225 protein-coding genes, 1 tRNA gene and 2 pseudogenes are annotated in these 220,422 nt (G+C 62.6%); 99 read left to right on the forward strand and 129 right to left on the reverse strand.

Going from position 1 to position 220,422, the window contains the following annotated elements; translation table 11 throughout:
* Window positions 1–122 precede the first annotated feature (122 nt).
* Genes ACIP02_RS13405 through ACIP02_RS13415 form a run of 3 tightly spaced genes read left to right on the forward strand, consistent with a single transcriptional unit; the run spans window position 123 to window position 2,763 of the window.
* Window positions 123–1,307 carry an acetyl-CoA C-acyltransferase family protein gene (locus tag ACIP02_RS13405; RefSeq protein WP_201205582.1) on the forward strand — a complete coding sequence of 395 codons (1,185 nt, stop codon included), beginning with the start codon at window positions 123–125 and terminating at the stop codon, window positions 1,305–1,307.
* A gap of 13 nt (window positions 1,308–1,320) precedes the next feature.
* Complete coding sequence (locus ACIP02_RS13410; RefSeq protein WP_400617229.1) at window positions 1,321–2,169, forward strand: 3-hydroxybutyryl-CoA dehydrogenase; 849 nt, start codon at window positions 1,321–1,323, stop codon at window positions 2,167–2,169.
* A gap of 12 nt (window positions 2,170–2,181) precedes the next feature.
* Window positions 2,182–2,763, forward strand: a complete 582-nt coding sequence (locus tag ACIP02_RS13415) for a TetR/AcrR family transcriptional regulator (RefSeq protein ID WP_400617231.1) — start codon at window positions 2,182–2,184, stop codon at window positions 2,761–2,763.
* Window positions 2,764–2,940: 177 nt separating this feature from the next.
* Here ACIP02_RS13415 and ACIP02_RS13420 read toward each other — a convergent pair whose 3' ends face one another.
* Genes ACIP02_RS13420 through ACIP02_RS13440 form a run of 5 tightly spaced genes read right to left on the reverse strand, consistent with a single transcriptional unit; the run spans window position 2,941 to window position 9,440 of the window.
* Window positions 2,941–3,318, reverse strand: a complete 378-nt coding sequence (locus ACIP02_RS13420; protein ID WP_110743225.1) for a response regulator — start codon at window positions 3,316–3,318, stop codon at window positions 2,941–2,943.
* A gap of 44 nt (window positions 3,319–3,362) precedes the next feature.
* On the reverse strand, window positions 3,363–4,589 hold the full coding sequence (locus ACIP02_RS13425; RefSeq protein ID WP_400617234.1) for an ATP-binding protein: 1,227 nt from the start codon (window positions 4,587–4,589) through the stop codon (window positions 3,363–3,365).
* Entirely contained in the window at window positions 4,583–5,158 is a 576-nt protein-coding gene (locus ACIP02_RS13430) for a chemotaxis protein CheB (RefSeq protein ID WP_400617236.1), read from the reverse strand. Before ACIP02_RS13430 ends, ACIP02_RS13425 begins: the two co-directional genes overlap by 7 nt.
* Window positions 5,155–5,976 carry a CheR family methyltransferase gene (locus ACIP02_RS13435; RefSeq protein WP_400617238.1) on the reverse strand — a complete coding sequence of 274 codons (822 nt, stop codon included), beginning with the start codon at window positions 5,974–5,976 and terminating at the stop codon, window positions 5,155–5,157. The genes ACIP02_RS13430 and ACIP02_RS13435 overlap by 4 nt, the downstream gene beginning before the upstream one ends.
* The gene (locus ACIP02_RS13440) at window positions 5,973–9,440 is read right to left on the reverse strand and encodes a response regulator (RefSeq protein WP_400617240.1); all 3,468 of its coding nucleotides are present in this window, start codon (window positions 9,438–9,440) and stop codon (window positions 5,973–5,975) included. Before ACIP02_RS13440 ends, ACIP02_RS13435 begins: the two co-directional genes overlap by 4 nt.
* Window positions 9,441–9,688: 248 nt before the next feature.
* Here ACIP02_RS13440 and ACIP02_RS13445 point away from each other — a divergent pair, with 248 nt between their 5' ends.
* Window positions 9,689–10,039, forward strand: a complete 351-nt coding sequence (locus tag ACIP02_RS13445; RefSeq protein WP_400617242.1) for a response regulator — start codon at window positions 9,689–9,691, stop codon at window positions 10,037–10,039.
* Window positions 10,040–10,158: 119 nt separating this feature from the next.
* On the opposite strand, the gene cobF is transcribed toward ACIP02_RS13445, so the two are convergent.
* Both cobF and ACIP02_RS13455 read right to left on the reverse strand, forming a co-directional pair.
* A complete protein-coding gene (cobF, locus tag ACIP02_RS13450) occupies window positions 10,159–10,908 on the reverse strand; it encodes a precorrin-6A synthase (deacetylating) (protein ID WP_400617244.1) in 750 nt (249 codons plus the stop codon).
* A gap of 79 nt (window positions 10,909–10,987) precedes the next feature.
* Complete coding sequence (locus tag ACIP02_RS13455) at window positions 10,988–12,277, reverse strand: OprD family porin (RefSeq protein ID WP_400617246.1); 1,290 nt, start codon at window positions 12,275–12,277, stop codon at window positions 10,988–10,990.
* Window positions 12,278–12,641: 364 nt separating this feature from the next.
* On the opposite strand from ACIP02_RS13455, the gene ACIP02_RS13460 reads away from it, so the two are divergent.
* The 3 genes from ACIP02_RS13460 to ACIP02_RS13470 all read left to right on the forward strand — a co-directional run bounded on the left by ACIP02_RS13460 (window position 12,642) and on the right by ACIP02_RS13470 (window position 14,094).
* Window positions 12,642–13,001, forward strand: coding sequence for a histone-like nucleoid-structuring protein, MvaT/MvaU family (locus ACIP02_RS13460; protein ID WP_201205603.1), 360 nt, complete (start codon window positions 12,642–12,644; stop codon window positions 12,999–13,001).
* A gap of 225 nt (window positions 13,002–13,226) precedes the next feature.
* On the forward strand, window positions 13,227–13,754 hold the full coding sequence (gene gloA, locus ACIP02_RS13465) for a lactoylglutathione lyase (RefSeq protein WP_400617248.1): 528 nt from the start codon (window positions 13,227–13,229) through the stop codon (window positions 13,752–13,754).
* A 97-nt stretch (window positions 13,755–13,851) separates the two neighbouring features.
* A complete protein-coding gene (locus ACIP02_RS13470) occupies window positions 13,852–14,094 on the forward strand; it encodes a hypothetical protein (RefSeq protein WP_400617250.1) in 243 nt (80 codons plus the stop codon).
* A 119-nt stretch (window positions 14,095–14,213) separates the two neighbouring features.
* Here ACIP02_RS13470 and ACIP02_RS13475 read toward each other — a convergent pair whose 3' ends face one another.
* Entirely contained in the window at window positions 14,214–15,035 is an 822-nt protein-coding gene (locus tag ACIP02_RS13475; protein ID WP_400617252.1) for a shikimate 5-dehydrogenase, read from the reverse strand.
* Between the two features lie 161 nt (window positions 15,036–15,196).
* On the opposite strand from ACIP02_RS13475, the gene ACIP02_RS13480 reads away from it, so the two are divergent.
* The gene (locus tag ACIP02_RS13480; protein ID WP_400617254.1) at window positions 15,197–15,544 is read left to right on the forward strand and encodes a hypothetical protein; all 348 of its coding nucleotides are present in this window, start codon (window positions 15,197–15,199) and stop codon (window positions 15,542–15,544) included.
* Window positions 15,545–15,638: 94 nt separating this feature from the next.
* Window positions 15,639–15,821, forward strand: coding sequence for a hypothetical protein (locus ACIP02_RS13485; RefSeq protein ID WP_400617256.1), 183 nt, complete (start codon window positions 15,639–15,641; stop codon window positions 15,819–15,821).
* A 32-nt stretch (window positions 15,822–15,853) separates the two neighbouring features.
* Here the strand turns inward: ACIP02_RS13485 and ACIP02_RS13490 are convergent, their stop codons facing one another.
* Window positions 15,854–16,174, reverse strand: a complete 321-nt coding sequence (locus ACIP02_RS13490; RefSeq protein WP_400617258.1) for a chemotaxis protein — start codon at window positions 16,172–16,174, stop codon at window positions 15,854–15,856.
* A gap of 162 nt (window positions 16,175–16,336) precedes the next feature.
* Here ACIP02_RS13490 and ACIP02_RS13495 point away from each other — a divergent pair, with 162 nt between their 5' ends.
* Window positions 16,337–17,161, forward strand: a complete 825-nt coding sequence (locus tag ACIP02_RS13495; RefSeq protein ID WP_400617536.1) for a helix-turn-helix transcriptional regulator — start codon at window positions 16,337–16,339, stop codon at window positions 17,159–17,161.
* Window positions 17,162–17,199: 38 nt separating this feature from the next.
* On the opposite strand, the gene ACIP02_RS13500 is transcribed toward ACIP02_RS13495, so the two are convergent.
* Window positions 17,200–17,523 (reverse strand): DUF1654 domain-containing protein, encoded by a 324-nt coding sequence (locus ACIP02_RS13500; RefSeq protein ID WP_400617260.1) that lies wholly within the window; start codon window positions 17,521–17,523, stop codon window positions 17,200–17,202.
* Between the two features lie 239 nt (window positions 17,524–17,762).
* On the opposite strand from ACIP02_RS13500, the gene ACIP02_RS13505 reads away from it, so the two are divergent.
* A complete protein-coding gene (locus ACIP02_RS13505; RefSeq protein ID WP_400617262.1) occupies window positions 17,763–18,437 on the forward strand; it encodes a polysaccharide lyase family 7 protein in 675 nt (224 codons plus the stop codon).
* 121 nt (window positions 18,438–18,558) lie between these two features.
* On the opposite strand, the gene ACIP02_RS13510 is transcribed toward ACIP02_RS13505, so the two are convergent.
* A complete protein-coding gene (locus ACIP02_RS13510) occupies window positions 18,559–18,822 on the reverse strand; it encodes a hypothetical protein (protein WP_400617264.1) in 264 nt (87 codons plus the stop codon).
* Between the two features lie 401 nt (window positions 18,823–19,223).
* On the opposite strand from ACIP02_RS13510, the gene ACIP02_RS13515 reads away from it, so the two are divergent.
* The 3 genes and pseudogenes from ACIP02_RS13515 (at window position 19,224) to pbpG (ending at window position 21,118) form a co-directional block, all read left to right on the forward strand.
* On the forward strand, window positions 19,224–19,673 hold the full coding sequence (locus ACIP02_RS13515; protein ID WP_400617266.1) for a GNAT family N-acetyltransferase: 450 nt from the start codon (window positions 19,224–19,226) through the stop codon (window positions 19,671–19,673).
* Between the two features lie 21 nt (window positions 19,674–19,694).
* Window positions 19,695–19,865 (forward strand): annotated as a pseudogene (locus tag ACIP02_RS13520) (nucleoid-associated protein YejK); the annotation flags it as partial.
* 326 nt (window positions 19,866–20,191) lie between these two features.
* Complete coding sequence (gene pbpG, locus ACIP02_RS13525) at window positions 20,192–21,118, forward strand: D-alanyl-D-alanine endopeptidase (protein WP_201202378.1); 927 nt, start codon at window positions 20,192–20,194, stop codon at window positions 21,116–21,118.
* A gap of 159 nt (window positions 21,119–21,277) precedes the next feature.
* Here the strand turns inward: pbpG and ACIP02_RS13530 are convergent, their stop codons facing one another.
* Window positions 21,278–21,721: a hypothetical protein gene (locus ACIP02_RS13530; RefSeq protein WP_400617268.1), complete on the reverse strand. Its 444-nt coding sequence runs from the start codon at window positions 21,719–21,721 to the stop codon at window positions 21,278–21,280.
* Between the two features lie 173 nt (window positions 21,722–21,894).
* On the opposite strand from ACIP02_RS13530, the gene ACIP02_RS13535 reads away from it, so the two are divergent.
* From ACIP02_RS13535 to ACIP02_RS13575, 9 genes are all read left to right on the forward strand, one after another.
* On the forward strand, window positions 21,895–23,229 hold the full coding sequence (locus ACIP02_RS13535) for a lysine N(6)-hydroxylase/L-ornithine N(5)-oxygenase family protein (protein ID WP_400617270.1): 1,335 nt from the start codon (window positions 21,895–21,897) through the stop codon (window positions 23,227–23,229).
* A gap of 177 nt (window positions 23,230–23,406) precedes the next feature.
* Window positions 23,407–24,600 (forward strand): PepSY-associated TM helix domain-containing protein, encoded by a 1,194-nt coding sequence (locus ACIP02_RS13540; RefSeq protein ID WP_400617272.1) that lies wholly within the window; start codon window positions 23,407–23,409, stop codon window positions 24,598–24,600.
* Complete coding sequence (locus tag ACIP02_RS13545) at window positions 24,597–25,136, forward strand: thiamine pyrophosphate-binding protein (RefSeq protein WP_400617274.1); 540 nt, start codon at window positions 24,597–24,599, stop codon at window positions 25,134–25,136. Before ACIP02_RS13540 ends, ACIP02_RS13545 begins: the two co-directional genes overlap by 4 nt.
* Window positions 25,133–25,453: a hypothetical protein gene (locus ACIP02_RS13550; protein ID WP_400617276.1), complete on the forward strand. Its 321-nt coding sequence runs from the start codon at window positions 25,133–25,135 to the stop codon at window positions 25,451–25,453. Before ACIP02_RS13545 ends, ACIP02_RS13550 begins: the two co-directional genes overlap by 4 nt.
* Complete coding sequence (locus ACIP02_RS13555) at window positions 25,450–26,019, forward strand: DUF6162 family protein (protein ID WP_400617278.1); 570 nt, start codon at window positions 25,450–25,452, stop codon at window positions 26,017–26,019. Before ACIP02_RS13550 ends, ACIP02_RS13555 begins: the two co-directional genes overlap by 4 nt.
* A gap of 16 nt (window positions 26,020–26,035) precedes the next feature.
* A complete protein-coding gene (locus ACIP02_RS13560) occupies window positions 26,036–26,938 on the forward strand; it encodes a metal ABC transporter substrate-binding protein (RefSeq protein ID WP_400617280.1) in 903 nt (300 codons plus the stop codon).
* A complete protein-coding gene (locus ACIP02_RS13565) occupies window positions 26,935–27,684 on the forward strand; it encodes a metal ABC transporter ATP-binding protein (protein WP_400617282.1) in 750 nt (249 codons plus the stop codon). The genes ACIP02_RS13560 and ACIP02_RS13565 overlap by 4 nt, the downstream gene beginning before the upstream one ends.
* A complete protein-coding gene (locus tag ACIP02_RS13570; protein ID WP_400617284.1) occupies window positions 27,681–28,580 on the forward strand; it encodes a metal ABC transporter permease in 900 nt (299 codons plus the stop codon). The genes ACIP02_RS13565 and ACIP02_RS13570 overlap by 4 nt, the downstream gene beginning before the upstream one ends.
* Complete coding sequence (locus tag ACIP02_RS13575) at window positions 28,577–29,440, forward strand: metal ABC transporter substrate-binding protein (protein WP_400617286.1); 864 nt, start codon at window positions 28,577–28,579, stop codon at window positions 29,438–29,440. The genes ACIP02_RS13570 and ACIP02_RS13575 overlap by 4 nt, the downstream gene beginning before the upstream one ends.
* Before the next feature lie 178 nt (window positions 29,441–29,618).
* Here the strand turns inward: ACIP02_RS13575 and ACIP02_RS13580 are convergent, their stop codons facing one another.
* The 5 genes from ACIP02_RS13580 to ACIP02_RS13600 form a co-directional block, all read right to left on the reverse strand.
* Window positions 29,619–30,671 (reverse strand): DUF1615 domain-containing protein, encoded by a 1,053-nt coding sequence (locus tag ACIP02_RS13580; RefSeq protein WP_400617288.1) that lies wholly within the window; start codon window positions 30,669–30,671, stop codon window positions 29,619–29,621.
* 26 nt (window positions 30,672–30,697) lie between these two features.
* Entirely contained in the window at window positions 30,698–31,249 is a 552-nt protein-coding gene (locus tag ACIP02_RS13585; protein WP_400617290.1) for a hydrolase, read from the reverse strand.
* A gap of 57 nt (window positions 31,250–31,306) precedes the next feature.
* Window positions 31,307–32,026 carry a thioesterase II family protein gene (locus ACIP02_RS13590; protein ID WP_400617292.1) on the reverse strand — a complete coding sequence of 240 codons (720 nt, stop codon included), beginning with the start codon at window positions 32,024–32,026 and terminating at the stop codon, window positions 31,307–31,309.
* Window positions 32,023–32,244, reverse strand: coding sequence for an MbtH family protein (locus tag ACIP02_RS13595; protein ID WP_400617294.1), 222 nt, complete (start codon window positions 32,242–32,244; stop codon window positions 32,023–32,025). The genes ACIP02_RS13590 and ACIP02_RS13595 overlap by 4 nt, the downstream gene beginning before the upstream one ends.
* Window positions 32,245–32,503: 259 nt before the next feature.
* A complete protein-coding gene (locus tag ACIP02_RS13600) occupies window positions 32,504–32,905 on the reverse strand; it encodes a hypothetical protein (protein ID WP_400617296.1) in 402 nt (133 codons plus the stop codon).
* A gap of 238 nt (window positions 32,906–33,143) precedes the next feature.
* On the opposite strand from ACIP02_RS13600, the gene purU reads away from it, so the two are divergent.
* The 7 genes from purU (at window position 33,144) to ACIP02_RS13635 (ending at window position 40,707) form a co-directional block, all read left to right on the forward strand.
* Window positions 33,144–34,010 (forward strand): formyltetrahydrofolate deformylase, encoded by an 867-nt coding sequence (gene purU, locus ACIP02_RS13605; protein WP_400617298.1) that lies wholly within the window; start codon window positions 33,144–33,146, stop codon window positions 34,008–34,010.
* Complete coding sequence (folD, locus tag ACIP02_RS13610) at window positions 34,007–34,918, forward strand: bifunctional methylenetetrahydrofolate dehydrogenase/methenyltetrahydrofolate cyclohydrolase FolD (protein WP_400617300.1); 912 nt, start codon at window positions 34,007–34,009, stop codon at window positions 34,916–34,918. The genes purU and folD overlap by 4 nt, the downstream gene beginning before the upstream one ends.
* Window positions 34,900–36,141 carry an FAD-dependent oxidoreductase gene (locus ACIP02_RS13615; RefSeq protein ID WP_400617302.1) on the forward strand — a complete coding sequence of 414 codons (1,242 nt, stop codon included), beginning with the start codon at window positions 34,900–34,902 and terminating at the stop codon, window positions 36,139–36,141. Before folD ends, ACIP02_RS13615 begins: the two co-directional genes overlap by 19 nt.
* Window positions 36,142–36,152: 11 nt before the next feature.
* Window positions 36,153–36,458, forward strand: a complete 306-nt coding sequence (locus ACIP02_RS13620; RefSeq protein ID WP_400617304.1) for a sarcosine oxidase subunit delta — start codon at window positions 36,153–36,155, stop codon at window positions 36,456–36,458.
* Entirely contained in the window at window positions 36,455–39,358 is a 2,904-nt protein-coding gene (locus ACIP02_RS13625) for a 2Fe-2S iron-sulfur cluster-binding protein (RefSeq protein ID WP_400617306.1), read from the forward strand. The genes ACIP02_RS13620 and ACIP02_RS13625 overlap by 4 nt, the downstream gene beginning before the upstream one ends.
* A 3-nt stretch (window positions 39,359–39,361) precedes the next feature.
* A complete protein-coding gene (locus ACIP02_RS13630; protein ID WP_400617308.1) occupies window positions 39,362–39,964 on the forward strand; it encodes a sarcosine oxidase in 603 nt (200 codons plus the stop codon).
* 74 nt (window positions 39,965–40,038) lie between these two features.
* Complete coding sequence (locus ACIP02_RS13635) at window positions 40,039–40,707, forward strand: class I SAM-dependent methyltransferase (RefSeq protein ID WP_400617310.1); 669 nt, start codon at window positions 40,039–40,041, stop codon at window positions 40,705–40,707.
* Window positions 40,708–40,848: 141 nt separating this feature from the next.
* Here the strand turns inward: ACIP02_RS13635 and quiC are convergent, their stop codons facing one another.
* Window positions 40,849–42,756, reverse strand: a complete 1,908-nt coding sequence (gene quiC / locus ACIP02_RS13640) for a 3-dehydroshikimate dehydratase QuiC (protein WP_400617312.1) — start codon at window positions 42,754–42,756, stop codon at window positions 40,849–40,851.
* A 288-nt stretch (window positions 42,757–43,044) separates the two neighbouring features.
* Between quiC and ACIP02_RS13645 the strand changes: the two genes are divergently transcribed.
* Window positions 43,045–44,418 carry an MFS transporter gene (locus tag ACIP02_RS13645; protein WP_400617314.1) on the forward strand — a complete coding sequence of 458 codons (1,374 nt, stop codon included), beginning with the start codon at window positions 43,045–43,047 and terminating at the stop codon, window positions 44,416–44,418.
* Window positions 44,419–44,559: 141 nt separating this feature from the next.
* On the opposite strand, the gene ACIP02_RS13650 is transcribed toward ACIP02_RS13645, so the two are convergent.
* From ACIP02_RS13650 to ACIP02_RS13670, 5 genes are all read right to left on the reverse strand, one after another.
* Entirely contained in the window at window positions 44,560–45,972 is a 1,413-nt protein-coding gene (locus ACIP02_RS13650; RefSeq protein ID WP_400617316.1) for a DOPA decarboxylase, read from the reverse strand.
* A gap of 185 nt (window positions 45,973–46,157) precedes the next feature.
* Window positions 46,158–47,102 carry a LysR family transcriptional regulator gene (locus ACIP02_RS13655; protein ID WP_400617318.1) on the reverse strand — a complete coding sequence of 315 codons (945 nt, stop codon included), beginning with the start codon at window positions 47,100–47,102 and terminating at the stop codon, window positions 46,158–46,160.
* A gap of 153 nt (window positions 47,103–47,255) precedes the next feature.
* Window positions 47,256–47,966, reverse strand: a complete 711-nt coding sequence (locus ACIP02_RS13660; protein WP_400617320.1) for a YebC/PmpR family DNA-binding transcriptional regulator — start codon at window positions 47,964–47,966, stop codon at window positions 47,256–47,258.
* 164 nt (window positions 47,967–48,130) lie between these two features.
* Entirely contained in the window at window positions 48,131–49,522 is a 1,392-nt protein-coding gene (locus ACIP02_RS13665) for an FAD-dependent oxidoreductase (protein WP_400617322.1), read from the reverse strand.
* A 14-nt stretch (window positions 49,523–49,536) separates the two neighbouring features.
* Window positions 49,537–50,853, reverse strand: coding sequence for an MFS transporter (locus ACIP02_RS13670; protein ID WP_400617324.1), 1,317 nt, complete (start codon window positions 50,851–50,853; stop codon window positions 49,537–49,539).
* Between the two features lie 243 nt (window positions 50,854–51,096).
* Between ACIP02_RS13670 and ACIP02_RS13675 the strand changes: the two genes are divergently transcribed.
* Window positions 51,097–51,966: a LysR substrate-binding domain-containing protein gene (locus ACIP02_RS13675; protein ID WP_400617326.1), complete on the forward strand. Its 870-nt coding sequence runs from the start codon at window positions 51,097–51,099 to the stop codon at window positions 51,964–51,966.
* A 139-nt stretch (window positions 51,967–52,105) separates the two neighbouring features.
* Window positions 52,106–52,477: a DUF2784 domain-containing protein gene (locus ACIP02_RS13680; RefSeq protein ID WP_400617328.1), complete on the forward strand. Its 372-nt coding sequence runs from the start codon at window positions 52,106–52,108 to the stop codon at window positions 52,475–52,477.
* On the opposite strand, the gene tam is transcribed toward ACIP02_RS13680, so the two are convergent.
* The 7 genes from tam to ACIP02_RS13715 all read right to left on the reverse strand — a co-directional run bounded on the left by tam (window position 52,467) and on the right by ACIP02_RS13715 (window position 59,965).
* The gene (gene tam, locus ACIP02_RS13685) at window positions 52,467–53,243 is read right to left on the reverse strand and encodes a trans-aconitate 2-methyltransferase (RefSeq protein ID WP_400617330.1); all 777 of its coding nucleotides are present in this window, start codon (window positions 53,241–53,243) and stop codon (window positions 52,467–52,469) included. The two genes, ACIP02_RS13680 and tam, sit on opposite strands and share 11 nt — an antisense overlap.
* Window positions 53,244–53,435: 192 nt before the next feature.
* Window positions 53,436–53,753 carry a TonB-dependent receptor domain-containing protein gene (locus ACIP02_RS13690; protein WP_400617332.1) on the reverse strand — a complete coding sequence of 106 codons (318 nt, stop codon included), beginning with the start codon at window positions 53,751–53,753 and terminating at the stop codon, window positions 53,436–53,438.
* A gap of 30 nt (window positions 53,754–53,783) precedes the next feature.
* Window positions 53,784–53,906, reverse strand: coding sequence for a hypothetical protein (locus ACIP02_RS13695; RefSeq protein WP_400617334.1), 123 nt, complete (start codon window positions 53,904–53,906; stop codon window positions 53,784–53,786).
* Between the two features lie 207 nt (window positions 53,907–54,113).
* On the reverse strand, window positions 54,114–54,308 hold the full coding sequence (locus ACIP02_RS13700) for a hypothetical protein (RefSeq protein ID WP_400617336.1): 195 nt from the start codon (window positions 54,306–54,308) through the stop codon (window positions 54,114–54,116).
* A 33-nt stretch (window positions 54,309–54,341) separates the two neighbouring features.
* Window positions 54,342–57,488 carry an efflux RND transporter permease subunit gene (locus ACIP02_RS13705; RefSeq protein WP_400617338.1) on the reverse strand — a complete coding sequence of 1,049 codons (3,147 nt, stop codon included), beginning with the start codon at window positions 57,486–57,488 and terminating at the stop codon, window positions 54,342–54,344.
* Between the two features lie 16 nt (window positions 57,489–57,504).
* Entirely contained in the window at window positions 57,505–58,719 is a 1,215-nt protein-coding gene (locus ACIP02_RS13710; RefSeq protein WP_400617339.1) for an efflux RND transporter periplasmic adaptor subunit, read from the reverse strand.
* Complete coding sequence (locus ACIP02_RS13715) at window positions 58,712–59,965, reverse strand: TolC family protein (RefSeq protein WP_400617340.1); 1,254 nt, start codon at window positions 59,963–59,965, stop codon at window positions 58,712–58,714. The genes ACIP02_RS13710 and ACIP02_RS13715 overlap by 8 nt, the downstream gene beginning before the upstream one ends.
* Window positions 59,966–60,191: 226 nt before the next feature.
* Between ACIP02_RS13715 and aroQ the strand changes: the two genes are divergently transcribed.
* Window positions 60,192–60,641, forward strand: a complete 450-nt coding sequence (gene aroQ, locus ACIP02_RS13720) for a type II 3-dehydroquinate dehydratase (RefSeq protein ID WP_400617341.1) — start codon at window positions 60,192–60,194, stop codon at window positions 60,639–60,641.
* Window positions 60,638–61,486 (forward strand): shikimate dehydrogenase, encoded by an 849-nt coding sequence (locus tag ACIP02_RS13725; RefSeq protein WP_400617342.1) that lies wholly within the window; start codon window positions 60,638–60,640, stop codon window positions 61,484–61,486. Before aroQ ends, ACIP02_RS13725 begins: the two co-directional genes overlap by 4 nt.
* A gap of 100 nt (window positions 61,487–61,586) precedes the next feature.
* Here the strand turns inward: ACIP02_RS13725 and ACIP02_RS13730 are convergent, their stop codons facing one another.
* Both ACIP02_RS13730 and ACIP02_RS13735 read right to left on the reverse strand, forming a co-directional pair.
* Entirely contained in the window at window positions 61,587–62,102 is a 516-nt protein-coding gene (locus tag ACIP02_RS13730; protein ID WP_400617537.1) for a thioredoxin family protein, read from the reverse strand.
* A gap of 10 nt (window positions 62,103–62,112) precedes the next feature.
* On the reverse strand, window positions 62,113–62,388 hold the full coding sequence (locus ACIP02_RS13735; RefSeq protein WP_400617343.1) for a DUF2790 domain-containing protein: 276 nt from the start codon (window positions 62,386–62,388) through the stop codon (window positions 62,113–62,115).
* A 220-nt stretch (window positions 62,389–62,608) separates the two neighbouring features.
* On the opposite strand from ACIP02_RS13735, the gene ACIP02_RS13740 reads away from it, so the two are divergent.
* The 4 genes from ACIP02_RS13740 (at window position 62,609) to ACIP02_RS13755 (ending at window position 66,012) form a co-directional block, all read left to right on the forward strand.
* Window positions 62,609–63,349 carry a response regulator gene (locus tag ACIP02_RS13740; protein ID WP_201207473.1) on the forward strand — a complete coding sequence of 247 codons (741 nt, stop codon included), beginning with the start codon at window positions 62,609–62,611 and terminating at the stop codon, window positions 63,347–63,349.
* Window positions 63,346–64,632, forward strand: coding sequence for a sensor histidine kinase (locus ACIP02_RS13745; protein ID WP_400617345.1), 1,287 nt, complete (start codon window positions 63,346–63,348; stop codon window positions 64,630–64,632). Before ACIP02_RS13740 ends, ACIP02_RS13745 begins: the two co-directional genes overlap by 4 nt.
* 258 nt (window positions 64,633–64,890) lie before the next feature.
* A complete protein-coding gene (locus ACIP02_RS13750) occupies window positions 64,891–65,508 on the forward strand; it encodes a ferric reductase-like transmembrane domain-containing protein (protein WP_400617347.1) in 618 nt (205 codons plus the stop codon).
* A gap of 15 nt (window positions 65,509–65,523) precedes the next feature.
* Window positions 65,524–66,012 (forward strand): DoxX family membrane protein, encoded by a 489-nt coding sequence (locus tag ACIP02_RS13755; protein ID WP_400617349.1) that lies wholly within the window; start codon window positions 65,524–65,526, stop codon window positions 66,010–66,012.
* A 137-nt stretch (window positions 66,013–66,149) separates the two neighbouring features.
* Here the strand turns inward: ACIP02_RS13755 and ACIP02_RS13760 are convergent, their stop codons facing one another.
* From ACIP02_RS13760 to ACIP02_RS13790, 7 genes are all read right to left on the reverse strand, one after another.
* Entirely contained in the window at window positions 66,150–66,845 is a 696-nt protein-coding gene (locus ACIP02_RS13760; RefSeq protein WP_400617351.1) for a DUF2063 domain-containing protein, read from the reverse strand.
* Complete coding sequence (locus ACIP02_RS13765) at window positions 66,838–67,671, reverse strand: DUF692 domain-containing protein (protein WP_400617353.1); 834 nt, start codon at window positions 67,669–67,671, stop codon at window positions 66,838–66,840. Before ACIP02_RS13765 ends, ACIP02_RS13760 begins: the two co-directional genes overlap by 8 nt.
* A gap of 76 nt (window positions 67,672–67,747) precedes the next feature.
* The gene (locus ACIP02_RS13770; protein ID WP_400617355.1) at window positions 67,748–68,239 is read right to left on the reverse strand and encodes an EF-hand domain-containing protein; all 492 of its coding nucleotides are present in this window, start codon (window positions 68,237–68,239) and stop codon (window positions 67,748–67,750) included.
* Between the two features lie 172 nt (window positions 68,240–68,411).
* Window positions 68,412–68,963, reverse strand: a complete 552-nt coding sequence (locus ACIP02_RS13775; protein WP_400617356.1) for a DUF4174 domain-containing protein — start codon at window positions 68,961–68,963, stop codon at window positions 68,412–68,414.
* Between the two features lie 196 nt (window positions 68,964–69,159).
* Complete coding sequence (locus tag ACIP02_RS13780) at window positions 69,160–73,659, reverse strand: NEL-type E3 ubiquitin ligase domain-containing protein (protein ID WP_400617357.1); 4,500 nt, start codon at window positions 73,657–73,659, stop codon at window positions 69,160–69,162.
* A 79-nt stretch (window positions 73,660–73,738) separates the two neighbouring features.
* The gene (locus ACIP02_RS13785; RefSeq protein WP_400617359.1) at window positions 73,739–76,099 is read right to left on the reverse strand and encodes a DNA polymerase II; all 2,361 of its coding nucleotides are present in this window, start codon (window positions 76,097–76,099) and stop codon (window positions 73,739–73,741) included.
* 409 nt (window positions 76,100–76,508) lie between these two features.
* The gene (locus ACIP02_RS13790; RefSeq protein WP_400617360.1) at window positions 76,509–77,705 is read right to left on the reverse strand and encodes an MFS transporter; all 1,197 of its coding nucleotides are present in this window, start codon (window positions 77,703–77,705) and stop codon (window positions 76,509–76,511) included.
* A gap of 118 nt (window positions 77,706–77,823) precedes the next feature.
* Between ACIP02_RS13790 and ACIP02_RS13795 the strand changes: the two genes are divergently transcribed.
* Entirely contained in the window at window positions 77,824–78,720 is an 897-nt protein-coding gene (locus tag ACIP02_RS13795) for a LysR family transcriptional regulator (RefSeq protein WP_400617361.1), read from the forward strand.
* On the opposite strand, the gene ACIP02_RS13800 is transcribed toward ACIP02_RS13795, so the two are convergent.
* Window positions 78,701–79,621, reverse strand: a complete 921-nt coding sequence (locus ACIP02_RS13800) for a LysR substrate-binding domain-containing protein (RefSeq protein WP_400617363.1) — start codon at window positions 79,619–79,621, stop codon at window positions 78,701–78,703. The two genes, ACIP02_RS13795 and ACIP02_RS13800, sit on opposite strands and share 20 nt — an antisense overlap.
* Before the next feature lie 160 nt (window positions 79,622–79,781).
* On the opposite strand from ACIP02_RS13800, the gene ACIP02_RS13805 reads away from it, so the two are divergent.
* The 7 genes from ACIP02_RS13805 (at window position 79,782) to ACIP02_RS13835 (ending at window position 85,298) form a co-directional block, all read left to right on the forward strand.
* Window positions 79,782–80,570, forward strand: a complete 789-nt coding sequence (locus ACIP02_RS13805; protein ID WP_400617365.1) for a YqcI/YcgG family protein — start codon at window positions 79,782–79,784, stop codon at window positions 80,568–80,570.
* 2 nt (window positions 80,571–80,572) lie between these two features.
* Window positions 80,573–81,199: a LysE family translocator gene (locus ACIP02_RS13810; protein ID WP_400617367.1), complete on the forward strand. Its 627-nt coding sequence runs from the start codon at window positions 80,573–80,575 to the stop codon at window positions 81,197–81,199.
* A 39-nt stretch (window positions 81,200–81,238) separates the two neighbouring features.
* On the forward strand, window positions 81,239–82,321 hold the full coding sequence (locus ACIP02_RS13815; RefSeq protein ID WP_400617369.1) for a hypothetical protein: 1,083 nt from the start codon (window positions 81,239–81,241) through the stop codon (window positions 82,319–82,321).
* A 137-nt stretch (window positions 82,322–82,458) separates the two neighbouring features.
* The gene (locus tag ACIP02_RS13820) at window positions 82,459–83,154 is read left to right on the forward strand and encodes a sel1 repeat family protein (RefSeq protein WP_400617371.1); all 696 of its coding nucleotides are present in this window, start codon (window positions 82,459–82,461) and stop codon (window positions 83,152–83,154) included.
* Between the two features lie 241 nt (window positions 83,155–83,395).
* A complete protein-coding gene (locus ACIP02_RS13825; protein WP_400617373.1) occupies window positions 83,396–84,088 on the forward strand; it encodes an AzlC family ABC transporter permease in 693 nt (230 codons plus the stop codon).
* Window positions 84,085–84,399, forward strand: a complete 315-nt coding sequence (locus ACIP02_RS13830) for an AzlD domain-containing protein (protein WP_112252371.1) — start codon at window positions 84,085–84,087, stop codon at window positions 84,397–84,399. The genes ACIP02_RS13825 and ACIP02_RS13830 overlap by 4 nt, the downstream gene beginning before the upstream one ends.
* Window positions 84,396–85,298 carry an AraC family ligand binding domain-containing protein gene (locus tag ACIP02_RS13835; protein ID WP_400617375.1) on the forward strand — a complete coding sequence of 301 codons (903 nt, stop codon included), beginning with the start codon at window positions 84,396–84,398 and terminating at the stop codon, window positions 85,296–85,298. The genes ACIP02_RS13830 and ACIP02_RS13835 overlap by 4 nt, the downstream gene beginning before the upstream one ends.
* On the opposite strand, the gene dinB is transcribed toward ACIP02_RS13835, so the two are convergent.
* The 5 genes from dinB to speD are packed head-to-tail and all read right to left on the reverse strand — an operon-like array spanning window position 85,246 to window position 91,385.
* Window positions 85,246–86,355 (reverse strand): DNA polymerase IV, encoded by a 1,110-nt coding sequence (gene dinB / locus ACIP02_RS13840; RefSeq protein ID WP_400617377.1) that lies wholly within the window; start codon window positions 86,353–86,355, stop codon window positions 85,246–85,248. The genes ACIP02_RS13835 and dinB overlap by 53 nt on opposite strands.
* Entirely contained in the window at window positions 86,348–88,396 is a 2,049-nt protein-coding gene (locus tag ACIP02_RS13845; protein ID WP_400617379.1) for an ornithine decarboxylase, read from the reverse strand. Before ACIP02_RS13845 ends, dinB begins: the two co-directional genes overlap by 8 nt.
* Window positions 88,374–89,591: an MFS transporter gene (locus tag ACIP02_RS13850; protein ID WP_400617381.1), complete on the reverse strand. Its 1,218-nt coding sequence runs from the start codon at window positions 89,589–89,591 to the stop codon at window positions 88,374–88,376. The genes ACIP02_RS13845 and ACIP02_RS13850 overlap by 23 nt, the downstream gene beginning before the upstream one ends.
* Window positions 89,592–89,605: 14 nt before the next feature.
* Window positions 89,606–91,012 (reverse strand): coproporphyrinogen-III oxidase family protein, encoded by a 1,407-nt coding sequence (locus ACIP02_RS13855; protein ID WP_400617382.1) that lies wholly within the window; start codon window positions 91,010–91,012, stop codon window positions 89,606–89,608.
* Window positions 90,996–91,385, reverse strand: a complete 390-nt coding sequence (gene speD / locus ACIP02_RS13860; protein WP_400617383.1) for an adenosylmethionine decarboxylase — start codon at window positions 91,383–91,385, stop codon at window positions 90,996–90,998. Before speD ends, ACIP02_RS13855 begins: the two co-directional genes overlap by 17 nt.
* Window positions 91,386–91,920: 535 nt before the next feature.
* Between speD and ACIP02_RS13865 the strand changes: the two genes are divergently transcribed.
* Window positions 91,921–92,148 carry a hypothetical protein gene (locus ACIP02_RS13865; protein ID WP_023381060.1) on the forward strand — a complete coding sequence of 76 codons (228 nt, stop codon included), beginning with the start codon at window positions 91,921–91,923 and terminating at the stop codon, window positions 92,146–92,148.
* 122 nt (window positions 92,149–92,270) lie between these two features.
* Here the strand turns inward: ACIP02_RS13865 and ACIP02_RS13870 are convergent, their stop codons facing one another.
* The 5 genes from ACIP02_RS13870 to ACIP02_RS13890 form a co-directional block, all read right to left on the reverse strand.
* Complete coding sequence (locus ACIP02_RS13870) at window positions 92,271–92,750, reverse strand: copper chaperone PCu(A)C (protein WP_400617384.1); 480 nt, start codon at window positions 92,748–92,750, stop codon at window positions 92,271–92,273.
* Window positions 92,751–93,359 carry an SCO family protein gene (locus ACIP02_RS13875; RefSeq protein ID WP_400617385.1) on the reverse strand — a complete coding sequence of 203 codons (609 nt, stop codon included), beginning with the start codon at window positions 93,357–93,359 and terminating at the stop codon, window positions 92,751–92,753.
* 345 nt (window positions 93,360–93,704) lie between these two features.
* Window positions 93,705–94,289 carry a Fe-S biogenesis protein NfuA gene (gene nfuA / locus ACIP02_RS13880; RefSeq protein ID WP_054901497.1) on the reverse strand — a complete coding sequence of 195 codons (585 nt, stop codon included), beginning with the start codon at window positions 94,287–94,289 and terminating at the stop codon, window positions 93,705–93,707.
* 58 nt (window positions 94,290–94,347) lie between these two features.
* Window positions 94,348–95,382, reverse strand: coding sequence for an acyltransferase family protein (locus tag ACIP02_RS13885; protein WP_400617386.1), 1,035 nt, complete (start codon window positions 95,380–95,382; stop codon window positions 94,348–94,350).
* A 235-nt stretch (window positions 95,383–95,617) separates the two neighbouring features.
* A complete protein-coding gene (locus tag ACIP02_RS13890) occupies window positions 95,618–97,954 on the reverse strand; it encodes a fatty acid cis/trans isomerase (RefSeq protein WP_400617538.1) in 2,337 nt (778 codons plus the stop codon).
* Between the two features lie 179 nt (window positions 97,955–98,133).
* On the opposite strand from ACIP02_RS13890, the gene metH reads away from it, so the two are divergent.
* Both metH and ACIP02_RS13900 read left to right on the forward strand, forming a co-directional pair.
* A complete protein-coding gene (metH, locus tag ACIP02_RS13895) occupies window positions 98,134–101,841 on the forward strand; it encodes a methionine synthase (RefSeq protein WP_400617387.1) in 3,708 nt (1,235 codons plus the stop codon).
* Between the two features lie 153 nt (window positions 101,842–101,994).
* Entirely contained in the window at window positions 101,995–102,210 is a 216-nt protein-coding gene (locus tag ACIP02_RS13900; RefSeq protein WP_400617388.1) for a DUF2970 domain-containing protein, read from the forward strand.
* A gap of 319 nt (window positions 102,211–102,529) precedes the next feature.
* On the opposite strand, the gene ACIP02_RS13905 is transcribed toward ACIP02_RS13900, so the two are convergent.
* Window positions 102,530–103,606: an ABC transporter substrate-binding protein gene (locus ACIP02_RS13905; protein ID WP_400617389.1), complete on the reverse strand. Its 1,077-nt coding sequence runs from the start codon at window positions 103,604–103,606 to the stop codon at window positions 102,530–102,532.
* Window positions 103,607–103,819: 213 nt separating this feature from the next.
* Here ACIP02_RS13905 and ACIP02_RS13910 point away from each other — a divergent pair, with 213 nt between their 5' ends.
* Both ACIP02_RS13910 and ACIP02_RS13915 read left to right on the forward strand, forming a co-directional pair.
* A complete protein-coding gene (locus ACIP02_RS13910; RefSeq protein WP_400617390.1) occupies window positions 103,820–105,472 on the forward strand; it encodes a nitrite/sulfite reductase in 1,653 nt (550 codons plus the stop codon).
* Window positions 105,456–105,950, forward strand: coding sequence for a DUF934 domain-containing protein (locus ACIP02_RS13915; RefSeq protein WP_400617391.1), 495 nt, complete (start codon window positions 105,456–105,458; stop codon window positions 105,948–105,950). Before ACIP02_RS13910 ends, ACIP02_RS13915 begins: the two co-directional genes overlap by 17 nt.
* A 66-nt stretch (window positions 105,951–106,016) precedes the next feature.
* On the opposite strand, the gene ACIP02_RS13920 is transcribed toward ACIP02_RS13915, so the two are convergent.
* Complete coding sequence (locus ACIP02_RS13920; RefSeq protein ID WP_400617392.1) at window positions 106,017–111,176, reverse strand: NEL-type E3 ubiquitin ligase domain-containing protein; 5,160 nt, start codon at window positions 111,174–111,176, stop codon at window positions 106,017–106,019.
* A 211-nt stretch (window positions 111,177–111,387) separates the two neighbouring features.
* Between ACIP02_RS13920 and dkgB the strand changes: the two genes are divergently transcribed.
* The 5 genes from dkgB (at window position 111,388) to ACIP02_RS13945 (ending at window position 116,459) form a co-directional block, all read left to right on the forward strand.
* Entirely contained in the window at window positions 111,388–112,191 is an 804-nt protein-coding gene (gene dkgB, locus ACIP02_RS13925; RefSeq protein ID WP_400617393.1) for a 2,5-didehydrogluconate reductase DkgB, read from the forward strand.
* A 74-nt stretch (window positions 112,192–112,265) separates the two neighbouring features.
* Window positions 112,266–113,447 carry an MFS transporter gene (locus ACIP02_RS13930; RefSeq protein ID WP_400617394.1) on the forward strand — a complete coding sequence of 394 codons (1,182 nt, stop codon included), beginning with the start codon at window positions 112,266–112,268 and terminating at the stop codon, window positions 113,445–113,447.
* A 328-nt stretch (window positions 113,448–113,775) separates the two neighbouring features.
* On the forward strand, window positions 113,776–114,240 hold the full coding sequence (locus tag ACIP02_RS13935; RefSeq protein WP_400617395.1) for a DUF1348 family protein: 465 nt from the start codon (window positions 113,776–113,778) through the stop codon (window positions 114,238–114,240).
* Between the two features lie 176 nt (window positions 114,241–114,416).
* The gene (locus ACIP02_RS13940) at window positions 114,417–115,649 is read left to right on the forward strand and encodes an MFS transporter (protein WP_400617396.1); all 1,233 of its coding nucleotides are present in this window, start codon (window positions 114,417–114,419) and stop codon (window positions 115,647–115,649) included.
* Window positions 115,650–115,685: 36 nt separating this feature from the next.
* Window positions 115,686–116,459 (forward strand): AraC family transcriptional regulator, encoded by a 774-nt coding sequence (locus tag ACIP02_RS13945; protein ID WP_400617397.1) that lies wholly within the window; start codon window positions 115,686–115,688, stop codon window positions 116,457–116,459.
* A 76-nt stretch (window positions 116,460–116,535) separates the two neighbouring features.
* Here the strand turns inward: ACIP02_RS13945 and ACIP02_RS13950 are convergent, their stop codons facing one another.
* Window positions 116,536–117,498, reverse strand: coding sequence for an ABC transporter substrate-binding protein (locus tag ACIP02_RS13950; protein ID WP_400617398.1), 963 nt, complete (start codon window positions 117,496–117,498; stop codon window positions 116,536–116,538).
* 114 nt (window positions 117,499–117,612) lie between these two features.
* Window positions 117,613–121,935, reverse strand: coding sequence for an NEL-type E3 ubiquitin ligase domain-containing protein (locus ACIP02_RS13955; protein ID WP_400617399.1), 4,323 nt, complete (start codon window positions 121,933–121,935; stop codon window positions 117,613–117,615).
* Window positions 121,936–122,295: 360 nt separating this feature from the next.
* On the opposite strand from ACIP02_RS13955, the gene ACIP02_RS13960 reads away from it, so the two are divergent.
* Entirely contained in the window at window positions 122,296–124,209 is a 1,914-nt protein-coding gene (locus ACIP02_RS13960) for a tyrosine-protein phosphatase (protein WP_400617400.1), read from the forward strand.
* A 188-nt stretch (window positions 124,210–124,397) separates the two neighbouring features.
* Here ACIP02_RS13960 and ACIP02_RS13965 read toward each other — a convergent pair whose 3' ends face one another.
* Window positions 124,398–125,354: an AraC family transcriptional regulator gene (locus ACIP02_RS13965; RefSeq protein ID WP_400617401.1), complete on the reverse strand. Its 957-nt coding sequence runs from the start codon at window positions 125,352–125,354 to the stop codon at window positions 124,398–124,400.
* Window positions 125,355–125,528: 174 nt separating this feature from the next.
* Between ACIP02_RS13965 and ACIP02_RS13970 the strand changes: the two genes are divergently transcribed.
* Window positions 125,529–126,677, forward strand: a complete 1,149-nt coding sequence (locus tag ACIP02_RS13970; RefSeq protein WP_400617402.1) for a M14-type cytosolic carboxypeptidase — start codon at window positions 125,529–125,531, stop codon at window positions 126,675–126,677.
* Window positions 126,678–126,839: 162 nt separating this feature from the next.
* Here the strand turns inward: ACIP02_RS13970 and ACIP02_RS13975 are convergent, their stop codons facing one another.
* From ACIP02_RS13975 to ACIP02_RS14005, 7 genes are all read right to left on the reverse strand, one after another.
* The gene (locus tag ACIP02_RS13975; RefSeq protein WP_400617403.1) at window positions 126,840–127,808 is read right to left on the reverse strand and encodes a spore coat protein U domain-containing protein; all 969 of its coding nucleotides are present in this window, start codon (window positions 127,806–127,808) and stop codon (window positions 126,840–126,842) included.
* The gene (locus tag ACIP02_RS13980) at window positions 127,805–130,102 is read right to left on the reverse strand and encodes a fimbria/pilus outer membrane usher protein (RefSeq protein WP_400617539.1); all 2,298 of its coding nucleotides are present in this window, start codon (window positions 130,100–130,102) and stop codon (window positions 127,805–127,807) included. The genes ACIP02_RS13975 and ACIP02_RS13980 overlap by 4 nt, the downstream gene beginning before the upstream one ends.
* A 108-nt stretch (window positions 130,103–130,210) precedes the next feature.
* Window positions 130,211–130,987, reverse strand: coding sequence for a molecular chaperone (locus ACIP02_RS13985; protein WP_400617404.1), 777 nt, complete (start codon window positions 130,985–130,987; stop codon window positions 130,211–130,213).
* A 40-nt stretch (window positions 130,988–131,027) separates the two neighbouring features.
* Entirely contained in the window at window positions 131,028–131,531 is a 504-nt protein-coding gene (locus tag ACIP02_RS13990) for a spore coat U domain-containing protein (protein ID WP_400617405.1), read from the reverse strand.
* 3 nt (window positions 131,532–131,534) lie between these two features.
* A complete protein-coding gene (locus ACIP02_RS13995; RefSeq protein WP_400617406.1) occupies window positions 131,535–132,068 on the reverse strand; it encodes a spore coat U domain-containing protein in 534 nt (177 codons plus the stop codon).
* 18 nt (window positions 132,069–132,086) lie between these two features.
* Entirely contained in the window at window positions 132,087–132,623 is a 537-nt protein-coding gene (locus tag ACIP02_RS14000) for a spore coat U domain-containing protein (RefSeq protein WP_400617407.1), read from the reverse strand.
* Window positions 132,624–132,656: 33 nt separating this feature from the next.
* On the reverse strand, window positions 132,657–133,184 hold the full coding sequence (locus ACIP02_RS14005) for a spore coat U domain-containing protein (protein ID WP_400617408.1): 528 nt from the start codon (window positions 133,182–133,184) through the stop codon (window positions 132,657–132,659).
* Window positions 133,185–133,453: 269 nt separating this feature from the next.
* Here ACIP02_RS14005 and ACIP02_RS14010 point away from each other — a divergent pair, with 269 nt between their 5' ends.
* Genes ACIP02_RS14010 through ACIP02_RS14020 form a run of 3 tightly spaced genes read left to right on the forward strand, consistent with a single transcriptional unit; the run spans window position 133,454 to window position 138,569 of the window.
* The gene (locus tag ACIP02_RS14010; protein WP_400617409.1) at window positions 133,454–135,691 is read left to right on the forward strand and encodes an ATP-binding protein; all 2,238 of its coding nucleotides are present in this window, start codon (window positions 133,454–133,456) and stop codon (window positions 135,689–135,691) included.
* A 15-nt stretch (window positions 135,692–135,706) separates the two neighbouring features.
* Window positions 135,707–136,168, forward strand: coding sequence for a response regulator (locus ACIP02_RS14015; protein ID WP_400617410.1), 462 nt, complete (start codon window positions 135,707–135,709; stop codon window positions 136,166–136,168).
* Between the two features lie 13 nt (window positions 136,169–136,181).
* Window positions 136,182–138,569: a response regulator gene (locus ACIP02_RS14020; RefSeq protein ID WP_400617411.1), complete on the forward strand. Its 2,388-nt coding sequence runs from the start codon at window positions 136,182–136,184 to the stop codon at window positions 138,567–138,569.
* Between the two features lie 228 nt (window positions 138,570–138,797).
* Here the strand turns inward: ACIP02_RS14020 and ACIP02_RS14025 are convergent.
* Window positions 138,798–138,872: transfer RNA gene (locus ACIP02_RS14025), tRNA-Gln, on the reverse strand.
* A gap of 267 nt (window positions 138,873–139,139) precedes the next feature.
* Between ACIP02_RS14025 and ACIP02_RS14030 the strand changes: the two genes are divergently transcribed.
* Window positions 139,140–139,382, forward strand: a complete 243-nt coding sequence (locus ACIP02_RS14030; RefSeq protein WP_020193386.1) for a hypothetical protein — start codon at window positions 139,140–139,142, stop codon at window positions 139,380–139,382.
* Between the two features lie 130 nt (window positions 139,383–139,512).
* On the forward strand, window positions 139,513–140,583 hold the full coding sequence (zapE, locus tag ACIP02_RS14035) for a cell division protein ZapE (RefSeq protein ID WP_400617412.1): 1,071 nt from the start codon (window positions 139,513–139,515) through the stop codon (window positions 140,581–140,583).
* A gap of 109 nt (window positions 140,584–140,692) precedes the next feature.
* Here zapE and ACIP02_RS14040 read toward each other — a convergent pair whose 3' ends face one another.
* On the reverse strand, window positions 140,693–142,582 hold the full coding sequence (locus tag ACIP02_RS14040; RefSeq protein WP_400617413.1) for a propionyl-CoA synthetase: 1,890 nt from the start codon (window positions 142,580–142,582) through the stop codon (window positions 140,693–140,695).
* A 180-nt stretch (window positions 142,583–142,762) separates the two neighbouring features.
* Between ACIP02_RS14040 and ACIP02_RS14045 the strand changes: the two genes are divergently transcribed.
* Window positions 142,763–143,629 (forward strand): LysR family transcriptional regulator, encoded by an 867-nt coding sequence (locus tag ACIP02_RS14045; RefSeq protein WP_400617414.1) that lies wholly within the window; start codon window positions 142,763–142,765, stop codon window positions 143,627–143,629.
* Here ACIP02_RS14045 and ACIP02_RS14050 read toward each other — a convergent pair.
* The 5 genes from ACIP02_RS14050 to ACIP02_RS14070 all read right to left on the reverse strand — a co-directional run bounded on the left by ACIP02_RS14050 (window position 143,603) and on the right by ACIP02_RS14070 (window position 147,881).
* Window positions 143,603–144,757: an HPP family protein gene (locus tag ACIP02_RS14050; protein ID WP_400617415.1), complete on the reverse strand. Its 1,155-nt coding sequence runs from the start codon at window positions 144,755–144,757 to the stop codon at window positions 143,603–143,605. The two genes, ACIP02_RS14045 and ACIP02_RS14050, sit on opposite strands and share 27 nt — an antisense overlap.
* A gap of 501 nt (window positions 144,758–145,258) precedes the next feature.
* Window positions 145,259–146,593 carry a sensor histidine kinase gene (locus ACIP02_RS14055; protein ID WP_400617416.1) on the reverse strand — a complete coding sequence of 445 codons (1,335 nt, stop codon included), beginning with the start codon at window positions 146,591–146,593 and terminating at the stop codon, window positions 145,259–145,261.
* Entirely contained in the window at window positions 146,590–147,258 is a 669-nt protein-coding gene (locus ACIP02_RS14060) for a response regulator transcription factor (protein ID WP_400617417.1), read from the reverse strand. Before ACIP02_RS14060 ends, ACIP02_RS14055 begins: the two co-directional genes overlap by 4 nt.
* Window positions 147,259–147,573, reverse strand: coding sequence for a PepSY domain-containing protein (locus ACIP02_RS14065; RefSeq protein ID WP_016485921.1), 315 nt, complete (start codon window positions 147,571–147,573; stop codon window positions 147,259–147,261).
* Window positions 147,573–147,881, reverse strand: coding sequence for a PepSY domain-containing protein (locus ACIP02_RS14070; RefSeq protein WP_400617418.1), 309 nt, complete (start codon window positions 147,879–147,881; stop codon window positions 147,573–147,575). Before ACIP02_RS14070 ends, ACIP02_RS14065 begins: the two co-directional genes overlap by 1 nt.
* Window positions 147,882–148,526: 645 nt before the next feature.
* Here ACIP02_RS14070 and ACIP02_RS14075 point away from each other — a divergent pair.
* A complete protein-coding gene (locus ACIP02_RS14075; RefSeq protein ID WP_400617419.1) occupies window positions 148,527–149,705 on the forward strand; it encodes a tyrosine-type recombinase/integrase in 1,179 nt (392 codons plus the stop codon).
* A 26-nt stretch (window positions 149,706–149,731) separates the two neighbouring features.
* On the opposite strand, the pseudogene ACIP02_RS14080 reads toward ACIP02_RS14075, so the two are convergent.
* Window positions 149,732–149,920, reverse strand: a pseudogene (locus ACIP02_RS14080) (hypothetical protein); the annotation flags it as partial.
* Entirely contained in the window at window positions 149,910–150,218 is a 309-nt protein-coding gene (locus tag ACIP02_RS14085; protein WP_100413141.1) for a hypothetical protein, read from the reverse strand. The pseudogene ACIP02_RS14080 and the gene ACIP02_RS14085, both read right to left, overlap by 11 nt.
* A 108-nt stretch (window positions 150,219–150,326) precedes the next feature.
* On the opposite strand from ACIP02_RS14085, the gene ACIP02_RS14090 reads away from it, so the two are divergent.
* Complete coding sequence (locus tag ACIP02_RS14090; protein ID WP_400617420.1) at window positions 150,327–151,022, forward strand: SOS response-associated peptidase; 696 nt, start codon at window positions 150,327–150,329, stop codon at window positions 151,020–151,022.
* Here ACIP02_RS14090 and ACIP02_RS14095 read toward each other — a convergent pair.
* The 9 genes from ACIP02_RS14095 to ACIP02_RS14135 form a co-directional block, all read right to left on the reverse strand.
* Window positions 150,985–151,194: a hypothetical protein gene (locus tag ACIP02_RS14095; RefSeq protein ID WP_400617540.1), complete on the reverse strand. Its 210-nt coding sequence runs from the start codon at window positions 151,192–151,194 to the stop codon at window positions 150,985–150,987. The two genes, ACIP02_RS14090 and ACIP02_RS14095, sit on opposite strands and share 38 nt — an antisense overlap.
* 13 nt (window positions 151,195–151,207) lie before the next feature.
* Complete coding sequence (locus ACIP02_RS14100; protein ID WP_400617421.1) at window positions 151,208–151,717, reverse strand: DUF2514 family protein; 510 nt, start codon at window positions 151,715–151,717, stop codon at window positions 151,208–151,210.
* Window positions 151,714–152,160, reverse strand: coding sequence for a structural protein P5 (locus ACIP02_RS14105; RefSeq protein WP_400617422.1), 447 nt, complete (start codon window positions 152,158–152,160; stop codon window positions 151,714–151,716). The genes ACIP02_RS14100 and ACIP02_RS14105 overlap by 4 nt, the downstream gene beginning before the upstream one ends.
* Window positions 152,161–152,258: 98 nt before the next feature.
* Window positions 152,259–153,005: a hypothetical protein gene (locus ACIP02_RS14110; protein ID WP_400617423.1), complete on the reverse strand. Its 747-nt coding sequence runs from the start codon at window positions 153,003–153,005 to the stop codon at window positions 152,259–152,261.
* 15 nt (window positions 153,006–153,020) lie between these two features.
* Entirely contained in the window at window positions 153,021–154,775 is a 1,755-nt protein-coding gene (locus ACIP02_RS14115) for an SGNH/GDSL hydrolase family protein (RefSeq protein WP_400617424.1), read from the reverse strand.
* Between the two features lie 56 nt (window positions 154,776–154,831).
* Window positions 154,832–157,888 carry a host specificity factor TipJ family phage tail protein gene (locus ACIP02_RS14120; RefSeq protein WP_400617425.1) on the reverse strand — a complete coding sequence of 1,019 codons (3,057 nt, stop codon included), beginning with the start codon at window positions 157,886–157,888 and terminating at the stop codon, window positions 154,832–154,834.
* Window positions 157,885–158,262 carry a hypothetical protein gene (locus ACIP02_RS14125; protein ID WP_102667637.1) on the reverse strand — a complete coding sequence of 126 codons (378 nt, stop codon included), beginning with the start codon at window positions 158,260–158,262 and terminating at the stop codon, window positions 157,885–157,887. The genes ACIP02_RS14120 and ACIP02_RS14125 overlap by 4 nt, the downstream gene beginning before the upstream one ends.
* A gap of 2 nt (window positions 158,263–158,264) precedes the next feature.
* Window positions 158,265–158,744: a DUF1833 family protein gene (locus ACIP02_RS14130; protein WP_400617426.1), complete on the reverse strand. Its 480-nt coding sequence runs from the start codon at window positions 158,742–158,744 to the stop codon at window positions 158,265–158,267.
* Complete coding sequence (locus ACIP02_RS14135) at window positions 158,741–159,211, reverse strand: transposase (RefSeq protein WP_400617427.1); 471 nt, start codon at window positions 159,209–159,211, stop codon at window positions 158,741–158,743. The genes ACIP02_RS14130 and ACIP02_RS14135 overlap by 4 nt, the downstream gene beginning before the upstream one ends.
* Before the next feature lie 108 nt (window positions 159,212–159,319).
* Here ACIP02_RS14135 and ACIP02_RS14140 point away from each other — a divergent pair, with 108 nt between their 5' ends.
* A complete protein-coding gene (locus tag ACIP02_RS14140) occupies window positions 159,320–159,574 on the forward strand; it encodes a hypothetical protein (RefSeq protein ID WP_400617428.1) in 255 nt (84 codons plus the stop codon).
* Window positions 159,575–159,792: 218 nt separating this feature from the next.
* On the opposite strand, the gene ACIP02_RS14145 is transcribed toward ACIP02_RS14140, so the two are convergent.
* The 4 genes from ACIP02_RS14145 to ACIP02_RS14160 all read right to left on the reverse strand — a co-directional run bounded on the left by ACIP02_RS14145 (window position 159,793) and on the right by ACIP02_RS14160 (window position 164,348).
* On the reverse strand, window positions 159,793–163,395 hold the full coding sequence (locus ACIP02_RS14145) for a phage tail length tape measure family protein (RefSeq protein ID WP_400617429.1): 3,603 nt from the start codon (window positions 163,393–163,395) through the stop codon (window positions 159,793–159,795).
* 57 nt (window positions 163,396–163,452) lie between these two features.
* A complete protein-coding gene (locus ACIP02_RS14150) occupies window positions 163,453–163,734 on the reverse strand; it encodes a superinfection immunity protein (protein WP_400617430.1) in 282 nt (93 codons plus the stop codon).
* A 90-nt stretch (window positions 163,735–163,824) separates the two neighbouring features.
* Window positions 163,825–164,133 (reverse strand): hypothetical protein, encoded by a 309-nt coding sequence (locus ACIP02_RS14155; protein WP_400617431.1) that lies wholly within the window; start codon window positions 164,131–164,133, stop codon window positions 163,825–163,827.
* Between the two features lie 56 nt (window positions 164,134–164,189).
* A complete protein-coding gene (locus tag ACIP02_RS14160; protein WP_400617432.1) occupies window positions 164,190–164,348 on the reverse strand; it encodes a hypothetical protein in 159 nt (52 codons plus the stop codon).
* Between the two features lie 169 nt (window positions 164,349–164,517).
* On the opposite strand from ACIP02_RS14160, the gene ACIP02_RS14165 reads away from it, so the two are divergent.
* Entirely contained in the window at window positions 164,518–164,769 is a 252-nt protein-coding gene (locus tag ACIP02_RS14165) for a hypothetical protein (protein WP_400617433.1), read from the forward strand.
* A 6-nt stretch (window positions 164,770–164,775) separates the two neighbouring features.
* On the opposite strand, the gene ACIP02_RS14170 is transcribed toward ACIP02_RS14165, so the two are convergent.
* The 33 genes from ACIP02_RS14170 to ACIP02_RS14330 form a co-directional block, all read right to left on the reverse strand.
* Window positions 164,776–165,051, reverse strand: coding sequence for a hypothetical protein (locus ACIP02_RS14170; RefSeq protein WP_400617434.1), 276 nt, complete (start codon window positions 165,049–165,051; stop codon window positions 164,776–164,778).
* A gap of 16 nt (window positions 165,052–165,067) precedes the next feature.
* A complete protein-coding gene (locus ACIP02_RS14175) occupies window positions 165,068–165,280 on the reverse strand; it encodes a hypothetical protein (RefSeq protein ID WP_400617435.1) in 213 nt (70 codons plus the stop codon).
* A 47-nt stretch (window positions 165,281–165,327) separates the two neighbouring features.
* Window positions 165,328–165,801 carry a hypothetical protein gene (locus ACIP02_RS14180; RefSeq protein WP_400617436.1) on the reverse strand — a complete coding sequence of 158 codons (474 nt, stop codon included), beginning with the start codon at window positions 165,799–165,801 and terminating at the stop codon, window positions 165,328–165,330.
* A 77-nt stretch (window positions 165,802–165,878) separates the two neighbouring features.
* The gene (locus ACIP02_RS14185; RefSeq protein WP_400617437.1) at window positions 165,879–167,042 is read right to left on the reverse strand and encodes a phage tail tube protein; all 1,164 of its coding nucleotides are present in this window, start codon (window positions 167,040–167,042) and stop codon (window positions 165,879–165,881) included.
* Window positions 167,043–167,106: 64 nt separating this feature from the next.
* Window positions 167,107–167,520, reverse strand: coding sequence for a hypothetical protein (locus ACIP02_RS14190; RefSeq protein ID WP_400617438.1), 414 nt, complete (start codon window positions 167,518–167,520; stop codon window positions 167,107–167,109).
* A complete protein-coding gene (locus ACIP02_RS14195; protein ID WP_400617439.1) occupies window positions 167,517–167,936 on the reverse strand; it encodes an HK97 gp10 family phage protein in 420 nt (139 codons plus the stop codon). The genes ACIP02_RS14190 and ACIP02_RS14195 overlap by 4 nt, the downstream gene beginning before the upstream one ends.
* The gene (locus ACIP02_RS14200; RefSeq protein WP_400617440.1) at window positions 167,936–168,319 is read right to left on the reverse strand and encodes a hypothetical protein; all 384 of its coding nucleotides are present in this window, start codon (window positions 168,317–168,319) and stop codon (window positions 167,936–167,938) included. Before ACIP02_RS14200 ends, ACIP02_RS14195 begins: the two co-directional genes overlap by 1 nt.
* Window position 168,320: 1 nt before the next feature.
* Window positions 168,321–169,322 (reverse strand): phage minor head protein, encoded by a 1,002-nt coding sequence (locus tag ACIP02_RS14205; protein WP_400617441.1) that lies wholly within the window; start codon window positions 169,320–169,322, stop codon window positions 168,321–168,323.
* On the reverse strand, window positions 169,319–169,843 hold the full coding sequence (locus ACIP02_RS14210; RefSeq protein WP_259139432.1) for a DnaT-like ssDNA-binding protein: 525 nt from the start codon (window positions 169,841–169,843) through the stop codon (window positions 169,319–169,321). Before ACIP02_RS14210 ends, ACIP02_RS14205 begins: the two co-directional genes overlap by 4 nt.
* Window positions 169,844–169,885: 42 nt before the next feature.
* Window positions 169,886–170,266 carry a hypothetical protein gene (locus ACIP02_RS14215; protein ID WP_400617442.1) on the reverse strand — a complete coding sequence of 127 codons (381 nt, stop codon included), beginning with the start codon at window positions 170,264–170,266 and terminating at the stop codon, window positions 169,886–169,888.
* Between the two features lie 12 nt (window positions 170,267–170,278).
* Entirely contained in the window at window positions 170,279–171,238 is a 960-nt protein-coding gene (locus ACIP02_RS14220; RefSeq protein ID WP_400617443.1) for a DUF2184 domain-containing protein, read from the reverse strand.
* 18 nt (window positions 171,239–171,256) lie between these two features.
* On the reverse strand, window positions 171,257–171,742 hold the full coding sequence (locus tag ACIP02_RS14225; RefSeq protein WP_254506239.1) for a hypothetical protein: 486 nt from the start codon (window positions 171,740–171,742) through the stop codon (window positions 171,257–171,259).
* A 12-nt stretch (window positions 171,743–171,754) separates the two neighbouring features.
* A complete protein-coding gene (locus ACIP02_RS14230) occupies window positions 171,755–172,888 on the reverse strand; it encodes a DUF2213 domain-containing protein (protein ID WP_400617444.1) in 1,134 nt (377 codons plus the stop codon).
* An 8-nt stretch (window positions 172,889–172,896) separates the two neighbouring features.
* Complete coding sequence (locus tag ACIP02_RS14235; RefSeq protein WP_400617445.1) at window positions 172,897–174,693, reverse strand: anti-CBASS protein Acb1 family protein; 1,797 nt, start codon at window positions 174,691–174,693, stop codon at window positions 172,897–172,899.
* Window positions 174,690–175,970 carry a terminase large subunit gene (locus ACIP02_RS14240; protein WP_259139420.1) on the reverse strand — a complete coding sequence of 427 codons (1,281 nt, stop codon included), beginning with the start codon at window positions 175,968–175,970 and terminating at the stop codon, window positions 174,690–174,692. The genes ACIP02_RS14235 and ACIP02_RS14240 overlap by 4 nt, the downstream gene beginning before the upstream one ends.
* The gene (locus ACIP02_RS14245) at window positions 175,945–176,466 is read right to left on the reverse strand and encodes a DUF2280 domain-containing protein (RefSeq protein ID WP_259139418.1); all 522 of its coding nucleotides are present in this window, start codon (window positions 176,464–176,466) and stop codon (window positions 175,945–175,947) included. Before ACIP02_RS14245 ends, ACIP02_RS14240 begins: the two co-directional genes overlap by 26 nt.
* A gap of 31 nt (window positions 176,467–176,497) precedes the next feature.
* Window positions 176,498–177,106: a putative metallopeptidase gene (locus ACIP02_RS14250; protein ID WP_400617446.1), complete on the reverse strand. Its 609-nt coding sequence runs from the start codon at window positions 177,104–177,106 to the stop codon at window positions 176,498–176,500.
* A 210-nt stretch (window positions 177,107–177,316) separates the two neighbouring features.
* Window positions 177,317–177,649 carry a phage holin, lambda family gene (locus ACIP02_RS14255; protein ID WP_114942248.1) on the reverse strand — a complete coding sequence of 111 codons (333 nt, stop codon included), beginning with the start codon at window positions 177,647–177,649 and terminating at the stop codon, window positions 177,317–177,319.
* Window positions 177,650–178,136: 487 nt separating this feature from the next.
* On the reverse strand, window positions 178,137–178,727 hold the full coding sequence (locus ACIP02_RS14260) for a hypothetical protein (protein WP_061202712.1): 591 nt from the start codon (window positions 178,725–178,727) through the stop codon (window positions 178,137–178,139).
* Window positions 178,718–178,867 carry a hypothetical protein gene (locus ACIP02_RS14265; RefSeq protein WP_400617447.1) on the reverse strand — a complete coding sequence of 50 codons (150 nt, stop codon included), beginning with the start codon at window positions 178,865–178,867 and terminating at the stop codon, window positions 178,718–178,720. The genes ACIP02_RS14260 and ACIP02_RS14265 overlap by 10 nt, the downstream gene beginning before the upstream one ends.
* Window positions 178,864–179,223, reverse strand: a complete 360-nt coding sequence (locus ACIP02_RS14270) for an endodeoxyribonuclease RusA (protein ID WP_400617448.1) — start codon at window positions 179,221–179,223, stop codon at window positions 178,864–178,866. Before ACIP02_RS14270 ends, ACIP02_RS14265 begins: the two co-directional genes overlap by 4 nt.
* A complete protein-coding gene (locus ACIP02_RS14275) occupies window positions 179,220–179,522 on the reverse strand; it encodes a nuclease domain-containing protein (protein WP_024717839.1) in 303 nt (100 codons plus the stop codon). Before ACIP02_RS14275 ends, ACIP02_RS14270 begins: the two co-directional genes overlap by 4 nt.
* A complete protein-coding gene (locus ACIP02_RS14280; RefSeq protein ID WP_024717838.1) occupies window positions 179,523–179,939 on the reverse strand; it encodes a recombination protein NinB in 417 nt (138 codons plus the stop codon).
* On the reverse strand, window positions 179,932–180,099 hold the full coding sequence (locus tag ACIP02_RS14285) for a hypothetical protein (protein ID WP_161775559.1): 168 nt from the start codon (window positions 180,097–180,099) through the stop codon (window positions 179,932–179,934). Before ACIP02_RS14285 ends, ACIP02_RS14280 begins: the two co-directional genes overlap by 8 nt.
* Window positions 180,096–180,476, reverse strand: coding sequence for a hypothetical protein (locus ACIP02_RS14290; protein ID WP_400617449.1), 381 nt, complete (start codon window positions 180,474–180,476; stop codon window positions 180,096–180,098). The genes ACIP02_RS14285 and ACIP02_RS14290 overlap by 4 nt, the downstream gene beginning before the upstream one ends.
* Window positions 180,473–180,817 (reverse strand): hypothetical protein, encoded by a 345-nt coding sequence (locus ACIP02_RS14295; protein WP_400617450.1) that lies wholly within the window; start codon window positions 180,815–180,817, stop codon window positions 180,473–180,475. Before ACIP02_RS14295 ends, ACIP02_RS14290 begins: the two co-directional genes overlap by 4 nt.
* A complete protein-coding gene (locus ACIP02_RS14300) occupies window positions 180,817–181,056 on the reverse strand; it encodes a hypothetical protein (protein WP_400617451.1) in 240 nt (79 codons plus the stop codon). Before ACIP02_RS14300 ends, ACIP02_RS14295 begins: the two co-directional genes overlap by 1 nt.
* Window positions 181,056–181,418, reverse strand: coding sequence for a hypothetical protein (locus ACIP02_RS14305; protein ID WP_400617452.1), 363 nt, complete (start codon window positions 181,416–181,418; stop codon window positions 181,056–181,058). Before ACIP02_RS14305 ends, ACIP02_RS14300 begins: the two co-directional genes overlap by 1 nt.
* A gap of 2 nt (window positions 181,419–181,420) precedes the next feature.
* Entirely contained in the window at window positions 181,421–182,146 is a 726-nt protein-coding gene (locus ACIP02_RS14310) for a replication protein P (protein ID WP_400617453.1), read from the reverse strand.
* Window positions 182,143–182,904 carry a DnaT-like ssDNA-binding domain-containing protein gene (locus ACIP02_RS14315; protein WP_400617454.1) on the reverse strand — a complete coding sequence of 254 codons (762 nt, stop codon included), beginning with the start codon at window positions 182,902–182,904 and terminating at the stop codon, window positions 182,143–182,145. Before ACIP02_RS14315 ends, ACIP02_RS14310 begins: the two co-directional genes overlap by 4 nt.
* A complete protein-coding gene (locus ACIP02_RS14320; RefSeq protein ID WP_400617455.1) occupies window positions 182,904–183,707 on the reverse strand; it encodes a Rha family transcriptional regulator in 804 nt (267 codons plus the stop codon). The genes ACIP02_RS14315 and ACIP02_RS14320 overlap by 1 nt, the downstream gene beginning before the upstream one ends.
* Before the next feature lie 333 nt (window positions 183,708–184,040).
* Window positions 184,041–184,232, reverse strand: a complete 192-nt coding sequence (locus tag ACIP02_RS14325; RefSeq protein ID WP_400617456.1) for a hypothetical protein — start codon at window positions 184,230–184,232, stop codon at window positions 184,041–184,043.
* Between the two features lie 27 nt (window positions 184,233–184,259).
* A complete protein-coding gene (locus ACIP02_RS14330; RefSeq protein WP_070572872.1) occupies window positions 184,260–184,484 on the reverse strand; it encodes a hypothetical protein in 225 nt (74 codons plus the stop codon).
* A 99-nt stretch (window positions 184,485–184,583) separates the two neighbouring features.
* Between ACIP02_RS14330 and ACIP02_RS14335 the strand changes: the two genes are divergently transcribed.
* From ACIP02_RS14335 to ACIP02_RS14380, 10 genes are all read left to right on the forward strand, one after another.
* Entirely contained in the window at window positions 184,584–185,267 is a 684-nt protein-coding gene (locus tag ACIP02_RS14335; protein ID WP_400617457.1) for a LexA family protein, read from the forward strand.
* A gap of 54 nt (window positions 185,268–185,321) precedes the next feature.
* Window positions 185,322–185,828 (forward strand): hypothetical protein, encoded by a 507-nt coding sequence (locus ACIP02_RS14340; protein WP_400617458.1) that lies wholly within the window; start codon window positions 185,322–185,324, stop codon window positions 185,826–185,828.
* A 703-nt stretch (window positions 185,829–186,531) separates the two neighbouring features.
* Window positions 186,532–187,074: a hypothetical protein gene (locus tag ACIP02_RS14345; RefSeq protein ID WP_400617459.1), complete on the forward strand. Its 543-nt coding sequence runs from the start codon at window positions 186,532–186,534 to the stop codon at window positions 187,072–187,074.
* 479 nt (window positions 187,075–187,553) lie between these two features.
* The gene (locus ACIP02_RS14350) at window positions 187,554–187,877 is read left to right on the forward strand and encodes a hypothetical protein (RefSeq protein WP_400617460.1); all 324 of its coding nucleotides are present in this window, start codon (window positions 187,554–187,556) and stop codon (window positions 187,875–187,877) included.
* On the forward strand, window positions 187,874–188,110 hold the full coding sequence (locus ACIP02_RS14355; protein ID WP_400617461.1) for a hypothetical protein: 237 nt from the start codon (window positions 187,874–187,876) through the stop codon (window positions 188,108–188,110). The genes ACIP02_RS14350 and ACIP02_RS14355 overlap by 4 nt, the downstream gene beginning before the upstream one ends.
* Complete coding sequence (locus ACIP02_RS14360; protein WP_400617462.1) at window positions 188,107–188,277, forward strand: hypothetical protein; 171 nt, start codon at window positions 188,107–188,109, stop codon at window positions 188,275–188,277. Before ACIP02_RS14355 ends, ACIP02_RS14360 begins: the two co-directional genes overlap by 4 nt.
* 270 nt (window positions 188,278–188,547) lie before the next feature.
* Window positions 188,548–189,474, forward strand: coding sequence for a recombinase RecT (locus ACIP02_RS14365; RefSeq protein WP_400617463.1), 927 nt, complete (start codon window positions 188,548–188,550; stop codon window positions 189,472–189,474).
* Window positions 189,471–190,238, forward strand: coding sequence for a lambda exonuclease family protein (locus ACIP02_RS14370; protein WP_400617464.1), 768 nt, complete (start codon window positions 189,471–189,473; stop codon window positions 190,236–190,238). Before ACIP02_RS14365 ends, ACIP02_RS14370 begins: the two co-directional genes overlap by 4 nt.
* A complete protein-coding gene (locus ACIP02_RS14375; protein ID WP_400617465.1) occupies window positions 190,235–190,741 on the forward strand; it encodes a hypothetical protein in 507 nt (168 codons plus the stop codon). Before ACIP02_RS14370 ends, ACIP02_RS14375 begins: the two co-directional genes overlap by 4 nt.
* Window positions 190,742–190,991: 250 nt before the next feature.
* Window positions 190,992–191,507 carry a hypothetical protein gene (locus ACIP02_RS14380; RefSeq protein ID WP_400617466.1) on the forward strand — a complete coding sequence of 172 codons (516 nt, stop codon included), beginning with the start codon at window positions 190,992–190,994 and terminating at the stop codon, window positions 191,505–191,507.
* Here ACIP02_RS14380 and ACIP02_RS14385 read toward each other — a convergent pair whose 3' ends face one another.
* Window positions 191,508–191,822, reverse strand: a complete 315-nt coding sequence (locus tag ACIP02_RS14385; protein WP_400617467.1) for a hypothetical protein — start codon at window positions 191,820–191,822, stop codon at window positions 191,508–191,510.
* A gap of 117 nt (window positions 191,823–191,939) precedes the next feature.
* Between ACIP02_RS14385 and ACIP02_RS14390 the strand changes: the two genes are divergently transcribed.
* The 14 genes from ACIP02_RS14390 (at window position 191,940) to queD (ending at window position 198,637) form a co-directional block, all read left to right on the forward strand.
* The gene (locus ACIP02_RS14390; RefSeq protein ID WP_400617468.1) at window positions 191,940–192,536 is read left to right on the forward strand and encodes a hypothetical protein; all 597 of its coding nucleotides are present in this window, start codon (window positions 191,940–191,942) and stop codon (window positions 192,534–192,536) included.
* A gap of 67 nt (window positions 192,537–192,603) precedes the next feature.
* Window positions 192,604–193,314, forward strand: a complete 711-nt coding sequence (locus ACIP02_RS14395) for an HNH endonuclease signature motif containing protein (RefSeq protein WP_324725265.1) — start codon at window positions 192,604–192,606, stop codon at window positions 193,312–193,314.
* Complete coding sequence (locus ACIP02_RS14400) at window positions 193,295–193,528, forward strand: hypothetical protein (protein ID WP_041925462.1); 234 nt, start codon at window positions 193,295–193,297, stop codon at window positions 193,526–193,528. Before ACIP02_RS14395 ends, ACIP02_RS14400 begins: the two co-directional genes overlap by 20 nt.
* Window positions 193,529–193,540: 12 nt before the next feature.
* The gene (locus tag ACIP02_RS14405) at window positions 193,541–194,671 is read left to right on the forward strand and encodes a hypothetical protein (protein WP_400617469.1); all 1,131 of its coding nucleotides are present in this window, start codon (window positions 193,541–193,543) and stop codon (window positions 194,669–194,671) included.
* A 104-nt stretch (window positions 194,672–194,775) separates the two neighbouring features.
* Window positions 194,776–195,129: a hypothetical protein gene (locus tag ACIP02_RS14410; protein ID WP_400617470.1), complete on the forward strand. Its 354-nt coding sequence runs from the start codon at window positions 194,776–194,778 to the stop codon at window positions 195,127–195,129.
* A complete protein-coding gene (locus tag ACIP02_RS14415) occupies window positions 195,129–195,482 on the forward strand; it encodes a hypothetical protein (RefSeq protein ID WP_400617541.1) in 354 nt (117 codons plus the stop codon). Before ACIP02_RS14410 ends, ACIP02_RS14415 begins: the two co-directional genes overlap by 1 nt.
* On the forward strand, window positions 195,479–196,045 hold the full coding sequence (locus tag ACIP02_RS14420) for a hypothetical protein (RefSeq protein ID WP_400617471.1): 567 nt from the start codon (window positions 195,479–195,481) through the stop codon (window positions 196,043–196,045). Before ACIP02_RS14415 ends, ACIP02_RS14420 begins: the two co-directional genes overlap by 4 nt.
* Entirely contained in the window at window positions 196,042–196,470 is a 429-nt protein-coding gene (locus ACIP02_RS14425) for a DUF2591 domain-containing protein (protein WP_400617472.1), read from the forward strand. The genes ACIP02_RS14420 and ACIP02_RS14425 overlap by 4 nt, the downstream gene beginning before the upstream one ends.
* Window positions 196,460–196,678 (forward strand): hypothetical protein, encoded by a 219-nt coding sequence (locus tag ACIP02_RS14430; RefSeq protein ID WP_392524786.1) that lies wholly within the window; start codon window positions 196,460–196,462, stop codon window positions 196,676–196,678. The genes ACIP02_RS14425 and ACIP02_RS14430 overlap by 11 nt, the downstream gene beginning before the upstream one ends.
* A gap of 43 nt (window positions 196,679–196,721) precedes the next feature.
* Window positions 196,722–197,003, forward strand: a complete 282-nt coding sequence (locus tag ACIP02_RS14435; RefSeq protein WP_054572452.1) for a hypothetical protein — start codon at window positions 196,722–196,724, stop codon at window positions 197,001–197,003.
* Between the two features lie 51 nt (window positions 197,004–197,054).
* Window positions 197,055–197,789, forward strand: coding sequence for a metallophosphoesterase (locus tag ACIP02_RS14440; RefSeq protein WP_400617473.1), 735 nt, complete (start codon window positions 197,055–197,057; stop codon window positions 197,787–197,789).
* A gap of 14 nt (window positions 197,790–197,803) precedes the next feature.
* The gene (locus tag ACIP02_RS14445; RefSeq protein WP_400617474.1) at window positions 197,804–197,980 is read left to right on the forward strand and encodes a hypothetical protein; all 177 of its coding nucleotides are present in this window, start codon (window positions 197,804–197,806) and stop codon (window positions 197,978–197,980) included.
* 24 nt (window positions 197,981–198,004) lie between these two features.
* On the forward strand, window positions 198,005–198,217 hold the full coding sequence (locus tag ACIP02_RS14450; protein WP_054572450.1) for an AlpA family transcriptional regulator: 213 nt from the start codon (window positions 198,005–198,007) through the stop codon (window positions 198,215–198,217).
* Window positions 198,218–198,280: 63 nt separating this feature from the next.
* The gene (gene queD, locus ACIP02_RS14455) at window positions 198,281–198,637 is read left to right on the forward strand and encodes a 6-carboxytetrahydropterin synthase QueD (protein WP_016392794.1); all 357 of its coding nucleotides are present in this window, start codon (window positions 198,281–198,283) and stop codon (window positions 198,635–198,637) included.
* A gap of 24 nt (window positions 198,638–198,661) precedes the next feature.
* Here the strand turns inward: queD and ACIP02_RS14460 are convergent, their stop codons facing one another.
* Both ACIP02_RS14460 and ACIP02_RS14465 read right to left on the reverse strand, forming a co-directional pair.
* Window positions 198,662–199,264, reverse strand: coding sequence for a hypothetical protein (locus tag ACIP02_RS14460; protein ID WP_400617475.1), 603 nt, complete (start codon window positions 199,262–199,264; stop codon window positions 198,662–198,664).
* Window positions 199,265–199,335: 71 nt separating this feature from the next.
* The gene (locus ACIP02_RS14465; RefSeq protein ID WP_400617476.1) at window positions 199,336–199,803 is read right to left on the reverse strand and encodes a DUF1289 domain-containing protein; all 468 of its coding nucleotides are present in this window, start codon (window positions 199,801–199,803) and stop codon (window positions 199,336–199,338) included.
* A 406-nt stretch (window positions 199,804–200,209) separates the two neighbouring features.
* Between ACIP02_RS14465 and acnB the strand changes: the two genes are divergently transcribed.
* Window positions 200,210–202,819, forward strand: a complete 2,610-nt coding sequence (gene acnB, locus ACIP02_RS14470) for a bifunctional aconitate hydratase 2/2-methylisocitrate dehydratase (protein WP_400617542.1) — start codon at window positions 200,210–200,212, stop codon at window positions 202,817–202,819.
* A gap of 175 nt (window positions 202,820–202,994) precedes the next feature.
* Here acnB and prpD read toward each other — a convergent pair whose 3' ends face one another.
* The 6 genes from prpD to ACIP02_RS14500 all read right to left on the reverse strand — a co-directional run bounded on the left by prpD (window position 202,995) and on the right by ACIP02_RS14500 (window position 211,667).
* Window positions 202,995–204,479: a 2-methylcitrate dehydratase gene (gene prpD, locus ACIP02_RS14475; RefSeq protein WP_400617477.1), complete on the reverse strand. Its 1,485-nt coding sequence runs from the start codon at window positions 204,477–204,479 to the stop codon at window positions 202,995–202,997.
* A gap of 154 nt (window positions 204,480–204,633) precedes the next feature.
* On the reverse strand, window positions 204,634–205,824 hold the full coding sequence (prpF, locus tag ACIP02_RS14480) for a 2-methylaconitate cis-trans isomerase PrpF (RefSeq protein WP_400617478.1): 1,191 nt from the start codon (window positions 205,822–205,824) through the stop codon (window positions 204,634–204,636).
* Window positions 205,825–206,029: 205 nt separating this feature from the next.
* Window positions 206,030–208,618: a Fe/S-dependent 2-methylisocitrate dehydratase AcnD gene (gene acnD / locus ACIP02_RS14485; protein WP_400617479.1), complete on the reverse strand. Its 2,589-nt coding sequence runs from the start codon at window positions 208,616–208,618 to the stop codon at window positions 206,030–206,032.
* Between the two features lie 165 nt (window positions 208,619–208,783).
* Window positions 208,784–209,911 (reverse strand): 2-methylcitrate synthase, encoded by a 1,128-nt coding sequence (gene prpC, locus ACIP02_RS14490; RefSeq protein WP_400617480.1) that lies wholly within the window; start codon window positions 209,909–209,911, stop codon window positions 208,784–208,786.
* A gap of 152 nt (window positions 209,912–210,063) precedes the next feature.
* The gene (prpB, locus tag ACIP02_RS14495; protein ID WP_201207226.1) at window positions 210,064–210,954 is read right to left on the reverse strand and encodes a methylisocitrate lyase; all 891 of its coding nucleotides are present in this window, start codon (window positions 210,952–210,954) and stop codon (window positions 210,064–210,066) included.
* Complete coding sequence (locus ACIP02_RS14500) at window positions 210,951–211,667, reverse strand: GntR family transcriptional regulator (RefSeq protein ID WP_400617481.1); 717 nt, start codon at window positions 211,665–211,667, stop codon at window positions 210,951–210,953. The genes prpB and ACIP02_RS14500 overlap by 4 nt, the downstream gene beginning before the upstream one ends.
* Before the next feature lie 306 nt (window positions 211,668–211,973).
* Here ACIP02_RS14500 and ACIP02_RS14505 point away from each other — a divergent pair, with 306 nt between their 5' ends.
* The 5 genes from ACIP02_RS14505 (at window position 211,974) to ACIP02_RS14525 (ending at window position 217,426) form a co-directional block, all read left to right on the forward strand.
* The gene (locus ACIP02_RS14505; RefSeq protein ID WP_400617482.1) at window positions 211,974–212,510 is read left to right on the forward strand and encodes an ATP-dependent zinc protease; all 537 of its coding nucleotides are present in this window, start codon (window positions 211,974–211,976) and stop codon (window positions 212,508–212,510) included.
* Window positions 212,511–212,515: 5 nt separating this feature from the next.
* Window positions 212,516–214,051, forward strand: a complete 1,536-nt coding sequence (locus ACIP02_RS14510; protein ID WP_400617483.1) for an inactive transglutaminase family protein — start codon at window positions 212,516–212,518, stop codon at window positions 214,049–214,051.
* Complete coding sequence (locus ACIP02_RS14515; RefSeq protein ID WP_400617484.1) at window positions 214,051–215,031, forward strand: alpha-L-glutamate ligase-like protein; 981 nt, start codon at window positions 214,051–214,053, stop codon at window positions 215,029–215,031. Before ACIP02_RS14510 ends, ACIP02_RS14515 begins: the two co-directional genes overlap by 1 nt.
* Before the next feature lie 209 nt (window positions 215,032–215,240).
* Complete coding sequence (pabB, locus tag ACIP02_RS14520) at window positions 215,241–216,584, forward strand: aminodeoxychorismate synthase component I (protein ID WP_400617485.1); 1,344 nt, start codon at window positions 215,241–215,243, stop codon at window positions 216,582–216,584.
* Between the two features lie 107 nt (window positions 216,585–216,691).
* Window positions 216,692–217,426: a phosphoadenylyl-sulfate reductase gene (locus tag ACIP02_RS14525; RefSeq protein ID WP_400617486.1), complete on the forward strand. Its 735-nt coding sequence runs from the start codon at window positions 216,692–216,694 to the stop codon at window positions 217,424–217,426.
* A 122-nt stretch (window positions 217,427–217,548) separates the two neighbouring features.
* Here ACIP02_RS14525 and cysB read toward each other — a convergent pair whose 3' ends face one another.
* The 3 genes from cysB to ACIP02_RS14540 all read right to left on the reverse strand — a co-directional run bounded on the left by cysB (window position 217,549) and on the right by ACIP02_RS14540 (window position 220,208).
* Entirely contained in the window at window positions 217,549–218,523 is a 975-nt protein-coding gene (cysB, locus tag ACIP02_RS14530; protein WP_400617487.1) for an HTH-type transcriptional regulator CysB, read from the reverse strand.
* Window positions 218,524–218,650: 127 nt separating this feature from the next.
* Window positions 218,651–219,148: a universal stress protein gene (locus tag ACIP02_RS14535; RefSeq protein ID WP_110745005.1), complete on the reverse strand. Its 498-nt coding sequence runs from the start codon at window positions 219,146–219,148 to the stop codon at window positions 218,651–218,653.
* Between the two features lie 112 nt (window positions 219,149–219,260).
* Window positions 219,261–220,208 carry a putative 2-dehydropantoate 2-reductase gene (locus tag ACIP02_RS14540; protein WP_400617488.1) on the reverse strand — a complete coding sequence of 316 codons (948 nt, stop codon included), beginning with the start codon at window positions 220,206–220,208 and terminating at the stop codon, window positions 219,261–219,263.
* Between the last annotated feature and the right edge of the window lie 214 nt (window positions 220,209–220,422).

The raw sequence follows: 220,422 nt of genomic DNA on the forward strand, positions 1-220,422 counted from the left end.
GAACAGTTCCGGCATAGGCTGCAACAGAGCCTTTGCCTAGACTCGGACCCACTCCGGGACCTTGCCGGCCATTCTCGCAGAGCCTGGCCCGGTCCCGCCATGCCTTCGCAATCGGAGCCTCTATGAGCAGCGCAGAAATCTACGTCGTCAGTGCCGTCCGTTCAGCCATTGGTGGCTTTGGCGGTTCCCTCAAGGACCTGCCGCTGGCCGACCTGGCCAGCGCCATTACCCGCGCCGCCATCGAGCGCTCGGGCTTGGCCGCCGAGCAAGTCGGCCATCTGGTGATGGGCACCGTGATTCCTACCGAACCCCGTGACGCCTACCTGGCTCGGGTAGCGGCCATGAACGCCGGCATCCCCAAGGAAACCCCGGCTTTTAACGTTAACCGCCTGTGCGGCTCGGGCCTGCAGGCCATCGTCTCGGCGGCCCAGGGCCTGCTGCTGGGCGATACCGACGTGGCCATTGCCGCTGGCGCCGAATCCATGAGCCGTGGCCCTTACCTGCTGCCGCAAGCGCGCTGGGGCGCACGCATGGGTGACCTGCAAGGTATCGACTACACCGTTGGCGTGCTGCATGACCCGTTCGAGCACTTCCACATGGGCATCACCGCCGAAAACGTCGCGGCCAAACATGGCATCACCCGTGAAATGCAGGACGAACTGGCCCTGACCAGCCAGCGCCGCGCCGCCCGCGCCATTGCCGAAGGCCGCTTCGCCAGCCAGATCGTGCCGGTGGAGCTGAAAACCCGCAAAGGCAGCGTGCAGTTCAGCGTCGATGAACATGTGCGTGGCGACGTGACCGCCGAGCAACTGGCCGGCATGAAGCCGGTGTTCAAGAAAGACGGAACCGTCACCGCCGGCAACGCCAGCGGTATCAACGACGGCGCCGCCGGCCTGGTACTGGCAAGCGGTGACGCCGTACGCCGCCTGGGCCTGAAGCCGCTGGCCCGCCTGGTCGGCTACGCGCATGCCGGGGTGGAACCCGAGCTGATGGGCCTGGGGCCGATCCCTGCCACCCGCAAGGTGCTGGAAAAGACCGGCCTGAAGGTCCAGGACCTGGACGTGATCGAGTCCAACGAAGCCTTCGCCGCCCAGGCCTGCGCCGTGGCTAGCGAGCTGGGCTTCGACCCGGAAAAGGTCAACCCCAACGGTTCGGGCATTTCCCTCGGCCACCCGGTAGGTGCCACCGGCGCGATCATCGCCACCAAGGCCATCCACGAGCTGCAGCGCATCCAGGGCCGCTATGCCCTGGCCACCATGTGCATCGGCGGCGGCCAAGGCATCGCCATCGTCTTCGAGCGCGTTTGAGGGAGCCTGATGCATGAGCATTGAACAGATCGCCGTGATCGGCGCCGGCACCATGGGCAACGGCATTGCCCAAGTGTGCGCAGTGGCTGGCTACCGGGTGCTGCTGGTGGATGTTTCCGACGCGGCGCTGGAGCGCGGCGTGGCCACCTTGAGCAAAAACCTGGAGCGCCAGGTCAGCAAAGGCACGCTTGACGCCGAAAAGGCTGCAGCCGCGAAAACGCGTATCCGCACCAGCACCGACTACAGCCAGCTCGGCACTGCGCAGATGGTGATCGAGGCCGCCACCGAGAACCTGCAGCTGAAGCAGCGCATCCTGCAGCAGGTGGCAGCCAACGTCGCTGCCGACTGCCTGATCGCCACCAACACCTCGTCGCTGTCGGTCACCCAGCTGGCCGCCAGCATTGAGCACCCGGAGCGCTTTATTGGCGTGCACTTCTTCAACCCGGTGCCGATGATGGCGCTGGTCGAGATCATTCGTGGGCTGCAGACCAGCGACAGCACCTACGCCCAGGCGCTGCTGGTCACGGAAAAGGTCGGCAAGACCCCAATCAGCGCCGGCAACCGCCCCGGCTTTGTAGTCAACCGCATCCTGGTGCCGATGATCAACGAAGCGATCTTCGTGCGCCAGGAAGGCCTGGCCAGTGCCGAGGACATCGACACCGGCATGCGCCTGGGCTGCAACCAGCCGATCGGCCCGTTGGCACTGGCCGACCTGATCGGCCTGGACACCTTGCTGGCAATCATGGAGGCCTTCCATGAGGGCTTCAACGACAGCAAGTACCGCCCTGCCCCGCTGCTCAAGGAAATGGTCGCGGCCGGTTGGCTGGGGCGCAAGAGCGGCCGCGGCTTCTTCACTTACTGAGGAACAGGCACCATGCCCCCGATCAATGCCGCGATGCGCTGTGCCAACTTTGAAGAGCGACGTGACCGGGCCATGGCGCTGTTTGCCGAAAAGGGCTTTGGCCAGGTCAGCATGCGCGAGCTGGCGGCCCATGTCGGGCTGACAGCCGGCTCGCTGTACCATCACTTTCCCAGCAAGCAAGACCTGCTGTTCGACCTGATCGAGGAGCTGTACGAGGAATTGCAGGCCACCCTCGACCAGGGCCGCAGAGCCATGGCACGGGGGACTTCGGCGTTGAGCTGCCTGATTGCCGCGCACTGGCAGCTGCATGCCGAGCGGCCGTTGCAGTTTCGTCTGGCAGAGCGGGATTTCTGTTGCCTGAGCGACGATCAGCAACGGCGCCTGGCCCAGTTGCGTGCGCGTTACGAGGCGGGGCTGCTGCGGCTGATTGCGCCGCAGGCAAAGTTGCAAGGGCAAGCCCTGGTGGCCACGGCGCATGTGGTGGCCACCTTGCTTAACCAGTTGCCGGGGATGTTGCAGGCGCTGCCCGAGGCTCAGGGGGTGGGGTTGATGGAGAGCCTGTTGGTGGGTGGGTTGGAGCGGACCTTGGGTTGATTTGCGCCGCCTTCAAGACATGCACAGATCCTGTAGGAGCGGCCTTGTGTCGCGAAAGGGCCGCGAAGCGGCCCCAGCAAGTTGTGCATTTGCGCTGGTAGCCTGGGGCCGCTTCGCGGCCCTTTCGCGACACAAGGCCGCTCCTACAGGGACCGCACTCCGCCTGAAGAATGGCTTTCAGCGCAGGAGCGACTGGATCTGCTCGTGCAGGGTATCCAGGTCGAACGGCTTGGCCAGGATCGGTGCCTTGCGGGTGATCGGGCTGCCGGATTCGAGGATCTCTGCCGGGTAGCCACTGATGAAGATCACCTTCAGGTCCGGCCGCAGCTTCACCGCCGGCTCGGCAATCTCCACCCCGGAGATCCCGCCCGGCAAGCGGAAGTCGGTCACCATCAGGTCCAGGTGCGGCTTGCTCGCCAGGATGGCGAACGCCTGTTCACCATCTTCGGCCACCAGCACGTGGTAGCCCTCACCAGCGAGGTAGTCACGCAAAATCATGCGGATCGCCGGTTCATCCTCAACCACCAGCACCACGTCTTGTGCATCTTCACTCATGTTAACGCCTTGAAATACATACAGTTGGCCATCAGACCCCAGGCTCACGCAGAGGTTGCCCGCGCCTGGTCGTTTTGTTGTTCGAACGTAGCCAGTGGCAATTGCAAGGTGAAGGTAGCACCTTTGCCCTCTTCACTGTCCACCAGAATACGCCCGCCATGGGCATGCACGATCTGCTCCGAAATATACAGCCCCAAGCCCAGACCACCGCTGGCATGCTGGCTGGCCACCCGTTCGAACTGCTGGAAAATCCGCTGCTGGTTGGCCATGCCAATGCCGATGCCGTGGTCCTGTACCTGCACACAGGCCAGGTCGCCCTGCTCGTACACACGCACCTGCACCGGTTTGCGCTCACCGTAGCGCAAGGCATTGGACAACAGGTTGGCCAGTACTTGCTCAATACGGAATTCGTCCCACTCACCTTGCAACGGCTCGCAGCACTGCAACTCGATATGCGTTTCCAGCGCCAGGGCCTGGGCGGTAAAGTTTTCCACCAAGCCACGCACCAGTTGGCTCAGATCGAAGGCCTTAGGCCGTAGCGACAGTTTGCCGGTACGGATGCGCGAGACATCGAGCATGTCTTCGATCAGGCGAATCAGGCTATTGATCTGCCGCTCGTCGCGCTCGACCATGGCCTGTAGTTTGTCGCCAGTGAACGCTGCCAGGTTGCCACGTGCCAGGTGCAACTTGCGCAGCTGGGTTTCCAGGATCAGCCCGTTGAGCGGGGTACGCACCTCGTGGGAGACGATCGACATGAAGTCATCGCGCATGCGCACCGCGTGCTCCAGTTCACCGCGAGCCGTCTGCAACTGGGCCAGCAGCACCTCCTGCTCCTGGCGGCTGCGCTCCAGCGCCTGCAACTGGCGGTCGAGCACCTTGCGCTGGCGGTACAAATCGACGAACACCGACACCTTGCTCTTCACCGCCAGGGTATCGAGCGGCTTGTGCAGGAAGTCCACCGCCCCGCTTTCGTAACCCTTGAAGGCGTAGTTCATCTCGCGCCCGGCGGCGGTGACGAAGACGATTGGGATGTTGCGGGTCTTTTCCGTGCCGCGCATCAGTTCGGCCAGTTCAAAGCCGTTCATGCCCGGCATCTGTACATCGAGAATGGCCAAGGCAAACTCGTGTTCGAGCAACAGCGACAATGCGGCCTCGGCAGACTGGGCCTGGTGCACCTCGCGGTCTTCGCCCTGGATCAGGGCGTCGAGGGCCAGCAGGTTTTCCGGCAGGTCGTCGACGATCAGCAGTTTGGCGATGGTGTGGCTTAGCATGCGCTAGGCTCCAGGGCAGCGAGCAACCGCTCGACGCCACTCAGGGTAAGAATATGGTCAGGCTGATGCAGGGCCAGGGCGGCCTCGGGCATCAGCGCAACCTGTGCGTCGCGGGGGTCCTGGACGATGGTCCGGCCGCCGCTGTTCTTGATGTAGGCAAGCCCTTGGGCGCCGTCTTCGTTGGCACCGGTGAGCAACACGCCAAGCAGGCCGGCGCCATAGGCATCGGCCGCGGAGATGAACAGGTAGTCGATGGCCGGCCGGGAAAAATGCACCGGCGGTTCCTGACTCAGCGACAGGGTGAAGTCACGCTCCACCGACAGGTGGTAACCCGGCCCGGCCACGTATATCTGCCCGGGTTGTATCGGCTGTTTGTCCCGCGCCTCGCTCACTGGACGGTGCAGGCGCCGCTGCAGCACCTCGGCCAGCTGGCTGTGGCGGTCATCCGGCAGGTGCAGTACACACAGCACCGGGATGGCGAAGCTTTCCGGCAACCCGCCCAGCACGGTAAACAGCGCCGTCACGCCACCAGCCGAGGCACCGATCACCACCGCGTGCACGCCGTTCATGATTTGCGATAGATCCGTTCAGGCTTGACCAGCGGCTCGAAATGCTCGCTGTAAGCGGAAAAATCCACCGACTCCTTGCTGCCCAGCACCAGGAAGCCGCGATGGCACAGCGACTCATGGAACAAGCCAAAGGCACGGTCTTGCAGTTCCTTGTTGAAGTAGATCAGCACATTGCGGCACGACACCAGCTGGGTTTCGGAAAACACGCTGTCGGTAGCCAGGCTGTGGTCGGCAAAGGTCACGTTGTCGCGCAGGGTGCTGTCCATGATCGCGTTGCCGTAGGCTGCCGTGTAGTACTCGGCAAAGTCTCGGCGCCCGCCGGCGATACGGTAGTTTTCGGCGTACTCGCGCATGCTCTGCATCGAGTAGATACCCTGCTTGGCCTTGTCCAGCGAGTGCGGGTTGATGTCGGTGGCATAGATGATGGTGCGCTCCAGCAGGCCTTCCTCGCGCAGCAGGATGGCCATCGAGTACACTTCTTCGCCCGTGCTGCAGCCGGCAATCCACACCTTGATGGACGGCCAGGTGCGCAGCAGCGGCACCACTTCGTTGCGCAGCGCCAGGAAGTGCCCCGGGTCGCGGAACATCTCGCTGACGGGGATGGTCAGGTACTGCAGCAATTGCATGAACATGCCCGGGTCGTGCAGCACGCGCTCCTGCAGCGCCGATACCGTCAGGCAGTCGAACTGGCGCAGCGCATGCAGGATCCGGCGCTTGATCGAAGCGCCGGAATAGTTGCGGAAATCGTAGCTGTACTTGAGGTAGATGGCCTCGATCAGCAAGCGGATTTCGATGTCGGTGTTACGTTCGCTAGTCAAATTCGCTCCAGTTGCGGCAGCCAGACACGGATCAGCGAGAACAAGCGGTCCAGGTCGATCGGTTTGGCCAGGTAATCATTGGCACCGGCCTGCAGGCAACGCTGCTGGTCATCCTTCATCGCCTTGGCGGTCACGGCAATGATCGGCAGCTTGCGCCAGCGCGCTTGCTGGCGAATCAGCCGGGTAGCTTCGAAGCCGTCCATTTCCGGCATCATCACGTCCATCAGCACCAGGTCGATGTCGTCATGCTGCTCCAGGCGCTCGATGGCCTCGCGGCCGTTACGGCCGATCTCGACGATCGCACCCTTGTGCTCCAGCGCGCTGGTCAAGGCGAAGATATTGCGCACGTCATCGTCCACCAGCAGCACCTTGCGCCCTTCGAACACCTTGTCGCGGCTGCGCGCGGTCTTGAGCATGCGCTGGCGTTCGTTGGACAACTGCGATTCGACCTTGTGCAGGAACAGCGTCACTTCGTCGAGCAGGCGCTCGGGCGAGCGGGCGCCCTTGATGATGATCGAGCGCGAGTACTTGAGCAGGTCGGCTTCTTCTTCGCGGGTGAGGTTGCGCCCGGTATACACGATCACCGGCGGGAAGGCGCGGATATCTTCGGCAGTCATGCGCTTGAGCAGCTCGTTGCCGAGCATGTCCGGCAGCTTGAGGTCGATGATCATGCAGTCGTAGATGTTTTCACGCAGCAGCGCCAGCGCATCCTGGGCCATGCCCACGGCGGTGATCTCGACGTCGTCATCGCCGATCAGGCGGGCGATGCTCTCGCGCTGCAGGTCGTCGTCTTCCACCAGCAGAATGTGCTTGAGCTTCTGCGTCAGCTTGGCCTCCAGGCGGGCGAACACTTCCTTCAGCTCTTCGCGGCTGGTAGGTTTGACCGCGTAGCCGACGGCGCCCATGTGCATGGCGGCCTCGACGCGGTCCTCGACAGAAATGATATGCACCGGAATGTGCCGGGTATTGGCCTGCTCCTTGAGGCGCTGCAGCACGGTGAGGCCGGAATGATCCGGCAGGCGCATGTCCAGCAGGATCGCATCGGGGATGTACTGGGCGGCCAGTTCGAAGCCTTCGTCGGCCCCATGCGCCACCAGGCAGCTGTAGCCCAGCTCATGGGCCAGGTCGAAGAGAATGCGGGCGAAGTTCGGTTCGTCTTCGATCACCAGAATGCAGCGGTTGCCGAAGGGTGCCCGTTCGCGGTCGTCGGCAAAGGCCTGCACAGGGCGCTTCGGCGCGGCCACCGCCGACACTTGCGGCACCGGTGGCAGTGCATCGACGGCCGGGCGCAGGCTAAGGGGCTCGACGTCCTGCGTCAGGTTCTCGTAGCGCTCCGGCAATACCAGGCTGAACACGCTGCCCTGCCCCGGGCTGCTGTCGACGCCGATGTGCCCGCCCAGCAAATGGGCGAGGTCGCGGGAGATCGACAGACCCAGGCCGGTACCGCCATAGCGACGATTGCTGGTGCCATCGACCTGGTGGAAGGCCCCGAATATAGCCTGCTGCTGGTCGGCGGCAATACCAATGCCGGAATCACGCACGGCAAATACGATGCCGCTGCCCGGCTGGTAGCCGATGTTCAGGCTGACCTGACCACGTTCGGTGAACTTGATAGCGTTGGACAGCAGGTTCTTGAGAATCTGCTCCAGGCGCTGGCGGTCGGTGAACAGGGTAGCCGGCACCTGCGCTTCGGCAGTCACCTCGAAGGCCAGGCCCTTGTGCCCGGCCAACGGTTCGAACATGCCGCGCAGGCCTTCGACCAGGCGTGCCAATTGAGTCGTCTCGGGCCGCACTTCAAGCTTGCCGGCCTCGACCTTGGCGATGTCGAGGATATCGTTGATCAGGTTGAGCAGATCGTTGCCGGCCGAGTAGATCGACTCGGCAAACTTCACCTGTTCGCCGCTGAGGTTGCCTTCGGCGTTCTCCGCCAGCAGCTTCGCCAGTATCAGCGAGCTGTTCAGCGGCGTGCGCAACTCGTGGGACATGTTGGCCAGGAATTCGGACTTGTACTTGCTCGAACGCTGCAGTTCATCCGCGCGTGCCTGCAGCTCTTCCTGGGCCTGGACCAGTTCGTCGTTCTTGCGGTCCAGCGCCTCGGTGCGCTCGGACAGCTGCTCGTTGGTCTGCTCCAGCTCAGCCTGCTGGGTCTCCAGGTGGGCCTGGGACTCCTTGAGCACGCGGGACTGCTCTTCCAGCTCTTCGTTGGCGGTTTTCAGTTCTTCCTGCTGCACCTGCAGCTCTTCGTTCAGCTGCTGGGTTTCGGCCAGTACTTCCTGCAAGCGCTGGCGGTAACGGGCGCTTTCAATGGCGATACCGACGTTATCCTCCACCCGCTGCAGCAGTTCGCCGTCGCGGTCTTGCAACGCACGCAGGAAGCCCAGCTCCAGCACGCCGTTGATCTGCCCGCCATCGCTGGCCGGCATCACCAGGGCACTGCGCGGCAGCCCCTTGCCCAGACCGGAGCTAAGGTGAAAGTAGCTCTCTGGCAGTTCATCCAGGCGCAGTATTCGGTCTTCGCGTACCGCTTGGCCCAACAGGCCTTCGTGATCGCCCAGTACCTGCTCGCGGGCCATTTGCTCGGCATCCAGGCCATAGCTGGCCACGCGTACCAGCCGGCCATGCTCGTCACGTACGTACAGCGCCCCGACCACACTGCCCAGGTAGCTGGCGAAGAAGCGCAGTATGTTGTCGCCGAGCATGGGCAGGGTCAACTGGCCCAGCACCTGTTCGGCCAACTGGGTTTGCCCGTTGCGCAGCCAGGCCTGGTGCTCCAGTCGCTCGGCCGAACGCTGTTGGGCCTGGAGGTTTTCGTCGTAGCTGCCAGACAACGCCAACAGGTCGCGCCGCCCGAGGTAGGCCAACAAGGCGCTCAGGCCGACGATGAACAACACGAAGGCCGAAATCGCCGTAACGGTGACGGTGCTGACCTTCTCGTTGCGGGCCATGCGCAGTTGCTGTTCGGTGCCGATGAGGTTGTCGAATTCTTTGCGAATCTCATCTGTCAGGCGCTTGCCTCGGCCATTGCCGATCAGCTCCCGATAGGCGCCATCATTGCGGCGCAGATCAATCATGTTGCTGCCAAATTCGTTCCACGCTTGTTGCAGCGCAACCAGCCTGTCGATGCGGTCGACTTGCTGCGGGTTGTCCTCAACCATGCCACGCAGGCTTTGCAGGCTACTGAGAATACGCGGTTTGGCCACCTCGTAGGGGTCGAGGAAACGCTCGTCACCGGTCAGCAGGAAGCCGCGCATGCCGGTCTCCATGTCGATCGACAACTTCACCGTTTCGTTGGCAGTGCCGATCACCCGGTCGGTGTGCTCGACCCATTGCATGGCCGAGAGCAGGTAGTTGATCACCGCGACAAAGGCCACGGCGCCCAACAGGCCGACCCCCAGGGGAAGGCCGATATTGCGGCTCAACAGCTTGCGAAAGCTTCGCTGGTCCATCGAGGCTGCTTGAATCATGAGAAAACGCCCGAGCAAAAAAAGTGCATTGAATAGGGTGGCGGATCAGTCGTTGTTGTTATCTGCCACTGCGCCGTCCTGAAAAGCGAGTCTAACCAGCTTTACCGGCCCTGGCAGGGCATTTAGCCAGTATTTGAAGGTTGTGTTCGAGAATCGTTCCATCTATTTGCCCGTATCGGTATCCTCGGGAACTTATGCTGGCGCCTTGTGCACAGACTTAGAACATTCATTAGCACAGGATCGCAACCATGCACCTTCTGGTAGTCGAAGACGACGACATCGTACGCATGCTGATGGTCGAAGTGCTCGACGAGCTGGGCTATACGGTCATCGAGGCAGAAGATGCCAGCGCAGCGTTGGGCATACTCGAAAACCCGGACCAGCCCTTGGCCTTGATGATGACCGACGTGGGGCTGCCGGACATGCGCGGCGAAGCGCTGGCGGGCAAAGCGCGCGAACTGCGGCCGCTGTTGCCGGTGCTGTTTGCCAGTGGTTATGCCGACAGCTTCAATGTGCCCGAGGGCATGCACCTGATCGGCAAGCCGTTCAGTATCGACCAACTGCGGGACAAGGTGATGGCGATTCTGGGTAACCCTTGAGACTGCGGCGCCTGCTTCGCGGGTAAACCCGCTCCCACAGGGTTCCCACAATATTCAAGGTGGTGATTTACCTGTGGGAGCGGGTTCACCCGCGAAGAGGCCGGTACAGACAACCCACCTCACAGCTCCCTGCGCAACAGGTAGGTATCCATGATCCACCCCTTACGCGCCCGCACCCGCTCACGCACCTCCAGGATCTGCGCTTTCACCGCCGCCAAAGGCCCGGCAATCAGCACCTCGTCTTCAGTCCCCAGATAAGCGCCCCAGTAAATCATCAGCCCCGGGTCATCCAGCTGGGCAAACGTGCACTGCCCATCAAGCATCACCACGACATTGTCGATAACTCCCTGCTCGACCAGGCGCCGCCCAGGCAGCACGGTCAGTGGTTCGCCAATACGGTTCAACGCCACCTGGTGCCGCGCCGCCAACGCCTGCACGCTGCTGATACCCGGAATCACCTGCAGGCGCAGCGCTACGCCGCGTTCGCGGACCAGGTCAAGAATACGCAAGGTGCTGTCATACAGCGTGGGTTCGCCCCACAGCAGAAAAGCGCCGGTTTCCCCGCCGCCCATTTCCTGCTCGATCAGTTGGGCATACAGTGCCGCCCGCTGGCGGTGCCAGTCCTGCACTGCGCCCAGGTAGTCGTCTGCCTGGTGATCGCGCAGCGGGTCGGCCACCTGCACCAGCCGATAGCCGCCCTCGGGGCGGTAGCGTTGCAGGATGGCTTTGCGCAGGCGCACCAGCTCGTCCTTGTCGCCGCCCTTGTCGAGCACGAAGAACACACTGGCACTGCGCAACGCGTCGACGGCCTCATAAGTGACCTGACGCGGATCACCCGGGCCGATGCCGATCAACAACAGGTTTTTCATTGCCCTGCCCTTTGCCTGCCCTTTGTCAAAAACAAGCCGCCATTGTCAGGCGGCTGCCAGTCATTGGCAAAGCGACCGGTCAGAAGATCGAGAAGTTGTAGCTGACAATCACCCGGGTCTCGTCCATGTCACGCGCCCACTGTTCATAGTTGCTTCGATACGTGGAATTACGCAGGCGCACGCTGACGTCCTTGAACGTGCCACTTTGCACCTGGTACTTGAACTCGGTGTCGCGCTCCCATTCCTTGCCTTCGGCGTTGCTGCCCGGCACCTTGATGTTGTCACCGTTGATGTAACGGGTGAAGAAGGTCAGGCCGGGAACACCCAGGGCCTTGAAGTCATAGTCATAGCGCACTTGCCAGGAGCGTTCCTGGGCGGCGGCGAAGTCGTTGACCTGGGCGTAGTTGACCAGGTACGGGTTGCTGCCATCCAGGTACGGCATGGCACTGTCGCCATACATGCGCTGCCAGCCGGCACTGATCTTGTGGCCACCCAGGCTGTAGCCGAGCATGCCGCTGAACGCGCGGTGGTCGATGGCGCCAGCGCGGGCATTGCCGATGTCGTCGCTCTTGATCAGGCGCAGGTCGGCTGACAGGCTACCCACCGCCATTGGCTGGCTGGCCACCAGGCCGAGGAAGTGCTGGCGGTAGATGTTCTCCAGCTTGGCTACCTGGTATTGGGCACTGAAGCGCTCGTTGAAGCGGTAATCGACACCGGCCAGGTCGAAGTGGTCGGCTTCGGTGTCGCAGGCATAGCGCTTGTTCTTGCAGTGCACGCGAATGTCCTGGCGGTCGGTGGAGTCCCGTGCGGTGTATTTATCCAGGCGTGCCAGGGTGAACTTCAGGTCGTGCAGTTCTTCGGAGGTGAGCATCGCGCCATGGAACATGGTCGGCAGCAGGCGACCATCGTTGTACTTGAGCAGCGGTACATCCGGCATCATCGAACCGTACTTGAGCACGGTGCTGGAAACCTTGACCTTGGCTGCCAGGCCCATCTTGGCGTACTGGTCGGCCGAGTGCCGCGGGTCGCGGCCGGAAGATGGTAGCAAACCACTGTTACTGTCGGCCGGGCTGGAATCCAGTTTGAAACCGAACATGCCCAGTGCGTCCACACCAAAACCGACCGGGCCCTGGGTATAACCCGACTGTACATTGAGAATGAAGCCTTGCGCCCACTCTTCGCGCTTGGACGCACCCTGGCCGGAACTGCTGTGGCCGTCACGGAAATCCCGGTTGAAATAGACATTGCGTGCTTCGAGCTTGGCGCTGCTGTCTTCAAGAAAACCGGCGGCCTGGGCATTGACGCCGGCACACATCAAGAACAGGCCGGCAACACGACGCCCGGGGGCGAGGGGAAAAGGGGCAAACATGGGAGGAAACATCCACAATCAAGGCGAGTTAACAACCCGCGGCACGCGCTGGGCCACGGTACTGCGTCAAGGCCGAACAAATAGCCGGCCATCATCTGAAATTGTCGCGCACAGGCTCTGGCGCGGGCCATTGGACCATGGTCTAAGCGGCGCGTGGGGCCGCGTTGGAAAAGTGGCGAAACACCGCACACAAAACTAGGAAAGTTCCCGGCTTATTTACAAAAAGTTAGCAGTTTACCCAGTAGCCATGAATGACTACACTCGATATCAGCGAACAGCGGAACCCACCCGCGTGGCCGGCGTTTTTTACTCTTCTTCAATGTTCGTCACGCCCTGCCACGACCGACGTACAGGAGTGATTATAGTGTCCAGACTTGCAGAGTTTCGTGCTGCCGAAAAAGCGCTCCAGGAACAGATGGCGCAACTGGAAGCGTTGAAAAAGGATGCCGGCCTCAAACGCGAAATCGAATTCGAGCAGAAACTAGTCGGCCTGATGAAAAGCTATGACAAGAGCCTGCGCGATATCATCGCCATTCTCGACCCCAAGGCTGTGGCTCGCGTTTCCAGCGCGGCCCCCAAGCAGCAGCGCCGCCCGCGCGTCGTCAAGGTTTACACCCATCCGGACACGGGCGAACGGATCGAGACCAAAGGCGGCAACCACCGCGGGCTCAAGGCCTGGAAAGAAAAATATGGCGCCGCCACGGTGGAAAGCTGGGTTCGCTGATGAAACATCAACGCCTGCTTCACACTTTTTTCACAAGGGCTGGCTCAGTATCGAGGCAGCTAAAGGACTAGCGACCCCATCACGCGCCCGCACATGCGGGCCTCTAATTCCAGCGCCCTGCCTTGTGCAGGGCGCTTTCATTTGCGCAATCGACGCACTGCCGTATCATGGCCAGCCTGTCTGTTTTGCCGGTGCCCTGCACCCGGCCCCGTCTCAGGAGTTACCATGAGCCTGCATGATCTGCAAACCCTGCCTGGCGTTACCGCGCAACCCGATGCCGCCACCGCCCAGTTCGTCTTCAACCACACCATGCTGCGGGTCAAGGACATCGAGAAGTCGCTGGACTTCTATACCCGCGTGCTGGGCTTCAGCCTGGTAGACAAGCGTGACTTTCCCGAAGCCGCTTTCAGCCTGTACTTCCTGGCCCTGGTCGAGCCGGCGCAAATCCCTGCCGATGACACGGCTCGTCACCAGTGGATGAAGTCGATCCCCGGCGTACTGGAACTGACCCACAACCACGGCACTGAAAACGATGCCGAATTTGCCTACCACAACGGCAACACCGACCCGCGCGGCTTCGGCCACATCTGCATTTCGGTGCCAGACGTGCGTGCTGCCTGTGCACGCTTCGAAGCACTGGAAGTACCCTTCCAGAAACGCCTGCAGGACGGGCGCATGAACCACCTGGCGTTCGTCAAGGACCCGGACGGCTACTGGGTCGAAGTGATTCAGCCCACCGAGCTTAACGGCTAGGCATTCGTCGCGAGGCGTTCGTCGGGCCGGGAACTCCAGGCCCCTTGCTGTGGTATATGAAGGTAACTGCTTCACATGCCACAGCGAGGTAAGGACGATGCAATCTCTTCACTGTGAATACCGCGAGCACACTATCACCGCCAGCGTGATGCCCCACCCCGACTCCCCGCTGCCCTACGCCGCAGGCTGCCTGATCACCGCCCCGGACGGGCACACCAGCAGGCGCATGGCGATGCCGATGAAGTTCTTCTCCGATCTTGATAATGCGCAGCATGTGTCGCTGGCCCATGGGCGGGCGCTGGTTGACCAGCAGCTGGATGATGGGCGCAAGGTGTTCTGATACTGTGATGTGCCTGCACTGGCCTTTTCGCGGGTGAACCCGCTCCTACAACGACCGCGACTGATTGCACAATCGTTGTAGGAGCGGGTTTACCCGCGAAAAGGCCGGTACAGGAATGATCAGATATCCCGGGCGAACGCCACCGCCGCATCCACCTGCGCCTGCGTCGGCCTTACCCCGGTATACAGCACGAACTGCTCCAGCGCCTGCAGCGCAATCACCTCAAGCCCGGTAATCACCGGCTTGCCCAACGCCTGCGCGCGGCGTATCAATGGCGTCTGCGCCGGCATCGCCACAACATCGAACACCCGCTCCGCCGCCGTAATGGCGTTCTCGGAAAACGCCAGTTCATTGGCCTCCGGCCCACCCCCCATGCCGATAGGCGTCACGTTCACCAGCATCGGCGGGCAAACATCGCCCAGTTCCGCCACCCAGCGATACCCGCAAACATCCGCCAGCTGCCGGCCAGCCTGTTCGTTACGCGCAACGATGATGCCTTCAGCAAACCCGGCATCGCGCAGGGCACTGGCCACCGCCTTGGCCATGCCACCACTGCCACGCAGGGCAAAGGCGGTAGCCGGGTCAACCTGGTGCTGCGCCAGCAACTGGCGCACCGCCAGGTAATCCGTGTTGTAGGCTCTCAACCGGCCCTCGTCGTTGACCAGGGTATTGACCGACTCGATGGCGGCCGCCGAGGGGTCGACTTCATCGACCAGGGCCATGCACGCTTCCTTGTACGGCATCGACACCCCGCAGCCGCGAATACCCAGGGCACGTATGCCCGCCACCGCCGCCGGCAGGTCATCGGTGCGCATGGCCTTGTAGTAGAAGTCCAGGCCCAACTGCTGATACAGGTGGTTGTGAAAGCGTACGCCGAACGTGCCGGGGCGGCCTGCCAAGGAGATGCACAGCACGGTATCCCTGCTGGGAGTTGTCGACATAACCTGCTCCTTTGTCATAACTGAAACGTTTGTGCAGCGTAACAGAGGCAACCACTGGTCGTCCCTTACACAACCTTTACCGTTCCCCTGTGCTCAGTTGACAGAGCCCGGAGTCATAGTAGTAACACCCCACTCCAGGGGGTTTACCTACGAGGTTGCCCATGAACCGTCTCATACCCGGAATCGCCCTGCTGGTCGGTGCCTTGGCCATCAGCGGGCCCGCTGCCGCTCACGGTTATGGCGGCCATGGCGGTGGTTGGTATGGCCCTGGGCCGCTGCTGGGGGCGGCCGTGGTTGGCGCTGTGGTCGGGGCAACGGTTTATGGCGGGCATGACCGTACCGTGTATGTCGAACGCCAGCCGGTCTATTACCCGCCGCAGCCGGTATACGTGCAACCGCCCCCGCAGCCGGTTTACTACCAGCCGTACTATGCACCGGCCCCGCCACCCCCGGGTTACCGCGCCTACTATGCGCCACCGCCGGTGTACTACGGCCCGCCACGCTGGTAAGGGTTGATAGAACTAATGACCACTATCGACAACGTTGATTTCAAACCGCTGCGGCCGCTGCGTATCGTAGCGCCATGTTTTACAGGAGGTCCACATGGCCACTATCCAGATCATGTCCGTTGTCGGCAGCGCCGTCCCCGTTTCATTGCGTGAACAAGGCCTGCTGGCGTGCTGGTACCTGGTGCGCAACGGCGAAGCCGTGAGCGGGCCGATGCCAAGCCTTGCCTCGGCCCAGGCCCTGGTTGAACAGTTACAGCCAGATACCCTGGTTGCCTGACCCGAATTTGTTGTGCGTTGCTCCCTACGCCCTTATGGCCCGCCACACTGGCGGGCTTTTTTTTGGGCGGTCAGCGCAATGACCTTGCCTTGCAGTCGGCCTACCCTGAGCACCAGTTCGTTGCGCTCCCTGGCCAGTTGGTCAGCCTTGGTTTCTGCCTCTTTACGGGCAGTGCGCTCGATATCAAGCAGTTCAGTCAGGCGCCGGACTACCGCAATGTCTGCACTGTCCATTGCACGGTCTGCTGCATCCCTGGACAGCCATTTGCGCAGCCACAGAAATGCACCCAGCAACACGGTGCCCGTTCCACCCAGCCAAGTGACGGTGCCCGGGCCGAGGTCAGTCGGATCCATGTAAACCTCATTCCTCAAGGTGATGGGGTAATCCGCAGAAAATCGTCTCGGCGGCTTTTCTTCTTCACAGAATTAATTTAGCCTTAAGCTAATATAATCTCAAGGATAAATTTAGCCATGCGCACATTTAGCAGCAAGCTAAACACTGGCATGCTTCGCCCTATGGACATCTATGAAATCCGCAAGCACAACCTGGTCAAGCTGATTGGCGGCCAGCGTAAGGGATCCTGCGCTGAGCGCTGGGGGATGGCGCCTGCACACTTGAGCCAGATCCTTTCAGACAAGACCGCGAAAAACCTGGGCGATGACGTAGCCAGGCGCATCGAGGGCATCGAAGGCTTGCCACGCGGCTGGTTCGACGCGCTTGCAGCAGGCGAACACGTGCAAGCTGTGGTCGAGCCCACCGATAGCAAGCAGTCTGCGGCGGAACTGGTCAGGCAGATGTTGGCCAGAAGTGGCAAAGGTATCCCTGAAGAAACCCGGCAAAGGTTGCTGGCTGCTGCCGAGGAGCCGGCCGACGCTGTGCTGGTCAAGGCGGACCTCGCCCGCCCCAGCCTGGTCGGAGACGAAGTCTGGATCGCCCACTACGATGTGCGGGCAGCCATGGGCGGCGGCCAGATCCCTCACGACTACCCGGAAATGTTCAAGGATGTTCGCGTCAGCCCGAGCCATCTGCGCGAACTGGGCGTGGAGTTCAGTGAGCACCACCACCTCAAAATGGTAACCGGCTGGGGCCAGTCGATGGAGCCGACCATCAAGCATCGCGACCCGCTGATCGTCGACGTCAGCATCCGTGAGTTCGTCGGCGACGGCATCTACTTCTTCTCCTGGGGCGACCACATCTACATCAAGCGCCTGCAGATCGCAGATGAAGACCATTTCGAGATGATTTCCGACAACTCGCGGCACAAGGACCGCATGATTCGCCGGGAAGAAACCTACATCCAGGCCAGGGTGCTGCTGGTATGGAACGCCCACTTGGTGTGAAGCGTATGCCGCCCATGCCGACGAGCTTTTACTGATGCTCAGAAGGGTGCCGCTTCCTCGACCTGCCCTGCGCTGCCCTGCTCGACGATAAAATCGTCGCGCTGCTCCACGCTGCTGCGCTCCCAGCGCACCATCACGCTCTCATCGTCGTTGAAGGTCAGGTCCAGCTCGGGCGTTTCCGACAGCAAGCCCATCACCTCTTCCCATTCCGCATCACCGTCGCTGTCCAGGCGATGCACCCTGACCCAGCGCTGCGTCTGTGCCACCGGGTGGTTGATCATCGACGACACGCGCAGGCTAAGCCGCTCTATTCCGGTCATTTCCTGGCGATGCTGAGCTGCCGGCTTCATCTGTATAGACATATTCTTACCCTGATAGCTGTATATTCGTACAGCACTTGCTGAAAGCTTATCTCACCGGCAAATCCAGCGTAAAGCCCCACCACGGAAAAATTTCGCCAGCAGGTAATGCGTTGCAGAAAAAAAATTTAGCTAATCGCTATTGACTGAGATTTAGCTTGGGGCTAATTTTTATCAGGCAGCCACCTGCACGGCTGCCAAAGCAACCCGCCAATAAGGCTCACTTTTTGTCAGGAGTTTCCATGGCCGTAGATATCAGCAACCTCACCCTCGCCACCCCGGTGGCCGTATCTTCAACCAACCCCGTGGCGCTCGAGCTCAACGGCGCCGAAGCGATTGCCCGCTTTCCGAGCGTGGTCAAAATACTCAGTGACGGTTCGATCCAGCTCTCTGCCCCCACCAAAGGCGCGTCGAGCAAAAGCACTCATCGAACCCGCTGCGAGTGGACCGAAACCCAGGACTGGACGCTGGCCAGTGCCCAGGACCACTGGAACCGCCAAACCATGGCACTGACCAAGGTCAACGCAGCACAGAAGGTGGTCATTGCCCAGATGCACGTACGCGGCGACGACAGCCCGCCGGTGAAAGTGTTCTGGAAGAAAGGCGACATCACCCTGGGCTTTCGAGCAACCTACAACCAGGCTGACCCGGTCAACTCGACGGTGCTGAAGGGCGTACCGCTGGGGGCGATTTTCAATGTCAGCATTCACGTCACTGGCCAGGGCCTGGTTACGGTGACAGCCACCTGCAATGGGCAGGCCGGCGCGTCGGGCGAACTGCAACTCGACAGCAGCTGGGCCTCGCGGCGGTTCGAGTTCCATGGTGGGGTCTACAACCAGGTCGACTATAGCGATGCAACGCCCGCCGATGACGGCTCGATCTGCATTATCAGCGAACTCTCGCTGGTCCATGGCTGAGCGTTGAGTACCGGCACGGCGCCCCGATGCCCTGCGGCGAAATGCAGACTGCATCGGGATGCCGGCTGGCCGGGTGCGCATGGCCGGCAGGCGTGACACGCCATTGATCAGTCCCGATGAGTCATATTGTCCCGCGGATCATCTGCAAGCGGTCCCGCCCGGCCTCGGTGATGGCATTTTCCCCTTCATCACTGAGGCGATAACGACCCGACACCATCATGGTGATCGAGAACCTGACCAGCCCGCTTCTGGACAGGGCCTCGCCCACCTCGAAGCTCATGGCCTGTTCCAGGTCGAAAAGCTTGATCTCTCCGATTTTGAAGCGGGTAAACGCCACCAAGGCTGTATCCAGTTCTTGCTGGCTGATCTCACGTGCGTGTTGCATCAGACCTCCCAGGTCATGAGCGCCCCGGTCCATGGGCTTGAAGGCAACGAACCGGGCGGTTTGTCGAAGGCGGACCGTACTATGACGCGGTCGAGGTCGCTACTGGGTTTCCATCCACGCTGGATGGGTGGGCAGCCAAGCCCTTGTGGGTATCAGCGTGACTTCCTTCGCCCTTTGCTTGCGTAATGCTTAGGCAACCTCCGCGTCATGCGTATCGACCATGGAGTCGGCCTGGTCTACCCACCGTCACTGCCCTGCGAGCGTCAGCAATGGGTCAATAGCAGCCGGTCGCGATTGACCGTTTCCGACCCATTGCAAACGGGCGGATACAGAACCGTTACCAAGTAACCGAGACAGAAATCTGGTATAGAAATAACCCTACCTAGTCACGGACGACAGCCATGTATATCCGCAAGATGACCCTGGATGATTTACCCGGCGCCAATACTCTCTGCATGGACGCATTCATGCTGGCAGTCGCGCCCTCGCTGTCGGTGCAGGGCGTAGAAACCTTTGCCAAGGTTGCGGCACAGCAGGCCTTTGCCGAGCGCATGACGGGCGACAACCTGATGCTGGTTTGTGTCGTAGAGGAAACCTTGGCGGGGCTGATCGAACTCAAGGAAGGGCGCCATGTGGCGATGCTGTTCGTTGCACCGGGCTGGCAGCGTCGCGGTGTTGGCAGACGTCTGATGGCGGCGGCGTTGGAGCAAGCCAACGGCGAGGTCGCGACGGTCAGGGCGTCGCTGTCTTCTGTAAAGGCTTATGAGCGCTACGGGTTTGCACTGTCGGGGGAGGTAGGTGAGTTTGCCGGGCTGGTTTATCAGCCGATGGAAAAGCAGTTGGTCGGTTGAGGGCCAGCTTTCCTTATCTTCGAGCGCACGATCAACCCGTTCCGTCGCTTTACCGGACGTGCTGAGGGGCTATGCTTCGAGGCGCATCTGCTGGGCAACACGTTCGAATTCGACCAGGACGCCGGCACGCTGATGATCAAGGGCGTGCCGACTCAGTTGGTGGACCAGCTGAAGCGGTCAACGGCAGCCTGACTATACGCAATTACCCCACTATGCCGGATCCGGCGCTAGAGGGCGGCGAGGGTCACCATCTGCCTGCTAGGCAGCTGGGGCACTCCGTGCAGGTGTGCTGACAACCTACGCCAAGTGGCTGAATTCAGCCAATGATTGGTCTGAGCTAGCCAAACTTGAAGCGAAGGTAATGGGTACGGAATGGGTACAGCATTAAATTTCGTTCACCTTGCGCCCTTTAGTCATAAGGCATTCGACAGGGTATGGGCCATACTCCACAATGCAGCGGTTTTAGGGGGAAAACCCTTGCACAGCCAACGACATACCAACCTTTAGTGAGCCTCAACGTGAAAACATCCCTGTCCATCCTCAGCCTGCTGCTGTTGCTCACAGGTACCGCGACCCTTCCGTCGACCGCTGCTGCACAACCCCCGGCCCAGGTGCAACGAGACCCTTCCAAACTGCACCTGGCTTCAGGCAGCGCCCTGCTGATCGACCTGAATACCAACCAGGAACTGTATTCGAACCATGCCGACCGCGTGGTGCCGATCGCCTCGGTGACCAAGCTGATGACGGCGATGGTGGTGCTGGATGCCAAGCTGCCCATGGATGAGATGCTCACCATGACCATTGCCAACAACCCGGAAATGAAAGGCGTGTATTCGCGCGTGCGCCTGGGCAGCCAGCTGGACCGCCGCGAAACCCTGCTGATTACCCTGATGTCGTCGGAAAACCGTGCGGCCAACAGCCTGGCCAACGCCTACCCGGGTGGCTACCCGGCGTTCATCAAGGCGATGAACGCCAAGGCCCGCAGCCTGGGCATGGCGCACACCCGCTACGTCGAGCCGACCGGCCTGTCGACGCAGAACGTGTCTACCGCCCGCGACCTGTCCAAGCTGCTGATGGCTTCGCGCAAGTACCCGATGCTGAGCGAGCTGTCGACCACCCGCGAGAAGACCGTGGCCTTCCGCAAGCCCAACTACACGCTGGGCTTCCGTAACACCGACCATTTGGTGAACAAGAGCAACTGGGACATCAAGCTGACCAAGACCGGCTTCACCAACGAAGCCGGCCACTGCCTGGTGCTGTTGACCCGCATGGACAACCGCCCGGTAGCGATGGTTATCCTCGATGCCTTCGGCAAGTACACCCACTTTGCCGATGCCAGCCGCATGCGCCAGTGGCTGGAAACCGGCGCAGCCAAGCCAGCGCCGGCCGTGGCCATGCAGTACAAGGCTGACCGCCAGGGCAAAGGGCGGGTGGTGGCGGAGTAACCATCGCCACCTGAAGTGGGGAAGCTGTCGCGATTTCATGTGGGAGCGGCTTTAGCCGCGAACACCGGCGAAGCCGGTGCCATCCACCGCGTCAGCTTCTTCGCGGGTAAACCCGCTCCTACACAGGATCGCGTCAGAAAGTGGTGTTGTACCCGTCTTTCAGGCCGTGGCGCTGACCATTCCGCCCGCGCTACTGCCGCCCTCTTGCTGCAACAGCTCCAGTAACTGCGCCGTGGCCGTCATGATCTGCCCGGTGATGGTGGCGATGCTGGCTTGCTTGGCGCTCACAGCATTGGCCTTGGCTGTTTCTTCCATCTTGCTGCTCATCAATTGAGCCAGCTGCTTCTGCTCTTCGGCCAACTGCTTCTGCAGCTGCTTGATCAGCTCGCGCAGTGCCGTTACCCCTGCCGATTCGCCGCTCTCTTCGCTGTCTTGCGTAGATTGGGCCTGCCCTGCACCGCCAACCTTCAAGGTATCGCCGCTGATACTGAGTGGCCCGTCGTTCTCTACCTGCGTTGTCTGTTCGCCCTGGGCTGCTGCATTAGCGCTCAGCGCCTGCGCCGAAACGCCGTTGATGTGTAAATTTGCCGCTATGGATGTCATGCCGATTCCCTGCCAGAAGTTGGGTCCTTGCCGTAACCCCCTTATCGGCAGCCCCACGCAGATCTTTAGCCCGCTTAAATTCCCCTTTGGCTGGCTCGTTCCAGTTCATGTACTTGCGCAGGAGCCGGAGCCCCGGCGGGCGTCCATATTCGACCATTCAGGGAATCGCTGCCATGAGCCAGCCCACACAGCAGGAAACCATCAAAGATCTGATCGGCGTGGGCTTCGGCCCCTCCAACCTGGCCTTGGCCATTGCCCTGGAAGAACTCGCCGAAAGCCTGGGCCATGCCCTGGATGCGCTGTTCATCGACAAGCAACAGGACTACCACTGGCACGGCGAAACCCTGGCGACCCAGAGCGAGCTGCAGATCTCGTTCCTGAAAGACCTGGTGTCGCTGCGCAACCCCACCAGCCCTTACAGCTTCGTCAATTACCTGCACCAGAAGCAGCGTCTGGCCGACTTCATCAACCTCGGCACCTTCTACCCGTGCCGCCTGGAATACAACGACTACCTGCGCTGGGCCGCCGAACACTTCGCCACCCAAGCGGTATATGGCCAGGAAGTGCTGCGCATCGAGCCAGAAGTGCAAAGCGGCCGGGTCGAGCACCTGCGCCTGATCGCGCGCGATGCCCAAGGCCGCGAATACAGCCGCCGCACCCGCTCGGTGGTGGTCGGCAGTGGCGGCACGCCGAAAATTCCGGAAAAGTTCGGTGCTTTCAAGGACGACCCAAGGGTGTTCCACCACTCGCAGTACCTGAGCAGCCTGAACAAGCTGCCGTGCACTGAAGGCAAACCGATGCGCATTGCCGTGATCGGCTCGGGGCAAAGCGCCGCCGAGGCGTTTATCGACCTGAACGACAGCTACCCGTCGGTCAAGGTCGACATGGTCCTGCGCGGCTCGGCCCTGAAGCCCGCCGACGACAGCCCGTTCGTCAACGAGATCTTCTCGCCAGACTACACCGACCTGGTCTACAACGAACCGGCCGACCAGCGCAGCAAACTGCTGGGCGAGTACCACAACACCAACTATTCGGTGGTCGACCTCAACTTGATCGAGCGCATCTACGGCATCCTGTATCGGCAGAAGGTCGCCCACCAGCACCGCCATAATGTACTGTGCCGCCGCCAGGTGGAAGCGGTAGTCGCCACCCGCGAGGGCGTGGAGCTGACCCTGCGTGACCTCGCCACCGGCCAGCAGCAAACCCACCGTTACGATGCCGTGATCCTTGCCACCGGTTACGAGCGCCGCTCGCACCGGGACCTGCTGGCACCGCTGGCCGGTTACCTGGACGACTTCAGTGTCGATCGCAACTACCGTGTGCTGGCCAGCCCCGACCTGCAGGCGTCGGTGTACCTGCAAGGCTTCTGCGAGAACAGCCACGGCCTGAGCGACACCCTGCTCTCGGTGCTGCCGGCACGCGCCGCGGAAATTGGCCGGGCGTTGTACCAGGACCTGGCACAATTGCATGGCAAGGCACAGCCTGCATTAGCCCTTACTCGCGCCTGAACCCCTCTGCCATCAGCCTTCAAGGCCAGCCTGACGCTTCGTGCGCAGGCCGGCCTTTGCCGTTTGAAACATTTGCTTTCATTTAAAACGGCAGGTTTTCAATTCTCATTCGTCCTTATCAGTACAGCCCTCTTTGGTTGGGCATACGCTCGACCACCTATTGCAGAAGACCGTCTGATGGCCAAATCACCGAAAAAATCCAAATCCAGGCTGTGGTTCCTGGTCCACAGCTGGCTCGCGTTGCCGATCTGGTTCTTTGTGTTGATTGTCTGTTTCACCGGCATGCTCGCCGTGGTCAGCCAGGAAATCGTCTGGCTGGCCGACCCGGCCGTGCGCGCCAACAAGCCAGACGCCGATGTCGAGCGCATGAGCTTCCAGAAAGTGCTGGAAGCCTTGAACAAGGCCGAGCCGGACATGGTCGTCGAGCGACTCAGCCAACCTGACGGTTCGCACTTCGCGGTCAAGGCCAATGTCACCCTGCCAGACGGCACCAGCCCGACCCTGTATGTTAACCCCTACACCGGCGCCATCCAGGGCAAGACCCCGGATTTCAACTTCGAGGCCTTCACCCGCGCCCTGCACGGCTGGTGGCTGGTGCCGTTCACCAACGGCTTCAGCTGGGGCTGGTACCTGGTTTCGCTGCTGGGCCTGCCGATGCTGGCCTCGCTGGTCACCGGCCTGGTGGTGTACAAGAAGTTCTGGAAGGGCTTTTTCAAGCCGGTGCGTACCGGCCATGGTTCGCGGATTTTCTGGGGTGACCTGCACCGCCTGGCCGGGGTGTGGTCGATCTGGTTCATTGCGGTCATTTCCATCACCGGCACCTGGTTCCTGATCCAGGCGATCCTGTTCGACAACCACATCACCATTTCCAGCCGGCCCATCGTGCCGGTGATCGCCCGCGAGGAAGTACCGCAAACGCCAGACGGCACCCCGGCGCCGCGCATCGACCTGGATGAAGCGGCACGCCTTGCCGGCCTGGCGATCCCGGGGCTGGAGGTCAGCTTCATCTCGCTGCCTGCGACCGCCTACAGCCACGTCACCTTGTCCGGTCCGGGCTGGTACCCGCTGATGTTCCAGAGCGCCTCGGTAAACCCGTACACCCGTCATGTCGACAGCCAGTTCGAGATCAGCGACCGCTCGGCGCTGGAGTTCGTCACTGAGTCCATGCGCCCGCTGCACACCGGCGATTTCGGCGGCTTGCCGATCAAGCTGGTGTGGTTCTTCTTCGGCCTGATTCTCACCCTGATGGTGTTCAGTGGCCTGCTGATATGGACCAAACGCACCGCCCAGGCCACCGCCGCCGCGCTCAAGCGCAGCGAGCGCGCACCGCGTGCGGCACGCCGTGAAACCACCGTGGAGATGCACCCATGAGCCAGGCCCAAGCCCTGCCCGCCAGCCCGCTGAAACAGTTCTGGCTGAAGTGGCGTTTTCACCTGAACATCCTGCTGATCCTGATCCCGCTGGGCTTCATGCCCAAGTACTTTGCCGACGCCAAGCTGTTCCGTGGCGACGCCGGCCTGGGTGCCAATGTAATCAGCGACATCCAGGTCGGCCCCTACAGCCTCAACCTGGCCGAGCTGCGCGACGAGGCGCCACGCGCCGACGGCCCGGCCGGTTACTTCAAGTCGTTCAATGCGGCGCTGTGCAAAGCCTGCGTCAAGGACGTCAAGGCTGCCTACCTGCGCATTGGAAAGCCGCGCAGCCTGCGCGCCGCCGGCACCATCTTCTTCGGCGCGCCGTACAACATGGGCACCTCGCTGCCGATCCCGCCGCGGACCAAACCCGACGCCCAGATCTGGATCACCCTGGAAGGCTGGGACGGCAGCATGCACCAGGCATCCGTCCCGTTGGCCAAGGCATCGCCAGCCACCGTGGCCTGGCTCGAAAAACAAGGAGGCAAGAAATGAAACACCTGATCCGCACCTTCGCCCTGCCCCTGCTGGCGCTGGCCGCCGGCCCCGCCCTGGCGCACAACCCGATGTGCGAATGCGAAGAAACGGCCAACGGCCAGGTCACCTGCACGGGCGGGTTTTCCGACGGCAGCGGCGCCCCTGGGGTAACCCTGGATGTGATCGGCTATGACGAGCAGGTGCTGGTCGGCGGCAAGCTCGGCGACGACTCGACCCTGACCTTCAAGCGCCCGGACGGTGAATTCTACGTGCTGTTCGACGCCGGCCCCGGGCACGTGGTGGAAGTCGACTACGCCGATATCGCCCAGCCATGAGCCGCGCCCAAGTGATTCGCCCGGCCGGTGCCGGGCACGAAACCCTGTATGTGCTGCTGGCCAGCCTGCTAATCGTGGTGCTCGCCGCCAGCGTCGTGCTGCTGCGGGGAGAACGCGAGGACGAACAGGCCATCGCCAGCCACCAGATCGACGCCCGCCGTGACCTTACCGCCGCCGAACAAGGCCTGTACACGGACCTGCGGGTGGCCTTCGACGAGATCCAGGTGCTGCGCGAGGAAAACGCCGCCGTGCCCAGCGTACAGGCCCTGGCCGAAGAAGGCCTGCCGCCGTTCGTGGTCGATGCCGGCAGCCAGAGCCGTGGCCGCCACCAATGGTCATGGCTGGAGACCGGCGCCTACCTGGGCCGCAGCCAGGCCCCTGAAGTGGCCGGCAGCCTGTTGCTGATCCTGCCCGCTGACAGCAGCGGCCAGGCCGACGTCTGGTTGCGCCGCGACAGCGCTGCCGTGATCCCGGACGACCTCGGCCAGGCTGCGCTGATCGCCGCCGGCTGGCAGCAGGTGGTCAGCCACTACGACGCCGGGGTTACCCGCGAACACCGTCACTGAACCCAAGGACCTTCCCATGTTCCGCTCCGCCCTCGCCCTGCTCCTGGCCCTTGCCCTGCCTGCATTGGCCCTGGCCGATAACGGCAAACCGCTGCGCATCGGTATTACCCTGCACCCTTACTACAGCTATGTCAGCAACATTGTCGGCGACAAGGCCGAAGTGGTGCCGCTGATTCCGGCGGGCTTCAACCCGCATGCTTACGAACCACGGGCCGAGGACATCAAGCGCATCGGCACGCTGGATGTGGTGGTGCTCAATGGCGTTGGCCATGACGACTTCGCCGACCGCATGATCGCCGCCAGCGAAAAGCCCGACGTCGCCACCATCGAGGCCAACCAGAACGTCCCGCTGCTGGCAGCCACCGGCATTGCCGCACGCGGCGCCGGCAAGGTGGTCAACCCGCACACCTTTCTGTCGATCAGCACCACCATTGCCCAGGTCAACAACATTGCCCGCGAACTGGGCAGGCTCGACCCGGACAACGCCAAGCTGTACACGCAAAACGCCCGTGCCTACGCCAAACGCCTGCGCGCCTTGCGTGCCGAGGCACTGGCCAAGGTTACCGAAGCGCCCAGCGCCACTTTCCGCGTCGCCACCATCCATGCTGCCTACGACTACCTGGTGCGCGACTTCGGCCTGGAGGTGACCGCGGTTGTCGAGCCGGCCCATGGCATCGAGCCGAGCCCGGCGCAGCTGAAAAAGACCATCGACCAGCTCAAGGCCCTGGATGTACGGGTGATTTTCTCCGAGATGGACTTCCCGTCGGCGTATGTCGAAACTATCCAGCGTGAGTCTGGCGTGCGCCTGTACCCGCTGACGCACATTTCCTACGGTGAATACACCAAAGACAAGTACGAAGTGGAGATGAAGCGCAACCTCGACACCGTGGTTCGCGCCATTCAGGAGAACCGCGCATGACCGCCGCCGCCAACCTGGTTGCAGCCTGTGGGCCGCGCATCGAGTTCGCCGGCATCGACCTGACCCTGGGCCGTACACGCATTCTTGAACAGGTCAGCTTCAACGTCGCAGCCGGCAGCCTGCATGCCATCGTCGGCCCCAACGGCGGCGGCAAGAGCTCGCTGATCAAGACCCTGCTCGGGCAGATGCCACACCAGGGCCAGTTGACCTTGCACTGGCCAGCCGGGCGCGAGGTGATCGGCTACGTGCCGCAGGCACTTGAGTTCGACCGCGGCCTGCCCATGACCGTGGACGACTTCATGGCCGCCATGTGCCAGCGCCGCCCGGCGTTCCTCGGCCTGTCCCGGCGCGTGCAGCCGGCCATCGATGCCGCCCTGGCACGGGTTGGCATGCTCGACAAGCGCAAGCGGCGCATGGGGGCATTGTCTGGCGGCGAACGCCAACGTGTGCTGCTGGCCCAGGGCCTGATCCCCGAACCGCAGTTGCTGGTGCTGGACGAGCCGATGTCGGCGCTCGATGAAGCCGGCATTCAAGTGTTCGAACAACTGCTGCAGGGCTGGCGCCAGGCCGGCACCACCGTACTGTGGATCGAGCATGACCTCGAGGCAGTGCTGCGCTTGGCCGACCGGGTGACCGGCCTGAGCCGCCAGGTGCTGTTCGACGCCCCACCCGCCCAGGCCCTGACCCCCGAGCGCCTGCTCGGCCTGTTCTCTGTTCACCCGCGTAGCGAGAGCCTTGCCTCATGAGTTTTGAAGCATTTCGCCAACTGGTCCAGGACTGGGCCACTGCCGGCTACTTGCCCGAGGCAATGGCCTACGGCTTTGTGGTCAATGCCCTGCTGGCCGGCCTGATGATCGGCCCGGTACTGGGCGGCCTGGGCACCCTGGTGGTGGTCAAGCGCTTTGCCTTCTTTTCCGAAGCGGTCGGCCATGCTGCGCTCACCGGCGTGGCCATCGGCATTCTGCTCGGCGAGCCCTACACCGGCCCTTATGGCAGCCTGTTCGGCTACTGCCTGCTGTTTGGCATCCTGCTCAATTTCCTGCGTAACCGCACCGGGCTGTCGCCGGACACGTTAATCGGCGTGTTCCTCTCAGTGTCGCTGGCACTCGGTGCCAGCCTGCTGCTGATGCTGGCGGGCAAGATCAACGTGCACATTCTCGAGAACGTGCTGTTCGGCTCGGTGCTGACCGTCAGCGGCCAGGACCTGGTGGTGCTGGGCATTGTCGCGGTGCTGGTACTGGCGCTGGCCGTACCGTTGTACAACCGCATCATGCTGGCCAGCTTCAACCCGCAACTGGCGGCGGTGCGCGGCGTGGCAGTGAAGACCCTGGATTACCTGTTCGTGGTGCTGGTGACCCTGGTGACCGTCGCGGCGGTGAAGGTGATCGGGGCGATCCTGGTCGGTGCGCTGCTGGTGATCCCGGCTGCTGCCGCGCGCCTGGTCAGCCAGTCGCTGAAGGGCTTTTTCTTCCTGTCGGTACTGATCGCCACCATCAGTACCCTGTTCGGCATCCTGTTGCCGATCGTGTTCGACCTGCCGGTGCCGTCGGGTGCCGCGATCATCCTGGTCGCCGGCATCTGCTTCGCCCTGGCCGCGCTCGCCCGCGCCCTCGTTCCCCGCCTGCAAGGAAACCCGGCATGAACCTGAAACGCCTGACCCTGGCACTGGCCCTGGCCGGCCTGCCGTCGCTGTCTTTCGCCACGCAGGTACTGACCACGCTGCCCGTCACCCACAGCCTGGCCAGTGCCCTGCTCGACGGCACGGCGGTGCAGTTGAAACGGGCGGCGCCGGCCAACCTGCCGGCCAGCCGCCAACCTTCGTATTTCAGCGGGCGTGGGGGTGCCAGCCTGGACAAGGCTGCGCAGCAGGCTGACGCGGTGATCGGCGTACGCTCGATCTGGCGTGACGACCCGCTGTACCCGATGGCTCGTCGCAGCAATATCCGCATTATCGAGATCGATGCCGCACGGCCAGTCGATGGCGCGCTGCCGGGCATTGCGGTGAGCGGCGACGATGCCTATGGCGCCTACCCGTGGCTCAACCCGACCAACCTCGGGCGCATGGCCGACGTGGTGGCCAATGACCTGGAGCGTTTGGCGCCGGACGCCAAGGCCAAGATCCAGGGCAACTTGGCCGGGCTCAAGCGCCAACTGCTGGAGCTATCGGCCAACAGCCAGACACGCCTGGCCAAGGTCGACAACCTGACGGTAGTGAGCCTGTCGGAGCGGCTGGGGTACCTGGCTAGCGGGATGAACCTGGACGTGGTCGAGCAACCGCTGCCGGCCGAGTGGGATGCGGCGGCGCTTAAGGCTTTGGGCGAGAACCTGAAGGCGCAGGATGTGGCGTTGGTGCTGGACCATCGTCAACCTGATCCGGCTGTGGCCGAGGTGATCAAGGCGGCTGGGGTCAAACTGGTGGTGGTGGAGAGTGACCCTGAGGATGCGTTTGCCGGGTTGAAGGCCAGTGTCGACCAGGTGGTTGGGGCATTGGGCGAAAGCTGATGGTGCCTGTGCCCGCTCCCACAGGTGCGCCGCGGTCCCTGTAGGAGCGGCCTTGTGTCGCGATGGGCTGCGCAGCAGCCCCCAAATGGTGCAGTACCTCGAAATCCCCGGGGCTGCTGCGCAGCCCATCGCGACACAAGGCCGCTCCTACAAGGTACTCATAAACGGTGACTGAAAGTTACCGCTTCAGGCACCGCTGATAACGTTCATCCACCCGCCCGGCAAACCACGCCGTGGTCAGCTTGCGGGTAATCTTCGGGCTTTTCAGCTCGATCCCCGGCAGTACCGCCCGTGGCACCGGCTTGCCGGCGGCAGCATCGGCCAGGGCGAACACCCCGCTGTAAAGCTTGCTGTCCTCAAACGCCAGGCTGTCGGCCTCCTCCAGTTGGCTGCGTATCTGCGGGTTCCGCAAACCCAGCTTCACCCCCAGCTTGCGCGCCGCCATTTCGGTGGTGCCCGGCATGATCGCCCCAGGCGCCACCAGGTCGCCGTCCAGCGCCAGCTTCACCCCGGTCACTGTGCTCAACGCCGCCTGGAACGCCGCGTTGCGGCTGGCGTACCAACCGGCGTTGAAATCGGCAAAGCGGTACAGCTTGCGATCGTAGCTGACCGGATAGCCCAACAGGTGGGCGATACCGAAGTACATGCCGCCGCGCCGGGTGAACACTTCCCGGCGAATGCTGCCATCGTGGCTGTACGGGTAGTCCTGTGCATGCTTTTCGGCAAAGTCGATGCTGACCTGCATCGGCCCACCGGTGTGCACGGGGTTGAGCCCGCCGAGCAGGGTCTTGCCCATGGGCACCCCGGCAATGACTTCGTCGTACAGTTCGCTCAGTTGCTTCTCGCTGCGCACCGCCTGCAAGCGCTGCTGGTAGCTCTGGCCGTTGCCCGAAGGTGCCTTCAGCGCACCGTCGACCAGCAGCTTGGGGATATGCAAGCGTGCGGCGCGGCGGTCGATTTCTTCACGGGCGATGCGCCCCAGGTTGGGCACCTGCGGGTCGGCAGTGAAGGTCGACTCCTGCTCGGTCACCGCCAGCACGGCGCACAGGTTGCTTTTGCTGGGGGCAATGCGCTGGGCTTCGAAGGCTACCTGGATATCCTTGGCCCAACCCTCGCGATCCTTGGCCTGGGCAGGTAGCAGCCGCAGCAACTGGGCACGGACCTTGGCCGGGTCCGCCTCAGGCGCTTCCTCGCGGCGCCCGGCGCAGCCTTGCAGCAGCGCCAGGGCCATCAAGCCAGCAACCAGTAACCGGCCGTTCAGGGTTGCTCACCGACCAGATAGGTTTTGCTGATATGGCGGAACAACGGGTGGCTGGCACTGCCCATCAATTCGAACAGCACCATTTCACGCGTCACCACCTGGGCACCGGCGGCGCGCATGCGCGCCAGGCCTGCGGCCTTGCTGGCCGCGGTACGGCTGTCGCAGGCATCCTCGACCACGAACACTTGCTTGCCCAGCGCCAGCAGGCCAAGCACGGTCTGCAGCACACAAACGTGGGTTTCCATGCCGCAGACAATCACCTGCTCGCGCGCCATCAGGCTGGCCGGCAGGCACTCGCCGGCCACGCAGGAAAAATGGCTTTTCTCCACCACCTCGGCGGCCGGTGCGGCGGCCAGCAGCTCCGCCAGGGTATGGCCCAGGCCCTTAGGGTACTGCTCGGAAATCACCGTCGGCAGCTCCAGCTCGGCGGTGGCGGCCAGCAACCAGCGGGCCCGCGCCCGAGTGCCTTCGGGGTCGCTCATGGCGCCGATGAGTTTTTCCTGGATGTCGACGACCAGCAGCGTGGCCTTGTGTGAATCGATCAGCATGGTCTGCCCCTTGCCTGGGAAAAGGCCTAGCCTCCCCCAGGCGAGCGGCGACGTCAATCAGGCGGACAAGCGCAAGGGTTGCAGCGAGGCAGCCAGCGCGTCGAGCACACGGTCTTCATGTTCATGGATGAAGAAGTGCCCACCGGGGAACATCTGCAGCGAGAACTCGCCGTCGGTTTCTTTGCCCCAGGCTTGCAGTTGCTCGTCATTGGCCCGGTCATCGGTGCCGCCCAGCACATGCAGCGGGCAATTAAGCGCCGGCCGCGCGCGGTAGGCGTAGGTACCGCACAGCAGGAAATCGGCGCGCAGGGTCGGCAAGGTCAGGCTCATCAACTCGGCACTGGCCAGCACTTCCTCGGGCGTGCCTTGCAGCTCGCGCAACTCGCTGATCAGCTCGGCGTCGCTTTTGGGCTCGCGCCAGTGCTTGCCATCGTAATCCTCGCGCCGGGTCGGTGCCGCCGTACCGCAGGCGAACAACGCCAGTGGCGCCGGGCAGCCCAGCGCTTGCAGCTCGTGCGCCAGTTCGAAGGCCAGTAACGCGCCCAGGCTATGACCAAGCAACGCATACGGCGCACTGGCCGCCAGGCGCTGCTCGCTGGCCAGTTGCCGCGCCAGTGCCTGCATGTCGGTGTGCAGTGGCTCGGCCATGCGCGCACCGCGCCCGGGCAGCTCGACCGGGCGTACCTGCAACCACGCTGGCAGCTTGCGCCGCCAGCGGCTGTAGACCATGGCGCTGGCGCCGGAGTACGGCAGGCACAGCAGGTTCAGTGCGGTCACTGGGCGGCGGCTTCGGCCATCTTCTGGCGCAGGCTCAGCGGGCGCATGTCGGTCCACACTTCATCAATATAGGCCAGGCAGTCCTTCTTCAGGCCGCTTTTGCCCACGGCACGCCAGCCGTTGGGGATGGCTTTGTAGTCGGGCCAGATCGAGTATTGCTCTTCGTGGTTGACCACTACCTGGAACCGGATATCGTCGCGGTCGAAAACGGAAGTCATTGCCTGTCTCCTTGAATGATAAGTGCCGCTGCGGGGTTGGCGCAGGGGGGCTTTCAAGTAGACGTAGTGAGCGCTGGAAAAATTAGCAGCACTGACGCGATCCCCGGTAGGAGCGGCCTTGTGTCGCGATCGGGCGCGCAGCGGCCGCAATCCAGGCAACCATGCTCTATCAGGAAAATCGGGGTTGCAGGTTTTGCGGCCGCTGCGCGCCCGATCGCGACACAAGGCCGCTCCTACAAGGATCGCGATACAGCCGCCATCAGGCATCGCGCAACAGGTCATGGGTATCAAGCAACCGGAAGGCCACCTGCGGATTACGCTCCAGCCCCCGCCGGATCGCCGCCGGGATCGCTTGCCGGGTCTTGCGGCACAGCCCGGGCTGGTCGTCCAGTTCGATGACGATGCCACGCATGGTCCGTACTTCGTTGAGGCCGGGGGCGATATGCACACGGATGCCGAGGTTGTCGTACAGGCGTTGCTGCAGGCGCTGCAGGTCTTCCAGGTCCTTGAGGTTTTCCAGGCGATCGAGCAGGCGTTTTTCTTCCTGGCGGGTCAGCAGGAGAATGCGCTGGGCTGTCTGCGGGTGGTCAGCCAGTTGTTCGCGACCACAAATGCAGGCGCCAGGGGGGCAAGGTTGGCGTAAAGGGGCTGGTGTGCTCATAGGGCAAGCATAGCCGGTGCTGGCCTGTTCGCGGGCATGCCCGCTCCCACAGAGATTCCGTAAACTTTCCTGCCAGGATAAAAAATTTCATAAAACCCTAGACCGCCACCCCTCACTTCGCCTATAAATCGCCTAAAGGAAATTTATATTCCTACTAAGAAACACCCTTTCGCCTTTCGCGAAGCCTCTTTTGCCCTTGTGCCCGACCTGCCCCACTCCATCACGAGGCCTATCCGACATGCACCCCGCTCCCGATCACTTCATCCTGCGCGTCAGTTGCCCGGCCGTGTCCGGCATTGTCGCGGCGGTGACCACTTACCTGGCCGAGCACGGTTGCTACATCAGCGAGATGGCGCAGTTCGACGACGAGGACAATGGGCGCTTCTTCATGCGCGCGGTGTTCCGCTATAACACCGGCACCCCTGGCGACACACCGCAACTGGAAGCCGGCTTCAGCGATGTTGCCCAGCGCTTCGACATGCAATGGAGCCTGCACAGCAGCGCCCGGCCGATGCGCGTGCTGCTGATGGTGAGCAAGTTCGACCACTGCCTGTCCGACTTGCTGTACCGCCATGCCAAGGGTGAGCTGGACATGCAGATCACCGCCGTGGTCTCCAACCACCTGGACCTGCGCCCGATGGCCGAACGCCAGGGCATCCGCTTCGTCTACCTGCCGGTGACCAAGGACACCAAGGCCGAACAGGAAGCGGCGCTGTTGCGCATCGTCGAGGACACCGGCACCGAGCTGGTGGTGCTGGCGCGCTACATGCAGATCCTGTCCGACGACCTGTGCCGCCAACTGTCGGGCCGGGCGATCAACATCCATCACTCGTTCCTGCCTGGCTTCAAGGGCGCCAAGCCTTACCACCAGGCTTACCAGCGCGGGGTAAAACTGATCGGCGCCACGGCCCACTACGTCACCCGCGACCTCGACGAAGGGCCGATCATCGAGCAAGAAGTGCAACGCGTGGACCATGCCTACGCCCCGGACGACCTGGTGGCCATTGGTCGCGATACCGAAACCATCGCCCTGTCCCGCGCAGTCAAGTACCACCTTGAGCACCGGGTGTTCCTCAACCACGACCGCACGGTGATCTTCAAATGAACGCCATTCCCAGCGTCAAGCTGATCGACGGCAAGGCCACCGCGGCACGCGTGCTGGCCGAGGTGCGCGAGCACGTGCAGCAGCTGCGCGAAGGTGGCGTGCAACCGGGCCTGGCGGTGGTGCTGGTCGGTGCAGATGCGGCCAGCCAGGTGTACGTACGCAACAAAGTGCTGCGCGCCGAAGAAGTGGGTATCCGCTCGCTGGAACATCGCCTGCCCGCCGACACAAGCCAAGCCGAACTGCTGACCCTGATCGGGTGCCTTAACCGCGATGCCGCGGTTAACGGCATCCTGGTGCAACTGCCTTTGCCCGGTCACATCGACGAACACCGCGTGCTGCAGGCCATCGGCCCGCTCAAGGACGTGGACGGTTTCCACAGCGAGAACGTCGGCGGCCTGGCCCAGGGCCGCGATGTGCTTACCCCATGCACGCCCAGCGGCTGCATGCGCCTGCTGCGCGATGCCTGTGGCGAGCTGCGCGGTAAACACGCCGTGGTGGTCGGCCGCTCGAACATTGTCGGCAAGCCCATGGCGGCTCTGCTGCTGCAGGCCGACTGCACGGTAACTGTGGTGCACTCGCGCAGCCAGGACTTGCCGGCGCTGTGCCGCCAGGCCGACATCCTGGTGGCTGCGGTGGGCAAGCCTCGGCTGATCGGTGCTGACTGGCTCAAGCCCGGCGCGGTGGTAATCGACGTCGGCATCAACCGCATCGAGGATGGCGGCCACAGCCGCCTGGTCGGTGATGTCGATTTCGCCGCCGCCCTGCCGCAGGTGGCCGGCATTACCCCGGTGCCCGGCGGCGTCGGCCCGATGACCATCGCCTACCTGATGAAAAACACCCTGCTCGCCCTCGACCTGCAACAACAGGCCGCCCACCAGGAGCGCACCGCATGCCTTTCGCCCTGCTGAAATACGGCCTGAGCGCCGACTACCCGGTGGAGGTCGACCTGCCGCCACCGTGCGAACTCAAGCCACGCTATGACGTGGTGATCATCGGCGGCGGCGGCCACGGCCTGGCCATCGCCTACTACCTGGCCAAGTACCACGGTGTCACCAACGTCGCCGTGCTGGAGAAGGCCTACCTGGGTGGCGGCAACACCGCGCGCAACACCGCGGTGATCCGCTCCAACTACCTCACCGCCGAGGGCGTGCGCTTTTACGCCGAATCGGTGCGCATGTTCCAGAACCTGTCGAACGAATTCGACTTCAACATCATGTACTCCGAGCGTGGCCAACTGACCCTGGCGCACACCGACGCCACCGTGCGTGCATTCCGCCAGCGCGCCGAGGTCAACAAGCACTTCGGTGGCCGTAGCGAAATGATCGACCGCCAGCAGATCCGCGAGCTGGTGCCCAGCCTCAACCTGGACCCCGGCCACCTGCCGGTGCTGGCCGGCCTGTGGCACATCGACGGCGCCACCGCGCGGCACGATGCGGTGGCCTGGGGCTACGCCAAGCAGGCGGCCAAGCGCGGCGTGGAAATCCACCAGCTGACCGAAGTACAGGACCTGTTGCTCCGCAATGGCCGCATCGAAGCGGTAAAAACCAACCGTGGCACTGTGCAGTGCGGCTGCGTGGTGCAGGCGGTGGCCGGGGCCAGCTCGCTGCTGATGGCCAAGGCCGGCATCCGTGCGCCGATCCACACCTACCCGCTGCAGGCCATGGTTACCCAACCGTTCAAGCCGTTTCTCGACCCGCTGGTGAGCTCGTCGGCGCTGCACTGCTACGTGCAGCAGACCAGCCGTGGCGAGATCGTCTTCGGCGGCGGCTCCGACCCTTACCCGCTGTACAACACCCGCTCCACCCTTGACCTCAAGGAAAGCCTGCTGGCCCACGCCATCGAGATGTTCCCGTTCATGGCCAACGCCAAGCTGATGCGCCAGTGGGCCGGGATGACCGACATGACCCCGGATTACAGCCCGATCATGGGCCTGTCGCCCGTCGACAACTACTACCTGGACGCGGGCTGGGGCACCTGGGGTTTCAAGGCCACGCCGATCTGCGGCAAGACCATGGCCGAGCTGGTCGCCAGCGGCGGCAAGGTGCCCGACCTGATCGCCCCGTTCGCCCTGGAGCGCTTCAGCCGCTTCCAGCAAGTCAACGAAATGGGCGCCACCGCGGCCAGCCACTAGGAGCAACGACGATGAAGATCCTGACCTGCCCCTTGAACGGCCCGCGCAACATCAGCGAGTTCACCTACGGCGGCGAGTACAAGCACATGCCCGACCCGGCCAGCTGCAGCGACGTCGAATGGGCCGACTACGTGTTCAACAGCGACAACCTCGCCGGCGTGGTGCTGGAGTGGTGGCTGCACAACGCCTCCAACTACTGGTTCCTGGCCGAGCGCCACACGGTCAACGACCAGGTGCTGCGCACCTTCGACCCCAAACAGCTGTTCGACCAGCGTGTCGACTTTGCCCCAACCGCCACACCGGAGATCGCCGGATGAACAGCCACACTCGCCTCCCCGCGCCCATGGGCCTGCTGATCGACCGCGAGCGGCCCTTGCATTTCCAGTTCGACGGCCAGGCCTGCGCGGGCTTTGCCGGTGACAGCATCGCCAGCGCCCTGCTCGGCAATGGCCGCTGGCTGCTGTCGCGCTCGTTCAAGTACCACCGCCCACGTGGCCCGCTGAGCATGGCCGGGCAGGATGCCAACACCCTGGTGCAACTGCCGGAAGAGCCCAACGTGCTGGCCGACATGGAACCCGCCCGCGACGGCCAGTTGGTCAAGGGGCAGAACTTCAGCGGCAGCCTGACGCACGACCGCGACGCTTACCTGGGCAAGTTTTCACGCTTCATGCCGGTGGGCTTCTACTACCGCTCGTTCTACAAGCCCAAGGGCATGTGGAAGGTCTGGGAGCCGCTGATCCGCAAGAAGGCTGGCCTGGGCATGCTCGCCCTTGGCTTCAAGCCGCAGTACTACGACAAGGCCTACCTGTTTGTTGATGTGGCCGTAATCGGCGCCGGCCCGGCTGGCTTGCGTGCCGCGCTGGACGCCGCCAATGCCGGGGCCAAGGTATTGCTGATCGAGCAACAGCCCGTACTGGGCGGTTCGCTCACCTACGCCCGCTTCGACATTGCCGGCACCCGTGCCGCCAGCCTGCGCCAGGAGCTGCTGGCCGCCGTCGAGGGCCACCCGAACATCCAGGTATTACTGCAGGCCACCTGCAACGGCTGGTTCACCGACAACTACCTGCCCGTGATCCAGCACAAGCGCCTGTACAAGGTGCGCGCTAGCCGCTGCCTGGTGGCGGCCGGGTCGTTCGACCAGCCGGTGGTGTTCCGCAACAACGACTTGCCGGGCGTGATGCTGACCAGCGCCGCCCAACGGCTGATGAAGCTTTACGCGGTCAAGCCGGGCCAGCGCGCGGTCATCCTGACCGGCCATGATGACGGCTACCTGGCTGCGCTCGACTTGCAGGAGCAAGGCGTGGCCGTGGCGGCGGTGGTCGACATGCGTGCCGCGCCGGCCGATGCCGCGCTGGCCGCCGAGCTGAAGCGCCGCGACATTCCGGTGCACCTGGGCAGCACCGTCTACGAGGCGCTGCACGAAGCCGGCATGCGCCATGTCAGTGGCGTGGACATTCGCCCGATCACCGGCCAGGGCAAGGTCGGCCCGCATGGCCTGCGCATGGCCTGCGACCTGCTGTGCATGTCGGCAGGCTACATGCCGGTGTATCAGTTGCTGTGCCAGGCCGGTGGCAAGCTGACCTATGACGTCAACCGCGACGAGTTTGCCATCAGCAACCTGCCAGCCGGGCTGGATGTTGCCGGCTCGGTGAATGGCCGCCACGCGCTGGCCAACGTGCTGGCCGACGCCGCGCGGGGGGCTGGCGAAGCGGTGACGGCGCTGGGCCTTGCAACACCGGGGCTGCCAGTGTTCAGCGCCGAGCCCAGGGTCAACTTCCCCTGGCCGATCTTCCCGCACCCCAAAGGCAAGGATTTCGTCGACTTCGACGAAGACCTGCAAGTGCGCGACATCGTCAACGCCACCCGCAGCGGCTACCGCGACGTGCAGCTGGTCAAGCGCTTCTCCACCGTCGGCATGGGCCCGTCCCAGGGCCGTCACTCGGCGCTGCCGACTGCGCGTCTGGTGGCCCATGCCACTGGCCGCAGCATCAGCGAAACCGGGGTGACCACCGCCCGGCCACCGTTCCAGGCAGAAAAGCTGGCGCATGTCGCTGGCCGCGCCTTCGACCCGTACCGGCAAACGCCGATGCACCGTCGCCACCTGCAAGCCGGGGCGAAAATGATGCCCGCCGGTATCTGGCAGCGCCCAGCCTACTATGGCAAACCCGAGGACCGCGAGCGCTGCATGCAGGAAGAAGCGCGCCATGTGCGTGAAAAAGTCGGACTGATCGACGTTTCCACCCTGGGTGGCCTGGACTTACGTGGCCCGGACGCCGCCGAACTGCTGGAGCGCCTGTACACCTTCGGCTTCGCCAAACTGGCTATCGGCCGCACCCGTTACGCGCTGATGACCAACGAGCACGGCGTGGTGATCGACGATGGCGTCTGCGCCCGCCTGGGCGAGCAGCACTTCTACGTGAGCGCCACCACCAGTGGCGTCGACCGTATCTACCAGCAGATGCTCAAGTGGAATGCGCAATGGCGCCTTGATGTGGACATCACCAACGTCACCGCCGCACTGGGCGCGGTCAACCTGGCCGGGCCACTGTCACGCCAGGTGCTGGCCAAGGTTTGTGACGATGTCGACCTGTCGGCCGAGGCCTTTCCTTATCTGGGCGTGCGCCTTGGTAAGGTGGCTGGCATTACGGCACGCATCCTGCGGGTCGGCTTTGTCGGTGAACTGAGCTATGAAATACACGTACCGGCGCGCCACGCCGAACGCCTGTGGGATGCCTTGATGCAGGCCGGCGCCGGCTTGGGCATTCGCCCATTTGGCGTCGAGACCCAGCGCCTGCTGCGCCTGGAAAAAGGCCACGTGATCATCAGCCAGGACACCGATGGCATGACCCACCCGGCGGAGATCGACATGCAGTGGGCAATCGGCCGCAAAAAGCCGTTCTTCGTCGGCAAGCGTTCGATCGAAATCCTTGAAGCGCAGCCGCTCAAGCGCAAGCTGGTCGGTTTCACCCTGCCCAAGGGCAGCCCGCAACCACTGGAAGGCCACCTGGTACTGGACGGGCCAGACATCAGTGGCAACGTCACCTCCTGCGAGTACTCGCAAACCCTCGGGCAGATCATCGGCCTGGCCTATGCCGGCGCCCACCAGGCCATACCCGGCATGCACATCCCGATCCGCGTGGAAGGCGGCGTGATGGTCAATGCCAAGGTGGTGACACTGCCATTCCACGACCCCGCCAACCTGCGCCAGGAGCTCTGAGCCATGACCCACTTGCAAGCCGAAGCGATTATTCCTCGCAGCCCACGGGCGCAGCTGTTGCACACGTGTGCATTGACTGACCTGACCGAGTTGGCGCGGGTTGGGTTCCGTGGCGGTGACAGCGCTGCTTATCTGCAGGCGCGTGGCTACCATTTGCCGTCGTTACCCAACCAGGCCGTGCTCCAGGCGGATGGTGGCTGGGTGGCGCGGTTGTCGCAGACCGAGTACCTGCTGCTGGGCAGCCTGGCCGATGACGGTACACGGTTGGCTGGTGAAGAAGCCGAATGGGTACAGGATGGCCAGCGCAATTACCTGCTGCCGCGTCAGGACAGCCATGCCTGGCTGCAACTGTCGGGGGTGCATGCCAGCGCGGTGATGGCCAAGTTGTGCGGGGTGGACTTGCGCGCCAAGGCATTTCCGGTTGGCGCGGTGGCGCAGACTTCGGCGGCGCGGATCAATGTAATTGTGGTGAATGTCAGTGGTGATCAGCGACCGGCGCTGCAGTTGCTGTTTGATCGAGCGTCGCTGGCGTACTTGCGCGAGGCGATGCTGGATGCCATGGATGAGTTCGAGGGTGGGTGGGTCGGGGTGGATGAGTTGCTGTAAAAAGTGAGGTCGCGATCTAGCATATGTACCGGATCAAGCGGCAACGCAGTGCGGCAGGTTGAACGGAGATGAACATGCGCAACCCTGAAGACGCTTTGCTCGACAGTTGGCAACACAACGCCCAGGCCTGGATTGACGCAGTGCGCAGCGGCGCTATCGCAAGCCGGCGGCAGGTGACCGACCAGGCCATCTTGCTAACCATTCTCGGTCGCCAACCCGATCGGGTACTGGACCTGGGCTGCGGTGAGGGCTGGTTGTTGCGCGCGCTTGAGGACCGGGGGATCGAGGCTGTGGGCGTGGACGGCGACCGGGCGCTGGTGAATGCCGCGCGGGCGGCGGGGTCTGCCGAGGTGCACCTGGCCAGTTATGCGCAACTGGCTGATGCGCAGGTAGATGTCGGTAAAGGCTATGACCTGGTCTGCGCCAACTTCGCCCTGCTGCAGCAGGACATCATTGCGCTGCTGGCGGCGATGAGCGGGTTGCTGGTGCCAGGTGGTGCGCTGGTGATACAGACCCTGCACCCGTGGAGTGTCGCCGGCGGGGATTATCAGGATGGTTGGCGGGAGGAGTCCTTTGCCGGGTTCGCCGGGGATTGGCAGGTGATGCCCTGGTACTTCCGAACGTTGAGCAGCTGGCTGAATGCGCTGGACATGGCGGGGTTGCGGCTGGTGGGTATGCAGGAACCGCAGCACCCGCAAAGTGCGGTGCCGCAGTCGTTGTTGCTGGTGGCGGAGCGCTTCTAAGCCTGCACGGTTTGTGTAGGAGCGGCCTTGTGTCGCGAATGGGGCGCAAAGCGGCTCCAGGCTGTGTCGCGACATCGAATTTTGGGGCCGCTGTGCGGCCCATCGCGACACAAGGCCGCTCCTACAGGGACCGCGTCAGGGTCAGAGGACCGGCTTGCGCGCAGCGCCGCTGCGGGCCTTGGCCATGGCAGCCAGGCGGACCGCGACGTTGGCCGCACCGTAGCCGGCATAACCCCCCTTGCGCTGGATGATCTCGAAGAAGAAACGCTCTTCGAACGGCTCGGTGTACACGTGGAACAGCTCGCCGCCCTGGGCGTCGCGGTCGTACAACACGTTGTAGTACGCCAGCTCGCTGAGGAACTCGTCGTCGAAATCGAAGCGCGCCGCCAGGTCATCGTAGTAGTTCAGCGGGATCTCCAGCAGCGGCACGCCGGCAAGCTTGGCGCGCGCCACTTCGCGGAAGATGTCGTCACAATCGAAGGCGATGTGGTGCACCCCCGAACCCCGGTAGCTGGACAACGCATGGGCGATGGCGGTGTTGCGGTTTTCCGAAATGTTCAGCGGCAGGCGCAAGGTGCCGCACTGGCTGCGCAGGGCGCGGCTCTTGACCAGGCCATAGGGGTCGGGCAGCACCACTTCGTCGTCGGCGGCGAAGTCGAACAGGCTCTTGTAGAACAGTACCCAGCTGTCCAGCGACTCGGCCGGCAGCGCCAGGGCCATGTGGTCGATGCGGCGCAGGCCGCCGGTGGCGCTGGCGTTCGAGTCCAGGCTGAAGTCGGTGTCGTACAGGGTGTGGCCGGCGGTGCCCTGTTCGACCAGGTACAGCAGGCTGCCGTCCGGCGCACGTACCGCCGGCACTTCGCACTCGTTGGGGCCGACCAGGCCGCGGAACGGCTGGCCACGGTAGGCGGTGGCACGCTTCAGCGCAGCCTGCTGGTCCTTGACCCGCAGCGCGGTGGCGCACAGCGACGGGCCATGGGCCTCGAAGAAGTTGTGACCAAATGAATACGGCTCGGCGTTCAGCACAATGTTGATATCGCCTTGGCGCAGCAGTTGCACCTCTTTGCTGCGGTGCTTGCCGGCTTCAGCAAAGCCCAGGCGCTTCAACCAGCTGCCCAGGCGCGCGCCGACGGCTTCGTCAACGGCAAATTCAAGGAACTCCACGCCGTCATAAGTGCTGGCAGCGGGTGGAGTAAACAGCACGCCAGGTTCGATCGGGGTGTTTTCCTGCTCCAGACGCAGGCGGGTTTGCTCTTCGAGGTACAGCAGCGAACGCAGGCCATCGGCGGCATTCTGCCGGGTTGGCGCGGCGCGGAAACCGTCGTTGAAGATTTCCAGCGACAACGGGCCACGGTAGCCGGTGGCGAGGATTGGCGCGAGGAAGCCGGCCATGTCCATTTCGCCCTGCCCCGGGAAGCAGCGGAAGTGACGGCTCCACTCCAGCACGTCCATGGCCAGGATCGGTGCGTCGGCCATTTGCACGAAGAAGATCTTGTCGCCGGGGATGTCGCGGATCGCACTCGGGTCGCCCTTGAGCGACAGGGTATGGAAGCTGTCGAGGATCACCCCGAGGGCCGGGTGGTCGGCCTGGCGCACCAGGTTCCACACTTGCTGGTAGGTATTGACGTGGCGGCCCCAGGCCAGCGCTTCGTAACCAATACGCAGGCCGCGCTTGCCGGCATGCTCGCCCAGCAGGCGCAGGTCGTCGACCAGCAGCTGTTCATCGCCCAGGGCATCGGCCTGGACGTTGCTGCACACCAGCACCAGGTCGGTGCCCAGTTCCTGCATCAGGTCGAACTTGCGCTCGGCGCGGTCGAGGTTTCTTTGCAGCCGGTCGCGGCGGCAGCCTTCAAAATCGCGGAACGGCTGGAACAGGGTAATGGCGATGCCCAGATCGGCACACATCTGGCGCACCTGGCGTGGGCTGCCGGCGTAGTAAAGCAGGTCGTTTTCGAAGATCTCGACGCCGTCAAAACCGGCGGCGGCGATGGCTTCGAGCTTTTCCGGCAGTGTGCCGCTCAAGGACACGGTAGCGATCGAGCGCTGCATGGCGGGAGTTCCTTGTTGTTGGAGGGATACGGTGCCCGACAGGTACAAACCCCTGTCACAGTTTATGGCACGATCGATTATTCGCAGGTAAAGTCGTCGCTTCAATCTCTTTGTACGGAATGGTTAGTTTTGCGTTCGATTATCGCACAAAACCCGTTTTAGCGAATTGCCAGCCCACTGGCCCGTGGTCAACATGAACCACAGACGCAGGCACACCGACCGCTGCCTCCTGCCTTGGCAAAACCCATGGCGGAACCTGCGCAAACAACAATAACAACGGAGACAACGATGGCTCACTCCAGCTCGCAAGCAAAAAAAGCGACCGCCAGTGGATGGATAGGCTCGGCACTCGAGTACTACGATTTCTTCATCTATGCCCAGGCCGCTGCACTGATTTTCCCGCAGATCTTCTTCCCCAATACCGACCCGAAAATGGCCATCATTGCTTCGTTGGCCACCTATGGCGTGGGCTACCTGGCGCGCCCGGTCGGCGCCTTCGTGCTGGGCCACTGGGGTGATACCCGCGGCCGCAAGAACGTGCTGCTGCTGTGCATGTTCTTGATGGGCCTGTCGACCATGGCCGTCGGCCTGCTGCCGACCTACCACGACATCGGCTACCTCGCACCGGCCCTGCTGGTGGTACTGCGCCTGATCCAGGGCTTTGCGGTAGCCGGGGAAATCTCCGGGGCCAGTTCCATGATCATGGAGCACGCACCGTTCGGCCGAAGAGGCTACTACGCCAGCTTCACCTTGCAAGGCGTACAGGCCGGCCAGGTGATGGCCGCGGCCGTATTCCTGCCACTGGCCTACTTCATGCCGAGCGAAGCCTTCACCGAATGGGGCTGGCGTATTCCGTTCCTGATGAGCGCCATCGTGCTGATTGCCGGTTTCATCATCCGTAAGGAAGTGCACGAAACCCCGGCGTTCGTGAAGGAAGAAAAACAGGACAAGGTAGCCAAGTCGCCGATCAGCGAAGCGTTCCGCCACAGCTGGAAGCACATGGTGCTGGTGATGTTCATGGCGCTGATGAACGTGATCCCGGTAGTGGCCACCATCTTTGGTGCGGCCTACGCGGTGCAGCCGGCCTATGGCATCGGCTTCGACAAGAGCGTGTACCTGTGGATCCCGGTGGTCGGCAACATCGTCGCGGTGCTGGTGATTCCGTTTGTCGGCAACCTGTCTGACAAGATCGGCCGTCGCCCGACCATGATTGCCGGTTGCCTGGGCTCGGGCCTGCTGGCCTTTGTCTACCTGTATGCGATCAGCATCCAGAACGTGCCGTTGGCCTTCACCGCTTCGATCGTGATGTGGGGCATGGTCTACCAGGGTTACAACGCAGTATTCCCAAGCTTCTACCCAGAACTGTTCCACACCCGCTACCGCGTTTCGGCCATGGCCATTGCGCAGAACATCGGCACCATGCTGACCGCTATGCTGCCGGCGCTGTTCGCCCTCGTTGCCCCACCTGGCTCGGAGAACATCCCGCTGGTGATTGGCGGGCTTGCATTCTTCATCACCTGCGTGTGCGCCCTGGCGGCCTACATTGCCCCGGAAACCCACCGCCTGGCGATGGAAGACCTGGGGAACCCAGACGCCAAGCCGATGGAGAAGGAAGCCTATGAGGCTAGCCGTAAAGGTAGCTTTCAGGCGGTGAGTCACTGATAGATTGCAAGGGGCTGCTCTGCAGCCCTATCGCGACACGAGGCCGCTCCTACAGGGGATCCGCGCAAGCCCACACCGACGCGATCCCCTGTAGGAGCGGCCTGGTGTCGCGAAAGGGCCGCAAAGCGGCCCCGGGCAATTTCAACCTGTAACCACTTCCCGCAGACGCGCCCACAACCGCTCCACATCCCCCCGCTCAGTCGGCAAGGCCCCGATCGACACCCGCACCATCCACCGCCCATCCAGCGTCGCCGGCGTCACATACGCATCCCCGGACGCATTCAGCCGCTCAGCCCACCCTTTGGTATGCGCATCCAGCGCCTCCCCTTCCAGCCCTGCCGGCTGATGGCGAATGCACAAAGTCTGCAACTGCACCGGTGCCAACACTTCCCAGCCTGGCGCAGCCGCAACCTGCCCCGCCAGCCACTGGGCATTGTCCAGGTCACGCCGCAGCCGCGTCTGCAACGCTTCAACCCCTTCGCTACGCAACATGAACCACAGCTTCAACGCGCGGAACCGGCGGCCCAGCGGGATGCCCCAGTCACGCAGGTTCTTCACCTCGCCATCCACTGCCGATTGCAGGTAGCTGGGGTTGGTGCTCATCACCCGGATCAGGTGCTGCGGGTCGCGCACGTAGTAAATGGAGCAATCGAAGGCCACGCCCAACCACTTGTGCGCGTTGACCACTACCGAATCGGCCAGCTCGATGCCATCCCACATCCAGCGGCATTCCGGCAAGATCATTGCCGAACCGGCCATGGCCGAGTCCACATGCAGCCACAGGCCATGGGCCTGGGCGATCTCGCCGACCGGGCGCAGCGGGTCGAGAGCGGTGGTGGTGGTGGTTCCGGTGGTGGCCACTACGGCGCAGGGCTGGTTGCCGGCGGCCAGGTCTTGCTCGATGGCCGCCTGCAACGCCTCTGGGCGTAGGGCGTAGCGTTCGTCGGTGGGGATCAGGCGAATGTTGTCGCGGCCAAAACCGGCCAGCAGCGCGGCCTTGTCCACCGAGCTGTGGGCGTGGGCGCTGACATACACGATCAACGGCTTGGCTTCGGCCTGCAGGCCGCCGCGCACCAGGGCGTAGTCGGTGGCACGCTCACGGGCACTGATCAGTGCCACCAGGGTGCTGGTCGAGGCGGTGTCCTGGATCACCCCGCTCCATTGACCAGACAGGCCTAGCAGTTGGCGCAGCCAGTCGAGGGTGGTTTCTTCCAGTTCGCTCAGCGCCGGGCTGGACTGCCACGACAACCCCAGTACGCCCAGGCCGGTGCTGAGAAAATCACCCAGTACCGAGGACAGTGTGCCGTTGGAAGGGAAATAACCATAGAAGTCCGGGTGCTGCCAGTGGGACAGGCCGGGCATGACCAGCTGGTTGACGTCGTCGAGGATGGCCTCGAAGGGTTCGCCTTGCTGGGGGGCCTGTTCTGGCAAGGCGGCCTTGAGGTAGCCGGGCTCGACCTGGGCCATGACCGGGCGTTCGCCGACAGTCTGGCGGTAGTCGGCGATCAGGTCGATCAGCTGGTGGCCGTATTGGCGGAATTGTTCGGGGGTCACGCTGGCTCTCCTGTGGGTTGTCCGTTGCCTGTCCCGGCCTATTCGCGGGTGAACCCGCTCCTACACAGGCCAGCGTAGACCCTTGTAGGAGCGGGTTCACCCGCGAAGAGGCCGGAACAAACAACACAATGCCCCCAGTCTAGGCACCTATGCCAAACCGAATAACCCCACATCACGCATAGCTGCTATGGCAAACCCGCATGCCCACCCTGCACACCGAACTGCGACTGGCGCCACAACTCGAACACCCGGTTGCGCAACCAGCGGTGTTCGGCCGAGGCCTGCAAGCGCTGGTGCCACACCACCCAGTAGCGCTGGCTGTGGTCGATGAAGCCCAGCGGCCGCCAGGCCAGGTCATGCAAGCGGCTCAGCTGCCGGGCAATGTGCTCGGGGACGGTGGCCACGGCCTGGCTGTTGGCAACCACTTTGACCGTAGCCGAGAAAAACGGCACTTCCAGGCTGACCCGCCGCTGCAGGCCCTGGGCGCGCAGGTGGCGGTCGATGAAGCTGTCCTTGTCGCCACCGCCGGAGATACGCACGTGCTTGTGGGCCAGGTAATCGGCCTGGCTGAGCGCGGTATGTGCAGCCAGCGGGTGGTCAGGGCGCATCAGGCACACCGCGCGGTCCTCACCCAGCAGGCGCCCGTGCAGGTTGGGCGGCGACTCATCGAACAGCGTGGTCGCCAGGTCGATTTCGCCGCTGGCCAGCAAGGCGTACTGGCCGGCCTGCCAGGTGCGGTACTCCAGCGAAACGCCCGGTGCTTCCTGTTCCAGCGCAGCGACCAGCAACGGCAGCATGTGTTCGGCCACATAGTCCGAAGCAGCCAGGCAGAAGCGCCGCTCGCAGCGGGCCGGGTCGAAGACTGCGGGCTGACGCAGGGCTTGCAGTTCTTCCAGGACTTGGCGCAGCGGTTCGACCAGGGTTTCGGCGTGTTCGCTAAGCACGTATCCGCGCCCTTGGCGCACCAGCAAGGGGTCGTCAAACGCTTCACGCAAGAGGGCCAGCTGGCGGCTCAGGGCCGACTGGCTGACGCCCAGGCGCTCGGCGGCGTGGCTGAGGTTTTTCAGCTGCAGCAGGTGGTCGAGGGTGCGCAGGTGGGCGAGGCTGAGGGAGGCGAAGGTGGGGTTCATCGGGGTTCGGCTCCGGACTGCTGCGAGGGCTTCGCCCTCGTTTCGCGACGCAAGGCCGCTCCTACAGGGACCGCATCTACCTGTGGCTTGCGCGGTCCCTGTAGGAGCGGCCTTGTGTCGCGATGGGCCGCAAAGCGGCCCCAATTACACAGATCAGTCAGTCAGACCAACATACACGTTCTGCACATCATCGTTCTCGTCGATCGCTTCGAGGAACGCTTCAACCTCGGCCAGCGCTTCAGCACTCAGGCTGGCCGCGCTCACCGGGTTTTTCGGGGTGTAGCCGATCTTCGCCGAGGTCACGGTGAAACCTTGCTCCGGCAGGGCCTTTTGCACCGCGTCGAGGTCGGTGGTGTCGGTGATGAACAGGGTCGAGCCCTCTTCTTCACCGTCTTCAAAGTCCTGGGCACCGGCTTCGATGGCGGCCATTTCCGGGTCGGCATCGCCTTCCGGGGTGGCTTCGATCAGGCCGACGTGGTTGAAGTCCCAGGTCACCGAACCGCTGGCACCCAGTTGGCCCTTGCGGAACAGCACGCGGATCTGCGCGACGGTGCGGTTGACGTTGTCGGTCAGGCATTCGACGATCAGTGGCACCTGGTGCGGGGCGAAGCCTTCATAGCTGACGGCATGGTACTGCACGGCTTCGCCGTCCAGGCCAGCACCTTTCTTGATGGCACGCTCCAGGGTTTCACGGGTCATCGAGGCTTTCTTGGCCTGGACAATGGCCAGGCGCAGGCGCGGGTTCATGTCCGGGTCGGCGCCAGACTTGGCCGCAATCTGAATTTCCTTGGCCAGCTTGCCCATCACCTTGCCTTTGGCATTGGCCGCTGTTTCTCTATGTTTGGCTTTCCACTGTGCGCCCATGTCGACTCTCTTTGTTTCAGCGGCCGGTTCAGGAAGCGACCGGCCAAAAGTGGGTGCAGTTTATACGCCCTCGAGCCGGTGTTCGACAAGTAATCGCTGGGGGCCGCTTCGCGACCCATTCGCGACACAAGGCCGCTCCCACAAAAGCGGGTATCGCCAAAGACTCAGCCTTTATCGGCTTTACCTGCCGCCGCCGCAAACCGCGCCAGGCGCACATCCAGCCGGCGCGGGCGCAACCCGTGGTCTTCGGCGCGCTCCTTGCGGCGGATGGCATTGCGCACCATCAGCGACCCCAGGTAGCGGATTGGCTCAGGCGGGAACAGCCCCAGCGGCCCTTTGACCAGCGGCGAGCGGGTCCACGGGTTGTCCAGCCCCAGCGCCAGCGACGACAGGATCTGCCCGCCCATATGGCACGGCCCCACCCCGCTGCCGGAATAGCCAAACCCGTAGAACACATTGCCCTGCCCGTCCAGCCGGCCAAAGAATGGCAGCCCGGTCACCGAGCGGTCCGACGGGCCGTTCCAGCTGGCCGCCAGCGGCACCTCGGCCAGCGCCGGGAAGAACCCGCCAAGGCTTTCGCGCAGCAATGGCCGGTACGGTGATGGCTGGTCGAACACCGGCAACATGCGCCCGCCATAGGCAAAGGTATTGCCACCCTTGCCCAGCATCAGCCGGCCATCGGACGTGTTGTGGTAGTAATGCACGAAAATGCGCGAGTCGAGCACGCTGATGCCGCTGTCCAGGCCGATCTGGCGCAGCAGTTCGGGGCACGGTTCGGTAATGACCATGTCGCTGGAGACAATCGCCACGCTGCGCTCGAACTGTGGAAAGGCCCGCGCCATCCAGGCGTTGAGGCCCAGCACCACGCGGTCGGCGCGCACGCTACCGTTGGCCGTGCGCACCTGCACCGGGGCGCCATGCTCCAGGCCAGTCATGGCGGTGCCCTCGAAAATGCGCACCCCGCGCTGCAACGCCACCCGGCGCAAGCCGCGCACCAGCTTGCCCGGCTGCACGGTGGCAGCGGCTGGCGAGAACCAGCCTTCCAGGTGCCGCGCCGAACCGGCCAGGCGCTGCACCTGCTCCAGCGGCAGGCGGCGGAACGCGTTGATGCCCTTGTGCTCAAGCGCGGCGATCACCGCATCGGTGGCGCCTATCTGGGCGCCATTGGTAGCGGTGTACAGCGTGCCGTCCAGACGGTAGTCGCAATCGATGCCATTGGCCGCACAGAACGCGCCGATCTCACTGATGCTGCGCTCCGACTCACGCACCAGGCGCACCGCCTCGGCCGCACCGAACAGGCGCTCAAGGGTGAAGTACTTGGCCGACCAGGACAACGCACACCCGCCATTACGGCCACTGGCCCCGGCACCGCAGATGTCGGCCTCGATCAGCATTACATCCAGCGCCGGTACCGCCTCCTTGAGCATCAACGCCGTCCACAGGCCGGTATAACCACCGCCGACGATGCATATATCGCAACGGGCGTCGCCTTGCAGCGGCGGGCACACCGCCTCCTGGGTCGATGCCAGGGCCTGTTGCAGCCAGAAGGGTCTCATCCGCTCGCTTTCCTTTAGGTACGCAGTGGCTTGATTGCCATGCTGGTGTTCGGTGCCACATCGCTGCTCTGCGGGCTGCTGGCCGGGCGGCTGTTCCAGTGCGGCAGCAGTACCAGCGCCGAGAACAGCGCGCAGCCGGCAAACACGATGAACACCGTGACGCCATCGAAGTAACCTGGCAGCAACCCGCCCAGCACCGCGCCCACCGAACCGCAGCCGTTGACGAAGCCCGCTGCGGTGGCCCCGGCCTTGGCCGTGCCGAAGTCGATGGCGGCGGCGCCGCTGATCATCGAGTCCGGCCCGTACAGGGTCAGGCCCATGACAAACAGCAAGGCCACCACCAGCATCACGCTGCCGGTGTGCATCGCCGCCATGAACGCCGCCAGGGTCACCGTCAACAGCACCAGGCTGATCACGCAGGCCGGCATGCGCCGGGCGCCAAACAGCTTGTCGGAGGCCAGGCCAATCATGATTGGCCCCAGCAGCCCAGCCAGTTCGAAGGCGGTCGGGATGATTGCCGCGCCCACCTTGCCCACCGAGGGCATCTGCTCGAAGACGATCACCGGCCCCCATAACAGGATGGCGTAGCGCGCCGGCTTGAGCAGGAAGTACGCCAGGCCCAGGGTCAACACCGTGCGGTTGCGCAAAATCTCTTTCAGCGGTGCCCACACGCTGCACAGGTTGTCGGCCGGGGCCATGCTCTGCGGTTCGGGTTCCACCGCCGGCAGGCCGACGTCTTCGGGTTTGTTGCGCTGCAGGAAGAAGAACAGCACCGCCACCAGCGCCACCACCGCGGCGCTGGAGAAAAACGCCGCGTGCCAGGTGCCGACCAGGGTATAGGCCCACCAGCCGGCAAACGGCGAAGCCACCAGGCCGCCGAAGGCATAGCAGGAGCTCCACAGGCCCAGCACCCGCCCGCGCTGCGAGGCCGGGAAGAAGCTGCCAATGTTCTTGCACAGGCCGGCCCAGCCGGTGGATTGCGCCAGGCCCTGCACCAGCATGCAGGTGGCAAAGATCGGGAAGGTGGCGTAACTGCCCATCACCACTGCCGCCACGGCGGATATCAGCAACCCGCCAAGCACCACCACGCGCGGGCCGAAGCGGTCGGCCAGCATGCCCCAGGTGAACTGGCCCACGGCATAGGCGGCCAGGTAAATGGCGTCGAGGTTGGCCATGGCGGCCTTGTCGAGCATGAAGGCCGGGTCTTCGGCGATGCCCAGCTTGGCCACCGAAAAAGCTTTGCGGGTGAAGTAGAAGGCGGCGTAGGCCAGCCAGGTGATGGCGAAAATCTGCATGCGCCAACGTTTGAACGCGGCTAGGGATTGATTCATTTAAGTCTGACCTCTTGCTTGAGTGTGCCGGCAGAATGTGAAGAAACGCCTGTCTTGTTCTTGTGTTACGCACAGCGATGACGAGGCTGTCATCGGGTCAGGTGGCACCGGGTGGGCACCGTGGCCCTGGCGGCACTTGTGGTGCCTGCGTCGGGCTGAAATGCATGGAAACAGTTGCGGAAAAATAAATAAAATCGATTTATCGTATTACACACATAAGCTCAGCTTGTTACTGAGGTGGTCATGTCGGTTTCCCACGCACAACTCAAGGCTTTCCATGCGGTCGCCGTGCACGGCAGCTTTACCCGCGCGGCAGAAAAGTTGTTTCTGACCCAGCCGGCGGTGTCGGACCAGGTACGCAAACTGGAGGAACGCTTCGGCGTGTTGCTATTCCACCGCAACAAGCGCTCGGTGCAGCTCACCGATCTTGGCGAGCGCCTGTTGGGCATCAGCCAGCGCCTGTTCGCCTGTGAAGCCGAGGCCCATGACCTGCTGCAGGATTCGCGTGCGCTGCACACCGGCAGCCTGGTGCTGGCAGTGGATGCGCCGGTGCACGTGCTGCCGCAGATCGCCCGCTTCTGCCAGCGCTACCCGGGCATCCAGGTGAAGATCGAGACCGGCAATACCGATGAGTCGCTGGCCCGGTTGTTCAGCTACCAGGCCGACCTGGCCCTGCTTGGCCGGGATGTCGACGATGAGCGCCTGCACTGCCTGCCGCTGCGGCGCGACCCGATGGTGGCGTTTGTCTCGCACAACCACCCGTGGGCCAGCCGCGGCTCGATCAGCCTGGCGGATCTGGACGACACGCCACTGGTGTTGCGCGAACCTGGCTCGGTAACGCGACAGACGCTGGAGGAAGAGATGCAGCGGGCCGGGCTGCGGATTCGCCCGGCCATTCAAGTGGAAGGCCGCGAGGCCGCGCGTGAGGCGGTGGTGGTGGGGATTGGTGTGGGGGTGGTGTCGGCGGCGGAGTTTGGCGCCGATGCGCGGGTGTGTGCGTTGCCGATTGTCGATTGCCAGCGGCATTTGACCGAGACCCTGGTGTGCTTGAGCGAGCAGCGTACGCGGCGGGTGGTGGCGACCTTTTTGCAGATGGTTGAGGAAGGGTTGTAAGCCTGTGCCGGCCTATTCGCGGGTAAACCCGCTCCTACAAGGGTTATGCATTCCAGTGTAGGAGCGGGTTTACCCGCGAAGAGGCCGGTACAGTCAACCCAACTATGCTGGGATAACCTCCCCTCCCGGCACTCCCCCCATGCTCTACCGCCTCGCCGCCGACACCCTGGTCCTGCTGCACCTGGCCTTCATCCTGCTGGTGCTGTTCGGTGGCCTGCTGGTACTGCGCTGGCGCCCTGCCCTGCTATTGCACCTGCCGGCCCTGGCCTGGGGCCTGGCGGTGGAATGCCTGCACCTCGGCTGCCCACTGACCACCTGGGAAAACCGCATGCGCAGCGCCGCCGGTGACGCGGGCTACCAAGGCGGCTTCGTCGAGCACTACATCTGGCCACTGATCTACCCTGCCGGGCTGACCCCGCACATCCAGCTGCTGCTGGGCAGCTTCGTACTGCTGCTCAACCTGGGCGTCTACAGCTACGTGGCCTGGCGCTGGCGCCGCCCTAGCGGGTAGCGACAACGAACAGGCGCGGGAACGGCAACAGCACCTTGCCGTCGGTGGCCGGCGGGTAGTCGCGCTGCATCGCCTGCAGGTACATCTGCAGGAAGCTGGCCTGCTCCTGTTCATCCAGCCTGGCCAGATAAGGCCGCAGCGCCGAGCCCTTGAACCATTCCACCACCGCTTCGGCGCCACCCATTAACGGGTGGTGATAGGTGGTGCGCCATACATCCACCCGCGCGCACAACGGGCTGAGCAGGTCGTAATAGAACGCCGCGCTATGCCGGGGCGGCAGCTGGAAGTCGGCGAACTTGGCCGCCCAGGGGCCCTGGCTGGCAATCTCGCGCAATTGCCGGTGGGCGGGCTCGTCGAGGTTGTCCGGGGTCTGCACGGCCAGGCTGGCGCCTTCGCTCAACTGGCGTACCAGGTGCGGGTACAGCGAGGCGTGGTCGGGTACCCATTGCAGCGAGGCATTGGCGAGGATCAGGTCCTGAGGTTCGGGCGCGGACCAGCCGCTGATATCGCCGATAGCCGTGCGTACCCGGGGGATGCACAGCCGCTTGCGCTCGCGGGCCTTGGCGATCATGTCGGGGTCACTGTCCAGCACCGTCACCTGGGCGTCGGGGTAGCGTTGCAGCAGCACTTCGGTGGAGTTGCCGGGGCCACATCCCAGGTCGGTGGCGTGGCGCACCGGGCGCGACGGGATGGCGGCGAGCAGGTCGCGCACGGCGCGGGTGCGTTCATCTTCGAACAGGGAATACTGGGTGGCGGACCAGGCCATGTGTAGCTCCTTAGTGCGGGCGGTGTGTTCAGCATATGCCATCTAGAGCCCTGTGCGGTCCCTGTAGGAGCGGCCTTGCGTCGCGATGGGCTGCGAAGCAGCCCCGGCAATCTATGCCAGCCACAATTTTGGGGCCGCTTTGCGGCCCATCGCGACGCAAGGCCGCTCCTACAAAGGAACGCATCCCTGCCTTCAGAAGTCCCAGCGGGTGGTCACCATGAGGTTGCGCGGCTCGCCGTAGTAGCCACTGTAGAACGTGGTATCCAGCGCACTGAGATACTTTTTGTCGAACAGGTTGTTGACGTTCAGCGTGGTCGAAAGCTGGTCGGTGATCTGGTAACGGCCCATCAGGTTGAACACCGCAAACTGGCCCTGCTTGGCCTTGACCGTCTTGTCCAGGTCGGTAGGCGCGGCAGTGAAGTGGATGCCGCTCTGCCAGTTCATGCCACCGCCCACGGTCAGGCGGTCCAGTTCACCGGGCAGACGGTAGGTGCTCCACAGCTTGACCATTTTGGCTGCCGGTCTGCTGGGCCAGGGTGTTTAGTGAACGGTCCAAGCGTTGGCCGGAATATCCAGGCTGTAGGTGGCGCCTTGTGCCTGGACGCTGGCACAGGCCAGTACGCTGGCGGCGAGCAGCGTCAGCGGTGAAAGGTGGTTACCCATGTGTTCCCCATACGATTCAAGTGACTTCACCGGAGTGGCGGTTGGGCATGGGCGGATGTGGATGTGTGGATGAAAATAATTATTGATTGCCTGCACCGGCCCCTTCGCGGGCTTGCCCGCTCCCACAGGTCACGCGTTCGTGACGGGAATCCTGTGGGAGCGGGCAAGCCCCCGAAGAGGCCGGTGCAGGCGGTCAATCAACCCGGCCTATGACCAGGCCTCCATCAACAGGCTACCGGCCAGCAACAACGATAACAGGCTGGCCTTGGCCGCCTTGCCAGCCTTGCGCCGGCGTGCGGTCATGGCCTTGCCTTCGGCGAGCAGCGCTTCGCGAGACGCCGGCCGATCACGCAACGCTTCGCTGAACCGCATCCAGCGGGTCGGCCCGGTGCTTGCCGTCACGCTTACCCTGGCTCATGCCTGGCCCCCGGGACCTTAACCCTCCTGCGCCTCTTCGCGCCGGTACGCCCACTGATACAACGCCGGCAACACCAGCAAGGTCAGTGCCGTGGAAGACAGAATCCCGCCAATCACCACCGTCGCCAGCGGCCGCTGCACCTCAGCCCCGGTCCCGGTCGCCAGGGCCATGGGTATGAACCCCAGCGACGCCACCAGCGCCGTCATCAGCACCGGCCGCAAACGGGTCAACGCGCCTTCTTCGACCGCCGCCCGCAGCGTGTGCCCTTGCTCACGCAGCCCACGGATAAAGGCAATCATCACCAACCCGTTCAGCACCGCCACCCCCGACAGGGCAATGAACCCCACGCCGGCAGAAATGGACAACGGTATATCCCGCAGCCACAACGCCAGTACCCCGCCGGTCAGGGCGAACGGGATGCCGGTAAACACCAGCAGGCCGTCCCTGAGATTGTTGAACATCATCAGCAACAGCGCCATGACCAGCAGCAAGGCCACCGGCACCACCACCTGCAGCCGCTGCGCCGCCGACTGCAACTGCTCGAACTGGCCACCCCAGCGCGTCCAGTAACCCGGTGGTATCTGCACCTGGCCAATCAAGGTCTGCTCGGCCTCTTCGACGAACGAACCCAGGTCGCGCCCGCGCACGTTGGCGCTGACCACCACCACGCGCTTGCCATCTTCGCGGCTGACCTGGTTCGGGCCCAGTTGCAGCTTCAACGTGGCCACCTGCGACAACGGGATGAAGCCGATCTGCCCTGCCCCCGCTGCAGCATTGGCCGGCACTGGGATCAGCAGGCTGGCCAGGCCGTCCACATCGGTACGCAAAGTCTCAGGCAGGCGCACCACCATGTCGAAGCGGCGGTCGCCCTCGTACAGTGTGCCGGCCTTGCGGCCACCCACGGCAATGGCGATGGCGTCCTGCACATCGCCCACGTTCAGGCCATGGCGGGCAGCCTTGTCGCGGTCGATGTCGATGGTCAGCACGGGCAGGCCGGTCGTCTGCTCGACCTTCACCTCGGACGCGCCAGGCACGCGCTGCAGGCTGCTGGCGATCTGCGCGGCGGTGCGGTTGAGTACGTCCATGTCATCGCCGAACAGCTTCACCGCCACATCGCTGCGCACCCCGGAAATCAGCTCGTTGAAGCGCAGCTGGATCGGCTGCGACAGCTCGTGGTTGCTGCCCGGTACGCTGACCGCCGCGCGTTGTACTTCGGCAATCAGTTCATCCCGTGGCTTGCCCGGGTCGGCCCACTGCTCGTGCGGGCGCAGCATCACGTAGGCGTCGGAAATGTTTGGCGGCATCGGGTCGGAAGCAATCTCGGCGGTACCGGTGCGGGCGAACACCCGTTCCACTTCCGGCACCTGGGCGATGATCGCCTGCTCCAGGCGCTGTTGCATGTCCACCGACTGCGACAGGCTGGTGCCCGGCACCCGCAGGGCCTGCAGGGCAAAGTCGCCCTCGCTCAGGCTGGGTATGAATTCGCTGCCCATGCGGCTGGCCATCACCCCGGACAACAGCACCAGCATGGCGGCCCCCGTAAATGCCAGCTTGCGCTGGCCCAGCACCCAGGCCAATACCGGGGCATAACGCTGGCGCGCCGTGCGCATCACCAGGCCTTCTTCTTCCCTGACCTTGCCGGTAACAAACAGGGCAATCGCTGCCGGCACGAAGGTGACCGAGAGGATCATCGCACCCAGCAAGGCCATGACCACGGTAAAGGCCATGGGGTGGAACATCTTGCCCTCGACCCCGGTCAGGGCAAAGATCGGCAGGTACACCACCATGATGATCAACTGCCCGTAGATCAGCGGCCGGCGCGCCTCGCGGGCGGCGGCAAACACCTCATGGAAGCGCTCGGCACGGGTCAGCATGCGGCCATGGCGCTGCTGGGCATGGGCCAGGCGGCGGATGGCGTTTTCCACGATCACCACCGCGCCGTCGACGATGATGCCGAAGTCCAGCGCGCCCAGGCTCATCAGGTTGGCACTGACCTTGTTGCTGAACATGCCGGTGAAGGTAAACAGCATCGACAGCGGAATGACCATAGCGGTGATCAGCGCCGCGCGTATATTGCCAAGGAACAGGAACAGCACCGCAATCACCAGAATCGCGCCTTCGACCAGGTTTTTCTTCACCGTGGCGATGGCTTTTTCCACCAGGTTGGTGCGGTCGTACACGGTCACCGCGACTACCCCCTTGGGCAGGTTGCGGTTGATCTCGACCAGCTTGGCGGCAACCGCCTGCGACACGGTGCGGCTGTTCTCGCCAATCAGCATGAACACTGTACCCAGCACCACTTCCCGGCCGTTTTCGGTGGCCGCGCCGGAGCGCAGCTCTTCGCCCAGGCCCACTTCGGCGACATGGCTGACACGGATTGGCGTGCCATCGACACTGGAAATGACCACGTTGGCGATATCCTCGGCCGAGGCCACCTGGCCCGGTGCGCGGATCAGCAGTTGCTCGCCATTGCGCTCGATATAGCCGGCGCCGACGTTGGCATTGTTGCGCTCCAGCGCCGCGATCAGGTCGTTGAGGGTAAGCTTATAGGCCGCCAGGCGCTTGGGCTCCGGTGCAATCAGGTATTGCTTGGCATGGCCACCAATGCTGTTTACCTCGGCCACCCCGGGCACGTTGCGCAGCTGCGGCTTGATGATCCAGTCCTGGATCACCCGCAGGTCGGTCAGGGTGTAAGGCGCACCGTCCTCCTTGAGTGCGCCTTCCTCGGCTTCCACCGTCCACAGGAAGATCTCCCCCAGCCCGGTGGAGATCGGCCCCATGCCGGCCTCGATGCCCTCTGGCAATTGTTCGCGCGCCCCCTGCAAGCGCTCGTTGACCAACTGGCGGGCGAAGAACAAGTCGGTATCGTCATCGAAAATGACCGTGACCTGCGACAGGCCCGAGCGCGACAGCGAGCGGGTCTGCTGGAGCCCGGGCAGGCCGGCCATGGCGGTTTCGATGGCGAAGGTGATGCGCTGCTCGGTTTCCAGCGGCGAGTAACCCGGGGCGGCGGTGTTGATTTGCACCTGGACGTTGGTAATGTCCGGCACGGCGTCGATCGGCAGCTTCTGGTAACTGTGGATACCCACCGCAGCCATCAGGACCACGGCCAGCATCACCACCAGGCGCTGCTCGATGGCAAATTGGATCAGGCGTTCGAACATGCAGGAGTTCCCGTGATCAATGGCTGTGCGCGGCCGAGCCTTTGCCCAGCTCGGACTTGAGGACAAAGCTGCCGGCGGCAGCCACCTGGGTACCGGCGGCCAGGCCGCGGGTGATTTCTACCTGGCCGCCATCGCGACGGCCGGTCTGCACCGGGCGCGCCTCGAAGCCTTGCTCGGTACGGGCAAACACCACGGTCTGGTCTTCCCAGGTTTGCAAGGCGGTTTCCGGTACCACCACCGCGGCTTTGAAGCGCTCGACGCTGACCGCCACATTGACGAACAACCCGGGGCGCCAGGCTCCATCAGGGTTGGCAAGGGTGGCACGCACAGTGGCGGCGCGGTTCTGCTCGCCGAGCAGGCTACCGACGTAATTGACCTTGCCCTCGACCTGGGCACCCAGGTCTGGCGCACTGACCATGACCTTACGACCGGTGACCACCTTGTCCAGGTCACGCGGGGCCACGGCGAAAGTGGCCCAGACCCGGCTCAGGTCGGACAGGGTGAAGGCGTTGCTGGTCTCATCGACCACCTCACCTACGGTCAGGTGCTTTTCCACCACCACCGCATCGAATGGCGCGCGCAGCTCATAGCGGTTGCCGGCGCCGGCCGGGCCCACGGCGGCGACCTTCTGCCGGGCATTGGCCAAGGCAATCTCGGCCTCCTGCAGCGCCTGGCGCGCCTGCAGGTAATCCTGCTCGGCGCTGATGCGCTCCTGCCACAGCTGCTGTTCACGCTGGAACGTCAGGCGCGCCAGTTCCAGGCGGCGTTGGGCGGCCTGCTGCTCGCTGCGCAGGTCAGAAATCTGCTGGCTGGCGATCACTGCCAGTACCTGACCACGCTTGACGGCCTGCCCCAGCTCGGCCTGCACGGCCTCGACCACACCCGGCACCCGCGGCACGACATGCGCGGTGCGGTCCTCGTCGAAGCGGATTTCACCCGGAAAGCTGATAGCAATGCCCAGCTCACGGGGGCCGGCGACAGCCACCTGCACGCCGGCCGCTTCGATCTGGGCGATAGACAAGTGCAACTGGCCTTCTTCATCGCCATGGCCTGCTTCTGCATGGCCATCAGCGGCCTTCTCTTCTGCATGGCCGTGGCTGTCTTCGCCATGGTCGTCGTGGCGGGCTTCTGCCTTGCTCGCCTGGCCGAGGTTGCCGGTCCAGGCCAGGCCACCGAGGCCCAGCGCGGCAATGGCAGCGGCCAGAAGGGCTAGCTTGCGTGGGTTAGTCATTGTTGCTCCTGCTGTTCATTTTGTTACCCAGGCCGGCGAGGTCGCCGTAGATGCGCTCGACCTGTGCGCGTGCGTCGGTCGCCGAGGCCAGGGCCTCGAGGTACAAGCCGCGGGCCTCGATCAGGGTGCGCTGGGCATCGAGCACATCGAGGAAGGCGAACTTGCCCATTTCAAAACCGCGGGTGGCGGTGTCCACGGCCTGCTGTGCAGCAGGCAGGATGGTGCGGTCATAGGCGTCGACCTCCTGCATGGCCGTGCCCCACTGGCTGACTGCGCTTCGGGTTTCGCTGCGCAGGCGCAACTCCACGGCGTTGCGCAGGTCACGCGCCTGGTCGGCACGGCGTGCGGCCGCCAGCACGTTGCCCTGGTTGCGGTCGAACAGCGGCAGCGGCATCGACAGCCCGACCACGTTCACCCGCTCGCGGTCTTCACGGCTGTATTGGCTGCCGAGGCTGACGGTGAGGTTGGGAATACGCTGGGCCTTTTCCGATCCCAGCGACGCGTCACCGCGCTCGACCTGGGCGGCGGCCAGGCGCCATTCCACGGTTTGTTCAACGTGCGCGAGCAAGCTGTCGACATCGGGCGCAATGCCGGGCGAAAGGTTGGCCGCCTGCAACTGCTCAAAGCTGGCCAGCGGGCTGCCGGTCAACCGCGCCAGGGCCTGGTACGCCACACTGCGCTGGGTTTGCGCGCGGCGTACTTCGGCCTGGGCCTGGGCCAGTTGCACCTGGGCACGGGTGGCTTCCACCGGCGATGACTGGCCGGCAGTGACCCGCCCCTGTACCACTCGCAGCCCGCGTTCGGTCAGGGCCTGCGACTGCTGCGCCAGCTCCAGCGCGGTCTGCGCGCGCAAGGCCGCATGAAAGGCCTGCACCACATCGGCACGCAGGCCATTGCGCTGGCGCTCCAGGTCGAGCTGGGCAATCGCCTGGCCGACACCGGCCACGGCGATACGCGCACCACGCTTGCCACCCAGTTCCAGCGGCTGGCTGAGGGTGACGGTAGTGGTGCTGGTGTCGCGGCGGGTGTCTTCAACCTCCCAGGCCAGCTCCGGGTTGGGGATCAGCCCGGCCTGGCGCCGTTCGCCATCGGCAATGCCGATTTCACGGCCGGCCGCAGCCAGTTCGGGGTTCTGGGCAAAGGCGGCGGCCAGCGCCTGGGGCAAACTGAGGCGCTGGCTGGCCTGGGCGCTGGCAGCAGCCGCCAGTAGCAGGCAGAGCAAGGCGATCTTGCGGGGGATGGGCACGGAACAGGTCCTCGTCGGCGAAGCGTTGGCGAGGGACTGTAGAAAGCTGCGCTTATCGGGGCGGTGGCAGGAAAATTACAATTTTGTAATCAGGCACTGCAGTTGAAACGGCTTGCACGGTTCGATAATCGCCCACTTTCCCGCTGCAACAATCGTGTCCAATTGACGAAACTAACCAGTCAGTACAAAACTACGCGCATCCAACAACAACAAAGCGATGCCCGTCATGAAGCCCCTTATTCTCGTGCTCAACGGCCCCAACCTGAACATGCTGGGCACCCGCGAGCCTGCACAATACGGCCACGAAACCCTTGCCGACGTTGGCCAGGGTTGTGCCGACACTGCCCAAGCCCACGGCCTGGAAGTCGAATTCCGGCAAACCAACCACGAAGGCGAACTGATCGACTGGATCCACGCCGCGCGCAACCGCTGCGCCGGCATCGTGATCAACCCCGGCGCCTGGACCCACACCTCGGTGGCCATCCGCGATGCCCTGGTGGCCAGCGAAGTGCCCGTCATCGAAGTGCACCTGTCCAACGTGCACAAGCGCGAGCCGTTCCGTCACCTGTCGTTCGTCTCGTCGATCGCCGTCGGTGTCATCTGCGGCCTTGGCAGCCATGGTTACCGCATGGCCATCAGCCACTTCGCCGAAATGTTCCAGGAGCGCACTGCATGAGCCAGCACGCCATCCTTGCCGGCCTGATCGGCCGCGGTATTCAGCTGTCGCGCACGCCTGCGCTGCATGAACACGAAGGTGACGCCCAGGCCCTGCGCTACCTGTATCGGCTGATCGACGCCGACCAGTTGCAACTGGACGACAGCGCCCTGCCCGGCCTGCTCGACGCTGCGCAGCACACCGGCTTTACCGGCCTCAACATCACCTACCCGTTCAAGCAGGCGATCCTGCCCCTGCTCGACGAACTGTCGGACGAAGCCCGCGGCATCGGCGCGGTGAATACCGTGGTACTCAAGGACGGCAAGCGGGTCGGCCACAACACCGACTGCCTGGGCTTTGCCGAAGGCCTGCGCCGCGGTCTGCCTGATGTGGCACGCCGTCAAGTCGTGCAGATGGGCGCTGGCGGTGCGGGTTCGGCCGTGGCCCATGCCCTGCTGGGCGAGGGGGTCGAGCGGCTGGTGCTATTCGAGGTGGATGCGGCCCGTGCGCAAGCGCTGGTGGACAACCTGAATGGCCATTTCGGCGCAGGACGCGCCGTACTCGGCAATGACCTGGCCACGGCCTTGGCCGAGGCGGACGGGCTGGTCAACACCACGCCGGTAGGCATGGCCAAGCTGCCAGGCACACCGCTGCCAGTGGAGCTGCTGCATGCGCGCCTGTGGGTGGCAGAGATCATCTACTTCCCGCTGGAAACCGAACTGCTGCGCGCTGCCCGGGCACTGGGCTGCCGTACGCTGGATGGCAGCAACATGGCGGTGTTCCAGGCGGTGAAGGCGTTCGAGCTGTTCAGCGGGCGCCAGGCGGATGCGGCGCGGATGCAGGCGCATTTCGCCAGCTTCACCTGATAGATTGGTGCTGGGTTCTTCGCGGGCTTGCCCGCTCCCACAGGGGTTTACGGAGCCCTTGTAGGAGCGGGCAAGCCCGCGAAGAGGCCGGCGCAGGCGATCACCCTTGCTCATCCAACAACGCCTGTATCACCTGCTCCTGCCCACCGTAATCCCCCTCGCCAAAGTGCACATGGCGCACCTGCCCCTTGCGGTCGACAAAGTAATGCGCCGGCCAGAACTGGTTGCCCCAGGCATTCCACACCTTGTGGTCGTTATCCACCGCCACCGGGTAACCGATCCCAAGCCTGGCCACCTTGTCGCGCAAGGTGCCGACATCATGCTCGTAGTCGTACTCCGGCGTGTGCACGCCCACCACCACCAAGCCCTGATCGGCATACCGCCGTGCCCAGTCATTGACATGCGGCAGGCTACGTTGGCAGTTGATGCAGTCCCAAGTCCAGAAGTCCACCAGCACGACTTTGCCCTTGAGCCCCAGGGCATCCAGCGGTGCCGAGTTCAGCCACTGGCTGGCCCCCGCCAGCGACGGCATGGCGCCGTAGCTGTCGCGGGCCATCAGGTGCCCGGCCAGGCCCAGCCCCGTGAGGGCCAGGGCTAAGCCGCCTGCTTTCACCATCAGGCGCCGATCAATTCTCATGGCAACCGCCGGTGGCGTAGGTGCGGTACTGCACGCTCTGCTGCTGGCCGTGGGAATCGAGGTAGTCCATGCGGGTATTCACCAGGCCACAGGCGTTGCTCTGGTCGTCCTGCACCGACAGCACTTTCTTCACATCCAGATGCTCACCGTAACGGTACTGCATGGCCCCGTCGTCATGCATCGGTGCACTAGCGGCCTGGGCGGCAATGGCGCCGAAGCTGAGCACGGCAAACAGGCTGGCACTGGCGAAGGTCTTGAAATTCATGGCATCTCTCCTGGGTAACACGTGGGTGTGGGGAGTGTTGCTCCCCGGTCGAGAGCCATTTCACCCCTGCCAGGTATCCCGGATGTGTCGTGTGGAGCTGTGATGTGCTTCCTGCTGTATCTATAGCCGTGCCAGATACACTGCAATACAAACCCCCGCAGGCAAGCGCGACTGCGCTCGGTACACTGCGGCCAACCCCACTTGCACAGGAACGCAGCACATGGAACACGTCGATCACATCCTGATCGTCGACGACGACCGCGAGATCCGCGAACTGGTCGGCAACTACCTGAAGAAGAACGGCCTGCGCACCAGCATTGTCGCCGACGGCAGGCAGATGCGCGCCTTTCTCGAAGCCAACAGCGTCGACCTGATCGTGCTCGATATCATGATGCCCGGTGACGACGGCCTGCTGCTGTGCCGCGAACTGCGCGCCGGCAAGCACCGCAACACCCCGGTACTGATGCTGACCGCGCGCAATGATGAAACCGACCGCATCATCGGCCTGGAAATGGGCGCCGACGATTACCTGACCAAGCCGTTCTCGGCCCGTGAACTGCTCGCCCGGATCAACGCCGTGCTGCGCCGCACGCGCATGCTGCCGCCCAACCTGACCATCAGCGAAAGCAGCCGCCTGCTCGCTTTCGGCCAGTGGCGCCTGGACACCACCGCACGCCACCTGCTCGACAGCGAAGGCACCCTGGTGGCCCTGAGCGGCGCTGAATATCGCCTGCTGCGTGTATTTCTCGACCACCCACAGCGGGTGCTCAGCCGCGAGCAACTGCTTAACCTGACCCAGGGCCGCGAAGCCGACATCTTCGACCGCTCCATCGACCTGCTGGTCAGCCGCCTGCGCCAGCGTCTGGGCGACGACGCACGTGAACCCAGCTGTATCAAGACCGTGCGCAGCGAGGGCTATGTGTTCTCGCTGCCCGTGCAACTGCTCGAGTCGCCGTCATGAAATGGCCGCGCACGTTAGCCTCGCGGCTGGCACTGATCTTCTTCACCGGGTTGGTTCTGGCCTACGGCCTGTCGTTCGGCCTGCAGGCCTACGAGCGCTACATCAGCAGCCGCTCGATGATGCTCAGCAACCTGGAGCAGGACGTGGCCACGTCGGTGGCGATCCTCGATCGCCTGCCGGCAGCCGAGCGGGCCGCCTGGCTGCCACGCCTGGAGCGGCGCACCTACCGCTATCGCCTCGACCAGGGGCTGGCTGGCAAGGCCATGCCCAGCAGCGACCCGCCGATGGCCGCCGAATCGATCGTCAAGGCCATTGGCAGCGACTATCACCTGACCTTCCAGGAAATTCCAGGCCCCAATGCGCACTTCCAGGCACACCTGAACCTGGCCGACGGTGCGCCGCTGACCATCGACGTAACCCCGTCGCCGGTTCCGGTGGCGCGCTGGCTGCCCGTGGTACTGCTGATCCAGCTGGCCGTGCTGTTGCTGTGCACCTGGTTGGCGGTACACCTGGCCATTGGCCCACTGACCCGCCTGGCCCGCGCGGTCGACAACCTCGACCCGGACAAACCCGGCGTGCAACTGGATGAAAGCGGCCCGCGTGAAGTGCGCTACGCCGCTGCGGCCTTCAATGCGCTGCAAGCGCGCATCGCTGCCTACCTGAAGGAACGCATGCAGTTGCTGGCAGCCATTTCCCATGACCTGCAAACCCCGATCACGCGCATGAAACTGCGCGTCGAAGTGATGGACGACGGGGTCGAGAAAGACAAGTTATGGAGCGACCTGGGCGAAATGGAGCACCTGGTGCGCGAAGGCGTGGCCTATGCCCGCAGCATGGACACCAACACCGAAGCCCCCTGCCGGATCAACCTGGACGCCTTTCTCGACAGCCTGGTGTTCGACTACCAGGACAGCGGTGCCCGGGTCGACCGCCATGGCAGCAGCGGCAGCCTGCTGGAGACACGCCCGCATGCGCTGCGCCGGGTACTGGTGAATTTGGTCGACAACGCGCTGAAGTTTGCCGGTGCCGCCGAGCTGGAAGTGTGCCGTGAGCACAGCACCACGGTGATCCGCGTACTCGACAACGGGCCTGGGATACCCGCTGGCGAACTGGACGAAGTCCTGAAGCCGTTCTACCGGGTGGAAGGTTCACGTAATCGCAGCACCGGGGGTACCGGCCTGGGGCTGGCGATTGCCCACCAGCTGATCCAGGCCATGGGCGGGCGGCTGACCCTGAGTAACCGCGACAGTGGCGGGCTCTGCGCACAGATCGAACTGACCTAAGAGCCAGGTGCCGCTCTCTGTAGGAGCGGCCTTGTGTCGCGATCGGGCCGCAAGGCGGCCCCGGCGATGCATGCTACGAAGCTGAAAACCTGGGGCCGCTATGCGGCCCGATCGCGACACAAGGCCGCTCCTACAAAGGCTCGCTGCTTTCAACAGACTTCTACAAACCGATACACAACCCCACGCCCCCCGACACACTGCAGATACCCCACCCCCACACAATCCCGGTCAATTAACCAAAACCCGGGAGCCTGTCTGATGAAACCCCTTGCCCTGCCCTCTGGCTGGAAACTGTTCACCGCCCTCGCCGGCCTGACCCTGGTGATGACTGCCGTGGTCCTCGCCAGCCAACCTGACCCGGACAGCTTGCGCAGTGCCATTCGTGCCACCGCGCGCAGCTCGTTCGCCCTGTTCCTGCTGGCGTTCCTGGCCTCGTCGCTGGTGACCCTGCTGCCTGGCACTGTCAGCCGGCGCATCCTCCAGGAGCGCCGCTGCCTGGGCCTGGCCTTCGCCTTTTCGCACACCGTGCATGGCCTGCTGATCTACCGCTACGCCCAACAATTCCCCGAGCTGTTCTGGGCTGGCCGCACGCTTACCTCCAGCCTGCCCGGCAGTGTCGGCTACCTGTTCCTGCTGCTGCTCACCGTCACCTCGTTCAATGCGCCCATGCGCCTGCTGGGCGGCCGTGCCTGGCGCGCCCTGCACAGCAGCGGCATGTGGTTGCTGGCGGCAGTGTTCTGCCTGTCGTTCTACAAGCGCATCCCCATGGGTGGCTGGTACCCATTGGCATTCGCCCTGATGTTCAGCGCCATCGTCATCAAGCTCACCGCCCGGTTGGCCCGTCAACAACGCCGCAATGCCCAAGCCCTTTCCTGAACAGAGAACAGCAAAATGACGACCTTGACCCGTACCCTGACCACCTTCGACCAGTTCGGCACCTGGAGTGCAGACATACCCTTGCGGCTGTTTCTGGCCTGGGAGTTTTTCGAGTCCGGACTGGAGAAATTTGGCGGCAGCAATTGGTTCGCCGACCTGCAGTCAAGCTTTCCATTCCCCTTCAACCTGCTGCCCGCCGAGGTGAACTGGCAGCTGTCGATGTGGGCGGAGCTGATCCTGCCGTTGCTGCTGTTGCTCGGCTTGGGTACCCGCCTGGCATCGCTGGGCTTGATGGTGGTGACGGTGGTGGCGATTGCTGCCGTGCACTGGCCGGCGCACTGGTCGAGCCTGGCTGAGTTGGCGCAGGGCTATGCGATTACCGACCAGGGGTTTGGCAACTATAAGCTGCCGCTGATCTACCTGGTGGCGTTGCTGCCGTTGTTGCTGAAGGGGGCTGGGCGCTTGAGTCTGGACCATTGGCTGAAGGCGCGGTTTAACAGCTGAAATCGCCGGGGCCGCAGAGCGGCCCATCGCGACACAAGGCCGCTCCTACAAGAGATCGTAATCCCCTGTAGGAGCGGCCTTGCCGGGGCGCCGGACCGGTCGGAAAGGGGCGCAACGCGCCCCCCAGATACACGCAACTAGCAGGTACCGATGATGACGCCCTGCTCGCGCAACCCCTCCAGCAACGCCAAACCCTGCGCCAAATCCCCGCCCAACGCTGCCAGCCGCGCCCGCCCGCTACCCTGCGCCACCAGCAACCGATAGGCCATCGGCGCCAACCGCGCAAAGCGCACCTGCAGCCCGGCATCGCGATAAACCAGCAACAATGTCGGCGACTCTGGGGCGACTTCCGGCCGGTATTGCCCACCAATGCGCTCCACCGGCCAACGATAGGCCAGCACCCGTGCCACACAGGACAGCAGCGGCTCACCCTCCAGCAAATCGCCCGCCGGGTCATGCGCCGGATCTTGGGCATCACTCAGGTACAGCTGCGCCTCGACCCACTCATAATGCGCCAACTCAAGCTGCCAGGGCGCATCCAGCTCTACCCCCTGCAAATAATCGACGAACGCTTCGGCAATCTCGGTAAACAATGGCGTCTGGCTGCGGTAGTTGGCGTAGAAGTCACGCACGCGGGCATGCCAGCGCTGCTCACCCAGCGCCTGGCGCATGACCGGGAAGCTGCCCGCCAGCAAACCCTCGATGGCGCCATAGAACAGCTCGCGGTAAACCTTCAGGCGCCGGGCCTCGACCCCAGGCGGTGGTGCATGACGCTGCGGGTCACGCAGGTGCCGGGCCAGCGTGTATTGCTGCTCGCGCAAGGTCTCATTCATCGGCTTGCCCTCCCACCGTGCGCTGCACCGCGCGGATACGCGCCGTTTCGGCCAGCAACTCGGCCAGTGGCGGGTAGTTGAAGTCACGCTCCAGCACCGTCGGCTGCGCGCCGAAGCGCGCACAGGCAAGCGCATAGAGCGCCCACACATCTTCCTTTACCGCTGCCCCGTGGGTATCCACCTTGAGGTCCGGTGCCTCATCGTAATGGCCGGCCACGTGCATGCCGGTGACCCGCGCCAAGGGCAAGCCATCGAGAAATGCCTGGGCGTCATAGCCGTGGTTGCAGGCATTGACGAAGACGTTGTTGACGTCCAGCAGCAGATCACAATCGGCTTCATCCAGTACTGCACGGATAAAGTCGAGCTCGCTCATGGCCTGGTAAGGCGCGGCGTAGTAGCTGATGTTTTCCACGGCAATGCGCCGCTCCAACTGCTCCTGGGCCTGGCGTATGCGCGCGGCTACATGGTGCACGGCTTCGTCAGTGAACGGGATGGGCATCAAGTCGTACAAATGGCCGTCATCACTGCAATAGCTCAGGTGCTCGCTGTACAGGCGCACTTGGTGACGGTCCAGAAACTGCCGGGTCTGGTCGAGGAAATGGCGGTCCAGTGGCGCGCTGCCGCCCAGTGATAACGACAACCCATGGCAAGTGATGGGAAAACGCTCGGCCAACTGGGCCAGGCCCTTGCCGTAGGCGCCGCCCACGGCAATCCAGTTTTCCGGCGCACATTCAAGAAAGTCCACAGCGCCAGCTTCCATGGTCAGCAGTTCGGGTAACAGGCCGCGGCGCAGGCCAAGCCCGGTGTTCAAGGGTACAGGGTGCATGAACAAGTCTCCGCAACAGGCACAACGCCCCGCCTGACCAGCAGGAGGGGCGTTGCGAGGTTTCATGGGTGGAAGGTCAGCGTTTGCCGGTCAGGTGGCTGAACAAGCCATCAGGCATGGCTTTGCCATTGGCTTGGTAGATGGCCTTGAGGTGGTCTGCCGCTTCCTGTTCGGAGATAAAACCATCATGGTTGCTGTCGATCTTGTCGAAATCACCGGCGCGGTCCTTGGCCACCGCCAAAAACTCATCGCGCGAGACCTTGCCATCGTGGTTGCTGTCGGTCTTGGCGAACGAGGCGTCACCACACTTGCCTTCGCCACATTTGCCCTCCGCGCCGGCCTTGGCGCTGGCGCCGCATTTGCCCTCACCGCATTTGCCTTCGCTCTGGCTGGCCTTGGCGCTGCCGCCACACTTGCCCTCACCGCACTTGCCCTCGCCCGCCACCTTGGCGGAGGCCAGCTGGTAACCCTGGGCCAACGGTTCGACGGCAAATGCGCTGCTGCTCAATGCCATGCTGCCGATCAGGGCGGCGCCGAGCAGGCCGAGGCTGTTTCGTACTTGGGTCATGGTGATGCTCCACTGTGCTGGGAAAGTGGAGCCATTAGGCCGTTGCGGTTTGTCGTGGATGTATCGCACAAGGGGCGCTTTTGTATGAGAACCCGTCTGCAACGCGGCCAGATACAGTGGGATACACAAAGACTGGAAACTGGCCCCGAGCATTCCCAGGGCCGTTACGCGTTCAGTCCTCCAGCGGTTTGGGCGGTGCCGCTGGTTTTGCGGGCTTGGCCGGTTTGCTGTCCTTGGCCTTGGCTTCCGGTGCCGCCGCCACAGGTTCCGGCGCTGCCACCGCCTTTTCGCTGGCAGGTAGCTCGTCGACCGCCTTGAGGATGGCCTGGGGATCGATGGCTTCGCCGGTTTCGTCATCCTTGAGCATGTGCCGTTCGCCATCCTTGCCCACCAGGATGACCTTGGTGCCCTTGCTGGCACCCAGCTTCAGTTCGCGGATCAGCGCCATGGTGGTCTGTTGCTCAAGGTTCTTGTCCTCGCGCTTGCCCATCATGTTGGCGACGCTGTACAGCACCAGGCTGCGCTCTTTGAACGCCGCCTGGGTGGCGGGGTTCTCCAGCGCTTTGTTCAGCCCACGCAAAGTGGGATCGGCACTGCTCGGTGCGATCACCACCAAGGGCCTGGCCTTGCCCAGTTCCTTGGCCAGCGGCGCGTCGCTGTCAGCGGCCAACAGGGGGCCACTTACGGCCAGCAGCGTGGCAAGGGTCAATGAGCGGACGAGCATGCGTATCTCCTTATTCTCTCGATAAACCAGAAGACTACAGATCAGGGAGAAAGATCCGACAAGCGAGCGTAAACCAGCCAAGGGCCGGGATGTTTCAATGAAAAGTAACCGGCCGTTACCAGAGGCAACCCGCTAGCTTCCAACCAGCAGGAATGCCCCTGTGGACCGGTAACCTGAGCATAGTCCAAGGCGCCCTCTACACCCACTTTTGCACAGCCGCCAGCGTGAGCTGAAGCTCGGTGTCCTCGGTCCACTGCCTGATGCTGGCCATCAATGTGTCCATTTCCCCGCTCGACGCGTTATCTGGCAATTGATGGTGAAAACGCTCCGGCACTTGCAACTGCCTGGCGTAACGTTGCTCGAGGTATCGTCTCCAGAAAGGTTGCTGGACCGTCCACACGGCCAACGATTCGGCTGTTTCGCTCTCAAGGATCTGGGTACGGGCGCTTGCCACCAGATTGTCGTTCAGGTCGGGGATGCCCGCATGGAGCATGCTCCGTGCGTTGACAGGCAGGTCGAGGTCCTCTCGCAAACGGATCGAATAAGCCAGCGCCCATTCAATCGACTCGTTCCCCGCACCTGCAGCCTCAGCCCGGCCCAACGCAGTCAAGTCGACCTGGTGCTGCCTCCACAAACGCCGCGCCAGGGTCACCAACCGACCCTCCTGGTCGCGCGACGGAGCAGCCTGCTCGGCATCCCAGATCAGGCATCGGATTTCCAGCTGCTGGAACACCACCGCTGCATTGTCGGCGCAGTTCTCTACCACCGCATTGGCGAAAATTTCGTCGGCCAGCGCTGGCGAGGCCTCGAATTTTTCCATCATGGCCAGAATCCGTGCAGCCAGCATTTCCCCATACCGGGGGTGAAGGAAGTCCCGCGAGCGCGTGAGCTGCTGCAACAAACGCAGGAAATTTGTCACCCCATCCATCTGCTCGATGCTCATCCACAAGCCAAGCAAATCTTCGCGCTGATCACCTTCCAGGCGGTCCGCCCAGCGCAGTTTATAAGGCACTGCGCTTGCCTCCGGGATAGCCCACGCCTCTTGTACCGCCGTCTCCTGGCGTGCCGCAACAGGGTTACCTGAAAGCGACACGTAGCCGTTCTGCCACAACCGCGACTGGTGGAAGTCACCGGGCAACGACGTGATGAAGTTGTTGGAAGCATCGAGCATATAAAGCCTCGGATGGTTGACAATGCCCTCAGGCAGCGCCGCCAACCCGCTATTTCGCAAACGCAGCTCGGCCAACTGCTCCAGCCGTGTGACCGAAAGAGCCGTTTGCAGCCGGTTGTTCGAAAGGTTCAGGTAACGTAACTGTCGGCAGTTTCCCAACACTTCGGCCTGGGGTTCGTCGAGCACAATTTGATTGCCGGTCAAGTCGAGTATGCGCAAATCACCCAGCAGCGCCAGGCTGCCAGGCACACACTTGAGGCGGTTGTAGCCCAGGTCCAAGATCGTCAGGTTGGGGAATGAGAGCAGGAACCGCTCTGGTATTTCAGTTAACAGCAGGCTGCGCAGGGACAGTTCGTTGACGTGCGCAAAGGTAAACAGTGGCCCCATGTCAGGCAAGGAGCGCAGTTCATACCCTCTGTATTGCCAGGCCAAAGACAACCGATTCCCCTCGGGGGCGATCTGATCGGGGACCCGCTCCCGCCAGCATTCCATGATCGACTTGCGAAACCGCCTGCGCTCAGTCCTCTCACCAGCCAACACCCCGCTACGCTCCCAGCTGCGCAAATGATCATTCAACAGGCGTGCCTGCTCTTCAAGTACGCCAAGCGCGGTGTCGGTATCGCGGCCGGACGCATGCAGCTTCGCGAGCCACGCGTCAACCTCTGCTTTGCTATAAGCCGGATAGAGATCGCGTAGGCGCGCGGCAAGGGCACGGGGGCGCGATGCCGGTCGGGCCAAACGCCCCTGGCTGCCACCCAGCGGGTAGCCGATCCGGCCGTCGTCCAGCCGCAGCGGCGTCAGTATCCACGGCTGCCGAGGGTCCTTGCCCAAAGCCTCGGCGAGTGCCCCGCTGCGCCCCGACACCTGCCGGGCCAACAGTTCTCTCAGGCTTTGGGCGTAGGGTTGGTTGATGCCCAAGGCAGCTCGGCCTGCAGGGTCGAAAGCTTCACTCAATGCCTCGAACAACTCACCCGGGCCACGCAATTCGATGCCCAACGCGTCCTCGAGAACGAACTCCCCCTGCTCGTGCACGAGCCTGAAGATTTGCCCGTCGCCCGCCGTAATCATGACCGGCCGCGGGCTATCGCCATCGTACAGCCGCCAGCGCGGTCTGGCCTGGTTGGTGTCCAGGGTCTCCAGCAGGGTAAGCGCGACCTTGGCCTGATCCAACGACTGGGGCGTGGCGATGAACAGCGCCTCGCAGGCGCGCGCAACGCGTATGTGCAGCACGCTCAACCTGGCCGGTGTGACCAGCCGGAACGGCACTGTGCCGCTGAGCAGAGCCTGAAATTCTGCGCCCTCGACGGACAACTCGCCCACAAGCCGGCGCGCGGCCAAGCCATGCAAGCTTGGAAATGCCCGCCGCAACGTTGTTACCGCTGCGTCTTCTGGTGCCTGCTGCTCGTCATACAGCTGTTGAAAGAGTTGGCGCCGTCTTACCGCCACCTGCGCAGCCAGCGCCGGCCCGTCTTGCGCGGTGACGCCAGGCAAGGCCTGGGCCATGCGCAGCAACGGCGCGTCGTCTTGCTCAAGGCCTAGCGCCAAGCCATCCAGTAGCGCCTGCACCCTGCGGTCGATCATCAGCCGGTCAACGGTGTCGACCAGCTCGGCTTCAGGTGGTCGAGCGTACACATGCAGCGCTCGCAGCGCGTCTGCACCCAGCGCATGGATGGCCATGGCCTGGTCGATCTGCTCATCGTCCAGGCGAGCGAAGCGCGCGCCAAGGCGGCGGAACATCCAGTGCGTGTCGGCCCAGTCCGCAGGTTGCTCGGTCCACAACCGCCAGGCACCGGCGCCATTGTGCCGCACCAAGGGACCATGGCCGTCGCGTGGCGCCAGTTGCCACTGCTCGTCCGCACGCTGCACGATTTCGTAGTAATGGTCGTCCATCACCATCCAGCTTCTGTCCTGTACGCGGTAGATGCCGCTGGCGTCTGCCACTGCTCCGGCCGGGGGCGCTGCACTGCGAAACGGCACCAGGTCTGCGTTCCACAGCTTTTCGGTACCGTCCTCAAGGCGTGCTGGCACCCACCTGTCCAGTGCAGCCCAGGCGCGGCTCGCTTCGCGCCAGACCACAGCAGTGGCACCCATAACCGCCACGTCCTTGGCAACATTGAGCACATGCGTTATTGCCGCACTGGTATCGCCCTCGCGCCAGTCTTCAACCGCCTGGAACAGTTCGCCCAGCAGGTCCCAGACCATGACTGCCAACAGCAACGCATTGAGGGCAGGAACGAACACGCCCGCCACGCTAGCCAGGGTCCAACCTTCAGCAGCCAACCGTCGCCGATGGGCTTCCTGGGCCTTGCGGTCCAGGTCTGCTACGGGCGTGACGATCACTGCAGCGTCGTCCTTGATATGCGCAATGCGCGCAGCGGCAAGGTGCTCGAACAACGGCAACGGGTAGTCCCGCATGTGCTGGCCCATTTCTCGCGTCGCCCAGTCGGCAACGTCCACCAGTTCGCTGGCAACCCTGGAATAGAACTGCTGGCTGTCGCGCCGGCGTACAAAGCGTCGGAAAAACTTCTGGTAGCGCGCCTCCCGTAGACGCTTGCCCAACACCTTGCGGGTGAAACTCTCCAGGTCGGGGCTTACCGTCCAGGGGCCATGGGGGTCATCGGGGATGTAGACAATGATTTTGCGACTGGCATTGAACAGCCAGCCTTCGTGAAGCACCTCGAGCACCACGATCTGCTGCAAATCGCTGTCAAACGCCCTAAGCTGCCGAGCAACCACTTTAGACGCGTAAAACGTGCCGGGTCGCCCGTTCGTGCATAAGTCCAGCACCAACTGCAGTTCGGCGGCAGTCAGCACGCCATCGCTCTTGGCCTTGCACGCATCGATCAGCATGACCGAGCTGTACAGCTGCGCAAGCGTGGAAGCCATGCTGCGCCAGCCGCTGGCCTGGCTGCCAGGCGCTTTCAGTACGGCGTCGAGATGCTGCTGATAACGCCCGCCCAAATCCAGTTGGCGGCATAGCCGGGCGAAGGCAGGCGCGCTTGGCGCAGCCAGCGGTTGTGACAGGCTGTCGACAACGCAATTGTCCTTGTGTTGTTCGTCCCGCCCTTCGCCGGGGGTAAAGTTGTCGAGTGCCGCCTCAATGAGGGGGACTTCGAAATAGTCTTTTTCCATTACCGGGTATCGTCCCCACACGGTCCCTTGGCGGGGCGCGGTGTAGGTATACCAGCGTCGGAAATACAAGCCATCGACATCCTGCTCGATGCCGAACCTTTCCTGCATGGCGCGGTGCAGCAGTGGCTTGACGAAATGATCGATGCCCTCGACACGCGCGAGCTGTTTCTGCAGCCACTGGCGACTGGCCAGGCTGTCTTTCAACGCGGCACGCAACGCCGCGTGCTCCGATTCATACAACCCGTTGGCCGGTATGTTCTGGTCGGTCGGCGCGACGATACGCAAGCGGCGAATCCATCTGGGCAGGCGCTTGACGATAAGGCTGTCTTGATAGGCCTGCTCCATCGCCAGCGTATCGACGCGCGGCGGCTGTTGCGGAGCGGGTGTGGTCACGTGGCTGCGCCTCTGGCTGATGCAAAGGCTCGACACTAGGCCCAGAATGGCCAGGTGGGCAGCTAGATAAATACCGCGCTCAGAACAGCGCCAACTGCTGGCCGGTCAGGCGGTCGAAACTGTCCCCCACGAATGGCAAAATCGCATCGGCCACCGGCTGCAGTTGCCGAACCAGGTAATGCTGGTAGTCGACAGGCGCTTGCAGGTCTTCCAGCGGCTGTGGGCCGGCGGTGGTGATCAGGTAGCTGATCCAGCCACCGCGCTGGTATTGCAGCGGCCGGCCAAGGCGGTGGTTGTAGTCGTCGGCCAGGCGCGCCGCGCGCACATGTGGCGGCACGTTGCGCTGGTAATCAGCCAGCGGCCGGCGTAGACGCTTGCGGTACACCAGCTGGTCATCCAGCCCGCCGGCCAGGGTGCGCTGCACATAGTCGCGTACATACGCCTGGTAAGGCTCACCGCGGAAGATTCGGCCATACAGTTCCTGTTGAAACACCCGGGCCAGGGGCGACCAGTCGGTACGCACCGATTCCAGCCCCTTGTAAACCACATGCTCGCTACCATCGGCGCGCTGCACGAGGCCGGCATAACGCTTTTTGCTGCCCTCGTCCGCGCCACGGATGGTCGGCATCAGGAACCGTCGATAATGCACCTCGAATTGCAGCTCCAAGGCGCTTTGCAGTTGCATCTCGGCCTGCAGGTGGTCGCGCCACCAATTGTTGACCAGGGCGACCAGGTCGCGACCAATGCAGGCGGCATGCGCCTCGCTGTGTGCACCTTTGAGCCAGACGAACGTGGAGTCGGTATCGCCATAGATCACCTCATAACCCTGCCCCTCGATCAGCGTACGGGTCTGACGCATGATCTGGTGCCCCCGCAGGGTGATCGACGAGGCCAGGCGCGGGTCGAAGAAGCGGCAGCCGCTTGAACCGAGCACCCCGTAGAAGGCATTCATGATGATCTTCAGCGCCTGCGACAGCGGCGCGTTGCCTTCGCGCTTGGCGGCTTCACGCCCCTGCCACACCCGCTCGACGATGGCCGGCAGGCAATGCCGGCTGCGCGAAAAGCGGCCACCCCGGAAGCCTTCCACCGAGTGTTCATCATCGGGCAGGCGCAAGCCTTCAATCAGCCCCACCGGGTCGATCAGGAACGTACGAATGATCGACGGGTACAGGCTCTTGTAATCCAGCACCAGTACCGAGTCGTACAACCCCGGGCGCGAGTCCATCACGAAACCACCCGGGCTGGCTTCGTCCGGGCGGCTGCCAAGGCTGGGGGCAACAAAGCCCAGACGGTGCATCTGCGGTATGTATAAATGGCAGAAAGCAGCCACCGAACCCCCGCTGCGGTCCACGGCAAGGCCGGTGACCGACGACCGCTCCAGCAGGAATTCGAGCAGACGGGTGTGGGCGAAAATGCGCGTGACCAGCTCGCAGTCCTTGAGGTTGTAGCGCGCCAGTGCCGGTTTATCCTCGCGGAAGCGGCGGTTGATTTCATCCATGCGCTGGTACGGCGTATCAATCGCCTTGCCTTCGCCGAGCAAGGTCTGGGCCACACTTTCAAGGCTGAACGACGGGAAGCTCCAGGTCGCCGAGCGCAGCGCCTCGATGCCATCGATCAACAAACGCCCTGGGGCATCGGCGAACACATGGCCGCCACCGGCATGGCTGCGCAAGGTCATGGGCACACCGTTGCGGCCCAATGCCAACGGCACTTGCAACTGTTTGGCATGCTCGTGCAGCAAGCGCAGGTCGAACTGGACCAGGTTCCAGCCAATGATTGCGTCCGGGTCGTGCACGGCCATCCACTGGTTCAGGCAGGCCAGCATCTGGGCGCGGTCATCGCAGTAGTGCAGGTCGAAGTCGACGCCTGCCGGGTTGCCGTTCGGCGCGCCGAGCATGTACACCTGGCGCTGGCCGCAGCCCTCCAAGGCAATGCTGTACAACTCACCGCGTTCGCTGGTTTCGATATCCAGCGACACCAGCCGCAGCGCTGGGCGATAACCTGCAAACGGCTTGAGCTGGGCGTCGCAGAGTACGCCCTGAGCATCCGGTTTGCCGGTGAACTGCACCGGGGCGGTGATGAAGCGCTCCATCAGGTAGCGCTCCGGCGGGCGGATATCGGCTTCGAACACCTCGATGCCGGCACTGCGCAGGCGTTGCTCCAGTTGCATCAGCTGGCGGTGCTGGCGGCAATACAGGCCCAGCACCGGGCGCTGGTCGAAGTCCTTCAGGCTCAGCGGCTTAAGCTGTACGCCAGGCTCCTTGGCCAGCAACACACGGGCGTGTTCGGCCCGCGCCTGCGGGATGAAGGCCACCGATTCCTGCGGCGCCAGGCGCAACTGCCGTGGCCCCTGATCGGTGGCCAGCCAGAACTCCACGCAGGTGCCTTCGGGCGTGTCATGCCAATGTCGGGTCAGGACAAAGCCCTGCTGCAACTCCACCGCGTCAACCTCAGGGTCGTCTGTTCAGGGGGGATTCTACCTGCGAAGTGCATGGCGTGAGCGATTTAGCGCCTGGGAGATCGAGCGCCGAAGCGTTCGCCTTGACACGTTCAGCGCCTGTAAGATCGAGCGCCGTCCGCGCGGCGCTTCGCGGCTAAAGCCGCTCCTACATTTGTTTCGGGCCAGTCCATCCTGTGCCAGGCGCGCGCGACCGCCTTGTTTGTACGGCGCGATATCGAGGCATGCGCCAAGGCGTTCGCGCGCAAATGCAACAGGCATAATTGGCACGAAACAAACGTAGGAGCGGCTTTAGCCGCGAAGCGCCGCGCGGGCGGCGCTCGATCTCACTGGCGCTGAAAATCCTTCGGTGAACACCTGCGGCGCTTGATCTCAAAGGGCACTGAAACCCCTAAGCCAAACGCCCCCCAGCCACAAAACCATTCCCCCGCCCAGCCCAGACCAGCAGCCAGGCCAGCGCCGTCAGCCCCAGCACAACCCCACCAAACCCTTCCACACCCACCCCGCTCAACAACAACCCGCCAATGATCCCGCCCAGGGCAATGGCGCTGTTCCACACCGTCACCAGCATCGACTGCGCCACATCGCCGCCCTCGCCCGCAGCATCGGCGCAGGCGGTTTGCAACAGGGTCGGCGCCCCCCCATAGGTCACCCCCCACAAGGCGATGCTCACGTACATCAGCCACGACGTGGCCTGCCCCAACGCCAAGGTAGCCAGGGCAAAACCGGCCAGGCTCAACAGCACCAGCATGCGCAAATGGCGGTCGACCAGCAGCCCCACCAGGCCAATCCCGGCCAGCGCCGACAGGCCGAACACCATCAGCACCGGGCCGATGTCTGCCGCCATGCCGGCCGCCGCCAGCAGCGGCACGATGTAGGTATAGAGAATGTTGTGGCCAAGGATCCAGCTGAGGATGACCAGCAGCACCAGCAACACCCCCGGCGTGCGCAGCACCTGCATCGCCGCCGGGCGCTTGCCGGCAGCCTGCCCCGGATAGTCCGGCACTGCGCGCAATACCCAGACCACCAGCAGTAGCGCCACCTGGGTGACCACCACAAACGTGGCGCGCCAACCCAACCCCGCCCCCAGCCAGGTGGCGATCGGCAAGCCAAGCGACAAGGCAATCGGCTGGCCAAGCATGGCCAACGCCATGGCCCTGCCCTGCTGCGCCGCCGGCACCATGCGCCGGGCATGCCCGGCGATCAGCCCCCAGGCCAGTCCCGCTGCAGCGCCTGTAAAAAAGCGCAACACCAGGGTCAAGCCGTTGCTGTTCGACATGGCGGTCAGCCCGTTGAACAGAACAAAGCCAATAATCGCCAGCAACAACGCCCGGCGCCGATACCAGCCTTGGGTGAGGGTCACCAGCGGAATAGCCGTCAGCAGCGAGCCAAGGGCATAGGCCGTGACCCATTGCCCGGCCATGGCCTGGCTGATGTGCATGCCTTCGGAAATCTGGTCGAGCAAGCCGGCTGGCAAGGTTTCGCTGAGAATGGCAATAAAGCCGGTCATGGCCAGCGCCAACAACCCGCTGAGAGGCAAACGTTCACTGCCGGCAGCCAGCAGCGGTGCGGAGGATGTCTGGGACATTGCAAATGCCTTGGGTAGGAAAACAGGACGCACAGTCTGCAAGCCAACACCATTGCGGAAAAAGGTGGGTACAATGCCGCTCACCCAGGACGCAAATGTCCGCAATCAGGATTACAGCATGGACAGCCTCAGCGGCTTCATGGTCTTCAACCGGGTGGCCGAGACCCGCAGCTTCGTCGCCGCCGGCCAGTCATTGGGGATCAGTGCTTCGGCAGTGGGCAAGCGCGTGGCCCGCCTGGAAAGCCGCCTGGGTGTCCGCCTGTTCCACCGCAGTACACGCAGCATCACCCTCACGGCCGAAGGCACGTTGTTCCTCGAGCGCAGCCGGCGCATCCTCGCCGAAATCGAGGCCACCGAGCAGGAACTGTCGCAAGCCAGCGAAACCCCGCGCGGGCGCCTGCGGGTGAGCATGCCGCAGGTCACCGGGCTGGTGATGCCGGCACTGGCCGAGTTCATGGCGCTGTACCCGCAGGTGGAACTGGACCTGGATTTCTCCGACCGCATGGTAGACATCGTCGGTGAAGGTTTCGATGTGGTCATGCGCGGCGGCCAACCCGTCGACTCACGGCTCAACGCCAAGTACCTTGGGCACTTCCAGCACCGCCTGGTGGCCTCGCCCGAGTACCTGCGCGCACGCGGCACGCCCCTGCACCCGCGCGACCTGGCAGCACACACTTGCCTGCACTACCGCTTCCCCAGCAACGGCAAGCTGGAAACCTGGCCGCTGCGCCAGGAGCACCCTGAACAGGCTTACGACATCCCCATCTCGATGGTCTGCAACCATGTCGAAACCCGTGCCTGCTTCGCCGTGAACCACCGCGGCATCACCTGCCTGCCAGACTTCACGGTAGGCCGCGAACTGGCCAACGGGGCGCTGGTCACCGTACTCGACGATTTCATGGAGCGGCGTGGCAGCTTCTACCTGCTGTGGCCATCCGGGCGGCAGGTGCCGCCCAAGTTGCGGGTGTTCATCGACTTCATGCTGGAGCGGGTGTTCAACCGTACAGGTAGTTGATGTCCTTGTAGGCCAGCGGCGGCACCTGGCCCTGCAGGAAGTCGCGCAGCTTGTGCATCTGCCGCGCCTTGGGGCTGGCCTTGAGCCAGGTCATGTAGTACCCGTCGCCCGTGGCCACGGCATGCTTGAACGGTGTAACCAGGCGCCCGGCCGTCAGGTCGGCACTGGCCAGCACCAGGTCGACCACCGAAATGCCCAGGCCTTGCTGGGCTGCGGAGATGCCTTGGTCGAGCGTGTCGAACACTTGCCCCTGATCAATGCTGATGTCCAGCGCGTCCATCCGCGCCAGCCAGCGCCGCCAGTCGCGCCGGTCGGGGGACGGGTGCAGGAATTCGCAGCGGGTCAGGTCGGACAGTTGCGGTTGCACCTGGGTCATGTAATCCGGGTGGCACACCGGTATCAGCCATTCATCGAACAGCTTGAAGCTCTCGATATCGGCCGGAAAGCGCCCATTGGCCAGCAGGATGGCGCAGTCGTAAGGCTCGGAATAGAAATCCACGTTGTCGATGTCCATCCACACACTCGAGAGCTGCACGCTGCAGTTGTCCTCGTGCTTCTTGAACGCATCCAGCGCCCGCAGCAGCCAACGCACAGTCAGCGTGGACGGCGCCTTCAGACGCAGGCCATAGCGGTCCTGGCGCAGCAGCGCGCAGGCATTCTCGATGATCTTGAAACCGACTTTCAGCTCCTGCGCCAGCAGGCGACCGTGCTCGGTCAGGCTCAGTTTCGGCCCGCGACGCTCGAACAGGTCGCAGCCGAACATGGCCTCAAGCGTCTTGATGTGGTGGCTGACGGCCCCTTGGGTCAGGGCCAGCTCTTCCGCCGCGCGGGTAAAGGAGCCATAGCGAGAGGCCACCTCGAAGGCACGCAGGGCGTGCAGGGCCTGAATCCGTTCCGACATGGCAGCGTCCCGAGCATGAGTAAGACTAATAGTAGGTCATAGTTCCACGCGTTTTACAACGTTAAGTGCCTCTCGGAAAATGCAGGTAAATAACAAACATAACCAAGATCCTGCCTGCATATGACTGGAACGTTCACTTAATTCAACGCCTGGGGAAATCATGTTTACGGGATATGGAAATTGCTATCGCCTGGATGCGCTAGAGCTCACCGCTGAACATGGTCACGGCACGCAACACTGGACGTACACAACCATAGAACACTTTCGCAATACCCTCGCCAACCCCGAATTCCCATGCCTGTTCGGCCGCAAGGCGGTTAACGGCGAAACCTGCCACATTCTGTTCGCCCGCGCCGAACAACTGGCCGATGATATCGCACAGGGCCTGGCCGATTATGTGCGCACCGTCGCACCGATTGCACCCAAGCAGCGCATCGGCAGCCCGCTGGTGGTGTTCCTCGAAACTGCAGCGGGCAGCAGCCTGAGTGAACAGCAGGCACTGGCCTGGAAGGTGCTGCGGGGCGTGCATGCGCGCGACCCGCACCCTTGGCCACAGGGCATCCCGACCGACCCCGACGATACCGGCTGGTCGTTCTGCTATGCCGGCATGCCGCTGTTCATCAACATGAATTTCCCCGGCCACCAGCACATGAAAAGCCGCAACCTGGGGCCGCACATTACCTTCGTCATCAACCCGCGGGAGAACTTCGACGAAGTGGCCAACGCCAGCACCGAAAGTGGCAGGCGCATTCGCGCACGCATTCGCGAGCGCGTGCACCACTACAACGACGGCGTCGTGCCCGACACCCTTGGCGCTTTCGGCGATACCGACAACTACGAGTGGAAGCAGTATCAACTGCAGGAGGCGGGCTCGCTCAACCCGCCACGCTGCCCGTTCCACGCCCATGCCGCACACCAGGCGACGCCTGACATACTGATCGAGAACTGACCGTGAATACCGCACTCACCGCCACCTATGCCCTCACCGTCCTGCTACTGATCGCCACCCCCGGCCCGGTGGTGGCATTGATCGTCAACACCGCGGCCGCCTCCGGCTCGCGCAAGGCCATGTTCACCGCCGTCGGCACCAACTGGGCCTCCCTGGTGCTGATTGGCGCGGCGGCCTGGGTCATCCTCACCAGCGCCGCCATCGACAAGGCCTGGCTCAGCATCATGAGCCTGCTCGGCTGCCTGTTCATCGGCTATATCGCCGTTGGCACGCTGAAGGAGGCCTTGCAGGCACCCGCCCAAGATGCCGCAAGCGACGCGGCCAAGCCTGGCCGAGGCGGGCTGCTGCAGGGCTTCATGGTGGGTATTTCCAACCCCAAGGACATCATTTTCTTCATTGCCTTCTTCCCGCAGTTCATCCAGATCACCGAATCGTTCGGCAAGAGCATGGTGGTGTTGTCGTTGCTGTGGGTGGCCATCGATTTTGCCGTACTCAGCCTGTACATCTTCGCCATCGGCAAGATCGCTTCGCAGCGCAGCAACCGTGTCATCAGCCTGGCCTCGGGCGTTGCCCTGCTGCTGATTGCCGCTGGCGGCCTGCTGTATAACCTCAAGGAACTGGCGGCCTGAACGTGAAACGCAGTACCCGACGCACCCGCAGGAGAGCGCATGACCACAACTGACACCAGCCCGCCTCCTGCCCCTTTGCAACAGGACTACCAGCGCTTTCTGCTGCTGGGTAGCCGCCGTGCCCCGCACACCGTGCACGTGCACGAAACCGGCTACCGCTCCGGCACCATCAACACCGATGCCCTGGGCCTGCGCTACAGCCACTGCGCCGGCAAGCGCTTTTCGGCGGCCGAGCGCGGCGGTGCCTCACGCATCAACCTGCTGGTCGGTGGTTCCACGGCCCTGGGCATCGGCGCCAGTTCCGACGAGCACACGGTGGCCTCGCACCTGTCGATGCTCACGGGTGAAGTGTGGCTGAGCCTGGCCGGCTGCGGGCTCAATGCCAGCCAGGAACTGCTGATGTTCCTGACCCACCAGCACCGTCTTGGCCAAATCGGCCACGTGGTGGTGCTTAGCGGCCTCAACAGCCTGGCCCACGAAGCCCTGTGTGAAGTGCTCGCCAGCCCTGGTGACGCGCAGCACGCCAAGGCCTACCAGGCGTTTCTGAACAGCTTCAGCGAAGGCATGCAACCTGCCACACCGCCCCGTCGGCAGTCGCTGTGGCGGCGCATCGGCCAGGCCTTTGCGCCGCCACCGGTTGAAGCCCCGGTCAGTTGGCCGCTGTCATCGCCGGAAAAGCGCCTGGCACGTGCCGCTGACAACATTGGCCGGACCTTGCGCCAATGGGACCGGCTGCTGGCAGACAGCAATGCCACCCTCACCTTCATCCTGCAGCCGTTGCTGCCCTGGTGCCGGGAAACCCTACCCGAGGGCGAACAGGCCATGCTGGCCGCCCTCGAGCAACAACCCGGCAATTTCGATCGGCTGCTGGACGGCGCATTCGACAGCCAGTTGCACTCGGCGTTTTTCCGCCGCATCAAGAGCCAGGCCGACCCGGTGCCCTGCTACGATATGAACGGCATGCTCAGCAGCTCGCCGGTGTTTGGTGCCGACCTGTTCATCGACCGCCTGCACCTGAACGATCTGGGCAACAATGCGTTGGCCAAGGTGATCACCGCCAAGCTTGGCCTGGCCCAGGAAAAGCACGCCCAGCGCAAGGTCACCCCCATCAGGCTCGGCTGACAATTGCACAGCGGTCTTTCGGCCAGCCCCTTGGCTGGCTAGAATACGTCGTCGTTCCGATTTTCCCGAGGCGCACGCTTGACCGCCATGACCTTCGAAACCGCCCATTCGCATCTGATTGCCCATGGGGTTCACCTGTGAGCCTTGTGCGAAGCCTGCCCGCACTGGTGGTCGCCTTGATGCCGCTGGCTGCACAGGCGCTGGAGGTCAGCATCGACCCGCATGCCGACCTGCTCTACCGTCAGGCCTTGCCGTTGCTGGAGCAGGCCGACAGCCAGGACAACGCCAGCAACACGCTGCGCACCGCCTTGGGGGGTGATCCCGAGCTCAACCGTCAGGGCCAGGCCATGGCGCATACCTTGCCGACAGCCGTTGCCCTGCTGAAAAAATCGGTCGAGCTGGGCCACCCGGTCGCGCAATACCGCCTGGCGCTGTACTACATGACCTACCTGCCCGCCGCGCAAATTGCGGATGCCGCCTGCCCGCTGCTAGAGGCCAGCCTCAAGCAAGGTTTTGCCGCCCCTGCGCCAGCCATCGCCACCTGGTGCCGCCCCTACAACAGCAGCGATGAGTACCGCACTGCGCTGGAGGCCATTCCCAACATGGCCACCGTGTACGCCCCCTATTATCCGCAACCTGCCAGCCGACTGGCCTGTAGCCGCAGCCGGCCCCAGGGCATCGAGATGCTCTGGGGGCGCCAACGTGATTACCAGGCCGAAGTGTACCGCCTGCTTGGCGATCTCGACCCACAACACCGCTTGAGCCTGCTGCAGAAGGCCGTGGAGATCAACGGTTGCGTGACCGCACAGCAGCATCTGAGTAGCCGCCCCTGATCCCTCTAACTGGCCAAGATTGACCCTTGTAGGAGCGGCCTTGTGTCGCGACGGGCGCGCAGCGGCCCCTGCAATATTTGCGGCGAAGCAGAAATTTTCGGGGCCGCTGCGCGCCCCATCGCGACACAAGGCCGCTCCTACAGGGATCCCGCACGCCAGCCAGCAGCGCAGCAAGATCGTTCAAGCCACCCCCCGCCCCGTCTGGCATGCTGGCCTGCCACGTAACCGCACTGCAGCCATCATGCCCCACATCGCTCGCCAAGCCTTTCTCCACGGCGCCATCGCCATTCTCCCGCTGTCCCTGGCCGTCGCCCCCTGGGGCTTGCTGGCCGGCTCGATGGCCATCGAAGCCAACCTCAGCGCCTGGCAGGGCCAAGGGCTATCAGCCATCGTTTTCGCCGGCGCCGCGCAACTGGTGGCCATTGGCATGCTCAAGGGCGGCGCGAACCTCGCGTCGATCCTGCTGACGACCTTGCTACTGACCTCGCAGCACCTGCTGTATGGCCTGTCGATGCGCCCGGTGCTGTCCAGCCAGCCACTGCGTTGGCGGCTGGGCCTGGGCTTTCTGCTGACCGACGAATTCTTCGCCCTGACCAGCCAGTACGACCAGCAACAGTTCAACCGCTGGTACGCCCTGGGGGTGGGCCTTACCTTCTATGTCGCCTGGAACCTGTTTACCCTGGCCGGCATCCTTCTGGGCCAGAGCATTCCGCACCTGGACCAGTTCGGCCTGGACTTCTCCATCGTCGCCACCTTCGTCGCCCTGATCGCCCCGCTGGTGCGCAACCTGGCCACCGTCGTGTGTGTGGCCGTATCGCTGTTCTGCTCGGTGCTGTTCAGCTATTGGCATTGGGAAACGGCGCTGGTGGCCGCAGGCCTGCTGGGCATGAGTGCCGGCTTCATCTGCCAGAAATTCGCCGGAGCCCGCCCATGACCTGGATCCTGATTTTCGCCATGGGCGCCATCGTGTTCCTCAACCGCTATGCGTTCCTTGAGCCACGCCTGCCCCTGCGCCTGAGCTCCAACGCCCGGCAGTTCCTCGGCTTTGCCGTGCCGGGCATGCTGACCGCCATTTGCGGACCGATTATCTTCATGCCCGAGCACCAGCTCAACCTCAGCCTGCTCAACCCCTACCTGCTGGGTTCGCTGGTGGCCATCGCCCTGGTGCTGTTGACCCGCAGCGTATTGCTGAGCATGCTGGTGAGCATGTTGATCTTCTTCCTCCTGCGCAGCTGGCTGGCATGAGCACGCCCCTGCGCGAGCAGACACACCTCTGGCAGGCGCCAGCCCTGGGCGACGTCGAAATGCTGCACGCGCGCTACTTTCAGCAGCGCTTCGCCCCGCATGTGCACGAAGGTTATGTGTTCACCGTGATCGAGTCTGGCGCCCAGCGCTTCTGGCACCGTGGCAGCGAGCACCTGGCGCCGGTCGGCAGCATGGTGCTGATCAACCCCGACGAACTGCACACCGGTGCCACCGCCCATGAAGCCGGCTGGCGCTACCGCGGCTTCTACCCGGAGCATGAGCGGGTTACCGGCGTGCTCGACGAACTGGAACTGGGTCGCCACGGCATGCCCAGTTTCAAGGCCAGCGTGATTCAGGACCCGGCCCTGGCCCTCGCCTTCAGCAAGCTGCACCAGCTTTCCGAAGCCGGCGCCAGTGCCCTGCAGCAACAGACGGCCTGGCGCCACGCGGTGCTGGCCCTGGTGCAACGCCACGGGCAATGCGCCGAGCCCTCGGCCCCAGGCAACGAACCCCTGGCCGTGGCCCGCGCCCGCGAACTGCTGGAAAGCCAGTTGGCCGACCCGCCCTCACTGGAAGCGCTGGCGGCCGCGGTCAACCTGTCACCGTTCCATTTCGCCCGGGTATTTCGCCAGGCCACCGGCCTGCCGCCACATGCCTGGCTGAAACAGCGGCGCCTGGCCCGCGCGCGGGAAATGCTCAAGAGCGGCCTGGTGGCGTCAGAAGTAGCGTTCGACCTGGGGTTTGCTGACCAGAGCCATTTGAGCCGGCAGTTCAAGCAGGCTTACGGGGTGTCGCCGGGGGTTTATCGGCGAGCATGTGTTCATTCAATCGTGCCAACCAAGCTAGTCAAAACGCCAGCTCAATCTGCAAGGGGTCCGGCAGGCTTTTTCGAATCCTGACGGCAACACCTACAAGGCGCACTGCCCGCCCCTGCCGTTTGGTATCCCAAAGCGTGCGACATAGCCCCTGCATGACCTGCGGCTGCAAGGACAAGGCAGGTGCCTCGGCGCTGGCAATGGAAAAGTCGGAGAATTTGAGTTTGACCAGGTTCCTGACAATGGCCGGCGTCTGGCCAAGCGCTTCCAGACGGGTAGTCAAAGCCGCCAACAGTAGATCCAGCTCTCTGGCACAACTGGCAAAGTCGTCACAGTCGCTGGGCAGCGTATGCTCGACACCCAGGGACTGGATATCTCCGGGCTTTCCCTCATAGCCCTCCAGGCCCCGGCAACGCTCCCACACATAAAAACCGTGCGCCCCAAGGTGTCGCAGCAGAGCCGGTATCATGTCGTCAGTAACATCAGCACATTTCAGGCAGCCCAATGCCTGCAACACGGCCCATGTTCTGGGTCCCACGCCTGGGATCTTGCGAATATCCAGATTGGCCAGATAACCCTGCACCTGATCGGGCGCGATGACACACTGGCCATTGGGCTTGTTCACTTCCGAAGCCATTTTCGCCAGATACTTCAAAGGTGCGACTCCCGCAGAGGCCGTCAGCTGCAGTTCTTGCTCGATAGCAGCGCGGATCCGGCTTGCCATGTACGTCGCCGAACCGTTGCAGTGCATCTGCCCTGTCACATCCAGCGTGGCTTCATCCAGCGAGAGAAACTCGACCACAGGGGTATAACGTCGAAAAATGGCCTCCAGCCTGCGAGTCACCGCCTCATACCGCTCGAAGCGTACTGGCAGCAACACCAAGTCCGGGCATAGTCGTTGCGCGGTGACAGTTGCCATTCCACTTCTGACACCAAAACGCCTGGCAATGTAGTTGGAAGTGCTGATCACGCCCCTGTCTTTCGCCATGCCGCCAACAGCGACTGGCCGCTCGCGCAGCCATGGGGCATCCAGCAACTCGACGGCGACGAAGTAAGAGTCCATGTCGACGTGGATGTACTTACGCCCATGATTTTGCAACTGGCTGAGCGCGCCACCCGGCGGTTGAGTGCGCTCAGCCAAGCACGAACACCCCGAACGAGGCCGATCCATCGGTTTCGCGGATGCTGTGCACACCCTGAATGTGCGGGGCAAACTCGGGATACTGTGCAGACAAAGCCTCCACTGCTTGCAAATAGCCAACCAACGTAGCTGTCCAGCGCTCACCGGGCGCAATGCACATGATCCCGGGTGGGTATGGAATAACGCCTTCGGCCGCCACCCTGCCTGCAACCTCCCCGACCCGCTGCAGGCTGGCCTCACCGCGCACGAACTGTTGGTTAGCCTGGTAAGGGGAGCAATTTTCCTGTACGGCCCCCATGGCACTGAAAATCTCACTTTGCAGCAGTTCGACCTGATGTGTGCGATAGAGCCTGCTGATGCGGTCCCCTAGCCCGGCAATGGACAGGCCCTGATAGCGTGCCGAAGCCGCGCGTAGCGACGGCAACAGTTGCAGCACCGCTGTGCCCTTGAGCCAATGCGTTTCGAAATCCTCCAGAGCGCCCACCAGCCTGTTCAACGCGGCACTGTCGCTGGACGGCGTCATCAGCAGGGTGAGGGTGAAGAAATCCGTTTTCTCCGGGGTAAAACCGCAATCCCGCAGATACTGGGCAACAATGCAGGCAGGAATCTCTGACTGCCCCCGGGTGGAAAAGATGGCTTTGCAGGGGTCGATGTAATGCAGGCCGGGCTCAATTGCCAACTCACCCTGCGCCTGATATTCGCGCGAAGCCTGCGAAACAGGCGGCATCAATGGCCGGATCAGCCGGCATCGGCGTTCAACCTGGTCGCGCAACGCCTGCGCAGCGGCCAGCGCTTGCCGCCAATGGCGCTCGCCTTCGCCGTCGGCCAGCATGGCTGCATTCACTTCCAGTGACATGAATAAGGGATAAGACGGGCTGGTAGATGCGTGTTGCATGAAAGCCGCATTGAACACTCGCCATGCGCAATAACGGCGCAGGTGGCTGATATGCCGGTCTTTCTTGTGGATCTGTGAAGTCTGGGAGAGACCCGACATCTGTTTGTGCACCGACTGCGTCACGACAATGCCGGGAGAAGTGTCGGTCAATTGCACGTTCAGCGGCGATAGCTTGGCCAGCGCGGGAACGAAAGGTTCATACCCAGCCCAGGCGCCATCGAACAGCACATAGTCACAAAGATGCCCGATGCGCTCAAGCACTGCTGCGGCGTCAACCACCACACCATCACAAGTCGCCTGCTGGATTACCGCCAGGCGAAAGGGCCTGGATTCGCGCGCCCGACGCCAACAGATCTGCCCCACCCGGCTACGCAAATGGCCCTCATCCAGAGCACCCAATCGGTAGCCCCCCAACAGCCCCCGCTCATCCCGCACATTGGCCAGGTATACCGGAAGGGCGCCACACTGAACCAAGGCCCCTAGAAACACCGACTTGTGGTTATTACGATCCATCAGCACCAGGTCGCCTGCCGCCAACAACGCACTGGCAACGACTTTATTGGCAGTGGACGTGCCATTGAGCACGAACCAGGTGTCATCGGCGCCAAAAACCCTTGCAGCCAATTGCTCAGCCTCCCGGACCGGGCCTTCATGCCCCAGCACATCGCCCAGCTCCGGCGCTGCATGGGGCACATCCACCTGGAACAATCCCGGCCCCAGCAACTGGCTGAAACGAGCCCCAACGGGGTGTTGCTGCAAGCAGGCTCCCCCCTGGTGGCCTGGGCAGGCAAAGGTAGGCCGACGCTTCTCGACAAACAACGCAACCGCACGTGTGAAAGAAGGCAATACCTGATGTTCAAAGGCGCGTGCCGCAACCATGAGCCGGGCCTTGTCTTGCACCGACAACGGCACGTTCAGCCTCCGCTCTTCGCCGGCCAACAGGCCATCCGCATCCTGCGAGCCAATGAACAGTGGTAACTGCCAACGCTCCACTGCCTGAACTACGCTGGCTTGCAGTGCATCCTCGGGCGTCAGGAGCAATGCCGAAGCGAGTGCGAGATTTGCTGACGAATGAAAAGGCACTGCCCGCACGCCGTCCCATGCCTGCACATCGAGTGCCATGCTATATACGATTGTCGGTGTCATCGACATTTCCTTTCAGGTTCCAGCGCACAGGCGCGACGAACAGCATCAGCGTCATCCAGAAGAAGGTTGCAGGGCCCGCAAGCACGAATACCAAACTGGCAACCAGCCCCGAAACGGCATCACCAATGACGGCCGTAAAGTAATAAAGGGAAAAGTTCCTGCCCACTTCATGCTCGCTCGACAAGCACTGGATGTTGGTCACAATGGCAATATCGACAAAGGCACCAATGAAACCGACCAGAAACAGGATCGATAGAAACAGCCAGCTGTTGAACTGCAGCGCCACCGCTGCCGTCAGAAACAATGCCCCGTACAGGAGCCAATACCGCAACACCAACCGTGCAGTTGTGCGCGGATTGAAGCGTGTGTAGAGCACCCCGCCGAGCACGGTACCGGCTGCAAGCAGTGAAAGTACGTAACCTACCGCCGCTTCAGATGCAAAATGCTCAAGCACCGAAGCCGGAAGGATGAAGCGAATGACCGAGGTAGCAAACATCGCGCAAAGGGTGGTGCAACCGATAACGGCAAACAACGGCGCATTGCTGACCCTTAACTGGCCTACACTGCGCGCTGCATCGCGGACGATGGCACGCCCATCAAAGGCCTGCCGGGCACTTTGCCTGCCAGGCCCCAGGGTGGCGATGGAGGTGGCCGACAGCACCAGACAGGTCGCAAAGAACAAGAAGGTTGCTTCACGAGAAAGCAGTATCACGCAGACTGAAAAAACCAGCGGGCCGATAATCGAGGCCGCATCCTCGATCACTTGGACACCACTGTTGACCGAGGCCAGATCGTCCCTTGATACGAGGTCTGGAAAGTACGCGCGAAATGTCGGCACATAGAGGCATTCGAGCGCCGTCATGAGCATCGAAAGCCCCACCAACAGGGGTAATACCGGTGTGAGCAGGCCGAACAAGGCAAAGAAGGCAAGCGCCAAAAAACCTTTGGCGGCCTCCACTGCCAACAGAGTTTTCTTTTTGTCGGCGTTATCCGCCAACCAGCCACCTAACGGAGAAAACACGACGCTTGGCAAGTAACGAAAAAAATAGGCGATACCGATTAAAAGCAGATCAGCCTCGGTGAGGGAGACGATTGCCACGGCAAATGCCGCTTCGAAGGCAAATTCACCACATTTAGAAAAGCCGTAACCACACGCCAGCGATCGCGTTCCGTAGTTTAGATTCAGCGCTTGCATACTTCATTTCTTCCTCAGCCAGCGGCATAGATCAACTCGTGCTCGGTGATATCCCGTCCAGGCACATCAAGCCGCTCGAAAACCAGCCTCCTGAGAATGTCCTGCTCACTTGCCGGCATCAGGTAGAACATGATGTTGCTGTACCAGAGCCAGCCAAGCCGCGTCAGCCGATAGAATTGTGAGTCCTCAAGCACCAATCCTGCCCCGATCAACGCATCAAGCCGCCTCATCAGCGCTTCGGGCACGCGGCTCAATTCAACCAGGCGCTTATCTACTGAACCGTGATAGGCCAGGCGAACGACCAGCGGCTTGACCACATCCAGCAGCGCGTCATGCCCGCTCACTTGGCACATGTACTCCCCTTGCGCCATGCCACGGGTATATTTTTCGCGAGATGAAGTATTGGTAATGACGTGCCCCGCCACCGACGAGATGGCCCCCACACCGAAGCCCAGCAGGTCATGATCGGCATAACCGTAAACATGCTCGTGATAGATGAAGGCGTAATCTTCGGCAAACAGCGCATTGCCAGCCCCGGGCCTGCGCACATAGCCATGACCGTTGTAGGGAACATAGCCATATTGGCGCAGGTGCTCATCGAGCATGAACTTCATGTTGAGCTTGCGCATGGCAGGCATTACATCAGCGAAGCGAGCCTTGATTTGCCTGTGCAATTTGACGGAGGTTGCAGCATTGTTGATTGGGTAAATGTCAATATTGCTGACGCCCATCGCCACCGCTTTGTCGATGTCGACGAGCGTCTGCGCTTCATTGCTGCCGTTCATGCCATACAGGATGTCACACAGCACATGTTCAAACTGGTTACTCAACAGATCGGCAGCGCGCTCGATCTTGCCCACGTCCGGGTCCAGGTTGAACAGCTGCCGCCATTCGCGATCTGTGGTTTGCAAGCCAAACCGCGCGTGGGTCACACCAATTGCAGCCAAAGCGCGAGCGCGCTCTTCGGTGACACTTGTGACACTGAACTCGAATGAGAACTCCTGAACGTTGCGCATATCGAAATGACGATGCAGCGCCTCGCCAATATCGTGAATGTTCCGCGGTGACAGCAGAGACGGTGTCCCACCCCCAAAAAATATGGCCCTGACCGGAACCGCCTTCAGGTCCATGGCTTGCGCCTTGTACTCGATCTCTTTGATCAGCGCCTTTGTATAGCGGTCGATGTCACTGGCACTCTTGTACAGCCCTCGGGTAAACGGGCAGAACGAACAAATGGCCTCACAAAAAGGGATGTGAAAGTACAAGGCGCGTGAGCGCGAAACTTGATTGGCTGCGGACATCATTGCAGCGAACTGATGTGGGGCCGGCTGGTAAACATCGCGCGCTTGCGACGGGAAGAAAAAGTTGTATAACGGAAACTGATAATCAAACTTCAACAACCCCTTATCGAGCAGCTGCATGTTCCCCTCCTCGTGGTTCAATCACTGCACTGCCGCGCAGCAGCGTTCGTCTATTGACCTGTACGCCCGCTCCAAAAAATTCCAAAATGCGTTCATTGATCAATTGATTGTTTTTCCCGCACGTATATACATTAATGCTGATGTACTCACGCTCCGGGTAGGTATGGTAGGAAAGGTGAGACTCCGACAACAGAAAAAGCCCGGTGACACCCTCCCCGCCCGAGGAAAACTTGTGAATCATATCGCTGATGATGTTGAAGCCGGATGCCTGCAGCGTAGTCAGAAAGAAGCCGTGCAATCTTTTATCATTGCTCAGCAACTTTGCGCTGGCCCCCGTGATGTCCCAGATAGTGTGGTAGCCACGATCGTCCATAAAGCATGCTCCTGCTCAAGGAAAATAAAGGGGCGGCACCAGGCCGCCCCCCTGCTTACCACATGCACACACCTTGGGTGGTGACGCCAGTTACATCGGTCTTGAACAGTTCGATTGCAGATTTCATGTGTGAACTCCTTTCTGATTATTGGAATTGCCCTTGCATCGCTTGGGCAACTACAACCTAAGGCTCATCCTCGCTCACACACAACACCCAAGTTGTAACAGCACCGCAGTCTAACCTGGGGCTCGAATTAAAACTTAGGAATATTCCTACATAGACAGCTTATTGAAGAAGGACACCCTCTGACGTGAAACCCTGCGAAGCAGAGCACTTCAGCAAATTGTTTTGAACGACCCGAATGGCTTGTCACACACCTTAGCGATGCCGACTTTAAACACGATGTTTATAAGTAACGAGTTGTTGCGAACACTCCGAAGCAGCCATTTGCGGCTGCCTCTGCGCCCTTTGCAAGGACAGCAGAGCCCCGCCAGTCCTCTGCTACACTGTCAAGGCTGAATGGAGGATCCTGCCATGTCCGAAAGAGAGCTCACCACCCTCCTGTCGCTGATGAACCAGCGCCAGGCCTGCCTCAGCAGTGCCTGCAAGGAGATTGCCGACTGGATCGACCGGCAGGGCGACATGCCCGCCGCCGGCAAGATCCGTGCAAGCCTCAAGGCCCTGGAGGCCGATGAAGCCCAGGTCCGCAAGACCTTGACCTCGTTGACCCTCGACAGGCCATTGCCCAGGTTTCGCAGCTGACTGAGACTGGGCCGGTGTGGGAGCGGGCTAGCCCCGCGAAGCAGGCAACGCGGTGAATGGCACCGGCTTTGCCGGTGTTCGCGGGGCAAGCCCGCTCCCACAGGCTGCCCCATTCAAAGCTGTCAGTGCTTCATGTGCATGTGATCATGCCCGCCCGCCTCGGCGTTCAGCGCACGCACTTCAGCCTGCACGTCCACGGTTTCCGTGGCGCCCTTGGCATCTTCAATCGTCAGGGTCAGCGGCACTTTGTCGCCTTCCTTCACCTGATCGTTCAGGCCCATCAGCATCACGTGCAGGCCATTCGGGTCCAGAGTCACGGGCTTGCCGGCTGGCAGCTCGACAGCGTTCACCTCACGCATGCCCATCACGTCACCGTTCATGGTCATTTCATGCACCTGCACGGTCTTGGCCACGGGCGAAGCCACGCTCACAAGCTTGCTGTCGCTGCTGGCGGTCAGGGTCATGAAGGCACCGGTGGATGGCTGGTGCGGCACCGTGGCACGCACCCAGGCATCGCTCACAGTGGTCTGGGCCAAAGCAGGTAGGGCCAGGCCCATCAGGACCAGGGCAGCCAGGCCGCGTTTGATCGGTTGCATCGACATTCAGCAGATCTCCATCAGGGTGACCAGGTCTTCGGCGCATTCCTTGGCATTCAGGGAATGGCCCAGGCTCAGGCGCAGGGTGCCACGTGTATCGTAGACGTAGCTGGTGGACGAGTGAGAAATGGTATAGGTGTCCCCGGCCGGAACCTTCTCATAGAACACCTTGAATTCCTTGGCCACCGCGGCAATTTCCTCGGGGGTGCCAGTTAGCGCGACGAACGTCGGGTCGAAGGCCTTGACGTAGGCGTCCAGCACCTCGGGGGTATCGCGTTCCGGGTCCAGCGTGATGAACACCACCTGGAACAGGTCACGGTCACGGCCACGCAGCGTCTTGCGGATCTGTGCCGCACGCGCCAGCGTGGTTGGGCACACAGCCGGGCACTGGGTAAAGCCGAAGAAGATCATCGGCATGCTGCCGTAAAAGCTCGACAGGGTGCGCACATTGCCTTGCGGGTCCTTCAGGCTGAACTTGCGCCCGAGGATTTCGTTGCTCATGTTCTTGCCGTACTTGAACTCGAGCCCCCGGGCCGGGCTGCAGCCCGCCAGCAGGCCGAGCCCGAGAACGCCCATGCCGGCGACAACTGCACGCCGGCTATATAGATCATTCATGAAACCATCCTTTACAGGGAAGGTGCCGACCCTCGGGACGGGCCGGTCGAAAAACCGGGGCATTCTGGCATGACGCCCAGAGGGGTTCTACCCGACCAAGGCGAGGATCGCCTGCAGCCCTTTGAATACGGGCTGCGGCCTGTTGTCGCAGGGATTGAAACCGTAACACTTTGTTGCTAAGAGAACCGCTGATACGCGATCCATGTAGGAGCGGCCTTGTGTCGCGATCGGGCTGCAAAGCAGCCCCGGGATCTTTGCCATTCCGCAAGATTGCCGGGGCTGCTTTGCAGCCCGATCGCGACACAAGGCCGCTCCTACAACGATCGCACCAACTCAGCGTCAGCCTTAGTAGTAGGCGTTCTCTTTCTGCGTGTGGTCAGTCACGTCACGCACGCCTTTGAGCTCCGGAATACGCTCGAGCAGGGTGCGCTCGATGCCATCCTTCAGGGTCACGTCGGCCTGGCCGCAACCCTGGCAACCACCCCCGAACTGCAGCACGGCGATGCCGTCGTCGACCACGTCCACCAGGCTGACCTGCCCGCCATGGCTGGCCAGGCCGGGGTTGATCTCGGTCTGCAGGTAGTAATTGATACGCTCGTTGATCGGGCTGTCTTCGTTGACCATCGGCACCTTGGCGTTCGGTGCCTTGATGGTCAGCTGGCCACCCATGCGGTCGGTGGCGTAGTCGACCAGGGCATCTTCCAGGAACGGTACGCTGACCGCGTCCAGGTAAGCGGTGAAGCTCTTCAGACCCACGGCGGTGTCGTCAGGCTTCTCTTCGCCCGGCTTGCAGTAGGCAATGCACGTCTCTGCGTACTGGGTGCCCGGCTGGGTGATGAAAATGCGAATGCCGATGCCAGGCGTATTCTGCTTGGAAAGCAGATCGGCCAGGTAGTCATGGGCGGCGTCGGTAATGGTTATAGCGCTCATGTAGGTTCCTCACAGACTTGCCGCCAAGTGTACGCCAACCCGGCCTTTGTACAAAGTCCTAGTATTTAACTCGGGAAAGCGCATATTCCGGCGTTGTCCCCCGTGGTTCCGCCAGCCAGGCCTGCATGCGCCGGTACAGGCCGCGCTCCAGCCAGCGGTAGCTGAACCACGACATTAGTCCAATGGACGGCACGCATAGGGCAAATACCAGGTACGGGTTCAAGCCCAGCCGCTCGCTGGCAAACCAGCCGGCATAAAGCACCAGCACGTGAATCAGGTAGACCGAATACGAACAGTCGCCCAATGCCTTGAGCACCTGGTTACCTTTGAACAAGGGCTCCATGGACACAAACGCCAACACGATCATGGCACTCGGCAGCCCCCAGTACAGCAGGCGCTGGGAAGCGTCCAGGTGATAAAGCGCGAAGCCTGCCACCGCCAACAGCGCCAGCGGCACCCACAACCCTTCACGAATCAGGCCACGACGGTAAACCACCCCTAGGCCGATACCTAACAGGAACTCGTAGATGATGCCGTTGTTGTAGAAGTGGCTGAGCAAACCAAGGCGGCCCAGCACCTCGCTCACCACCAGCAGCGCCACAGTCATCAGCAGTTGGAGGTGACGATGGCGAACCAGGAATGCCAGACCGAACAACAGGTAGAAGAACATCTCGAAATTCAGCGTCCAGCCCACGTTCAGCGTTGGGTACAGACCATAACCACCGGGGTTTTCCGCTGGAATGAACAGCAACGAGAGCAATAAGTGGTGCCAATCGAACGCCTGATGCGGCATCCATTGACTGAAGGCCAGCAGCAGCGCCGCCATGAGCGCCGTGTAGAACCAGTAGGCCGGGACGATACGCAGCGCCCGGTTAAGCAGGAACTGGCGCGGTTCGATGGTTTTGTCGCGGGTCGACAGATAGATGACCAGCCCGCTGATGACGAAGAAGATGTCGACACCTACGGCGCCCCGGTCGGAGAGCAGTTGGCCGATGGGGCCGGTGGCGTGAAAGTCGAAGAAGATCTGCATGAAATGGTGGCAGACCACCACCCAGGCGGCGAACGCCCGCAGTGCCTGAAGCGAATACAGCATGAAATACCCTGCGCTTGGCGGTGCATTGAGGCCTGCATCGGGTGCAGAGGCGAGCGCTGTGCGCTCGTTCGCGGGTGAACCCGCTCCTGCAAACGGAAGCGCCAGCCTTGGCAACAGCGCCGTCCTGTGTAGGAGCGGGTTCACCCGCGAAGGGCTGCAAAGCAGCCCCTTGCAATCGATCAAGACCACCCACCCTTTCCGACCGCAGGGTACCGGGAAAGGTCAGCCAACCCGATCAGAGGTTCTCATAGCGGTTCATGTCCAGCACACCCGCTTCGACCGGCTGGGTCTCCTTGATGTAGCTGTTCAGGTCATGGAAGTAACGCCAGAAATCAGGGTGACTGCGGCGCACGCCCCAGCGAATGACAATGCGCTCGAACTTGGCGGCATCATCCTTCGCATACTCCATGTCCTCGACGAACTCCGGCACATCCGCAGTTGGAATGTTGAAGATGAAGTTGGGGTAGCTGCTGAGCACGCCTGGGTACAAGGTCAGCGTGTCCAGGCCAGGCTGGTAGCGGTACGCCTCACCCAGCAGGAACGCCACGTTGCTGTGCGCACGGTTGCGCAGCAGGCTGTAGACCTGGCGCTGGCCGCCCTGCCCTTCGATGCGCAGCATGGTTGCCTCGGGCAACTGGTTGATCACTTTCAGCCCGGCAGCCGGGCGCGACACCAGGCGGCTGAGCGACTGCTCGGCATTGCGGAACTCTTCACCAAGCTGCGGCGCTTCACCAAGCTGCGGCGCTTCACTCAGCTGCGGTCGCGAACAGAACGCACCCTGGCAGCGGTTGATCGGGTCTGGCGCTGCATTCAGGCTGCCGGTGCGCTGCAGCAGCTTCAGGCCAAAGTCGCGCTTGGGGTTGCGCGGGTCGAGCTTGATGCCGCTCGGCGTGTCGGTGTCGATGTCTTCATAATCCATCCACATCTTCACCTTGCCACTGTTCTGGTACCAGTCGCTGAGAATTGCCTTGCGCTGGTCCGCCGGCATCAGGCGCAGGAAGTTGACCTCGGCGCCGTTGCGGATCAGGTCGAAGTACAGGCGCGTCTGCAACTGGTGCGAAACGTTGCCATACACGTCGAAGTTGACCGCCAGCTGGTAGTAGGTGCGCTCGAACAGCGGGTAGTCGAACAGCCACACGGTGAGCGGCACATCACCGATCAGGCCCTTGGTCACCGAAGCACTGTCGAAGTGGCGGAAAATGCTCAGCAGCGCGTTGTCGTTACCGGCCCACAGCGTCGACCAGCCCGGTGCCGGCATGTCGGCATAGGCTTCACGGCGCAGCTTCTCGTAGTCGTTGCGCTTGTCGCGGTAGGCATGCCACAGGCTCAGCACACTGCCCACGTCATCGATTTGCCCGGGCATGGCCAGTAGCGGCGTAGCCTCGCCACGGTACTGGGCATCGGTGATGTAGCGGTCGTGGGCCGGCTCCTGGAACAGTGCCCAGAAGTTGTCGCGGATCACGTCGGTAGCGATCTGCCCACGGCAAACCGGGCCACGGATGAAGGTGCGTACGAAATACTCGGCGTTATCCAGCATGAACTGGTAGCGCGCCACTGCCGGGATTGCTTCGAAGGTTTCGAACGGGTTGGCACGGTGGCGCGGGCCATAGCCGGGCAGCGCACTGGCATGCCAGTCGCCGGCGTAGAACAGCTGTTTGACGCGCTTGAGCTTCTGCGGCCCCATCGGGTAGGTGATGTGCGTCTTGTGCACGATCACGCCTTGCACCGGGATCAGCCGGTAATAGAAGTCGGTGCCCGGTGGGTCGTTGGGCCGGCGCGTGGCGATGATGTCGGCCGGCTGGCCACTGGGCGTACGTGAGCGCACCCATTGGAAGAAGTGGCCCTGCTCGCCACCGACGAAGTAGATGTGCGCCAGGAACAGGTGCTCGTACAGCCAGCGGCCAACCAGTGCTTCGGTGGAACCCGGGCGGTTGAGCAGTTCTTCCCAGTCGGCAATCTGCTTGGCTTCGGCCGTACTCGGCTTGATCGGCTGGTACTCGACCGGCGCCCCAGCGGCCAGCCAGCGGCGCAGGGTGTCGTATTCCTTGTCGGTCAGCCCGGTCACCGCCAGCGGCATGCCCTCTTTGGGGTGGGCGCCGGCATAGGCATCGAACTCGTGCGGCAACGGGCACATGTTATTGCGGCTCAGGCCCAGGACGATCTCCTCGGGCAGCTTGGCGTTGGGCGTAAGCGGGGTCTTGTGACCCAGTTCGAGCATGCGCGCCATCAGCGCGGCCTGGCTGCCCTGGTTGTCGAGCACCGAGTAAAAGCCCTTCTTGCGCCATTCACCCTCGCTGTGGGCGTCGTAGAACAGCCGCGTAGTGGGCACCGCCGTGCTACGCTCGCCCTGGTACACCGGGACCTTGCTGGCCCCGCGTACCGCACCTTCGGGGCTTTCCAGCTTGAGCTGGCAGGCAGCGTCGTTGCAGGCGTGGCAGGCCACGCACTTCTCGGTGAAGATGGGTTGTATATCCCGGGTGTAGGAAATAGCCGGGCTCGACTGCGGGGCTTGCCCGAACACCGCGCCGCTGATGAGCAGGGCGAAGGCGCCGGCAAGGAAACGATGCACCATGTGCGGAAAGTCCTGGTTCTTGAAAGCCATCACGATTTGTTGCCTGGTCGTCCTTGGTGCTGAACGTCGCTGGCGCCCCAACATGAGCCATTTTCATGCAAATGGGCGATACACCTAAAAAGCGCGCAGCTTTGTTATGATTCTGCACCTTCTGTTATTTGCCCGACCAGGTAGTTCCTATGTCCGACCGCAGCGCTCGTCTCCAAGCACTCCAGAACGCACTCAAAGAGCGCATCCTGATCCTCGACGGCGGCATGGGTACTATGATCCAAAGCTACCGTCTCGAGGAACACGACTATCGTGGCACGCGCTTTGCCGATTGGCCAAGCGATGTAAAGGGTAACAACGATCTGTTGTTGCTCAGCCGCCCCGATGTGATCGCTGCCATCGAGAAGGCCTACCTGGACGCCGGCGCCGATATTCTCGAAACCAACACCTTCAACGCCACGCAGATTTCGCAGGCTGACTACGGCATGGAGTCGCTGGTCTACGAACTGAACGTCGAAGGCGCTCGCGTCGCCCGCCAGGTGGCCGATGCCAAGACCCTGGAAACCCCAGACAAGCCGCGCTTCGTCGCCGGCGTGCTCGGCCCGACCAGCCGCACCTGCTCGATCTCCCCTGACGTCAATGACCCCGGCTACCGCAACGTCACCTTCGACGAACTGGTTGAAAACTACGTCGAGGCCACCCGCGGCCTGATCGAGGGCGGCGCCGACCTGATCCTGATCGAGACCATCTTCGACACCCTCAACGCCAAGGCGGCGATCTTCGCCGTGCAACAGGTGTTCGAGGACGACAACGTCGAACTGCCAATCATGATCTCCGGCACCATCACCGACGCCTCCGGCCGCACCCTGTCGGGCCAGACCACCGAAGCGTTCTGGAACTCGGTGCGCCACGCCAAGCCGATTTCCGTGGGCCTGAACTGCGCCCTCGGCGCCAAGGACCTGCGCCCGTACCTGGAAGAGTTGGCGACCAAGGCCGACACGCACGTTTCCGCCCACCCCAACGCCGGCCTGCCGAACGCCTTCGGCGAGTACGACGAAACCCCGGCCGAAATGGCCGCGGTGGTCGAAGAGTTTGCCGCCAGCGGCTTCCTCAACATCATCGGCGGTTGCTGCGGCACCACCCCGGGCCACATCCAGGCCATTGCCGAGGCCGTGGCCAAGTACAAGCCGCGGGAGATCCCGGAAATCGCCAAGGCCTGCCGCCTGTCGGGCCTGGAGCCGTTCACCATCGATCGCCAGTCGCTGTTCGTGAACGTTGGCGAACGTACCAACATCACCGGTTCTGCCAAGTTCGCCCGGCTGATCCGCGAAGAGAACTACACCGAAGCGCTGGAAGTCGCCCTGCAGCAGGTCGAAGCCGGCGCCCAGGTGATCGACATCAACATGGACGAAGGGATGCTCGACTCCCAGGCGGCCATGGTTCGCTTCCTCAACATGATCGCGGGCGAGCCGGACATCTCGCGCGTGCCGATCATGATCGACTCGTCCAAGTGGGAAGTGATCGAGGCGGGCCTGAAGTGCATCCAGGGCAAGGGCATCGTCAACTCCATTTCCATGAAGGAAGGTGTCGAGCAGTTCAAGCACCACGCCCGCCTGTGCAAGCGCTATGGCGCCGCCGTCGTGGTGATGGCCTTCGACGAGGTCGGCCAGGCCGACACCGCCGCGCGCAAGAAGGAAATCTGCCAGCGCAGCTATGACATTCTGGTCAACGAAGTGGGCTTCCCGCCGGAAGACATCATCTTCGACCCGAACATCTTCGCCGTCGCCACCGGCATCGAAGAGCACAACAACTATGCCGTCGACTTCATCGAGGCCTGTGCCTACATCCGTGATCACCTGCCGCACGCGCTGAGCTCGGGCGGTGTGTCGAACGTGTCGTTCTCGTTCCGTGGCAACAACCCGGTGCGTGAGGCGATCCACTCGGTGTTCCTGTACCACGCGATCCAGAACGGCCTGACCATGGGTATCGTCAATGCCGGTCAGCTGGAGATCTACGACGAGATCCCGGCAGCGCTGCGCGAGAAGGTCGAGGACGTGGTACTCAACCGCACCCCGCACGGTACCGATGCCCTGCTGGCGATCGCCGACGACTACCGTGGCGGCGGCGCCATCAAGGAAGTGGAAAACGAAGAGTGGCGCTCGCTGCCGGTGGAAAAACGCCTGGAGCACGCGCTGGTCAAGGGCATCACCGCGTTCATCGTCGAAGACACCGAGCAATGTCGCCAGCAGTGCGCACGCCCGATCGAAGTGATCGAAGGCCCGTTGATGAATGGCATGAACGTGGTCGGCGACCTGTTCGGCGCTGGCAAAATGTTCCTGCCCCAGGTGGTCAAGTCGGCCCGCGTGATGAAGCAGGCCGTGGCCCACCTGATTCCGTTCATCGAAGCCGAGAAAGGCGACAAGCCGGAAGCCAAGGGCAAGATCCTGATGGCCACGGTCAAAGGCGACGTGCACGACATCGGCAAGAACATCGTTGGCGTGGTGCTGGGCTGTAACGGCTACGACATCGTCGACCTTGGTGTGATGGTACCGGCAGAGAAGATCCTGCAAACCGCCCGCGAGCAGAAGTGCGACATCATCGGCCTGTCCGGCCTGATCACCCCGTCGTTGGACGAGATGGTCCACGTTGCCCGTGAAATGCAGCGCCAGGGCTTCAACCTGCCATTGATGATCGGTGGCGCCACCACCTCCAAGGCGCACACTGCGGTCAAGATCGAACCCAAGTACAGCAACGATGCGGTCATCTACGTTACCGATGCCTCGCGTGCGGTGGGCGTGGCCACCCAGTTGCTGTCCAAAGAGCTGAAGCCGGGCTTCGTCGAGAAAACCCGCCAGGACTACGTGGAAGTGCGCGAGCGCACCGCCAACCGCAGCGCCCGCACCGAGCGCCTGAGCTACGACAAGGCCATCGCGGCCAAACCGCAGTACGACTGGGCCAGCTACCAGCCCGCGGTGCCCTCCTTCACCGGCGTCAAGGTGCTGGAAGACATCGACCTGCGCACCCTGGCCGAATACATCGACTGGACGCCGTTCTTTATCTCCTGGGACCTGGCTGGCAAGTTCCCGCGCATCCTTACCGACGAAGTGGTCGGCGAGGCCGCCACGGCGCTGTACAAGGATGCCCGCGAGATGCTCGACAAGCTGATCGACGAAAAGCTGATCAGTGCCCGCGCGGTGTTCGGCTTCTGGCCGGCCAACCAGGTGGCTGACGACGACATCGAAGTCTACGGTGAAGACGGCCAGGCACTGGCCACCCTGCACCACCTGCGCCAGCAGACCATCAAGCCGGACGGCAAGCCCAACTGGTCGCTGGCCGACTTCGTCGCGCCAAAGGCCAGCGGCGTGACCGACTACGTCGGCGGTTTCATCACCACTGCTGGCATCGGTGCCGAGGAAGTGGCCAAGGCCTACCAGGACAAGGGCGACGACTACAGCTCGATCATGGTCAAGGCCCTGGCCGACCGCCTGGCCGAAGCCTGCGCCGAATGGCTGCATGAACAGGTGCGTAAAGAGCACTGGGGTTATGCCCGCGACGAGCACCTGGACAACGAGGCGCTGATCAAGGAGCAATACAGCGGTATTCGCCCGGCCCCGGGCTACCCGGCCTGCCCTGACCACACCGAGAAAGAAACCCTGTTCCGCCTGCTCGATGGCACCGCCATTGGCGAGACCGGGCCGAGCGGCGTGTTCCTGACCGAGCACTTTGCGATGTTCCCGGCGGCAGCGGTCAGCGGCTGGTATTTTGCCCACCCGCAGGCGCAGTACTTTGCCGTGGGCAAGGTCGACAAGGACCAGATCGAGAACTACAGCGCGCGTAAAGGCCAAAACATCAGCGTGAGTGAGCGTTGGTTGGCGCCTAACCTGGGTTACGACAACTAAGACCGGGTTGGCTTATTCGCGGGTGAACCCGCTCCCACAAGGGATTGCGTTCCCCTGTAGGAGCGGGTTTACCCGCGAAGAGGCCAGCAGAACCAACCTCAATCCCATGGCCTACACTGTCCCTGATTGCCTCTGATTCCCTCAGGAGCCACCATGGACGATTCCAGCCAGGGCAAACCCCCGACCTTCTGGCAGATGCTGCACAGCGTCCTCGCCGCCGCGTTCGGTGTGCAAAGCGGCAAGAACCGCGCCCGCGACTTCACCCACGGCAAAGCCAGCCACTTCATTGTGCTGGGGACGCTGTTCACCCTGGTGTTCATTGCCGTGCTGATCGGCCTGGTGCAACTGGCCCTGCACCTTACCCGTTAGCCGGTGCGGTCCCTGTGGGAGCGGGCTTGCCCGTGAAAGGGCCGGCACAGGCAAAACAAAAAGCGCCCGCGAGATTCCCTCCCGCAGGCGCCCTGGCTGCATCACGGTCTTGAGTTTCAAGTCACTGGTGGCTGACCCAATACACGGCAGTGACCACCACCAGAACGATCAGGCACAGGATCGCCCAGGCATCGACACTGCTGTCAGCTTTGCGGACCTTGGTTGAGTTTCCCATTGCATTGCCTCTTGTAGTGGTTATGGGAATGCACTTCACCATCAGCAGTTAAGACGAGCAATGCCCTTCCCTCAAGCAGGGTCTTCAATATTCGACCGGTGACGTCAGAAACGGGTACTGATAGCCGGCTGGCTGCCCTTCGGCACTGTAATGTTGAAAATCGACGCCGTAGTCGTCCCGTTCCAGCAACTTCAGCCAGCGCCTGGCCTTGGCCTGGTCAATGGCCTGCAACACCGGGGCACTGTGCTCGCGCAGGCCATCGCGGTTCAACGCCAGCCCCTGGGCATCATCGTGCAGCATCACCATGGCCCACCCGCCCAGGGTGAAGTGCCCGCCCATCAGCACGCTCAGGCGCCCGTCGATACGCGCTCGCAGGGCCTCAGGCGAGTTGTTGACGGCACTGAACAGCACATCGCGCCCAGGCACACGCCCGGCCTCTTCGAATGCCTGCATGGCGCCGAAGGCCATCTCGTCATTGGCCGACCACACCAGGCGGGTGGCCGGGTAGCGTTCCAGCAACTGCTGAGCCTGCTCGTAGGCGCGCTGGCGGCTCCAACCGCCATACACCACCTGGCGCAGGCGTACCTGAGGGAAGTCGGCCAGGGCACGGCGCATACCCTCCTCGCGCAACTGCGAGGCGGGGGTGGTCTTGACCCCGGCAAACGCCACCAGGTCCACCGGCAAGCTGTCGCGGGGCAATTGCGCGACCATCTGGTGCAGCATCTGGAAGCCTGCCTGCTCGTCGTTGCTCGTCAAGGTGCCCCAAGGCTCGGCATATTTGTCGGGCTGGGCCTGGATGCTGCGAATCTGGCTGGCGGTGAGGCCGTTATTGACCAGCAACAGCTTCACCCCGGTACCCCGCGACAGGCGCAGCACTTCTGGCGCCACATACTGCTCGTTGACCAGCACCAGGTAATCCGGCCGCTGTGGCCCGCCGAGAATCGCCCTGGCATGGGTCAACGCCAAGTCGGCCCGGCGCTCGCTGTATTCCACCCGCAGGTTCATGCCCAGCTCATCCGCGGCGGCCTGCATGAAACGGCTGTAGCTGGTCCAGAAGGTTTCGGTAGACAACCCCGGGTTGATGAACACCACCGAAGCCGGTTGTGCGCTTGCCGCCAGCGGCAAGGCAAGACACACGCTTTGGCACAACGCCTTGAGCATGGGCTGACATCTCTGCAAAGCAAACGCCGGATTATACTCGCCCGGCCCGGCCCCGGGCACAAATGGCAGTCAGTCTCACATAGTCCATTTGGTTCTTTTCATATGCAAAAACATCACTTTAGCGCATAAACGCAACCTGCTATCGTTCCCCGGCTCCGAACCGGAGTGCGCGGCCGTGCGCGCGAATAGCTGCATGCCTGAGACAGGACTTTTATGTACGTATACGACGAGTACGATCAGCGGATCATCGAGGACCGCGTCAAGCAGTTCCGTGATCAGACCCGCCGCTACCTGGCCGGTGAGCTGAGCGAAGAAGAATTCCGCCCTCTGCGCCTGCAGAACGGCCTATACATCCAACGTTTCGCGCCGATGCTGCGTGTCGCCGTGCCGTACGGCCAGCTGAACGCCAACCAGGTCCGCACCCTGGCCAAGATCGCTCGCGACTACGACAAGGGCTACGCCCACATTTCCACCCGCCAGAACGTGCAGTACAACTGGCCGGCGCTGGAAGACATCCCAGACATCCTCGCCGAGCTGGCCAGCGTGCAGATGCACGCGATCCAGACCAGCGGCAACTGCCTGCGCAACACCACCACCGACCAGTTCGCCGGTGTCGCCGCAGACGAAATCATCGACCCGCGCCCATGGTGCGAGATCGTCCGCCAGTGGACCACCTTCCACCCGGAATTCGCCTACCTGCCGCGCAAGTTCAAGATTGCCATCAACGGCTCGCAGGAAGACCGCGCTGCCATCGAAGTGCACGACATTGGCCTGGAGCCGGTGCGCAACGACGCCGGCGAGCTGGGCTTCCGGGTACTGGTCGGTGGTGGCCTGGGCCGTACCCCGGTGGTCGGCTCGTTCATCAACGAATTCCTGCCATGGCAAGACCTGATCAGCTACCTCGACGCCATCCTGCGCGTGTACAACCGTTACGGTCGCCGTGACAACAAGTACAAGGCGCGGATCAAGATCCTGGTCAAGGCCCTGACCCCGGAAGTGTTCGCCGAGAAGGTCGAAGCCGAAATGGTCCACCTGCGTGGCGGCAACACCACCCTGACCGAAGCCGAAGTACAGCGGGTATCGCGCCACTTCGTCGACCCGGAGTACCTGGCCCTCGATAACTTCGACTACGCCGCCCAGGACGCCGAATACCCAGGTTTCGCCCGCTGGCGCTCGCGCAACACCCGCGCTCACAAGCGCCCGGGCTACGTAGCCGTGACCCTGTCGCTGAAGCCCACCGGCGTTGCCCCTGGCGACCTCACCGACAAGCAGCTGGACGCCGTGGCCGACCTGGCCGAGCGTTACAGCTTCGGCTTCCTGCGTACTTCGCACGAGCAGAACATCATCCTTGCCGACGTCGAGCAGCGCCAGTTGCACGCGCTGTGGCTGGAACTGCGCGAAGGCGGCTTCGCTACCCCGAACATCGGCCTGCTGACCGACATCATCTGCTGCCCGGGTGGCGACTACTGCTCGCTGGCCAACGCCAAGTCGATCCCGATTGCCGAGTCCATCCAGCGCCGTTTCGACGACCTGGACTACCTGTTCGACATCGGCGAGATCGACCTGAACATCTCCGGCTGCATGAACGCCTGCGGCCACCACCACGTGGGCCACATCGGTATCCTCGGCGTGGACAAGAAAGGCGAGGAGTTCTACCAGGTATCGCTGGGCGGCAACGCTGCACGCGGCGCCAGCCTGGGCAAGATCCTTGGCCCGTCGTTCGCCCAGGATGCCATGGCCGACGTGATCGAGAAGCTGATCGCCGTGTACGTCGAGCAACGTACCGAGGAAGAGCGTTTCATCGACACCTACCAGCGTATCGGTATCGACCCCTTCAAGGAACGCGTCTATGCAGCGAATCATTAAGAACAACCAGATCGTCGACGAAACCTGGCACCTGCTGCCCAAGGACTTTTCGTTCGACGAGCTGACCAACTGTGACGACTACATCGTGCCGCTGCAGATGTGGCGCGACCACGCCCACGTGCTCAAAGCCCGCGATGGCGGCCTGGGCGTGTGGCTGGACAGCGACCAGGAAGCAGAAGAGATCGGCGAAGACGTGCAGTACTTCCAGGTCATCGCCCTGAACTTCCCGGCCTTCACCGACGGCCGCAGCTATTCAAATGCGCGCCTGCTGCGTGACCGCTACAAGTTCACCGGTGAGCTGCGTGCCATTGGTGACGTGTTGCGCGACCAGCTGTTCTTCATGGCCCGTTGCGGTTTCGATGCGTTTGCCATCCGTGCCGACAAAGACCCGGAAGACGCGCTGCAAAGCCTGAAGGACTTCTCGGTGACCTACCAGGCCGCCACCGACGAGCCGCTGCCGCTGTTCCGCCGCCGCTGAACATGGCAAGGCTGGCCCCGTCCATGACGGGCCAGCCTGCTTCAAGCCTGTGGAGGTCGCTGAACCTCAGGCTCGACGTCCAGGTGCCCGCAAGGTCAACTGTGGCTCCTGCTCCTGCTCCGCCCTTGCCTGCTCCTGCTGCTGCCGCACCACAGCCTGTCGTATGCGCAACAGGATCGCCTCGTTCAGGCGGTTATGCTCAAGGTTGACATACTGCGGGTGCGCTTCAACCCAGGCCAAAGCCTGCTCACTCAGCGTCTCTATGCGATTACCTCGTAAATCCACTGCCAGCTGCGGGTGGCTCTGCAACAAGCCAAGCGGAAAGTTGCGCAGGCCACTGTCCCGCAGGGACAGGTATTGCAGGTGAACGTTGAAACGCAATTGTGGCAGCGCACCCAACGGGTTTCTGCCCAGGGTGAGCACTTGCAGGCTGGAAAACCACTCCAGTCGTGGCTGGCTTTCGACATCCAGCGTTATCTGGTTGTCGTGCAGGTACAACTCGACCAGTCTGCCCAACTGATTGAGCCCATGGGGTATCGTCGACAACCGATTGCCGCTCAGGTTGAGCGTTCTGAGCCGTACCAGCCTCACCAGCCCTCTTGGCAGATCGCCCAGTAGATTGCCACTGAGTTGCAGGTTTTCCAGACTTACCAGCTGCATTAGCCGCTCTTCCAGGCGCGTCAACTGGTTGAACGAAAGATCCAGACTGCTCAATTGCGTCAACCGCTCCACGGCAGCGGGCACTTCGCTCAGATCATTACCGCTCATGTCCAGTTCTACCAGTTGGCCCAGCTGCTCCAGCCCTTCAACCGTACTTAGCTGGTTACCACCCAGTCTGAGCCGCTGCAAGCGTGGCAAATGCTCAAGCCCATCCAGCGTAGCCAACCGGTTACCGGACAAGTCCAGCACTGTCATATTGGGAAAGCGGCTGAGGAAATCTGCGTCCACCCTTCTGAGCTGCTGGTTGCACAAGGTGAAGCTGTTCAACCGGTCAAACATGATACCCGGCGCCAGCCTTGGTAACGAACTGATGGCCTGTCCGCCCATCTCGGTATCCGCAGACTCCCCACCCCCCCGGTACTGTGACTGCCATAAGTTGCGCAGCACATTCGCCAGATGTGTTCGCCCGACATGTTCGGGGTCGCCCTCCTGACCTCGCCAAAGCTGAAGGCTTTCTTCAAGACGCCGGGATAGATGAGCGAACGCACGGGAGCCCGGGCCATGTGGCGGTTGCAGGCGGTACCAGGCCCAAGAGTTTCCACGGGCAAGGCTTAACGTCAACGCCTGCTCTGCGGCACTGCGCTCTGCTGCGTCAGCCCCGGTCAACCCTGCAAATTGATCGGCATACGCCAACCGCACATGGTCTTGCCAGAAGCGTTGCTGCGCGAGGAACTGGCTGAGCTGTTCAGCGCTCTCAGCCTCATAAACAGCCGCTTCCGCCGCAACCAGATCCTCCGACGTCACGCTGCTAACATGCTCGAAGTCGAGGTACCTGGGCTGGCCGTATAGCCCTAATGGCTCGGCAAGCCGGGTACGCAATGCCAGGTAGACTTCGTTGTCATTGACGTGCTGGCCGCTTGCCCGCAAATTTTCAATATGCCTGGCAGCAATGCGGTTGAGCTGATCGAGCCGGAATTGCTCACGGCCCAGGTCGCGCAACTCTCGCTCCAGGCGCCGGCCGCGCAGGCCCCCCGTTCGCAACGCCACCTTCAAGCCGACCACCACTTCATCAAGCGTGGTGATGCGCCGAGGCATGGTTGTCATCTGGAACAGTGTTTCTCGTACCAACGTGTGACGATACATGGCCCAGAGCAGTTCATTGACCTGCCGACGAATGTCAGCCGGATCGTGCGCATAAGCCTCGCCGTTGCGTAGCTCTTCAAGAAATACAAAGAAGCCGACGCTGTCAGCATCTTGCCGAAGGCTTTGCCATTCGATTCGACATTGCTCAACAAACTGCTGATTCATGTCTTCGAACCAAGGGTCTCCTGCTTGCGGCGGTAGTTCGGCAACGGGCGGTGCTTGCGCAGCCAAGCGCTCGAGGGCTGCCGCAGACAGCGGGTTACCCTGCAAGCGCACGCGGTCGGGACTGAGGCGTAGCGCCTGTGCTTGTGCTTCAGTCACCTCGACAATCTGGTTGTTGCGCAGGTCGACCTGCTGCAACCGGGTCATGTGAGGCGTCTGCGGGATCATCGTCAGACGGTTTTGCGACAAGTCCAGGCGCTGTACATTCGGGAACCGGGCAAGAAAGCTGTCGGCCGCGGCAGTGAGGTTCATGTCGCGCAGGTTCAGCGTAGTGATATGGGCAAAACTCACCGACTCGGGAAGCGCTGGCAGCGCTCCCAACCTGAACCCCGCCAGGTCCAGCGAGTATTCACCGTGCTCCCCAGCAGCTTGCCTCTGCCAGGCACGCCGGATACGGCGGGCCATGCGTATCCGCCTGATCAGCTGTATCGGCCCGCTCGCCTGCCGGCGCCATTGCCCCAAAGCCCTATCCAGTGCGCGCAGTTGCTCGCACAGGTTCAAGAAGCGGTTCCACGGCAACACCCCCTGCCGCCGCGCGTTCGCCACAAACTCATCCACAAGGTCGTCACCCTGGGCAAAAAGTAACTGCATCCCGCGCCGCAATGCGCTGTTACTGCTCTCGCCCCGACCGCTCAAGGGGTAGCCTAGCCGCCCATCGCCGAGCCGCAAGGGCGGCCTGAAGCCAAGCCCGACCGGCGCCATGCCTAGCAGCGTGGCGACCCTGTCACGCTGCCCGGCCGCCCACTGAGCCATTGCACGCGACAGTGCCTCGGGCGATTGGCCGGCGTTGCCCAAGGCGCTTTTCTGCCAAGGGTCAAGTTGCAGCATCAATGCTTCAAACAAGGTGTCGCCGGCCTGCGCAAGGGGCAGCGGCTGCCCGTTTGCATCCAGGGCCAGGTAACCACGCTCACCCCTGACCACCGTGCGCACCTTGCTGGCGTCCCGTACACCGGCCCAAGCGATCATTTCGCCACTGGGCGGGGCCGTGCGCAGCTCAATGCGCACGTTGCGCCAGGGCGCGCGGTCGGCAATCAGGCCCAAGGCCAGTTGTTCGGTATCACGATTGAGCGCTGCCGGCTGCAGCAAGCCGGCACAGGCGCGGTCAAGGCGCGTATCACGCAGGTACCAGTGCGCGTGCTCGGCCATGTCCAACGGTACGCGTTGTCGCGCCTGCATCTGTTCCAGTGATGCCTCGCTGGCCTGTTCGACAAGCTCGCGCGCACCGTTGCCACTCAAACCGGGGAAGTCCCTGCGTAACAAGGCCTCGGCTGCGCTGGCGGCCGGCTGTTGTGCTTGCAGGTACTGCTCGAAATCCTCCCCCGACAATTCGGGCGCCTGGGCATGCAGTTGGTATCGCTGCACCGCGTCACGCAGACGAGCGGGCGGGGGCTGCTGGTCCAGATGCAGGCGGCGCAACTGGCCGTCAGTAAACCCCGTGGCATGCAATACATTCTCTGCCGTCTGCGCATCGAGCTGCGCCCAATCGCGCTGCAGCCCCTGCAGCAGTTCCAGCCTATCCTGCCATTGCAGCGGGCTCTCCAACTCATGGCGCCAGCCACCGGCGCCGTTGTCTTCGATCAGCGGCGCATGGGCATCGGCGCGCTGTGGGTGGCGGATGCGCCGTTGCTGCGTTTCAGCATCCAGGTAGGTCAGGTAGCTGGCAGCCGGGGTACGCAGGTATTCACCTTGCGCCGTATCGAGCAGCTCGGCCACCTTGCCGCGGTGCTCGACGGCATAGCCCGGCAAGGCCGGGTCGCACAGCTTCAATTCGCCGTCTGCAGTGTGCACAGGTACCAGCTGCTCGACGTGGGCGGCGCGGGCCAGGCGCTGCGTTGCCGCGCCCGCGCCCACATTCACAGCCGTCATGGCCACCGCCTCGGCCACCGCGTACAGGTGCTGCAGTGCCCCTTGACGGTTACCCAGCTGCCAATCGGCGTAACCTTCGTACACTTCGTCAGCCACCTGCAAGGCGCTGATGCCTAACAGCGGCAAAGCCAGCACTGGCAGGGCAAAACTGGCCAGGCTCAACGCATCCAGAGCCACACTGAGATAAAAATGCAGGCGCCGGTCACGCAGCCGTGCATCTACCTGGGCGGTGGGTACGGCGTGCACGCGGCCGTTCTCGAGCAGGGTGTCGATATGCAGCTTGCGCAGGTAAGCGAACAATGGCTGCACGATAGGCTCACGGCGGCCGTCAAGCGGTACCGGTGCATCCAGCGCAGTGCCAGACAACGCTTTGCTCAAGGCTTGCATGTAGGCTTCGCGGTCATGCTCGCCGATAAAGCGCTGAAAGAAGTCGACGTAACCTGGCAAGCGGAACTGTTTGCCCAAAGTAAGGAATAGCTGCCCCCAGGAGGTATACCAGGTCAAGGGGCCGCTGGGGTCGTCGGGGATCCAGCACAGTATGCCCTCCCCGCCCTCGCCGGTAGCCGCCTGATCGCTCAGTTCGAATGCCACCGCACCGCGTACCTGCAGGCCAAATACCCGTAGTTGCCTCGGTTTCACGCCAGGTAGCAACGAGGCATCCGTCGCGCACAGGGCAACCAGCGGTGTGCAATGGCCCTGCGCCCGCCCGGTGATTTCGCCGTTGGCCAGCGACAAGCGCAGCGCCGCCTCCAGATTGGCGCGGATACTGCGCTCAAAGAGCGTCTCGATGCGGCTGCCGGCTTCCCCTCCCGGCGTCAATTGCGCTCGCAGATAAGACTGGTACTGCCCACCCACATCCAGTGCCCGGCACAGGCTGTAAAACCGCGACGGCCGCAGCGTGCAGCGCTGTCCGCGCTCATCCAGCAGCATAGTGCCTGGCATGATCGTACTGTTGGATGCTTCAGCCTCGGTGAAGTTATGCATGGCCGCTTGCAGGAGGCTATGCTCGTACACCTGCTCTTTGATCCCGTCGGGAATGTGGCTGATATACGAGGGGAAGCGCAGCAAGGCCTTGCGCCGCAGCTTCGCCCGACGAACATCCAGTGTCAGCGCAAGCTGGGCCTGCAACTCATGCCGCAGCAGCGGCTCGGCGAAGGCATCCGCCGTTGCAATGTTTGCCAGCAGATCGTGCAACTGCTGTTGCAACAGCTGTTGCCGACGCTGGCTCTCGTGCAAGCCGTAGAGATTGTCCAACGACGTTGCGCTCAGCCAGGCAGGCAGCCGGCTGGCAATCAAGGCGTCGGTGGAGTCGTCAGAAAAATTCGAACTGGCCATCGCGGGCTCCTGTAGGGCGAAAGCTGCGATTTGACCATTGCACTGCGGGTCATCTGCCTATTCATTGCACCACCCGCTCCGCCTCGTTGTGCAGCTATCGGCAGCAACTCTTGACTTTGCGGCAAAGGTCCTTGGCCCCGGCCCGGCTTAATCAATTGCGGGTAACCGCCCACACTGTTGCCCTACCCGATCATTCCCCAGGAGAACCAGCATGAGCATCCCTACCTTCGGCCTCGGCACCTTCCGCCTCACCGGCCAAGCCGTCATCGACTCGGTCAAGTCGGCCCTCGCGCTGGGCTACCGGGTCATCGACACCGCCCAGATCTACAACAACGAAGCCGACGTAGGCCAGGCCATCGCCGAAAGCGGCGTGCCGCGCAGCGAGCTGTTCATCACCACCAAGATCTGGGTCGACAACTACGCTGCCGACAAACTGATCCCCAGCCTGCGCGAAAGCCTGCAGAAACTGCGCACCGACTACGTCGACCTGCTGCTGATCCACTGGCCAGCCCCCGGCAACGGCGTTGAACTGCGCGAATACATGACCGCCCTGGCCGAAGCGAAGAAACTGGGCCTGACCCGTCAGATCGGCGTGTCCAACTTCAACATCGAACTGACCCGCCAAGCTATCGAAGTGGTCGGCAAGGGCGAAATCGTCACCAACCAGATCGAGCTCAGCCCGTACCTGCAGAACAGCAAGCTGATGGCGTTCCTCAAGGAGCAAGGCATCGCGGTCACGTCGTACATGACCCTGGCCTACGGCAAGGTGCTGAAAGACCCGGTTCTGGCCGAGATCGCTGCCAAGCACAAGGCCACCGTCGCCCAGGTTGCCCTGGCCTGGGCCCTGCAACTGGGCTACGCGGTCATCCCGTCGTCGACCAAACGCGAGAACCTGGCCAGCAACCTGCTGGCCCGTGACCTGAAGCTGGACGCCGACGACATGGCGCGTATCGCCAAGCTCGAGCGCAACGGCCGCGAAGTCAGCCCTGACGGCCTGGCGCCAAACTGGGACTGATCTGCCCCCTACGCGGCTGCTCCGGTGGCCGCCTTAGGCTTTGTACGCAACCTGCTCACAGTCGGAGATTCTCGATGAGCGCTCTTTCCCCCAGTAAGGTCCTGTTCGCCCTGGCGATCGGTGCCTTTGGCATCGGTACCACAGAATTCACCCCGATGGGCCTGTTGCCGGTGATTGCCCAAGGCGTGGATGTGAGCATCCCCAGCGCCGGCATGCTGATTACCGCCTATGCCATTGGTGTAATGGTCGGCGCGCCGATCATGACGTTGCTGTTCAGCCGTTTCGGAAAGCGCGCTGCGCTGATGGCGCTGATGGCCATTTTCACCCTGGGCAACCTGCTGTCGTCGCTGTCGCCAGACTACTACACCCTGCTCGCCTCGCGGCTGGTCACCAGCCTCAACCATGGTGCGTTCTTCGGCCTGGGCGCCGTGGTGGCCGCCAGCGTGGTGCCCAAGGACAAACAGGCCAGCGCCGTAGCCACCATGTTCATGGGCCTGACCATCGCCAACATCGGCGGCGTGCCGGCCGCCACCTGGGTCGGCCAGCAGGTTGGCTGGCGCATGGCCTTTGCCGGCACTGCCGCACTGGGCCTGCTGGCCATGGCCGCGTTGTGGTATGCCCTGCCCAAGGGGGAACGTGGCAGCGTGCCGCATGTGCGTAAGGAGCTGGCCGTTATCGCCCGCCCCAGCGTGCTGCTGGCCATGGCTACCACCGTGCTGGGTGCCGGTGCCATGTTTACCTTGTACACCTACGTGGCGCCGGTACTGGCCGAACTGACTGGCGCTTCGGACAGCTTCGTTACCTTGGGCCTGGTGCTGATCGGGGTTGGCTTCACCCTCGGCAACAGCCTGGGTGGCCGCCTGGCCGACTGGTCGCTTGACGGGGCAGCGCGCATTTTTCTCGCGGCGCTGGCAGTGATCATGCTGCTGATGCCGCTGGTGCTGGGCAGCCATGTCGGTGCCGCCATCGCGTTGCTGGTGTGGGGCATGTTCACCTTTGCCGTAGTGCCGCCGCTGCAAATGCGCGTGATGATCGCCGCCATCGAGGCGCCGGGGCTGGCTTCGTCGATCAACGTCGGTGCGTTCAACCTGGGTAACGCCGTTGGTGCGGCGCTGGGTGGTGCAGTGATCAGCCTTGACCTGGGCTACGCGGCGGTGCCAATGGCCGGTGGTGTGCTGGCGGCGGCCGGGTTGTTGCTGGTATGGCTGGGTGGGCGGAACAAGGTAGCGGGCAACACGGCTAACGACGCGGCCTGAGGATACTCAAGCTCTGCGCCTGATCGCGGTCCCCTGTAGGAGCGGGTTCATCGAGGCGTCGAACCGCCGCGAATACGGTGCTGGCTGCAACGGTGAACGGCCAGGAATCCTGGCCAGCAGGCCCGGCCTCTTCGCGGGTGAACCCGCTCCTACAAGGGCGGTGGAACCCGCAATCAATGCAGATGGGCCGGCTACCACGTAGATCGACATTGGTTTGTTTCACTGAGCGAAACAGTGAAATGCCTCCTGCACCGATGTCCGGACACGACCGAGCGTACTACGCTACTCCCTGCCAACCCGCCCCAAGCCCGCCCCAAGGAGTACTCCGATGTCCCGCCCACCGCTGCCCCCTTTCACCCGCGAAAGCGCCATCGAAAAGGTTCGCCTGGCCGAGGACGGCTGGAACAGCCGCGACCCGGCCAAGGTCGCACTGGCCTACACCCCGGACACGGTCTGGCGTAACCGTGTCGAGTTCCCCCGCGGCCGTGTCGAGGTCGAGGCGTTCCTCACCCGCAAATGGCACCATGAACTGGATTACCGCCTGATCAAGGAACTGTGGGCCTTTACCGGCAACCGCATCGCCGTGCGCTATGCCTACGAATACCACGACGACAGCGGCCAATGGTTCCGCGCCTATGGCAACGAGAACTGGGAATTTGCCGATGACGGACTGATGCAGAACCGACATTCAAGCATCAACGAACACCCCATCAGCGAAGCAGAGCGCAAGTTCCACTGGCCGTTGGGCCGGCGCCCGGACGATCACCCCGGCCTCACCGAACTGGGGCTCTGATCAACCTCCGCGTCGCCTGCTTCACGGGCTTGCCCGCTTTCAGAGGTTACACGCTGGCGTTGAATTGGATGTCCGAAACGCGGCAGTGCCTGCCTGTTCGGCGTGAGACAGGCAGCCCGGCACTGGCTAACCTGCGGCGGCAATGCCTTGCCTCTTGCCACAGAAGAACCTTGCCCATGACAACTTCCGCCGCCTCCGTGGCCAGCACCGCGCCTGCCGACCAGCCTCAGGGCTTTGTCGTGCGCGTCGTCGGTGCTGCTGCCTTTGCCCACCTGCTCAACGACCTGATCCAGGCTGTTCTGCCGTCGATCTACCCAATGCTGAAAAGCGACTTCGCCCTGAGCTTTGCACAGATCGGCTGGATTGCCCTGGTCTACCAGGTGACCGCTTCCTTGCTGCAACCGTGGGTCGGCATGTACACCGACAAGCACCCGCAACCGTACCTGCTGCCAGCGGGCATGCTGGTGACGCTGGTGGGCATCGCCCTGCTGGCCTTTGCCGGCAGCTACGAAATGCTGCTGGTAGCCGCTGCGGTGGTCGGTGTCGGTTCGGCCACCTTCCACCCCGAAGCCTCGCGGGTGGCGAGGATGGCCTCTGGCGGGCGCTTCGGCACCGCGCAGTCAACCTTCCAGGTTGGCGGCAATACCGGCTCCGCCCTCGGCCCGCTGCTCACTGCCGCCATCGTCATCCCGCATGGCCAGCCGGCCATTGCCTGGTTCATGCTGGCGGCCGCGCTGGCGGTAATGGTGCTGCTGCGGGTGACCGGCTGGAGCGTGCGCCACGGCCAGGCCCGGCTCAAGACCTTCTCCGGCCAGCAGGCCTCCGGGCTGTCGCGCAATGCGATGTGGCGCGCAGTGGTGGTGATCGCCGTGCTGATGTTCGCCAAGTTCGTCTACATCGCTTCATTCACCAACTTCTTCACTTTCTACCTGATCGAGCATTTCGGCCTTAGCGTGCAACACAGCCAGTTGTACCTGTTCGTGTTCCTCGCCGCTGTGGCGCTGGGTACGTTCGCCGGTGGCCCGGTGGGTGACCGCATCGGGCGCAAGGCAGTGATCTGGGTGTCGTTCCTCGGCGTAGCGCCGTTCGCCCTGGCCCTGCCCCATGCTGACCTGGCCTGGACCGCGGTATTGTCGGTGATCATCGGCCTGGTGATGTCGTCGGCCTTCGCCGCCTTGGTGGTATATGCCCAAGAGGCGGTACCGGGCCGGGTCGGCATGGTTTCAGGGGTGATGTTCGGGCTGATGTTCGGCATCAGCGGCATCGGCGCCGCCGGGCTGGGTGAGCTGGCCGACCGCCACGGTATAGAGTGGGTGTACCAGGCCATCGCCTTCCTGCCGCTGCTTGGCCTGGCCACCGCACTGCTGCCGGCCACCCGCTTGCAGGCCCGGCCCAGCCGTTGCTGCTAAAGTGGCGCTGCCGGGCTACATCTACACGAGGTCATGATGGTAAAGCCGCAGCGTGAATTGCTGGTGGAGGTCGATGAGTGGGCCTGGGAAGTGGGTAGCCGTGCAACCGACTACCCAAGCGACTGGTTCATCGAGCCACACCAGCATGCCAAGCACCAGCTGATCTATGCCATCAAAGGCCTGATGATTGTCGAGTCCGGCCACGAACGCTGGACCGTGCCCCCCAGCCGCGGGGTGTGGATGCCCTGCGGCCAGGTGCATGCGATCCGCTGCGTCGGCGATGTGAAGATGCGCAGTGTGTTCGTGCGTACCGACGCCGCCGCGGGCCTGCCCCGGCAGAGCAAGGCCATCAGCATCTCGCCGCTGCTCAGCGAACTGATCAAGGCGTCCGTGGGCTTTACCGCTCCGTTTGTCGAGGACTCACGCGAAGCCCGAGTAATGCGCCTGATCCTTGATGAAATCTGCGTGCTGCCGACTTTGCCGCTGAAGCTGTCACAACCCGTCGACAAGCGCCTGCGGGCGATCTGCTTGGCCCTGCATGAGCGGCCGGATGACAACGTCACGGTAGCCGACTGGGGCCTGCACCTGGGGGTGGACGAAAAGACCATCCAGCGGCTGTTTCGCAAGGAAACCGGCATGACCTTCGGCCAGTGGCGCCAGCAGGCTCGGCTGATGCAGGCGCTGGAGCGCATAGCCCTGGGCGAGCGGATCATCGATGTGGCGGGGGCGCTGGGGTATGACAGCCCCAGTGCCTTTGCCAGCATGTTCAAGCGCCAGTTCGGTACTACGCCTAGCCAGTTCTTCAAATAGCCTGCGAGGCATGCATTGCCTGTGCGGGACGCTACGCGGCTGAAGCCGCTGCTACAGGGGCTCTGCTGGCTTGAGGTCAGTGCTGGGCCAGTGACCCCGTGGCGGGCACGGTAAAGCCAGTGGCGAACGTCGGGGGCACGTCAAGACGCTGGTTCATCAGGCCATGGGCGTGGTAGAAGTCGGCGGTTTCCTGCTGCTCTGTGATGGTCCTGGCGTCGATCGCCTGCCAGCGCAGCTGGCGGCGTTCGAACTGCAGCCGCGCGGCGTCCTGCGGGAAGCCGATGATCGTCGCCAGGGTTTTCGAGTAACTGTCCAGATGCTGGTAAGCCCACACCTGCGCACCCGCCAGGCGCGCCAGGTAGTCCTGCAACGCAGCACGCCGGACCGGGTCATCCAGCGCCTTGTCGGTGGCAGCCAGAAAACTGTTGCCGGAAGACAAGCCACGGCCATTGACCAGTACCCGGCCCTGACCACTGAGCTCGGCCAGCGCGGTGTAGGGTTCCCAGGTCGACCAGGCATCCACCGAGCCATTGGCCAGGGCGATCTTGGCGTCGACCGGGCCCAGGAAACGAAGCTCCACGTCCTTTTCGCTCAGGCCTGCCTGGTCCAGCGCCTTCAGCGCCAGGTGATGACCTATCGAACCGCGCCCGGTGGCGATGCGCTTGCCCTTGAGGTCTGCTGCGCTGTGCAGCGGGGCATCGGGGCGCACCAGCAGTGCCGTGCCATAGGGGTCGGACTTGTCCACGGCAATCGCCTTGACCGGCGCCCCGGAAGCCAGCACGAACAACAAGGGCGCATCGCCGATGATGCCGGCGTCGATCGCCCCGGCATTCAATGCCTCGGCCAACGGTGCGGCAGCGGGAAATTCGGCCCAGTGGATGTCATACGGCAAGCCGCGCAAGGCACCCGCCGCTTCCAGCTGGGCACGCATGTTGCCCTTCTGGTCACCGATACGCAGGGTCAGGCGATCGCTGGCAAAGGCCTGAATGGCCAGCAATGTAGTGGCAGCGATTAGCAACAGACGAGATCGAAGGGACATCCGCAGTTCCTTGCACGTGTGAGGAACTGCGAATCTAGCGGGCCTCGTCAAATAAATGAAATTGATTTTAGCACTAAGCTAATATGCAAAATGATCTTGACCGGTGCCATTCACTCAGCCTGGGTGCCGGTCATACGCTTGTCGCGTCAACTGAAGATACAACGCCCGTTCAGCCGCAGAGTGTTCGGCTTGTACCGTCTCCAGCGCCTCCCTAAACACTTGGTCAGTCATTTGCTCGCGCTGTTCGAAAACGAGCTCCAGCCGCTCATGGAAGGGTGCACTTGTCGCCTGGAACCAGTCGCCATGCAGGCTGCGCAGGTAATTTTGCCAGAAGTCACGTTCCGCCAACGAGCGGCTTAGCGCATCCCGGCTCTCAGCATTCCACACCTCTTGCTCGGCCAGCGCCAGGTCGTCAGCGGTCACGCCACTGGCATAGCCATAGTTCATGCCCGCAGGCTGCCCCGGCAAGTCGAGCGCGTTCGCCAGGCCAACCCGGTAGGCCAGGTACACCTCCACATCATCAACCGGTCTATAGGGGTCACCTCTACGCGCCCGCTGGATATGCCGCCCGGCAATACGGTCGACCTGATCCAGGCGGAACAGCTCGCGCCCCAGACGCAGCAGCGGACGCATGGCATAGACCCCTTCAAGCCCTGCGGTTCGCTGCGCCGCAAAGGTGCGCACCTCAAGGGCACTGAGGATCAGCAGCATCTGGTCGGCACAGCTACGCGGGCCGGCAGCTTGCAAAAACACGGCCTCACGCACTTCACTGTTAGACTCGCAAGCCTCGATGATGGACCAAACCCGGCGACACATCTCCAATGGCTGGCGCTGAAAGTCCACGGAGCGTGAGAAATCGGCAAAGAAGCGGAACAAGTCTTGTGCCCCCTCCTCTGCAGCAAGGCGATCCCACTGCGCCAAGCGATGGGCCTCGTAAGCCGGCGCTACCCCCTGCAACCAGCGCAAACGCTCATCCGTCAACGATTCGTCATGCTCGCGCACCGGCATAACCGCAGCAGCCCGGCTCTCCAGCAGTGCCCGCAGCTGCCTGACAGTTTGCGGCGACAGGGGGTTGTCATGCAGATAGACCCTGCCAGGGTTGCGGCCAATCAGCTGTAGCACTGCCTCGGGCAGCTCGGTGATCGCATTTTCGCGCAGGTCGATAACCGCCAGCGAGGGTGACTCGAACAGCGCCGAAGGCAATGCGCGCAACCCCGTCATGCGCAAGTTCAGGCTACGCAAGCGGTGCAGCACCCGCACATCCGGGGCCCGCCCCAGCCTGTTGCAGTGAAGATCAAGAGACTCCAGCCGCAACAGTGCAGCAATACGCTGGCTGCCTTCGTTGGTCAGGGCGATATGGTTGTCGGACAGGTTCAACTCGCCCAGTTCGGCCAAATGCTCGATACCCGCAGGCACGTCTGTCAACAGGTTGCCTCGCAGGTCCAGGCTGCGTGCCCGGCTGAAGCGCTGCAAAAAGCCAGGCTCGATATCCAGCAGGCTCATATTACGCAAGCTCAGGCGCGTGATATGGCTGAAGTCCACCACTTCGGGCAGGTTCGGCAATGCCCCGATCCGCCAGCCGTGGATGAACAGCTGCAAGTTACCATGGGTATCTCGGTTCTGCCGCTGCCAGGCCCGCCGAATCACCCGCGCCACCCAGGCGCGGCGCACAGCCTGGACCGGGTTGGCCGACTCTCGACGCCAGTTGCTCAAGGTATTCTCCAGAATGCGCAACTGGTCCTGGTAGTGGAAGTAGCGTTGCCAAGGTGTCATGCCCTGGGTGCCAGCTGAAGCGATGAAGTCCTCGATCTGGGTGTCGGTGAAACTCGGAAACAAACGCCTGATTGCCTGGCGCAATGCCTCGGTACTGCTTTCGCCCCCGCCACTGAGCGGGTAGCCGAGCCGACCATCCGCCAGCCGCACAGGCGGCCGGACACGGCCGGCCGCTGGCGCCATGCCCAGCAAACCAGGCAGTGCGTCGCGCCGGTTGAAGGCCCGCTGTGCCAGCGCACGCGCCAATTGCGTGGCCGACTCCCCCGCTTCCCCCAGCGCTGCCGGGTGCGTTTCGCTCAGTTGCCTGAACAACGCCTGCATCAAGCTATCATGCTTACTCGTACCCGGTAACGGCGCCCCCGCGCCGTCGAGCGCCTGATAACCCTGTGGCCCCTTGGTAATCACACGCACCTGCGTGGCTGCCAGGGCGCCCATCTGCGCTAGTGGCAACGCCCCCGATGCGGTCTCGCGCAGCTCTACCCTCAGCGTATCTGGCCAGTTGAGCCACTGCCCCAACAGGCCGAATGCCAGGCGCTCGGTATCGGCATTGACAGCCTCAACCTGGTTGAAGCCTGCACATGCCCGGTCCACGCGGCTATCTCTGAGCAACCAGCGCGCTTGCTCGGCCAAGCCCAACGGCACCCGTTGCTGGTCAACCATGCGTTCGATCTGCAACTCGTCAGCCTGTTGTACGACCTGCTGGGCGCAACGCACTGTCAGCCCCGGGAAGTCTCGCTGCAACAGCTGTTCGGCAGGTGACAGCGCAGGCTGCTTTTCGATGAAATGCAGTTCGAATGCCGCGCCTTGCAACCTGGGGTAGTGCTGGTGCAATTGTCGACGCTGCAACGCATCGAGCAGGCGGGCCGGGGCGTGCCCCTCTTCAAGGTGCAAACGGCGAAGGCGGTCGTCATCAAAGCCCGTGGCCTGCAGCACATCCTGGGCCGCCTGCTCATCCACCTCGGCCAGGCCACTGCCCAGGCGTCGCAGCAATTCGACACCCTGCCATGCCTGCGGCGTGTCCAGTTCATGGCGCCAGGCACCCTCGCCCAGGTGCCAAAGCTTCGGCGCATAAGCCCCGTCACGCAGAGGGTGCTGAATACGCAACTCGCCTTCAAGCGGGTCACCCGCTACCTGATAGGTCGCCTGATGCGTGCGTATACAGGCCTTGCCATCGACCTTGGCGTACTGGCCGATCGTAGTGTGGTCATTGTCCAGCGCGTAAGCCTGCAGCCGCGGGTCGAACAATCGGTAACCACCTTCGGCGGTATGCACAGGCGCCAGCCCATCGACAAATGCAGCGCGGTGCAACAGGCGCTCCGATGCCACGCCAGTGCCCACAGCCACCGCAGTCTGGGCCACGTTCACGGCCACACTGAACGCATGCTCCAGCGCGCCTTGGCGATCGCCCAGTTGCCAGTCGACGTAGCCCTCATAGACGTCATCCACCACTTGCAGTGCGCTGATAGCCAGCAATGGCAGGCCCAGCCCTGGCACATAGAAGCTTGCCAACCCGAGTAGATCGAGACCAAGACTTGCATAGAAGTGCAGGCGCCGATCTCGCTCGCTGCTGTCCTGTTCGGCCGTGGGCACTGCCAGCACTTTTGCATCGTCGAACAGGGTTTCGAGCTGAGTCTGGCGCAAGTGCTGGAGCAGCGGCTCGTGGATCGTCTCATGGCGCCCATCGAGCACCACCGCGGTATGCGCCTCGCCCTGCGCCATGGCGTGGGCCAGTGCCAGCGTGTAGCGCTCACGGTCACGCTCGCTGACAAAACGCTGAAAGTATTGCGGATAGCCCGGCATGCGGAAACGCGCACCCACGGCCTGGAACAACGCCACCCAGGACACGTGCCAACTGATCGCACCGTGCGGGTCATCGGGTAGCCAACACAGCACACCCTGCAGTTGCCCTTCACCACGGCCTTGAAGGTGCAGCTCGAATGCCACGGCCCCACGCACTCGCTTGCCCAGCACACGCAACGCCGCCGGGCGCATCCGCGTAACCGCGCCCGGCGCAGCGGTGATCGCCGCCAGACACTGCACCAACACCGTTTCATCGACATCGCCGCGCAGTGCCGCCAGGCGCAGGGCTGCTTCAAGTGCATGGCGCTGGCCTTGCTCCAGCAGCGCGGCAACGCCCGGCGCCAGCAGATGCTGCATGAGATGGGCCTGGTATTGCCCACCGATGTCGAGTTTGCGGCAGTGCTCGGCAAAGGCTCTGGCTGCCGTGGGCAAGGTTTTACCCTGGGCATCCAGCAGTATCGAGGGGTCCAGCAGCCCCAATGACCTGGCTTCGCTATCACTGAAGTTATGCAGCGCTGCAGCCAACAAACTGTGCTGCAGCGTTCGCTTGCGAGCGCCCCCCGGCGCTTCTGGTCGAGCGCCGGGGTAATGCTCGATCAGCTGCATCTGCAGCTCTGCCTTCCGCACATCGACTGAGCGCCCAAGCTGCTCGGTAAGCATTTTCTCAAGCAAAGGGGCAGCGAACTCATCCAACGGTGTCAGGCTGCCAAACAACCCCTCCACACGCTGCTGCACAGCCTGCTGGTCACGCAAACAGTCATGCAATTCAAGCAAGCGCGCTGTTGGGGCCCGCGTCAGCCACTCGGGCAAGCGACTGGCGATCAGGTTATCGATGGAACCGTCGGGATATGTCGGTGTTGGCATGCAGGGCCTCTCCTGGTTAGAAAAGGCCTCATCTCAACCTGTCGGGCACGGCTGCGGTGGTAGTTATGCCTGCATACCGAGCGCGCTGCAGGCAAGGTAGTTGTGACAGTCTGAACTCCTGCATGGGGGCGCTTTGCGCCCCTATCACGACACAAGGCCGCTCCTAAAGGGGAACGCGAATCTCGTGTAGGAGCGGCCTTGTGTCGCGATAGGGCTGCGCAGCAGCCCCAAGGGCCCAGACAAAAAACGCATAGCCAGGACAGATCACGCAGTCTTTTACCCACCAGCGCAACTTGTAACATTCAGTTTCATCTTGCCCGCGGACAGTACAGCCTCAACCCCCTACCCGAGGCCTGATCCGTGCTGCAACATGTGCTCTGCTCCCTGTCCGTGCTCGCCCTTGCCATTTCCGCCGCCCACGCCGCCGAAGCGCTGGATACGCCACGCCTGGCCGGCATGGACAATTTCCGCGACATCGCCGGCACCACCAGTGCCTACGCCACCACGCACGATGGCACGATGCGCGCCGGGGTGTACTACCGCGCCAACGCCCTTACCCCCACTGCCGCCGACCTTTCCGTCCTCAACGGCCTGGGCATCAGCGATGTGTACGACCTGCGTACCGCAAGCGAAATCGCCAGCACGCCGGATACCCTGCCCGACGGTGCCAGCTACACCCCTATCGACATCATCGGCAGCACCACGTCCGGTTCGAACATCACCAACATTGCCTTCAGCAGCGCCGACCAGGCACGGGCAATGATGCAGGAGACCAATCGCGCCTTTGTCAGCGATGCCAGTATGCGCGGCCAGTTTGCCGTGCTGTTCAACGAACTGGCCGCGGCCAATGGTGCCGCGTTGTTCCATTGCACCGCCGGCAAGGACCGCACGGGCTGGACGGCGGCTGTGCTGCTGAGTATCGCCGGGGTGGACGACGCCACCATCATGAGCAACTACCTGGCCACCAACGACTACACCGCTGCCCGTGTGGCCGCCACCCTGGCGGCGATGCCGGCGAGCATGGCCGCCATTTATGCGCCGTTGCTCGGGGTCGAGGCCAGCTACCTGCAAGCCGGCCTGGATGAAGTCAGCGCCACGTACGGCAGCATGGACAACTACCTCAAGCAAGGCCTGGGGCTCAGCCAGGAAACGCTGTACGTACTGCGCGGCAAGATGGTCCGCTATGGCACCCTGCCGGGTGAAGCTGGCCTGCTGGGCAACGCTGCAGCCGGCGCGCAGCTGCTACGCGAACTGCAGGACACTTCACTGTCGGGCACCTACAGTGCCTACAACGACTACCTGCAATCGGCCATCGACGCCGGTAGCCTGGGTGGCGTGGAGTCGACCGTGGGCGGCCAGGTGCACGCCGATGCGGCCAGCTACCTGCTGCGCCAGGGCGCCATGATCGAGCGCGCGGCGTCGCCGTTTGCCGACGGCAGCGACCTCAAGGTCGGCCAGGCACGCCTGTGGAGCACGGCGCTGGCCGGTTACCTGGGCACTGACGGCTCTGCTCACGCGGCCAGCAGCAACGAACACAGCCAAGGGTTGATGGTAGGCGCGACCCAGCGCTTTTCCGAGCAGCTCAGTGGCCATGCGGGCTTTGGCTACAACCGTGGCAACGTCGGCGCTGCCGGTGGCGAGGCCGATACCGACCTGACCTTCCTCAGCCTGGGTGCACGCTTTGCGCCTGGCAGCCTGGAACAGGGGGTGTTCATTGATGCCGATGTCAGCGGTGGCTGGCTCGACTATTCCAGCAAGCGCGAGCTGGGCGGCGGCCTGGGCACGGCCAAGGGCGACAGCCACGGTACCCTGGCCGGCGCCAGCCTGGCACTGGGTTATCGCCTGCCGAGCGACAGCGTGGTGCTGGAGCCGAGCCTTGGCGTGCGGGTCAGCCGCGTCGACCTGAACGGCTTTACCGAGAAAGGCAGCGAACTGGCCCTGCAAGTGGACGACCTGAAAGCGACTCGCCGTAGCGCAGTGGCCAACCTGAAGACGTCGTTCGCGGCCATTCCCGTTGGCGGCTGGCAGCTGGTACCGGGCATAGAAGTGGGTTACGAGCACGCGCTGGGCGATCATCAGGTCCACAGCCAGGGGCATCTGCTGGGGCTTGATATCGACCAGCGGGCGGCGTTCGACAACCGCGACCAGTTCGTTGGCGGGGTTAACCTGATGGCCAACCTGGGGGCACTGAGTGTGGGGGGCGAAGTAGCGGCGATGGGGGGCGGTGACAGCCATGGGGTGAGTGGCAGCCTCAAGGCCAGCTACGCGTTCTAATCGTGTTGTCGCCTGGCACCGGCTGCGCCGGTGTTCGCGGGTGAACCCGCTCCCACAAGTTCCCCACTGACTTCGACATCTCTGCCAACCTTGAGCGTGCATGCTTATTACAATTATCAAGGCAGATGCAGTCCCTGTGGGAGCGGGTTCACCCGCGAACACCGGCGCAGCCGGTGCCAGGCAGCGCGCTAACCGCCACGCCGCATGTCAGCCGGGCTTACACCAAACGCCTGCTGGAAATACTGGGCAAACCGCCCGCCATTGCTGAACCCATGCCGCAAGGCCACCTCGGCCACGGACCCGCCCTCCCCGCGCAGCAACACCTGGCGCGCACTTTCCAGCCGTACCTGGCGCTGATAACCAACGATCGAAGTACCGGCAAAACGGCGAAATCCATCCTGCAAGGCCCGCAAGCTGACATTCGCCAACCCCGCCAACTCGGTACCACTGACCTGGTGTGGATGCTCGCGCAGGTAGGCCATCGCCAGCTTCACGTGGCGCGGGGCCAGCGCTGGCGCGGGGTTACGCAGCGCCTCGCTGTAGTTGTGCGGCCAGGCCTCCAGCACCGCGTCCACCAGCATTTCCTGCAGGCGCGTTGGCATCAGCACACCGCTATTGATCAACGGGTCGAACTGCGGGCCAGTGGCCATTTCCAGCAACGCACGTATGCCCTGGAACGCCGGCGCCGCCAAATCCACCACCGGGGCAAAATGCACCGGCTGCACCAGTGCCCTGCCCAGCAACAGCGACAGCCGCTCGGCAAACAGCCCGCGGCGGATCGACATGCCGCACTGGGCATGGTTCTCGGCAAACCGCACCGTACGGATATCGCGCTTGTCGACGGCCAGCCCCACTTGGGCACCGCCAATCGACTCGCCACGGTGATCAAACATGATCTTGCCGGCAGTCGGCAACACGAAGGTGATCTCGTCCTGCGGTGTCGGCAAGGTGATGGAGAAGTCGCCGCCATACTGCATGCGCCGCACGCTCATGCCGTCAAAGCGCCCATACACGCCACCAATGCTGATGCCCTCGCCCAGCGGCGGCAGGTCGGCGTACAGGCTGCCGAACATCCGGCTGAACAGGGCGCCGAAATCATCGCCGCGCATGTCGTTGGAACGAAGGATGAAAGGCTTGCAGGTCATGCCGGAGAGCACCATGAGTCGCCTATGCGAAAGGGGATCCGGATGCTGCCACAGCCGCATGACAACTGCGTTAAAGCGTCGTTGGCCCCGCCAGCGCAAACCGGTTGTTGCGCCTTGGCCCAGCCAAGCCGTGTACAGTACCCCCACAACAACGCCCGCAAAGGAGCCCGGCCCATGACCGTGACGCTGTCCCCCCTGCAGATCGACTGCGATTTCGACTCCGGCAACATCCAGGTGCTGGATGCCAGCAACCCGGCCCAGGTACGCCTGGCCATCCGCCCGGACACCCACAGCGACCACTACCAGTGGTTCCATTTCAAGGTCAGCGGGCTGACGCCGGGCCAGGTCCATCGCTTCAGCCTCGACAATGCCTCCGGCTCCTCGTACAAGAACGCGTGGAGCGGCTACAACGCCGTGGCCAGCTACGACCAGCAAAACTGGTTCCGCGTGCCTAGCCAGTTCGACGGCAAGGCGCTGTCGTTCGAGCTGAAGGCTGAACAGGAACAGGTCTGGTTCGCCTACTTCGAACCTTACCCCCGCGCCCGCCACAACCAGCTGATCGAGCGTGCCCGGCAGTTGCCCGGCGTCGAGTTGCTGGCCAGCGGCCGTAGCGTACAGGGCCGCGACATTCCCCTGCTGCGCGCCGGTAACGGTGCCGAGGGCAAGCGCAAGCTGTGGCTGATCGCCCAGCAGCACCCGGGCGAGCACATGGCCGAATGGTTCATGGAAGGTGTGATCGACCGCTTGCAGGCCAGCGACGCCGCGGTTCAGCAATTGCTGGCCAAGGCCGACCTGTATCTGATCCCCAACATGAACCCCGACGGTGCGTTTCTCGGCCACCTGCGCACCAACTTCAAGGGCAAGGACCTCAACCGCGCCTGGCAGGACGCCAGCGTCGAGTTCAGCCCGGAAGTGTTCTTCGCCCAGGCGCAGATGAAGCAGTACGGGGTGGATGCGTTCATCGACGTGCATGGCGACGAAGAGATCCCGCATGTGTTCACCGCCGCGTGCGAAGGCAACCCGGGCTACACGCCGCGACTGGCCAGGCTCGAAGAGCAGTTCCGCAGCACCCTGTGCAGCATGACCCGCGACTTCCAGACGGTGCATGGTTATACCCGTGATGAACCTGGGCAGGCCAATACCACGCTGGCCTGCAACGCGGTGGGCATGGCACATGACTGCCTGTCGCTGACGCTGGAGATGCCGTTCAAGGACCATGACGACGCACCGAATGCTGCTACCGGGTGGTCGGGGGCACGTTCCAAGGCACTGGCCGGCGCGGTGCTGGAGACCCTGGCGAAAATGGTGGGTGATTTGCGCTGAGCCGCACGTTGCGCGGTCTTTGTAGGAGCGGCCTTGTGTCGCGATCGGGCCGCAACGCGGCCCCGGATTTCAGCTTCACCGCATGGATTGCCGGGGCCGCGTTGCGGCCCGATCGCGACACAAGGCCGCTCCTACAGGGATCGTTTCAGCCCGCACACTGCGTCAGAACTGCACATCCAGAATCACACTGTCGGTATAACTCGCCGCCGGCGGCGTGGCCTGGTCGGTGTAGACCTTGGCGTTGTAATTGAACACCTGGCTGCCGGTACCGGTGCCCGCCCCGGGGTTCACATCGGCATCGCTACTGGCTCGCCGTGCCGCCCCTGACGCCCCCCAGCGTACGGTACCGGCACTTTTGAAAATGTCGTAGGCCAGGTAGTTGTTGGCCGGCGATTTCATCCTTCGCCGTCCGCTGGCTACGTTCAGGCCGTCATCCAGCCCCACGGTGTAGTTGCTGCCCTTGGTGCACGACACGCTCAGGCTCTGGCTCACCGTAGCAAAAGCCGCCACGACCGGGGCACTGCCAAAACTGATGTTGGGCGTGGTGATCTGGCAGTCGTTGGTCACTGTCAAACTGACCGTAAGGTTCTGTGTACCCGCGCCAACGTCACGCCCGATGCAAAGCCCACCAATGGCTATCCCCTCACAGTAGTTCCACGCCCAACTCAGGCTCAGGGTTTCCTGATACAGCCCGGCGGCGACGTTACTGCCGACCTGGGTACGGATATACAGCGGCACTGTCTTCGGCGTGCCGCCGAGCAGGCCGAGCAAATCGAGAATACCGGTGCGGCCGAACTCGAAGGCGACATTGCGGGTCACCGGGTAGCTGGTGGTGGCATCTGCGTACAACGTATAAGGGATGACATCACCGGTCGGCCCCTTCAACCCCCCGGTTGCCGGCAACACGGTCAACTTGAACGAGTCAGTGGTGCTGAGCACGCTCAGCACCGTACCGTTGCACTGCAGCCCCCCATTGGTGGTGGAGGCCGTCTGCACCGTGGTGCGCACCTGGGTTGAATTGAGCGAGCCAAACAGTACCGGCGCAGTGGCTACCACCCCGCACTTGGCCCAGGCCGAACCCGCGCACAGCAACAAGGCGCAGGCCGACATTACGCGCCAGGCGGCCTTCATTTGCATACCAGTGGGCCGATCAGCGGGACTGTACCTTCGGCCTCAGGCAGGTCGAAGGCCACCTGGCAATGCCCGCCGCCCTCGATGTCCACCCGCAGGCGGTTTTGCGGCGAGAGGTTTTCAAGGTACACCAGGCCATCCCAACCGACCACTGCCTGGCTGCCGGTTTGCTCATGGGTAACGCGGCTGCCCAGCTTGAGCGGCTGCTGGTTGGCGTCTGCCAGTTCGATGCTGGCTGCCAGCACACGCTTGAGCGGGAACTCCAGCAGGTAGCCACTGCCCCGGCGCACGGCCACGCGCTGTTCCACATTCGGCGCCAGCACATCGGGGGGCAGCTCCATCGGGTCGATTTCGTACTTGCCGCGGTAGTAACCGCTGCTATATGGCACCAACAAGTGGCCGCCGGCATCGGTGCGGCCAACCTCCTGGTTCTCGTAGCGCACCGGCACGTCAGCGTAACCGTCAGTGCTCACCACTACAAAGGCGTCGTCAATGCGGTTGGCGGCGAACAGGCCGGCATCCATCCACACCAGCGACCCACTGGCGTCGGCCCAACGGGTCATCTCGCCACGGCTGCCATACACGCCCGCCTGCAATTGCACCGACTGCAAACGCCAGGTGACGTCGGCCTGGCGATAGGCATCGCGGTCGCTACCGGTGGCGTAGCCCAGGTTGTAACCGACCCCGGTACCCACCGGCACTGCACGGCTGTAATTGACCCGCTGCAGGCTCTCACCTTCCTGGTTGCGCTCCATGCCCACCGCCAGGGTGCCATGGGTGTCGAACGGGATCACCAGTTGCGCCTGCACCGCCCACTGGCTGTCGCCGACTTCGCGGTTGGCCGAAAGGTACACGCTGCTGCCGCCCCACAGCGGCCGGCTGTAACTCAGGTTGATCAGCCGGGTGCGGGTACCGTCACCTGCGCGCACGTCAAAGTAGCCAGCGCCGATATTGCCGTATTCATTCAGGTTGAGGCTGAAGGTGACCTGTTCGCTGCTTTTGCTCAGTTGCATGTCCGGGGTATCGACCCGGGTCAGGTCGGCATACTCGCCGTGGCGTTGCAGGCGCTGGTAGCTGAAGCCGATGCGCTGGCTGTTGTACTGGTAGCCAAGGGCGACCTGGTGGCCCTTGTCGCCGTCGAACTGGCTTTGCGCTAGGGCGGCGTTGAGTACGCCAAAGTTGCCCAGCCGCATGTTGCCACCCAGGCCGCCAAGCATCAGCGTCTCAGCGGTTTCGGCATGGGTTTCCAGGGTGAACGCGTCGCTCACCCCGTAACGCAGGTTGGCCGAGGCAACGCCTGGCCCGTAGCCGAAGTCGCGCACGCCGTAATCGCGACGCAGGCTACCGGCCGCTACCGAATAATCCGACAGGCCTTTCTGCAAGAGGCTGCTGGCGACGTAGAACGGCAAGGTGGTCGACACCTGCCGGCCAAGGGCATCGGTGGTGACCACCACCGCTTCACCCGCGCCATTGATGAAAGGCACGTTGGTCAGCGTGTAAGGGCCGGGTTGCAGCTCGGTGGTACTGGACTTGTAGCCGTTGATGAACAGGTCGAGCGAGGTCGGTACTGCAGCCTCTCCGGCAAACGCCGGCAATGGATACGTGACCAGGTCGGGCCGTGCGGCGAAGTCACGTGACAATTGCAGGCCGCCGACCCGCACCGAACTGGTCCAGGGCAAGGCACCGGTCACAACGTCACCGGCTTCATAGGTCAGCAGGCGCTGCTCGTCGGTAAAGCGCCAGGTGGTGTCGTAACGCAAAAAGCCCTGGCGCGTGTCGTCGGCCTGCGCGCCATTGAAGGACTGCCGCCATTGCCCGGTGCTGGAAAAGGTGCCCCAGCTGTCAAACAGGCGCAGCTCGTTCCAGGCGGCGAGGTAGGTGCCGGCGTCATCGGTGTCGTTCAGGTACAGGTCATAGTTGAACAACGCGCCGAAGCTGCTGCGCGCATCGCTGGGCGGGTACAGGTTGCGGTCACCCACCTGCTGGTCCGGCAGCCACGCGGGCGGCACTTGCAACAGCAGGCGCTGGTTCTGGCTGTCATAGTCAGTGTGCAGCCCGTTGACCGCCTCCAGGGCGATCTCCCCCTGGGGGTCACCCGGCAGTGATACCCCGGCGGCGCGCAAGACCTCGCTGTCCAGGTACAGTTGGCCCGCCCGCTGCTGTACCGGCACCAGCTCAGCCTTGGGCATCTGGTTGACCATCAGGTCGAGGTACAGGGTGGCGTCGGCGATGGCCGACATCTCCGTAGGCGGTGGGGGCAAGTCGTCGGCCAGCGCCAGCCCGGGGCCAACCATGGCCAGCCCCAGGCACCAGCGGCGCGTCCTCGCCGATAGCCATTTCACACACGGTATCCAACCATTGCCGGGTCCTCCCTGGCCCCTGCGCTGCATTCAATCGATCGCTCATTGCCCCTGGCGGATGGCATCCGCCGCGCTTTGGCCGTTCACCCGCCCCTTCAACACACTGCCGGCATTCGTCGCCATCGGCGCTGGCCAGCGCATGCTGGCGCCCGGTAGCACGTAGCCCAGCAGGCCCTCGACCAGCGGTTTGCTCTGGCCGCCCTGCTGCACCACCACGTCGGTCAGGCGTGCGTGCACCGGGCCGGTGTTGCGCAGTTCCACGTAGGGCTTGCCCTGCACCATCACCGGGCGCCAGCTGAGCTGCGGCCTGCCTACGCCTTCGGCATTGCGCTTGCCCTCGGGGTCAGCCTTGCCCCACAGGCCTTCGCCATAGACAAACAGCGGCACTGAATAGCGCATCTGCAGTCGGATGGCGGCCGTGGTACCGGGGCCGGCCTTGTCGACCGGGATGGCGGGGGGGATCTCGTCGATGATGATGCGGTAGGCCTGCTCCTGGCCGGCGGGTGACGCGCCGGTACGGGTCAGGCGGATCAGCTGCTTTTGCCCGGGGGCGATGTTGGCCACTGGCGGGCTGCCAATGATCTCGCGCTGGGCCTGGAACTGCTCCTGGTAATCACCCTGGCGCCAGGCGAATACCCGCACCTGCAGGTTGGCGGGGTCCGTACCGCGGTTTTCCAACCACAACGCACCGGCCTTCTGGTCGGCTTCCAGCACCGGGTCGATGGGCCAGATCAGCACCGAGGTGGCCGCACCGGCCGGCAGGCTTGCCAGCCAAAACAATCCGATCAACCCACGCGCCCACTTCGCGCCTGCCCCCATGAAGCTCTCCTTAGACACTCGTCATTGGTGGCACTGGCGATCACCAGGTCACCGTCACTTGCACGACATCGGTGTAAGTCCCTGCCGGCACCTTGCCGGTCAATTGAACCCGCCCGTACACCGGCAGCTTGATGGCCGTGGCATCGGTATAGCTCACGGTCACGCTCTGCCCTATCCCCAGGCTCTGGCTATAGGCCGCATCCAGGTACAACTGGTACGCCAGCACCTGCGTGCCGCTGGTGTTCTTCAGGTTGCGCGTGCCACTGGCGCTGTTCTGGCCGCCGTCCAGGCTCATGCTCAGGGCCACGCCCGGGGTGCACTGGAAGGTGACCGTGGTGCCGCCCAGCGAGGTGCTGAGGATGCCGGTGGACAACGCCGACTGGGTGCCATAGTTCAGCACCCCATAGTTGGTGACACCGCCCACCACCAGGCAACCGGCGACGATCTGCGCATTCACCGTGAAGGTACTGGTGGTTGCCGCATCCAGGGGTGCGGCCAGCAGCACGCCGATGCCGCTCAGGCCACCCGCCAGCCAGCCACGCATGGCTCAGAACGACAACTCGACCGCTACCGTGTCGGTGTACACCCCGGCCGGCAGCCCTGCCTTGCCGCGCGCCTGGCCGTACAGGTTGACGGTTTGCGCCACACCGGTACTGGTCGGCAAGGTGATGGTGCCGTCGATGGCCAGCAAGGTCGTGCGCCCGGCGTCGGTGTAGAAGTCGTACGGCACGAAGTTACCTGCGCCATCCGCCAACGCTCGGGTACCGCCAGTCGACTGGCCGTCGTGGGTGCCCGCACGCACACGGATTGCCGGTACCGTGCCCGCCGAACAGAGGATGCTCATTGCCCCTCCGCTGCCGCCCAGCACCTGCGCATTGGCCGTGGTGAACAAGGCATCCTGGGTACCGAAATTGAGGGAACCGAAGTTCAGCCCCGAGGTGCCCGACGTGCCATTGACCTGGCAGGCCGCGGTCAGGGTCAGCGTCGAGCTGATGGTCCCGGTTACCGTGGCGGCCTGGGCCTGGGAAGCCAGGGCCAGGCCCAGACCGGCGAGAATGCAGCATGAGAGGTTCGTTCGCATCGGAGTCTCCTTGCGTTGTTACCAGTCCAGGGTCACCCTGAGGGTGTCGCGGTACAGCCCGGCCGGCAGCGCGCGCGGTTGCGCCACGACCACGCCGTAGATGGGGATCGGTATCTGCTGGGTGCTGCTGATGGTGAAGGCACGTGCCTGGCCGATGCCGTAGCGGCTGTTGCCACCCGGGTCGACCGCCAGTTGGTAAGGGATCAGCTGGTTGCCGTTGCTCAGCCGGCGAATGCCGTCGTCGCCATTCATGCCGCCGTTGATGCGCACGTTGAAAGCGCGTACCTCAGGCGTGCAGCTGATTTGCAGGCTGCCCTCGCCGCCCGCTTCATCTACCCGGCTGCGTAGCGGCTGGTCCCAGTTCGGGCCACGATCGCCGAAATCCAGCAACCCGGGGTTGCCCAGGGTTGCCGGCTGCGCCTCGTTGCTGCTGATCTGGCAGGCGGCGCTGATCACCAGCCGTGCCTGAATGAACCCGGTGGTCGAGCCATGCGCCGCACCGCCAGGGACCAGCAGCGGGCCAAGGGTAAGCAGCAGGATCGAAGTACGGTTCATGGCATCGCGTCCTTGTGCATGGCAGCCTCGCTCCTACCAGGTGACCGTGACTTTGAGCAGGTCGGCGTACAGGCCGGCGTTCGGTACCCAGGCCAGCGGGTCGATACGCGCATACAGCGGGAGCTCGACCGAACCGCTGTCCGGCACCCGGGCCGACTGCGCCACATTCACCGCCAAGGGTTCGCGCCAGGCCGCGTCACGGTAGAGGCGATAGGGGATGGGCCGCGCCTTGCTGTCGTCACTGGCCAAAAAGCGTACTTCGCCTACGCCGCCATGCTGGCCGCCGTCGACGCGTACTTGATAAGGGGTATCGGGGTTGCACTCCAGGCGCGGCGGCCGCTGGTTCAGCAGCACACCGCTCAGTGGCGCACCCGGGCCGTCCAGGCGCGCGGCCGCACCCAGGTCGATTCGCCCTTGGGCCTGGGCACCCGCGTCGCGGGTCTGGTTGACCAGCATGCAGCCGCGCTGTACCAGCACGCGCACCTCTACCAGGAAATCCGCCGCCATTGCACCGCCACTCAACAGCAGGCCTAACAGCCCGGCCAGAAAACGCTCCGTCACCTTGTTGTCCTTATCGCTTTATGCTGACGTTGAGCGTAGCAGCGGGGTCTTGCCATGGCGCCGGCGGCTAACCGTTTTTTGGTATTAGCAACAAAGCGATAGCGCCCACTGAAAAAAAATCTGCACGGCACAGAACCCTCTCTGTCAGTAAGCCTCCAATGGCCAGATGCCGGTAATCGGCGCGGTATTCTGTTAGGGTGTATGGCTATCATCCTGCCTCAGACTCATGCGGCATGCATGGACCGATCATGACAGGAGCGTTTTCATCAATGACTGCAGACGACACACTTGCCCAGGCCGTCGAGCGCTGTGCGCAAGAGCCGATCCAGGTGCCCGGCAGTATTCAGCCCCATGGCTTCATGCTGGTGCTGGATGAAAGCGACCTGTGTGTGCGCCAAGCCAGTGAAAATGTCCAACAGTGGCTGGGCATGCCTGCCCTTGAACTGATTGGTTGCAGCTTCAGCGAACTGGTCAGCGACAGCTTTGACCTGCGTCTTCATCTAGGCCGCCTGCCTGAAGATGAAGTTTTCCCGTTCCACATCGGTGACGTGCATTTACGCCAGGGCACGCTCCTGCACATGCTGGTCCATCGTCACGACCAGGTACTGATCGCCGAATTCGAACCCCCTCGCCTGCCTGCCGACCTGGCCGAGCGTGGTGATTACTACCCGCTGGTGCGCAATTTCGTCGGCACCTTGCACCTGGCGGGCAGCCTCGAAGAGTTGCTCCAGCAGACGGTCGTGCAACTGAAGCGCATCACCGGTTTCGGCCGTATCAAGGCCTATCGCTTCGATGCCGCTGGCAATGGCCAGGTGCTGGCCGAGGTCGCCGACCCGGGGTACCCCAGCTACCTGGGCCTGTGCTTCCCCGCCTCGGACATCCCGCGCCAGGCGCGCGAACTGTACAAGGTCAACCGCATCCGCGTGATCGAAGATGCCAACTACCACCCTTCGCCACTGCTGCCCGCTGCCAATCCGCGCACCGGCAAGCCTTTGGACATGAGCTTCGCTGCACTGCGCAGCGTATCGCCCGTGCACCTTCAGTACATGCGCAACATGGGCACGCTGGCGTCGATGTCACTGTCGATCGTGGTCGACGGCGAGCTGTGGGGGCTGGTGTCCTGCCACAACGAGCAGCCGCGCGCCGTAGACCTGCGTACCCGTACCGCGTGCGAGCTGCTGGCCAGCGTGCTGTCGCTGCAGATCGAGTCCCGCGAGTCCCACGCCAGCACGCACAAGCTGCTGCAACTGCGCCAGCATATCGTGCGCATGATCTCGTCGATGGCCGACCACGACAGCGTCAGCGACGGCCTGCGAGACTTGCCGGAGGTGCTGCTGGCCTTCGCCGGCGCGCAGGGCGCTGCGGTGATTTCCGCCGAACGCTGCGAGCTGATCGGTCATACCCCTCCCGAGGCGCAGGTCAATGCGCTGGTGCACTGGCTGTCCACGCAGGACGAAGGGCAGGTATTTCACAGCGACAACCTGAGCCGCGATGTCGATGAGCTGCCGGAACTCGCCGAGCATGTCGGCGGCGTACTGGCCGTGGCCATCTCGCAGATTCACTCCCACTACCTGCTGTGGTTCCGCCCCGAGCAGGTACGCACCGTGAACTGGGCCGGGAAACCGAGCAAGCAGGCCGGGGCGCACGGCAGGCTCGACCCGCGACACAGCTTTGAACGCTGGCAAGAAGAACTGCGCGGCTACTGCGAGCCGTGGGACCCACTGGTCATCGAAGGGGTCGGCGAGCTGCGCACAGCCGTGCTCGGCATCGTTTTGCGCAAAGCCGAGGAGCTGGCCCAGCTGGCCGGCGAACTGCGCCAGTCGAACAAGGAGCTCGAAGCTTTTTCCTACAGTGTGTCCCACGACTTGCGGGCCCCACTGCGGCACATCGCGGGCTACACCGAACTGTTGGGCGAAATCGAAGGCCAGGCGTTGAGCGAGCGCGGCAAGCGCTTTCTTCAGCATATCGGCGAGGCCGCCCAGTTCGCCGGCAGCCTGGTGGACAATCTGCTCAACTTCTCGCAGATGGGCCGCTCGGCCCTGCGCATGTCGGACGTCGACCTCAACGCCCTGGTCGCAGCCATCCGTAACGAGTTAGCGCCCGACTACGCGGGCCGCGAGATCATCTGGGACATAGCTCCATTGCCGAAGGTAATCGGCGACCCGGCATTCATCAACCTGGCCTTGCACAACCTGGTGGCCAACGCCATCAAGTACACCCGCGGTCGCACGCCGGCGCGCATTCGAATCAGCGCCATACAGCATCCGGATGAAACCGAGATCTGCATTCGCGACAATGGTGTAGGCTTTGACATGGCCTACGCCAACAAGCTGTTCGGCGTTTTCCAGCGCCTGCACCGCATGGAAGAATTCGAGGGCACAGGGATCGGCCTGGCGAGTGTGCGCCGCATCATCGAGCGCCACGACGGCCGCGTCTGGGCCCAAGGCAAGATCGACCAAGGCGCCACGTTCCATTTCACCCTTCCGCGCCACCCCGCGAAAACCTGAGGCACTGCTACCACCATGCTCAAACCCATCCTGCTGGTCGAAGACAACCCCCGGGACCTGGAGCTGACGCTCCTGGCCCTGGAGCGCAGCCAGTTGGCCAACGAAGTGATCGTGCTGCGCGACGGTGCCGATGCGCTCGACTACCTGCTGCGCCGCAATGCCTACGCCGAACGCGATGACGGCAACCCGGCCGTGCTGTTGCTGGACCTGAAGTTGCCAAAAGTCGATGGCCTGGAGGTACTCAAGGAAGTACGCGGCACGCCTGAATTGCGCAGCATCCCGACCGTGATGCTGACGTCTTCGCGCGAAGAGCCCGACCTGCTGCGCGCCTACGAGCTGGGCGTTAACGCTTACGTCGTCAAACCCGTGGAGTTCAAGGAGTTCGTCGCCGCGATCTCCGACCTGGGCATTTTCTGGGCCGTGCTGAATGAACCACCACCCGGCTCGCTGCGCCTGAACCGACGCAGCGGCAACTGAGGCCAACGCAACGATGCAGCAAACGCCTCTTAAACTGCTAATGGTCGAAGACAGCTCGATGGATGCCGAGCTTACCCTGATGCGCCTGGAGCGCAGCGGGCTGCATGTACAATCGCATCTGGTATTCGACCATGCGGGTGTCGAGCAAGCCTTGCACGAGGCGCGCTACGACCTGATCCTGTGCGACTGCGTACTGCCGGGTTCGTCCGGCACCGAAGTGCTGGCCATCGCCCAACGGCTGGCGCCGGATGTCCCCTTCATATTCCTCTCAGGCATCTACGGCGAAGAGCACGCGGTGGAAATGATCCGCCTGGGTGCTACGGACTATGTGCTGAAGAAAAACCTGCCATTGCTGCCCAAGGCGGTGCGCCGGGCGCTGACCGAGGTGCAGGAGCGCCAGCGACGGCGCCGCGCCGAAGAAGCCCTGGCCAACGTGGAGGCGCGCGCGCGCATTGCCATCGATGCCGCCGGCATGGGTACCTGGGACCTGCGCCCGCAAGAGGGCCTGCTGCTATGGGATGACCGCTGCAAGATCCTGTTCGGTGTAGCCCCCAGCACCGAGATGAGCCTTGAGGTGTTCTTTGGCGGCATCTACCCCGCCGATGTGCCAATGGTGCGCAATGCGGTGGAGTACGCCATGCGCCCCGAGAGTGGTGGCCATTACCGGGTGGAGTTCCGCATTGCCCAAGCCAACGGCCTGGAACCGCGCTGGTTGCTCAGCAGCGGCCAGAGCCAGTTCGTCGACGGCCAATGTGTGCGCTTTTCCGGGGTATTACAGGACATCCACACCCAACGCCTGGCCACCCAGGCGCTGCGCCAACTCAACGAAATGCTCGGCGAACGCGTCGAGCGCCGCACCCGTGAACGCGACCGCGCCTGGGAGCTGTCGCAGGATTTGCTGGCCGTGCTGAACAAGGACCTGACCCCGGTCGCGCTGAACCCTGCCTGGGAAGCCAGCCTGGGCTTTTCCCGCGAGCGCCTGAGCCAGTCGTCCTTGTTGCAGCTTTTGCCCGAGCCCGACCAGGAATTGCTGCTGACCGAACTGGCCGCCCTTTCCCACGGCCGCACCAGTGCCCGCTTCGTTGGCCGCATCCTGCACGCCAGCGGCCAGCATCGCTGGCTGTCGTGGGTAGTGGTGCCGGAGGACACCTTGCTGTACGTGGTGGCGCGGGATATCACCAGCGAACGCGAAGCCGCGCTGGGCCTGGCCGAAGCCAACGCCCGCCTGCGCGAGCAGATCGCCGAGCGCGAACGCATCGAGGCGGCATTGCAACAGATGCAGCGCCTGGAAGCGGTAGGCCAGCTGACCGCCGGTGTGGCGCACGACTTCAACAACCTGCTGACGGTGATTCTTACTGGCGCCAGCTTTCTGGAGCGCGACCTGGCCAAGGGCGACCTGGACAAGGCGCGCACACGCCTCACGCATGTCCGCGAAGCAGGCGAGCGCGGCGCCAAGCTGACCTCGCAGTTGCTGGCCTTTTCGCGCCGCCAGCGTCTGGAGCCGGTACCACTCAACCTCAACCGCACCCTGGCCGGCCTTGAAGAGTTGCTACGCCGGACCCTGGGCGGCAATGTCTCGGTGCGCCTGGACCTGGACCCGGGCCTGTGGCAGGCACTGACCGACCCGACCCAGACCGAAATGATCATCCTCAACCTGGCGATCAATGCCCGCGATGCCATGCCGGACGGCGGCCAGCTGACCCTGGTGACCCGCAACACCCGCATCGATGCTCGCCCGCAACGCCCGGAAGACCCAGACCCGGGCGAATACGTGATGCTGAGTATCCGCGATACCGGCTGTGGCATGAGTGACGAGGTGCTGGGCAAGGTGTTCGAGCCGTTTTTCACCACCAAAGACATCGGCAAGGGCTCCGGCCTGGGCCTGGCCCAGGTGTTCGGCTTTGCCAAGCAGTCCGGGGGTGGCGTGCGTATCGACACCACGCCGGGGCGCGGCACCGAGGTGGCGGTGTACCTGCCGGCAGTGAAAGAAGCAATGCTCAACGAACCTGCAACGCCGCGGCTCAGCCAGTCGATCAGCGAAAACGGCGATAACCGCACCGTGCTGCTGGTGGATGATGACCATTTGGTGCGCGACATGCTCGGCGATGTACTGCGCCAGTATGGTTACCAGGTGCGCCAGGCGCACAGCGGCGAGCAAGCCTTGGCACTGCTGGATGACCAGATCGACCTGTTGCTGACCGACTTCGCCATGCCAGAATTCAATGGTGCGCAACTGGCGCTGGCGGCGCGCGAGCGCTATCCGCGCTTGCCGGTGCTGTTCCTCACCGGTTATGCGGAGCTGGAGGGGCTGGAGCTGCCAGGCAGCCTGGTGATGCAGAAGCCGGTGCAGGCCGATGAGCTGGCGCGGGTGCTGAACGAGATGCTGGGGGTTACCGGATAGACTGAAATGGCGCGCCCCCCTGTAGGAGCGGCCTTGTGTCGCGATCGGGCTGCGCAGCAGCCCCGGCACTTTGTGCTGTGACTGCAATCTTGGGGCTGCTGCGCAGCCCGATCGCGACACAAGGCCGCTCCTACAACAGGGGCCGGGAATGGCAGTAAAAACCGGAAACGACAAAACCCAGCGCTTATCAATCCAAGCACCGGGCAATATACGTTTGAAACTGGAAAATGGCAGGGGCGGCTGGATTCGAACCAACGCATGGCAGGATCAAAACCTGCTGCCTTACCGCTTGGCGACGCCCCTGTATCGGATGCAGCATTTGCTGCTCTGACAATTCCAAGTAGGTGACAACTGCTTGTTTGCTTGTTGTCTTGGAATGCGCGGCACTTTAACAACAAAGTTTCAGCCTGTGAACCCCCTGAGCAAAAAAAATTGTCAAAAAACAGCGGCTTAGTCATTTTCACCAGATCAGGCTGACCGTCCGTCGCTTTCCCCCCCGCTTCGCTTCAACACAATCGCTTTCCTCCCTTCCAATCAGATGAGCCATTTGCATAGACCAAGGAGGACCCCATGCCTGTCTCCCACGACCTCTACCAGGACCTGCACTACCCCCGCGAGATCGTCCAGCAGCGCCGTCAGCAGGACAAGGCGCTGGACCGCTTGCTGGACGAATACGTGGACATCGACAACCAGGTGCTGGCCGCCGAGTCGATCTCGGCTGGCAACTTCGTTGACGAAGACCTGCGCCACTTGAAAGAGCGGCGCCTGGCGGTGAAGTACATGATAGAACGCCAACTGGAGCGCAAGGCCTAGCCCGCCGGCGCACAGGACGGCCGAACCTATCGCGAGAAGTGATGATTGCCGGGCACTTTCTGTATTAGTCAAAATGGCCGCCCTCGGGCAAGCTGCACGCTGCCCCGCCATCGCCCAAGGAGCGTTGCTTTTGTCTGCCTGGATCCCCACCCCGCTGCGCCAGCTTGGCCAACGCCTGCGCGGCGCCGCCACTCAAAAGAGCGAACTGCTCGGCTGGTTCGAGGACAAGGCGCTCAGCCGCGGTTATCAGCTCAGCGACGGCCAGCGCCGGGTCATCCACTGCATGGCCACGCAACTGGCGCAGCTTGAGCAAGGGCAGCCACGCAGCCTGTACCTGTACGGCTCGGTTGGCCGGGGCAAGAGCTGGCTGCTTGATGGTTTCTTCCAGGCCGTGCCGGTAGCGGCCAAGAAGCGCCTGCACTTTCATGACTTCTTTGCCCGCCTGCACCAGGGCATGCACCGCCACCGCGCGCTGGACGACGCACTGGGTGCGACGCTTGACGAACTGGTGGGCGACTGCCAAGTGCTGTGCTTCGACGAATTCCACGTGCATGACATTGGCGATGCCATGTTGCTTACCCGGCTGTTCACGGCCTTGTTCAGCCGTGGCGTTTTCCTGCTGGTAACCTCCAACTATGCGCCGGAAGGGCTGTTGCCCAACCCGCTGTACCACGAGCGCTTCCTGCCGGTGATCCGCCTGATCAACAGCGCGATGGAAGTGCTGGAAGTGGGCGGCGACACGGATTTTCGTAGCCTGCCGGCCAACCGCGAGCATCAGCGCTTTACCCAGGGCCATTACGTGTGGCCAGGCAATGCGGCGCAGCGCCAGGCGCTGAACGTGCCTGCGCAGCAGCCGCTGATACTAGAGGTGAACAAGCGCCCGCTACGCGCCCTGGCCGTTGATGGCCGGCGGGTAGTGCTTGGCTTTGATGACCTCTGCGAGAAGGCCACGGCAGTGATCGACTACCTGGTACTGGCCCAAGCGTACGATGAGTGGATTATTGATGGGCTGGATGACTTGTCGGAATGTTCGCTGGCGGCGCAGCAGCGCTTCGTCAACCTGGTGGATGTGTTATATGACCAGGATCGGCAGGTGGTGGTGATCGGCAAGCGGCCGCTGGAAGAAAGCCTGGGCGGGCCGCTGGCCGACTTGATGCGTACGCGTAGCCGGTTGGGGCAGCTGCATCAGCTGGCCCCTTAGCTTCGTATTGCCCTGACCGGCCTATTCGCGGGTAAACCCGCGCCTGCAAGGGAACGTGATTCCATGTAGGAGCGGCTTTAGCCGCGAAAGGGCCAGCACTGGCAACCCATCAACCCGCCCGGGGCAAATCCGCCAGCACCGCTTCAATCTCCCCCAACACCGCCGGATCATCCAGCGTCGACGGCGGCACATAATCCTGCCCATCGGCAATCTTGCGCAGCACCGCCCGCAGAATCTTCCCGGAGCGGGTCTTGGGCAAGCGCTTCACCCGCCGCACGCGGTTGAAGCAGGCCAACGGGCCGATCTCCTCACGCACGCTGCCCACCAGGTCCACCAGCAGCTGCGCCTCGGCAATGCCCTCACCGTCCTTGAGCACCACCAGCGCCAATGGCACCTGGCCCTTGATCTCGTCATGCACGCCAATCACCGCGCACTCGGCCACCGCCGGGTGGCGCGCCACCAGGTCTTCCATCTCACCGGTGGAAAGCCGGTGCCCGGAGACGTTGATCACATCATCGGTGCGCCCCATGATGTAGACGAAACCGTCGTCATCCAGATACCCGCCGTCGCCCGTGTGGTAATAGCCAGGGTAGGTGCGCAGGTACGCCTGCAGGTAACGCTCGTGGTCGCCCCACAGCGTCTGGCTGCAGCCGGGGGGCAATGGCAAGGCGATCACGATCGAACCTTGGTGGTTGGGGCCAAGTAGGTGGCCCTCATCATCCAGTACACGCACGTGATAACCCGGCACGGCGCGGTTGCTCGAACCTGGTTTGGCCGCGCTGCCTTCCAGCCCGACACACGGTGCGGTGACCGGCCAGCCAGTCTCGGTCTGCCACCAGTGGTCATGCACCGGCTTGCCGCTGACCCGCTCCAGCCATTCATGGGTGCTGGAATCGAGTTTCTCTCCTGCCAGGAACAGTTGGCGCAGCGAACTCAGGTCATGCTTGCGGATCAGTTCACCCTCCGGGTCTTCCTTGCGGATCGCGCGCATGGCCGTGGGCGCGCAGAACAGCGCATTGACCTTGTACTGTTCCACCACCCGCCAATAGGCCGAGGCATCTGGCGTGCGAATCGGCTTGCCTTCGTAGAACACCGTGGTACAGCCGCTCATCAACGGCCCGTAGACGATCAGCGAATGGCCGACTACCCAGCCCACATCGGAAATGCCCCACCACACATCACCGGCCTGCATGCCGTAGATATGGCGCATGGCATAGCACAGCGCCACGGCATTGCCGCCGTTCTCGCGAACAATACCCTTGGGTTTGCCGGTGGTCCCCGAGGTATACATGATGTACAGCGGGTCGCCGGCATCCAGCTCGACCGGGGCCACCGGCTCGGCGCCGTGCAATGCCGCCTGCCAGTCCAGGTCACGGCCTGGCTGCAGTTCAGCCTGGGCCTGCGGCCGTTGCAGCACCAGCACATTGCGCGGTTGGTGCCGGGCCAGTTGCAGGGCGCGATCAACCAGCGGCTTGTATTCGATCACCCGGTCGAATTCCAGCCCGCATGATGCCGTGAGCAGCAGCGTCGGCCGGGCATCGTCGATGCGCAGGGCCAGTTCGTTGGCGGCAAAACCCCCAAACACCACCGAGTGCACCGCGCCAATCCGCGCACAGGCCAGCATGGCCATGGCCGCCTGCGGCACCATGGGCATGTAGATGATCACCCCGTCGCCCTTGTTCACCCCCAACTGGCGCAGCAAGCCGGCCAGGCGCGCCACCTCGTCGCGCAGCTGGTGGTAGGTGTAGGTTTGCTGCACACCGGTCACCGGCGAATCGTAGATCAGCGCCAGCTGCTCGCCGCGGCCCTGCTCGATCTGGTGATCGAGGGCCAGGTAGCAGCTGTTCAGGCGGCCGTCGGCGAACCAGCGGTGGGTGCCGTCGGCGTTGTCTTGCAGGGTTATGGCAGGCTTGCGGTGCCAGGCCAGGCGTGAGGCCTGCTCCGCCCAGAAAGCAGTTGGGTCGGAAATGGAGTGGGCGTAGCTGTGCTGGTAGCTCATATCGATGGGAACCCGGTACTTGTTGTTATTGAAGGGCGAACCTTGAGTATGGACCGCTGCACCCGCACCGCCAGGGGACTAAAGTCACAACCAACCTGCAAATTTGCAGACAACGCAAAAGCGCCCCATAACGGTGCAAAGCCTCTAGAATAGGCCACCCCTTCAGCCACCGAGCAACCCATGGACATCGATCAGGCCCGTACCTTCCTGGAAATCGTGCGTTGCGGCAGCCTGGTCGCCGCCGCCGAACGCCTGTTCGTGTCACAGACCGCGATCACCGCCCGGGTACAGCGCCTGGAGCAGCAACTGGGCTGCCAGTTGTTCGTGCGCAGCCGCAACGGTGCCAGCCTGACCAGTGACGGTGAGGCGTTTGTCAGTTATGCCAACCAGCTGGTGCAAACCTGGGAAGCGGCACGCCGCGACCTGCCCTTGCCGCAAGGCTGCCAGCAGGTGCTGCATGTGGGCGGAGAGGTGAGCCTGGGCAACCCGATGATGCTCGACTGGGTCAGCGCCTTGCACCGTGAGCTGCCCAGCCACGCGATCCGCAGTGAGGTCAGTGACGGAGAATCGCTGCTGCGCAAGGTCGAGATGGGCCTGCTGGACGCCGCGCTGGTGTACCAACCGACCTACGGCCCTGGCTTGCAAGTCGAGCAGTTGATGGAAGAAAAGCTGATCCGCGTGCGTCGGGTCGATCAGCCCGAGCCGTATATCTACATCGACTGGGGCGATGCCTTCCGCCGCCAGCACGATGCCGCCCTGCCCGACTGCGCGCGCCCGGCACTGAGCTTCAACCTCGGGCCGCTGGCCCTGCAGTTCATTCTCGATCAGGGCGGCAGTGGCTACTTCCGCACGCGGGTGGTGCAGGCCTACCTCGACAGCGGGGTCTTCGAGCGGGTACCGCAGGCGCCGGAGTTCACCTACCCGACGTTCCTGGTGTACCCGCGCAAGCGCGACAGCGAAGCGTTGCAGCAGGCTTTCAGCATCCTGCGCCGGCTGGTGGCCGCTGGCGCCAGTGACTGGTCACAACGCTGGGACCCGGTTATCTGAAGCCTCGGCCTTGCTGAGCAGCTGACGCTTGAGGCCGGCGATCAGGTCGGTCTGGGTGATCACCCCCACCAGCTTGTCGGCGTCGAGCACTGGCAGGCAATGCAGGCCTTGTTCGCACAGCAATGGCAGCAGGCGCTCGAGTGGGTGCTGGCTGCTGACGCTGACCACCCGCCGGCTCATCACCTGCTCCATGCGCACCACCTTGCGGCCGAACAACCCGCGCCAGCTGAAACGGCCACGCTGCATGGCCGGGCCGACCAGGTCGCTGAGGCTGACGATGCCTACCAGTTTGCCGTGCTGCAGCACCGGCAAGGTTTTCAGGTGGTGACTGGCGAGCATTTTCCAGGCCTGCTCCAAGGTAGTGTCGGGGCTGGCGAATTGCACATCGCGTGACATTACCGCCGCTGCGGTAATACCGCCCAGGCTGCGCTGCAAGGCGTGCTGCTCGGTGGCGAGGATGATGCGCTCCAGCTCGTCCCGGGTGACGTCGACGAACTCGCCCAGCTCTTCCAGGGCCTGATCAAGGTCTTCACTGCGGATGCCCACGCGCTCGCTGGGTAGCGGGTCATGGGTGTGGTGCAGGTCTTTGCGCGGTACCGCGCCTTTCGGGTAGCGCACGCCGGTCAGGCGGTTATAGAGGATTGCCACCGTTACCAGGATCAACGCATTGAGCAGCACCGGTTCCAGCAGGTGGTCCCCCATGGCAGTCAGCCCCGAGTCGGCCAGCACCGCACTCACCGCCACCCCGCCACCGGGCGGGTGCAGGCAGCGCAGCAGGCACATCACCAGAATCGAGATGCACAATGCGGCAGCAGCTACCCACAGTTCGGGGCCGAAGCCCTGACGCATGGCCAGGCCGACTGCACCGGCCAGCGCATAGCTGCCCAGCACCGGCCAGGGTTGCGCCAGCGGGCCGGAGTGCACGGCGAATACCAGCACGGCAGAGGCAGCCAGCGGGCCAAGCAGGTGCAGGGCAATGCCCGGGCCATAGGCCATGCTGGTCAGCCAGCCGGCGAGGAACAGGCCAAGCAACGCGCCGATACCGGCACGCAACCATTCTTTGGGGGGGATATTCAGGGGCGCCGGCAACAGCCGCTGCAGACGACTTTCGGAACGCGAGGCAGACATTTAAGTAATCGGGATCTTTGGTTTTTCTGATTTAAAAGAAAGCCCAGCCGAGCTGGCCTGGGCCTCGTATTGCGCATGCAATAGCACAAGGGGCTCCGTCCATGGAGAGATGGAAACCGCAGGGTTTCGTGGGCGGATTTTGCCGGGCGGGGCGGAATTGGGCTAATTCAAAAAAATGCGCCTGTACTGCAATTTTTTTGCAGTGGTGATCTGGCATGGGTGCGCAATACCCTGTGGGAACAACTGTCTTGCATATCTTTTCTGATCAGCACTGGCCCTTGTAGGAGCGGCCTTGCCGGGGCGCCGGACCGGTCGGATGGGCTGCGAAGCAGCCCCAGGGTTTCCGCGAAGATGCACAAATTGCCGGGGCTGCTTCGCAGCCCATCCGACCGGTCCGGCGCCCCGGCAAGGCCGCTCCTACAGGTTCTTTGCCTGCCTTGAAAGGATGCGAGCCATGTGGAAGCGTTCAAGCCCGCTCCCACAGGGAATCTCGGCACGGCTCTATCGAGCCTTGCGCGGTAGTTCGATAATCACCCGCAGCCCGCCTTGAGGGCTTTCCGACAGCGCCAACCGCCCCCCCCAGGCCTCAACGATATCGCGCACAATTCCTAGCCCCAGGCCATGCCCGTCAACCTGCTCATCCAGCCGCGAACCGCGCTCCAGCACCTGCTGCCGCTGCCCCTCGGGAACACCCGGCCCATCGTCATCGACCCACAGCCGATAACCCTCGGTATCCGATGCAATACCCAGGCGCACCTCGCTGTCCGCCCATTTGCAGGCGTTGTCCAGCAGGTTGCCCAGCAGCTCCAGCACGTCCTCCCGGTCCCACGGCAACAGCAACCCCGGTGTCACATCACTGGCCAGCAGCAGCCCCTCGCCGTGGATCATGCATAAGGTCCCGAGCAACCCCGGCAACTCGGCATCACAATCGAACTGCGCCCCCGGCAGCGCATCACCTGCCAGGCGCGCACGGTTCAACTCACGCGCCAGGCGCTGCTGAATCTGCTCCAGCTGCTCACGCATCTGCGCACGCACCTCGGGTAAATCCTTCAGGCGCTCGCTGGACGCCAGGCTCAGCAGCACCGCCAGCGGGGTCTTCAGCGCATGGCCGAGGTTGCCCAAGGCATTGCGCGAGCGGCGCAGGCTGTCTTCGGTGTGGCTGAGCAAATGGTTGATCTGCCCCACCAGCGGCGCCAGTTCGCTGGGCACTTCGGCATCCAGCTGCGAACGCTGGCCCTGCTGCAGCTGGGCAATCTGCTGGCGGGCCCGCTCCAGGGGCCGTAGCGAGCGGGTTACGGTAATGCGCTGTAACACCAGCACCAGGATCAACGCGATCAGGCCCATGCCCAGGCCGATCTGTTGCAGGCGGCGGAAACCTTCACGTACCGGTGAGTAGTCCTGCGCCACGCTGATTGAAATGTCCTGGCCCAAGCGCCGGTAGTCGGCGCGCAAGGCCAGCAACTGCTGGCCTTCAGGGCCAAGTTCATGGCTGTCGGAAAGGCCCGGTGCGGCGGGCTTGGGCATATCCAGGTCCCACAACGAGCGTGAGCGCCATGTATTCTGCTGAAGGGCGCCATTGTCGAAATCGATGCGGAAGTAGTAACCCGAGAACGGCCGCTGATAGGCCGCCGAAATCCGCCTTTCGTCCAGCTGCAAACCGGACGGCCCGCGCACCAGGGCCACCAGCAGGTTTTCACTTTCCTTGCGCAGGCCGTTCTCCAGGTAGCGCTGCAGGCCGGCTTCGAACAGCCATAAGGTCAGTTGCGCCAGCACCACGCCAACCACCACCAGCACGGCAACCAGACCCAGGCTCAGACGCGCCTGGATCGATTTCACTCGCCGCTCCCGGCGTAGATGTAGCCTTGGCCGCGGCGGGTTTCGATGACACTGCGGCCAAGCTTGCGGCGCAGGTGGTTGACGTGCACTTCCAGAACGTTGGAATCACGCTCGGTCTCGCCGTCGTAGAGGTGTTCGGCCAGGTGGCTCTTGGACAGGATCTGCTGCGGGTGCAGCATGAAGTAGCGCAGCAGGCGGAATTCGGCGGCGGTCAGCTGGATATCCACGCCATCACGGCTGACGCACTGCCGGCTTTCGTCCAGGTGCAGGCCGGCCGCTTCCAGCTTCGGCTGGTTGGCCAGGCCACGGGCACGGCGCAACAGGGCCTGGATGCGCAGTTGCAGCTCTTCGGGGTGAAAGGGCTTGCTCAGGTAGTCATCGGCCCCGGCCTTCAGCCCCTCTATACGCTCGGCCCACGAACCGCGGGCGGTCAGGATCAGCACAGGCGTGGCCAGGCCACCGGCACGCCACTGCGCCAACACCTCCAGGCCCGGCAAGCCTGGCAAGCCGAGGTCGAGAATGATCAGGTCGTAAGGTTCGCTCTGGCCCTGGTACACCGCGTCACGGCCATCGGCCAGCCAGTCCACGGCATAGCCCTGGCGTTGCAGGCCGGCGATCAGCTCATCGGCCAGCGGTACGTTGTCCTCGACAAGCAACAGGCGCATTCAGTCGTCTTCCTCGTCTTTGAGCAGTGCGCCGGTGCTGGCGTCGAGCTTGATTTCGCGCACCACACCTTCAGCCGTCAGCAACTCAACTTCATATTCGTAGCGATCGTCGTCCTCTTCCAGTTCGGCTTCCAGCAAACGCGCCCCGGGGTAACGCCCCAGGGCGGTTTCCAGCAACTGTTCGAGTGGCAAGATAACGCCCTTCTGCCGTAGCTTCAGGGCTTCGTCCTGGTCGAGGTCGCGGGCAGCGGCCAGGGAACACACGGCCAGCAGCGCCAGCGCGAGGTAACGCGCTGGCCGCGGTAAGTGGATCATCAGTTGTCCCGCTCGTCCTTCAGTACTTCACCGGTCTTGGCGTCCAGCGCCACGTCCCATTCGACGTTCTGCGTGTCGCGCAGCTCGACCTTGTAGATGTAGCGGCCGTACTCGTCCTCCAGCTCGGAATCGGTGACGGTGGCACCCGGGTGCTTGGCCACGGCGGTGGCCTTGAGTTCGTCCAGCGACTTGATGGTCTTGGCATTGACCAGTTTGACCACTTCATCGGGCTGCACGTCCTTGGCGAAGGCGGCATTGGCACCGAAGGCAAGGGCGGCGGCGGTGAACAGGGCAGTCAAGGTTTTCATCGTTCTTCTCTCCTGAGAACTGTGCAAGTTGTCTACGGGGTTAAGATTAACCCGCGGGCCTTAATTCAACCTGAAAACAGCTGGCGGCATGATAGCGCAGCCGGTTTGCAATGGGGCGATGAGCGGCCAGGCGCATGGCGCTGACGGATGCTTGCCTTGGGATTTTGGTTGCCTGTCAGATCGAGCGCCGCCCGCGCGGCGCATCGCGGATAAATCCGCTCCTACATTTGTTGCAACGTGGCCATGCCTGACAGGCCATGGTTGTCAGCCGGTTTGCAAGACTCAAGACATGCACCAGGGCGGGCAACCATGGCGTCACAGGTTCGGCACGTTGCAACAAATGTAGGAGCGGATTTATCCGCGATGCGCCGCGCGGGCGGCGCTCGATCTGATAGGCGCTGAAGAGATTGAGTCAAACTGGTAAACTGCGCGCATTATTGATTCACACAGAGTTATGACAGCGTGGAAATCTTCAAGGATTCCACAGTGGATTCCCGCCGAAAACCGAGCGATACCATAGACAGCCATGGCGCCCTGAATGCGGCGCCATTGGCGTATCGCCTCGTACCACGCTGTACCTTCCCAATCCCAAAAACGTAGTACATCATCCAGTACATCCAACACACAGCGAGAGGCAATGTACTAGTGGCGCTCACGGACACCGCGGCCAGGCAGGCCAAGCCCCGGGAAAAGGGCTACACCCTTGCGGACTCGCTAGGGCTCACGCTGTACATCGCCGAAACCGGCGTAAAGAGCTGGCATTTCAGGTTCACCTGGCTCGGCAAGCAGGCCAGGATTTCCCTTGGGACCTACCCAGAGATCGGTTTGAAGGAGGCACGTGCGCGAAGGGACGAGGCGCGCGAAGAGGTTGCGCAGGGAAAAGACCCACGCGAATCAAGGAGGATGAAGAAGACAGAGCGCCTTGGCGCCCAGGAGAGGACATTCCGCCGCGTCTACGACGAGTGGCTGGAATTCAGGAAGGGAAGCCTGACCGAATCGACGGTCAAGATCATTTCGAATGCGATGGAGCTGGATGTGCTGCCAGCGTTCGGCCTGCGTCAGATCGATTCGATCAAGCGGTCCGATGTGATCACGCTGATTCGCCGCATTGAGCGCCGAGGTTCGGTGACCACGGCCGTAAAGACCAGGCAGTGGATTGGCCAGATTTTTCGGTATGCGATCGCCACCGGAATGATCGAGAACAACCCCACGGCGGAAATGCACACTGTCACCGAGAGGATGGCCCCGCACAAAAACAGGCCGTTCCTCGCCTTCTCGGAAATGCCGACCATCATCAAGGCCATCGAGGAAAGCCAGTCAGGGCTGCAACTGCAGTGGGCCACCAAACTGCTGATCCTCACAGCCTGCCGGCCGGCTGAGGTTCGCAAAGCTGAATGGGCGGAGATCGACCTGGACACAGCGACCTGGTCGATACCGGCCGCCAAGATGAAGATGCGCCGCGACCATGTGGTACCGCTGTCGCGCCAGGCCCTGGAAATTCTACGCTCCATGCTGCCGATCTCAGGCGGGATGAAGTATGTGTTCCCAAACCGGTCTGACGCGGTACGGCCGATCGGCATCAACTACGCGGTAAACCTGCTGGATCGTTGCGGCTATACCGGCCGGCAGTCGCCCCATGGGTTCAGGCACTTGTTTTCAACGGAGATGAACAGCCGTGGCTACAACAAGGACTGGATCGAGCGTCAACTTGCCCACGCCGACAGCAGCGCCATCCGTGATGTGTACAACCACGCCACATATATAGAGCAGCGCCGCGACATGATGCAGACCTGGGCCGATATGGTGCTGCCACCAAAGGATTGATTGGTGGTCTATCACTCGTTCCCTTGGAGCGCCCATAGCCTTGCCGACTCGACGATCTCCAGCATGTCGACCAGGTCGCCGTCATCGACCTCTCGCCGCCGGCGCGCGGCATAGGCCATCTCATCAAGCACGGCGGCGCGCCCCTCGGGATCGGTAATCAGCGCGAATTGGTCGTTCAGCTCATCAAGCCAGGCCTGCGGCAGGTCAGTTGCCATAATCGCCCACCGCCCGGCACCACCACGACTGGGCATACAGAACGCCATCGATTTCCTCGACACCGTTGATGTTGATCCCGAGCTGGGCCATGCCATTGAGCTTGGCGTCGTGCAGCCGGGGGATGATGTCGGGCCCGGGGGACGGATTGAAAACCCAGGCCTGGGTCGAAACCCGGCCCAGCGGCTCACTGTGGTGGTCACCGATGTGGATGTCAGCCCGCAGGGGTTGGACCTTCCTCAGCTGATCGGAAGGGATGGCTACGCCATTCACACGGCGGCGAACGAGGAGGAAGTACATGTTGCACCAAATACTGTATATGAATACAGTATTTCAGCATCAGGAAACGCAAACGCGCCAGTACCGCTCAGCGGACTATGCTTGTTTGCTCAGGCAGGAGGGCCGCGCATGTGTGGAAGGCTGAGCCAGTACCGAGGCATACACGACTTCGTTGAGACCCTGAGCCTGCCAGAGGCCTGGAAGAACAATGTAGGGGAACAGCCGCTTGGCAGGTACAACGTCGCGCCGACCACGCCTGTGGCGGTGCTGCGGGTGGATGACGCAGGCCCTCGGGCGGACCTGGTGAGGTGGGGATGGCGGCCGCACTGGGCAACCGACCGTGCTGCGCCGATCAACGCCCGGGTGGAGAAAGTGGCGCACGGCCCATTCTTCCGGTCAATCTGGCCAAACCGGGCTATAACGCCTATCGATGGCTGGTATGAATGGGTGAACGAGGGCGGGCCGAAGAAGCAGCCCTACTACATCCGACGTCGGGACGGGCGCCCTGCCCTTTGCGCGTCGATTGGCCAATTCTCCGGTGGCGAGCATGACGGGTTCGTCATCATCACCGCCGACGCCCAGGGCGGCATGGTCGATGTGCACGACCGCCGACCTGTCGTGTTATCGCCAGAGCTGGCGCACGAGTGGATCGCGGCAGGAATATCAAACGAGCATGCAGAGCAACTGGTGCTCAACCTGGGCGAGCCGGCCGAGGTCTTCGAGTGGTACCGAGTTAGCATGACCGTTGGCAATGTGCGTAATCAAGGCGCCGAACTGATCAACCCAGTTAGTGAACCGGGCCAGCAGGGCCGCCTAACGCTTTGAGCTGGTAGTCGGTTACCGCCTGGAACTGAGACTCAGCGATCAGCCGCAACCGCTCGACTTCGTCGGCTGGCCTGCCAGCCACCTGAGCGTCGTGATAACGCTTCATGGCGTCCACGGCGTCGGTGTACATGGGGTGATCAGGCATTAGGACTTCTGGCTGCTTTGGCTTCATGCCGACGACCTTTTCACTTGGTAAGGCCATTATAGATCGACTCGCACGCCAGGCCGGCTATTCGACTTCGCTCAAGCGCTTTCGCGAGGTCTCCCGCCATTCGGTCAGACTCTTCAAGCAATCCCCCGAGCACCACGACGGCAGACTCTCCTGCCTGGCGCTGCTGGGTAGCGATGGTATCGCAGGTGGCTCGGTGGCCATCCCGCAGTCGCTTGATCTCCCCGCGCAACCCGCCAGCAGCAGACTCAGCAGCAGCGGCACGGCCCTGGGCCAGTTCCAGTTCCTGTCGTGCACTCTCGCCCTCCTCGTCCGCCACGGCCTGGCGGCGCCGCTCTTCAGTTCTGCTCTGAGCCGCGGCGCGCCGGTCGCGCTCAGCCACCTGCAAGCGGAAGTCGGATAGCTCCGACCATGCGACCGACGCTTCCGATTTTCCCGCTCCCACGCGAATTTCCTGGGTCCCAGCCACCAGCACCAGGGCGATCAGCCACCAGCACCAGGCTGGTACCGCAGCCAGCCAGTTCACGCCAGCGCCCGCCGAATACCTTCCTCGATCACTTCGGCCTTGTAGGGGTTGCCGCCGTTCTCATGGATGATGATGCCCACGACGGCCTCACGCAGAACGGCGCGCTTGGAGATGTCGATGGAGTCGCGGACGCCCACGCTGAGGCGCCTGGCAATGGCCTGCGCATACGCCAGGGTGTTGTTCTCGCTTGATGGCGCCCAGCGGCTGATGAACTCCAACGGGGTATCGATGCCGGGGCGGCCTACACCGGGCATGCCATCCTTGCCCCGGTAGTTGAGCAGCAGCTTTCCCAAGGCACGGATGCCATTCTCAGCCTGATCAAACCGGGCGAAGCGTGGGATGGCCACGCCGACCTCCAGGCCGAGCTGCCCCTGCCAGGCGTTGCGTGGGTTGAAATCGATGTTGCCGGGGTTGTTGTTGCGGACGCCGCGGGGTGTGGACATGGTTTCTCCAGGTGTAAGAAAGCCCGCGCATGGCGGGCTGCATGAATTTCAGGCACAAAAAAACCGCTCAAGGCGGTTGCTGTACTCCAATCACATGGCTAGCCGAGTATTCCCAAGCGAACCATGCGCTTGACGATTGGGACCAATTGAGCCTCAACCTCCGAGTCTGTCAGGAATACCGAGTGGAAAGCGGCAAGGGTGATATCACTTTCGCCGGTGAACCCAGTGGTTGCAGAACCAATCCGGTAACGGTTTCCAGTCAGCACCCTGGGAGTTGTGACTGCGCCGGTGACCTTTACTCCTGCAGTGTGATCGACTAAGACAGTTGCGAGCCCAGACTTGGCTCGGATGCTCCGGATCGCCCAGCCGTTGGTTGGCGTTCCGTTCGCGGAAAGCGTGGTCGTGCTGGAGGTGCCAGAACCTGAATCCCGAGATGACGATCCCTTGAACAGTGATGGATGATCAAGGAACAGGTTTACACCCGAAGCGTTACCGGTGAACCCTGGCGATGAAACAGGCCCGATGTGAGCACCGGCTAGAAATACAGAATCCACGCCAGCGACCAGCGGGTTGGCGGCCTTGCCTACGATGATCAACGTCATTTCGTCGCTGTCGGCAACCTGGGTCTGCAGGTAGTTCACATTGCCCTTGAATCGCCCGTGGCTGGCGAACGCAGTCGGCGCGCCGACGATAATCGCGTCAGGCTTGCCCGGGGCACGGTTGAAACCGAAGCGCCGAGCGTCGGTGTCCAGCGTAAACCAACCCTCAAGCCCTCGAGTAATAGGCGGAACCACCTTGGTATTCCAGGGGGCAGTGGAGTTTTGCGCAATCAGTTGAACGCCCATGTGTGATCCTTGATGTCAGTGAAGTTCGAGTGCCGCGGCTGCAACGTAGGCTGCCAGGGCTTCATACAGGCCAAGCCGGCCCGCGCCCTCGGGATGAATGAAGTTGAGGAAGTTGCCGGAAATGAATCCATCCGCGTCTGGTGTCGAGGCGGCAAGCGGATAGCCGGCCTCTGAACTGACGTGAGCCCAGGTCGGAGCCATGTAAACCTTGCTGCTCGCGTAGTCGGTGATGGCCTTGCGCATCGCCCGAATCATCGGCGCGTAATGGGTGACCCAAAGGTCATTCCGTTGACTGGTGAACGCCGTGCCCGGGAGCGACCGAACGATTCGCGCATTGGGCCACGCCGCATGGATCTGCTTGTAGATCAGCATGTCGTCAGCATAAATCTGGCCGCCGATCTCATCCGCAGCCCGGTCACGCACGTTGTTGGTGCCCAGTGCGTTGATCACAACGTCAGGGGTCTCCAGCGTGAAGCGAGACTGGTAGAACGCCGGGTCGAACACGTAACCGTTACGCACAATGTCGGCCGGGTCGGATTCGGTCGCTGCCCTCACGAACGGGTTCTTGCGCTGCTTCTCGCTCTTCCCCATGTTCTTGTAGGTGTCTTCTGTTCCAGGCGGAACAATCTGCAGGCGGTCGATGATGTCAGCCGTGAAGTCGCCAGTCTCCCAGCCTTCGCGCCCCTCACCGTATTCACCGGTCATGTCCTCGTTATCCGTGGGGCTCGACGAGCCTTTGAGTGTACCGATCATGGTCGGGGCAAAGCCTAGGTCCTGAAGGTACTTCTTCAGCAGCATGCTGCCCTGGCGGTTGACGATGCTGTCGCCAATCAAGAGCACCTTAATGGGGGTTGGCGATGATTGTTGGGGCACGTTCAGCAAGGTGAGCGGCATCGACATGCGAGTGTCTGGGCTGCCAGTAGACCGCATCCGCAGAGCGGCCTTACCCCCGAAGGCACCACCTTTGATGCGCAGCACCTTCCCCTCGCTCATGGCGCTGGTGTCCATGCTGTCGACTGCTGCCACTACAGATTCAAATCGGTCGCGGTGGACCAATAGGTTGCTGATATGGATCGACATATCGCCTTGCTCGGGCACTGCGATAGTGTTGTGGAACAACAGGCCGCCTTCGAATGGCACGGCCTGCTCTGAAGATGCAGCATCTTGAGCAGTCGGATCCCAAAGAACCTCGTCTTCTTCAGTGGTCAGCGTGATGCCTGGCAGGTCGTTGTAACGCACCTCCAAAGGGCCCAGCCGAAAAACATTGCCATCGGCATACAGAACGGTTCCGCCCTCACCGTCACCGATAAACGTGAAGGACTTGTCGCTGGAGACGGTAAAGCCTGGCACGTTGAAGCTTTGCTCGGTGATTGATCCTAGCTTGGCGCGCTCCTCCGTCAGGATTGACACGTATTCGGTGTCGCTGTAGCTAGCAGCGATCAACCCGTTGATTGACTCAACGGCCTCAGCACTGGAAACACGTCCCATTTCCACAGCCACGCCCGCATCGTTGCGATAACGGGTCTCATAGGTTCTACCGAGCGAGGGTACCGTGAAAAACCTGTTCTGCGTGCCAGTTCCACTCGTAGCCGCAAGGCCATCGGCGATGGTTGGGTAGCTGTTCTTGCTGGCAAGAAACTCGGTGTAAATCTTCTTCAGCGTCGGCTTGGTGACGCCATTGATAACGACAAAGTCCTCATCGGACAGAAATAGCTCATTGCCATTGGCCACAAGCTCCTGGAAGAGCTGCAGCGACTCTGCGCCGGTCATATTGTTTCCTCAATAAAAAAGCCCGCACTGGGGCGGGCTTGGTAACTGCTGCGGCGTCATGCCGGCGGGAACTGGTCGTCGTAGGTGTACACGCGGGCGTCGTAGGGCATGCCCTTCATCGCCGTATTGCCGTTGGCTGGGTCGGAACTGGTGATCAGCACCGGGTAGGCCCAGCGCGCGGCCGGACCGAACAGGATATGCGGCGGCTCCAGCGGGCCATCAACTACTGGCGTGAAGTCGAGCTCTTCGACCCGGACGGTGTACTGGTCAACCTGCGTGGCGGTCCATGGACCTGACAACGTGCCGTCCAGCTTGCGCACGCCGATTCGGTGCTCGCCGCCGGCGCTGAAGTCCAGCGGCTCCGACGAGGTCAGCAGCGTTCCCGACCCAGTCACCTCGAAGGCCAGAAGAATCGCGCTCTGGCACCGCTTTGGCGCGTCATCCGCAACGGCCGCGAAGCTCAAGTAGCCGCTGTTGCTGCCGTCCATCTCGGTTTCCCAGGTGTAAATGTCGGTCCTGAACTTCTGGTGACCACGCCGGCGCATGCCGACACGCCAGGCCCTGGTTCTGTCGCTGACTCCAGGCATCTTGATTTTCTCGACCTTGGTGCCGAGGTCACCAGGCCAACGGCACTCGACCGTCTCCCACGCCCAGGTGGTGCGCGAGAAGAACTCCACATCCACGCCGTCGAAGTCGTTGATCGATGGCATGGCGCCGCTGATCTTCAACATCTTGGTCATGTTCTGCGGAGAGTAGGTCTGGGTTTTCGGGCCGTAGGTCACGTCGAACGCTGCCCGGGCGCTATCCCGAACCGGGCGCAGCAGACCCCGGAACGTCACCAACTCGCCGAACCCGCACGCCAGAGCGTTGTTGATCATGTCCTTGACCGTGATCGTCGACTCAAGCGTCTCGTCGTAGGTGTCGCCGCGGGCAACGCAGATGTTGTGGAAAGCCTGCCACTCGGGCAGATCCAGATCATCATCCGTATACCCGCGCTGCTTCAGCTGGTAGATGCACCAAGGCACGATGTCGCGGCTTGGCCCGGTTCCGCCCTCCATCAGCGGCAGGATACGGGTTGCCTCGACGCTGACTTGGCTCTCCGATTGCGCAGAAAGCCGGTCACCGCCACGGATGTTGCAGGTTATGACCGTCAGTCCTGGGTAGCTGGTGGGCGAGTTCTGCATGCGCCCGCGCAGGTCTGTCCAGGTTGCGTCATCCCTCGCTTCATCGTTGATCCGGCCAGGGCGGTCCTTGTAGAGCTTGCGCACCCTGGCCTCGGCACGCATCGCATAGGGAAGCGCGACGCGCCCGGTGAACCCTTGCGCATCCAGCGACCCGCCGTAGTTCATCTGCTCGAGCACAGTCCAGGCGCCGGCCACGTCCATGTCGCGGTACTCGAACACGTAGTAGGTCGGAATCTCGTAAATCTGCCCTTCCCGACCGATACCGGCCAGGCCGTTGGCGTAGGTGACCGTCCACTCCAGCTCGGTGACCTTCTCGTTATCCGGGCAGCAGGCGAATGGCCCACGGTACCCGCCCTGCAGGTTCGAGGCGTCCAGCGTGATTAGGCCGTTCACCGTCTGCATAGCGTTGAAGCCAGGCCAGCCTGCATCAGTCGATCCTGACGAGGTCAGGCGCTCAACCTCGAGCAAGCTCGTGCTGAAGGCCGTGATCCGGTACCGCAGCCCGCGCGGGCCGATGGTTGCCAGGCCCTGGCCCAGTGCGAGGCCCACCACAGGGGAGCCTCCGTCATAGTCCAGCGTCATTTCCGCTGGCTGCTCGGGAATGGCACTGGTCGTGGCCGTGCCAGTCACCCCGACCGGAGACGATCCCAGGATGGTGGATACGCCGGTCGCCGTGATGGCCTGGCCGGCGAACGGCGTTAGCTCAACGAAGCGCACCATACCGCTGCTCTGCTGCGCCTGGAATGGCGTCCCGCTGAGCTGGGTATTCAGTGCGGATACCAGGCCAGTGAGATCGGTTGTAGCGGTGTTCAGCGTCACCGGGTAGGTGGACGCGCCCCGTACCAGGCTAAAGCTCAAAGGCGTGACGTCGAAGTCGTACCTGCTGGGCGCGGCCGAGCCGGTCAGCGTCGACGCGGTGCCGGGGTTGGCCGGTACGCCAGGGCTGTATGGCGTGTAGCTGTTGACCACGTATAGGCCAGCATTCGCCCCGGCCACCTCAATGAGCATCCCAGCCGTGGGATTCAGCATCTCCAGCGGGCCACGGATGATGTCACGGCCTGCGCCACCGTCGATCACCGTGTAGGTATACGGCGCAAGCACCCGAACGATGATGCCGTTCGACCAGTCGGCCGGGAACTGGCCCGAGCCGGCCGGCACGCTGATCGTATCGCCGACGAACTGGTACGCCGAAGCCGTGGCCGACCTGGTGAGGTCGGTGGCCATGGTCAGTTCCAGGCCGGCCGAGCCGCTGGAGCTTGCCCCTACCTCTGGCACGTTGAACCAGTTGATGTGAGCAGGATCTGCCGACAGGTCGGCACCTGGCGGATAGATCGTGAACGTCGCGTCGGCGCCCAGGGAGATCAGCGGGGTTTCGCCCACCTTCACCTTGGCCAGCGGCACGTCGTACTCGCCCTCGCCGATGTACAGCAGCATTTCAACGCGCTGGTCACGCGGAGCGACATGCGCCCGGCGGGGCTGGGTCAGATACGACGGATAGACCCTTTGGTGCCCTGCGATCTGGCGCACCGGCTCCCCCAGCTTGACCTTGTTGCCCTTGGCGCTGGCTTCGGTCAGGGGGTCGCCCTGCTGAGTGCCGGCGCTGGATGGCATGCCGGGCATCTTGGGCATAACCAGCTTGGCGAATGCCTTCACCCCAGCAAAAAGGGTGAACCCCATGAAGGCCTGCTCCAGACCTTTCGGCTCCCGATAGATCTGCAACAAGTCGACAGGCTTGAATTTCACCTTGTGCCACAGGTGCTGCTCGATCACCTCATCGTTCAGTACCACGCTGATTGGCGGGCTCTCGCGGCGCTCATACGAAGGCGCCAAAGATTTCAGCCACTCTTCGATGGTGATTCGGCGGTCGGTCTTCCACATGCCCATTGGAGCAGTGTTAGACATCTTGTTCGGATAGAACTCGACGGTCATCGGTAGTACACCACCCTGGGATATGCGGCTTCAAAGTCGCCAGTTGTCCGGAGGCAGGCGCCGCCGGGGTTTGTGTCCAGCACCTTCAGCCGTCCTTCGCTCAGGAGGACCGTGCCGACATGCAGAAGCGCGTTCCCACGCAGCACTGCGGCAATGGCTCCAGGCTCCGGAGCGCATTCCTCCATCGCCTGACGGAGGCTGCGATAGGCCTTGGTGTTTTCTCGGATCTTGTCCTTGCCAACCGCTCCCAAGGATGGGAGCCATGGCAGACCGAACAAGTCGTGACGGATCGCCCGGCACAGCCCCCAGCAATCGAAGGCAATAGGCCCCCGTGCACCCTCGCGATACGGGGCGCGCATGAATTTCTCGATCATGGTCAGATGTACTTCAGGCCAGGTGCAAGAGAGGTGGTCAGCACGGTGCGCAGACCGTTGGTGTTGAGCAGGTCGAAGAAGCCAGCGGTGAGCTTCGCCACGTCGTCTTCATATTCACGACTGAGCAGCGTCATGCGGTACCGCTCTTGCGGGAACGACAGGTCTTCGGCCAGGTAGCGCCGGAAGGTGATGATGAAGCGGTCGTCGGCCGACTTGGCTTCCTCGACGATCTCTTGCACTTCGCCGGTCACGTTGTCCAGGCCCAGCACCAGATTCTGGAATGCGCTGTTGTCGTTCTTCGGCAGGGCCAGGTCCATGGCCATCGCGATGAACGTCAGCGTGCGGCCGTCCTCGGTGGTGCACACCCGGTCTTCCCATCCCGAGCAGTACAGGTGGGAGACCGTGCCACCCTCCTTCCGCGCCTCGATCGTGTCGACAAGCTCACCGCGCCCCGAGGCGTAGCATTCTTCTATCAGGCTCATCCGAAGTAATCCGTATGCCATTTTTCGAGGATGGATTGAAGGTTGCCGTTGAACTGATCCAGCGGCATGCCCAGGTAGGCGCCGAGGTACTGGTCCTCGGTGTAGACCGGGCGCTCCTTAAGCTGGAGAACCGCCGAATACCGCCACCTGGTGATCTGGGTTAGGTCCGGGCCCTGGTAGATGCCCTTGAAGTGCGCCTGATAGGTCTTGAGACCCAGCGGCGTCTGCAACTGCATCTCGAACCACTCGAAGCCGTTGTTGATCGCCCAGACATACCAGCCCTCAAACAGCGCCGCCTCTTCCTGGCTGAAGTTGAAATTGACCTTCACCTCGGTTGGCACATACCTGTGCCTGACCCGGTATCGCGTGCGCCCAGTGGTCATCTGGGTGGCCCGCATCGGATCAACCGTGCTCAGGCCATACCCCTCCTGCAGAGGAAGTGGCAATTCTGCCGGGTATTGAATCATTGCCATTCCTCATGTCATGGCTATTTGCGACCACTCCGTCATATCCTCCAAGCGCCCCGAGGTGTAGGAGCCGGCGGGGCTTGGATAAATACTGAACAGGAAGATCGTATGAGCTATGAAAACCCATCGGATATTGAAAGAGAGCTGCACGAAATGGTTACCAGGCTGAGCACCGAGCTTTCATCGGTTCGCTGCCTGGTTACTGGCCTCTGCCAGCACATCAAGACCAGTCAAGGCCAGGAGGCGCTGGACGCTGTGATTGCCACAGCTCTAGCAGAAGTCAAGGAATGCGATCGCGCTTACGCCCTTCCGGCAGACAGCGATACGGTAAGGCTTTTCGCCAAAGGACTCGTGAAGCGCTAGACCAAGGGAGGCAGCCCTAAGGCCTCCTCGATTCGGGCAAGCCTTCGCTGCAAGAGGTTGGCTTGCCTTTCCTTCTCGTCAAGCGCGAGCCTCATGCGCTCCAGTCTCTCGGACCACGAAATCTCTCTCGATAATTGCCCTTCTTGGCTTTCGCCGGCGGCCTGTGCGTCGCTACTGATACCGTCCATCCTGAATTCCTCTTTGGTTCGTGTTATGGATTAGCCGCCAGATCGCCGGGCACCATATGCGCCTTCGTAGGAGTCGACTACGTCGCCGTAGCCTGACGCGAACTGCCCGGCTACCTCTTGCACAGCCCTGTCGGTTGCCTCTCGGATAATGAAATCGATGTCTCCGTTAGGCATGCGGCGCTGCTCTACCTGAGCGCTGGAGTAGTTGTGGACGTTGATGTTTTGCTGCATACCCGCCGCGCTGGTGGTGCCGGATTTGGATCCGCCTGCCATGCGCGCGGATGTGATGGGCGTTACGTTGCCAGTGCGAAGCGCCTCGACCGCGGACACTCCGCCGAAACGACGGATATCAGCCTGTGACCAGACGACCTCGCCCTTGTGCACCACGCCGGCCGGTTCATACTTCCCGCCAGAACCCGTGTAGCCGCCCTCGGAGAAACCCTTGAGCAGCGCGTAGGCCGCGACGAGCGCGGTACCTCCCACCACAGCCGCCGCGCCGAACGTACCAATGGACGCCACAAGCGCCGCAGGAGCCCAAGAGGCTAGAGTTTCCGCAGCTGCCGCCAGGTTGGCGGTAAGCACTGTGCCGATGGATGCCAGACTGCTGGACGTAGTCACCGCGTCCGTTGTCAGCTTGGCCGTGGTCTTGACGCCTTCCGCGGCTACCGTCTCGGTTGCCTCAGCTTCGATCCCTGCAAGCTTGAGGGCCTGCATGACAAGGAAGCGAGCTGTGATTTCCGAGAAAGCACTGAGCATCGAGTTGGCAACATCCCCGGCCAGGTTGCCGAAGGCATCGCCAAGGTCTTCCGTGCCCTTCACCAGACCTTGGATGCCCCCAGCCACAGAAGAGGTGGCATCACCCAGGATCGATTCCGTCGAATTCCTGGCCTGCTCGTTGTAGTTGGTGGCAATGTCGACGTAGTTCTGCCACGACTCCGACACGCCGGTCAGCCACTCCGACCGCATTGCATCCTGCGCTGCGTAGTAGTTCTGCTGATCGACCATGCGCGTGGCCAGGGCCGCACGCAGGGCCTCTGTTTCACCCTTGTAGAGATCGGTGTCGGCTGTGGTCGGGTTTTCGATCCGGTTGTAGTCCCGGGTTAGCTTGTCCAGTTGCTTCTGATAGTCCTGGCGGATTTTCAGATCGTCCTGGAGGCGTCGGCGCAACCGATCGCTCTGTCCGGCCCCAGCCAGTTCTACCTCTTGACCCTCGCGCGAAAGCTCTAGCTGCGACTGCAGGTTCTCCCTGAACGCCTTCAGCTTGGCCTCGTTATCTAGTCGCGCCTGGGTCAGCTGGTTAGCCTTCTCCAGTTCAGCGTTCTGCTTCTGCTGGGCCAGGTTCAGCTCAGCCATCGCCAGGACCTGCTTCTGCGACGTGGTGAGGTTCTTTTTCTCCTTGAGGTTGGCGATCTCGGTTTCGAGCTCGATCAGCTTGCGGGCCTCAGTGCCCAGTTTCTGGGTCTGGTCTACCTCACCGGCGATTACGCGGCTTTGCTGCTGCAGCACAGCGTAGCGCTGGCGGGCCTCGTCAAGCATGCGCTGGCCGGCGTCTTCCTTGACCGGCTTGGTAGTGCTCGAATCCTTGTAGGTCGGGTTGTTGCGGATGGCCTTGAGCGCGGCTTCCTCTTCCTGCTTGGTGATGACGTAGCCGGCAGCGCGCGCAGCGTTTATGCGCTTCTGCTCATCCTCAAGGGCTTTGTTCTGTTTCTGCTGTTTGGTGAAGTTCTGCTCGATGTTCTTCTGGTGCTGCTCGTAGGCAATCTGGCCTTCGCGCTGGATTCGAGCGTTTTCGGCTGCCGAGCGCGCCGACTCCTGTTCGGCCTTGGTTTTCTTTTCGTACGCGTCGAGCTCGGCCTGAAGCGCTTCAATTTGCTTCCTGTCGTTGAGCCCCTCGTAGCCCGTGTCCAAATTCGACTTCAGGTAGTTGATCTTCTGCTGGATCGCCTTTACATCGGGGCCTTGGTTCGCCCCCCTGCCGATGTCCAGGATCGCATCCCAACCGGCCTTGGCTGCGCCGGCAACATCGTTCCAGGCTCGCTCAAGAGTGCCCAGATTTTCCTTGATGGTGGCCGATCTCTCGGTGAAGGCCTTCGCCAGCGCCTCTTGCGCTATTGCCGCAGCAGCATCGTTATCGCCCTGCTCCTTGGCAGCCTTGATTTGCTCAAAAACCGATGCTGTAAGGAAGTTGTACTTGTCGTTCAGCTCAACTACGGCACGCACTGGGTCGTCAGCAAGACGAGCAAACTCAGCTACGGTTTCGGACACGGCCTTGCCGGTAGCCTTCTCGAACGAAACAGCGGCAACCGCAATTTCCTCGAATCGATCAATAGCAATCTTGCCAGTGGCGGCGATCTGAGCCAGGGCGGCAGCTGCACCACCGGTGGTCCCAGTGAGCGAGCCGACCCGCTCCGCCATCGCGGCCAGCTCGGTAGTCGTTGTTCCAGCTGCGTTCCCGGTGACCACCAAGGCCTTTCGAAATTCGTCCTGCTCTTTCGATCCCTGGTAGTACGCCACGCCGAGAGCGGTAGCAGCAGCTGCAGCCAGAGTGAATGGATTCACCAGCCCGAGCACGTATCCGCCCATGGCTTTCGCGGCAGCTCCGATGCCGCCAAATGAATCCTTGATCTGCGATCCTTGCTGCAGGAATACCGTCAACGGGGCTTGACCGCCCTGCAGACTGATGAAGATGTCGGAGAACTGCGCTGGAAGCATCCGCAAGGCGGCCGCATTCTGCTTTGCGGTGTTGCCGGTGCGGTTCAGGCCCTCGTCGAATCCTGTGAGTGCATTCCTGGCCTGATCAATTTTCCCCTGATATACCGCAAAGGTCTCCGCATCCAATGCCCCTATTTTCTTTTGCTGAGCAAGCTTTCGTTCTTGCTCGTCAAGTCTGTTCAGCGCCTTAGTTGTAGGATCAATGCTGGCCAGCAACTCTTTCAGACTCTCAGACTGAGAACCTGCAGCAGCATCAGCCTGACGGTTGGCCTCCACCACTTTCCGGGTAGATTCAGCGAGCTTGCCTTGGTTGGCAGCCAGGACCATATTCCCGGATAGAAGACCCTGTTGAGACTCTGAAAGACCAGTCGCAACATTTGCCAGATTACGCTGCTCTTGGGCAGCTTTGACCGATGCCTCCGCAATAGCCAATATTCTGGCTTTAGCCTGCTCGGCGGTCTCCCCAACAACCTTCTGAGCGCTTGATACGCCAGCCAGAGAATTCAGCGATTCCTGCAGTTTCCGGTTGTAGGCTTCGTATGCAGCTTGGTTTATTTGCCCGGAATCCCTGGCTTTAACAAGTGCCAGCTCTTGCGCAGCAAGGTCATTGAGCTTTTTGGTCAGGGGCTCGATCTTGCCAAGCAGGCTGTCCAGCTCCTTTCTTTGGCTGGCGGCTGCCTTCGCTGCCGCATCAGCGCTTTTTGCTGCTGACTCAGTTGCTGCCGACGCTTTGTCATTCGCGGCCTGCACCTTAGCCAAGGCCATAGCCAGGTTGGCGTAGTCAGAGCCAGACTTGCGAAGCGTGGAATTGGCTCGCACGCCCACCTGCTCCAGAGCCTCGAGAGCCGCCCTGACGCTGTTAACCTGCTGCTCTGCGCTTCTTCCGTCAACTTCAAGCTCGAGGCGGGATTTTAGCGCCATAGCTTTCTCCGGGCGTAAAAAAACCCGCACTAGGCGGGTTTGTATGGTGTTCAGGAATCACTTCAGGATCCGGGACTTTTCCTTCTCGAACTCTGCTTCGCTGATGTGCCCTCTCTCCTTGAGATCTGCGAGCTTTTCGAGTTCTGAGGCCCTCCCATTCGAATTTTCAGAGCTGCTATTCAGAGATGATGCGGACCAGATAACCGCCGCAACCCATCCGAGGAAGGTCCATCCCAGGAAGAGATTGAGGGCAAATATCCCTCCGCGACTTGGGTGGTTCCTGCTCTTGGCGTTGATCGTCGGCAGGAAATACAGAACCACTCCAATGAACAGGAGCATCAGAGAACCTTCGGTACCTATGTCGTCAAGCATCCATTCCCACCCAGAATTTCACGATTTTTCAGAAATTACGGCAGTATACCGCTCTCGTCAGCCCTGCGCTTTAGGTGCATGCAGTGCTTGCCATATCTCTCCGCCAGGGCGAAGTTGTTTTGCGACCCTGCCTCTCGCAGCGGGTCGCAATGCCTCAACCTCGAACTTCATCATCTCCTCGATAGACTGGCTGGGCGCGATAGAACTACCAGTTACTACTGCCGCAATCCTAACGTTTACGGCGGCCTGCTCTTCGCCGCGCTCCAGCCAGTCTGAGGCCGGGCTGTCAGCATTGAGGTCCCTGTAGAACCAGTCTCCCACCAGCTCATTGATCTTTCTGAGTAGCTCTTCTCTATCGTAATTCACGTGGCCTCCTTTTCTGATTGAGGCAATTTAACACTCGCCAACGTGCACGTGTACGACTACGTCAGTTTCGATAGCCCTGCTGCCTCTTCAAGGTGTGACAGACGGCGCTCCAGCAATTCATCTGCCCTGCGCTTTTCTTCGATCATCGCCTCGGGAGAAATAGGGGAGTCGACCTGGGCCGCGTCTTCTCCGTCCTGATCCTGTTGCTCTGCCATACAATTCTCCTAGTTGAGGGGGCGTGGCTGAAGGCTTTCATCAGCCCTGGATGGAAGTCCAGTAGCCGCGAACCTTTGCACCGTAGTAGCGTTTCGCCTCCAATCACCCGCCCCGGTCCCTTGCCGGCAAGCCCATGGACCTGGGCAGTTATGACCGTGGAGGTCAATTATGGAAGAGCCCGTAACCCAGCAGACCTTGATCGATACGCTTGAGCTATTCAGCAAGCATGCAAAAGATGAAATCGATCGCGGGCAGCTTTTGAGTGCCGTCAACTACCGTGCTGCCCAAGTTCTATCCGAAAGACATCTCATTGGCTTCAGATTCACGAAGATGGTGACTGGAAGGTACATAGCACGCAAAACAGGGCCAGTGCTCACTCCGCTAGGCGAGAAGGAACTGGAGCGCATCCGCGCGAAATAGCGCTCGCTACACCTGCGTCGAGTTGTTGCTAGCCCGGCGCAGTTCTTCGCCCAGGCCTTCCGTGTCTAGCCAGAGCCTAGTTATCTCGGCCTGTAATCTGCCGGCCAAGCCGCTCAGCCCAGAGCCTTCAGAGGTATCCCAGAAGCTTTCCTTAAGCATCTCGGTCATGGTAATCACGCCGCGCTCAAGCTCTTTTAGCCTGGCCAGTTCTTCCGCATCGCTGGCAATTGGCGAATCAGGAATATTTGGCATGGCTGCTGAAAAAACCTTGCTTCCACTCATTCTGCGATCCTCATCATTACTCGTCGCTGTCTTCTGTCAGTGCGACCTCATCCAGGGCGAATATCACCTCGTCGACCAGGCGCCTGGGAAGCGGCAGCGGGTGCACTTCTAGCCAGTCAGTGATTTCCCTGGCCGAAAGCCTCAGCGGCTGCACGGCAGTCGCACCAACCAGGTAGCGCCGGCCGCGCGCTGCGTTGCGGAACGCGTTCAGCAGGCTGCCAGTGATCACATCCAGTTCCGGCTCATCCGGTACCGCAATGCGCAGTTTCTGGTAGATCAGGCTTCGCTTTTCGGTTCGCTGACCCCACTCCCGCTCCCATTCGAAGCGGGCGACTGCTTTCCCTTGATCTCGTCCTGTTCTGCCCGGTTGTCGGCGGCAATGGCCGCGGCGCGGCGCAGGACGAAGTAGAAGAAGTCAGTATCACCGCGCAGCATTTCGGTGCAGGTGTTTTCGCTGTACGCCAGCGGCTTGCCATTCTCGTCTTGGGCGCCCTGCCAATCCTTGACGATGAACGATGCCAGGAGCAGGCAGTGGTTGTCGTGCTCGGACTTCTCGCCCTCGATCACGCCTACAGCCTCCTGGCCGAACTGAGCATCGTTGCGCGCCAGCCGGCGGCGCATACGCTCCAGCGCGATTTGGTACTGCTGGTTGTCCAGCGGCATCAGCAAAATCTTGGTGTCGGCATCGAAATCTTCCCAGCGCGCCTCAGCGTTCTTGCTGGTGTCGATTTTTTTCAGCTTGAGAGCCATGGGTAATCCTCACGCCACGCCATAAAAAAGGCCGCACCAGGTGGCGTTGTCCTGGTGCAGCCGAAAGGTGCTGCGGGTTAAGCAGTGACCGTGACGTTCGAGGTCGCGGTCTTGGTGTTATCGGAGGCGCTGGTAGCGGTGATGACCGCAGAGCCTGCCGAAACACCGGTTACAAGGCCGGAACTGCTGACGGTGGCCACCGATGGGGCCGAACTGGACCAGGTTACGTTCTGCGGCGAACCGCTGGGCTGGGCCGAGGCCGAGAGCTGGCGGTTTGCGCCAACGGCAATGGATGCAGTGGCCGGGGTTACAGCAACGCTGGCCACGGGAACGAACGGCACCCGGGTGATGGTCGGAGCCTGACGCGCAACGGTGTAATTCAAGGTCAGCTCGATTATCGAGCGCTTGTCGCCGTTCGGCAGGTCGCCGTCGACTTCCAGCGACGGGAAGCTGAAGAGGTACGAATTGCCCAGGCCGTCAGTGATCGGGAACGAGACCGAGATCGGCAGGCGGGAGAAGGTGTTCTTCCAGATCTGCCAGGAGGCCTTCGACCAGGCCAGGGTGATGGTTCCGGTAATTGCAGCCTCGGTAGCGATCAGAGCGCCGGGCCCCAGCTTGGTGGTGCCAATGCAGCGCTGCGCCTGCAGGGTGTTGTCCAGGCTCATGGTGATGGCCGAAACGCAGGCCTCGCCTTCCAGTGAGCGACCGTCCACCAGCAACGTGCCGACGTTCAGGTTCGACATGAACGGCGTGTTGGTCGGCGGGTTGATGGTGCCGGCTGGCGCGGTCTCGCCGTCGGTGTAGTCCATACCCATGAGCGTGAACGTGGCGGTGATCTTGCCGTCGCTCGGAACATCGAGCTGGAAGACCGAGACATGCATGCCCTTGAACAGACCATACACGCCGACATCATTGAAGTTCTTCGCCACGGTGAAGGTGCGGCGAGTTTCACCCACGGTCAGCACGTTGTCAGTCCAGGTGCCGTAGAAACCGGCCTCCATGAGCTTGTCGAAAGTGCCGTAGGAAAGTTCGCCGACGATATCGCCCTGGATGTCAGCACTGCTGACCACCGATCCCTGGCTGATGCGGCTGGCCGAGATTTCGTCGCTGGTCTGGGTATTGACCGTGGGGCTCAGGGTGTTACTGGTGAAGCGGAGCGTATCCCAGGTGGGGTTTGCGGGTGTTACGCCCGGAGTGACTTCCGGGGTGAGAAGCGTGGTTTGACGTGCGCCGGAACTCATTGGAGTCTCCTTTCTGCGGGCATAAAAAAACCCGCTCTCGGCGGGTGGGTCTTGGTGGTTCTGGTCAGCCGGCGCGGTACCGGACGTTCACGTTGATCTGGTGGTAGCTTTCGAAGTCGCCAACATCCTGCTGGGATGCCTCAAGGCACTCAATATTGCCGCTCTGCCAGGACTGGAAGTGCTCAGACAGGGCGTCGGCCAGCTTGTTGATCGCTGACAGCCCGGTTGATCGGCGGCAGAAGCACTGGATCACAACTTGACCAGGCCGGCGGTAATGCGGCTTTTCTGCCATGCCGGCGAACGCGGCCGTCGCGTACTGGATCTCGAAGGCGCACCAGAGGCCGGTTGCGGGAGGCTTGAACACCCCACCATTCGGATATTCGGCGTTCGGGTACTCAATCCGGCCCTGCTCTATTCCCGTGAACGAAGCCATGCGGGCAGTGAGCGTCTTGCGGACTGTCTCGAAGGGTACGGTCATATCAACTTCTCGGTGACGGCGATGAAGGAAATCCCGTACACGCCTTTGGGTGCCATGCGGCTGTATCCGTCAGGCGTGATCTTGATGCTTGGGCCGCTCGGATAGCCGCCGAACTCGATGATCTCGCCGTACACGCTGTTGTTCTGCACGAAGACCGTGCTGAAAGGTTTCAAATCGGTCAGGGCGGCACGGGCCGCGCTTCTGGTCTCAGTGCCGAGGATGTCCAGCTTGGTGTTGACGCTGTAGTCCTCAGCGCCTATCGACACGATGTTGTTGGCCATGTAGTTGCCGCTGTCGATCGGCGCGCGGACTGTGATCTCCTCGACCAGCTCGATGACGATGCTGCGTTGCATCTCCACCAGGTCTTCTTCGATCTGGTCGGCGAACAGCACGGGCGACAGCGACCAGCCTGACATCAGGTTGCCCTCAGCTGAATCTGGTAGTGCACACCAACTGGGTCGGTGGTGGCTTCCATAACCCGGTATTGCTTGGGCTGGCTGGTGATGAGGTCGGGCGCGGTGACGATGTGCTCGGGCGCCGGCTGATCGGTGACTTCGTTCACCAGGGCAATCAGCCTCACATCGGTGGCCAGGATGTTGATACCGTCGACCTGGTCCTTCTTGTAGCGGCTCAGCACGCCGCGGCCGGTGTAGATGACCGGCTGGGCGGTGGTCACCTCCTCTACCGGATCCCAGACGCCTTCGCCCGGGTAGGTGCCGGTGAAGTCGCGCACCGCCTCAGCGAATGCTGTATCGAACAGGCGCCCGAACGACGACTGCATGGTGCTCTTGATCGGCATGTCACACCGCCTGGCTGGTCTTCCTGAGTGAGTATTCGACGACGCAGCGGCAACGGATGCGCTCATTGAGCGGAGCCCCGAGCGAGGTGTCGCACGGGAACATCAGCATCGCGCCGCTCGGCGAGGTGAATGGCTGATCGGCCAGGACCACCTGCCCGTTCATCGCTGCATGGGTGTGCCTGACCTTGCTGTCCCGCATGGATCGCCAGGTCTTGGCAAAGGTGTACATGCCATTGCTGCGCGCCGTGAGCTGCTTCCAGCCCTCCTCGCGCCCCTTGTTGTAGGCCTCGGAGGTGTTGGTCTGGGCCAGCGCCTCGGCATAGGTGCCAAGCAGGCGCTGGGCATAGGCTGAAGCCGCGCGATCGATGATCGCCTTCGGCACCGGCCGGCTCTGCTCAATCGCTTCGCGCACTGCAGCATCAAAGGCTGGGTCACGACGCAGCCGGGTAAGGTACTCGCGCATGCGCGCGGGGTCGCCACTTGCCAGCTGGTCGCGCGCTCGCTGGGATGCCTCGGCAGCCGGCCCATTCAGGCCCACAACGCCGCCGGTGCGCCGCCCGGTCTGCTTGCTCATTCGACCTGCCAGGTTCAGCGCAGCGGTTCGCGCCGTATCGCCCCGGTAACGCCCCATGGACAGTACCACCCGCACAGCTTCGGCCTGCTCGCGGGCAGCCTGGTCGCGCAGCGCGGCGGCCTGACTGGCCAGGAACGAGGTGACGTCAGGATGGCCCATGTCGACCTCCCGGCGAACGCCTGGGATGATGACCGCCACCAGCTCCTTACTTGCGCCCCGGGCATACACCGCGCGAAGGCGCTCGACCAGCAACGCGAACAGCCCAAGGGACAGGATTTCGGCTATCCGGTCTTCATCGTTGTCCTCGACCGCCTGCTCAAGCTCGCTGATGCTCACATAGCGCACGGTCTGCGCGACCTGATCCAGGTAGGCCTGCTGCACCTCGATCTCAAGGCGCTCGATCTCGGCCTCTACCTCGGAGGCCTTCATACGACAAACACCGCCACACCGCACAGCCTGTTACTGCGCAGGAGCGGGGCCACCAACTCATCCACTACGGTCAACACCGGGCGCGTCGGGACGCCGCCATCAGTCGTGGCCGTGGCCTGGTACTCGATCTCCAGCACGTCTACCTTCTGCCGCTTGATAGCCTCGGCGGCCACGTAGTCAGGGCTCAGGCTGCCAGGGTTCACCAGTTCGCGCAGCGCCGCCTCGTAGGTGGCCCGTTCAATCTCCGCTGGCACCTCGTCAGGCGGAATGGCCGCGCCTTCGTTGTCCGTTGCACCGGTGCGGGGCCACTGCAGCTCCTGCGCCCGGCCACCGGTCTTCACGCCGGAGAACATCGACTCCCAGCGCCCGCAGCTGTTCTGCTGCTGGTACTTGCCGTCGATGTAGGCCGATGCCCTGATCAGCGCCGCCTGCTTCGCTTCGTCACTGCCGGCCCAGGCAGCATTCGCCCGGGCAGAGTGGTAGGCGTCGGCGCCTGCGACGGATCCGTAGAATTCTGGCATCGGGATGTCTCGAATAAGTGGGCGGCGTACCGCCCGGGGTTGTTACGGGTGCTTGGCCAGTTCGGCCTGCAGCTCTTCCAGGGTGACGTCGTCGCCGACCTGGATGCCCTTCTCGGCGAGCTTGGCGATTGCCTCTTCCTTGGCCTTGGCCTCAGCCTCGGCCAGTCGCTCCTGAAGGGTTTTCAGGCTGGAGTTCTTGCCAGCCTCGACACCCAGCGCCTTCAGCTTGGCGAACAGCGCTTCCTTGTCGCCATCGTCGGCCTTCGGCGCAGTGCCGGAGACCTTCAGGAAGTCCAGGCGCGATGCCAGCTTGTGGCCCTGCTCGGTCAGCTCGACTTCGCGGGATTCGCCCGGGGTGAGGAACACCACGCCAGAGGCTGTGTGCACACCCTGCGGCGCCTTGGAGTTGTTGGTCACTTTCATGGTGATCTCCTATCAGGCAGCCGGAGCGGTGATTTCGTCGAGGTACGCGAAAGCGCCTGGCAGGCGAATCTCGGTACCGCCGGTGCGGGCGATGATGCCGGTCTCGAAGCCCATGATGGACTTCTGGCGCGGCGCCAGGACGCGGCGAGGCATCGGCAGGTGGAAGCGAACCACCTCCGGGTCCTTACGGTAGGCAACCAGACGACCACCGCCATCCTGGGATGCGTTGCGTGCCTCGCGAAGCGGCTGGATGTCCAGCGCCTGGCCGGTCTCGGCGGTGTAGATGTTGTTGCGACGGATGAACTCCAGCACGGTCATGAAGCCGTCACCAGCCCCCATACGGCGGGTTGCCAAGTCACGGAAGGCGTCTGGCGGCATGCGCAGGGTATCCGCCCATTCCACTTCGCTGGTGTTGGTGCGGACGCTGCTCAGCACGCCGTTGATGTCAGCCAGGATCTGGTCGACGGTCTTGCTCGCCCAGAAAGTCGAACTGCCGGTGCCGGTTGCGGCCGCGTCAGTGCGGGCAACGATGGTGCTGTTCAGCAGGCCGGTCCAGTTCTTCTCGGTCGAGCCGCGCATGGCGATGCCGTTCAGCAGGCGCTCAACCTTGTCCGCGGCGCTCATGGCCTTGGTGTCGTTCAGGTTGACGCCATACAGCGCAGCCTGGTTGATTTCTTCCAGGTTCCACTCCCAGCCGGAGCCGATCATGGCGAAGTCGTGCGACGCCTGATCGCGGGTCACCTGGTTGAACGGCATGTCGGTACCGGCGCCGCTGAGGAACTTGGCCTCGCCGGCGGTATCGACGGTGAAGAAGGTGGTGCCGATAGCCCACGGCTGACCTTCGGTCACGACCGGCACGTGCGCGGCGTAGTTGAAGGCTGGGTAGCGGCGTTGGTAGACGCGGGTCTCGATGTTGCGGCCCTGGGCCAGAACGAACGGGAGCGCCGCCTGAGCGTCTTCGAAGCGAGTCATGTTGTAGTTCCCTCGGCCTTAGGCGGAAGCGATCGGGCGCAGGCCCATGGAGATTTCGACGATGTCGCCGTTCGCGCCGGAGGTGTCGAACACGACATCAGGGAGCGGGCCGACGATGCCAGCGCCGGTAGCGGCGACGTAGCGGTTGGTGGTCGGGTTGTAGAACACCTCGCCGCCGTCCACGACAGCGCCGCCGGCCTGGACCTTCATGCAGCCCATGGTCATGAAGGCACCGGTGAAGTACTGCGGGTAGCCGTCGACGAGCTGCGAGCCCTGGGCAACGGGCGGCACTGCCGGGTTCAGTACTGCGAACCCAATGAACGTGCCGGCGGAGAAAGGCACAACGCCGTGGTCACCAGCGCCGCGCTGGACTGGCACACCAAAGCGGATGCCCTCAGCGTTCTCGACGGTGCGGGAGATCTTGTTGCACTTCTCCTCGCTGGCAATCTGGCCAACCAGGCCCTTGGCCGGGGCGTTGCCGTAAGTGGTTTGGTAGGTAGCCATTGCTGGTTCTCCTTAGGCCTGGGCCGGGCGGTGGGCGGTTTGCATGTCAGCGATCATCTGCAGGCGCGCCTTCTCGGCGTCGTCACCGGTGGTCTTGCTGTCCTGCTGGATCATGTGCTGGCGGAACGGGTCGCCGGACGGGTTCTTCGCGGCGTCTTCAAGCAGCAGATCGAAGCGAGCGTCGATGTAGGCCTCGGTCTTGCCAGCGATGGCTGCGTCGCCCAGCTTGGCGATGACCACGGCCTTGCGGATCTCGGCGTCGCCCTTGCCGGTGTAGTCGGCATCGGCGATGGACTTGGCCTTGGTGATCAGGTCGGCACGAGCCTGGACGCGCTTGTCAATGTCAGCATCGCTCAGTTGCTTGGCCTTCAGTCCGTCGATTTCGGCGTCCTTCTTGGCCAGCTCGTTATCCTTGGCCGCCAGGGCCACGGCATGCGCGTCGGTCAGGGTCTTGATGTTGACGCCCGCGTCGGCCAGCTGCTTGGTCAGCTTGTCGATCGCCTGGGCGCCCTGGTCGGTGGTTTGAACGGACAGGCCATCAACAATGACCGTGCGCAGGAAATCAGCCATGTGATGGCCTCCTTTTGGGGGTGTGGGGTCGTTATCACCGATGCGAAGCTTCTCGCCGCCCCGAGCGCGATGCTCCAGGCTCAGGTGATTCATTTTCATGGGGCCGAGGTAGACGTCGAAGTGCTCGCCATCCGGGGTCTTGCCGTCCTGGAACACCACTTCAGCGCCGTAGCCCATGGAGAGCTCACGCTTGCCGGCCTCGTAGTCCTCGATAGCCTTGGCGTCCATCAACACCAGCGGCACCTTGACGAACTCGCCGTCGCGAACCACTTCACCGCCGGTCTGGCCAATGGCGTGGTCTTTCCAGTTCTTGGCATTGACGCCCTCGCCGCCCGGGTGGCCGTTGGTCATGGGCCGGTAGGCGTAGGACTGCATGGCGTCCTTGTGGAATACCGAGCTCTCCGGCCGGTACACCTTGACGATCGGCTTGTCGCGCAGGCCGTGCTCGTTGTCCGGGTCGATCTCGGTGCCCAGGTAGTCCTGGATGCCGGTGCGAGCGACTCGGGCCTCGGCCACCAGGTAGCCGTCAGCCGTCCGCCGCACATTGGAAGCGGTGACAGAGTCTTGAAGGATCATGGTTTACCTCAGGGCTGCAGGTCTTCGAAGATTTCCGGCCCGAATTCGATCTTCCCGCGGTACGGCTCGACCTTGCTTAGGTCGAGATCGCCAGCGGCGTAGGTGATAGTCACGTGCGGTTGGTACTCCTCGTAATCCCACGAAGCGCCGGCTTCACGGATCTGCATGTGACGCCAGGCCAGTTCGGACGAGTTGAACAGCAGCACGACTGCGCCCTCGCTGCCCAGCGGCTCGACCAGACGCGCACCGCCCGGGGCGACGGTTAACCCGCCGTCCTGCCGGCTGCCCCAGTCGCCGCCAACCTTCATCCAGTCCAGCGCCTGCCGGCTGTATGCGACGGTGACGTGCAGATCATCGGCCGGCACGGTGGTGTCGAAGCCCTGGGCCTTGGCCCATGCCAGGATGTCGGCGCCGTTGGTGACCTTGCGCTGCACGTACAGCGGCCGCGGGGCTGCGTCACCGAAGGAGGTAGTGCGCGACGGGGTCTTGTTACCCTCCTCGTCGATCCCCGAATCTTCCTCGTCCGGCAGTTCGGCGCCGAACTTCTTGATGGCCGCCTCCAACCCAGGCATGACACTCTGCTCGACCAGCAGGTTTACCGATGCTTGCGATAGCGCGTCGCCTGGGAACAGGCCAGAGTCCTTGAGCACCTTGATGGTGTCCGCCGTGGTCTTGCCGATGTCGGCGCGCTCCTTGGCGGTTGGCTGCCAGAGCGGCGCCCAGGTGTAGTGAATCTCTTTCGGGCGATCACCCAGCGCAGAGCGGATCAAACACTCGTCCAGCACGCCCATGGCCGGCTTGATATCCAGCTTTTGCCGAGACGCGACGTTGTCGTAGTAGTTGCGGGTGTTCTCTTCGCCGTTCGCGCCAAGGCCGCTCGATGGCTGGCCAAACATGCGCGTGATGGGAACATCGAATGCCCCGGCCACGCCCTGCTCCGTCTTGGCAATGACATCAGGCAACGTGCTGAAGCTGGCCGACTTGGAGGTATGGGTCTCTTGGCCATCCAGGATCAGCGTACCGTTAATGCCCTTGGCCGTGGCCGCCAGGCGCAGGCGCTCGAGCAGCTGCCGCTCGTAATTCTTGTCCTGCATGCTCGTCATCAAGTTAGGGATGTTGATGACGTCGATCTTTGCCTCATAGACAAGGCTGACCACGTTGGCCACGGTCTCGTCGTAGCGACGCACGGCAGGCAGCGCCGCGAGCAGAACCGAGTCACCCCAGCCGAAGGCTGTACCAACAGCCAGGTCAGGGTCTGGATGAGGCGTGCCGACAAAGATCACCAGACGAGACGGGTGAATCTCCACCATCGACCCAGGCAAGCGGTAGGCCTTTGGCTTCCCGTAGCGAGGGCTCTGCGGATCCTGCTCGATTTCCGTGGCACTGAGTTGGCGTCGGGTCATTACCGCCAGGTACTTGATGCCGCCCTGTCTGATCCGATCAGGCTTCAGCTCAGAGGCCGTGTCGCGGTCACCTGTGCCGATGAACACCGCCGCACCGCCGAACAGGCGGGCCTTCAGCAGCGCCTCAAGGATCTTGCCCTTTACATTCAGCCGCTCTTCCTCGGCCTCAATGAGCTCGATCTGCTTGTTCTTGGCCTGCCAGCTGCGCCAGTTACGGCACGCATCAATGGCAGGGATGCTGACGCCCTTCTGCGCAGTCCACGAGCCGCGAAAGGCGTTCAGCAGCTGCAGGTCGTCCATCTCAGGAATCGCGTAGTGCGAGTGGAATGCCTTGTCGCGCGCAGTACCCAGTCCAGCGACAAGGTTCTGCAGGCTGTCCTTGAGGAAGGTATATGCGCTCATTGGTTGCTCACGTTTGCGAGTGTGTAGCCGCCCGCAATCGGGAAGCGCTGGACAATGAAGTACCCCAGTGCGTCGACCGGGTCTTCAGTGCCGTCCTTGTTTGGTTCGCCCTTGTCGGTGTAGGCCTGCTGCTCAAGGACTCCAGTGGTTACCGGGCAGTTGTCGGTGTTCACTAGGTAGCGCCTCTGAGCCTCACCGTTGAGGAACATGGCGTTGACGGCCAGAACCCTATCCCTAACCTCGGGATTGGATGGGTTTACCATCACAGGGAAGCCTGCGGCCCGAAGCAGCGTATGGTCGGATTCGCTGCCGTTGACGCTTTTGCGGTTCTTGCCACTGGCATCGGGATAGACCGTGATGCTGTGCCCGGGGAAGCGCCGCTTCAGTTCTTTGATCATCGCCGGCGTATCGAACAGGCTTGTGGCCTCTTCCAGCAGCATGGGCAAACCGTCGCGGATTACGTGAATCGTGGCCGCCATCCGGTTGATGTTGAAGTCCATACCGACATGAAGCTGTTCGCCTGGGCGGATCGTGGCGTTGGTGTGGTTCTTGTGTCGGCAGAAGTTCGGGTAGACGCTGCCTGACGTCAGGTTGACGAACAGGCCGTCGATGTAAGCATCCACCAGGTTGGCCGGGTAAGACCTGCGCAGCGATGGGATGTAGTCCTTTGGCAGGTTCTTGGCGTTCTGCCGCGTGGAAGCGTGCACGATGCCGTAGAACTCCTTCTGCGCTGGGTCTGCGGCCAGTTCTTTGACGAACTTGCGATATACCCAGTTGAAGCCCTCCGGCGTGGTGGTCACGTCGATGGTGTTCTCGGCCCGGCTGGGCCAGACCGTCGACATACGCGCGATGATCTTCTTCCAGGCGCTGTCGGCCTTCTTGATCGGCATGCAGTCGATCTCATCCACCAGGGCATGAGCGATGTTGAAGCCCACGATCTTGTGGGGGTGCTCCATGCTCTTGCAGATGATGGTGGACAGGAGGCGTCCACGGCGGTCCCTGAGGTGCACACGCTTGTTACTTGGCACGATGTCAGCGATCAGGCCGAACGCCTCAGCAACGACCGGAATGGTGTCGTAGAAGATGTCCGCGATGTGCGGGTACGTCGGCGCGAAGTAGCCCTGCGGGATTCGCGGGTGCTCCAGCGCGTTGATACATAGCCTCACGCAGCCAACGAAGGTCTTTCCGCTGCGATAGCCGCCCACGAACGCAGAGAACTTTTTCGGGTGGCTGATGAAATCGAACTGGGGCTTATTCAGCTTCAGGGTCGCTTGCATCTTCAACCCCAATGATTACTTGCTTGGGCTCCGGCACATCCTTGTCTGGATCTGCCAGTTCGCGCTGAAGCTTCTGGATGTTCAGTCGCTTGATCTCATCATCCAGCGACTTGTCAGGCTCGACCTTGCGGTTCAGGTAGACGTCCCCAACCTCTTTTGCAGCCTGCTCCAGGATCTGGATGGCGAGGGCCATGTTCTTCATGGACTCAGCCTTCTCTACCATCCTGCCCAGCGCACGGAGGCGGTATGCGCGATTGGCGATCGGGATATCGGCCGTCTCCTCACGGAAACGCCTACGGGTGTCTTCGAACAGGGTCACCCAGCGCTTGGCCAGGCCCTTGCTGCTTGCCTTGGTTGGGTCGTGGCTCTCTACCTGCTGTCGGGTAACGACGAGTCCGAATTCACTCTTGACCGCCTCCGCCACCTGGGAGGGCGTGTCGAAGCACGCAAGGGCCTGCACGATGAAGCCCTTCACCTCGTTTTTCAGGGCTGCCATATGGTGTCATCCGTCTTGGGCCTGTCTGGAATCAGGCCGACCTCAGTAGACAGGTTCCGCAGGCCCTCGAAATGTTGATCTTGGCCACCTCAGGCGGCCGGCTTGCAGCATCGATCAGCTGCTGTACGTCGTGGCTCGGCCCATAACGGCGAACCACCCCGACGAACTCTTCAACGTCATGGCCGCGCATCTCAAGCTTGGGCATGCCGTCATCGCCGAATGCTGGGGCGCCGTACTTATCGAGCTTGTGGCCGATGTGGTAGAGCTCGTGCTCTACCAGAGCGCAGAACTCGGCTTCGCTGCACTGGGCGCAGTAGTCGCCGGCCAGGGTGATGAGGAACTCAGGCTCTTCGCCGAACCAGTCCCGCATCTGCTGCTCTTGTCTTGCCTTCTGCCACCCTCCTGCACGGATCATCAGATGCTCGGCCTGGCCCAGCACCGACCTTCCCTTCTTCGCGAAGCTGGACGACGCCCACATGACACCGATGCTCGCATCCATCAGATGGGCGTGCTCTTCGTTGTGGATGCTGCCGGTGGTAGCGAGGATCTCGGCCTGTATCCACTCCCATACATCAGGAGCTGGGCGCAGCGTGAGGAAAGGCTGCTCAATCAGATCAGCCGGTGGAATTGGTCTTCCCATTCAGCCTTACCTCAATCCTGATTCCGCGCTTTATCCAGTAGCTGAGCCGATCAGGGCATGGCTGACATCCGGTCGCGCGTGCAAAAGCGACGACGCCTGCCAAGTAGAGCCCGAGCCACCACCTATGGCGGCATGAGACACTCGCTCTTACGATCGCCATTCTGCAGCCCTCGCGCCACGAAACGGCGCACCTCGATTTTGTGGCGCGGATCAATCAGCCTTGCGGGCCGGCAGTTTGAAGTCAGTGACGCGGTCGGCAATGTTGCGCACCTTCTCGACACCGAGGAAGCCGACCCACCCACCTACGAACGTGGACATGCTCTGCGGCAGGCCGAAGAACTCCAGGCCGCTGATGATCGTCAGGGTCAGGCCTCCGCAGATTGCACCCTCGACCAACATCTGGCGACGGGAGCCACCGCCGTAGGTGATCCGCAGGACCGCCATGGCGCAGGACAGACCGGCCGCGTATAGCAGGGGCGAATGCTGGCTCAGCCATGCGAGGGCGATCGCCCAGGTGTCTGGTTTGTCTGGCATGTTAGACATCCGAATGCCCCTCCCTTTCGGGGAGCGAGTTTGATCCGACCCACACAGCACTCCCAGCTCGGAGCAATGGGTGTGGCGGGGCCGAAAACGAGAAAGCCCAGGTCTAATGCCTGGGCCTTTGAATGATTTGTGTGGGTCTTTCCCCACCTGTCCGCCGAAGACCATTCCAGCGCTGGCACCCTGATGCACCAGTCTCGCCGGTCCAGTCTCGCGCCATCCACCTGCATAGTGAGGGAGTGGATGCGTGGGCTGCCGGTGTTTTTCCGTACACCACACTACCGGCTAGCAGTGTCCAGGCTGTCCTGTTAGGGCCTGCCCTGGCTGCAGTTGCGTTTCTTGCTGGAACAAAAATCCCGGCGCGTGGCCGGGACTCTTGAGGCCCTCTTCGGGCAATAAAAAACCCGGCGCGATGGCCGGGTCTTGTGATGCGTTTGCCAAAGGCAAAATTGTCAGAATGGCGAAATATTGTCACCAGCCGGACATTTCGTCAAGCGGCCATTTTCATCTCTTTCAACACCCGTGAAACGGGCACCAGCGCATCACGGTCAAGGTCGCTGCATGCGGCGAAACAAGCGTCGATGAATCCCTCCCATTCCCTCCCCCATTGCTCCGATGAAAGCTCAAGTCCATGGATGGCCAGCAGCCAGGCGCGGAACACCTCTGGCGTTGGGCAAGGGTCGATCCCCTCGCTTTGCCCGCCCTGGTGCAAGCGTCGATACCGATGCAGCACTCCAGCAGCAACCGTGCGAGCCTTTTCGAACTTCTTGGCGTACATCTTCGGCCCGGCGTTGTAGGCGGCCACGAACACCAGCTCTTCGGCCTGCTCGCGGTCATCGTCGCTCTCGACCGGGTTGTACATCCAGCTACCGAAGGCCCGCAGCGGCTCCGACAGCGTGCCGATGGCCGCCTGAACCCCGCCGGCAAGCGCCTGGTGAACGGCGTGGCTCGCCTTGCGCTGTTTCTGCGTGGTCTGGACCATGGCGCCGAGCAGGCCCAAGTTCTCGATGAAGGCGCCCTGGCTATCCCAGGCCGTGTAAAGGCAATCGTGCCAAGCTTGCCGTGCGCTGTTCAGTTGCATGCCCTTGCCCTCTTCTCCGCCCGACGTACCAGGAACTCTTCTGCATAGCGCTTGCGGCGCACTGCACCCGCCCAGGACAGCGCCACACCACCCACCACCATGAGGGTGGCCAAAATCAGGAATCCCCATGCTGGTGTCATGCTGCTTGCTCCTGTGGCTGGATACGGACGCGCACAGCGCCGCCCTTGATCGTTTCCTTGCTCACCCTGATCTGGGTGGCGAACACGTTGTCGTCGATCCCCAGGGCATCCGCCAGGCCGTCACGGCCCGCCTTGAACATCGCCAGCAGGTTGTCGTCGTCGCGCCGGCGGCGATCTGGCGGAACGAACTCGAGCATGAGCAGCGCTTCACCCTTGGGAGCCTGGATACCGGCCTGCTTCGCCAGCAGGTGGCAGGCTGCCCGGTACGACTTCGCCGCCTTGCTCTTGCGCGACCAATGCACGCGGGCGTTCGGGCTGCATGCGGCCGGCGGCCACGGTAGTGTCAGTTCCGTCATGCGGCCCCCTTGATGGTCAGAATCCCGGCCCGAATCAGGGCCTCATGCGTCTCAGCGATTGCGCGAGGTATGTCGGACCAGTCCACCTCGCCCTTTCCCCGACCATCGAGCACGTCATGACAAGCACTGCAGGCGTAGACCGCGACGGTGTCGAAGCCCTTCATGCCCATGCCCTTCTGGCCGCATGGCAGGTGGGCCAGGACGGTGGTGGCCGGGTCGAAGTTACAAGTCCCTGGAATTCTGACTGTGCAGTCCTGGCCGCGGGCGCTGTCGCGGACCTTCTTCGATACGACGCGCATTCAGTACCTCCCATCCCACAGATCCTTCTGGCTCCAGCGCACTCCGTGTTCAGCCCCAAACGCTGCGACCCATTCCAGGAGGCTCGCGCACTGCTTCACGCTCAGCTTGCTTGTGCGCTCGTACACGACGTCGAACCCGTTGCCGTCAAGTGCCGGTATCAGTTGAGGTTGTTCGCCCGCCTCACGCAGCCAGGCGGCAGTCAGGAGGCGCTTCCAGATCAGGACGTCCCACTTCTTGCCGGCATGCTCGACCTGCTTTGAGATATCGCTCAGGCAGGCATGGAGCTTTTTGTTCTGCTCACCGCTGCGGTCCTGGTCCTTGATGACGATCTTCTTGGGGCGGGTGAAGTCCTGGGCCTGCAGGATGCCGAAGAGACGATTGGCGTCGGCCATGCTGTGCATCACGAAATCAGTCATGGCTCGCCTCCTTTCCAGCTGGATTAGTCAGCCAGTGCAGCGCCAGCGGGCCGCATGTGACGACCATCAGAATGATCATCGGGCGAAGAGCGCCATCAACGGCAACGCCGATGGCCCCGTAGAGAACGCACAGAAATAACGCAACTTGAACCCGGGTCACTGGTCCGCCTCCTTGGCCATGGCCGCCGCATGCAGCTTCGCTACGCATCCAGCAAGGTCGTGCTTCTCTTGGAAGTACTCACTTGCATAAGCGCCCCAGGCAGCCACTTCCTCGGATGCTTCCAGCAGCGCCTTGCGCAGCGCCTCGTTCTCAGCCCTGAGCTGGTCACGCTGACGCATCTGCGCATCGCGCTCGGCAAGGAATGCGGTGCGCCAGGCTTCATGCCGCTCGATCTCCGCGAGCAGGGTCAGGACGGTTACCGGGTCAACCTCGCATGCCAGAGCGTTGTAACGGCTTTCGTGTTCGATAAGGTCAGAACCGGAGTAATCGCGCGCAGCCTCAGCCAGCGCCTTCAGCTTCTCTTTGTCGATGGTCATGGCGCCACCTTCAGGCCGGCTTTCTCCAGCGCATGGATGGTGTAAGCAGGGGTTTTCGAACACATGGGGTCGGTCACCTTGGTAGCCTTTTCGGCATCGAACACGGCCCGGCCGCCGCCACAGGCCGCGTAGTCGGCGACCCAGTGCGATGGCGCACACAGCTCCGCCGCAACGGCTTCTCGGCTGGCATACCAGAACAACCAGTAACACTGCGCCGCATAGTTCAGGTACTCGCCATCCTCACCCTTGGCCAGGTGGCCGGCGAACAAGCCGCCCTCAGAGCTGAGCGCGAATTTCTCGAACTGCTCGCGGCTGATGTCGCGCATCTTGTTGGTGTCCATCAGTGCTTCTCCCCGGTCAAATCCCGGAATACCCACACCACATTCGTGCCGCTCAGGCGTGGCGGCTCGACGTAGCAGGCCTGCCGGCCATCGACGAACACCTGTCCGGCATGCGTGTGCACGCGTTCGCGCTCCAGGCCCTCCAGCAGCGAGCAGCCAAGGATGCGCTCCACGCACTCTTCGATCTGCGCCTCGAAACGGCGGCAGGCAGTGAGGTAAATCTCGGTTGCGACCTGCATCACTTGCCCTCCTGCATGGCCTGGCCGATTTCGCTGGCTGCACGAACGATCGCGGTACGGAGCGCTTTGCTGCGGACCTCATGCTCGTCAGCGCCTTCGAACCAGTGATCGTCAGCGTCTTCCATCCACTTGGCTTCACCAAACGGGCCGACATAGAACCTTTCGCCTCCACCGTTGCGCTCGACCTCGAAATTGAGATCCACAAGCAGCTTGAGCGCATCGCTATCGTCTTGGAGCGGTCGCCACAGGCGGTAGGAGTCGCGGCTACCAATGCGCAGGCAATTACGGGCGGCCTCGTAGCAGAGGACCGGGCGGATTCCAGCAGCCTTCGCCGCCAGCTCCAGCAGTTGTTGATCGGACATGCTCACACCGCCTCCCCGGCCGGCTGCCCGGCGCGCTTGATGTTCAACTTGGCCAGCAGGTGTGCACGGCACGCGGCAGCACCACTGGGAATTTGCTGGACTTCGAGCAACCGAGCCTGGCGTTGGCTGGCGTACTCGTCGGCCAGCTCGGCGGCGCTCTTCTGGCTGTCGTGGCCGATGCCTGTGGCGATCTTGCCGTCGAGCGGCTGCCCGTCCTGGGCCCGGCGCAGCACGATCTGGTAAGCCCGGTCGAAACGTGCCTGCAGCCCCTTGTCGTTCTGCTGGGCGGCGCGCAGGTCGAACAGGCCGGTGGCCACGGCGGCGATCTTCACGCCCTCATGGCTGTACACGCCCAGCAGGGCCTCGACCCAGGCGGCCGCCGGTGCCGGCATGCCGAAGTCCTCAGGGGTCGGCTGGCACATGGCGATGAACTCGCCCACGCTCGGCGCGAAGGGCCTCTTGAGCTTGCGGCACTTCTCGATGCCGAACTCGATCTGCTCGATGGTGCGGATGCCCTCAGCGGCGAACTCCTTGATCCACTCCTCCTTGGCAGCCGCCAGAGCCTCGGTGGATGGCCAGGCTTGGCGCCAGGCAGGGAAGATGCCGCGCAGACGGCGGAACAGGTCGTTGACCACCTCGGCGGTCTCCAGGGAGACCACCACCGGGCCGCCGTGCAGTTCTGGCGGACGGTTGGCCATCGCAGCCATCAGTTGGTTTGCTGATTTCATGGGCGCACCACCAGGTTTTCCGCCCATGCAGTGCTGTCGAAGTCAGGCTCGCTGCTCTGCCGTGGCGGGAACTGCTTCACGTTCGAGGCAGCGGCGCGGTTGCGGTCGTTCAGCACCCACTTGACCAGCATCTGCACCCATTCGGCCTGGGTGTTCACTTGGCCGCGGGGCTCGTAGTGGGCAGTGAATGCGCGACGTGCCTCCTCGGTAAACAGGTCAAGCGCTACGCCTGAGTGCACCGCATAGGTTTTCAGGAGCTTCGGTCCTGGCTGCCAGTCGAGGGTCATCTCGCTGGGCATGCGAGGGTCGACAGCCTCCCGCGCAGAGAGAGGGTTTTGATCTTCTCTTCTCTTCTCTTCTCTGGTCCGCGTTTTGTCCGCACTGCTTGCGGACGGATTGCGGACAGAATCGGACTTTCGAGAGGCCCGCTTGCGCTCACTGTCGTTGGCGCGGCGCTTTGCACTGGCCCCGTTGTGCTCGTCAAAGCGAGGCATTACAAGGCTTCCGCCCTCATCGAGCTCGGCCCATTCAACGTCGATCATTGCCTGTGTGAAACCCGGCCAACCGATTACCGCATCCATGGCATCTGTGGTGTACCCATGCAGCACGCCATCAGCAGAATGGGTATCGAAGATGCTCCAGGCGACATGCAGTCCACCAATCACCCGCAGCCTGTCCGCACGCAATGCGGACACCATGCGGAAAACTTTCGGATGGGTCTGAAGGTCAACGCGCATTTTTATCCAGTCTCCGGCCATTACGAACGTCCTGCGCCGACCAAGCCGGCGAGCTCAATGAAGCGATCCACATACCAGTGAGGCTGCGTTTCGCGAGGGCATTGGGGGCTGGTCAGGTTCTTGCCGTAGCGCAACCCCTTCTCAGTGATTGCCCAGAAGGTGACCACCTCCTGCTTCGAGTTCTTGCGCTGCATGACCTTGAGCACGCCGGCCTGCTGCAGAGCTTTGTTGAACGACGCGGGCGACATGCGGATGCCGTTGTCCTTGAGCAAGGTGGTCAGCGCTTTGGTCGGCAACGAACTTCCGCCAGCTGCGTCAGTCGGCGCATCCACCGCATAGCTGGGCAGAAACTTCGGGTCGAGCCCGTTGCTCTCGGCGATCTTGGCGAGCATCTGCACTTGGCAGGACGCAGCGGGCTTCAGCAGGCGCGTGAAGCACTCCATGATGGCGATCTCGCCTATCACCTTAGTGCCGTTGGCCATCACCGCCTGGCGTGCCTCAGACTGGCCTTCCAGCTCACGCCAGCGGCGAATGACCTTCATTCGCAGGCCGGCGCTATAGCCGGTCAGGAGACAGTCGGTGTGCTCGCGGTCAAGCAAATACTCGACCTGCTCGCGGTTCTGCCCGTCCAAGTAGATGTGCTCAAAACTGAGTACATCTGCTTTCAGCTCGGCCAACATGGCCACAATGTCGCGCTTCACGTTGGCGTGACGCTTGCCAGTCAAGCTGGCGATCTCGCGCGACGACATCGTGCGCGCCACGAAATCGTGGTTCGCATTTTGTGGCGCGAGGGCTGCGGTATTGCTTTGGATGGTCTGATGCATATATGATGACCTCACACAAGCGTTACGAATGCAGTACAAGAAGCCGGTCTAGCCACCGGCTTTTTTGCGTCTGCGGTTTGGGTTTTGGTGTTTTCAACGGCAGTTCCTCATGAGTCCCTCAGGGGCTTATAAGCCCTTGCGAAACGACCGAACGTTGCTTCGGCCAGGCTCTGTTCTCGTCATTCGATCGAGAGCCTCATTGATGATTTGTGCCGCCAGTTGCTCAGGGGTTAAGCCCTTCTGCCTGGCTAGAAACGCCAGATCCGAATTGCCCTTCCCGTCGAGCTGGATTCCCAGCTCTTTGCTTTCTGGCACAGGGCCTCCTCGGCCACTTCAGGCCACATCAGTCTTCGGGTTAAGCTCTTGCATCATCTGGTCGAGCCCACGCTCCAGAATCTCCCTGGCAAGCACAGCTTTCTGAGTGCGCTTGAATCGAGCCATTGCCGAGAGCAGATCGTCGGAAGCCTCATCCAAGCGAACCTTGGTGGGCTTGTTGTGCAGGTGTTCAGGGTCGTAGTACGACACGGCGGGTTCCTTTGTGGTTGAAAGTGGTTAAGCAGCGGTTTTCTTGGCGCTAGCGCTGGGCTGGGAAGCATCGTCCTGGGCTTCTTCCTCCAGGGCCTTGAAGACGTCCGGGCGCGCTACGCGCAGGAACATCATTCGGGCACGAGGAATGCCGTGCTTTTTCCAATCGCTCACCGATGGCGGGCGTACCTCGCACAGCTCGGCTACGCGAAATGTCCCGCCCAGAGCTTCGATAATTGCGCTGGGGTTCATGCCTGGTATCTCCGGCTGGAATCTTAGGTAGGGATATTAGGCATACCTTTTATTCAGGTCAATAGGAATACCTTAGATGGCAGCTGTTAGGCTCCCCTAATGAGCACACTTCAAGAACGACTTCGGCAGATCATGGCCGGGCCTCCGAAAATCTCGCAGGCCGCATTGGCGCGGGCGTGCGGCATCAAGCCGCCATCCGTTAACGATTGGATTTCAGGCAAGACCAAGACCATCGAGGGTCAGAACTTGCTATTAGCTGCCGAATTCCTGGGGGTTGCGCCCAAGTGGCTGGCCACCGGTCGCGGCCCCATGCGCAAGTCTGCAGGCCTGGCCGAGGGCTCCAATGTGGAAGCGGCCCTGCAGCCGACCAGGTCCTTTTCCTACCCAGAAATCAGCTGGGTCCAGGCAGGCACCGCAAGGGAGGTGGTTGAGATGGGTAACGTCGCGCTATGCCCTCAGCACACCTCGGACGTATGGGCTGGAGAGGATGCGTTCTGGCTCAGGGTTATGGGCGACTCAATGACTGTTTCGTCTGGTAGTCCCTCATTCCCCGAGGGCTTCCTGATCCTGATAGCCCCGGACATCGAGCCGAGGCCTGGACAGTTCGTTGTCGCCAGGATGATCAGCACCAACGAAGCCACCTTCAAGCAGTTGGTACGCGACGCGGGCGAGTTGTACCTGAAGCCGCTCAACAGCTCCTACCCGACCAGAGCGGTAGATGACACCTGGGAGATCGTAGGGACAGTCGTCGACGGGAAAATGCCGAAGTCGATCTTCCTTTAGGTCGATCAAGCTACACCTAGTGATAGCATGACGCCTTTCCTCAAGGAGAGAGTCATGCGAAACACCCTGGCAGCATTTATCATTACTGCAACCTTTCTGACTGGCTGTGCTCCGGTTCAGCCTGGCTCCGGCGGATATGCCGCAGCGCCAGCCAAGAAAGAGCCCCACGTTTTCAAGCCGCGCCCCTACACCTATGACAAGGAATCGCCAGAGGCGGCCAACTTTGCCAGCCAGCTCGATATGCCGGCATTCCAGTGCGATCTGGAGGTAATGCTGGCGCGCGATGCTGTTCGATATGGTCTGCGCGACCTGCAAACCGAGTACAGCAACTCATTCATGGAGTGCGTGAAATTCGCCCACGCCCAGGGCAATGAGGCTGTAACTCGGCTGAAAGCGTCCAAAGTGCCGCCCAAGCAACTGGAGCTGAGCAAGGATCTTTACGCCAAGTGGTCCGCCTATCTTTCCTCGATGAGCCCATACCGAATTCCTGATCATCGTGCAAAGTCTGATTACCAGGCCGCAAAGCAGGCTCTGGCCACCGAGGTTAAATTCTCGAAGTAAAAAAATCCGCCGCCTGAAGCCCGCCCCGCGCGGGCTTTTTTGTTCCTGCGCGAAAAAAGTTAGGAATGCCTATTGACGAGAAAAGAAGGAATGCCTAATGTTCACATCACCGGGCGGCGCTACACAGCCCCTCGGGAGGCCCTCAAGCCTCACCGCTCTTTACACAACCAGACGTGACCCAACGACGTACCGGACAACCCGGTGGTGAGAAAGCTAAACCGTCGTCCATGCAGCCTCTGGATAGCTGCCGGACTCCCCTCATGGGAGGACGCCAAACCATGCAAGCCAGCCGGGAAGAACACCGAACACGAAATGTGTGACCCGGCCAGGTGGGAATAGCCGCGGCGACGCGCATGGGGAGGAACAAACACCACAGGAGGAACCAGCCAATGAAGTAGCAAGCCCAGCCGGAACACGGACCGGCAACCCACGACGGACTGCCCACCCAACGGGCCGCAGAGCTGCAGTTGACAGTCGTGTAGCGAACACCTGACCCCATGACCACCCCGCCGAGGCCGAACGACGCGAGGTGATAGGGAAGCTCAAGGCCAACCCAACTGAGAGCAGGGCCGTCGGCGGCTGAGCTCGAGCGATCACCGCTGATGCAATAACCCGGCCTGTCGCCAGTAGCGAGGCCGGGATTTCACCAGGTGCCATTCCATGAGTGGCATCCGGGAAATCAACCGCCCTGGAGGGCACGGGAATGCTGAACATCAACGAAGAAGCACTGAAAACCGCAATCGTGGCCCAGGTCACCGATCAGCTCCTTCGCGAGGACGAAGACCTATCCGACCTGGTCGCGAAAGAGGTGAAGAAGCGCATCGACAAAATCTTCGATGAGCGCGTGACCGCGCAAATCCAGAAGGCAATCGACGAGACCATCAACGGTTCGTTCGAGCGTGAATACCGCCGTGTTAATCAGTGGGGCGACCAAGAAGGCCCGTCCACCACTCTGCGCAAGGAACTGGAGAAGACGGTTACTGCCTACTGGAACGGCAAGGTCAACCCTGGCGATGGAAAGCCAGCCACCAGCGATTACAACTCGGTTACACGGGCGCAGTGGCTGATGACCAAGATCTGCGCTGAAGACTTCAGCAAGGAAATGCAGCAAAGCGTGACCAACGTTACCGGCGCCCTTAAAGACGGCCTGCGCAAGCAGATGGCCAACCAGATGGACTCCCTGCTCAACGACCTCTTCAAGGTCCGGAGCCTGCAGGACCAGGGCAAAGTCGAAAAGCCCTATTGATTCCCTGACAGCCGGAAAGACGGCCCGATGCCCTGCTCCCCATCGCAGGCTGCATCGGAGTGTGATCTGAATGCGCAGGCTGATGCGCTGCGAGCGGGTCTAAGGTGCTTGCGAACGCAACGACGAGGGCGGTTCAACTCCGCCTTGCATCCGAAGCTAACGATGACGCTAGGAATGCCGGGGATCAGCACCGGCCAGATCACACCCCGATGCATCCCGCATCCCCTTTCCCTTCACTTCGACCGCATTAGGCAGGCGCCAGGCCACCTTTCACGGTGGGTTTGGTCACCCGCGCCTGGCGTCTGGCCAATGCGGTCGCACAACCATCTGGATAAAGCCATGTATTCGAAAAGCCCACAGCTCCTCAAAAAGCAGAGTCGCTTTGAAGCCCGCATACAGCGGAAGGCGCGCAAAGCTGTGCGCATGAAAGCGCTTCAGCTTGCCACTTTCACCGAGTAACCCACCACCTGGAGGCGACCATGGCCTACGAAGTAATCGTGGAGGAATACGTCCTCCAGTGCGAAATCACCTACTCCAATTCCGTGAAAGGCAATCCGAATAGCTGGGCAAGTCCGGACGACTTCTACGGCTACCGCGAAATGGAGTTTGAAGTTGTCTCGGGTAACACCTATGACGACGAAGGAAATCCAGTTGACCTTGGCAAGAACGGCTGCGCTGCGGCTGCTGAAATGTACGCCGAGGAAATCGAAGAGATTCTTTGGGAGTACCTGGAAGACAAGGCCGCTGCCGAAGCTGAAGACAGGTATGACGATATTCGCCATAGCAGCTGGGAGGCGGCATGAACAAGAAGACCAGGCAGGATGTGGTGAACATCATAAATTCAAGATTTGAGGCCATCTGCGCAGGGTACAACGACACACTGCGCGGCGAATTAGCAATGGCTATTGATCTGGCCGGCCTAACTGGTGCGATTGATATCATGGATCAGCGCAACTACGTCGAACGCTTGAACCGGATAATCAATAGAGCCCATCAGGCCTGGGCTGACGTCTACCGCAAGCAGGAGGCATCATGACAACCCCGCCCGTGAAGTCCTTGATTGACGAACAGCTCGAGCAGATCGAGCGCAGCCTGGCGATCATTGGTGCAGGCGTGCCGCGCGACCTTCCAGTGCAGCAGCTGCCGCCAGAGATCGTAGCTGCGCTCAAGGCCGGACAGATAGCCGTGAGGCCGGCCCAATGACCCGCTACCAGCGCGCCCGACGCCTGGTCATATGGCGGGGCTCCTTCTCTGCCCTCTTTGCCTGTACCGCCTTCATGCTGGCCAGTGCTCTGGCTGGCAGCATCACTTCTTGAATCACGTAGCCGAGCACGGCGGCCCCTCGGGATAACCGTACCCATTCGGGAGCGTAAGCGGTCGAGAGCGCGCAATCATCCACCGCAGCCAGGGCCTGGAGCGTACCTCCGTGCCTGGGTGACCTGGCATCAACCTAAACCTCAACCGGAGGCGATCATGAGCAACGCCGTTGCCACAATCTCCCAGGACATTTACGGCACCCGCGACTCCTTCGCCTCGGTGCTGACCGACCGCTCGCTAAACTTCGAGCGCGAGGCCGAATTCGCAATTCAGACAATCACCGCCAACGACTACTCCATGAAGCTGGCCGTGCAGAACCGACAGTCGGTGGTCAACGCGGTTACCAACATCGCCGCCATCGGCATCAGCCTCAACCCGGCAAAGAAGCAGGCCTACCTGGTGCCGCGGGACGGGAAGATCTGCCTCGACATCAGCTACATCGGCCTCATGGACTTGGCCATGAACACCGGCGCCATCCGCTGGGCCCAGTCGGAACTCGTCTACACAAGCGACAATTTCGCGCTCAACGGCTTCGACAAGCCACCGACTCACTCCTACAACCCGTTCTCCAAAGATCGCGGCGAGGTGATCGGCGTCTACGTGGTGGTCAAAACCGCCGATGGCGACTACCTGACCGAGACCATGAGCGTGGACGAGGTCAATGCGATACGTGACCGGTCCAGCGCCTGGAAGGCCTGGATTTCGAAGCAGAAGTCCTGCCCGTGGGTGACCGACTGGGGCGAGATGGCCAAGAAGACCTGCGTGAAGCGGGCTTACAAATATTGGCCAAAGACCGAGCGCCTGGAAGAAGCCATCCACTACCTCAACACGGAGGGTAACGAAGGCCTGCAGCAAATCAACGGCAAGCCCCAGGCCGATGCCGATCTTGCGCGGCGCTGGATCGACCAGGCCGTATCGTGCCAGTCGGTCGACGCGCTGCAGCAGATCTGGCAGGCCGGCCTGGCAGATATCAAAGCTGCCAAGGACATGGCCGCGTACAGCCAGTTCAAGACGCAGGTGGAGAAACGCCGCGCCGAACTGCTTGAACTCGAACCCGCAACTTTGGAGGGTGAAGCACAATGATCCTCATCGAATGCGAACAAGGCAGCGCCGAGTGGCACCGCGCGCGTGCCGGCTGCATTACTGCCAGCATGTTTGGCGTGGCCAGGTCGCGCACTGGCAGCTTGGACGAAAAGCAGCAGGCGTACGTGACAGCCATGCTGTCTGGCTCAACCGAGGCCGAGGCCCGAGCGGCTGCAGGCTACAAGACAGCACCGCGCGCCGAGTCGATACAGCGCGCTCTGGAGGGCAAACCAGTCGGCCAGCCAGCCGAGGCAGCCCTGAACTACGCCTTCAACCTGGCAGTTGAGCGGATAGCCGGTGAGGCGCTGGATAACGGCTTCGAGACCTGGCAGATGAAGCGCGGGCACGAGCTGGAGCCCATGGCCCGGATGGAGCATGAGATGCAGACCGGCCTGATCGTTCAGCGCGCCGGGTTCGTCACCACCGACGACGGCGCGTTCGGCGCCAGTGCTGACGGCCTGATCGGCGAGGACGGTGGCAGCGAGTACAAGTGTTTCATCGCTCCCGACAAGCTCCGCGCCTTCCACATCGACAACGACGCCAGCGGGATCATGGATCAGGTCCAGGGCTGCATGTGGATCACCGGCCGAAAATTCTGGCACGTCGGAATGTACTGCCCGGCCCTGGAGGCTGTTGGCCGCCAGCTCTGGTGGGCTGAATTCAAGCGCGACGACGACTACATCGAGCAACTTGAAGCTGATCTCTGGCAGTTCAAGCTGCTGGTGGACGACTTCGAGGCGAAGCTCAGGAGCAAGGCAGCATGAATCCATCAATCGACCTGGAGGCCGCCAAAGCGGCCTTCTTCGCCTCTGGCGGTCAGCTTGTAGTGCTGGAGGGCTTCACCTACCAGCCGCTGCCGCAACGCAAACACCCGGAGCCCTGCCGTAAAAGGCGCAAGGGCCCACCGCCCGTCCAGAACGGCACGCGCCAGGAAATGGCCATGGCCCGCGCAGATCTGGTGGCGAAGATGGCCGAAACCATGACCTGCCGAGAGGCCAGTCTAGAGCTGAATGTGTCCCAGTCATCACTGTGGGACATGGCCAAGCGCTACGGCTTCAAGTTCCTCCCAGGCAATCGTGGCAAGCACACGGAAACGCCAGAAACAGAGGATCGCGATGCCAGGCTGGCCGAGCGCATTCGAGCCCTTCGTGATATTGGAGTGTCGAGGTACGCCGCCGCCCTCAAGCTCGAGATCGGCCATTCCACCTTGAATCGCATCGTTGAGAAGTTCGACATCGACTTCCCGCGCAAACGACCCAGGAGGTAGCCATGCAAAGCAGAAGAAAGCAAGTCTTCCCCCTTCCGTACTACCAGGGCCGCACCGCCCGAGCCGCTGGCCGGTGCCGAGCCTCCCAGCCATACCCCGAAATGACAGTCGATAGCGCCTGGTGGCTCGGGGGCTGGCACGACTGCGATATAGAGCTTACCGATGAACCGAAGAATCACCCGATCGCTACAGCTGCACAGGCGGCGTGAGCAATTCAACCTACCGCCCAGCGGATTGAAGGAGGTGCCGTATGGCGATGGACCAGGCAGAGCGCGACCGGCGCCGGCGCGAGAAGGCCGAGCGCCTGCAGGAAGAAGACCTGCGCTTGAAGGTTCGACCAGGGACTAAACAGGCCCTGCTGGAGCTGATGGAGTGGGCTGGGATCGAGGAACAGGGCGAGGCGATGACGCTGATGATTCATCACATCGAGGCGCTGGGGCATCACGCACTGTTCAGGATCGCGCGCCACGAAATCGAGGCTCACCGATCTGTGGCGCGGACTGAGCCGCTGCGGCTGTCGGCCAGGAAGCGGACCGGCCAGCACCTGCGGGCGATCTGCGGCTGGGCAGACGCCTCGTACAGCCAGATGATCGAGGCGCTGATTCACGGCATCCACGCCCTAGGCCGGCGGCACGCGGCGAAGTTTCTCACCCCGCCACGTCACGAGATCAGCATCTCGCCGCGTCTGGCCCTAGCCTTTGACCGGAAGAGCATGCTGATGATTCAGCAGGACCCGGGGGACGAGGTAATCAGGCCTGTTTTTTGATCAAAGCCCTTTGTTTAGAATGGACCTGGCGAATTCTGCATGCGCGGCCTTCTGCATTTCCAGCCAGTTATCGAAGTCGGTGTTTTCCGATATGAAGGCGTCCCATTCATCGTCAGGGATAGCGGCGAAATCTTCAGCGGAATCGACTTTGAATCCGGATGCTGCGAACAGCGCATCGAGATCTTCGAACTTGCTGTGGGCAGCCATGAAAGACGGATTCATCAAATCCACAAGCTTCACCTGCTTAGTGGCTTGAAGCTCCTTTGCATTTTTCATCAGCTTGTCTAAACCGCTTCGGTTGATTTTGACCGACATACCTGACTCCGCTCTGTAGACCGGCCACATGCCGGTCACCCGTAATACCCCATCCCAAACCAAATTGCCACCATGCCGCATCCGGCCACGGAGGGCGGCGCATGCATGGAGAAAGCCATGGACAAGCACACCAAGATCCTCATCGCAGAGATCCCCGGAGAATGGACCGAGCGCACCCGCTCCGGGCACACCAACATCTGGAACTGCATGAATCACGACCGGCCCCACCGCAACGGCCTGCCGGAAGTGAAACTTGAGCCGCCTGAGAAGGGCCTGTACGCCGAGCGCATCGACGGCGCGTGGTACTGGGTATCAGGCTGCAACAAGTGTAACGGCGAGACAGGCAAGTGGAGCTACATCGTCTGCGAAAAGCACAACGTCTGCAGCTGCTGTGGAACCCACCGTTCTCAGTTGACGGACACCCCTTGGGGTACTCGAGATGGGTTCACCTGCAAGCCTTGCCAAGAGCGTATCGATGCCGCTGCCAAGGCAGAGGCCCTGGCCAAGTTCGCTGAAGCGGAGTTCGACGCATCGGACTTCGAGTATCAGGACGAGTGCAAGTGCCCGCATTGCGCTTCTGTCATCCACATCGAAACCGAGGACTACGGCGACAAGACGATGTCCTGCGACGTGTGCGACGGCCAGTTCGAGCTGACCCTCAACTACGAGGTCACCTTCAGCACCAAGGTCATCGGCGAGCGCGTTACGGCCTGACCCTCCCGCGCTGCCCGCCAGCGCCTTCCCCTATTCAACGATAACGCCTCCCCGGCGAGGATCAACCATGAACCCAATCGCCCTGCAGGCCTTGCTAGACGCAAGGCGCCGGCTTGTGAAGGCCTTGCCCGAGCCGTCGCGTAGATTCTGGACCGACGCGGAGGTGGCCAGGCTCCGGGCGCTGTACCCCGACACCCCAATGCCGGACCTGGTCCGCACATTCAATCGCCCCGACCACGCCATATACAACAAGGCTCATGCCTTGGGGCTTGCTCGAAGCGCCGAGTATCTCGCCAGCGAGCATGCATGCCGCCTGCGACGGGATGACAACCCTGGAATCGAATATCGGTTCAGGCCCGGCCAGGAACCGTGGAACAAGGGCCTGAAGGGTCTGCAGATTGGAGGCGAGGCCACCCAGTTCCGAAAGGGCAACAAGCCTCACACTTGGCAGCCAGTAGGAACGGAGCGGGTCACCGAGGACGGCATACGGCAGCGGAAAGTATGCGATGACGGCCCATCGTATCGCCGCTGGAAGTCGGTGCATTCCCTGCTGTGGGAAGAAGCCCATGGCGAGATCCCGCCAGGCCACCTGGTGGTGTTCAAGGATCGCAACCCAAAAAACATTGAGCTCGATAACTTGGAACTGGTCAGCCGCGCCGAGAACATGCGCCGCAATACCATCCACCGGTATCCGCCTGAGCTCAAGTCGACCATCCGCCAACTCAGCAAGCTCAAGCGAGCTATCAGCGAGGCTACCAGTGAAAAACAAGATGACTGACCTCCGTAATCACCTCTTTGCCACCCTGGAAGCGCTTCAGGATCGGGATAACCCCATGGACATCGACCGTGCCAAGGCGATTGCTGACGTCGGGAAGGTGCTGGTCGACTCGGCCAAGGTGGAGGTTGCCTTCATCGTCGCTACTGGGGCCGATGCTTCGTCCACCGGGTTCATTGAATCAGAGCGCTCACTGCCTTCGCCTGGCGCACGTTAACAGGAGTTACCCATGCCACAGAACAACGACGCCCACGGCTGGATAGCCTGCGACGACGGCCTGCACCTGATCCAGATGGACAAGAACCTCAGCCATTACGGCTGGGTGTTCAGGAAAGTTGATGGCGGCCTGCCCTACTCGGTTCGCGAAGCCACGCCCCACGAAATGGCACACGCCCAAGCTCGTCAGCACCTGCGGATTGGAGTCGCGCAGATCGCTGGGCAGGCGCCAGCCCCGCAGCCCCACCCCGAGCCAATAGCCTGGATGGTTGGTACTGCCTTCTGGTGGACCAAAGAAGAGGCAGAGAGGGATGCGGCTGCGATGGGGCTGCCTGTGGTTGGCCTGGGGCCGATGACGGGCAGCGCGCCAGCCCAGCAGCACCAGGGCAAGCCGATCATGCTCACCGCAGTGGCCACACTGGTCGATGACGGCGATGGTGGCCTTGAGCCGGACTGGCTGCTCGAGGGCGGTACCGCCGAATTGTTCGCGGGAATGACTTTGTTGGTCGCTGAGAATGCTCCTGACCTGTGCAGCGAGGACGGCAGCGCGCAGGTCTACACCCACCCAGCGCCAGCCGACCCTGCCGAGGTTGAGCGGCTGCGCGACGAGTTGGAGATTGTCAAAAACAATGACCTCAAGTGGCGGGGTTTGCGGGAGCAAGAGGCGGAGATAGAAAATTTGCGCGCTCAGCTGGCCGAGCAGGAATCGCTGCTGCGTGATTCTCGTGGGTGCGTGCAGGATTCGGCAAATAATGCCGACTGCGCCGCTAATCAGCTGCTGTACACCAGCCTACTAAGTGAAATCGACGTAGCCCTATCAGCCAGCGCAGAGCCTCGACCTTTCCGCATACCTGACTGCCCTGATTGTGCTTGTGTGCAGGACGGCCAGTGCCTGTGCTCGCCTAGTAAGCCCAGCGCAGAGCCGATCGAGCAAGCCACTCACTCATGTGGCCTTGATGTCGTATCCAGGTGCGTAGCTTGCGCGAAACCTAGCGCGCCAGTTGAGATCGACGAGCGCCCTGAAGGCTGCTGCTGCCCACCAAAAGGATATAACGGACTTTGGGCTGCTGGCCCTTGCCCGGTCCACCAGGGGCTGAGGAAATTAGAGCAAGCCCGCACCGCCCTAGAGCGCAAGCCTTCCTGACCATAGGAGTACATCTGTACTCCTTTCGCTGTAACCCCTCTCCCCTCTATTCACTGCCGCGATATAGCGGCCAAGGAAGCGCTATGCCCAAGAAAAGAGTGGCCATGAAAGCCCGCATCGAAAAGAAGCTCAGCAAGCGCCTGGTCGAGCTGTTGCCCTCGGTCTATCGAAAGGCCTGGCGTGATCAGGAACCGACGGAACTGGCGTACGACCAGGGCTCCAGTGTGCGACACGTTCTGAGTGTTGGCGGCGGCGTGGACTACTGGGGTGAAGGACAGGACGCCTACACCGTCTGGGAGGATTGGCAGATGAACTGGTGCTGGCACGGACCGTTCGAGGCCTATCCGAACGGCCATCGCTTTGAGGGATACCCCAACACTGAAGGCTTCCGCCCCACCACAATCAACCTGCTGAAGCTGGCTGCCCAATGCGAGCGGACCAGTAAGGAGTGGCCATGATGACCCGCCTCGCCCTCTGCCTCCTGCTGCTGGCCACCCTGGCCGGCTGCCAAGGGGAAGCTGAATCAACCACGCGCGCCGGCTCGGACTTTAAGGTCGATCGGCTGTTCAAGGTCGACGGCTGCACCGTCTACCGATTCCACGACGGCGGCCGAGCCCGGTACTTCACCAACTGCGCTGGCTCTACCCAGTGGGAAGAAAGCTGCGGGAAAAACTGCTCGCAACAGAGCGGCGTCACCGGCAGCAACTTCCAGGCCGGCAACGAGCGCCAGCTCTCCCCGCACGAAACCCAACCCGAACCTACACCCACTATGGCGCCTGGGCGCTGGATTGATGAGAGGCATGTGCTGTGAGCAAGATCGACTGGAGCAAAGCGCCAGAATGGGCAGACGGGCACGGTCTGGTCGCCCATCACGGCATCACCGAAGTGTGGATCAACATGGACCAGTACGCCGTGGTCGGCGCCGAGGATCGCTCCTATCCCTATGGCGGCGGGACCGGCGATCACCGGCACAACTTCACCCGGGGCCAGGTGCAGTACATCACGCCCCGCCCTGGGAAATGGGACGGCACAGGACTCCCGCCAGTAGGTACGGTGTGCGAACGAAGGTTCCACGACAACGAAGGAAGCAGTTGGCAGCGCGTCACGGTCACCGCCCACGGCCACAAGAAAATCATGTGCCTCGAAGAAACTGGTGATGAGTGGGCCCACTTTGGGCTGGAAGTTTCCTTCCGGCCTGCCCGCACGCCCGAGCAGATCGCTGAGGATGAGCGTCTGCACAAGCTCCGCAACGCTCACACTGCCATAGCAAGAACGCTTGAGTCTTTCCGTGGTGATATCCCCGCAGAGGCAGTTTCCCGGCAGGTGATCGAGGCGATGATCGACGCCGGATACAGCAAGCAGGTGGCGCCATGACCGACCTGATCGAAGTGAGGGTATCCAACCTGGTCGGCGAGGCGCTCGGTTGGGCAGTCGGTAAAGCCGAAGGGCTGGATGTGTACTTGGAGCCGCCCGGCTACAACGGTGTGCCTTGGCGAGTGTTCGCTCGGTACCAAGGCCTGGCCATCGAGCACACCAAGCGCTACAACCCGTGGGAGGACTGGGCGCTGGGTGGGCAGCTAGTTTCGAAGTACCAGATTGCCTTGGTCCCCGAGGCTCACGATGGAATGGAAGGCACCGAGCGGTCTGAGCGGTGGTTCGCTGATGTGTATTACAGCGGTGGCGAGCAGTACACCACCGAGCATTGCGACAGCGCCCTGATAGCCGCCTGCCAGGCGGTTGTTGCGACAGAATTCGGCGATACCGTCCAGGTGCCAAAGGAGTTGATCCATGCCGACTGACAAAAACAGCGTCGAAGCGTTGATGAAGGCCTGCCAGCGCGGCGTGCCAGGCAAAGGACCGGCGATCGAAGCGGCCAATAACCTGCTTGCCGAGTGCTACGGCCTGCTGGGCAAGCTCGCCGCCCAGAACGAGGCGCTGCGCAAGGACCGCGATAGCTTGCGCGAAGACCGAGACAGCCTGCTCGAGGCCGGAGGACACCTTCTATGATCGCCCTCGCCTACATGGCCTATCTGATCTACAGGGGGCCGCGATGAGTGAGCCATCTTTCCCAGATGCGCGCCGGAAAGTCGTCGGCGAGACCTGGATACAGGTCGACAAGGTCGTGAAAGAAACGGTGACCAAAAATACCGCCAGGTACGTGATTCATCGCACACGAACCCGCGCGATCCTTCTGGAGTGCGGTCACGCGCTTGAAGTGACCCGATTCAAGAAGGTGCCCACCAACAACACCATTTGCCACGCCTGCGACCTGCCCCGGCTTAACCATCTGATCGACCAGAGCCTTCGGCGCGCCGGGGATCCTCAAGCCTAACCCCTCCCCATACAACTCAAGCTCGCCGACATGCGCGGGCGAGGATTCTGCATGCTCGAAAACATCGAGGTGGTGCGCATCAAGCGCTTCGCCGCAAACACGGCTGGCCGCGATTTCGCGGTCGGCGACATTCACGGGCACTTCACCCGCCTGCAGGCCGCCCTGGACGCAGCCGGCTTCAACCCGGCAGTTGACCGGCTGTTCAGCGTGGGCGACCTGGTCGACCGTGGGCCGGAAAGCCTAGCAGCCCTTGAATGGCTTGAGCGTCCATGGTTTCACGCGGTGCGCGGCAACCACGAGGAAATGACCGTGTCGGCTTTCCGCGAAGGGAATACCGACCTGCATTTCTGCAACGGCGGAGCCTGGTTCTACGCGCTATCGCAGGATGAGCGGGCCGATGTCGTTTTGGCGCTTGAAGCCCTTCCGCTGGCCATCGAGGTTGAAACCACGCACGGGATTGTCGGAATCGTTCACGCGGACGTGCCATATGGTCGCTGGCCAGATTTCGAGCTGAGCATTGAGACTGGCTCCCCGGCAGAGGTGGACCATGTTCAGGCAGTCGCCCAGTGGTCCCGCAGCCGGATCAATGACGGCAATACCGAACCAGTAGCTGGCATCAGCGCCGTAGTGGTCGGCCATACCCCGCTCCGGCAGCCTGCCGTGCTCGGCAATGTTTTCCACATCGACACCGCCGGCTGGATGGATGGCCACTTCACCCTGCTGGAGCTTGGCTCCCTCCAGTGCACACCACCAATCAAGCCAGGCGTCAGCCACGACTGGGACTGACCGAGGAGGAACCCATGAACCTGATCGACTGCTACGTGACGAAGATCCTTGGCGAGCCGTACCGCAAGTTCGGCGCCTGGTGGGTCGATGTCGAGTACAACGCCTGGGGCAGCACCAGCAAGACCAGGCTCATGTTCCGCACCGAGGAAGCCGCCCGGGCGGCGAAGGTCGGATACCACTTCACGGCCTGACCCTTCTATATAAAGGAGACACCCATGCGACCCGCAGAAAACATCGACCGCTTCCTGCGCCTCGACGAGGTGCTGCACGTGACCGGCATTGGCCGAAACACCGTCTATCGCAGAATCCGTGAAGGCACCTTCCCAAAACAGGTTAAGATAGGCCCCAATTCGGTTGCCTGGCGCCAGTCGGACATCACCCAGTGGATGACCTCTTTCGACCCCAGCGACGACCAATCAGTACATTGAGCAGTACATTGAAACGCCAATTTCCGCTCAAGCCCTTATCCCACCAGCTATACAGGTCCACCAGTGGAAATCTTCAAGGAATTCACTTTCGAATCGGCCCACCGCCTGCCCCACGTGCCTGCCGGGCACAAATGCGGCCGCCTGCACGGCCACTCGTTCAAGGTCGGGCTGCACTTGACCGGCCCGCTTGACCCCCACACAGGCTGGATTCGTGACTTTGCCGAGGTAAAGGCAATCTTCAAGCCGATCTACGAGCAACTGGACCACAATTACCTGAACGACATCCCGGGCTTGGAAAACCCCACCAGCGAAGTGATCGCCAAGTGGATCTGGGAGCAGGTCAAGCCGCTGATGCCGGAGCTGTCGAAAGTGCGTATCCACGAAACCTGCACCAGTGGGTGTGAATACACGGGCGACTGAGGCACGCACGCGGCTGGGCGAGCATCACTGGAACGGGTACTCCTGAATCTCCAGCGTCACCCGCCCGCGCTGCCCGGTGGCCTTGCTGTTCAGGTACGGCTTGCCGAACTGCTTGTAGCGTTTGACGGCAAAATCGTCGTAGGTCGCAAGCGTCAGATTGTGGTGCAGCGCCCCCACCGTCAGCCGCGTTGGCGCCAAGCCCTCCAGGCGCCAGAGGTCGTTGGCCGCAATAATTGTACTTTCGGGCGAATCGAACAGGCTGATGTACATGGCCATGTAGCCTGACAGGTCGGCCTCCATCACATACTTCATGATTCTGGGGGGCATACTCGGGCGCAGCACGGCGGGCCTGACCTGGTAGTAATAGCCACCGCCCAGGAAATGCCCCTCATAAACCCCGAACCAGAACCTGTCGGCAAGCACACCCTTGCCATTCTTAGACTGATTGAGCGGCTCGCTACGCATGTAAGTGTCCAAGCCGTCGTTACCGTCGAAGCGCATCCACACGGGGACAATCCCTGGCGCGTTCTGATCCCACTTACCGGGCTCTACACGGGTGTCATCCAACTGCCACCAGACTTTGGCAATGAAAGAAGTCTTAGGCACAAAACGATAATAGATCGGCATGAACGAGCCCTCGCAAGAATGAAGGGCGAGCTTGTCATGCCGCTGCGGGGCATTTCAGATGGAACGAGGCGCTAAGGCAGTGCAGCCTTGAGAAACGCCGGGGCGATATAACGCTGGTAGTGCGCCTCGGACAACAGGAAGAACTCACGGTCGATGGCATCGCGCAGCTGCGGCAGCTCCCAATCGCGAAACTCCGGCAGCAGCACCATGCCGTAGGCCTCCAGGTCACGGATCATCCGCGCCCCGCGGGCAATCAGCTGGTAGGCCCAGCAATACTCCGACTGCTGCTCGACAAAGCGGATGGAGCGCTGCTCCAGTTGCTGGCGCAGCAGGCTTTTGTCGAACACCTCAAGCTTGGCCATCATCACCTGCACCAGCAATTGCTCAAGGCGCAGCCACACGGCGCGCTTCTGGCCGTCGTCGTAGCCGTTCCAGTTGATCACTTCGTGGTGGAAACGCTTGCAGCCACGGCACACCGTGTCTCCGTACACCGTGGAGCACAGGCCGACGCAAGGGGTCTTGATGGACTTGTTGGACATGAAAAACAACGGCTTGGCGGTGGAACACCGGCCCATGTTAGCCCTTTGTCTAACCAGGGTCACCCGTTAAAGTCATGTTCTGCGCCTTACCTTCGGGCTTTTTTTGCCGTAGAATCATCCCGCCTTTTCAAAGGCAACAATGTCCGTTGGAAGCTGTTTTCAAAGCGTCACGAGCACAGTTAATCCGGTAGAACGGCGTTGGCCCGGGCCATGCACCCCTCGCATGCCCGCGCCAGCCCTCATCAGCTCCCCGTTCTGCAGGCGTAAAACTTTGAAAGCAGCTTCTGTAAGGATTCTTTGCGACTCTGGCTGGGCGGCCCACAAAGCCGTGGCAGCGCATGGGTGCATCGAATGCTGGATAAGCGTCCCGGACCCCCTTTAGGGACCACTGATGAGGGAAATAACTGTGCTTGAAGCCTACCGCAAACACATCGAAGAGCGTGCCGCCCTGGGTATCGTGCCCCAGCCGCTGAACGCCGAACAAACTGCAGGCCTGGTCGAGCTGCTGAAAAACCCGCCGGCCGGCGAAGAAGCCTTCCTCGTAGACCTGATCACCAACCGCGTACCACCAGGGGTCGACGAAGCTGCCTACGTCAAGGCTGCTTTCCTCTCTGCCGTCGCCAAGGGCGAAGCCAAATCGCCACTGATCGACCGCAAGCACGCTGCCGAGCTGCTGGGCACCATGCAGGGCGGCTACAACATCGAAACGCTGGTTACGCTGCTGGATGACGCCGAACTGGGCGCCGTCGCGGCCGAACAGCTCAAGCACACCCTGCTGATGTTCGATGCCTTCCACGACGTGGCTGAAAAAGCCAAGGCCGGCAACGCTCACGCCAAGGCTGTTCTGGAATCCTGGGCTGCCGGCGAGTGGTTCACCTCGCGCCCGGCCATCGCCGACAAGTACACCCTGACCGTGTTCAAGGTACCTGGCGAAACCAACACCGACGACCTGTCGCCTGCCCCGGACGCCTGGTCGCGCCCTGACATCCCGCTGCACGCCCTGGCCATGCTGAAAATGGCCCGTGACGGCATCGAGCCGTCGCAGCCAGGCTCGGTCGGCCCGCTGGCCCAGATCGAAGCGGTCAAGGCCAAGGGCTTCCCGGTTGCCTACGTCGGTGACGTGGTCGGTACCGGTTCGTCGCGTAAATCCGCTACCAACTCGGTGCTGTGGTTCTTCGGCGACGACATCCCGTACGTGCCGAACAAGCGCGCCGGTGGTTTCTGCTTCGGTACCAAGATCGCCCCGATCTTCTACAACACCATGGAAGACGCCGGCGCCCTGCCGATCGAATTCGACTGCACCAACCTGGCCATGGGCGACGTGATCGACGTGTACCCGTTCAAAGGTGAAGTACGCCGTCACGACAGCGACGAGCTGGTTACCGAGTTCACGCTGAAAACCGAAGTACTGCTGGACGAAGTCCGCGCTGGCGGCCGTATCCCGCTGATCGTCGGCCGCGGCCTGACCGAAAAGGCCCGTGCCGAACTGGGCCTGGGCGCTTCCGACCTGTTCAAGAAGCCAGAGCAGCCTGCCGACACCGGCAAGGGCTTCACCCTGGCGCAGAAAATGGTCGGTCGTGCCTGCGGCCTGCCAGAAGGCCAGGGCGTACGCCCAGGCGCCTACTGCGAGCCGAAGATGACCACCGTCGGTTCCCAGGACACCACTGGCCCGATGACCCGCGACGAGCTGAAAGACCTGGCGTGCCTGGGCTTCTCCGCTGACCTGGTGATGCAGTCGTTCTGCCACACCGCGGCCTATCCGAAGCCGATCGACGTCACCACCCACCACACCCTGCCAGACTTCATCCGCACCCGTGGCGGCGTGTCGCTGCGCCCGGGCGACGGCATCATCCACAGCTGGCTGAACCGCATGCTGATGCCTGACACCGTGGGTACCGGTGGCGACTCGCACACCCGCTTCCCGATCGGCATCTCGTTCCCGGCCGGTTCCGGCCTGGTAGCCTTCGCCGCGGCCACCGGCGTCATGCCGCTGGACATGCCAGAGTCGATCCTGGTGCGCTTCAAGGGCAAACTGCAGCCAGGCATCACCCTGCGTGACCTGGTACATGCCATCCCTTACTACGCCATCCAGAAGGGCCTGCTGACCGTCGAGAAGAAAGGCAAGAAAAACGCCTTCTCCGGCCGCATCCTGGAAATCGAAGGCCTGGACGAACTGACCGTCGAGCAAGCCTTCGAGCTGTCCGACGCCTCGGCCGAGCGTTCCGCTGCCGGTTGCACCATCAAGCTGCCAGAGAAGGCCATCGCCGAGTACCTGCAGTCCAACATCACCCTGCTGCGCTGGATGATCGGCGAAGGCTACGGCGACCCACGCACACTGGAGCGCCGCGCCCAGGCCATGGAAGCCTGGCTGGCCAAGCCTGAGCTGCTGTCGGCCGACGCCGATGCCGAATACGCCGAAATCATCGAAATCGACCTGGCCGACGTCAAAGAGCCTGTGCTCTGCGCGCCAAACGACCCGGACGATGCCCGCCTGCTGTCCTCGGTACAGGGCGAGAAGATCGACGAAGTGTTCATCGGTTCGTGCATGACCAACATCGGTCACTTCCGCGCTGCCGGCAAGCTGCTGGACAAGGTCAAGGGTGGTATCCCGACCCGTCTGTGGCTGGCCCCGCCAACCAAGATGGACGCTCACCAGCTGACCGAAGAAGGCTACTACGGCATCTACGGCAAGGCCGGTGCGCGCATGGAAATGCCAGGCTGCTCGCTGTGCATGGGTAACCAGGCACGTGTGCAGACCGGTTCGACCGTGGTTTCCACTTCGACCCGTAACTTCCCGAACCGTCTGGGCGACGCCACCAACGTGTACCTGGCATCGGCCGAGCTGGCTGCTGTCGCTTCGATCATCGGCAAGCTGCCGACTGTCGAAGAGTACATGCAGTACGCGAAAGACATCGACAGCATGGCTGCCGACGTTTACCGCTACCTGAGCTTCGACCAGATCGCCGAGTTCCGCGAAGCTGCGGCCAACGCCAAGATCCCGGTGGTTCAGGCGTAAGCTGAGTTGTAAGGTGTAAAAGAAAGCCCCGGCAGCGATGCCGGGGCTTTTTTGTGTCTCCTGTGCGGGCCTCTTCGCGGCTAAAGCCGCTCCTACAAGGTCCTGCACAGGCCTTGAGAGCGGCGGGGTCCATGTAGGAGCGGCTTTAGCCGCGAAGAGGCCAGTGCAGGCAACCTCAAATCACGAACAAATCGACAAACCTGTGCACCGCCATCTGCTCCAGCTGTTGCTGGTCCTTGCACAGCTCGAAAATCTGCTGACAGCGCTGCCGCGCAAAACGCGTCGCCAGGTTGGCCCTGAACTTGGCCTCCAGCAATGGAATGCCCTCCTCCCGCCGCCGCCGATGCCCGATCGGGTACTCCACCACCACTTGCTCGGTACTGCTGCCGTCCTTGAAAAACACCTGTATGGCATTGGCGATCGAGCGCTTGTCCGGCTCCAGATACTCTCGGCTGAAGCGCGGATCTTCCACCACTTCCATCTTCTCGCGCAGGCGATCGATGCTCGGGTGGTTGGCATGGAAGGCATCTTCATAATGTTCGGCCTGCAAATGGCCGAAAATCAGCGGCACGGCCACCATGTACTGCAGGCAATGATCGCGATCGGCGGCGTTGGCCAACGCACCACTCTTGGAGATGATGCGAATCGCCGACTCCTGGGTGGTGATGACGATACGGTCGACTTCATGCAGGCGGTTACGCACTTTCGGGTGCAGGGTTACTGCCGCCTCGCAAGCGGTCTGGGCGTGGAACTCGGCGGGAAAACTGACCTTGAACAACACGTTTTCCATCACATAGCTGCCCAATGCTTGCGGCACACGCAGCTCCTGCTGCCCGACAGGCTTGAGCGCCAGGTCCTTGTTGGTGTGGCTGAACAACACGTCATAGAAGCCCCACTGCGGCGCCGTGAGCACACCCGGCACGCCCATCTCGCCGCGCAGGGCGATATCGGCCAGGCGCACACCACGGCTGGAGGCGTCGCCGGCGGCCCAGGACTTGCGCGAACCGGCATTGGGCGCATGGCGATAAGTGCGTAGCGCCTGGCCATCGACGAAGGCATGCGACAACGCAGAAAGCATCTGCTCAGGGTTGGCGCCCATCAGCCTGGCGCATACCGCCGTCGAAGCAACCTTGACCAGAATCACGTGGTCGAGGCCGACGCGGTTGAAGGCGTTTTCCAGCGCCAGCACACCCTGGACCTCATGAGCCATGACCATGGCAGCGAGTACATCGCGCATCAGCAGCGGTTGTTCGCCAGCCGCTACGCGCTTTTGCGACAGGTGATCGGCAACGGCCAGGATGCCGCCGAGGTTGTCCGAAGGGTGCGCCCATTCGGCGGCCAGCCAGGTGTCGTTGTAGTCCAGCCAGCGCACGGTGCAACCAATGTCCCAGGCGGCCTTGACCGGGTCCAGGCGGTAGGCGGTACCAGGGACGCGGGCGCCATTGGGTACTACGGTGCCTTCGACCAGGGGGCCGAGCAGTTTGGTGCATTCCGGGAAGCGCAAGGCCAGCAGGCCGCAGCCGAGGGTGTCCATCAGGCAGTTGCGCGCGGTGTCCAGGGCTTCGGCGGATTCGACCTGGTAGTCGAGGGCGTAGTCAGCGAGGGTTTGCAGTACCCGGTCGTAGTCCGGGCGGTTGTTGAGGTCCACGTTGGCGCTCATATCCAGCTCCCTTCAGAATAGCCAGGGCTGCTGTGCAGCCCATCGCGACACAAGGCCGCTCCTACAGGTATCGCGTGCCCTTGTAGGAGCGGCCTTGTGTCGCGATGGGCCGCACAGCGGCCCCAACGAACTAAAGCCGAGCGCCAGTGGTGCGTTAGAAGCTATCGCCAGGCACGCGAACCCAGCCTTCCATCAGCACGCGAGCACTGCGGCTCATGATTGCCTTGGTCACCGTCCACTGGCCATTCACCTGGCGTGCCTCGGCCCCTACCCGCAGGGTGCCCGAGGGGTGGCCGAAACGCACGGCGCTGCGCTCGCCCCCGCCCGCGGCGAGGTTGACCAGCGTGCCTGGAATGGCCGCGGCGGTGCCGATCGCCACCGCCGCCGTGCCCATCATGGCATGGTGCAGCTTGCCCATCGACAAGGCGCGCACCAGCAGGTCGATATCACCCGCCTGCACCGCCTTGCCACTGGACGCAGTGTAGGTGCTCGGCGGCGCAACGAAGGCCACTTTCGGCGTGTGCTGACGCCCGGCAGCCTGGTCGACGTTGTCGATCAGGCCCATGCGCACAGCGCCGTAGGCACGAATGGTCTCAAAGCGCAGCAGCGCCTGCAGGTCGCCATTGATGGCATCCTGCAGTTCCGTGCCGGTGTAACCGATATCGGCAGCGTTGACGAAAATGGTCGGGATGCCGGCATTGATCAAGGTCGCCTTGAAGGTGCCGACACCCGGCACCTCCAGGTCATCGACCAGCTTGCCGGTGGGGAACATTGCACCGCCGTCGCCCTCTTCGTCAGCGGCCGGGTCAAGGAACTCCAGTTGCACTTCGGCCGCCGGGAAGGTTACCCCGTCCAGTTCGAAATCGCCGGTCTCCTGCACTTCGCCCTCAGTGATTGGCACATGGGCGATGATGGTCTTGCCAATGTTGGCCTGCCAGATGCGCACGGTGGCAACACCGTTGCGCGGAATGCGCGCCGGGTCGACCAAGCCGCTGCTGATGGCGAACGAACCTACGGCAGCCGACAGGTTGCCGCAGTTGCCGCTCCAGTCGACGAAGGCCTTGTCGATGCTGACCTGGCCGAACAGGTAGTCGACATCGTGTTCGGGCTTGATGCTTTGCGACAGGATCACGGTCTTGCTGGTGCTGGAGGTGGCGCCGCCCATGCCGTCGATCTGCTTGCCGTAGGGGTCGGGGCTGCCGATGACCCGCAGCAGCAATGCGTCGCGGGCGGGGCCTGGGATTTGTGCCTGCTCGGGCAGGTCTTGCAGGCGGAAGAACACGCCTTTGCTGGTACCGCCACGGATGTAGGTGGCAGGGATCTTGATTTGAGGTGCGTGTGCCATTGGTGTGCTGTCCTTTGTGAGTATGCAAAAACCATGGGGCCGCTTTGCGGCCCATTCGCGGGACAAGCCCGCTCCTACACGGATCGCACAATGCTCAAAACCTGCGCTGCCCCTTGTAGGAGCGGGTTTACCCGCGAATGCGCCCGACCAGACAACAATGTTGTACCTGCTGACGCATTCGCGGGTGAACCCGCTCCTACATGGGTCAGGCGCTGGCTTCGACGAAGTCCTGAGCAAAGCGCTGCAGCACCCCACCCGCCTCGTAGATCGACACTTCCTCACCGGTATCCAGGCGGCAGGTCACGGGTACTTCCAGGCGCTCGCCGTTGGCACGGGTTACCACCAGAGTCAGGGTCGCCCGCGGGGTACGCGCCCCCAGCACGTCATAGGTCTCGCTGCCATCCAGGCCCAAGGTCTTGCGGTCGGTGCCCGGCGTGAACTCCAGCGGCAACACGCCCATGCCCACCAGGTTGGTGCGGTGAATGCGCTCGAAGCCTTCGGCGACGATGGCCTCGACACCGGCCAGGCGCACGCCCTTGGCCGCCCAGTCACGCGACGAGCCCTGGCCGTAGTCGGCACCGGCCACGATGATCAGCGGCTGCTTGCGCTGCATGTAGGTCTCGATGGCCTCCCACATGCGGGTGACCTTGCCTTCCGGCTCTAGCCGCGTCAGCGAGCCCTGCCTCACGCTGCCGTCGTCCTTGCGTACCATTTCGTTGAACAGCTTGGGGTTGGCAAAGGTAGCGCGCTGGGCGGTCAGGTGGTCACCACGGTGGGTGGCGTACGAGTTGAAGTCCTCTTCCGGCAGGCCCATTTTCGCCAGGTATTCGCCGGCGGCGCTGTCGAGCATGATGGCGTTGGACGGCGACAGGTGGTCAGTGGTGATGTTGTCCGGCAGCACCGCCAGCGGGCGCATGCCACGCAGGGTGCGCTCACCGGCCAAGGCACCTTCCCAATAGGGCGGGCGGCGGATATAGGTGCTCATCGGGCGCCATTCATACAGCGGCGCGACCTTCGGCCCGCGGTCTTCCTCGATGGCGAACATCGGGATGTACACCTTGCGGAACTGCTCCGGCTTGACCGCGGCACGTACCACGGCGTCGATCTCTTCGTCGCTGGGCCAGATGTCCTTGAGGCGGATTTCCTTGCCATCGACCACGCCCAGCACATCCTTCTCGATGTCAAAGCGGATGGTACCGGCGATCGCGTAGGCCACCACCAGCGGCGGCGAAGCGAGGAATGCCTGCTTGGCGTAAGGGTGGATACGCCCGTCGAAGTTGCGGTTACCCGACAGCACGGCGGTGGCGTAGAGGTCGCGGTCGATGATCTCTTGCTGGATCACCGGGTCGAGCGCGCCCGACATGCCGTTGCAAGTGGTGCAGGCGAAAGCGACGATGCCAAAGCCGAGCTGCTCCAGTTCCTTCTCCAGGCCGGCCTCTTCCAGGTACAGCTGTACCGCCTTGGAACCCGGTGCCAGCGACGACTTGACCCACGGCTTGCGGGTCAGGCCCAGTTTGTTGGCATTGCGCGCAATCAGGCCTGCGGCAATCACGTTGCGCGGGTTGCTGGTGTTGGTGCAGCTGGTGATGGCGGCAATGATCACGGCGCCATCAGGCATTTGCCCCGGCACCTCTTCCCAGCTGCCGGCGATGCCTTTGGCTGCCAAGTCGCTGGTGGCCACGCGGGCATGCGGGTTGGACGGGCCGGCCATGTTGCGCACCACGCTCGACAGGTCGAAGCTCAGGGTGCGCTCGTAGACAGCGCCAGCCAGGCTGTCTGCCCACAGGCCAGTGGCCTTGGCATAGGTTTCCACCAGCTTGACCTGCTGTTCTTCGCGGCCAGTCAGGCGCAGGTAGTCGATGGTTTGCTGGTCGATAGCGAACATCGCCGCCGTCGCGCCGTATTCCGGCGCCATGTTGGAGATGGTGGCGCGGTCGCCCAGGGTCAGGGCGCGGGCGCCTTCACCGTGGAACTCCAGGTAAGCACCCACCACTTTCTGCTTGCGCAGGAATTCGGTCAGGGCCAGCACCAGGTCGGTGGCGGTGATGTTCGGCGCCAGCTTGCCGGTCAGCTCGACGCCGATGATTTCCGGAAGGCGTATCCACGAGGCGCGGCCGAGCATCACGTTTTCGGCTTCCAGGCCGCCAACACCAATGGCAATCACGCCCAGCGCGTCTACGTGCGGGGTGTGGCTGTCGGTGCCGACGCAGGTGTCGGGGTAGGCCACGCCACGGTCGTTGTGGATCACCGGCGACATTTTCTCCAGGTTGATCTGGTGCATGATGCCGTTGCCCGGCTGGATCACATCAACGTTCTTGAACGCCTTCTTGGTCCAGTTGATGAAGTGGAAGCGGTCCTCGTTGCGGCGGTCTTCGATGGCGCGGTTCTTGTCGAAGGCTTGCGGGTCAAAGCCGCCGCATTCGACGGCCAGCGAGTGGTCGACGATCAGCTGTACCGGCACCACCGGGTTGACCTGGGCCGGGTCGCCGCCTTTGTCTGCAATGGCGTCACGCAGGCCGGCGAGGTCGACCAAGGCCGTCTGGCCGAGGATGTCGTGGCACACCACGCGCGCCGGGAACCACGGGAAATCGAGGTCGCGCTTGCGCTCGATCAGCTGGCTGAGCGAGGCGTCGAGGGTAGCCGGGTCGCAGCGGCGCACCAGGTTTTCGGCGAGCACGCGGGAGGTGTAAGGCAGGCCATCGTAGGCGCCGGGCTTGATCGCCTCGACCGCCGCGCGGGCATCGAAGTAGTCCAGGTCGGTGCCTGGCAGGTGCTTGCGGTATGCAGTGTTCATAGGGTTATCAGGCTCGGTCACGGTATTCGGTATGCAGGTCTGGCCATTGGGGGCGCTACGCACCCCTTTCGCGACGCAAGGCCGCTCCCACAGGTACGGCGCCGTCCCTGTGGGAGCGGCCTTGTGTCGCGATAGGGCTGCGCAGCAGCCCCGGCGATCTATGCCTTAGCGCTGCTCGATCGGCACGAACTGGCGCTGCTCGACGCCGACATACTCGGCGCTCGGGCGGATGATGCGGTTGTTGGCGCGCTGTTCGAAGACGTGCGCTGCCCAGCCGGTCAGGCGCGAGCAGACGAAAATTGGGGTGAACAGCTTGGTCGGGATGCCCATGAAGTGGTACGCCGAGGCATGGTAGAAGTCGGCGTTGGGGAACAGGCGTTTCTGCTCCCACATGGTCTTGTCGATGGCTTCGGAAACCGGGTACAGCACCTTGTCACCGACTTCGTCGGCCAGTTGCTTCGACCAGCCCTTGATCACCTCGTTGCGCGGGTCGGACTCTTTGTAGATGGCATGGCCAAAGCCCATGATCTTGTCCTTGCGCTCGAGCATGCGCAGCAGCTCGGCAGTGGCCTCCTGCGGGCTCTGGAAGCGCTCGATCAGCTCCATGGCTGCTTCGTTGGCGCCGCCGTGCAACGGGCCGCGCAGCGAACCGATGGCCGCGGTAACGCAGGAATACAGGTCGGACAAGGTCGAGGCGCAGACGCGGGCGGTGAAGGTCGAGGCGTTGAACTCGTGCTCGGCGTAGAGAATCAGTGACACGTTCATGACCTTGACGTGCAGCTCGCTCGGCTTCTTGCCGTGCAGCAGGTGCAGGAAGTGGCCGCCGAGGGTGTCTTCATCACTGGTGCAATCGATGCGCACGCCATGGTGGGTGAAGCGGTACCAGTAGCACATCACCGCCGGGAACAGCGCCAGCAGGCGGTCGGTCTTGTCGCGCTGGGCTTCGAAGGTCAGTTCGGGCTCCAGGGTACCGAGCACCGAGCAACCGGTGCGCATCACGTCCATCGGGTGGGCATCACGAGGGATGCGCTCAAGCACTTCCTTCAGGGCTTGCGGCAGGTCGCGCAGCCCCTTCAGCTTGTGCCTGTATTCGGTCAGCTCGGCCTGGGTTGGCAGCTCGCCGTACAGCAGCAGGTAGGCGACTTCTTCGAATTCGGCCCCGGCGGCCAGGTCGCGCACGTCGTAACCGCGGTAGGTCAGCCCGGCACCGGCTTGGCCCACGGTCGACAGTGCCGTCTGGCCAGCCACCTGGCCGCGCAGGCCTGCGCCACTGAGTACTTTTGCTTCGGCCATGGTGTTTCTCCTTTCTTGAATTTGTTATGGGAATCTGGCTAATCGTTGAAACCTGGGCCGGCCTCTTCGCGGGTAAACCCGCTCCTACAGACCTGTGCAGGACCTTGTAGGAGCGGCTTTAGCCGCGAAGAGGCCGGCACAGGCACCATCACTTACCCTTTCTTCTGCGCAAACAGCGCATCAAGGCTTTGCTCAAAGGCGTGGTAACCAATGGCATCGTAGAGTTCCATGCGGGTCTGCATGGTGTCGATCACGTTCTTCTGCGTACCGTCGCGGCGCAGCGCGGCGTACACGTTTTCGGCCGCCTTGTTCATGGCGCGAAACGCCGACAGCGGGTACAGCACCAGCGACACGTCGACCGAGGCCAGCTCTTCGGTGGTGTACAGCGGCGTGGCGCCGAACTCGGTGATGTTGGCCAGGATCGGGGCCTTCACCCGGTCAGCGAAGGTCTTGTACATCTGCAGTTCGGTAATGGCTTCCGGGAAAATCATGTCGGCGCCAGCCTCGATGCAGGCCTCGGCACGGTCCAGGGCGGCGTTCAGGCCTTCGACGGCCAGGGCGTCGGTGCGCGCCATGATCACGAAGCTGTCGTCGGTACGGGCATCGACGGCGGCCTTGATGCGGTCGACCATTTCCTGCTGGGTGACGATTTCCTTGTTCGGGCGGTGGCCGCAACGCTTGGCACCGACCTGGTCCTCGATATGGATGGCAGCAGCGCCGAACTTGCTCATCGAGCGCACGGTACGGGCCACGTTGAAGGCCGAAGCACCAAAGCCGGTGTCGACATCCACCAGCAATGGCACGTCGCACACGTCGGTGATGCGGCGCACGTCGGTGAGCACATCGTCCAGGCCACTGATGCCCAGGTCCGGCAGGCCCAGGGAGCCTGCGGCCACGCCGCCACCGGACAGGTAGATGGCCTTGAAGCCGGCGCGCTTGGCCAGCAAGGCATGGTTGGCGTTGATGGCGCCAACCACCTGCAGCGGGTGTTCAGCGGCTACGGCATCGCGGAAACGCTGACCTGGGGTGCTCTTCACAGTCATTTCTCACCTCGTGGGCTGTTGTTGTGAGCGTCCAGATAATGACGCTCGATATTGCGCTTGGACGCGCCGATGTGGCGGCGCATCAGGAGTTCGGCCAGTTCACCGTCACGGTCGGCGATGGCATCCAGAATGCGGTGATGCTCGGCAAAGGCCTGGCGTGGCCGATTGGGCGTGGCCGAAAACTGGATGCGGTACATGCGCACCAGTTGGTACAGCTCGCCGCAGAGCATCTTGACCAGGGTCTGGTTGCCACTACCCTGAATGATCCGGTAATGGAAGTCGTAGTCGCCTTCCTGCTGGTAATAGCCCAGGCCGGCCTGGAACGCGGCATCGCGCTCGTGGGTGTCGAGCACGCGGCGCAGCTCGTCGATTTCGGCCTGGCTCATGCGTTCGGCAGCCAGGCGGCAAGCCATGCCTTCCAGCGATTCGCGAATTTCGTACAGCTCGATCAGTTCGGCGTGGTTGAGCGACACCACCCGCGCGCCCACATGCGGCACGCGCACCAGCAGGCGCTGGCCCTCCAGGCGGTGGATGGCCTCGCGCAGCGGCCCACGGCTGATACCATAGGTGCGCGCCAGCTCTGGCTCGGAGATCTTGCTGCCGGGGGCGATTTCACCCTTGACGATGGCCGCCTGGATGCGCCGAAAGACGTTTTCGGACAAGGTTTCCGTTTCGTCTGTCAACACAGGGCTAAGGGTGGGAAGGTCTTGCATATTGTCGACACCTTGAAAATCTCTTCGCCAGAAATTAGCGAATTCAACCATTCAAGTCAAAGACAAAATCAATATTGTCGACAATCGTCTAAGAACGAACTAACGCTGGCCACGCGCTGTCAGATCGCGCACCGCTGGCGTCAAGACGTCGGCGTGATAGAATGCCGCGCCTCCGATGGGGTATGGATAGCCTGTCTGTCATACATTCATGCTTGTTGACAGATGAACGAGGAAGCTTGCGCAGTAGTTGCCAGTCACCTTGACCTGAACCTTGCCTAGAACCTTGCACTGCACCGCGCCAGGATTATGAGACTTACACCTGTTTTATTGCTGCTATGCCTCACCCTGCTGCCGGCCCTTGGCCACGCGGCGGGCAAGACCGTGTACGGTCTCAACGAATACGCACGCCTGGGCGACCTGGACCTGGAAGTGGCGGCCAAGCTCGATACCGGCGCCAAGACCGCATCGCTCAGCGCCCGCGACATCAAGCGCTTCAAGCGCAATGGTGAAAGCTGGGTGCGTTTCTACCTGGCGATCGATGCCGCCCATTCGCACCCGATCGAGCGGCCCCTGGCGCGCGTGAGCAAGATCAAGCGCCGGGCGGGCGATTATGATGCCGAATCCGGCAAGGCCTACACCGCCCGCCCGGTCATCGAACTCGAAATCTGCATGGGCCAGGCCTTGCGCACCATCGAAGTCAACCTCACCGACCGCAGCGCCTTCCAGTTCCCGCTGCTGATCGGTTCCGAGGCACTCAAGCACTTCGATGCGCTGGTTGACCCAAGCCTTAAATACGCGGCCGGCAAACCTGCCTGTGCCACCGACGCTCCCAAAGCAGAGTAATCCCGATGCGCTCTCTTACCCTCCATCTGAAAGTCCTGATCACCGTACTGGTGCTATTGGGCGTGGCGGTCACGGCTTATCAGATCTTCTTCCTCGGCATCCCGGTGACCGAAGATGAAACCGACGACCTGTGGAACATCGACGCCAAGGTCGAGTTCGTGGCCAGCACCAAGGACCCGGTCAAGGTGCAGATGTTCGTGCCGCCGCTGAACCGTGACTACGTCAGCCTCAACGAGAGCTTCATCTCCAACAACTACGGTGTCAGCGTCAACCGTGCCGATGGCAACCGCAAGGTGACCTGGTCGGCCCGCCGCGCCAACGGCAACCAGACCCTCTACTACCGCTTGGTGCTGACCAAGCGCTACAGCAACGAGAAGACCACGGTCAAAGGGCCGACCTTCCGTGACAGCCTGGCCATCGAAGGCCCGGAGAAGATCGCTGCCGAAGCGCTGATGGCCCCGATTCGCCAGCACTCGGCCGACGTCGAGACCTTTGTCAGCGAGACCATCAAGCGGGTCAACAACCTCAACGATGACAACGTCAAACTGCTGCTGGCGGGTGACACTTCGCCGATGAAGAAGGCCCAGGTCATCGACCTGCTGCTGTCGATTGCCCACGTGCCAATGGAGAAGGTGCACACCATCCGCCTGGTGGCCGACACTCCGCAAACCCCGGAGCTGTGGCTGCGCAGCTTCAACGGCAACGACTGGCTGTACTTCAACCCGGACACCGGTGAGCAAGGCCTGCCGAATGACCGCCTGCTGTGGTGGACCGGTGACGACAACCTGATCACCGTCGATGGCGGCAAAAAAGCCAACGTCACTTTCAGCATGAACAACAGCGAGATGAACGCCATCCGCCTGGCCAAGCTGACCGACGAGAACACCGACGCCGACTTCCTCGAATACTCGCTGTACAGCCTGCCGCTGCAAACCCAGCAAACCTTCATGATCATGGTCATGATCCCGATCGGCGTGCTGGTAATCCTGATCTTGCGCAACCTGATCGGCATCCAGACCCTGGGTACCTTTACCCCGGTGCTGATCGCACTGGCCTTCCGCGAAACGCAACTGGGCTTCGGTATCGTGCTGTTCACGGTGATCACAGCCCTGGGCCTGTCGCTACGCTCATACCTGGAGCACCTGAAGCTGCAGATGCTGCCACGCCTGTCGGTGGTACTGACCTTTGTCGTGGTACTGATCGCGGCCATCAGCCTGTTCAGCCACAAGCTGGGCCTTGAGCGCGGGCTTTCGGTGGCACTGTTCCCGATGGTGATCCTGACCATGACCATCGAGCGCCTGTCGATCACCTGGGAAGAGCGTGGCGGTGGCCATGCCATGAAAGTGGCCATCGGCACCCTGTTCGCCGCCTCGCTGGCGCACCTGCTGATGATGGTGCCGGAGCTGGTGTACTTCGTGTTCACCTTCCCGGCCGTGCTGCTGATTCTGGTGGGCTTCATGCTGGCGATGGGCCGTTACCGCGGCTACCGCCTGACTGAGCTGATGCGCTTCAAGGCATTCGTGAAGAAGGCGGACGCCTGATGTTTGGCCTGATCAAGACGTGGAAGGCCCTGGAAGCCCGGGGCATCATGGGGATCAACCGGCGTAACGCGGACTATGTGCTGAAGTACAACAAGCGCAGCCTGTACCCGATCGTCGACGACAAGATCATCACCAAGGAACGCGCGCTGGCGGCCGGCATCCATGTACCGGAAATGTACGGCATCATCGAGACCGAAAAAGAGATCGAGAAGCTCGACCAGATTATCGGCGGGCGCAACGACTTCGTCATCAAGCCCGCGCAAGGCGCTGGCGGTGACGGCATCCTGGTGATTGCCGACCGTTTCGAAGACCGCTACCGCACAGTGTCGGGCAAGATCATCAGCCACGAAGAAATCGAGCACCAGATTTCCAGCATCCTCACCGGACTGTACTCGCTGGGCGGGCACCGCGACCGCGCGCTGATCGAGTACCGGGTGACCCCGGACCAGATCTTCAAGAGCATCAGCTATGAAGGCGTGCCGGACATCCGCATCATCGTGCTGATGGGCTACCCGGTAATGGCCATGCTGCGCCTGCCGACCCGCCAGTCCGGCGGCAAGGCCAACCTGCACCAGGGTGCCATCGGTGTGGGCGTCGACCTGGCCACCGGGGTCACCCTGCGCGGCACCTGGCTGAACAACATCATCAGCAAGCACCCGGACACCACCAATGCGGTGGACGGCGTGCAACTGCCGAACTGGGACGGTTTCATGAAGCTGGCCGCCGGCTGCTATGAACTGTGCGGGCTGGGCTATATCGGCGTGGACATGGTGCTGGACCAGGAGAAAGGCCCGCTGATCCTGGAGCTGAACGCCCGCCCGGGGCTGAACATCCAGATTGCCAACGACTGTGGGCTGACCCAGCGCACCCATGCCATCGAGGCGCACATCGAGGCGCTGGCCAAGGAAGGTGTTACCGAGGATGCCGAGCAGCGGGTTCGGGTGGCACAGGGGTTGTTCGGGCACGTGCTTCCGGGCTGACCCTCAAGCTAGCGTCCTACAGGAACGTCACATTCTTCGAAGCCTGTGATGTCTCCTGTGGGAGCGGGTTTAACCCGCGAACACCGGCGCAGCCGGCGCCATACACCGCGTCATATTCTTCGCGGGTAAACCCGCTCCCACAGGGCTAGGCGCTTTTCCTGCACAGGTCTACAATCGCCCTCCTCGCTTTTACATCGCCGTCCACACTGATGCCGACCTGTACACTTCACCCCCTGCCTTACCAGCCCGACCCAGCCGCCTATTTCGCACGCCTGCGCCAGGCCCCCGGCGCGATCCTGCTCGACAGCGCCCGCCCCGGTGCCGAGCGCGGCCGCTTCGACCTGCTTAGCGCCTGGCCCCTGCTGCACCTACAAGCACAGCCAGAAGAGGATGGCCGCGCCTTCCTCCAGCGCCTGCGCGACGGGCTGGCACAGTTGGGCCACGCCGATTTGCCCGGTGGCATACAACTGCCCTTCGCCGGCGGCCTGATCGGCTACCTGAGCTACGACTTCGGTCGCCGCCTGGAACACCTGCCAAGCCTGGCCGTGGACGACCTCGGCCTGCCCGATGCGCAGCTGGGCCTATATGCCTGGGCACTGGTCAGCGACCACCTGCTCGGCACCAGCCAACTGGTGTTCCACCCAAGCCTGGCAGGCACTGAGCGCCATCGCCTGGTCAGTCTGTTCGACGCCGGCCAGCAATCCGAGACCGGCGATTTCCAGTTGCTCGCGCCGATGACCGGCGACCTGCAACCCGAGCAGTACAAGGCTAGGTTCGACCGAGTACAGCGCTACATCCAGGCCGGCGACTGCTACCAGATCAACCTCACCCAGCGCTTTCGCGCGCCTTGCCAAGGCGACCCGTGGCGCGCCTACCAGGCACTGCGCCAGGCCTGCCCGACGCCATTTTCCGGCTACCAGCAACTGGCCGATGGCAGCGCTTTGCTGAGCTTTTCGCCCGAGCGCTTCATCCGCGTCAGCCAAGGCCAGGTGGAAACCCGGCCGATCAAGGGCACGCGCCCGCGCGCCAGCGACCCGGCCGAAGACCAGCGCAATGCCGAGGAGCTGTTGCACAGCCCCAAGGACCGCTCGGAAAACCTGATGATCGTCGACCTGCTGCGCAACGACCTGGGGCGCACCTGCGAGATCGGCTCGGTGAAGGTGCCAGAGCTGTTCAGCCTGGAGAGCTACCCCAATGTTCATCACCTGGTCAGCAGCATCACCGGCCAGCTGGCCAGCGACAAGGATGCCCTCGACCTGATTGGCGACAGCTTCCCTGGCGGCTCGATCACTGGCGCGCCGAAGATCCGTGCCATGCAGATCATCGACGAGCTGGAGCCAGCGCGCCGGGCGTTGTACTGCGGCTCGTTGCTGTACATGGACGTGCGCGGCGAAATGGACAGTTCGATTGCCATTCGCAGCCTGCTGGTCAAGGACGGGCAAGTCAGCTGCTGGGGTGGCGGTGCGGTGGTGGCTGATTCCGACTGGCAGGCTGAATATGAAGAATCGATCGCCAAGGTGCGGGTGTTGATGCAGACCTTGCAAGGTTTGTAGACCGCGAAGCAGGCGCCGCCGACGCTAAGCCCGTCTAGCCCGCGATTTTTTGTTACCATCACCCCACTACGAGCGCACAGCGCCACAGCCAAGATGGAAACCGCCTGATGAGCCAACCCTTCGACGTCGCCGCCCTGGCCGCGACGTATGCCAACAAGTCCCCGCAGGACATCCTCAAGCTCGCCTTCGAGCACTTCGGTGACGACCTGTGGATTTCCTTCAGCGGCGCCGAAGACGTGGTGCTGGTCGACATGGCCTGGAAGCTGAACAAGCAGGTCAAGGTGTTCAGCCTCGACACCGGCCGCCTGCACCCGGAGACCTACCGGTTCATCGACCAGGTACGCGAGCAGTACAAGCTGCCGATCGAAATCCTCAGCCCTGACCGCGACAAGCTCGACCCGTTCGTCAAGGACAAGGGCCTGTTCAGCTTCTACAAGGACGGCCATGGCGAATGCTGCGGCATCCGCAAGATCGAGCCGCTGCGTCGCAAGCTGGCTACCGTAAGCGCCTGGGCCACCGGCCAGCGCCGCGACCAGAGCCCGGGCACCCGCAGCCAAGTGGCGGCACTGGAAATCGACAGCGCCTTCTCCACGCCGGAGCGCACGCTGTACAAGTTCAACCCGCTGGCACAAATGAGCAGCGCAGAAGTGTGGGGTTATATCCGCATGCTGGAGCTGCCGTACAACAGCCTGCATGAGCGTGGCTTTATCAGCATCGGCTGCGAGCCATGCACCCGGCCGGTGCTGCCGAACCAGCATGAGCGCGAGGGGCGCTGGTGGTGGGAAGAGTCGACGCAAAAGGAGTGCGGGTTGCACGCGGGCAACCTGATCAGCAAGGCTTGAGATTGCCGGGGCCGCTTCGCGCCTCATCGCGACACAAGGCCGCTCCTGCAGGAGATCGCATAACCCTGTAGGAGCGGCCTTGTGTCGCGATGGGGCGCAAAGCGGCCCCCTGCAATTTCGGATCAGTGCACCGGCAGATCAACCCCTTCGAACAGCTCTTCCAGCTCCTGCTTGTTATGGCACTGAATGGCTTTGGCCATCACCTCACGGGTCAGGTGCGGGGCGAACTTCTCGATGAAGTCGCACATGAAACCACGCAGGAAAGTGCCACGGCGGAAGCCGATCTTGGTAATGCTGGCTTCGAACAGCTCGCTGGCATCCAGTGCCACCAGGTCACTGTCGAGCTTGGCGTCTACCGCCATGCCGGCCACGATGCCCACACCCAGCCCCAGGCGCACGTAGGTCTTGATCACGTCGGCATCGGCTGCGGTGAACACCACTTTCGGCGTCAGGCCGCGGTGGTTGAAGGCTTCGTCCAGCTTCGAGCGCCCGGTAAAACCGAACACGTAGGTAACGATCGGGTATTCGGCAACGGCTTCCAGCGTCAGCTTTGGCAGCTTGGCCAACGGGTGACCTTGGGGCACCACCACGCAGCGGTTCCACTTGTAGCACGGCATCATGATCAGGTCGCCGAACAACTCCAGCGCCTCGGTGGCGATGGCGAAGTCGACCGTACCGTCTGCGGCCATTTCGGCAATCTGCATCGGCGAACCTTGGTGCATGTGCAGGGACACTTCCGGGTACTGCTTGATAAAGCTGCTGATCACCGGCGGCAACGCGTAGCGCGCCTGGGTGTGGGTGGTGGCGATGGACAGCGTGCCCTTCTTCTCGTTGGAGAACTCCTGGGCAATCTGCTTGATGCTCTCGACCTTGCGCAGGATCTCGCCGGCCGTATTGATGATGCGCTCACCCGCCGGGGTTACCCGGGTCAGGTGCTTGCCGCTACGGGCAAAAACCTCGACACCCAGCTCATCTTCGAGCAGGCGGATCTGCTTGCTGATACCTGGCTGGGAGGTATACAGGCTCTGCGCCGTCGCGGAGACGTTGAGGTCATGGTGCGCCACTTCCCAGATGTAGCGCAGTTGTTGAAGCTTCATAGATTCCCCTCGGTTCAGCGATGAGTCCGCAGCAGCAGGCAGCGACGATATATAACTATATTAGTGGTTCTGGAAATAAATCTAGAACTATTTTGTTACCTGCCTCGGAAATGGCCTACGGCCAGCTTCATGATTTCCTACGTCCTAAATGCTGCGCCAACGGCACCATGTACACCGGCACCGGTGACAGCTGCAGCAACCGCACCGCCGTACGCCCCAGCGGCACATCCACGCCGGCACCGGCGCTGTGACTGCCGAAAATCAGCAGGTCGACGCTGAGCCGTTGTGCCTGGTCAAGAATCACCTGCGCCGGGTCGCCCTGGCGTACCCGCACCGCCTTGATCACTGCCAGGTCGGCCTCCTCGCCCAGTTCATCGCGAAAACTTTCCAGCACGCGTTGTTCTATGTTTGCCATCACCGTGTTGACGCCTTGGCTGTGCAACTGGTCGAGTGTCTGCTCATCGAGGTAGCTTTGCAGGAGGGATTCGGCGAACTGGCCCATCGGTTCGACCGCATGGATCACATACAACTCGGCGCCGAAGGTACGCGCCAGCGCCAGCGCGTGCTGCATGACAAAAGGGGCGTAGACACCGAGGTCAGTGGCGTACAGCATGGAGCGGATCATTCGACCTCCTTGACTGCCGCAACGGCAGAGCAAGCTTCAGCTTAGCAGCGCGCCAGACCCACGCTTTGCCGTCTGGCGCACTGCTGGCGGGGGCTTGGAGCCAAGCACGCCCTTAGCCGGGGCGGTCGCTGCTGTCGATGAAACCTAGCGCCTGATACAGCATTTCCATGCGCGGCAAGCTGCAGCCGGCCGCCCGTGCCTGTGCCAGCGGCTCGGCATAGATGGCCTGCAGTTCCAGCGGGCGTTTATGGGCATGGTCGTGGTACATGCTGGGCCAGTAATCGGGCATGCGCTCGGTCAACTGGAACAGGTGCTCGGCATAACCCTCGGGCAATACGTGCCCACATGCCGCTGCGCCCTGCACCACCTCGGCCATCAGGGCCTGGATCAGCTCCCGGCTATGGCCGTCAGCCATCAGCGGCGTGGTGCTGGCACCGAGCAGTACCGACAGGCCGTTGTAGGGTACGTTCCACACCAGCTTCTGCCAGCGCGCGAGCGCCAGGTTCGGCATGGCTTGCGAATCGATGCCGGCCGCCTGGAACAACCCGGCGCCTTCACTGACCAGTGCGGCGCCACCATCAGTGGCTGGCCCACTGTGATAACCCAGGTTCACAGCCCCCAGCGCCTGGTGACGGATCTCCCCCGGTGCCTGGCGGTTGACGCAGATGAAGCACAGCCCGCCGAGCAGGTGCATGTCGCTGCGCAAGGCCGGGCGCAGCTGCTCCTCCACGCCCAGGCCGTTCTGCAACAGCACCACCTTGGCCCCGGGCGCGGCGGCCTGGACGATCAACGGTGCCAGTTGATCGTTGCTGGTGGCCTTGGCCCCGATCAGCAGCCAGTCACAGGCCGGCATGTCGGCAGCGCTGGCGTACGCCTGCACGTTCAACTGCAGCGCGCCGTACACGGCACTGTCCAACGTCAGCCCTTGCTCACGCACCGCCTGGTACTCGCTGCGCAGCAGAAAATGCACATCGAAACCGGCCCGGGCCAGCATCAACCCATAAAAGCCGCCAATGGCGCCACTGCCGATGATGCCAATGCGTGGTGTGCGCGTGTGCATGCCGATCTCCAGCTATTTAAAGTCAGCACTCTTTTTACACAGGTTGCGCGGCGCTGGGCAGCCCATTTGCACTCAACCCTCTCTATCAGGGAAAAACCCCACCATGACGGGGCTCAGCCCATTGTCGCGCCACCTGTAACGCGCTAAGGTTCGGCTCCCCGCTGCGATTATTCTTGCTGCTGGGCCGCACGGGGATAGTTGGCGGCCGGCACCC

The organism is Pseudomonas sp. NPDC089408 (assembly GCF_044749445.1).
Lineage (GTDB): Bacteria > Pseudomonadota > Gammaproteobacteria > Pseudomonadales > Pseudomonadaceae > Aquipseudomonas.

Excerpts from the sequence above, each read along its gene's own strand:
- ACIP02_RS14210 (WP_259139432.1), bottom strand. The coding sequence starts at position 169,843 with ATGCCAGAATTCTACGGATCCGTCGCAGGCGCCGACGCCTACCACTCT.
- ACIP02_RS14415 (WP_400617541.1), top strand. The coding sequence starts at position 195,129 with ATGACCCGCCTCGCCCTCTGCCTCCTGCTGCTGGCCACCCTGGCCGGC.
- ACIP02_RS14505 (WP_400617482.1), top strand. The coding sequence starts at position 211,974 with ATGAGACTTACACCTGTTTTATTGCTGCTATGCCTCACCCTGCTGCCG.
- ACIP02_RS13800 (WP_400617363.1), bottom strand. The coding sequence starts at position 79,621 with ATGTCGGAACGGATTCAGGCCCTGCACGCCCTGCGTGCCTTCGAGGTG.
- ACIP02_RS14170 (WP_400617434.1), bottom strand. The coding sequence starts at position 165,051 with ATGAGTGGAAGCAAGGTTTTTTCAGCAGCCATGCCAAATATTCCTGAT.
- ACIP02_RS13645 (WP_400617314.1), top strand. The coding sequence starts at position 43,045 with ATGGCTCACTCCAGCTCGCAAGCAAAAAAAGCGACCGCCAGTGGATGG.
- ACIP02_RS14095 (WP_400617540.1), bottom strand. The coding sequence starts at position 151,194 with ATGAAGCCAAAGCAGCCAGAAGTCCTAATGCCTGATCACCCCATGTAC.
- ACIP02_RS13500 (WP_400617260.1), bottom strand. The coding sequence starts at position 17,523 with ATGTCTATACAGATGAAGCCGGCAGCTCAGCATCGCCAGGAAATGACC.
- ACIP02_RS13440 (WP_400617240.1), bottom strand. The coding sequence starts at position 9,440 with ATGATTCAAGCAGCCTCGATGGACCAGCGAAGCTTTCGCAAGCTGTTG.
- ACIP02_RS13965 (WP_400617401.1), bottom strand. The coding sequence starts at position 125,354 with ATGACCTGCAAGCCTTTCATCCTTCGTTCCAACGACATGCGCGGCGAT.
- ACIP02_RS14115 (WP_400617424.1), bottom strand. The coding sequence starts at position 154,775 with ATGACCGGCGCAGAGTCGCTGCAGCTCTTCCAGGAGCTTGTGGCCAAT.
- ACIP02_RS13445 (WP_400617242.1), top strand. The coding sequence starts at position 9,689 with ATGCACCTTCTGGTAGTCGAAGACGACGACATCGTACGCATGCTGATG.
- ACIP02_RS14305 (WP_400617452.1), bottom strand. The coding sequence starts at position 181,418 with ATGTCCGATCAACAACTGCTGGAGCTGGCGGCGAAGGCTGCTGGAATC.
- ACIP02_RS14185 (WP_400617437.1), bottom strand. The coding sequence starts at position 167,042 with ATGAGTTCCGGCGCACGTCAAACCACGCTTCTCACCCCGGAAGTCACT.
- ACIP02_RS14215 (WP_400617442.1), bottom strand. The coding sequence starts at position 170,266 with ATGAAAGTGACCAACAACTCCAAGGCGCCGCAGGGTGTGCACACAGCC.
- ACIP02_RS13870 (WP_400617384.1), bottom strand. The coding sequence starts at position 92,750 with ATGTCGATGCAACCGATCAAACGCGGCCTGGCTGCCCTGGTCCTGATG.
- dkgB (WP_400617393.1), top strand. The coding sequence starts at position 111,388 with ATGAGCATCCCTACCTTCGGCCTCGGCACCTTCCGCCTCACCGGCCAA.
- ACIP02_RS13835 (WP_400617375.1), top strand. The coding sequence starts at position 84,396 with ATGAGCACGCCCCTGCGCGAGCAGACACACCTCTGGCAGGCGCCAGCC.
- ACIP02_RS14050 (WP_400617415.1), bottom strand. The coding sequence starts at position 144,757 with ATGTCTGCCTCGCGTTCCGAAAGTCGTCTGCAGCGGCTGTTGCCGGCG.
- purU (WP_400617298.1), top strand. The coding sequence starts at position 33,144 with ATGCACCCCGCTCCCGATCACTTCATCCTGCGCGTCAGTTGCCCGGCC.
- ACIP02_RS14540 (WP_400617488.1), bottom strand. The coding sequence starts at position 220,208 with ATGCACACGCGCACACCACGCATTGGCATCATCGGCAGTGGCGCCATT.
- ACIP02_RS14430 (WP_392524786.1), top strand. The coding sequence starts at position 196,460 with ATGCCGACTGACAAAAACAGCGTCGAAGCGTTGATGAAGGCCTGCCAG.
- ACIP02_RS14190 (WP_400617438.1), bottom strand. The coding sequence starts at position 167,520 with ATGACCGTACCCTTCGAGACAGTCCGCAAGACGCTCACTGCCCGCATG.
- ACIP02_RS13470 (WP_400617250.1), top strand. The coding sequence starts at position 13,852 with ATGCAATCTCTTCACTGTGAATACCGCGAGCACACTATCACCGCCAGC.
- ACIP02_RS14225 (WP_254506239.1), bottom strand. The coding sequence starts at position 171,742 with ATGGCTACCTACCAAACCACTTACGGCAACGCCCCGGCCAAGGGCCTG.
- ACIP02_RS14535 (WP_110745005.1), bottom strand. The coding sequence starts at position 219,148 with ATGATCCGCTCCATGCTGTACGCCACTGACCTCGGTGTCTACGCCCCT.
- acnD (WP_400617479.1), bottom strand. The coding sequence starts at position 208,618 with ATGAACACTGCATACCGCAAGCACCTGCCAGGCACCGACCTGGACTAC.
- ACIP02_RS13615 (WP_400617302.1), top strand. The coding sequence starts at position 34,900 with ATGCCTTTCGCCCTGCTGAAATACGGCCTGAGCGCCGACTACCCGGTG.
- ACIP02_RS14395 (WP_324725265.1), top strand. The coding sequence starts at position 192,604 with ATGAACCCAATCGCCCTGCAGGCCTTGCTAGACGCAAGGCGCCGGCTT.
- ACIP02_RS13620 (WP_400617304.1), top strand. The coding sequence starts at position 36,153 with ATGAAGATCCTGACCTGCCCCTTGAACGGCCCGCGCAACATCAGCGAG.
- ACIP02_RS13935 (WP_400617395.1), top strand. The coding sequence starts at position 113,776 with ATGTCCCGCCCACCGCTGCCCCCTTTCACCCGCGAAAGCGCCATCGAA.
- ACIP02_RS13405 (WP_201205582.1), top strand. The coding sequence starts at position 123 with ATGAGCAGCGCAGAAATCTACGTCGTCAGTGCCGTCCGTTCAGCCATT.
- ACIP02_RS13515 (WP_400617266.1), top strand. The coding sequence starts at position 19,224 with ATGTATATCCGCAAGATGACCCTGGATGATTTACCCGGCGCCAATACT.
- ACIP02_RS13735 (WP_400617343.1), bottom strand. The coding sequence starts at position 62,388 with ATGAATTTCAAGACCTTCGCCAGTGCCAGCCTGTTTGCCGTGCTCAGC.
- ACIP02_RS14380 (WP_400617466.1), top strand. The coding sequence starts at position 190,992 with ATGGCGATGGACCAGGCAGAGCGCGACCGGCGCCGGCGCGAGAAGGCC.
- ACIP02_RS14265 (WP_400617447.1), bottom strand. The coding sequence starts at position 178,867 with ATGACACCAGCATGGGGATTCCTGATTTTGGCCACCCTCATGGTGGTG.
- ACIP02_RS14350 (WP_400617460.1), top strand. The coding sequence starts at position 187,554 with ATGGCCTACGAAGTAATCGTGGAGGAATACGTCCTCCAGTGCGAAATC.
- nfuA (WP_054901497.1), bottom strand. The coding sequence starts at position 94,289 with ATGAGCGCTATAACCATTACCGACGCCGCCCATGACTACCTGGCCGAT.
- ACIP02_RS14030 (WP_020193386.1), top strand. The coding sequence starts at position 139,140 with ATGCCTGTCTCCCACGACCTCTACCAGGACCTGCACTACCCCCGCGAG.
- ACIP02_RS14465 (WP_400617476.1), bottom strand. The coding sequence starts at position 199,803 with ATGTCCAACAAGTCCATCAAGACCCCTTGCGTCGGCCTGTGCTCCACG.
- gloA (WP_400617248.1), top strand. The coding sequence starts at position 13,227 with ATGAGCCTGCATGATCTGCAAACCCTGCCTGGCGTTACCGCGCAACCC.
- prpB (WP_201207226.1), bottom strand. The coding sequence starts at position 210,954 with ATGACTGTGAAGAGCACCCCAGGTCAGCGTTTCCGCGATGCCGTAGCC.
- ACIP02_RS13545 (WP_400617274.1), top strand. The coding sequence starts at position 24,597 with ATGAGCCAGGCCCAAGCCCTGCCCGCCAGCCCGCTGAAACAGTTCTGG.
- ACIP02_RS14130 (WP_400617426.1), bottom strand. The coding sequence starts at position 158,744 with ATGAGCCTGATAGAAGAATGCTACGCCTCGGGGCGCGGTGAGCTTGTC.
- ACIP02_RS14320 (WP_400617455.1), bottom strand. The coding sequence starts at position 183,707 with ATGCATCAGACCATCCAAAGCAATACCGCAGCCCTCGCGCCACAAAAT.
- ACIP02_RS14165 (WP_400617433.1), top strand. The coding sequence starts at position 164,518 with ATGGAAGAGCCCGTAACCCAGCAGACCTTGATCGATACGCTTGAGCTA.
- ACIP02_RS14180 (WP_400617436.1), bottom strand. The coding sequence starts at position 165,801 with ATGGCTCTCAAGCTGAAAAAAATCGACACCAGCAAGAACGCTGAGGCG.
- ACIP02_RS13430 (WP_400617236.1), bottom strand. The coding sequence starts at position 5,158 with ATGAACGGCGTGCACGCGGTGGTGATCGGTGCCTCGGCTGGTGGCGTG.
- ACIP02_RS13985 (WP_400617404.1), bottom strand. The coding sequence starts at position 130,987 with ATGGGGGCAGGCGCGAAGTGGGCGCGTGGGTTGATCGGATTGTTTTGG.
- folD (WP_400617300.1), top strand. The coding sequence starts at position 34,007 with ATGAACGCCATTCCCAGCGTCAAGCTGATCGACGGCAAGGCCACCGCG.
- ACIP02_RS14330 (WP_070572872.1), bottom strand. The coding sequence starts at position 184,484 with ATGAACCCCAGCGCAATTATCGAAGCTCTGGGCGGGACATTTCGCGTA.
- ACIP02_RS13480 (WP_400617254.1), top strand. The coding sequence starts at position 15,197 with ATGAACCGTCTCATACCCGGAATCGCCCTGCTGGTCGGTGCCTTGGCC.
- ACIP02_RS13980 (WP_400617539.1), bottom strand. The coding sequence starts at position 130,102 with ATGGTTGGCCCCGGGCTGGCGCTGGCCGACGACTTGCCCCCACCGCCT.
- ACIP02_RS14260 (WP_061202712.1), bottom strand. The coding sequence starts at position 178,727 with ATGCAACTGAACAGCGCACGGCAAGCTTGGCACGATTGCCTTTACACG.
- ACIP02_RS13680 (WP_400617328.1), top strand. The coding sequence starts at position 52,106 with ATGCTCTACCGCCTCGCCGCCGACACCCTGGTCCTGCTGCACCTGGCC.
- cobF (WP_400617244.1), bottom strand. The coding sequence starts at position 10,908 with ATGAAAAACCTGTTGTTGATCGGCATCGGCCCGGGTGATCCGCGTCAG.
- ACIP02_RS13660 (WP_400617320.1), bottom strand. The coding sequence starts at position 47,966 with ATGGGCGCACAGTGGAAAGCCAAACATAGAGAAACAGCGGCCAATGCC.
- ACIP02_RS13425 (WP_400617234.1), bottom strand. The coding sequence starts at position 4,589 with ATGCTAAGCCACACCATCGCCAAACTGCTGATCGTCGACGACCTGCCG.
- ACIP02_RS14145 (WP_400617429.1), bottom strand. The coding sequence starts at position 163,395 with ATGGCGCTAAAATCCCGCCTCGAGCTTGAAGTTGACGGAAGAAGCGCA.
- ACIP02_RS13490 (WP_400617258.1), bottom strand. The coding sequence starts at position 16,174 with ATGGATCCGACTGACCTCGGCCCGGGCACCGTCACTTGGCTGGGTGGA.
- ACIP02_RS13830 (WP_112252371.1), top strand. The coding sequence starts at position 84,085 with ATGACCTGGATCCTGATTTTCGCCATGGGCGCCATCGTGTTCCTCAAC.
- ACIP02_RS13705 (WP_400617338.1), bottom strand. The coding sequence starts at position 57,488 with ATGTTCGAACGCCTGATCCAATTTGCCATCGAGCAGCGCCTGGTGGTG.
- ACIP02_RS14375 (WP_400617465.1), top strand. The coding sequence starts at position 190,235 with ATGAATCCATCAATCGACCTGGAGGCCGCCAAAGCGGCCTTCTTCGCC.
- ACIP02_RS13865 (WP_023381060.1), top strand. The coding sequence starts at position 91,921 with ATGTCCGAAAGAGAGCTCACCACCCTCCTGTCGCTGATGAACCAGCGC.
- ACIP02_RS13475 (WP_400617252.1), bottom strand. The coding sequence starts at position 15,035 with ATGTCGACAACTCCCAGCAGGGATACCGTGCTGTGCATCTCCTTGGCA.
- ACIP02_RS14360 (WP_400617462.1), top strand. The coding sequence starts at position 188,107 with ATGACAACCCCGCCCGTGAAGTCCTTGATTGACGAACAGCTCGAGCAG.
- ACIP02_RS14405 (WP_400617469.1), top strand. The coding sequence starts at position 193,541 with ATGCCACAGAACAACGACGCCCACGGCTGGATAGCCTGCGACGACGGC.
- ACIP02_RS14435 (WP_054572452.1), top strand. The coding sequence starts at position 196,722 with ATGAGTGAGCCATCTTTCCCAGATGCGCGCCGGAAAGTCGTCGGCGAG.
- ACIP02_RS13455 (WP_400617246.1), bottom strand. The coding sequence starts at position 12,277 with ATGTTTGCCCCTTTTCCCCTCGCCCCCGGGCGTCGTGTTGCCGGCCTG.
- ACIP02_RS13990 (WP_400617405.1), bottom strand. The coding sequence starts at position 131,531 with ATGCGTGGCTGGCTGGCGGGTGGCCTGAGCGGCATCGGCGTGCTGCTG.
- ACIP02_RS14450 (WP_054572450.1), top strand. The coding sequence starts at position 198,005 with ATGCGACCCGCAGAAAACATCGACCGCTTCCTGCGCCTCGACGAGGTG.
- ACIP02_RS13550 (WP_400617276.1), top strand. The coding sequence starts at position 25,133 with ATGAAACACCTGATCCGCACCTTCGCCCTGCCCCTGCTGGCGCTGGCC.
- ACIP02_RS14250 (WP_400617446.1), bottom strand. The coding sequence starts at position 177,106 with ATGGGAAGACCAATTCCACCGGCTGATCTGATTGAGCAGCCTTTCCTC.
- ACIP02_RS13535 (WP_400617270.1), top strand. The coding sequence starts at position 21,895 with ATGAGCCAGCCCACACAGCAGGAAACCATCAAAGATCTGATCGGCGTG.
- speD (WP_400617383.1), bottom strand. The coding sequence starts at position 91,385 with ATGGACGATCGTGGCTACCACACTATCTGGGACATCACGGGGGCCAGC.
- ACIP02_RS13580 (WP_400617288.1), bottom strand. The coding sequence starts at position 30,671 with ATGGCCCTGGCGCTGCTGCAAGGCTGCGCCGGGCGCCGCGAGGAAGCG.
- ACIP02_RS14040 (WP_400617413.1), bottom strand. The coding sequence starts at position 142,582 with ATGAGCTACCAGCACAGCTACGCCCACTCCATTTCCGACCCAACTGCT.
- ACIP02_RS13745 (WP_400617345.1), top strand. The coding sequence starts at position 63,346 with ATGAAATGGCCGCGCACGTTAGCCTCGCGGCTGGCACTGATCTTCTTC.
- ACIP02_RS13630 (WP_400617308.1), top strand. The coding sequence starts at position 39,362 with ATGACCCACTTGCAAGCCGAAGCGATTATTCCTCGCAGCCCACGGGCG.
- ACIP02_RS13655 (WP_400617318.1), bottom strand. The coding sequence starts at position 47,102 with ATGAACCCCACCTTCGCCTCCCTCAGCCTCGCCCACCTGCGCACCCTC.
- ACIP02_RS13815 (WP_400617369.1), top strand. The coding sequence starts at position 81,239 with ATGACCACAACTGACACCAGCCCGCCTCCTGCCCCTTTGCAACAGGAC.
- ACIP02_RS14015 (WP_400617410.1), top strand. The coding sequence starts at position 135,707 with ATGCTCAAACCCATCCTGCTGGTCGAAGACAACCCCCGGGACCTGGAG.
- ACIP02_RS14065 (WP_016485921.1), bottom strand. The coding sequence starts at position 147,573 with ATGATCCACTTACCGCGGCCAGCGCGTTACCTCGCGCTGGCGCTGCTG.
- cysB (WP_400617487.1), bottom strand. The coding sequence starts at position 218,523 with ATGAAGCTTCAACAACTGCGCTACATCTGGGAAGTGGCGCACCATGAC.
- ACIP02_RS14390 (WP_400617468.1), top strand. The coding sequence starts at position 191,940 with ATGGACAAGCACACCAAGATCCTCATCGCAGAGATCCCCGGAGAATGG.
- ACIP02_RS14235 (WP_400617445.1), bottom strand. The coding sequence starts at position 174,693 with ATGAGCGCATATACCTTCCTCAAGGACAGCCTGCAGAACCTTGTCGCT.
- ACIP02_RS13710 (WP_400617339.1), bottom strand. The coding sequence starts at position 58,719 with ATGACTAACCCACGCAAGCTAGCCCTTCTGGCCGCTGCCATTGCCGCG.
- ACIP02_RS13595 (WP_400617294.1), bottom strand. The coding sequence starts at position 32,244 with ATGACTTCCGTTTTCGACCGCGACGATATCCGGTTCCAGGTAGTGGTC.
- ACIP02_RS14385 (WP_400617467.1), bottom strand. The coding sequence starts at position 191,822 with ATGTCGGTCAAAATCAACCGAAGCGGTTTAGACAAGCTGATGAAAAAT.
- ACIP02_RS13625 (WP_400617306.1), top strand. The coding sequence starts at position 36,455 with ATGAACAGCCACACTCGCCTCCCCGCGCCCATGGGCCTGCTGATCGAC.
- ACIP02_RS14410 (WP_400617470.1), top strand. The coding sequence starts at position 194,776 with ATGAAAGCCCGCATCGAAAAGAAGCTCAGCAAGCGCCTGGTCGAGCTG.
- pabB (WP_400617485.1), top strand. The coding sequence starts at position 215,241 with ATGCCGACCTGTACACTTCACCCCCTGCCTTACCAGCCCGACCCAGCC.
- ACIP02_RS14230 (WP_400617444.1), bottom strand. The coding sequence starts at position 172,888 with ATGATCCTTCAAGACTCTGTCACCGCTTCCAATGTGCGGCGGACGGCT.
- ACIP02_RS14345 (WP_400617459.1), top strand. The coding sequence starts at position 186,532 with ATGCTGAACATCAACGAAGAAGCACTGAAAACCGCAATCGTGGCCCAG.
- ACIP02_RS13755 (WP_400617349.1), top strand. The coding sequence starts at position 65,524 with ATGACGACCTTGACCCGTACCCTGACCACCTTCGACCAGTTCGGCACC.
- ACIP02_RS13740 (WP_201207473.1), top strand. The coding sequence starts at position 62,609 with ATGGAACACGTCGATCACATCCTGATCGTCGACGACGACCGCGAGATC.
- ACIP02_RS14255 (WP_114942248.1), bottom strand. The coding sequence starts at position 177,649 with ATGTCTAACATGCCAGACAAACCAGACACCTGGGCGATCGCCCTCGCA.
- ACIP02_RS13555 (WP_400617278.1), top strand. The coding sequence starts at position 25,450 with ATGAGCCGCGCCCAAGTGATTCGCCCGGCCGGTGCCGGGCACGAAACC.
- ACIP02_RS14010 (WP_400617409.1), top strand. The coding sequence starts at position 133,454 with ATGACTGCAGACGACACACTTGCCCAGGCCGTCGAGCGCTGTGCGCAA.
- ACIP02_RS13850 (WP_400617381.1), bottom strand. The coding sequence starts at position 89,591 with ATGCAAGCGCTGAATCTAAACTACGGAACGCGATCGCTGGCGTGTGGT.
- ACIP02_RS13725 (WP_400617342.1), top strand. The coding sequence starts at position 60,638 with ATGAGCCAGCACGCCATCCTTGCCGGCCTGATCGGCCGCGGTATTCAG.
- ACIP02_RS14460 (WP_400617475.1), bottom strand. The coding sequence starts at position 199,264 with ATGCCGATCTATTATCGTTTTGTGCCTAAGACTTCTTTCATTGCCAAA.
- ACIP02_RS14445 (WP_400617474.1), top strand. The coding sequence starts at position 197,804 with ATGAACCTGATCGACTGCTACGTGACGAAGATCCTTGGCGAGCCGTAC.
- quiC (WP_400617312.1), bottom strand. The coding sequence starts at position 42,756 with ATGCAGCGCTCGATCGCTACCGTGTCCTTGAGCGGCACACTGCCGGAA.
- ACIP02_RS13495 (WP_400617536.1), top strand. The coding sequence starts at position 16,337 with ATGGACATCTATGAAATCCGCAAGCACAACCTGGTCAAGCTGATTGGC.
- ACIP02_RS13750 (WP_400617347.1), top strand. The coding sequence starts at position 64,891 with ATGAAACCCCTTGCCCTGCCCTCTGGCTGGAAACTGTTCACCGCCCTC.
- ACIP02_RS13765 (WP_400617353.1), bottom strand. The coding sequence starts at position 67,671 with ATGCACCCTGTACCCTTGAACACCGGGCTTGGCCTGCGCCGCGGCCTG.
- ACIP02_RS14370 (WP_400617464.1), top strand. The coding sequence starts at position 189,471 with ATGATCCTCATCGAATGCGAACAAGGCAGCGCCGAGTGGCACCGCGCG.
- ACIP02_RS13575 (WP_400617286.1), top strand. The coding sequence starts at position 28,577 with ATGAACCTGAAACGCCTGACCCTGGCACTGGCCCTGGCCGGCCTGCCG.
- ACIP02_RS13565 (WP_400617282.1), top strand. The coding sequence starts at position 26,935 with ATGACCGCCGCCGCCAACCTGGTTGCAGCCTGTGGGCCGCGCATCGAG.
- ACIP02_RS14290 (WP_400617449.1), bottom strand. The coding sequence starts at position 180,476 with ATGACCATCGACAAAGAGAAGCTGAAGGCGCTGGCTGAGGCTGCGCGC.
- ACIP02_RS14125 (WP_102667637.1), bottom strand. The coding sequence starts at position 158,262 with ATGATCGAGAAATTCATGCGCGCCCCGTATCGCGAGGGTGCACGGGGG.
- ACIP02_RS13675 (WP_400617326.1), top strand. The coding sequence starts at position 51,097 with ATGTCGGTTTCCCACGCACAACTCAAGGCTTTCCATGCGGTCGCCGTG.
- ACIP02_RS13415 (WP_400617231.1), top strand. The coding sequence starts at position 2,182 with ATGCCCCCGATCAATGCCGCGATGCGCTGTGCCAACTTTGAAGAGCGA.
- ACIP02_RS14245 (WP_259139418.1), bottom strand. The coding sequence starts at position 176,466 with ATGGCAGCCCTGAAAAACGAGGTGAAGGGCTTCATCGTGCAGGCCCTT.
- ACIP02_RS13670 (WP_400617324.1), bottom strand. The coding sequence starts at position 50,853 with ATGAATCAATCCCTAGCCGCGTTCAAACGTTGGCGCATGCAGATTTTC.
- ACIP02_RS13505 (WP_400617262.1), top strand. The coding sequence starts at position 17,763 with ATGGCCGTAGATATCAGCAACCTCACCCTCGCCACCCCGGTGGCCGTA.
- ACIP02_RS14270 (WP_400617448.1), bottom strand. The coding sequence starts at position 179,223 with ATGACGGAACTGACACTACCGTGGCCGCCGGCCGCATGCAGCCCGAAC.
- ACIP02_RS14160 (WP_400617432.1), bottom strand. The coding sequence starts at position 164,348 with ATGGCAGAGCAACAGGATCAGGACGGAGAAGACGCGGCCCAGGTCGAC.
- ACIP02_RS13920 (WP_400617392.1), bottom strand. The coding sequence starts at position 111,176 with ATGGCCAGTTCGAATTTTTCTGACGACTCCACCGACGCCTTGATTGCC.
- ACIP02_RS14220 (WP_400617443.1), bottom strand. The coding sequence starts at position 171,238 with ATGACTCGCTTCGAAGACGCTCAGGCGGCGCTCCCGTTCGTTCTGGCC.
- ACIP02_RS14510 (WP_400617483.1), top strand. The coding sequence starts at position 212,516 with ATGCGCTCTCTTACCCTCCATCTGAAAGTCCTGATCACCGTACTGGTG.
- ACIP02_RS14295 (WP_400617450.1), bottom strand. The coding sequence starts at position 180,817 with ATGGACACCAACAAGATGCGCGACATCAGCCGCGAGCAGTTCGAGAAA.
- ACIP02_RS14335 (WP_400617457.1), top strand. The coding sequence starts at position 184,584 with ATGAGCACACTTCAAGAACGACTTCGGCAGATCATGGCCGGGCCTCCG.
- ACIP02_RS14200 (WP_400617440.1), bottom strand. The coding sequence starts at position 168,319 with ATGCCGATCAAGAGCACCATGCAGTCGTCGTTCGGGCGCCTGTTCGAT.
- ACIP02_RS14000 (WP_400617407.1), bottom strand. The coding sequence starts at position 132,623 with ATGAACCGTACTTCGATCCTGCTGCTTACCCTTGGCCCGCTGCTGGTC.
- ACIP02_RS13905 (WP_400617389.1), bottom strand. The coding sequence starts at position 103,606 with ATGCTCAAGGCGTTGTGCCAAAGCGTGTGTCTTGCCTTGCCGCTGGCG.
- ACIP02_RS13510 (WP_400617264.1), bottom strand. The coding sequence starts at position 18,822 with ATGCAACACGCACGTGAGATCAGCCAGCAAGAACTGGATACAGCCTTG.
- ACIP02_RS13915 (WP_400617391.1), top strand. The coding sequence starts at position 105,456 with ATGCAGCGAATCATTAAGAACAACCAGATCGTCGACGAAACCTGGCAC.
- ACIP02_RS14140 (WP_400617428.1), top strand. The coding sequence starts at position 159,320 with ATGAGCTATGAAAACCCATCGGATATTGAAAGAGAGCTGCACGAAATG.
- ACIP02_RS13970 (WP_400617402.1), top strand. The coding sequence starts at position 125,529 with ATGACCGTGACGCTGTCCCCCCTGCAGATCGACTGCGATTTCGACTCC.
- ACIP02_RS13410 (WP_400617229.1), top strand. The coding sequence starts at position 1,321 with ATGAGCATTGAACAGATCGCCGTGATCGGCGCCGGCACCATGGGCAAC.
- ACIP02_RS14105 (WP_400617422.1), bottom strand. The coding sequence starts at position 152,160 with ATGTCCACACCCCGCGGCGTCCGCAACAACAACCCCGGCAACATCGAT.
- ACIP02_RS13600 (WP_400617296.1), bottom strand. The coding sequence starts at position 32,905 with ATGAGCACACCAGCCCCTTTACGCCAACCTTGCCCCCCTGGCGCCTGC.
- ACIP02_RS13995 (WP_400617406.1), bottom strand. The coding sequence starts at position 132,068 with ATGCGAACGAACCTCTCATGCTGCATTCTCGCCGGTCTGGGCCTGGCC.
- ACIP02_RS13570 (WP_400617284.1), top strand. The coding sequence starts at position 27,681 with ATGAGTTTTGAAGCATTTCGCCAACTGGTCCAGGACTGGGCCACTGCC.
- prpC (WP_400617480.1), bottom strand. The coding sequence starts at position 209,911 with ATGGCCGAAGCAAAAGTACTCAGTGGCGCAGGCCTGCGCGGCCAGGTG.
- ACIP02_RS13955 (WP_400617399.1), bottom strand. The coding sequence starts at position 121,935 with ATGCCAACACCGACATATCCCGACGGTTCCATCGATAACCTGATCGCC.
- ACIP02_RS13825 (WP_400617373.1), top strand. The coding sequence starts at position 83,396 with ATGCCCCACATCGCTCGCCAAGCCTTTCTCCACGGCGCCATCGCCATT.
- ACIP02_RS14425 (WP_400617472.1), top strand. The coding sequence starts at position 196,042 with ATGACCGACCTGATCGAAGTGAGGGTATCCAACCTGGTCGGCGAGGCG.
- prpF (WP_400617478.1), bottom strand. The coding sequence starts at position 205,824 with ATGGCACACGCACCTCAAATCAAGATCCCTGCCACCTACATCCGTGGC.
- ACIP02_RS14135 (WP_400617427.1), bottom strand. The coding sequence starts at position 159,211 with ATGATTCAATACCCGGCAGAATTGCCACTTCCTCTGCAGGAGGGGTAT.
- ACIP02_RS13665 (WP_400617322.1), bottom strand. The coding sequence starts at position 49,522 with ATGAGACCCTTCTGGCTGCAACAGGCCCTGGCATCGACCCAGGAGGCG.
- ACIP02_RS13635 (WP_400617310.1), top strand. The coding sequence starts at position 40,039 with ATGCGCAACCCTGAAGACGCTTTGCTCGACAGTTGGCAACACAACGCC.
- ACIP02_RS13795 (WP_400617361.1), top strand. The coding sequence starts at position 77,824 with ATGGACAGCCTCAGCGGCTTCATGGTCTTCAACCGGGTGGCCGAGACC.
- ACIP02_RS14240 (WP_259139420.1), bottom strand. The coding sequence starts at position 175,970 with ATGCAAGCGACCCTGAAGCTGAATAAGCCCCAGTTCGATTTCATCAGC.
- ACIP02_RS14195 (WP_400617439.1), bottom strand. The coding sequence starts at position 167,936 with ATGTCAGGCTGGTCGCTGTCGCCCGTGCTGTTCGCCGACCAGATCGAA.
- ACIP02_RS14060 (WP_400617417.1), bottom strand. The coding sequence starts at position 147,258 with ATGCGCCTGTTGCTTGTCGAGGACAACGTACCGCTGGCCGATGAGCTG.
- ACIP02_RS14525 (WP_400617486.1), top strand. The coding sequence starts at position 216,692 with ATGAGCCAACCCTTCGACGTCGCCGCCCTGGCCGCGACGTATGCCAAC.
- ACIP02_RS13760 (WP_400617351.1), bottom strand. The coding sequence starts at position 66,845 with ATGAATGAGACCTTGCGCGAGCAGCAATACACGCTGGCCCGGCACCTG.
- ACIP02_RS13420 (WP_110743225.1), bottom strand. The coding sequence starts at position 3,318 with ATGAGTGAAGATGCACAAGACGTGGTGCTGGTGGTTGAGGATGAACCG.
- ACIP02_RS13950 (WP_400617398.1), bottom strand. The coding sequence starts at position 117,498 with ATGTCCCTTCGATCTCGTCTGTTGCTAATCGCTGCCACTACATTGCTG.
- ACIP02_RS13770 (WP_400617355.1), bottom strand. The coding sequence starts at position 68,239 with ATGACCCAAGTACGAAACAGCCTCGGCCTGCTCGGCGCCGCCCTGATC.
- ACIP02_RS13790 (WP_400617360.1), bottom strand. The coding sequence starts at position 77,705 with ATGTCCCAGACATCCTCCGCACCGCTGCTGGCTGCCGGCAGTGAACGT.
- ACIP02_RS14090 (WP_400617420.1), top strand. The coding sequence starts at position 150,327 with ATGTGTGGAAGGCTGAGCCAGTACCGAGGCATACACGACTTCGTTGAG.
- ACIP02_RS14315 (WP_400617454.1), bottom strand. The coding sequence starts at position 182,904 with ATGGCCGGAGACTGGATAAAAATGCGCGTTGACCTTCAGACCCATCCG.
- ACIP02_RS13775 (WP_400617356.1), bottom strand. The coding sequence starts at position 68,963 with ATGCTCGTCCGCTCATTGACCCTTGCCACGCTGCTGGCCGTAAGTGGC.
- ACIP02_RS14440 (WP_400617473.1), top strand. The coding sequence starts at position 197,055 with ATGCTCGAAAACATCGAGGTGGTGCGCATCAAGCGCTTCGCCGCAAAC.
- ACIP02_RS13885 (WP_400617386.1), bottom strand. The coding sequence starts at position 95,382 with ATGCTGTATTCGCTTCAGGCACTGCGGGCGTTCGCCGCCTGGGTGGTG.
- ACIP02_RS13530 (WP_400617268.1), bottom strand. The coding sequence starts at position 21,721 with ATGACATCCATAGCGGCAAATTTACACATCAACGGCGTTTCGGCGCAG.
- ACIP02_RS13975 (WP_400617403.1), bottom strand. The coding sequence starts at position 127,808 with ATGAAGGCCGCCTGGCGCGTAATGTCGGCCTGCGCCTTGTTGCTGTGC.
- ACIP02_RS13690 (WP_400617332.1), bottom strand. The coding sequence starts at position 53,753 with ATGGTCAAGCTGTGGAGCACCTACCGTCTGCCCGGTGAACTGGACCGC.
- ACIP02_RS13855 (WP_400617382.1), bottom strand. The coding sequence starts at position 91,012 with ATGCAGCTGCTCGATAAGGGGTTGTTGAAGTTTGATTATCAGTTTCCG.
- ACIP02_RS14150 (WP_400617430.1), bottom strand. The coding sequence starts at position 163,734 with ATGCTCCTGTTCATTGGAGTGGTTCTGTATTTCCTGCCGACGATCAAC.
- ACIP02_RS14300 (WP_400617451.1), bottom strand. The coding sequence starts at position 181,056 with ATGCAGGTCGCAACCGAGATTTACCTCACTGCCTGCCGCCGTTTCGAG.
- ACIP02_RS13940 (WP_400617396.1), top strand. The coding sequence starts at position 114,417 with ATGACAACTTCCGCCGCCTCCGTGGCCAGCACCGCGCCTGCCGACCAG.
- ACIP02_RS14275 (WP_024717839.1), bottom strand. The coding sequence starts at position 179,522 with ATGCGCGTCGTATCGAAGAAGGTCCGCGACAGCGCCCGCGGCCAGGAC.
- ACIP02_RS13730 (WP_400617537.1), bottom strand. The coding sequence starts at position 62,102 with ATGGTGAAAGCAGGCGGCTTAGCCCTGGCCCTCACGGGGCTGGGCCTG.
- ACIP02_RS13945 (WP_400617397.1), top strand. The coding sequence starts at position 115,686 with ATGGTAAAGCCGCAGCGTGAATTGCTGGTGGAGGTCGATGAGTGGGCC.
- ACIP02_RS13845 (WP_400617379.1), bottom strand. The coding sequence starts at position 88,396 with ATGACACCGACAATCGTATATAGCATGGCACTCGATGTGCAGGCATGG.
- ACIP02_RS13890 (WP_400617538.1), bottom strand. The coding sequence starts at position 97,954 with ATGGTGCATCGTTTCCTTGCCGGCGCCTTCGCCCTGCTCATCAGCGGC.
- ACIP02_RS13910 (WP_400617390.1), top strand. The coding sequence starts at position 103,820 with ATGTACGTATACGACGAGTACGATCAGCGGATCATCGAGGACCGCGTC.
- ACIP02_RS14020 (WP_400617411.1), top strand. The coding sequence starts at position 136,182 with ATGCAGCAAACGCCTCTTAAACTGCTAATGGTCGAAGACAGCTCGATG.
- ACIP02_RS14085 (WP_100413141.1), bottom strand. The coding sequence starts at position 150,218 with ATGTACTTCCTCCTCGTTCGCCGCCGTGTGAATGGCGTAGCCATCCCT.
- ACIP02_RS14070 (WP_400617418.1), bottom strand. The coding sequence starts at position 147,881 with ATGAAAACCTTGACTGCCCTGTTCACCGCCGCCGCCCTTGCCTTCGGT.
- ACIP02_RS13585 (WP_400617290.1), bottom strand. The coding sequence starts at position 31,249 with ATGCTGATCGATTCACACAAGGCCACGCTGCTGGTCGTCGACATCCAG.
- ACIP02_RS14110 (WP_400617423.1), bottom strand. The coding sequence starts at position 153,005 with ATGGGCGTTCAACTGATTGCGCAAAACTCCACTGCCCCCTGGAATACC.
- ACIP02_RS14120 (WP_400617425.1), bottom strand. The coding sequence starts at position 157,888 with ATGACCGTCGAGTTCTATCCGAACAAGATGTCTAACACTGCTCCAATG.
- ACIP02_RS13900 (WP_400617388.1), top strand. The coding sequence starts at position 101,995 with ATGGACGATTCCAGCCAGGGCAAACCCCCGACCTTCTGGCAGATGCTG.
- prpD (WP_400617477.1), bottom strand. The coding sequence starts at position 204,479 with ATGAGCGCCAACGTGGACCTCAACAACCGCCCGGACTACGACCGGGTA.
- ACIP02_RS14340 (WP_400617458.1), top strand. The coding sequence starts at position 185,322 with ATGCGAAACACCCTGGCAGCATTTATCATTACTGCAACCTTTCTGACT.
- ACIP02_RS13560 (WP_400617280.1), top strand. The coding sequence starts at position 26,036 with ATGTTCCGCTCCGCCCTCGCCCTGCTCCTGGCCCTTGCCCTGCCTGCA.
- ACIP02_RS13695 (WP_400617334.1), bottom strand. The coding sequence starts at position 53,906 with ATGGGTAACCACCTTTCACCGCTGACGCTGCTCGCCGCCAGCGTACTG.
- ACIP02_RS14205 (WP_400617441.1), bottom strand. The coding sequence starts at position 169,322 with ATGAAGGCCTCCGAGGTAGAGGCCGAGATCGAGCGCCTTGAGATCGAG.
- ACIP02_RS13485 (WP_400617256.1), top strand. The coding sequence starts at position 15,639 with ATGGCCACTATCCAGATCATGTCCGTTGTCGGCAGCGCCGTCCCCGTT.
- ACIP02_RS14515 (WP_400617484.1), top strand. The coding sequence starts at position 214,051 with ATGTTTGGCCTGATCAAGACGTGGAAGGCCCTGGAAGCCCGGGGCATC.
- ACIP02_RS13930 (WP_400617394.1), top strand. The coding sequence starts at position 112,266 with ATGAGCGCTCTTTCCCCCAGTAAGGTCCTGTTCGCCCTGGCGATCGGT.
- ACIP02_RS13540 (WP_400617272.1), top strand. The coding sequence starts at position 23,407 with ATGGCCAAATCACCGAAAAAATCCAAATCCAGGCTGTGGTTCCTGGTC.
- ACIP02_RS14355 (WP_400617461.1), top strand. The coding sequence starts at position 187,874 with ATGAACAAGAAGACCAGGCAGGATGTGGTGAACATCATAAATTCAAGA.
- ACIP02_RS14310 (WP_400617453.1), bottom strand. The coding sequence starts at position 182,146 with ATGAAATCAGCAAACCAACTGATGGCTGCGATGGCCAACCGTCCGCCA.
- ACIP02_RS14365 (WP_400617463.1), top strand. The coding sequence starts at position 188,548 with ATGAGCAACGCCGTTGCCACAATCTCCCAGGACATTTACGGCACCCGC.
- ACIP02_RS13875 (WP_400617385.1), bottom strand. The coding sequence starts at position 93,359 with ATGAATGATCTATATAGCCGGCGTGCAGTTGTCGCCGGCATGGGCGTT.
- ACIP02_RS13805 (WP_400617365.1), top strand. The coding sequence starts at position 79,782 with ATGTTTACGGGATATGGAAATTGCTATCGCCTGGATGCGCTAGAGCTC.
- ACIP02_RS14045 (WP_400617414.1), top strand. The coding sequence starts at position 142,763 with ATGGACATCGATCAGGCCCGTACCTTCCTGGAAATCGTGCGTTGCGGC.
- metH (WP_400617387.1), top strand. The coding sequence starts at position 98,134 with ATGTCCGACCGCAGCGCTCGTCTCCAAGCACTCCAGAACGCACTCAAA.
- ACIP02_RS14280 (WP_024717838.1), bottom strand. The coding sequence starts at position 179,939 with ATGACTGATTTCGTGATGCACAGCATGGCCGACGCCAATCGTCTCTTC.
- aroQ (WP_400617341.1), top strand. The coding sequence starts at position 60,192 with ATGAAGCCCCTTATTCTCGTGCTCAACGGCCCCAACCTGAACATGCTG.
- ACIP02_RS14500 (WP_400617481.1), bottom strand. The coding sequence starts at position 211,667 with ATGCAAGACCTTCCCACCCTTAGCCCTGTGTTGACAGACGAAACGGAA.
- tam (WP_400617330.1), bottom strand. The coding sequence starts at position 53,243 with ATGGCCTGGTCCGCCACCCAGTATTCCCTGTTCGAAGATGAACGCACC.